Genomic DNA, 230136 nt, shown 5'->3' with positions numbered 1-230136 from the left:
CCGACGTGTCGTCGTCGCTCTCACCGTCCTCCATGCGCCATGCCGTGGCCGAGAGCAGCGTCGTGGTGAGGGGACGGACTTCCTCGACGTGTCGGCCCGTCCGGTCCGAGAGCCCCTCAAGCAGACGGTGGCCAGGGGGCAGGCCGGTGCGGTGCGTGACGGCGTAGATGTCGAGGTCCTCGTATCCGCTCTCGTCGCCGTGTCTTTCGACCAGCTCCGCGAGCGCGGCCGGGGACAACGCCGCGAGCGCGGCTTCGACCGAGGCGATGGTCTCTTCTGCCGCGGCTTGGCCGGGCGGGCGCTCCGGGAAGTGGAGGCTCGTCTCCCAAGGGCCGTAGCCGCGCATGCGATCGGCGGCGTCGAGCCGGTCGTGGAGCGCGGCCGTCTTGAGCGTCACCCGCACCGCCATTTCAAGGCGCTCCGCGTTCGTGTCTTCTGGCGTGGCGATCGACAGGGACTTGGCGAGCTCCTCGCATCGGGACACGGCGGCCGACCTGCCGGCGCCACGAGCGATGGTGGACAAGCGACTGTCGAACCAATGTTGTGACTCTCCCGCGTCGCGCAGAAGGTAGGCGTTGTGGAGCAGACCGCCAACGACGACCTCGTCTGCCGTGACCAGAGACGCGGCCACGGCGCGCACCAGCGGGCTTGCTGGTCCGTAGGTGTCCGACACGGGGAAGCTGTCCTCGCCGAGCGAGGCAGCGTCGATCGTGAGGTCATGCGGCACAGCGGCGTCCCACGGCAGCCTGTCCGCCACCTCCCGGCACTTGCGGATGAGCCCGGGAAGCTCCGCAGCGCTGACGGGCAGAAGGGGGCCGAAGTCGTTGCGCCGGAGCTCCCAGCCCACTCGAGCGACCGGAGTGTGCGGAGCCAGCGCAGTCGCGTGCACCGCTTCGGCCGTCTCCGGCTCGCGGACGGTGAGGACCGTGGTGCCGTTGGGCAGGTCGAACTCCAGCGGCGTGTTGTACCCGAAAGTTCCCCATTCCACCGCCGTAAAGATGCGGAAGCACGTGTTCTGCACGGCGCGCCGTCCCGCCTTCGGGCCCGGCCAGTCGAGCCCGGGGTCGATGCCGTCCGTGGGACGGGTCCACACCAGTAGCTCGTGACCGAGGACGTCGAGGAGGCCCTCGGTGTACCCGAACTCGACCTCGCCGCTCGATCCGTCGCTCAGGTGGACGGTGTACGGCGGCATCGGGATGTCCGAGATCGAGGTCACGCGCGCATCCTCGCAGGGCCCATCTTGGGAGTCATCAATTTCGTCCCGCCTTGCCGGATCAGATGCTCATGTCGTCGTGCACGCCGACCCTCGCGAGCTCGATCGAACCGTCAGGCAGCACCCAGTAGTGGAGCCGGCGCGCGGCCGGGGTGTTGGACTGGAGGCTGACCCGCCAGGCCCGTGCCCCGTCCTCACGCACCCTCTGGGGCGAACCGCCGGCTTCGTCCGTACGGAGTTGGTGGAGTTCGCGGCCCCCCGACAGCGCGGCCTTCCCTGTGACAACTTCCATCACCACGTCGGCGACACGATCCGTGGCGAGACCGTGCAGGGCGTCGAGGCTCCGCAGGAAGTCCGGACCCAATGTGTAGTCGCCCAACAGGCAGGTCGGCTGCTCCGCGGCTGGGATGCGCGTGGCCCACGCCCGTTCAACGAGGAAGTGAAAACCCCGCTCCGGGTCGGCGAAGGCCGGCGCATCGGTCGGACTGGAGGTCGATCGTGACTTCCGCAGCTTCGTCCGGGACTGCTCCAGCTGCTGCGTGAGGCGGCGCACCTGGTCCTCGACCTGGCGCAGCTCGGTGCGCAGATGCCCCAGCTCGGTCGCGAACCCCTGCGCCTGTGCGTGCACCTCGTCACGTTGCCTCTTTGCGGTGCGCACCTCCGCTTGGAGGGATGCGATGGTCAGGGACATCGACTTCGTGCTGGCGCTCTCGGCCGCTGCGGCCGGTGGCTTTGCGGGCGCTTCTGTCGGTCCCGGCGCAGGGCGCGGTCGGACGGCGCGGCTGCGATCGAACATCGCTGGACTCGGACCCGCTAGTGCTGGGGCGGTCACTGGCGCGTCGGGGATAGGGGGTTCGGCGTGCGGGTCAGCCACGTCGATCTCGACGTCGAACGACAGGACCTCGATGGGTGCCGTGGCAGGCGGGGCCGGCTCCGAGACATCGGTCGGGGTCGCCGTGACCAGCCAGGGTGGGCCGCCCGCGAAGAGGGCGGCTGCCGCGACCGGCTCCTCGTCGTCGTCGATGTCGAGCACGCTGAGCTGCCATTCGCCCCCGGTCGCGAGGACGCGTGCCGGCAGCACCTCGCCGGGAGTCATGAGGTCGGACAGGTCGTCGAGCGGGTTGGAGGTGACGGCAGTGTGCGTCACGTCCACGGTGACGAGCGGGTGCAGGAAGACGGACGCCCGGTCGGCTTCGACGGACTCGACCTGGACCAGGACGACGTCGCCGGCCGCGTACGACGAGAGCGCGACGTCCGGTTCGAGGCGGGACTCGCGTACGTCGAACCAGCGGCTGTCGGCGTCGTACAGACCCGTCACCTCCTGGCCCGGCTGGAGCGACCGTTCCAACGGCAGACCGGGGAAGGCGAGTGCGTCCGGGACGATGCCGACGCGCCCGTCCAGCTTCACCATCGCACGGTCGGCCACGATGCCGACCACGACACCTGTGAGGCGTACGCGCGCCGTTGTCTGCACGTTGTCGAAGAGGCCGGCTTCGGTCGCCATGTGGAGTGCGTCATCGATGAGAGCGGTGGTCGCCTTTGGGCCCTCCGCAGCGCTGTAGGCGAACCGCAGCGGGGACCGTCGCGGCTCGCTTGCCCATTCGTGGCCGACCGGATAGACCCGTCCGGCGCCGCCGTAGACCTGCGTCATGGCCGGGAGGTTGTTGGACAGGTCCCACGAGTGCGGGCCAGTGGGCACGAGATAGATCTCGGCGATGTCGCCGACCTGGTCGACGATCTCCTCGATGTCGATCCACGGCTCCGTCCGGCCGTGCGGCGTCGTCACCACGATGACGGGTCGGTCCCTCGCGTTCCCGTTCAGGTGCGTTGCCAGAGCTCGGGCACCTTCAGGAGTGGTCACTCGTCGGTAGGTGGGCACGGTACAAGCCTGCATCGGCGGCATCGATCGAGGGACCCGATTCGCGGAACCAGCTTGGAGCATTCGTCCCGGTGATTCGCGTCGGGCGGGTTGGGGCTCCTTCTTCCGAGCATGCGCAGGCTAAGCATCGACGAAGCGTGCTTTTCGCGACGCGGCTCAAAGAGCGACAGTGCACACCCTCCGGGTCGTAGGTGATTAGTCCTCTTCAAGGACGACGCGAGGATGACCTGCGTCATCCGTCACTGACCGCAACTCACCCCTCTGGATGCGGGCATACACCGTTGTGCGGCTCACTCCGAGACGTTGCGCTGCCTCGCTGATCGATAGGCCAGGCTTCGGCTTCGACGGCCGCGGGGCACCTCCGTGCTCCACGCGCCACCGCAGCGACGGGTTGAGCTCCGAGACGTTCTTCGCTCGCTGGGCACGCATCCGCGTGGTCGCCGGGGAGTTGAAGCCGGTGAGTTCGGTGAGTCGGGCCCAGGTGACGCCGCCTTCGTTGGCACTCAGGAGGGCATCCGCAAGCACGCGCGCTGCCCTCTGATGTCTGTCCTCGGCCTCGCGCAACTTCGACATCGCCGCAGTGACGTCCTGCTCGAGACGCCGCTGACCTGCAGTTATGTCCGGGTCCACTCACCGATCCTTTCATTCGCTTCTTTGGCGTTGCGGAGGTGAGCAGTTGTGCGTACGGTGTGTCGCGATACGGCACATATGTTCAACTGTTGTCCAGTCAGACTCGTGTGCACCGAGGAAGTCCTGAGAACGAGTTGATGTGAGAGGAACGAGTGAATGGAGAAGAACGACGAGCAGCGTTCGGCGAACCTGATGAGCCGCCTGATGGCGGCACCCAAGGTCAAGCCGGGGGAGCGCGCTGCGGTCGCGGAACTGGCGGATCGTGGCGTCTTCCATGCGCCCGAGTTCGTTGCGCGCTGCGTGCGGCCTGGCGAGCCGCCGTACGTCGTATGGAGGACCGTCAGGTCGTGGGCGACCCAGGTCGGTGACCTGGAGAGCAAGACGCTCGCCGAGACTGCGATGCGGGCGCACGGGTCCGACGAGACAGATCCGCCGCTCGACGCCGAGCGCCTCCAGGTGGTCCTCGACCTCGATGACCCGAAGGGCTGGGTCGTGGCCGCGTGGCGCGACATCTACGCCGACCACGGCCAGACCCTCGAGGTCGACATGTGCCTGGAGTACCTGACCGATCAGCACCTGTGCTGGAACTGCGGCGACCTCGGGGTCACCGAACGCGACGACCTGTTCTGGTCTGCCGCCTGTCTGACGAACGATGAGGAGCAGAAGTGATGAAGGTGGAGAGCAGGCGCCGGAGGCTCGGCATGATCCCGCCGCTGGAGGTGAGCCACGGGTTCCGCCTCTTCTACGAGGGACACACCGGCGAGCGTCACCAGGTGCGGCTCTCGCGGAACCTGCCCGGCGGGATCCTCGAGGGCAACCTCGAGGAGCTCCTGACCGAGCTGCGTCCCTGGCGCCGCGACATGCCCGAGGGCGGCATCATGGCCGTGGTCTGGTGGCTGGACAGGTCCGCGGCGATGAACGACGCGCTGATCGGCGACGATGATGCCGTCTGAACCCAAGCGCCGCCCCAAGCCCAAGTGGGTTCCGCTCCAGGAGTCCATCCTGGTGCGCTACCCGCACCTCGCCACCGAGGCCGACCACGAGCGCGCCGCAGCGATGGGTCTCGACTTCGCGCACATCGCTCCCGGGACCAAGGTGCCGCTCCCATGGCGGCATCCCCTCGGCGCTGGCGGAATCCACCGCTGGCTTCAAGCCGGCACCAGCCGGGTCCACATGCGCGCCGGCTGCTCCGTCTGTCGCGGGTACCGCGCCGATCACACCACCTCGCTCGCCGCCCTCGCTCCCGAACTGGCCCAGCAGTGGCACCCCACCCGCAACGGCGAGCGGACCCCCGGGTCCGTCACTCCCGGCTCGCGGCGCATCGCGGCGTGGCTGTGCACGCAGTGCACCTACCAATGGTGCGCCCGCGTCTCCTCAAGGGCACTGGACGGCAACGGATGCCCGCGCTGCGCCGGCCAGGAGGCGCTGACCGGTGACCCCACCACACTCGCGGTTGCCCAACCCCAGTTGTACGCCGAGCTCGACGCCGACGGCGTACGCGCTCTGGGCCTGGCCCCCCTCCGCGTACACGTCCGCAGCAACCGCCGCCTGGCATGGATCTGCGCGCAGGACCGGACGCACCGGTGGCAGGCCTCGCCGGCGGCACGCATGAACGGATGCCTGTGCCCCCACTGCCCCCACGTGGGGCAGTCCTCCCACCAAGAGCGCGCGCTGCTCGCGCTGCTGCTCGAGCGACACGAGGATGCCGTCGGCAATGCACCCGCCGGTCACGTCCGGTGGCTCGACCGTCGCGGCCGCTCCCTCCCCGCACGCTGCGACATCGTCGTCCCTTCTCTGCGTCTGGTCGTGGAGTACGACGGGCTGGCCTACCATCACGCCGCCGACAGGCGACGCGCCGACTGCGTGAAGACCCTCGCGCTGCTCGCTGCGGGCTGGCGCGTCGTACGCGTCCGTGAGTGCACCGCATCGAAGCGCCTCCGTGATCTCGACATCACCGACGACAACCTGCTGCAGGTTCAGCACCGGTACGGCGACCGACTCCCGCCGCTGGCCGACACGATCCTCGCCTGGGTCCAAGAGCTCGGCGGCTGAGTAGCGAGGCCGTGCTAGGTCGCAGGTTCCTCTACCTAGATGGGCGACACGGGTTCCTGCGTCGCCGCAGTTGGCCGTCGGGGCTGTCGCCGGCGAACCACCGTGGGTGTCGACGGCGGCGACTGGGATGGCGGGGGTGGCGCCGGTGGCTGGAGTGCGATGGTGGCACGAGCGTCGACGTGTTCTCCCGGGGGGCCAAGTAGTCGTGGCGGCAGCTTCGCTTGTCCGGCGGCTCCGCATCCCTTGCTGGTTGAGCGTGGCCGCTTGGGCTTGGCCAGCGGTGGACTCGGCACGTCACTGAGGCGTGGCAGCCCCATCCGATGCAGGACCACCTGGGCACGGGCGTGTGACCGCAGCCATGCGGGGGTCTGAGCCAACAGCGAGGTGTTCTCGATGACGGCGACGTACTCGCGGTCACCGGGGTGGGCGCAGGGAACGATTGCGGCATCGAGAACCGAGGCGTGAGTCAGCCTCGACTCCGGGAAGCGGACGGTGAGTGACGAGAACGCCGGGGACATCTCGCCAGCGGCGGGGAACCAGTCCTCCCACGACACCAGTCCCATCCGATCGTGACCTCGCCAGGTGGCGCCGTGCTTCGCGCGCGCCTTCACGATGGCTGCCGACACGCGGCCCCCCAGCCCTCGAGCACGCGAGGCGCTGCTCTTGGGGTCGGCCGCGACGACGAAGACCACCATCGTCATGCCATACCCACGCCGCGGCGTTGCGAGCTGTTCGGCCCAGAAGTCCGCCTTCTGGCCGAACTCCTGGTTGTCATGAGCGACGACCTCGAGCACGATTCTCAGTCCGTCCTCGCGTACGGCCGTGAGGTCCCCACGACGTGTCGTGTGAGTGCCGAACAGGCTCTTCAGTTCCGTCAGGCGCTCGCCGAGCACCGTGCCGACCGGCGTGAACTCGGCGATGCGCAGCGCGAGTTCGGCGGCGAGCAGTGCGTGGCGGTGGTGGCCCTGACTGAGGTGGATGGCTTGGCCTGCGTTCATGGCCAGTGCCTCCGCGCCGGAGAGCAGGGGAAGGACGTGAGTCGCGATGACTGACTTGTCATTGATGGTCCACAGCGTTCGCGCCCAGGAGCGGTCCCAGACGTTGGTGACGTGGCCGAACGCCACCGCGCCCATGCTCCACAGGGCTTGGAGCACGCCGCTCGCGATGAGATCGTCTGCCTCGATCCCGACAAAGGCGGCGACCTGTTCGACGCTGAGAGTTGCGTGGACCGCGAGAGCTCCGATCGTCGCGGCCGCGATCGCCGGGTGATCAGCGACCAGTCCGCGTGCCTGGTCCTTGTCTCGGATCGTGCCGGGCGGGTACGCCGTTCTGGACCGTTCGTGTTCGGCATCGGCCTCTTCGCGGAACAACCACTTCGCGGTCGAGCGCCCGTGCCACCGCGTCTCATACATCGGGTCTTCACGACTCACGGCCGACAGGCCGCCGTTGGTGCAGCGGCTCGTGAACACGGCCATGGGTGCAGTGTCAGCAAACGGGTCAAGGGGTGGCATCGACGTGCTCATGCACATTCACCATGCGCCAAGGCACGACCGAACGTGGCCATGCCTTCACCGAGATGCCATACCTAAGAGGCCTCGCTCCGCTCGGCTGAAGGTGCTCGTCTCGTTCTCTATGCGTAGCCAAGTAGCCCACCACCACTCCTGAGCACCACTGCGTTCTACGGGACCTGCGAGACGAAGACGACCCGACAACTCCACGCCTCGACTCGTCACCACTCAGCAGCCCGTGTCGTCACGAAGACCCCTCTCGCTGCTGCTCGGAATTGGAACAAGTCGGCACCCTCGGCGAACACGGGGGGACCGGGGGACAATCGTTGGGGACAAGCGTCCACAGCGGTGCATGTCCGCATCGGATGTCGCAGCCCCCGGTGCCCCGGATGCGCCGGACCCAGGTCGGGCAGGTAGCCGATGCGTCGGACGGACGCTGTCGTTACGCCCTTGGCGCATGGTGAAGGCAAAGCCCCGATCCCCCTGGAGTCTTCATGCACAATCCCGACGCCATCCTGCCCCGCGGAACCTCCGCCGCCCGCGAAGCCCGTCAACTCCGACAGCGCTGGTTCGCCGACATCACTGCCGGTGAGAAGACCTGCTACGACCTGATCAAAGCGGCCTGTGCCGTCGACGGCTCGGGCCGCGCACTCCACAAACTGAAGATTCACCACGTGCTGGTAGCTCAGCCCGACTGCAGCGCCCGAGAGGCGCGCGCGATCCTCCGCAAGACTGTCTCCCTGCTGGACAAGCCGATCGGCACCGACCTCGATGCCCTCACGATCGGGTGGCTCATCGATTCACGCGCAGGAGGGCGTCGCATCGCTACCTACCTCGACGTCACCACCGCGCTGCAGGTGCCGGAAGGGTTCCCGTGGTCTCGCGTCCCTAATCCCGTCGCGGAAACCTTCCCCGCGCCCATACCGCTGGGGTATCCATCGGTACCTGCCTTGAGTCCGAAATCCGTCCCGCCCGTGACGTACGACGACCCCTGGGCCGACGACGAGTAATGACCGCGCGCTCCACTCCCCGTCAACTTCGCGAAGGGGGGATTCACCAGCGGCTACCGGCCCCGTCGCGCCTCCGGACCTGTCGGACCCCTCCGTCAGGATCACGGGGTGATCACCCCGCTGGACGCCCTCGAGCAGCTCGAAGCCTGGCGTGAGGAAAGAGCAGCGACGCGGACGACTGGCTTCGCGGAGCTCGACGACGTGACGGGTGGGTTCGAGCCGGGGCAGGTTTGGATGGTGGCCGGGACGCCGGGTCAAGGCAGGAGCACACTCGCGGCTCAGTGGGCTCTACTGTTGGCGAGCGACCACGGCTTCCACACGCACCTGGTCAGCAAGCGAGACCCAACCCACAAGGTCGCCGCTCGTCTGGTCGCGAGCGCGGCGAAGGTGCCGGAGCTACGCCTCTGGAATGGACGCATGTCCGCCCAGGACGATCACAAGCTCAGGGGACTGCTGCACGATCGGGTGACAGTTTCGGTTAGGCCGCCTGGGTCGCGGCTGGCTTCATGATCAGTTCGTACTCGACGGGGGTCAATCGTCCGAGAGCGGCCTGTCGACGGCGTCGGTGGTAGGTCCTCTCGATCCAGGTCACGATTGCGATCCGCAGTTCCTCGCGGCTCGCCCACGTCCGTCGGTTGAGGACGTTCTTCTGCAGCAGTGCGAAGAACGACTCCATGGCTGCGTTGTCTCCGGCTGCACCGACGCGTCCCATTGAGCCGACCATCGAGTGACGGTTGATCGCGTGGACGAACTTCCTGCTTCGGAACTGGGACCCGCGGTCGGTGTGGACCACACAGCCGGCCACATCACCGCCTTCGATGCGGCGGCGGGCGGCGGCGTTGTTCAGCGCCGCGACCGCCAGCGACGACTTCATCCGTGAGTCGATGGAGTAGCCGACGATCCGGTTGGAGTAGGCGTCCTTGATCGCGCAGACATAGAGCTTGCCTTCGCCGGTCCAGTGTTCGGTGATGTCGCTGAGCCAGAGCTCGTTCGGGCCCTCGGCCTTGAACTCGTGCCGGGTGACGCCGTGCTTGTCGGTCATGGTGCACAGGTCGTCGTGGACGGGCGGGCCTGGCTTCTTGCCGTTGCTGCCGCGCTTCTTGCCGTGTGAGGACCACCAACCCAGCTCGGAGCAGATCCTCCAGGCTGTCCGCTCGGCCATCGGCTCACCAGCCTCCTTCGCCTCATCGACCAGGAACCGGTAGCCGAACTCGGGGTCGTCCTTGTGGGCGTCGAACAGGGCGTTGGCGCGGTACGCCTCACTCAGTTCGGTGTCGGTGACCGGGCACTTCAGCCAGCGGTAGTAGGGCTGGCGGGCGATGTTGAGCACCCGGCACGTCACCGCAACAGGCACCCGCAGCGGGGCGTCCTTGGCGGCCAGCTCACGGACGAGCGGGTACATCATTTTCCCGGCAGGTTGGCCTGCGACAGATAGGCGGCCGCGCGACGCAGGACCTCGTTCTCCTGCTCGAGGAGCTTGATCCGCTTGTTTGCCTCACGCAGCGCATCGGACTCACTCGCAGGGGCGGCACGATCTGATGATCGTGACGAGTTCCGCTCGTCGATCGACAGCCACCGCTTCAGACACGACGGCGAGATGCAGAAGTCCTTCGCGACCTGGGCCATCGAGGCATCCGAGTCTTTGTAGACCCGGATCACGTCCTCGCGGAACTCCTTAGGGAACGCCTTCGGCATGGTGCACATCCTTCCAGCGCCGACACATCGACGCAGATTCAGATGTCACCGATCCGTGCAGCAGTCCCCAGCCATGCCAAGCAGACCCTGGCCGCGGCGCCGCTCCAGATCATCGATCCGGGTGGGATCTCCATCGTCGACACCAACATGGACGGAGTCGCGACACCAGGGGCGCTCGTTGTGGACGACGCCGACCTGGCCGGCGGACTGTTCACGTCGAGGGTCGCGTCCCTCGCTGCCTCCGGTGTCCTGCTCGTGCTCACTCTTCCCCGCAGCCTCGTCTTATCAGCCGATGGGGTGGACCCCGCGTGGGCGCGCGTCGCGGACGTCATCATCGGCATCGAACGTCCGGACCTCCTGGACCATGTCTCCCTTCGGCCGAGAGAGGCCGACCTTCACTTGCTGCGGAACCGCTGGGGTCCCGTGCGCAGCATCGGCGTGGTCTATCAAGGCCACTACGCACGTTTCTTGGACAGGTGATGGCGGGGCCGGCCAGGCGCGCCGTGTGCGCCCGCCTTCTTGCGGAGCAGTCGTCTAGCGTCGAGCCATGGCGAAGCACAGCGACGTAGTACTCCACCTGTGGGCCGACAGATGAGGAAATGCTCGCCGAACGACCTCGCCGAAGTGCAGACCGCGATCGAGCAAGTGGTCCAGGGAGACGCGTACCGATTGGTTGACGCGTACTACAACCCCGTCCCTCAGGACTATCCAAATGCACGTGTTCTCTTCGCCGGACGCTACTTCGACGAGCTACCTGGGAACGATGTCGACGCCTTCACAGTGGGAGACCTTGCGGCCGCCTCACTGCTCGACGTGCGCTTCGGACCACACGTCGTCGTGGAACTACTCGAACGCGACAGGTGCAACTCCCTCCTCGCCAGAATCCCACCGGCCGGAGCCCTCTGGGATGTGTCGGCCGAACACCTCGACCGGGATTCGCATGCGTGGCAACTGTGGATTCAACTGGTCTCCATTCCCGGCGTCAGCACTACCAGGGCAAGCAAGCTGCTCGCCCGCAAGCGTCCGCATCTGATGCCCATCCTCGACTCAGTGATCATGCGGCACCTGAGCCTCGACGGTCTAGACGGATGGCAGGCGCTGCGAGAGGCACTCACACCAGACTTTCGCGCTCAGATAGACGAACTCGCTCAACCGGCCCTCGACCACGGGGCAGCGCAACCGAGCACGCTCCGGCTGCTTGATGTCGCAACCTGGATGAGCTACTCGCAATCGCGGCAAGCCAAGGCCGTTCGCAACGGCTTGCCGCTCCGGGACTGACGTGATCTCCGCGCCGATCGTGCGACAACCGCAGCTGCGTCTTGCTAGGACGCGGCGGGGTTCGTCCTATCCTCCGGGCCTTTGATCGGCACCTCTCGTACCCGACCGCACCCTCCCACGCGCATGCGGTCGCCTCAGTTCTTTGAGTCGTCGCCTGGTCGCCGTGGAGGCCATGCCTTGAAGGTTCAGGGGAGGGTCGATGCGGTTCAGCACGTCGCCTTCGAGCTTGCCGAGGGTGTCGGGCTCCTCGTACGGAACTGCGACCACCTTGAGGTGGTCGTACATCCAGGCCGTCAGTCGGACTTCGTCGATCTGCGGCTCATGACGCGCGTTGGCCAGGATGCAACCGAGGGTGCGTCTGAAGGTCGAGAACTCGTGTCTGCCGCCCAGGTGCATCCCCGTAATCCGTGACCACAGGGTGTTGGAGGACGGTCGGCCGCTCGGCCACCGGGTCGCGCCCGCGAGGCCGGCGTAGATAAGTCCGGGTTCGAGGGGCAACCCCAAGCCTGCTGACAAATCGACAGCCCCCTCGAGGTCGACCCACCAGCTGTAGAGCCCCGGAACCGTCAGACTTGATGGGCCGTGCGCGATGAACTCGCCGGGGTCGACGGCTGCGCTGTCGTCGGCGAGGCGCTTGCAGAAATCGTTGGCTGCTGCGTGTACGTCGTCGGGCTGGTTCCGCGCGTGAGAGAGGCCAGCCTGGGCGTCGTACCAGGCCAAACGCTGCCCCATCCTGAGGCCCGCGAGCGGCGCATAGACAGATGCCCCCTTGGAAGCGAACGGGCCACCAAGGACGTCGACATACGTGGCCCCAGCGTGCACCTCGATGGTCCTTCCGGCGAGGCTGCCGCTGAGCAGCTCGAGCCGCTCGACCACCCAAGTGCCCCAGGCGCGGCGGAAGGACGGTGGCGTCTCGGGCAGGTATCGCTCGTACGGCGAGAGCCACTCGTCTGGAACGACGAGACCATGCTCGGCCGAGAGGATGAACCAAGGGAGGCCCACCCGTTCCGCGTACTCGCGCTCCTTCTTGAACAGCGGCGACACGTACAGGTCCCGGGCCGCTGCCGGGGCAGGGAGCTTTTCCTTCACGCACGCGACGAGGAGGAGGGTGGGCGGTTGGCCATCAGGAGCAGCAGGGGCGTCCGCAACGGCGGCTTCACCGGTAGTCGTCGGGGTGCCGGTCTTCGGAATGCCCACACGAGTGAACCTGACCTCGCGTCCTGGGACGAGATCGGTCACGGTGAACCCAGCCGAGCGCCACGTATTGACGTGCGGCCGGTCTCCGGACCACCACGCCCGGTGATTCGTCGCCGACGCTGGTAGTCCGCCCACCAAGGTTTCCAGCTCGTCCCAGGTGTACCGCACTGAGTCGCCGGCAGTGTCCAGAGAATCGATAAGCAAGCGCCAGTCGGCCATGTGTCCGAGTGTGCCTCAAGTGCTCCGCCACTGAATATGACATGGGTTGGCCCCCGGGCCGCGATCGAAGGACCGGAGCCACCCGCGAAAGAACTGGGAGTTCCACTCCGCGGTATCGCAGCCACGCCATGCTCCTTGACGGCCAAGAGGTGGTGATCGCGTCCTCAACCGCGCGACCACTCAGACTTGGGGCCTGTCGAACCAGAAGCAGGGAGCTAGCTTCTCGCCGGGGCATCCCAGCTGGCGAGAAGTCGCGCTGCCTCGCGGCGGATGCGGTCGACCTCAGCGACGGGCGGAGCGACATCGCGTTCCACTGGGTGCGAAGGCACCTCGCCAGGTCGGCGCCGTGTCGCGTAGGTCGATTTCGCCAACTGTTCGGATCTTGACTCCCTCTTTTGACCGACGACGGCCCATGCCTCATGGCGCGGAAGTTCTCCAACCAGCCGTTGTTTTGCCTTGGTCTCGATCTGGCGAATCCGCTCCCGTGTGACGCCGAGGGTGGCGCCGATCTCGTCGAGCGTCATGGGCTCGTGGTTGGGATAGCCAGCTCGACAGGCAATGACGTACCACTCGCGGTCGTCAAGTTGTGACGCCAAACGAATGAGCTCGACTTCGCTCTCAGCAGCATCCAGAACGGCGTCCTCGAACGTGTAGCTGAGCTGCGTCAGTGACCAACCTTCCGCTTCGAGCTCGACAAGCTCGTCCAGCACAGCAAGAGCCTGGGGGAGGCGAAGGTACTTTTCCACTTGCCCGGCTGGCACCGAGAGTTCCTGTGCAAGTTGGTTGATCGTTGGGAGCGGAAGACCTTGCGAAAGTGCCCTTCGGTCCACCTGGCGCATCGGGTTGATCTTCTCGACGACGTGCACGGGGTAGCGGATGGTGCGGGACGAGTCCGCAAGCGCTCGGGTGATGGATTGCCGGATCCACCAGATCGCGTAGGTCGAGAACTTGCCGCCCACCTTGAAGTCGAACTTCTCCACTGCGCGGATGAGGCCAAGATTGCCTTCTTGAATGAGGTCGAGAAAATCGAGCCCCCGACCCCGGTACGCCTTGGCGACACTCACGACGAGGCGCAGGTTCGCGCACAGGAACTGATCCTTTGCCCTGGCGCCTTCGATGGTGAGCTGTTGCAGGTCACTTGCCCTCCTGTCCCATCGAGAGCGGTCGAGGCGCTCTCTGGCGAGGAGACCAGCCTCGATCTGTTTCGCCAGTGCGATCTCCTGCTGCGGAGACAGCAGCGGGGTCCGGGAGATCAGTTTCAGGTAGTCCTTCTCCGCGCCGTTCGTTGCTCCCGCTTCGAACACAGTCCGGTCGGGGCCATCGGACTCGTCAGTCTCGTCCAGGTGGAAGGTCGCCGGCGCCTCGACCGGTGGCACCGATCGTTGCGGAGCTGCCTCCGGGCGGGGTGCCCAGAGGAACCGCAGAAGGGCATCCGCATCGGTTGCGATGTCGAACCTTTGGTGTGCCTCGGCGTGGGGGAGGCAGTCGGTATAGAACCCGGAGGGGTCCTCGATCATCGTGGGATCCTCGACCGTCTGCGACGCGTAGAGAACCACGAACCGCGCGGACCGCCCATCGTGCTTCTTCCGGAGCACTCGGCCAAGTCGCTGCACCATCTGACGACGGCTTCGGTTGGCGGCGACAATCACGCCCAGGTCCGCCTCCGGCACGTCCACGCCCTCGTCGAGGATGCGCGGTGCCGCGAGCATGTTCACGTGGCCATCACGGAACGCCCCCATACGGAGTGCTCGTTCGTCCTTATCCAAACCGCTGAAGACAGCTGTCGCCTGGTGACCGGTGGCAGCGATCGTCTGTGCTGCCAGTTCAGCGGAGTCTTGCGTCTGGGTGAACACGAGTGTGCCTGCGGACTTGCCCACCACGTCGCTCATGACTGCTAGCGCTTGATACTTCGCTCGCGTGTTTGCCAAAAGGGTACGTCGACGACTGAAGGCTGACATGTACTGGCGAGCCGTGCCGGCACCCGGGTGGCCTTCCGTCCGGGCTATCGACGCCACGGTCTGCAGAAAGGTGCTGACAGGCTCGGCCGGGACCTCGAACGCGCCGACTAAGCGCTTGCGCGCGTGCCACAGCGCTTCGGAGTGCTCCTCGTAGTCAGTGCGCTCATCCGGACTGAGCGGGACACTCACTAGGGCAATTCGGAAGGGCGCGATCACGTCCTCGGCGAGTGCGCGGTCGTACCAGAGCTCGAAGACGATGTCCTTGAAGAAGGATCGCAGCAGCACGTCCCCCTCGTCGTCGCGCGCGTAGGTCGCCGTGAGCCCGAGCCGCCAGTCGTAGCGATCGTCCAAAGCACGAGAGAACTCGCTCGCGCCGTAACGGTGGCATTCGTCGGCGATAAGTAGCGCCGACTCATCAGGTGCACATGGATACGCCTTGGCCAGGGTGTGAACCGTGCCGATCAGGACTTTCCAGTCATCGCGGCGCGGGGATACCGTGGTGGCCACATAGAAGCCATCGACCACTCCCCGCACGGCCACTGCCCACTGCTCGACGAGCTCCAGCGTGGGAACCACGATGACCACGCGCCTGCGTTGCCGCCACGCCTCCTTGACCGCTGCGAGACCGACCCTTGTCTTCCCTGCCCCAGTGACCGCCTGGACGACACCGAGTCGGCCGTGCTGACGCCAAGCCGCTAAGGCCTCCTGCTGCCAGAGATAGAGGTCGCTATCAACGTTCGCCATATTCATGCTGGAGCGAGTCTGACATCGGGTACCGACAACGTCCGCAGAACCGAGCAGGCCGGTCCACTTGCCGTCTACTCGCGCGCCATGTAGACCTTCTGCGCCTGAACAGCATCAGGAGTGGAGACGTAGGCAACGCCGACGTCCAGCTTCTCGATGTGCTGGCTGAGGTCCACACCGTTTCGACCACGCAGCAGCTTGGCCACCTCCTTGGAGGCCGGGAAGTTGGTCCGGAAGACGATTTTGGTGCCAGCGTTGCCAAGCACATCCTTATGGAAGTCGTCAGCGCTCTGGCTTGCGACGATTACGCCGACGCCGTACTTGCGCCCTTCCTTCATGAGCTTCGGCAGCGTGACGTCGCGGGCCATGCGGTGCGCCTCATCCAGCACGACGGCGAGCTTCATCGTGCTGTCTTGGGGCCAGGCGAACATCTCTCGATACACGCGCCGCAAGATAAACGAGGCGGCGAACCGCTGCACCTCCTCCATGAGATGACTGACGTCGATGATCCAACCCTGGGGTGGATCAGTACGCAGCTCAAAGCTGCCCGTGGCGTCCTCGCGGAACAGTCCGAAGTCGGTGAACGTGAGTAGTCGCGCGGCAGCGTTCTTGCCGGCCGCCCCCTTCTCGACCTCTTCCAAGGCGGTGGCGAACTCGGGCATCGTCGGTAGGCGGTCCCCTCGAGTGCTGCCCACCCACCCGGTGTCCGCGTACACCTTTTTCAGCGCGCCGTACACGTGAGTGCGCTGGATCTCCCCGAGCTTCGCAACGTAGGCGATGATCTCGGCAATCTCCCATGCCGTGCTGTTGATTGGCCGATTGCTTGCGACGTCCGGCTCGAACGGGCTGAACGGCAGGCCGAGTGCCGCATCGAGTACCACCGCGCCGGCAGGCGGATCGGCCGCCATGTCGCCATGGAAGTCGAATACCAGAGACGGCAGCCCCTGCTGCTCGAAGTCGCGAATGACCTTTCGGGTGGTCACCGACTTGCCCTGACCGGGGATGCCGATCACGAACGCATGCGGGCTTCCCTTGGTGCTCACCCGCCAATGCACCGGAGATCCACCTGGATCATTACCCAGGGTGACGACTACCTCCTTGGTGGTGGTCACGGCGGACTCCTCGGGGTCGTCGTCCGGGGCCGCTACTTGCGCGGGCGTTGCGGGCTCACTGACCGAATCGGTCGGTGGCTCCTCTGAGGCCGAGCTCGGATCATCAGCGTCGTGCACGTCGGACGGGTGCGCTTCCTCCTCGACCTTATCCTCGGCCTCCTCGGCCACAGGCTGCTCCTTCTCCTCGGCCCGATCTCTCTCCTCCGGGTCCTCGGGGTCGAGCACCGGCGGTAAGGGCAGCGGCTCAGGCTCAGTGACCGGCGTGCCCGGCGTCGTCGGCTTGAGTGGCTCCGGCAGTGGGTCGAGCCGGGCACGAGTCGACAGGCCGATCTGGCCGAGGTCCTGTGCGGTGAGAACACGCAGTGGGATCTCGCCGTACTGTTTCTTGAACCCTTGGGCGCCGTCGAGGCTGATGACCCACCCCGTCATCGAGATCTCGGCACGCTCCCCCTTTTCTTCGACGCGATCGATGTAGCGGTGAATCTCGTTCAGCTTCGTAGGGTCGATCAACTTGTGTGTCGCAGCTCGGTCGGCGTAGTAGTGGAGCAAGCTGGTCAGACGCGCCATCTGAAGCTCCGCGTCGATCCTCGGCGGGTCGGAGAAGAAGCGTGACTCCAGCACCTGCTTCGTGACCTGGAGCTGCTCGATGATGGTGTCGGCAAGGGTCTGCGCGATGTGGGCCTCCTTGCGCGACTTGACCTCGACGCACTCGATCTTGAACGACCTCTGACCCAGCCGGACCAGTAGCAGGTCACATCGGCGGGCCACCCCCTCGTTGTGTGCTCCGTGACCGAAGATCTCTGGGTGGGCGTCGACGGGCACGACGATGGTGTTTGCGAGCTCGCCACGAGCTGTCAGGTGACCTACCAATGCGGCCAGCGAGACGGCTTCCCGCGCTTGAGTTGTGTTCTCGAGGAGTCGAAGTGCCAACCGGCCCGACACCACGGCGAGCGTCTGTAGCACCGATCCCACACTGCTCTCGACCTCGTCGAGGCCGAGCTCCGACATAGCGCCAGCGAGTAGGAACTCGACCTCGCTGCGGTGTGTCGTCGTCACCGTCAGCCGATCGCCGATGCCCTCCACGAAGTCCGGCGCGTAGTCGAGGATGAACGGATCGCTCAGCCCGGACTCAAATAGGTTCACTCCGACGAACTTGTCGATTCCGATCACCCAATCGGCACGCTGGTGAGCTGCCCGGATGCGCGCTTGGGCATCCCCGTCGAGGGTCACGTGGACGGCGGGCACCGAGTCGGGGCTTCCTCCGCTACGCCGAGCCAGCGCCCGCTGGTGGGCACGGTGGAGTGAGACGAGTTCGGAGTCGCCAGATCCACCACCAAGGCAAGGGACGCTTTCCCACACCAGGTCGCCGTTCTCCTCCCGACTTGTGGTCACCAGCGGCACGAGCATGTCGCGGAAGGAGGGCTTGCGCTCCGGGCTCGTGCCAAGGCCCAGACTGGCGACACCCGGGTCCTGAAGGAGGGCCAGGTGGGCTTCGCTGGAATCCTCCATGAGCGACTCGGCATTGCGCACGCTGAGCGAGAGTGGAGGCGCCAGATGCGTCGAGGAGGCGACACTTTCGCGATGTCGCAGGTCTGACTGCAGTTCTAGGAGCCTGGGCACTGGGCTGACATATGACCAGCTATCGGTATAGGCGATAACTTCATTGCGTCTAGGCCCCATGGTGAGGACTTCGGACGATTCCTCGTCGTCGAGCTCGGCGGGTCCAGACAGCGAGGAAAGTGCGCCTGCGAGCAGTTCTCCCGAGCCTGGATTCACCGTGAGCAACCGCAGCGCCGCGCCCGGGTCGTGTGCGCGCTCGTAGGCACGGATTCGCTGGGCAACGAGGCGGGATGAGGCGCGCATCGTGGACGTGGCGCGATCGAGATCCAAGACCGAGCAGATGCTCTCAGCAGCGGCATCACTATCGACGGGTCCAGGGACGATGTAGAGACCGGACCCGTAGGTCAGCTCTTCGGCGTAGACCGCCTCCTTCCCGCTGTGGTGCAGCACGCTGAAGGGAAGGTTGGCGGGCACGACCTGCCCCACCATCTCAGCACTCAGCATCGAGGGTCGAGCGCTGCGTGGGGTGACGTCAGTGAGTTCGTCGGCCCACCCGCGCACAAGTTCGTCAAACGTCGCGACCCACATCACTCGCAGTGGATGGATCGGCAGGAGAACCACCGCGTCGATCGAGTGATTGCTCCGCTGCACGCTCAGACTGAGCGTGTCGACCAGGAGGAGGTCGCGCAGCGACTCGTCCTCGGCACTGTCGATGGCGCGCCGGAACGACGCCGCGTAGGACTTGGCAGCCTCACGCAGCTCATCGGTCCAGCGCGCTGACTCGATCGTGTCGCGCGGCCCGCCGGCCGCAAGCTGCTTGAGGAAGTCGCTCCGTGCCTTCTTGACGGCCGCCGGCAGGTTGACGTCGAGAGTGCCCGCGCCATCCCATTCGAGGGGGGTTCCGTAGGAGCCTTGGGCAGAGTGGCAGGTGGGACGCAGAGGATCCGCGGTTGCTTGCCGCTGCAAGCGGATGATGAGCTCGTTGACTCTCACCTGGACAGCCCGTCGGTTACCAAGGCGCAGCCCAAACACTTGGCCGGCCAGGTCCCAGCTCACGAGGTCCTCTGTGAGGTCATCGAGTCCGTCCAGCGCCGCCCGCACCACGGCCTCCGGAAGGCTGGGGGCCGCCGTGCGCCGGGCCTTCGATTCGGGGGCGTCGCCGACGGCAATCTGGAACTCCTCGCTCTCGGCGACCGCTGGCTCGCCCGAGGTGAGATCGACCTCTTCGCCGTTGGCCCCTAAGGCCGTGAGCACGACAACAAAGCGGGCTCCTTCGGCAAGGTCATCCTCGGTGATCGAGACCTTGACCGTGGCGCGCTTACGCGTGCCAGGCGCCGTCATGCTCACCAGTGGTTCGTCGTCTTCTCTGCGCTGATCAGCGGGACGCGCGACCTCGAGGCGCCACTTTGCAACGTCTGCGACGTTGGTCGGGTCGGTCTTCCACGTGACGACGACTGGAGCGGAGCCGTCCTCGGGCACCGTGAGAATCAATTGACCGTCGGCGCCCAGATCCAACTTCGATGCCTTGATCAGTGTTCCGTCGGGGTTGGTGAAGGGGTCGACCTCGAGCTTTTCGAGGGCGTTCTCCGGACGGTCGGCCGCCGGCCAGTGCTCGAAGGACAGGTCGCGGTGAGTGGTGGCGATGTCATGCGCCCACAGTCTTGCGTTCGACAGGCGGGAGCCGCGTTGGTCGAGGAAGTCCCGCAAGGGCACTCGCCATGCCCCGATCTTCATGTTCGCTGCCGAGAGCCGATCGTCGATCGTCGCCGCTGGCCGACTCGGCCGGCTGATCGCATGTGCCGCCGCCACATTGAGCCCTAGACGTGACAGGGGCTCGGGGCCGAGATCCGGTACGAGCCCAATTCTCCAGAGATTCTCGCCGAATGCCTGTTCCGTGGGATCTTCCACGATCGCTGCCATGAACTCTGCCCAGGCTTCGCGGTCAGCTCGTGCCACGCTGCGACGCAGACGTCGGACTGCCTCGAGCAGCCCCTGATTGGTGAGATCGCTGACGAGACTGAGGTCAGCCTGGGAGAACAGGTCGAGCATCGGGATCCGCTTGAACGAGTTGTCGAGGGAGCTGGCCGCGTGCCCTTCACCGGCGGGCACAAGCAAGAGACACGCCTGCTGCTTCCGGTTGCGCAGTTCGATGGCCTTCTGTGGGGGGATCTCGGTGTCGCCCGCAGGGTCTGCCCGAAGGATATTGACCGCGACGCCCGGCAGGCGTTGTCGCAAGGCGTCTACGAGGGTGGGACCCAGAGTCGGGGCTACGTCGTCAATGCGGACGCAGTGCCCGGGTTCGGCGCCCTCCATGACTTTCGCCAAGTGGTCGACAAGGACGTCGTGGAGGAGGTTCTTCGTAGTCACAGTCATCGCACGGCCGCCCGGGGACGAGTCACGAATTGAGCGTTGAAGTCGTCGGAGAGACCGCGGAAGCAACCGAGAAGTTTGAGCCGCTGTGTGAACGCGGAGAGATTCTCGGCGGCTCCAGCTCGAGCGCTGGCGGAATCGAAGTCAGTCGGTGGGTGGTCGATGAGGATGCCAAAGCGGTGATGCAGACGTTTGAGTAGTTCCTGGATTGGGAGCTCGCTGAGCGTTCTGTCGCCGCCAGGCTCCACGAAACAGATGCACAGCAAGGTTGTCAGAGCCTCGTCGGATGGCGCGTAGCGCCAAGAGGGTCGGTAGCGCAGGGTCCCCGAAAGAAGACCGTAGGACTTGGTGATTCCCCCCGTGCTCCAGAACCACTTGACCTGATTCTCAAGGCCGCGTTTGCGCAGGCCCTCGACGAGCACCTGGATGAACTTCTCCGTGCCAGTGAGGCCCTCGCTGAGACGGACTTCGCGGACGAAAAGCTGCTCGTCGCTTCCGTCTTCTAGCTCGTCCTCGATCTGCTTGAGCTTGATGCGCAGGATCGTGGCGATCTCAGGGTTGTCCTTGAGGTCCACGATGGCTTGGAGGTTCTCCTCGGCCGTTCCGTCGAAAGCGGGTGCAGTCTCCATCGAACCTGCGGCGTCACCGAGCGAGCGGATCAGCAAGCGGTCGCGAAAGAGATTCCGCATGATCTCGAGATCACGCAACACGCACTGCGCGGTCAGCTCGTCGGACCCGCCGCCCTTACGCCGAACGAAGTCGACGTACATCTCGCAGGGATTGCCATCAGCAGGGGGTGGTTCGTTGTCCAATAGAGCTCGCACCGTGCGGGCGCTGATGAGGGGCAACTGCAGAAGGCGGAGTGAGATGAGGGCGCTCAGGTGGGCGTAGGCCTCACCCACGGTCATTTTCGGACCGTAAAGTTCCAGCAGCGCGACTACATCGCGACCGAGCGGGTCTACTGCCATCGGCACCGGGGGATCAGCCTTGGCACGCTCCCTTCCGTTGTTCTGACTGGCCGTGAAGCCTTCCAGAAAACGCAGGGCAAGCAGAGTGTCGATATCGACCGTCTCGGCCTCGTCGTAGCGAGGATCGGCCCATGGCGCTACTCCTACGTCAACGCCAGAGCCGAACGTCGCGCTGAAGAGCTCGTCGATCTCCTTGGTCGGATTGCTCGAGCCGCGGCTTTCAACCACACGCGAGACGGACCGGTAAAGAAGGTCGTCGGCTTTACGGTTGCGTGAACTGTTCTTGGGTAGGCCGCTGCGGTAGCTCGCAATTGTTAGCGGACGCAGGTAACCCATCACCACCCTGTCGCGCTTGAGGCCCGCTCGTTCTTCCACGAGAATCGACGATCGGACCCAGCCGTCGAGCACGTCACGCCCGCGGTCTCCCTCAAAGCCGATGAGTCCGGAATGTCCGAGCAACGTGTCGAGGTAGTTCGTGTACGCCCTCGTGTCCGTCTTCGAACCAGCCGTTCGGCCCCGCTTCACCGCCATTTCGAGGATGCGGGTGAGCATGCGGTCGACATCGAGGTCGTTAAGCTCAACCGGGAGCACGACCTCGGTCTGCAGAGAGTTCAGGTCCTTCATTGACTTTGGGATCGAGAAGTTCATGCGTCCTCCAAGACGATCTGCGTGCCATCGATGCGTGCGACGGCGACTGAGCCGGACGAGTCGACGATCCGGGCCTCCATCGAGGGGCGGCGCGCTAGCTGACTCACGAAAGCTTCGATCTCCTCAAGGATTGCGTCGGTCGCGAGGTCGTTCACGAGCTCGCCGTCCGCCGCGCGCAGGATGATCTCAGCGGTGTCGAGGCTCAGAGTGATGCTTGGGTTTGACACATGGGTGAGGGTGAGCTGATCGGCAATCGTTTCGACGTACGGCGATCGGGCGTCGTCGATCGAGACCGTGAACTCGGCAGCGGGCACCGTGTGCAGGATCGCCCACGCCGCGTGAGGCATGCCGCTGCTCATGGCCAACCCGTCGTCGGTGTAGCCAAACGCTCCCACCAGGCGGCTCATGCCGAGAAGCAAACGCGCCCGGGTGTGCTCTGGATCGTCGTTCCTCAGCATGGATGTGAACTCGTCGAGATACCGATAGCTCATGACGCTGGTGCGATCGGTTTGCTCAGCCTCATCGCTGACCAACTCGAAGTAGAGGCCGCGAGCGACAGAGTCGACGCCGTTGTAGACCGGGTCTTGCGAGGCGGCGCCCTGAGTGCGGAAGAGGCGGTCGACTGCGGGGGCGGCCACCTGAGCCGGGTCCAGCTCTGACCACTCGGCCACGAGGTAGTCGCTCGATTCGGTGGAAAAAGCCAGCTCCGAGATCAACGCCCTTTCGAGCTGCATGGCGCTGAGGTTGGACGAGCGCCACTGGTGAATGTCGTCGCACGACCGATCGCCAGTGATCAGCCATGCGATTGCGGAGCGGACGTCTCGGAACGTGGCTCGCCGGCGACGCCTGAGGTGGCTGATGCGGACGAGCTCATCGAAGACCGGGGCACCCTGATCGCTCAGAGTGTCTCGGTTGGCCAGGATGGGGCAGTCGTACTGGGCCACGCAGCCGCTGCAGTCGTCCCAGCGAGCGTGATTGACCATGCTCGCGAGTGCGTTGAGGGCGGGCCCATCGTGGCCGTCTTCACTGGCGAGTGAGCGACGCTTGAGGTCGACAACCGCCAGCCGCGACCCCGGCGTCTCCTTGCCGTTGACTTGGTCCTTGACATCGAAACCCCAGGCCTCGTACTCGCCGCCATGGTCATCGAAGAACTGCAGGAGCCGGCCGTCGTTGACGGCGATCAGAGCTGTGCCCTGACCACTTTCAATCACCGCGTCGAGTGCTGCGCTCACCAATTGGTCGGAGCTGAGGTCGCCGTGCGACTCGCTGGCGTCGTAGACGGCCGTGAAGAGCCGGTCGCCGAGCCGCATTCTCCAGCCCGCTTCGTCCTCGTCCTCAATGGTGGCGCCAGCAGTGCGTAGCTGCTCGCCAAGCTTGACGAGGACCGCGGTCTTTCCGTCGCCGGGGTTGCCGCTCAGGAGGACGACGTCAAGCTCGCCGGCCAGCACCCGGGGAAGGAGCTGAGTGTCGAGCGCTGTAGGCACGTAGGTGTCCATAGCGAACTGATCGTCCAGCCCGCGGTTACCGCCGTTGCCGGCGACGCTCCCCCGATAGAGACGCCGGATCGATGTCACGGCCTCGTTGTGGACTTCCGTGAGTTCGATTGAAGGACCCGAAGTGACGGGTGGAGCGAGCGGAGGCACAGGACGAGCGGCACGCACCAAGTTTAAGAATTCCGCAGCGGTCGCGGGTCGGTCAGTTGGGTTGAGCTCAACACCTTTGAGCAGGGCCTGGAGGAAGGCCTCGCCTTCGTCTCCCCACACCTGGCAGTCGTCTGGAGTGAGTGGGACGATCTGGACCCGGCCGTCTGTGACTCGGGTGATGGGTCGCCCGAGCATGGCGAAGGCGAGACTCGCGGCGAAGCCGAAGAGGTCGCTTGAGGGTTTGGCCGGCTTCCCATCAAGCACCTCGGGTGCGGCGAACTTGGGGGTCCAGCCCTGCGGTCGTTCTCCATGTGGTGTCGCGAGTCCGAAGTCAATGAGCTTGGCAATACCGCTGCCGTCGTTGGCGGCCACAATGTTGGCCGGCGTGACATCGCCATGCAGAAGGTCCTTGCCGTGGATGTAGGTAAGGGCCGTGAGGACGTGCTCGGCGATCTGACGAAGCTCCTTCAGCGAGCGGTCGATCCCCACCACGTCGAGACTCTGGCCCTCCACGTACTCCTGGACCAGGTAAGGCGGGGTCTTGTCAATCTGGATGTCGTAGACGCGACCACAGCAATCATGGTTGAGCTGGTTGGCCGCCTGATACTCCTCGCGGAGCGTCTCAGGCATCGCCACCTTGAACTGCTTGAGCACCTTGTGGTGCCCGGGCCACGTGTCGAAGACCTTCCACGTGACGGCAAAGCCGCCCTCGCCCAACTTTTCTTCAATGCGATAGCGGCCACCCACCACGCCACCCGGGGTGAACTCGTTGGTTGCCGTGCTGTGGGCCTCCGTCAGAGACTTGGGTTTCGGTGTGAGACAGAGCGCCAACTCCTCGGCACTGGGCCGTGATCCGGCATCCCCCAGCGCAGCTGCCATCGGTGCCGCCCAAGGGCAGGAATCAAGCAACTTCGCTTGCATCTGCTCGATCGTTAGCTCGGGAGCAGGCTCCCCCAGCAGCCACTCGATGAGACACATCGAAAGGCTGAACACGTCCGACCTGGGTGTCGCCGTAGCCAGGCTCACCGCGCACTCCGGAGCCCGGTAGTCATTGCTGCTGTCTTCGTCGGGTTCCCACGCAACGATCGTCTGCGCGTTGTCGATGCGAGCCAGGTGGAAGTCGCTGAACATGACCCTCAGCGCGCGCCCCAGCCAGATCCGACCGGGATCCAGGGCGCGGTGGACGAGTCCCTCGGCGTGGACTTCGGCGAGCGCGGTGTAGGCGTCAACTACCAGGTTGCGTGCGATGTCGTCGGGCAGGCGACCGCCAGGGCGCTCCGGGTCAAGGTCCTTCAGACTCTTGGCCAGGCTCCGGGCGTTGGGAGGCCTGACGACCGGAACCACGAAGAGGCCGTAGGCCTCGTCGCGGAAGAACGGAAGTGCTTGCCAAGCTCGGCCGGATTCGGCGAGCTTGTTGAGCGCCTTGGTTTCGCGTCGCAGAAACTCGGCTGGGTCACCGAGCTCCTCCAGCGCGGCTACTGGATAGCACTTGAGCACGACGGGACGGTCGGAAGAATCGACAGCCTCGTAGGCCTGCTCCTTCCCAGGAACGGCCATCCGGCTGTCCACTCGGTAGTCACCGAGCATCTGGATCTTGCCGCCCGCTGGAAGGTCATCGAGGTAGGCGATGACGGCTTTGCGAGCGTGACCGAGCGGCGTTTCGGCCTTGTCCATCTTCAGCATTTCCGCCTCAGCCGCCGACAGCTGCCAGACGTGCTCGCTGACGTCGTGGTTGAGGCCACTCAGGATCTGGAGGTTGTCGTGGCTGAGCACGATCCCGGGCACGACCCGCTTGCCGGGGACCTGCTTGTAGCCCTTCGCGTGGTCTTTCAGCTTGGTCGCCAGCTTGCGCGAGAGTTGACCCACGCGACCGATCGGGTTCTGCCTCGCCCGGCCGTTGACATACCAATAGCTGTCGTCCACCACGAGCCGAGGTCCCCAGGACTTTTCGTCCAACACGAAGATCTTGCCGTGACCTACGACGATGAGGTCAACGTCGTCGCGGTTCTCGCCCGCGAGCTTGCGTCCGGCGAAGATCACCCAGTCGTCAGGCAGGGTGTCGCGCAGATGCTCGGCGGTCTTTTTCTCACCGGGCCCGACCCACTCGTCCTTCACCCTCAGGTCAGCCACTTGCTACGCCTCCGGATAGTCGTCGGGCCAAACCCAGCGGCGCAGGGTGGCTTCGGGCAGGGCCCGAATGCGCTCGAGGTAGGCGTTGTCCTTGGAGTAGCTGAGCACGAGTTGGTCCCGGGCGCGAGTGGCGCCGACGTATGCGGTGCGTCCCTGCCGGTCGACGTCGTTGGTGCCGTCGGGGTCGGGGAGCTGCTCGAGTCCAACGAGGAAGACAACATCGAACTCAAGCCCTTTGGCGGAGTGCACGGTGAGGATCTTCACCTTGGGTTCCGCCAGATCGAGGTCTTCGGCTTGGCTGGGATACACCACGTGGCATGGCACGTCAGCCTCATCGAGCGCACGGGCGACACCACCCATGGCCCACTTGCGGGTCACCAAGACCCCGATGTCTTGCGGCACCCGAGCGCCGCTCTGGAGGAGCAGCACTACGTCACGGGCGACTGAGGCTGCCTGGTCGGCACTGGTGGTCGCCCACACGAGGTCGACCGGCTCGCCCTCGAAGGCGTGATCGCGGCCCTCAACGTCGAGTTGCTTGCCCAGCGCTGAGGTGACATCGAGGATCTGCCGGGTTGACCGATAGGGCCGCGTCAGGGTGAGGGTCTTCAGAGGAATCGAGACCGGCTTGTCCATGCCGAGGTCGTGGTAAAGCGCTTGTTTGGGGTCACCTGCCACAACGATCCCACCTCGCCCCGGTCGCAGGACACGCTCGGCCAAAGCGGTCCAGGCTGGGTAGAAGTCCTGCCATTCGTCGATGAGCACGGCGTCGATTGCCGGGACAAGACCCCTCCGCACGGCCGCGTCAAGGTCCCGCCACGCACGGTCCGGGTCATTGAGCGACATTCGCACGCCCAGCGATGCTGAGAAGTTGCCGACGGTGTTGACGCGGATATTCGGATGCGCCGAGGTGAGTTTCTTGAGGTAGGGAGCCAGCATCCGGTTGTAGCAGAGCACACGGATGTCCCAGTCAGGGTGCTGCTCGGCCAGCCGGTTGGCGCGTGCACACAGCACGAGAGTCTTGCCACTCCCTGGCGGACCCGTGATCGCGAGCATGCCGTCGACGTCCCGAAGGGCAGCTTCGGCCTGTTGGGCGTCGAGACGGATTCGATGTGCTGCGCGGTCTGACGCCCCGGCGTCTCGCATCGGTGCCCGGACGGGTACTTCGATCGTGACCCTGGGGCCGAAGTAGGTTGCCAGAGCCCGGGTGGCCTCTGGCTGGTGAACGCGATCCGGCAGGTCGTCCAACCACGATCCATCGGTTAGGTCCGCGAGGTGCGCAGTGTCCACAAGGTGCCGCACTACCGGTGTGCGCGCCACCTCCGGCACGGAAGAGCGCAGGGTCGCCACCTTGCGGTTCAACGCAACCGTCGCCTCAGAATCTGTGAAATGGCCGGCGGCGTCGATAGCAATGAGTCCACATCGCGGGTGGTTTGCCAGCACCGGAGGCAGCGCGTCGGAGTCGGTAATCCAGACGTCGGCCCCGGAGTCCACTAACGCCCGCTCAACGGTCGCGAACATCTCTCGCTGCCCGAGACCCATGCCTAGATTCACCCCGTCTTCGCACGTTGCTTTCACCGAGCACCTTAGACCGAGGCGCGGCGCACTGTGATGCTCCGAAGCATTTCACCCTCAAAGACTCGAAGGGGCCGGTTTGTCGGAAGGCCCACTGCACGATGATGCGGAAGTTAAGGTCAACACCGGCCACCTACGGCTCGCAACGTAGGGCCGTCGAACTGAGCGCGGGGGATATGAAATGCAGCCTAAGGCGGACAACAACGCTGCCTGGAGCGGCCCGAAGCCGCAGGTCGACGACCTCTTCGCCGGCGCTTATCTAAGGGCCGGACCCGTCACGACCGATGGCGACTTTGTCGGCCTTACCTCGGAGGCTCTGTAGACGCGCTTGACCTGCGGAAGTGCAGGTGAAGGCCCTCTTGCTGTTCTGAACTCCACGACTCCGCAGCGACTGAAAAGGACCCTGCTGGGAGCTGCAAAGGCCGAGACGACGTCGTCCTTAGGGGTAACAAGGAGACCCAGTGCACCTCCGGAGGGTCCACCCGGCGAAGGGCACGGGCGAGTTCCCGAACCTTCGAGCCCCGCAACGGCTCCTTGAACCCTCCACTTAGCCGAGCTCGCAGTACACTGACAGACGCCGGTGATGATGCAATGTGTCGTCCCGCTTGAGAGAACAAAGGGGGAATGTGGACACCTGGCCAGCAGTAGGCGCAGATATCTGGTCAGAACTAGTTCGCTTCCCGGGGCGCGTCGCCCTGCTGGTCGACGACCGTGCATTACACGTGGCCCGCCGCTTTGCTGAGCTCCGGGGCACGACCCCGCTGCACGTGGGACGTACGTTGAGCGCCTTCCCGAGCGTGCCGACCGAGTCGCAAATCAGAACCTCGCTGTTCGAGGCGCCTGTCCTCGTCGGCACGTCCATCCTCTTCGATCCAGTCCTCGGCCTCGACGCCGCCCGTCTGTTCCGGGCACTTGCCACACAGCATCCAGGTCGCGTGATTGAGTGGCCCATATCGACTGGTTCGTCGCCCTTCCGCTGGCCGGGTGAAGATGGTTTTCGTGCTGTCCCCCCGGCGCTGGAGGGCTCGCTTCTCCTCACGGCACGGTCGACCGTCTTTGATGATGAAGTCCCGTTCACCCTTGAAAGGCTCCACCGATGAAGTACGGCGAACTCGTCGAGTTCACTCCAGTCCAGAGCGTCAAGCAACTGCGCGACGCTGTTTCTGCCGACCAGGCGTTGGAGGACGTCCAGACGTACGTCATCTCAGAGACGATGCGCGACCAGCTAGCGAACCTGGTGCTGCCCAACCTGCGCTTCGACAACCCGGACCACGACCACAAGGGCCTGCTGCTCATCGCGACCTACGGAACGGGTAAGACCCACCTGATGAGCGCGGTCGCCAGCGTCGCCGAGCGCGCCGAACTGCTCCCCTGCCTGACCGACGCCGGCACCCAGGAGGCTGCGGGACCAGTCGCCGGCCGCTTCAAGGTGCTGCGCGTCGAGATCGGCGCGGTCACCACGAATCTCCGCACGATCCTCACCAACGAACTGACCCGCGGGCTAGCCGACCTCGGCATCGAATACACCTTCCCCTCAGCCGACGGCATTACCAACAACAAGGCCGCGCTCGAGGACATGATGGCCGCCTTCGAGGCGGCCTACCCTGACCAGGGCCTGCTGCTCGCCATCGACGAGATGCTCGACTACCTTCGTGGGCGCAAGGACGCCGAGATCATCCTCGACCTCGGCTTCCTTCGAGAGCTCGGCGAATTCACCCGCAACTCCCGCTTTCGGATTCTCGCGGGTGTTCAGGAGAGCCTCTTCGACAACCCCCGCTTCGATGCAGCCAAGAGCGAACTGCAGCGCGTCAGCGAGCGCTACCAGACCTTCCGGATCCACCGCGACGACATCGCGTACGTCGTCCAGAAGCGTCTCCTCGCGAAGACTGCCGAGCAGAAGGCCCGGATCCGCGAGCACCTGACGAAGTTTTCCGCAGCGTTCGAGTCGCTCGGCAAGGACCTGGAGACCTTCGTCGACCTCTTCCCGGTGCACCCGGCCTACCTGAAGGTTTTCGAGGACTTGACCCTCGTCGAGAAGCGCCGCATCCTGAGCAGCCTCACGCAGCAGCTTCGCCAGCGCCTCGACGTGGAGGTGCCCACCGACGAGCCCGGGCTGGTCTGCTTCGACGCCTACCGGGCTGAACTCGACGAGGACCCTACCAACCGGTCGAATCCCGAGGTCCGCTCGGTGCTGGAGCCGAGCCGCGTCGTGCGTGACCTGGTCATGCGCAACCTCGAGGCCGGGGCCGACCGCGAACCCGCGCTGCGGATTCTCGACGCCCTCACGATTCACCGTCTCACCACCTACGATCTGGACGCTCCGATTGGCCTGACCTATGCCGACCTGCGTGACGATCTCTGCCTCGTCCCACCGGGGGTGCCTGAGTTGGAGGCCGATTTCCTGGAGATGTCGGTCGAGACGCTGGTCGGTGAGATACGCAAGGCCGCCACCGGCCAGTTCATCTCGGTCAACGAAAGCAACGGGCAGGTCTATCTGGACCTGAATAAGAATGTTGCGTACGACGAGCAGATCGACCAGCGCGTCGAGAGCATCGACGACGAGGCCCTCGACCGCGCCTACTTCGACCTTCTCGCCCAGGTGCTGGAGGTCACCGACGCCCCCTACGTGTCCGGCTACAAGATCTGGTCCTACCAGCTGCCGTGGGCCGCCAAAAAGGTTGAGCGTACCGGCTACCTGTTCTTCGGCGCCCCTAACCAGCGTTCGACGGCCCAGCCGGCCCGCGACTTCTACCTTTACTTCCTTCACCCGTTCGACCCCGTGGCCTTCAACGACGAGGAGAAGAGCGACGAGATCTTCTTCCAGCTTGAGGACCCCGCCGAAGCTTTCACCACCGCCCTGGGCCGGTACGCCGCGGCCAACGCTAAGGCCGCTGAGACCTCTGGGGAGACCAGACAGGGCTTCCTCGCCCGCGCCCAAAAGTTCGGGCAGGAGGCCGTCAAGTGGCTTCGTGACAACCTCAGCAGCCACGTGAAGGTCACCTACCAGGGCGAGCGCAAGCCTCTCGCCGAGTGGTTAGCGGGCGTCCCCGGCGGTCGCCGGACTCTCAAGGAGCAGCTCGAGGCGATCGCAGCTGCGGCCCTGAGCCCGCATTTCGACGCCCGTTACCCCGGATACCCCGTCTTCGCCGAGCAGCTCACCGCGGCCAACCTGGCCAACGCGGTCCAGAACGCGCTTGGCACGGTTGCGAGCAAACCGACCAACCTCGGCAAGTCGGTCCTCACCTCGCTGGGCTTGCGCGACTACTCCGAGACGCTGACCCTCGACGGGCAGTACGCCAAGGCGCTGCTGGATGTCCTCAACACAGCCGCGCCGCAAGCCGTGAACCGGGAAAAGCTCCTTGCGGAGCGCGACCCCGGCGTGGAGACCTGGGCTCCGTGGCACCTGGAACCCGCCTGGCTCACGGTCGTCGGGGCCGTCCTCACCGCGTTGGGCCGTGCGGACCTGACCTTCCGCAACGGCACCAAGATCACCGCCCTCAACCTCGACGAGCTCGCCCGGATGCCGTTGACCGACTTGGAGGGTCTGGCCTTCCTTCAGCCGCCGGCGACTACCGACACGGCCGGGTTCGTCCGGCTCGCCACGCTACTCGGCCTCCCGCCTGCGCTCGGGCAGAGTGAGCTCACCCCGGAGTCGGCGACCCACTTCCTCGAGCGCTCCCAGACGATCCACGACGAGGTCCTCTCCATCCAGTCCTACGTGCAGAGCCACCCCCGACTCTGGGGGGAGGAGGTCATCGACGACCCCGACACGCGGCTGAGGAGGCTCCGGGACGCACTCGACCTACTGAGCGATGTCCGGGCGCGTGACAACGTCGGCAAGCTCAAGCGGTTCTCCTTTAAGGGCGACGTTCTGGACCGCGCCGAGGCCGGCCATTCCGAGGCGAAGCGGCTCACCGAGCTGCGCAAGGTCGCCGACCAGCTCGGCCCGGAGATCGAGTACCTCAAGCAGGCCGGCGACGTCCTCGGCCAACATGATCCCTTCGACGCTGAGGCTGAGGCGGTGAAGGACAAGCTCCGCCGCCTGCTGCGGACGGACCCCTCGAGCAAGAGCCTGGCCACCGAAGTCCGTCATGACGCCCAGCGGCTGCGGACCAAGTACCGCCAGTTCGCGGACGAGCGTCACCAGGCTGTCCGGCTCTCGCCATCGGACGAGCAGACCAAGGAAGCCGCCACCAAGGGTCCGTACTGGCGCGATCTCACCGTGCTGCAGGGGATCGAGATCATCCCCGACGGCCAGTTCGGCAAGCTTCAGGAGAAGATCGTCGGCCTCTACGCCTGCAAGCAGTACGAACCGAAGGTCTACGACTCTGGGTACAGTTGCCCCTACTGCTCCTACCGGCCATCACCGTCGAACGACCCCGCCGCGAAGGTGCAGCTCACCAAGACGATCGAGGAAGCCAAGAACCTCTGGGCGACCTGGACCACGCACCTCACGGATTCCCTCACGGACGCGGAGATCCAGGAGAGGCTCGACCTTCTCAGCGCCGGTGAGCGAACGGCCCTCGCCCCGCTCACCAACGGCACGCTCGCCCCAGGTGAGGTGACTCCGGCTCTGGTCTCGGCCGTGCAACAGGTCCTCGACGATCTACAGGTGGTGCCCCTCAGCGCGGACGACCTCGCGGAGGCTCTCTTCCCCGGCGGGCGTGCGACGACCCCGGCCCAGGCCGCGTCGGCCTTCCAGACCTGGCTGGAGAGGGTCACCAGGGAGAACGGCGGCAACGCCAGCACGATCCGGCTCAAGCTCGAAGGAACCCAGAAGCAGTGAACGACAGCCTATTCGAACTTTCGGCCACGTCGTCGCGCAGCGAGCTCGCCGAGAAGGCCCTGGCTGTCTACCGGGCAGCGCTGGAGGCAGGGGAGGTGCGGATGCCCTCCGGGTCGTCGGTCGATCAGATCCTGGGAATGTCCAGCCCGCCCTGGCACACGGCGACCGAGAACCCCTTCGTGCGAAGCTGGGTTGAAGGTGCACACCGCACCGAGTCTGACCGAGCCGATCCCGGTCCCTACCTGGCCGACGTCACGGGCTCGAAGGCGTCGATGTGGTTCAAAGTCCACTCCTATCCGACGAAAGTGCCGCCGGAGATCATCCAGCGGCTGCTACTTCACTACACCGAGCCTGGTGATGTCGTCCTCGATGGTTTCGCCGGCTCAGGAATGACTGGTGTGGCAGCGACTTTGTGCGCCACGCCCGACCCGAAGCTTGACGCCGAACTTCGCATGCGCGGGCGGGCGCCCACGTGGGGGGCTCGACGGGCGGTGCTCAACGACTTGGCCCCGAACGCTACATTTCTCGGAAGCGGCGTCAACCTGCCAATCGATGCTGCCGACTTCGAGCGGGCCGCGACCGCACTGCTGGATCGGTTTGATCGCGAACTAGGCTGGATGTACCGCACGACGACGCCCACCGGCGAGGCCACCATCGCCTACACCGTGTGGTCCGAGGTGTTCACCTGCCCGCACTGTGGCGCGGCGGTGGTGTTCTACGACGGCGCGTTCATTCCCACCACAGGCGCTCTTCGCGACCACTTTCCCTGCTCCTCTTGCGGTGCCACCGTCATGAAATCGGGCGGCGGCAAGGCGAATCTCGAGCGCCGTCTGGAGACCGTCCGTCTGCTGACCGGTGAGGTCATTGAGCGAATCTCGCTCAAGCCTGTCCGGATCCACTACCGCCACGGGTCCGGCAAAACTCGCGTCATCGGGGACAAGGCACCGGATACCGATGACCTCGCCGTCTTGAGCCGTGTCGCAGCCCTCTCCGCGGTTGGGGCGCCCACGTATGTCTTCCCGTATCGGCACATGACCCACGAGCGAAGCTCACTGGTCAAACAAGGCTTCACGTCGCTCGCCTCCCTTTACCCCGATCGTGCCCTGGCGGCGCTCTCCACCCTTTGGCAGTGGGTCAACGCGGAGCCTGATCTCAACCTTCGCCGAGCCTTGAAGTTCTGGGTTGAGCAGGCGTTCTGGGGTCTCTCCTGGATGAACCGCTACAAGCCGACCGACCACTCGCAGGTCAACCGAAACCAAAGCGGCGTCTTCTACGTAGCTTCTCTGATTTCGGAGTGCTCGCCGCGCTACAACCTCGAAGGTTCCCAGCCCAACAGGGGAAAGCGGTCCACCCTCACCAAGCTCTGGAAGACGGTCCCAACGGAAGTCGACGTCCGGATCACAACTGGGGACGCGACCCGCCTCCCGCTGGACGATGAGTCAGTCGACTACATCTTCGTGGATCCGCCGTTCGGCGCAAACATTCCCTATGCCGATCTCGCGCAGGTGATCGAGGGCTGGCATGGCGTTCACACCGAGATCGAGTTCGAGGCGATCGTCGACCGCAGCCAAAAGGCGCCGAAGAGCGTCGACGACTACGCCGATCTTCTGGCCGCCTGCTTCAAGGAGTTCAGCCGGGTACTGAAGCCAACCCGCTGGATGACGGTCGAATTCTCGAACTCGTCGAACGAGGTCTGGGCCGCTCTGCAGAACGCCCTGGCCAGCGCTGGCTTCGTCGTCGCCGACACCAGGCTCCTCGACAAACAGAGCGCGAGCTACCGGCAGGCGACCGCCGTCAACGCCGTCGATCAGGACCTGATGATCTCCTGCTACAAACCTGGCACGAGAACGTCCTCGGTCGTGCTGGCCTCCGGCGGCGCGGCGAGCTCTGTCTGGGAGTTTGTGGGGGAGCATCTCAAGCACCTCCCAGTCTACGAGCAGGGCGGCGCCGCGATTCGCGAGCGCAAAGCGGACCGGATCTACCACCGAGCCGTTGCCTACTACGTCAGCCTGGGGCTCGAGGTGCCGCTTACCGCGGCGCAGTTCTATGCCGGTCTCGACGAGCACTTCAACGAGCGTGACGCTCTCTACTTCCGCCCCGAGCAGGTCGAGGAGTACGAGCGGAGGCGCCTTCAGCTCTCGGCTCCCGCTGAGGCTCTCTTCGTCACCGACGAGCGCAGCGCGGTCGCTTGGCTGCGGCAGCACCTGAAGGAGAAACCGCAGTCGATGGCGGAAATCCAGCCGTCGTTCCTGCAGGAACTGCAGATCTCGGGGGACCGCCCGGACCAGATGCCGGACCTGCTGGAGATGCTGGAGGAGAACTTCATCCGTGATGACGCTGGCGCTTGGATGGTGCCCGACCCAGCCAAGCTGGAGCACCTCCAGAAACTGCGGGAGCGGTCGCTCCTGCGAGCCTTCGAGAGCTACCTGTCCGGCACCGGAAAGCTGCAACGGTTCAGGGGTGAGGCGCTGCAGGCCGGGCTCAAGGACCGGTGGGCGAAGAAGGACTATGCCACCATCGCGGCGCTAGGGAAGCGCCTTCCGACCGACTACCTGGTGGAGAACACCGCGATCATGCACTACGTCCGTAACGCGACTGCCCGGGTGGCCAGGTGAGCGAAGCCGTCTGGTCCTGGTGGCCGGGCGGGCGCCTGGTGGTTCGAGAGCTCGAGCGCCAGAACGTTTTCGACCATGTCACCGTCGACGCCTACGCGCCGGCCACCGGTGAGCTGCTGGCGCTGGGCGTCGACGAGTTGACTTCCCTTGCGGAGCGGGACTGGACCGCGGCCGAGCTTGAGGAGCGGCTGCTCGCCCTCCGGGTGTTGGCCGAGGCCGGCACCGGCAACCCGATTGCGGCAAGTGCCCATGTTGACCTGCTGCCCCACCAGCTTGCGATCCTGCAGCGGGCACTGAGGCTCAGCCCGGTCCGGCTCGCAGTGTGCTGCGAGGTTGGTCTGGGCAAGACGATGACGGCCGGCGCCATCGCCACCGAAATGCTCGCTCGAGGCCGCGTTCGCCGAATCCTGGTCGTGGCCCCGAAGGGGGTGCAGCTGCAGTGGGTGGCGGAGATGCGTGACAAGTTCGCCCAGGAGTTCACTCGGATCGGTCCGGAAGGCGTGCCGATCGACGCGGCCGCGTCGATCTGGAGCTCGGTCGATCTTGCGGTCACCAGTCTCGATGCCATCAAGCCGCTCCGTCGCCGCGCCGGCTGGAGCCAGCAACAGCTCGACGACTACAACGCTGCCCGGATGCAAGGCGTCATCAACGCAGGCTGGGACCTGGTGATCATCGACGAAGCCCACCATGTCGCCGGCTCGAGTGAGGACGTCGCCCGCTACCAGCTTGCCCGAGGACTGGCCGGTTCCGCGGACAACTACCTGCTGCTGACCGCGACCCCGCACTCGGGCAAGTCGGAGAGCTTCCGCCGCTTCCTCGGGCTCCTCGATCCTTCCTTCCAGTCGGACCGGGAGATCACCAAGGCCACGGTCGGCGCCGTCATCGCCCGCACCGACAAGCGGGGGGCGGTCGACAATTCCGGGCGTGCCCTGTTCCATCCTCGTACTACGCACCTGGAGCTGGTCTCGTGGGACCGACATCCGCTGCACCGCGAACTCTACGAGGATGTTACGGAGTACGTCCGGGAGGGTTACCTCAAGGCACAGACCTCGGGCAACACAGCCCGGGGCTTCTTGATGCTGCTGCTTCAGCGTCTGGTCGCCAGCTCGTCGGCGGCGATTCTGTCGGCCCTGGAGCGTCGTCTCGCCTCTTTGGTGGGTACGGCCGATGAGTCCCAGCTCGGTTGGGACGAGCTTGAAGAGGCCGAGGCCGACGCGCTCCTGCTGCCGGAGGTCCAGGACGCCACGGCGCTACGTGCCTTGATTGACCTGGCCCGTCGTACCGTCTCGGAGGAAACCGACCCGAAGACCCTTCACTTCCTGCGGCTGCTCGCCACGTTGCAGCGTGCGGAGCGTGATCCGGCGGTGAAGGTGCTTGTCTTCACCCAGTTCCGCGCAACCCAGCGAGCCTTGGTGAAGGTCCTGGAAAGTCAGGGCATTTCAATCGCGAGCGTGGACGGGTCGATGGGACTCGCCGAGCGCGCTGCTGCTCAGGCTGCGTTCCGCGACGACGCTCAGGTGCTGGTCTCGACCGATGCGGGTGGCGAGGGAGTCAACCTCCAGTTCGCCCACGTAGTCGTTAACTGGGATCTGCCGTGGACGCCGACTCTGTTGGAGCAGCGAATCGGGCGGGTCGACCGGATCGGCCAGTCCACGCCGGTGCACGCGTACAACTTCGTTCTCGACGACAGCGTCGACCAGCGAGTGCTCGAGGTGCTCGAGGAAAAGCTCGCGGTGATTCTCGCCGAGCTTGGGGTGGACAAGCGCAACGACGTCCTCGCCTCCGTCGATGACCTCACCGACTCGCTCTACGTTACTGCGATCGTCGAACCCGAACGACTCCGGTCGGCCGGGGAGGACTTCGTGTCGGCAGCGCAGGCACATCTCGTCGAGGCCGCTGAAGCCCAGGAGATCCTGACCTCGATCGCGGTGGCGCCACCACCGGCACCGGCCTCTCCGATACCGGAGCTCGTGCGTCGGCTCGAGGCGCTGACCGGTACTCACAGTAGCGAAGCCTTGCGTTCCGGGGCGGTTGTCGTTCCGGGAGAGCCGGTCCCCAAGCTCAACGTCGCCTCCCCTCCGGGCTGGCTGGCGCTCGGGCGGGCGACGTCCGGGACCAGTGGGGCATCCACCGTGTTCGCGGTCTTCGTCCATGACTCAGGGCGGCCTGATCCGCGGCGTGGGCGGGAACTTCTGTCGACCCTGACCTCCGGGTCAATCGGCGACCCGCTGTCGACGGCTGTCCTCCCACAGGAGCGTCACGCGTTCCTGCAGCAGGTCCTCTTCGATTACGGGTACACCGCCCTGCAGGATCTCGGCGGTGGCGCGCTGCCGCCGAGACCACATCTTCGCCTCGCTCTCGGGATCCGGTGCGTATGATTTTTCGAACCTGGGACAGCCTGGTCGGCCCTGTGACAGTGCCAGCCGGTGGCGTACACCTGCTGCTGGACCCTGACGGGCTCGACGAGCAACCGGACGCAGTAGTCGTCACCGACCGCTGGCAGCTCCGACGGCTGCTCGAGCTCGAAGTACCGGAGCGGGTAGCTGAGGCGGCGAGTCTGCTCCTGCACCTCCAGATCGCCGACCTCCGGACATTTTCGGATCTGCCCTTTGACGCCCGTTCGCTCCCGAGGCACACCATCGATCTTCGCGCATCTGCTGCCGTTCGCCAGGAGGCGACGAAGCTGCCTCGCCCCGTTCTCAAAGCACTCCTTGACCGTGGCTCCCTTCGCGAGCGGACCGCGCGGGCCGCGCACCTGCTCACGGATCTGGCATGGCCGGTCGAGGGGGGCTACGAGGTGACGGCTGCCATCCGCCTTGCCGGACTTGGACCGGCCCTACGCCGTACCGTGGCTGACACCTTGCCGGCTGGCTGGCTCCATCAGACGCTGCTGGCGCCGGATCCGGTGGCCGTCGTCGGCCAGGAAGCACGGACCTGGTGGGAGCACGGCTCCCACGATCAGCTCGACCACGCTCTTCGCACAGCCACACCGGAACTCGAGAAGCTCGTACGGTCCGGTGTCCTAGCTCCCCCTCAGACTCCCGTGGCACGCTCGATCCCTGCATCTCTGCGCCAAGCAGTCGCGCGACGCCAAGACGAGGCGTCGCTGGCCACGCTGGTGGAGACCCTCAACACCACGGCTTCTTCCCTGGACGGCTGGATCGGCGTGGCCAACGATTGGGCGACGATCCGACGGTTGCTGAGCCAGCTTCCCGAGGCGGACGTCGCCGAGTGGACCGACCGCGCTTGGTCCCGCTGGAAGCAGGTTGATGACAGCTGGAACCCCTGGTTGCAGAAGGAGTACGGCGTCCAGCTCGGCCGCAGCCCAGCCCACCCGGTCTCCGTCCACCAGGTCGCTCCGTTCCTGGCGCGCCGGGGCGGCACGCCGGCTCAGAGGATCGTCCTGCTCGTCCTCGACGGCCTTGGAATACCCCAGTGGCAACTCCTGCAGCAGGAACTCCACTTTTCCGTGCTTGAGGACCGACGGCTGCTGGCCGGCCTTCCGACACTGACATCCATCAGTCGCCAAGCGATTTTCGCAGGCAAGACTCCCAAGGACTTCGCAGCGACGGCCAAGACGACCACCCACGAAGGCAAGCACTGGACTGAGTTCTGGCAAGCGCAGGGTCTGCGTCCAGATCAGATCCACTATGCCAAGACCCTCGGAGGAGCCTCTGCCGAGTGGGAACCTCCGGCTAGCGGTTCCCGCGTCGCGGGCTATGCCGTGGGCGCCCCAGACAAGCTCCTGCACGGCGCCGAAGTACTCGGTGATCGCCAGCTCAGCGCGGGGATCGTCCAGTGGGCCCAAGCCGGCTACGTCACGGCAGCTCAGACTTGGTGCCAGACCGAAGGTGCTGAACTCTGGATCACGTCTGACCATGGCAATCTGCCCACCACCGCCACGACGTTCCTGGCGAAGAACCTCACCACTCAGCGCGTAGGGCACCGCGTCGCCTTCCACTCCCGCGAGACCTTCCGGGACCAGAGCTCCCAACCCGGCCTGGCCTGGACGCCGCCAGGTCTCGGAGCGGCTGTGGAGACTCTGGGGCATCCCTACTTCGCCCCCGACCGCACGGCGTTCACGGCCGCCTCCCACACCGTGGCCCACGGAGGGCTGAGCATCGATGAAGTCATCGTGCCGCTGGTTAGGATTGTGTGATGACCGGAGCCCTTCTCGATCGCGAGTTGAAGGTGACTTGGCTGACCAAGGCGCTGAACCTAGCGGTCGACCAGGTGCCGGTCGCTAACGCGCGACGCACCCTCCGCGAGGACCTGGTTGGGGAGGGTCTCGGTCAGGAAGCGGCTATCAAGACGGTGACCGCCTTGAGCCGCGTCTGGCTACTGCCGATGCAGCGGCGAGACGACTGGACCACGTGGGTGCTCACCGCGGAACGTGATCTCCTTGATTTACGGCCGTTCCACATCGGCGCACTGCTCGCAACTGAACCATTCTTCCGAAGCCTCCTGGAGGCTGTTGGCCGCGAATCTCGAGCTGCCGAGAATGTCAACACCGTTGCGGTGCGGAAGCGGCTTCGCGATCGGTACGGCCCGCGACGAGGAGTCGATGTCGCGACTCAGAGAGGCGTCAAGACCCTGCGCGATCTAGGTCTCCTCGTCGGCGCGCCAGCTGACTCTATTAGCTTGGTCGGCAGGTTGGATGTCCGTGACCGGGAGTTGGCCGCATGGCTCGTCCGCTGTCTGCTCGAAGGCCGTGGGGCTGAGTCAATCCCCCAAACCGACCTACCTCATGCTCCTGAGTTCTTCGGCCTCTCCCTTCCCCGCACGCTGCCCCGCAGCGCGGCGGGGATAACTCAGCACGCCGAAGGGCCGGGCCGAACGGTTCTCGCACTGTCACCGTCTTCGGCAAGCGCTCGCGAGGCGGAGGTCGTCGCTAAGGCTGGCGTCAGCTGACGTCCCTCTGGAGACAGAGGCTGAGCTTCAGCGCATCTGCGAACGGCACCCCCGGATACGTTCGGAAGGTCCACCGTTGCCACCGAGACGGATGCCGTGGACCGTTCCCAACCTGATAGATCGGTAGCCCGCGTTCCCCTATCGCCCGCCGCAGCCAGGCGACCTGCTCCCGGTGGTGCAGCCGGGCCGGCCCCGTCGGCTCTGTGGTGCCATAGCCGAGAAGAATGTGGGTGGCCCGATCGAGCATCGCTTCGATGGAGTCACGCGCGCCGAACCACCCCTCAGGATCGCTACCGATCTCAGTTATCCCGCCGGTGCTGTGCGTCGCGCCTCGAAACAGGTTGACTACCTCCGAATGCTGGCAGCCAAGAAGCTCGGCAGCCTGACGAACGCGGCCAAGGGTCCGTGCTCCAGAGGTCGTCGGTGGGTTGGCAAGTACGCAGCCCAACACTCGGGCTGAGATGTCTGGACTGGACCCTCGGATCTCTACAGTCGGTCGATCCACGTGTCCTCGTCACGGTCGTCCCACGCCGACCCGTCGGAGGCACTCCTCCTTGGCCTTTGACCTAGAACCGAGAGCACCCGGAGTCCCTCGTCGTGCGTAAGCGCTCGCAGGGATTCAACTGGGCGGCCTGCCGCGGACTGGATCGCTTGTTGACGCTCGGCCATCGAGGTGAGGCCGCGAGAATCCAGCGCCTTGCGCAGCAGTTCGATCTGCCAGTCGGGGATCGACACGGGCGCAAGAACTGGTTCGGGCAGCGGTGCCGGCCCATCACCGAACAGCGAAAGATCGTCGGTCACAGGCCAACTGTAGGTAGTCGGTTGCGGCGGGCCCACGCCGCGTCCGCTCCCTTTGCGGGCGCGGCTCGATCACCTCGCCCCGAAGGGAGGGGCATAACCATCACCAGACAATCCTGTCCCCACGCCGACGAGGACATTCTCGGAAGGCAGGTCGACGACGCGGAAGGCACTGTGGAGTACACCTGCAATCGCACTCGGCATCTGGTCGGGGGCTTGTTCTCGTAGCTTGCGGTTCCCGAATCGCCGGATTCGCCGGAGCTCTCCGGGTTGGCGGCACGCTCGGACGCCTCAGCAGGCATGGAGACATCTTTTCCGTGGGGGCAAGCCCATAGGACGATGGAGCTACAACCCGGGCATTCTTGGTGGGCGCTCCCGCGTGCCCGCAGGTAGGTGCCGAGGTCTGTTGGGACTCCTTTGGTCGCTCGATGACGGTCGCGGGGTCGGTGAAGTAGACCGGTCTCAATCATCGTCGAGCAGGTTGAACAGGCGCACCTGCCCGAGTGCGCGCTGGAGGTCCTCACTCAATTCGTCGTCGCTGAGCGACAGCACGTCATTACCTTGGAGCGGGGGCACCCTGGGCGGTGCGTACGGACCGATGTCTCGCGCCAGCTCGGCGCTCGAGCGGGCGAGCTCCACCACGCTCAGCGGGAAGGGGGCGAGCACGCCGGCGGTCAGCTCACCGCCCAGGACCCGGACGTCAAGAGCATCGATTTCCTGGTCGTGATCCCAGCTCTCTGCAACGACGACAGGTCGGCCGAGCAGGACCATGATCAATGTGTCGAGGTCGTCCACGTCGTCGATGTCAACAACCTCGAGCAGTTCCTCGAGATCGTCACAGACTGTGGTGAATCGTGAGTCGGTCATCGCCGTCCTCTGTCGTATACGTGCGGGTGACCGGCCTGTAGTTCGGCGAGCAGCTCCGGCTGAGCGGCAAGTGCCGCCTTCAGGCGGGCCTTGGCGCGGGACACGCGCTGGTCCACGGCTGCTCGGCTGATCCCGAGGTCGTCCCCGAGGACGGCAGGTTCGACGTCGTCGACGAGCCGCCGCTGTAGCAGGTCGGCGTCCGCGGGCGGAAGGAGACCGAACACCTGGTTGATCACGGCATCGCCCACGGCCGGCATCGAGGGCTGACGACTGCGCGCCACCTCCACGAAGTCCGCCACCGCGTCGTACGCGTCACCGTCGGTGTCCTGGACGACGGCCGCGGCTGGTCGCCGCTGCTCGGCCCGCCATCGGTCGGTGATGAGGCGCCCGGTCGCAGTCTCGAGCCACGCCTCGACGTCGGCGGGGTCTGGATCGCCGGGCCACGCCCGCACGTACCTCACCAGGACCTCTTGCAGCACGTCCTCGCGGTCCTCTGACGAGAGTCCGAAGCTGCGGCCCCGCACCTCGACGATGCGCTGCGCCACACGCCGTACGTCCTCGATTGTCTGGTTCACAGGTCCAGTGTCCCCCTGGGGTCCGACACAACTGGTTCGTCAGATTCCGACCGGCCGTGGCGTCGGAGGGGGCATGAGCACTCACGCGATTTCCCAGACCCTGCCATCGTTCGAGGCGGCCAACGCCGACTTCGTCACGCCCTACCTCGCGGTGGGCGGCGACCTGTCCCACGACGATGACAAGGCCCTCCGACGGTCCGTCGAGCTCGTCGTCGACGGCGGCATCACCCACGTCCTCGACGTCCGCTGGAGGCCGACGACTCCGACTGGTGGGCCGAGACCGAGGTCGACTACCTGTGGGCAGGCATCGACGACGCCGGCCAGCGCGTCCCTGCGGCGTGGTTCGAGCAGATCGTCACCTGGGCCACCGACGCCATCGACGACGGAGGCGTGGTCCTCACCCACTGCCACATGGGCATCAACCGCGGCCCGAGTGCCGGCTTCGCCGTACTGCTGGGGATGGGGTGGGATCCGGTCGACGCGCTGACCGCCATCCGGGCAGCCCGCCCTATCGCCCACGTCTGGTACGCCGAGGACGCATTGAGGTGGCACTTCGACCGCGAAGGAGCGAGCCCGGCGAAGCGACGTACGACGCTCGCGCGGGTCGCCCGGTGGCGCGAGGAGAACCCGCTGGACGTCGTGCGCATCATTCGTGGGATCCGAGCGAGCGAGGGCGATTGATTCGGACCCCGGGCGCACAGTACGCACACCCGACGCCGAACGAAGGAGGACGAGATGGCCGAGCGGATCGCACTGTCACTCAAGCCCGACTTCGCGTCGGGCCGGTGGACCTGGAGCCTCATGGGGGAGAGCTTCGGGTCCACCGGGTCAGTCCGAGCACACGACCACGAGGACGCCGTGCTGTGCGCGCTGGCGGCCGCCTACCCCAACTTGCAGGCTCGGCTCCCGGCCCAGATCGTCGTGACCCTGCCGTCGACCGCGCGGCTGTGGTCGTACGCCACCGAGGTGCAGGCCCACTTCGTCGGTGTGACGCTCGTGCCCTACACCGAGGCGGACAGCCCCCTGCGAGCCGACGCCATGCGGGCGTTCCACCCGGCACAGCCCGTCGTGGCCCCGCCGACCGGCTCACTAACCGTTGCCACCGACGGTTCCGCGACGCGGGGTCGCATCGGCTGGGGGTGGCTGGCCGAGGACGGACGCCACGGGCACGGCACCGAGACTCCGTCGACCAGGCAGTGCACCAGGCGCCGGCACCCCTTGCTCGCCGAGCTCCGTGCGATCTCGGAGGCCATCGCGGCGCTGCCGCACCGGGATCTGGTGATCCGCACGGACTGCCGCCCCGCCATCTCCCTGGTCGAGGAGTGGATCCTCGGCGGAGACAGGCTCCCCGACGGCTACGTCGCGACCCACCACACCGCCGTCAAGCGGGGCGGGCTGGTGTGGATGCTGGAGCAGGTCCGCGAGGAGGGTCCCCGGCTCGACATCGGTTGGGTGCGCGGCCACGCCGGAGACCCGCTCAACGAGGGAGCCGACTCCCTGGCCAAGCTCGCCCGCCGCGGCGCCGAAGGCACGTGGGGCTTCACCGCGGACGACGTACCCCGGCGCGCCCAGGTGATCGCCGACGCCTTCGCCACCGCACACCAGGCCACTCAGGCCGCCACCGCGGCCTGAGCTCCCCGACGATCCAGGAGGATCCCATGAAGATCAACGCACTGCTCGACGTCAACGTCGTGGCCCACGAGGCCGAGGACGAGGTCGCCGTGCTCCTTGAGCTTGAGGCCCCCGCTGCCGTGGCGGACGCCGCTCGGCCGCAGGCCTCGCTGCAGGTGGTCCTCGACCGCTCCGGCTCCATGAGTGGTGGGCCGCTCGAGGGAACGAAGCGAGCGCTGGTCGCGCTGGTCCGCCGTCTCGAGCCGACCGACAACTTCGGGCTGGTCACCTTCGACGACTCCGCCCAGGTCGTCGTACCCGCCGGCCCGCTCGCCGACAAGGACGCAGTGATCGACCGGATCCAAGCGGTCCACGCAGGCGGTACGACCGACCTGTCGGCCGGTTACCTCCGCGGCCTGCGCGAGGTTCGGCGCGTCATCCCCACCGAGGGGGACAAGCGCGGCAGCGGCACGGTCCTGGTCATCTCGGACGGCCACGTGAACGCCGGCATCCGGGACGCCGACGAGTTCGCGTCGGTCACGTCCAAGGCGTACGCCGACAGCATCGTCACCTCCACCCTCGGCTACGGCCGCGGCTACGACGAGACGCTGCTCACCGCGATCGCCCGCTCGGGCTCGGGCAACCACGTCTTCGCAGACAACCCCGACGCCGCGGGCGCCGCCATCGCCGGCGAGGTCGACGGCCTGCTCAATAAGGTCGTCCAGGCGCTGTCGCTCACGGTGCGGTTCGAGCCCGCCGTGGAGTTCCTGCGGCTCTACAACGACCTGCCCGCCCAGCAGATCGGCGACGGCCAGGTCATGATCGAGCTCGGCGACCTCTACTCCGAGGAGGCCCGCAAGGTCCTGCTCAAGCTCAAGGTTCCCGCCCTCGCCGGGCTCGGGCTCGCCCGTGTCGCGACGCTGGAGATCTCGTACGTCGAGCTGCCGGGCTTGGTCGAGCAGGTCGTCTCGCTCCCGATCGCCGTCAACGTCGTGCCGGGTGACGAGGCCGCCGGCCGAGTGGCGCACCCGATCGTGGAGTCCGAGGTCCTCTTCCAAGAGGCCCAGGAGGTCAAGAGGCAGGCGTCGGATGCCTTCGAGCATGGGAGGTTCGACGTGGGCCAGCGACTCATCGGTGAGACCAAGCAGCAGTTGGAGCGCTCCCTCCAGGTCGCACCCGAGGCGCTGAAGCCTGAGATCCGGCTCGAGCTCGACGACGTCGCCCGCATGGAGCTCCTGGGCGACATGAGCGGGCCGACGGGTGCGCAGATGATGTCGAAGATGTCGCGCGACTCCTACCACCAGATGAACCGCAAGCGCGGCCGCACGCGGCGTGACAGGGGCGGCCGATGACGTCGCGATCCGATTGTTTCGGACCCTGGGCGCACTCTGCTCCCATGAGCGAGACGATCAACGAGTTCGACGCTGCCGGTGAATCACCGCGGGCCTACTTCCGCACCGCCACGGGCACCAGGGTCCACCGGCCCGAGTGCCCCCACCTCGTGGACACCGACGCGCACGCAGTCACCCCCTCCGAGCGGGTCCAGCACCCGGTTTGTGACTGGTCGCGAGCGCAGGAAGAGGGGCACGGCCGCGAGCACTTCGCGACCATCGAGGACGCCATGCGCCGAGTCGGTGTGCCGGTCGAGGCCCACAACGCCGTTCTCGACGCGCTGCGCTTCGTTAAGCACGACGAGGTCTTCACCGTGCACAGCCTGACCTACGGTGCGCTCGGCCGCGATGGGCGCACGGTCGCCGGCTTCGGCAAGACCTACTACTGGGTCGGCAGCGAGCGCATCAACCTCCCGTCGTACGTCGACAGCTCGCGCTCGGGGCACACCACGCCCCAGGTGTACGGCGACGTGTGCCCGACCTGTCACCTCGCACTGCCGCTGACCGGAGTGTGCGACGACTGCTGAGCAGTCTTGTTTCTCCCCGCGCCCGACCGATTCGGGGCACGATGGTCGGCGTACAGGCAGCCGAGCGGGGGAGACGCCCATATGCCACCAGGACCTAGCGCGGTCAAGGCGATGCAGCGCCTCGCGCGCATCCTCGCGGTCCTCGACGACGCTGGCGTGGTGGGGGCGACGACTGAGCAACTGCTCGAGGTCGCTGAGTACGGAGGGCAGGCTGCGCCTCAGGACCAGCTGAGCCTGGACCTGCGCAACCTGAAGAAGCAGGGCTGGCAGATCGAGAACCTGAACCCCAAGGGAGAGTCAGCTCGCTACCGCATGGTCAGCGGCGACAACCGCCTCCAGGTCAGGCTCTCGCCACCTCAGCGAGCAGCCCTCCAGCGTGCGGTGCTCCTGGCCGCGCGGGACGACCTCGCCAAGCGTCTCGGCGTCCGCCCCTCCGCAGTCCCCGAGGGGATCGGCAGCATCGTGATCCGGAAGCCGAAGGGTGACAAGCTCTCCCTTGCTCTCCAGTCCGTGCAGCTGCGCAGCCGGATCCGGTTCTCCTACAAGGGCACAGCGCGACTGGTGCATCCGGGCTCGGTGAGGTTCCAGAACTACAAGTGGTACCTCAGCGGCGTCGAAGAGGGCGCCGACCTCGTCAAGCACTTCGTCGTCAGCGAGATGAGCGACATCACGCTCGATCCGCCCGGCACTGCCGACGAGGTCCCGGAGATCAGGCGCATCCCCCTGCATCCGCTGAGGTGGGAGGTCGACGAGCCGACTCAGGTCACTCTCCGCGCGTCCAGTGACTTCGTGCCGGACGTCGTGCGCTGGCTGAACGAGCCCGATTCGCATGTGGAGCGCGGCGCCGACGTTGAGCTGACCTACACAGTCACCCACCGACAGGCCTTCCGGGCGCGGCTCTACGTCCTCGGTCCGCGGGTCACCATCACCCAAGGCGCCCGGGTGTACGACGAGCTGATGGCCGAGCTGCGCGAGATGGCGGGTCTGTGATGGCCGGGCCGAAGTTCCTCCAGCGCCTTGCCCGCCTGCCGGAGGTCATCAACGTCCTGACGGCGTACCCGGACGGCCTTCCGCTCGGCGAGCTCGCCACCCAGTTCGGGGTCGACGTGGAGGACATGCGCGAGGACCTCCTCACCTATCTCGACCTGGAGTCATGGGGCTGGTCGTTCGACATCTTCCGCAAGCCTGCCTTGGAGTTCGTCCAGCCGGACGCAGACGAGGCGACGGGTGGCTCCGGGGGCACGATCGTGCGCATCGTGCCGGACGCAGCCCCCGGACTCGGTGCGGAGCACCTGTCTGCCGGTGACCTCGCCACGCTCTATACCGCGGGTATCGCCCTGCTCGAGGTCGACCCGGACGAATCCGATCTGGCCGACGCGCTCGCGGTCATCGCCGAGACGATGTACGGCGGCACGGCCGCGGCGCCGTACGTCGGTGACTGGAACCGCCACGTCAGGGACCTCCAGGACGCCCAGGAGCAGCGCCGCAAGGTGCGGATCGTCTACTCACGGGCCTGGCGACCCGGTGTGACCGACCGTGTCATCGAGCCACTCCGCCTGGTCCAGACCCGCCGCGGGTGGGAGGTCGACGCCGGACCAGTCGGACCGGAGGGCAACCTGCGAACGTTCCTTGTCTCGAACCTCAGGCTGATCGAGGTGCTCGACGAGGGCTTCGAGCCGCCATCGGGAGCAGACTCCCTGCTCACGAAACAACGTGCGACAACCACGGTCCGCATGGAGCTCGCGCAGGATGCCCGCTGGGCCGCGCGGCAGCACGCCGAGAGCGTGACGGTAGTGGCCGAGGACGAGGCGACCTTCACAGCCGACCTCGAGCTGCTGGCGCCGGTCGGGGAGCGGGTGGGCCTGATCATGCTCGCGAGCGGTCCCTCGACCCGCGTCATCTCACCGGGATCGGTCCTGCCAGATGCGATGGGCCTCGTCGAGGAGCTCCTGCAGCATCACGAGTCGGCAGGGCGCCCGACGGGCTGAGCAACTCTCACCACTCCTCCATCACGGGCTCGCCGCAGTTGGGGCAGCTCATCTGCTCGGCACTCTCGCCCTCGGGCACCGTGCCGGTCGACGTGCAGTACTCACAGATCCATCTGGCCATGCGGCTCAGCCTCCCGCGTGCAGACGGACGAGATGGCTGTGCAGGATCTCGTCGACCCGCAGCGCCTCGGGCGAGTCCGCGTCGAGTTCGCACGCGGCAAGGAGCCGCTCTCGTGCCGGCAGGTACTTCCGGGTCATGAGGTCGTGCGCCTTGTCAGGCTTGACCTGGGCCAAGGCTGGGTTGCACGCGATGTTCCACGCGTTGTCGACCAGCTTCACGAGCCGACCCAACGGATGCTGGCAGGTGTGGGCGATCAGCTCGTCGTACTCCTGGCCCGGGACCTTGGTGACCGACTCGATGGCGTCGATGACGTGCTCCGGGATGCCGTGCTCCCGCAAGTCGGCAGCACTGATCTCGGTGTCCTCGAGGACGTCGTGGAGCCAGCCGGCTGCCTCGGCCTCAGGGCCAAACACGGCTGCTGCCTCGGCGATGGGCCGAAGGTGCGCGTCGACGTAGTCGCGCCCGAGCTTGTCCCGTTGGGATGCATGGGCCTCCGCGGCGATCGTGCGGGCGAGCTCCGACACACTGCCTCCATTGATCCGGGGCCGAGCCTTCTGTCGGCCTCACAATGTGGACGGTAGGCGACGGCGCTGACACGCGGGCGGGATCGCAGAAGCCGTGTCGTCGTGGCGTGGGCGACCGGCATACTCGCCGGCATGAACGAGCATGCGGGCCACCTCTTCGTCGTCCACGGCCGGATCGAGTCGGTGATCCACGACGCGGCACTCATCCCGGTGGACGCGGCGTTCAATTTCAACCCCGGGTGGCGTGACCTCGTCGGAGCGTCGCCGCGAGTGCCGCCAGGGTGGGACCGAGGCTATGGGCGGATGAAGGAGGCGCCCGATCGGGTCTGGGCGGTCAGCACAGGGGACGGGAGTGAGGACTACGCATTCATCCTTGATCGCATCGTGGGGGCATTGGAGCGCGTCGACAAGTTTCGGGACTCCTACCCATTGAAGCGAGGCGAGGGCACGCTGCCTCTCGTCGCGCTCCCAGTCATCGGCATCGGGCTGGGAGGGTATTCCGAGGACCGCGGCAAGGTGTTGCATCTGCTCGTTGAGCGCCTGACCACGACTGCCAAGCGCCTCGATCTCGACATAGCGCTGGTGACGCCCGATCCTGCTGTCTACGCGGCAGCCCAGTACGCGAGGCGCAAGGTCGCGCCGCGGCTTCCCGGCCGGCTCGAGGAGTCTGCCGTCGATCTGGCGAACAGCGCGCGCAGTGGCCACCTGGCTCTCCTGCTCGGCGCCGGGGTCAGCGCGGCGGCAGGGCTGCCCGGGTGGGGGGCATTGATCGAGGGCCTGGAGCGGCGCTTTGGCATGGAACCGCCCGGAGAAGGGCTCGACATAAGCCTGACCGACCGCGCGGAGCTGATCGAACGTGTCGACAAGGATGGGTTCAAGCGGCAGGTGGCCGAGCTGATCAAGCCAGCCAAGCGGCCATCCCTCCCTCATGTTCTGCTGGCAGGGCTGGACTGCCACCAGGTGGTGACGACCAACTATGACGTCCTCTACGAAGCTGCTGTATTCGCGACCGGCAAAGACATCAAGAGCGTGATGCCCTGGGCCTCCGCCCACGGTGCGGATCGTTGGATCCTCAAGCTCCACGGCGATGTTGATCACCCGGAGCAGATCGTCCTCACGCGGCGGCACATGGTGCGGTACGACGCAGCGAACCGGCCCTCGGCCGCCGTCCTGCAGTCGCTTCTGCTTACGAAGCGGCTCCTCGCGGTCGGGGTATCGATGACCGATGACAACGTGATCCGCTTGGCCCACGAGGTGGACGAGTACCGCGTCCAGCATCAGAAGGGCGGCACCGCGACGTTCGGGACGGTCCTGGACTCCAAGGGCGACAAGCTCCGCGGGCAGCTCTGGGATGGTCAGCTCGACTGGATCAACCTGCCGGACGAAGTGGGCATGTCCGGCTTCCGCGCCTTGGAGCTGGTACTCGACCGGATCGCGTTCCACGCAGCACGCACGTCCTCGTGGCTGCTCGACGAGCGGTTTGACGGCCTACTCAACGATCGGGAGGACGCGGCCTTGGCCGCCGATGTCCGCGCGCTCTATGACCGCATGTCGAAGCGCGGGATCAGCAAGTGGGCTCCCCTGGTCCGTCGGCTGGAGGAGCTCGGCGTCCAGGGCGAGAATCAGCGCCGCTTGCGATAGAGCGTCGCCGGCCGCCCGCGGAGCCCGTCGGAGACGACGACCTTCCCGTGGCGCGTGAGCGGCTCGACGTACTCCCGCATCCGCCGGTTGAAGTTGTCCTTGTGCAGCTCGGCGCCCACCACGGCCTCGTGCATCTTGCGCAGCTGGCGCAGGGTGAAGGGCTCGGGAAGGAAGCCGTCGGGGTCGGGATGGATGTCGACGTAGCGATAGCGGATCTCGTAGCGCTCTCGCAGCGCCTCGACCGCGGCAGAGACGATCTCGTCGTGGTCGAAGAGCAGGCGCGGCTCGCCATGCAGCCGCCCGTCGGAACTCACAGGCACCAAGTCGCCATTGGCGTCCAACAGCTCGGGCTCCGGTAGGGAGAGCGAGTGCGCGGCTGAGATCACCCAGCTGCGGTCGTCGCGCTCGGGGTCGTCGAAGAGCCGGAGCAGCCGGGGCCGGTTGCGGTCGGACGGCTCAATGCCGACCTTCCGTCGCAGGACGTCGTCCACGGTCCGGTCCACCGTCCAGCGCTCCCGGATGAATCCACCCGGCAGCGAGCGGCCGGCAGGATCCCGGCGGTCCTGCACCAGGACTCGCAGCTCGGGGATTGTTTCGGACGGTCGACTTACGGTCAGCACAGCGACATCGACAGTGACACCGGGTCGGGGAAATGAGTCGAGATCAGCCATGCGGCAGACATTAGCGCGATGCGCGTGTTAATGTTTAGAGACAGCAGAGTGCTAAAGGGGAATGCCATGAACGACCGGCACCAGGGCGGCGAGACTGCCCACACCGAGAGCTCCGACCACGAGCTCGACAAGGCGTGGAACGACCTGGCCCACGGCCTGACCGCGCAGCTGCCCCGGATGCGCGACGAGAGCGACCACCTCATCGTCGAGCTGCCCGAGGGCGACGACGACGGCACGCGGCCCTACGCGCAGTTCGCGGGCTTCGGCCCAGGGATGGTGCGCGCCGAGCTCAGCGGCAACGTCTACCTCGCGCCGGCGTACGTCCTGACCGACGAATGGTGCGAGTCGCTCCGGACGATGGGGTGGAGCGGCAACGAGGAGGACGAGCCCAATTGGTACGTCGAGCGCCCGGTCGAGGACGCGAGGAACATCGCGGCCCTCGTGGTCGCCTCACTGCGCCAGGCGTTCGGGGTCGCCCACCCGCAGTTCCTGACCTACCGAGCCTGGGGGCGCAACGCCGACGGGGCAGCGGAGCTCGGGCTGAGCGCGAGCGAGGACGTGCCCGTCGAGCAGCCCTTCGAGCCGATGGTCCTGCAGCCCGAGGACCGCGACGACCTGCTGGCGATGATCCGCATGACGCTCCACGCCAAGTACGACGAGGAGCCCACCGTCGACGACGACGGAGACGTCGTGCTCACGCACCTGGACCAGCCGGTCTGGCTGCGGGCCCGCGATGACATGCCGGCAGTCGAGATCTTCGCCCGCGTCGTCCACGGCGTGTACTCCCGCCGCGCCACTGCGGTGGACATCGGCCTGCTCAACCGCGACAACCCGCTGGTGAAGTGGTCGATGCGCGAGCGCACGGTGTGGCAGCACATCGTCATCCCCGCACTGCCGTTCGCTCCCGGGCACCTCGACGCGATGGTCGACGTCTTCCTTGCGACGATGACGGCCACCCGTGACGACCTAGCCCTGCGCGTCGGCGGGCGGGTGGCGTGATGCACGTGAACGACAGATTCGCTTCGTTCGCCAGCAGCATGGAGCCCGTCATGCCGAGCAGTGGCAACGCCGTACCCAAGGCTTCGACGATTGCCGTAGCGCGGGCACGCAAGGAGCGCCTGCTCGAGACGCTCCGGACGGCGTCGGGTGCGCGCCTGGCGGCAGCGGTCGCCGGCCCGCTCGTCACGTTCGCCGAGCTGCTCGAGGCCGGGCTGCCGCGCGAGGACCGCCTCGCTGAGCTCGCGATGCTCTACCGCGAGGACTGCTCGGTCGACTTCCTGCGCAAGTCGCGCTTCCAGTGGGACGTCATGCGCGACCCCGCGCTGCCCGTGGCTACAGCGCGGGCCGTGCTCGACGCGAAGCCGTCGGCGTGGGAGATCCGAGTCCTGTCCGGACGGAAGGACCTCACCGGCAAAGAGCTGCAGCTCGCCGCCGTGGGAGGGCGCGCACGCGCCAGGTGGCAGGGCAAGAGCGGAGGGGAGTACGCCGCGCTGCGCTGCCTGCCCGCAGGCTGGCTGGAGCTCACTGCCAACGGGGTGGACGACGAGATCATCGGCATCCTGCGCAACCCCAACTGCCCCGAGGCCGTCGTACGCCGCCACATCACCGGCGGCACCGCTCGGGTCCGCCTCCACGCCCTGCTGGCGACCCACCGACGCACCTTGGCCATCGAGTCCTCGTTGATCGTCGCCGCCCGTGACCTCCCCATGACCGACACCGCGACGCTCCCCAGCCGGGACCGCGTGGTGAAGGTCGCCAACCGCATCCTCGCCGCCCGATGAGAGAAGCCACCATGCCCATCCGACTCACACCCGCCCAGGCCGACCGCGCCTGCGGCGTGCTCATCGCAGCAGCCGCTGGGGACGCCCTCGGCGCCGGCTACGAGTTCGCCCACGTGTTACCCGACCTCGTGCCCACCATGATCGGCGGCGGCCTCGGCAACTTCGCTCCCGGCGAGTGGACCGACGACACCTCCCAAGCAGTAGCCATCGCCCGGGTCGCCGCCACCGGCGTCGACCTACGCACGCCCGAGGCGCTCACGCAGATCGCGAAGGGCTTCGCCGACTGGTACGCCGGCGGCCCCGCCGACGTCGGCATCCAGACCTCCGCCGTCCTCAGCCGCGCCGGGCGCAACCCGACCGGTGCCGAGATGGCCGAGGCCGCACGCGTCGTGCACGAGCGCTCCGGGCGCAGCGCCGGCAACGGCTCCCTCATGCGCACCGGCCCGGTCGCTCTCGCCTACCTCGACGACCCCGAGGGCCTCGTCGAGGCCGCGATGGCGATCAGCGCCCTCACCCACCACCAGGACATCGCCCAGCAGGCATGCGCCGTCTGGTGCCTGATGATCCGCCACGCGGTGCTCAACGGCGAGCTCCCGACGTACGACGACATCGCGCCATGGGTGCCCAACGGGAACACGTGGCGCGGGCTGCTGCTCGAGGCCGAGACCAAGCCGCCGTCGTCCTTCACGCGCAACGGCTGGGCTGTCGGCGCCCTCCAGGCGGCGTGGTCCGCGATCACCCACACCCCCGTGCCGACCGGCGGCCACGCCTGCGGCCACCTCGTCGACTCGATCACCACCGCGATCCGCATCGGGCACGACACCGACACCGTCGCCGCGATCGCTGGCGCTCTCCTCGGCGCGCGGTGGGGCATGAGCGCCGTACCGGCGACGTGGCGCCGCGTGCTCCACGGCTGGCCCGGATTGCGCGCCCGCGACCTCGAGCACCTAGCCTTCCTCGCCGTCCACCACGGCGCAGCCGGCAAGTACGGCTGGCCGCTGGTCGACCACATCGACTACACCCACCTGCAGTACGGCCTGCCCGCGCTCGCCACGCACCCGCACGACGACGGCGTGCTGATCTCCGGCGCAACCGTGCTGGACGCGGTCCCCGACGAGGTCGACGTCGTCGTCAGCCTCTGCCTGACCGGGCGGACCCAGGTGCCCGCCGTCGTCGAGCACATCAACTTCCGACTGATGGATCAGGCGGAGCCGGAGCAGAACCCCAACCTCGACTTCGTCCTGATGGACGCTGCCCGGCTCGTGGCCGACCTGCGCGACGAGGGCAAGACCGTGCTGCTGCACTGCGTCGCCGCCCACTCGCGCACGCCAACGGTCGCGATCGTCTACTCCATGCTGCGCGGCGTGGAGCTCAAGGACGCGCTACCGGCGGTGTGTGGGGTCCTGCCGGCAGCGCCCCCCAACCGGGGCTTGCGCAATGCGCTGAATCGGCTGTCTGCCAAGGGAATTGCGGGTTGAATCGATGGAACCGACTTATGGAATGACGAGGTGGCAAGACATGCCGACGCTGAGAACCGAGTACGTACAGGACGGCTGGCTTGGCACACCCGAGTACGAGAAGGTCCAGGCGATCAGCGACTCGCTGCTCGACCACCTGAACACGCCGGGGGCACGCCAACTGATGGCACGCGCCAACCTGCCGGGCATCAGCAGCTCGCAGGTGCAGGCCACCTTCCTGCCGTTCGCGCAGGAGTTGGGGTTCGTCAGCGAGGCGAAGGGCCTGTTCAAGGAGTACGACAACAAGTTCCTCCGCCCCGACTACTACCTCTCACTGGGGGACACCGGGATCCTCATGGAGGTCGAGCGCGGCAAGACGACAACGAACAACATGGATCTGTTGGACCTCTGGAAGACGCACGTGTGCACCCAGGCCCACTACTTGTTTCTCATGGTGCCGCAGGCGCTGAAGCACAACGACACGATGAGTCCGAAGAAGGAGTTCGCCTCGGTCTCCAAGCGGTTGGGATCCTTCTACGCCGCCGCGAACTACACGAACGTGCGTGCCGTCCACATCTTCGGCTACTGAGGGGAACCGTCGTGTTCATCGTCGATGGAGCACTCCACTGGAGTGCCTCCGACCTGACCGCAGCTGCCGCGTGCGAGTACGCCGTCCTGCGCACGCTCGACCACAAGCTGGGCTGGGCTGCCGCGCTCGAAACGCCCGAGGATCCGCTGATGCGGCACATCGCCGCACTGGGGGACGTGCACGAGGAACGCTTGCTCGCGGAGTACCTGGCATCCGGGGATGTGGTTCAGATGCCCCGCGTTCAAGGGACGCACACTGCGGCCAAGCTGCAGGCTGCGAGGGACGACACTCTCGAGGCGCTGCGCTCCGGCGCCCCAGTCGTCTACCAGGCCGCCTTCTCGGACGGAGAGTTCTTCGGCTACGCCGACTTCGTCGAGCGAGCCGACGACGGGTGGCGCGTCTGCGACGCCAAGCTCGCGCGTCAGGCCAAGCCTCAGGCATTGCTGCAGCTCGGTGCCTACGCCGAACAGATGCGTACGCTGGGGTTGCCCGTCTCTTCCAGAGTTGCGCTGCTGCTGGGCAACGGCGAACGTGTGGAGTTCCAGCTCAGCGACGTGCTGCCGGTCTTCTCCGAGCGGCGAGAGCGGCTGCGCGAGCTCCTCGGCACGCACGGCGCCGGGGGTCAGCCGGCCGAGTGGGGGGCGAACGGGATCCTCGCCTGCGGCGGGTGCGCCGAGTGCCGTGACGCGGCCGGGCAGGCCGACGACCTGGTGCTGGTGGCCGGCCTGCGCATGGACCAGCGTCGCAAGCTGAGGGCTGCGGGCATCCTGACCATGGGCGACCTCGCCGCAGCGACGTCCAGGCCCGGCGACATGGCCCAGGCCACGTTCGACAAGCTGCGCGCGCAGGCCGCGATCCAGTGGAGCCAACGACACGCCGGTGAGGGAGCGCCCGTCGAGTTCGAGCTGCTTGACGGCGCGGCAGAAGCCCTCACCCGACTGCCGGCACCGTCGGCGGGCGACCTCTTCTTCGACTTCGAGGGCGACCCGCTCTACGACGAGGGAGACCCCGCGCGCGTGGGGCTGGAGTACCTCTGGGGCGTGCTCGGCACCGACGACGACTACACGCCGATCTGGGCCCACGACTGGGCTCAGGAACGAGCGGCGTTCGTGGAGTTCATGGAGCTGGTGGCCAAGCGCCGAGCAATCGATCCGGACATGCACATCTATCACTACGCGCCCTACGAGACGGCGGCGCTCAAGCGTCTCGCGATGCGCTACCAGACGTGCGAGAAGGAGCTCGATGACCTCCTGCGCTCCGAGGTGTTCGTCGATCTCTACGCCACGGTGCGAGCTTCGGTCCGAGTCTCGGCCCCCTCGTACAGCATCAAGAAGCTCGAGCCCCTCTACATGGGCGACGAGCTGCGCTCCGACAACGACGACGCCGTCTCCGACGGAGGCGCCTCGGTCGTGGCCTATCACGAGTTCCGCACGTGGCGGAGCGAAGACCCGCCCGCGGCAGCGAAGCGGTTGGCAGCCCTGGTCGACTACAACGAGTACGACTGCCTCTCGACCCTGCGCCTTCGCGACTGGCTGCTGGCGCGAGCCGAGGACGTGGGCGTGCGCCACCTGATCCAGCCCCGCACCAACGCCGTCGAGGGTGAGGAGCTGACGGTCAAGGACCCGGTATTCCTCGGCTTGATGGAGCTGTCCGGGTCGGAGGTGCGCAACAAGCGCACTGCTCCCGAGCAGGCGTGCGCGATGCTCGCGACGTCCCTCGACTACTTTCGGCGCGAGAACAAGCAGTTCTGGTGGGAGCACTTCGAGCGCCTGACGCACCCGATCGGCGACTGGGCCGGCGCCCGTGACGTGTTCGTGGTCGAGTCGGCCGAGGTGGTCTCCGACTGGCACGTGCCCGCAGGGAAGGCCAAGAACGCTCGCCGGGTCGTGCGCCTGGTGGGTGAGTGGACCCCAGGCAGCAAGAACGGCTCGGGCGCCAAGGTCGCCTACGCGACTCCCGCACCGTCGAAGTCGCACGGTCCGGAACGCGCTCCGTACGCTGCCTGCGACAGCGCCGCAGTGAAGCCCGACGACGCAGACACGCGGGTGGTGTTGCTGACCGAGAGCCGCAAGTCGGAGGACACCTTCCCCGGCCTCCCGGTGGCGTTGCTGCCCGGCAGCCCGCCTCCCGTCGGCAAGCTCGAGGACGCCATCAAGGAGGTCGGTCAGGACGTCGTCACCGCGGGTGCGCCGCCGAGCTCTGCCGCAATGGACATCTTGGCGCGACGTGCACCGCGGCTTCGCGGTGGGCGCCCGCTCCCGCGCCACGAAGCGACCATCACCAACGTAGTCGAGGCTCTGGCCGGCATGGACGACTCCTACGTCGCGGTCCAGGGGCCGCCCGGGACGGGCAAGACGTACGCCGGCTCCCGGGTGATCAAGTGCTTGGTCGAGCAGCACGGCTGGCGGATCGGCGTCGTGGCACAGTCGCACGCCGTCGTGGAGAACATGCTCGACGGCATCGTCAAGGCGGGCCTCGACCCGACGCTGGTCGGCAAGGCGAAGGTCGAGAAGGCCGACCCGGCCTGGACCAGCTTGAAGAACGTGCCGAAGTTCCTCGACGAGCACGTCGCGGCGGGCTGCGTCATCGGGGGAACGGCCTGGGACTTCGCCAACGACAACACGGTGCCTCGACAGAGCCTCGACCTCCTGGTCATCGACGAGGCCGGGCAATTCTCCCTCGCTCCGACCATCGCGGTCTCGGTCGCCGCCCAGCGGCTCCTCTTGCTGGGCGATCCACAGCAGCTGCCCCAGGTGAGCCAAGGCACCCATGCCGAGCCGGTCGACACCTCAGCGCTCGGGTGGCTCCTGGATGGACACCGCATACTGCCCGAGGACCGGGGCTACTTCCTCGCCGAGTCGTACCGGATGCACCCGGCGCTGTGTGAGCGTGTCTCGATGCTGTCCTACGAGGGTCGGTTGCACGCTGCGTCGACCGCCTCGGAGCGTTCCCTCGAAGGCGTCCAGCCCGGACTGCAGGTCGTGACGGTTCAGCATGCAGGCAATCAGACGGCCTCTCCCGAGGAGGCTGCCGAGGTCGTCGCGCAGGTGCGAGCCCAGCTCGGTGCGGGCTGGACCGATCCGGACGATCCGTCCACGCCGCGCCCTCTCGACCAGCGCGACTTCATGGTCGTGGCGCCCTACAACGCACAGGTGACGCTGATCCGCGCCAGTCTTAAGGAGGCGGGCCTCGGAGACGTGAGGGTCGGAACGGTCGACAAGTTCCAAGGTCAAGAGGCGCCGATCGCGATCGTCTCGATGACGGCTTCCTCGCACGGTGACGTGCCCCGCGGAATGGGCTTTCTACTCAGCCGCAACCGGGTCAACGTCGCCGTATCGAGGGCTCAGTGGAAGGCGATCGTCATTCGGTCGGCCTCGCTCACGGCCTACATGCCGTCGAGTGTCGACGGGTTGCTGGAGCTGGGCGCGTTCATCGGTTTGTGTGGCGAGCAGTCCTCGGCACAGGATCGAAGCTGCCGCCAGGCGGACCTCCGAAGCCGTACGGTCGAGCCATGGAGTTGAGTGCAGAACTGCTGGGGCGCCTGAAGCCGGAGTGGGACCGCGCGCCCGGGGATCCGGAGATGACGGCGTTCAAGCGGCAAGCCCGGCGCCGTCAGGCCATGTGGCGAGCCCAGCAGGGTCTCGACTTCGGGGAGCACCCGCCGGAAAACAAGAACGGCTCCGTCCTCAAGGAGGAGGATGGCAATGCCTACGCCAACTTTCTCTCCCCGCGAATCGTCGAAGCCGTCAAGCACAGGTTGCATGAGGATCAGCGACAGACTTCGCAGCAGCTTCAGGAACCCAGGCTTCTCAACCACCTCCTCTCCTCGATGCCGATGTGCTTCAACCTGTACGGCGAGCTGCACAACGATCCTGAGCGTCTCACCGCCGCTGGCAAGGCGCTGTGGAACGTGCAGGAAGAGGGGCAAGCCGTCAAGTTCGAGTGGTCCCCCGGCCGTCACGACGCCCGCTACACCGGGGACGGTACGGCGTTCGACGTAGCGCTGTTCTTCGGTGAGCCGGGCGGCGCGTCTCGGACCGTCATCGGGATCGAGACGAAGTACCACGAGCACGCCGTCACGGAGTCCGAACCGAATGCGGTGACGCGACTGCCCCGCTACACGGAGATCGCCGAGAAGTCCCAGGCGTTCAAGCCAGACTGGAGGAAGCGCATTCTCGGCACCGAGCTGCAACAGGTGTGGCGCGACCACCTCCTGCTGCTCGCGATGCTGCAGGACGAGGAACGCCCCCGGACGTTGGGGACCTATGTCCTCGTCTACCCGGAGGGCAACACCTCCTTCGCCCGACTGGCCGAGCGCTACATGGACGCGCTGGAGGACACCTCCACCTTCAGGCATGTCACTCTCGAGTCGCTTCTTGATGCTCATGTCCTCCACGCGCGCGACACCGAGCAGAGGTTCCGCGACCGGTATCTCTTCTGAGCGCCATCCAGCTCGCGAACAGGAGTCAGACCCACCATGCACGTGCTCGCAGTAGGAGAGCTCTACGATCCGCCGCTCACGCGGTTCGAGAGTCGCGAGGCTGTACGCCTCGGGAGGAATCTCCACGAACTGGTCCGGTTCTGGCCTGACCCAGATCCCATGGAGCGGGCTGCACACCAGGCGGGGCCGGCCGAGTTTGCGCTCATCGATGAGTCGCCGCACCTCCTGGTGCTCGCGTACCGCTTTGGTGACCTGCCGTGGTGCGACTCTCCGTTTCAGATCCATCGGCACCGGGAGGAGGACCGCGCGTGGCCGGCCGGTGGACCCGACGGGCAGATCGCCATGCGCACGGTTCTCGTCGATGCCTCAACCGGCATCGTCGTCTCCCTGCGCGTTGACGCCTTGTCCTTGGGATTCTCCAACGCTGTGCGTGTAGCGGTGGCCGAGCAGTTGCTGCACGAGCCCAACGATGACGAGGCACAGCGGCGACTCAACGCTCTCTACGACAAATATCCGAGCTCGGAGGTGATGGCCCGGCAAGGCGCAACGATCGCTTGCTCTACCCCCGAGCCCACGCTCGGAGGGACGAGAGACCTGAGCATCAGCTACTACTGACCTTTGGCCTGCCGAGTGGCCAGGAGTCGAGGCGCGCCCCGACGCCGGCGCACGAACCTGCGACATAGACCCAGGCGACCTGGCCACCTACTGCTCGCGCCTGCCGGCAGAACAGACCGGCCGTCAGGCCCTCGACCTCGTCGAGAGTGGCGAGGAGTTGCCTCATGGCGGCGATCTCGGCGCGAAGCAAGACACCAGAGGCACAGCCGGTGCCGGCGTTGAGGGCAGGCCACCCGTATCCGGTGTCGCGAAGGTCGCCGGCCACGGTCGCGTCGACCGGCTCAGCCACCACGTAGTCCGCGAGCAGCGGCCAGCGCTCGTGGCCCGGTTTGAGGGTGCCGTAGACGAAGAGGTGCGGCACGCAGTCGCCCGGGTGTGGATAGACGCCGACCGGTACAACCGGGCCGAGGCTCGCGGGCTCCACAGACGTTGGTGTCACATGGGTGCGAAGCGCGCGAACCTGGTCGTGGTCGAGGTCGACCCGCAGTACGGGCCGGCCGGCGAGGCGCATCGGGCACCGCTCCGCCCGGCCACCGACGTACACCGCCGGTCGTGGCAGGTGGGCGCCGTTCTCGAGAACAACACGTCCCGACTCAAGCAGCACCAGGTCGTACCACTGGCTGTTGCGGCCCTCGACCTGGTCGAGACGCGCCATCTCGTCCAGGTCGCACATCATCACCAGGGCCTGCTCGACGTGGCCGGGCACGACGTCCAGAGTGACCGGGGTCCGGGCGGCTCGGGTGTCCCCGACGCACCACACCGATGCGAGGTCCTCCATAGTGCACGCCAGGTGTACCGACGGCAGGGGAGTGCCGTTGGCGACGACTTTGCCGGGGGAGGCGTTGGAGCCGTAGCCGAGCAACGGCACGCGGGCCGAGAGTGGGATCGCGCCCTGGTCGCGGAGCCAGGCGTCGAGGCAAACGGCCCCGCCGGCGGCCTCGACCGCCCATCCACTGGCGCGGCTCTCATCGACCCTGACCTGCCAGCAGCGGGCGTCGCGGTCGATGACGAAGGAGCCGTACGGCCGCTGGCCGGGGTAGGGGTCGAGTGCGTATTCGGTGGCCCGTTGGCCGGGGGTGACCCGGCCGGGCGGGTCGTTCTCGCCCAGGACAAGGCACCACCCGAGCAGGTCGCCCATGAGGTGCTGCATGTGGTGCTGTTCATCAGTCCCGGACCCGAGATCGAGGCCGTGGTCGGCGACGTGCCAGATGTCGGCGCAGCCGTGAGCGTCGTCCCCGTCGGGGCGGGCCATGAGGGTGCCATCGGCGTCGCGTACGGCGTACTCCCAGCGGCCAGGAACGTCGTCTCCGGGGGCCCAGTCGAAGAGAGGGACGATGACCATCCGGCGTCCGTCGCGACCCAACACCTCCGCGGATGCGTGCCCGGCGTACTCGCCCAGGTGCACCGTCGCGCCGCCGCGCTGCATGGTGATGGCAACCGCATGCGCGGCGACGCGCTGGGCGGCTGCCACGTCGTGCTCGGCCGCAACCAGGATGAGATCGGCAAGGCGACGGAGGGTGGCGTGGTGGTCCATGGCGATTCCTGTCGTTGTGGCTCCGAACGAGCCGTGTGAGGACAGGTCTACGGCTCGGGTCGGAACATTCACGTCGCGGCCGTCAGGTGGTCGCGCCAGGCGGTGAGCTTCCACGCCACCCGGTCGAGCACGGCCCGACTGACCGGTTGGGCGACCTGACCGCGTTCGACGGCGTCGCCGTACTCCTCGAGCAGTGCCAGTCGCTCCTCGACCTCCGTGCGGGAGTATGGGAACAGGCCGAGGAGGTCGGACCCTGTGCCGGCGAGGGGTTGTTGCCAGTCCGCCGAGGTCCGGCGTAGCCGTGCCCCGGTGATGTCCTGGGCAGCGACGTCGTCGGCGTCGCGTCCGTACTCGAGCCCGACCGGGTCGAAGCCGTCCGCGAGCTCCGAAAGCCACCGGCGGGCCTGCTGAACGCCGACGCCGAAGCAGGCGGCCACGACCTCGACCTCCACCAGGTCCTCGTGCTCCTCCAGCAGGCGCACGATTCGCAATGCCTCATCGACTCGGTTGCCGCGTCGTGATGGCGCCTTCGTCTCGGTGGGGCCAACTGGGACGGAGCGCCGCCGCAAGTCCTCGCGAACCGCCCGCAGGGCGTTGTGCTCCTCCAGCGTCAAATGCCACTCGGGCGCCTTCTCGAGCAGCGGCGCGCGCTTGATGCCTTTGAGGTACTGCTCCCGCTCAAGCGGGACGTTGGTCACCACCAGGCCCCGGTCCCGCAACGCGCGCTTGTCGTTGCGCAGAGTGCGCTCCGCGTGCGCTCCAGTGCCGTACGCCGGTACGCGAGCCATGAGTTCACGGTCGGTCAGCGCTCCGTGCCCGCGCGACTCGCGGTGCACGCGCGTCAGCTCCTCCAGGAGCGCCACCACGCGACGCAACGGTGTGTAGTCAGCCCTCACAGCTTGCGGAGATCGCAGGCGGGGACGTCTTGGCGGCGGGATCGCGGCGCGACGATGGGTGCGGCAACCATCACCTGACAAGTGACTTGCGGTAGATCGTCCTCATGTAGTCATCCTTCGGTGACGCTGTCACCCGGCTGTGAGTGAAGCCCAAGCCCTTTGCCGCTGATGAGAGGGCCAGACCAGCCCAGGATGAGAAGTCTTGGGGACTGACTGCGACGGGGAGAATCATTCCTGCTGTGCTTGCGACCGCCGTCGCAATGCCGGCAGCGGTCAGGCCCCCTGCCAACTGGTCTCGCGTCCCAACCACGTCCTGCCTGATCGACCGAACGACTTCTTTGAGGTGAGTCGCGTCGTCTACTGGCGCGTCTCGCAATTCTTGCAAGCGATGGGATGTGACCTGAACGTACTCCCGGCGTAGGCGGCCCCCCTTCGAACTGGTTCGAAAATCGAGAAGCCTGTCGATACTGACGTCGTCATTCGCCGCGCGGATGGCTGGGATTTCGACTCGAAGCGCTGGTGCCACGGGCGACTGATCGGTCGGCGCCGCAGCGACGCCAAGTGCAGTGGGCGTCGCCGCATCGAGGACCACGGCGGAGTCCATATCTCCGGTGCTCGGCTGGGCGTACTTTGCGAGCAAGCTCATCAGCACATCGGCGTGATCCTTGTCGCGCAGCTCGATGGCGTGTTTACCAGCAGGCTGATGCGCGATTCCGCTCTCCAGCAACGCGTCGACAACGTCCGGAGGCATCTTGTTGACGTAGAAGAACAGCTCCGGGTCGGCCTCGCGTTTCCGGGCCTTGCCGACAGACACATCATCCAAGTCGTTCTCGGTCAACCACTCCCTGCGCTTGGTCTCATCGACTTCCAGGTAACGGGTGAGCTCGTCGATCAACTGATCGGCGCTCGCTGCGACATGGAACGGCGTGAAGAGGTCAGGCTCAGTCTCCATCAGCCGACGGATGTCGTTCAGCGTCTCGCGCTCGCGCGCATTACGAGCTACCGGAATGTGGGTGGGCCAGATGCTGCCCAACCGCTCCGCCCACAACAGATTGCTCACCAACCACTGCTTTGTCGGGATGGCGCTTGGATAGTTCACGATCACGCCCTTGAGCACGTCCGTACTCGCCGTCTGAACTTCGCTCATGTGAACTCTCCCCGAGGTGGTGCCGACGTCTCGGCGAAGTTTGCCGTGGACGCGCTGCTCGCGGGCGAGAACGCCTGAACTGAGGAGACGCGTGAACAGAATCTGACCTTGCCCTCACTCCGCTTGGCCAAACAACACGTCGCCCATCCGCGCCATCGCCTCTCGGCGCATCGGGTCGATGACGTGGGCGTAGCGCTGGGCGGTCCGGTGCTCGGTCCAGCCCATGAGGTCCATGAGCGTCCGGGTGTCGACGCCGTTGGCGAGGAGCAGGGTGGCCGCGGTGTGGCGCGCGTCGTGGACGCGGGCGTCACGAACGCCGGCAAGACGCAGCACCTCCTTCCACTCGGCCCAGTCGCGGCGGGGATCGATGGGTGCGCCGAACTCGGTGGCGAAGATCCAGTCCTCGTCGCTCCACAGGAAGCCCGCCTGGAGGCGTTCGGCGGCCTGCGCCGCCTTGTGGGCCCGGAGGAGGGAACCCAGGCCGGGCGGCAGCGGAATGGTGCGTGACCTGTTGTTCTTCGGGGTGCGGGTGACGAGGCCACCCTGGGTCCGCTCGGGACAACGGCCTCCCTGCTTGGTCCAACACGTGGGCTGGCCTTCGTCGTCGGGCTGGCAGCCGTGGCGGCCGGTCTCGCGGCGTAGGGCGCGACGTACGACCACGGTCTCGGCCTCGAGGTCCAGGTCGGCCCACTTCAGCCCGAGCGCTTCGCCCTGCCGGAGTCCCAGGGACAGGGCGACGCTCCAGCGGGCGCCGTTGCGACGGTCGGCGACGGTCCGGAGGATGCACGTCGCGTCGTCGACGGTGAGAGGCACCACCTCGACCTCAGGGGGCTTCTCGACCTGGACCTTCTTCGCCGGGTTCACCGCCAGGCGGCCGGAGTCCACGGCGGCCGACAGGCAGGATCGCAGGACGCGGTGGGTGGCGGCGACGGTGTGCGCGCTGGCGCCCGCGCGCTTCATCTCGATGAGGCGACTGCGGATGACCTCCGCGGTCAGCGCGCTCAACTTCATCCCGGCGAGATGGGGCAGGACGTGAACCCGGAGCGTGGACCGGTAGCCGTCGATGGTCTTGGCCTTGCGCCCGGCCAGCGGGAGGATGTCGTCGAGCCAGTGGGTCGCCCACCAGCCGAGGGTCGTGTCCTGGCTCGAGTGGATGTACTCGCCTCGGTCGCGCTGCGCCTCGAGTCGCCGCTGCGCCTGGATGACCTCCCGGCGGGTCTTGCGCCGGAGGTGCTTGCGGTCGGGACGGCCGTCGGGGTGCCAGCCCATCGGGACATAGACGTGCCAGAGGCCGTCCTTGCCCTGGTACGGCGTCGGTGTCGCCTGGGCCGGGTCCTGGCGGGGGCGGCTCATGCCGCGCCCTCCCCTCGCCGCTCCACGCGACGGGACTCGATGTAGGCATCGACGTCACGGCGCAGGATGCGCGTCGCGTAGTTCATCTTCACGTGGGGGAGTTCCCCGCGCCGGAGCATGCGATCGATGGTGGACATGCTGACCCGCAGGATGGCGGCGGTCTCGCGGCTGGTCAGGAGAATCGGTGTCTGGGTCATGACCAGCCCTGTGCCAGATACATCGGGGCTGCGACCGCCGACGAAATGAGGGTGCTGGGACATGTCCGAAGACTGCCGCGCCGAGATAACGGTGCCCGGCGGGGTTCCTGCACCATTCCTGCACCACCCGGACCGGGCGGCCTCCTGAGGTCGAGGGGAGCATCCGCGGTCGGGAACGACAAAACCGCAGGTCAGCGGGCTGACCTGCGGCTTTCTCGTTCTGCGCGCCTGTAGGGATTCGAACCCCAAACCTTCTGATCCGTAGTCAGATGCTCTATCCGTTGAGCTACAGGCGCCCGTCGTGCTGCGAACGGCGCGACCGGATGAGGATAGCGGACCCCCACCGACATCCCGAAATCACACCCCTCCGGGTCCGCCGGACCCCAATTGGAGGAGGTCTCCGGAAGTGGAGCGTTCCAATCCCGGGACCATCGTTATGGTGTCGGCACGTCGCGCGGCCGGGGCGGGCGAGACGCTCCCGGTCCACCTCACGAGAGGCACAGTTCTGATGGCAGATGTCGAGGCAGCCCTGGACGCCGCGGGGCTCCGCAACCCCAAGGTCCGCGAGTTCGTGGCGGAGTACGCCGAGCTCACCGGCGCCGACCGGATCGAGGTCGTCGGTGCCGCCGACGACGCGCGCCTGATCCAGGAGGCGCTCGCCGCGGGCGAGCTGAAGGCTGCCGGCGAGGGCCGCTACTACTCGCGCAGCTACTACAAGGACACCGCCCGCTCCGAGGAGCGCACGATCGTCGCGACGAACCACGAGAAGGACAAGGGCGTCTACAACAACTGGCGCCCCGCCTCGGAGATGAAGCCGCTGCTGCACGAGCGGATGCGCGGGGCGAGTGCCGGCAAGACGATGTACGTCATCCCCTACCTGATGTCGCCCCCCGGCAACGAGCTCGCCCCGTGGGCCGCCGGCGTCGAGCTCACCGACTCGCGCCCGGTCGTGCTCCACATGATCCGGATGGCGCGCGTGGCGCCGCACTTCCTCGACGAGCTCGAGGACCCCGACCACTTCGTGCGCGCCGTCCACGTGACCGGCGACCTGGAGAACCTCGGCCAGGGCACCGACGACGACCAGCGCTACTTCGTCACCGTCGCCGACGAGCGCACGATCCTGCACTTCGGCTCGTCGTACGGCGGCAACGCCCTCCTCGGCAAGATCGCCCACGGGCTGCGCCAGGGCGCGTACGACGGGTGGGCCAGCAAGAAGTTCCTCGCCGAGCAGTACATGCTCATCGGCATCCACGACAACGAGACCGGCAAGGACTACCACATCTGCGGTGGCTTCCCGAGTGCCTCGGGCAAGACCAACCTGGCGATGATGCTGGCCCCCGACGTGCTGGGCGAGCGCTACCACGTGTCCTTCTACGGCGACGACATCGCGTGGCTGTGGGTCGACGAGGAGTCCGGTCGGCTGATGGGGATGAACCCCGAGTACGGCGTCTTCGGCGTCGCCAAGGACACCAACGAGCGCACCAACCCGACCGCGCTGCACTCCGTCGACCCAGGCACCCACGCGATCTTCACCAACGTCGCCTACAACCCGACGACCGGCGAGGTCTGGTGGGAGGGCCGCACCCCGTCCCCGCCATCGCCGGTGCACGGCTGGCTCGACTGGACCGGCTCCCCGCTGGCCGACCGCAAGGACAGCGACTCCTCGCCGTGGGCGCACCCCAACAGCCGCTTCACGACGACGCTGACCAATGTCCCGAACATCGCGAAGGACTTCGACGCCTCCTCCGGCGTGCCCATCGACGCGATCATCTTCGGCGGCCGCACCCGCGACCGCGAGCCGCTGATCCGGGCCATCCACGACCTGGCCGAGGGCGTCTACGACGGCCTGACGCTGGGCGCCGAGGCGACCGCGGCGGCCGAGGGCACGGAGGGCGTGCTGCGCTACGACCCGATGTCCAACCGGCCCTTCATGGCCTACGGCGAGGGCGACTACGCACAGCACTACCTCGACGTCGTCGGCGCGGCCACGGACCAGCCGATCTTCGCCCACGTCAACTGGTTCCAGCGCGACCCCGACGACGGCCACTTCCTGTGGCCCGGCTACCGCGACAACCTGCGACCGCTGCTGTGGCTGCTCCAGCTCCGCAACGGCGAGGTCACCGGACGCGAGACCCCCGTCGGGATCGTGCCGACCGAGGAGGAGCTCAACCTCGAGGGCGTCGACATCAGCCCGCAGGACCTCGAGACGATCCTGTCCATCGACAACGTCCGCTGGCAGCAGGAGATGGCCCACCGCGAGGAGCACCTCGAGCAGTTCGACCGGATGCCCGAGGCCATCTGGGAGGCGCACCGCCGGGTGGCCAAGGCGCTCGCCGACGACGGCGCCTGAGCGGCGTACCGGACATCACGCGACGGGCCCCGGTCCACGACCGGGGCCGTCGCCGTTCCCCGCGCCGACACAGGGGCTAGGGTCGTCGCACCATGTCGGGTCTCGGGACAGTGCAGGAAATGAGCGGCAGCCGGTTCGACCGTCGGCGTCCGTCGCTGCGGTTGATGCGCCCCTTCGGCGTCGTCTGCGCGATCGGCCTGCTCGCGGTGCTGCTGCCGCCGTACGACGTGTCCCCGGTCGTCCTCGTCCTCGCCACCCTCGTCTACCTCGCGGTCATGGCGATGCTGATCACCAGCAGCCGACGCGCCGAGCGCACGTGGATCGACACGGGGGCCGCCTACCTCGCGTTCCTCTTCGTCCTGCTCGTGCGGGATGCGGGCGGCGGCCAGTCCTCCGGCCTGGCCGTGCTGGTCCTGGTGCCCGTCCTGTGGCTGGCGATCACCGGGTCCGAGCGCGAGCTGTACGTCGCCTGCTTCCTGGCGGGCGCCACGATCCTGGGTCCGGTGCTGCTGGTCGGCGCACCCCGCTACCCGGTCGAGGACTGGCGCCGCGCCTTCGTGCTGGTCGCCATCGCGGTGGTCCTGGGCCGTGTCGTGCAGCGCATCGTCATGCGCCTCGAGCGCGAGACCCGGGCCGCGCGCACGGCCACCGAGCAGAGCGAGCGGCTGTTCCTGGACGCCCCCCACGGGGTCGCCGTGCTGGACACCACCGGGCGGATCCAGTTCGTCAACGCCGCCCTGTGCGGTATCGTCGGCCTGCCGCCCGACGAGCTCGAGGACACGTGGCTCACCGAGCTGGGCCCCCCGGGTGACTCGGCGATCGCCGACCACCTGGCCCGCATCTTCGAGGACGTCTCGCGCTCCAGCGCCTCGGACTGCGTGCTGCGTGACTACCGGGGGCAGGACGTCCACGTCGGTCTCAGCAGCCGCCTGCTGCACGGCCCCGGGTCCAACGAGCCCGACATCGTGCTGGTCAACGTCGTCGACGTCTCCGAGCGCCGGCGCTACCAGGACCGGCTCGCCCACCTCGTCGACCACGACGTGCTGACGGGCCTGGCCAACCGGCGCCGCTTCGACAACGAGCTCCAGCGGCACCTCGAGCGCTGCCGGCGCTACGGCGCCACCGGGGCGGTCCTGCTCCTGGACCTCGACAACTTCAAGCAGGTCAACGACACCCTGGGCCACAACGCCGGCGACCAGCTGCTGGTCACCATCGGCGGCATCCTGCGCCGGACCGTGCGCGACACCGACGTCGTCGCCCGCCTCGGGGGCGACGAGTTCGCGCTGCTGCTGACCGACGGCGACCAGTCCGCGGCGGAGCGGGTCGGTCGCGACGTCGTCGACCGGGTCCGCGAGCTTGCCGCCACCCTGGACGGCGTACGCCGCCGGGTCACCGCCAGCGTCGGCGCCGTGACCTTCCAGTCGGCCAGCGAGCACGCGACCGACATCCTGGCGCTTGCGGACATGACCATGTACGACGCCAAGGAGGCGGGCCGCAACCAGCTCGCGCTCCTGCCGGAGGGCGAGAACAGGACCCCGAGGTTCTCGGCCCGCCTGCAGTGGCAGAGCCGCATCGAGGAGGCGCTCGAGCACGACCGCTTCGAGCTGCACCTCCAGCCGATCATGAACCTCTCGAACGACCGGATCAGCTCGGCGGAGGTGCTGCTCCGGCTTCGGGACGAGGACGAGCTGGTGCCACCGTCGCGCTTCGTCTACATCGCCGAGCGCACCGGGCTCATGCCCCAGGTCGACGCCTGGGTGGTCGAGCACAGCCTGGCCATGCTGGCCCGGCTGCGGCAGCACGACCCGGACTTCGAGCTCGAGGTCAACCTCTCCGGGCACTCCATCGGGCACCCCGACATCGAGAGCGCCATCCGGACCTCCCTCGAGCGTCACGCCGTGGACCCGTCCGCGCTCATCCTGGAGATCACCGAGACCGCCGCGGTGGCCGACGTCGCGCTGGCCCGCGAGTTCGCCGAGCGGATGACCGACCTGGGCTGTGCCTTCGCCCTCGACGACTTCGGTGCCGGCTTCGGCTCGTTCTACTACCTCAAGCACCTGCTCTTCGACTACGTGAAGATCGACGGCGAGTTCGTCGCCCAGGTGCACCAGTCGCAGGTCGACCGCACGATCATGCGCTCGATCGTCGGCATCGCGCGCGACCTCGGCAAGCAGACCGTGGCCGAGTTCGTCTCGGAGCCGGCGATCCTGCAGGTGTGCCGCGACGAGGGCGTGGACTTCGCGCAGGGCTACCTCATCGGCAAGCCGATGCCGTACGACGAGTTCGTCGCCCGGTTCCTGCCGTCCGTCCCCGCCGCCGCACCGGAGTCGGGCGTGCGCCTGCACCACGCCGACGAGGTGGCCCGCGACTGATGCGCTGGTTGCAGCGCTCGGTCGGCCTCGCCATCATCGGCACGGCGACGCTCGGCGCCGCCGTCCTGTGGGTCGCGGTCGCCGCCGGCGACCCGCAGCGGGGGCAGGATCCCGACGAGGGCGTCCTCTTCGGGATCTGGCGCGTCTTCTACGACACCGAGATGCCCGCCCCGCGGGTCCTGCTGGCCGCGGTGGGCGTGGCGCTGCTGCTGGCCGCGGGCGTCGCCGCCCTCGAGCGCCGGCTGGTCACCAGGGCGCGCCGCAGCGACGACCCCGACCGGATGCCGCTGGCACCCAAGGTCGTCATGGCCGAGACGCGCGGCGTGTACGCCGGCCCGGTGACCATCACCGTCCTCATCCCGGCGCACAACGAGGAGGCGTGCATCTCCGAGACCCTCGCGTCGCTGCTCTCCCAGTCGCTGCCGCCGGCGCGCGTCGTGGTCGTGGCCGACAACTGCACCGACGCGACGGTGCGGCTGGCGCGGGAGGCCGGGGTCGACGTCCTGGAGACCGTGGACAACACCCACAAGAAGGCCGGCGGTCTCAACCAGGCCCTGCGCGAGGTCCTGCCCGGCCTGGGCGACAACGACTGCGTGATGGTGATGGACGCCGACACCACCCTCGACGAGGGCTTCCTCGCCGGCGCCGCCCGCCGGCTCACCGACGACCGCGCGCTGATGGCGGTCGGGGGGCTCTTCTACGGCGAGGACGGCGCGGGCCTGATCGGGCAGTTCCAGCGCAACGAGTACACCCGCTACCAGCGCGACCTGCGCCGGCGCCGCGGTCGCGTGTTCGTGCTCACCGGCACCGCCTCGGTCTTCCGTCCCCGGGCCCTGCGCGCGGTGGCGGACGAGCGCGGTGCCACCCTCCCCGGGGTGCCGGGCGACGTCTACGACACGGTCGCGCTGACCGAGGACAACGAGCTGACCATCGCGTTGAAGTCCCTCGGGGCCCTGATGATCTCCCCGGCCGAGTGCACCGTGGTCACCGAGGTGATGCCGTCCTGGCGCGCCCTGTGGGCGCAGCGGCTGCGCTGGCAGCGGGGAGCCCTGGAGAACCTCGGCGCCTACGGCCTGCGCCCGCAGACGTTCCGCTACTGGATGCAGCAGCTCGGCATCGGGTACGGCGTCATCGCCCTGGGCGCCTACCTCACCCTGATCCTGCTGATGGTGCTGGCCACCTCCACCTGGGTCTGGTTCCCGTTCTGGATCGGCATCGGCCTGGTGTTCACCGTCGAGCGCGTCGTCACCGTATGGCGAGGTGGCTGGAAGGCCCGGCTGCTGGGCCTGACCCTCTTCCCGGAGCTCTTCTACGCGATGTTCCTCAACGTGGTCTACGTCAAGGGCGTCTGGGACCTCTCGCTGGCGCGGCAGGCGACCTGGAAGCACGTCGTGCAGACCGGCGCGGGCGCCCGGATGGAGCTCTGACGTGGCCGCAGTGATCGCGGCCGTCGTGCCCATGGGGTTGCTGCTGCCCGACAGCCTGCTGCGCAACGAGGTCGTCGCCGTGCTGGCGGCGTTCGTCGCGATCAACACCATCGTCTACGTGACCCTGGCGGTCGCCAAGGTCCTCCCGAAGGTCTACGTCCAGGACTGGTTCGACACCCGCAACCGGCGTCGCGAGACCCGCAGCATCGACCCGGACGCGCCCGTCTGAGGCGTCGCCGCCCGTCGTCGAGCGCTCCTCCGGGCGACGTGACCTGGGTCTCACTGGTGGATCGATCCAATATGAGGGGCGCCGAGCCCGACGTTAGCCTCGCCGCACCCGCACGGGGCCGGGCAATGGAGCCGGGCTTACCACCGACACCTCCGTCGACACGCTCGACGGCCGGCGACGCCCACCACCACGGGGGCGTACGCCGCGAATGCGCGAGAGGGATCCACCGCATGACCGCCACCACCGACGCCCCCACCTCCGCCACCAGCGGGGTGCCCACCACCCACCAGGGCATCCTCGACTGGGTCTCCGAGATCGCCGAGCTGACCCAGCCCGACGCCATCCACTGGTGCACCGGCTCCGACGAGGAGTGGACCGAGCTGACCGCGGCCCTCGAGGCCACCGGCACGTTCACCCGCCTCAACTCCGAGATCAAGCCGAACTCGTTCCACGCGGCCTCCGACCCCACCGACGTGGCGCGCGTCGAGGACCGCACCTACATCTGCTCGGTGGACGAGAAGGACTGCGGGCCCACCAACAACTGGATGGACCCCCGCGAGATGAAGGACCTCATGCGCGGGCTGTACGCCGGCTGCATGAAGGGCCGCACCATGTACGTCATCCCGTTCGTCATGGGACACCTCGAGGCCGAGGCGCCGATGTTCGGCGTCGAGATCACCGACTCGGCGTACGTCACCGTCTCCATGCGCGTCATGGCCCGCATGGGCACCGAGGTGCTGCGCAAGATCGAGGAGATCGGCGCGGACGTCAAGTGGGTGCCCGCGCTGCACTCGGTCGGCATGCCGCTGGCCGAGGGCCAGGCCGACGTCGCGTGGCCCTGCAACGACACCAAGTACATCGTCCAGTTCCCCGAGGAGCGGATGATCTGGAGCTTCGGCTCCGGGTACGGCGGCAACGCGCTGCTGGGCAAGAAGTGCTACGCCCTGCGCATCGCCAGCGTCATCGCGCGTGACGAGGGCTGGATGGCCGAGCACATGCTCATCCTCAAGCTCACCTCGCCCCAGGGCGTCACCAGGTACGTCGCTGCCGCGTTCCCGTCGGCGTGCGGCAAGACCAACCTGGCCATGCTCAAGCCCACGATCCCCGGCTGGAAGGTCGAGGCGATCGGCGACGACATCGCCTGGATGCGCATCGGCGAGGACGGCCGCCTGTGGGCGGTCAACCCGGAGTTCGGCTTCTTCGGCGTCGCGCCCGGCACCAACGAGCACACCAACCCCAACGCGATGGCCACCATCAACAAGGGCAACTCGGTGTTCACCAACGTCGCGCTCACCGAGGACGGCGACGTCTGGTGGGAGGGCCTGGAGAACACCCCGGCCCGGGCCACCTCCTGGAAGGGCGAGCCCTGGACCCCCGAGTCCGACGAGCTCTCCAGCCACGCCAACAGCCGCTACTGCACGCCGATCAAGCAGTGCGACATGCTCGCGCCGGAGTACGACGACCCGCGCGGCGTGCCGATCGACGCGATCCTCTTCGGTGGTCGCCGTAAGACCACCATCCCGCTGGTGACCGAGGCCCGCGACTGGACCCACGGCACGTTCATGGGGGCCACCCTGTCGTCGGAGACCACCGCCGCGGCCGTGGGTGCGGTCGGCGTCGTGCGTCGCGACCCGATGGCGATGCTGCCGTTCATCGGCTACAACGCCGGCGACTACTTCAGCCACTGGATCAACATGGGCAAGGACAACGACGCGTCCAAGATGCCCCGCATCTTCTACGTCAACTGGTTCCGTCGCGACGAGGACGGCGGCTTCCTGTGGCCCGGCTTCGGCGAGAACTCGCGGGTGCTCAAGTGGGTCATCGAGCGCCTCGAGGGTCAGGCGGCCGCGGTGGAGACCCCGATCGGCCACGTGCCGGCGCCGGGCTCGCTCGACCTCGACGGCCTCGACATGACCCCGGAGGCCGTCGAGGCCGCCCTGGCGGTCGACGTCGAGGAGTGGAAGGCCGAGATCCCGCAGATCCAGGAGTGGTTCGAGAAGTTCGGCGACGACCTGCCGGCCGTCCTGTGGACCGAGCTCGACGGCCTCAAGGAGCGCCTCGGCGCCTGAGGGCCGACAGCACTACGGCGGGCCCGTGCGGAGTTTCTCCGCACGGGCCTGCTGCGTCTGTGGGGTGTGGAAGGATCGCCCGGGATCGCAAGGAGGCGGTGGGATGACGAGTTTCGGCCCGGGAGAGCGCTCGCTCTTCGAGTCGGAGGCCACCGCGCTCTACGAGGAGATCGCCACCCAGGGCGGCATCCCCAAGTCGGACCCCCGCGTCGCCGAGGGCGGCCCGGACCGCGCGGCCTTCGACCTCCTCCAGGAGCTCGGACTGGTCACCGTCGACGAGCTCGACGCCACGTGGGTCGCCGTCGACCCCGCGACCGTGCAGTCGCGCGTGGTCGCCCCGCTGGGCCAGCAGGGCGCCCAGCTCATCTCCGAGTCGGCGCAGTGGGCGCAGGCGTTCAGCAACCTCTCGCAGACATGGCGGCAGTCACCCGGGTCGGTGAAGGGCCCGTTCATCGAGCTGCGCGGCGAGGCCATCGCGCCGTACATCACCTCCGCGGTCGCCGACGCCACCCGCGAGCTGCTCACGGCGCAGCCCCAGACGGGCCGGGCCATGGACCAGCTGCCCCAGGCGATCGAGCGCGAGGTCGGCGCCCTGCGCCGCGGCGTCACGATGCGCACGCTCTACCAGCACGCCGCGCGGCGCAGCTCGGCCACGCACAAGTACGTCGCGGCGGTGACCGCCGAGGGCGCCCAGGTGCGGACCCTCGACGAGTTCTTCGACCGGCTGATCGTCGTCGACCGGCGCCTGGCCATCGTGCCGGGCGCCGAGGAGCGCACGGCGCTGGCGGTGCGGGAACCGTCGCTCGTCCACTACCTCGCGGACATCTTCGAACGGTCCTGGGAGCGCGGGCGGCCCTTCACCAACCGCGACACCCCGCTGATGCGCGACATCGCGGCCGAGCAGCGGGCGATGACGATCCGGATGCTCGTGGGCGGACACGCCGATCCCGTCGGCGCCAAGCGCCTGGGGGTGAGCCCACGCACGTACGCGGCGTACGTCTCGGACCTCAAGCACGAGTTCCAGGTCGACACCCGGTTCCAGCTGGGCTACGAGATGGGCCGGCTGGGCATCACGGGCAACGACGCGGAGCCCCACGGCACGGAGCCCCCACACGTCGAAGCGGACCGCGACTAGAGTCGCGGCCCGCTTCGGGGGGGAGGGATAGGTCTGGCGTCAGCGAAGAGTGCGCGACACGGACGGCCAAGTGGTGTCGGCGTTGGCCGAGGCGCTGGTGGCGCCGACGGCGCCGATGGCCAGAGCGGCGGTCAGAAGTGCGGCAGCGATGCGTCGTGCAGTCATGCTCATTCACCCTCTTGTCTCTGGGTCCGGGGGGACCACGAGTACCCATTGTCGTCGATGGGTGCCCGAGCGTCACCATGGTCTGATCTGCAAGTAAGTGCATTGCACACATGTGCAGATGACCCTCCACCGTGCCACACCCGGCCCCCCGCCGCATCCGGCCGGCGCCGCCCGGGCGAGATCACCCGTCGTGGATGAGGCAACGCGCCGCCCGGCGGTGCGACGTTGGACCCCGGGACCCGCCGCTGCCCGATCCCCGGGCGGTGGTGTGGCGTCCCCGTCGACCGGGAGGTTCCTGATGGCCATGGACACGCTCATCGTGATCGCGGGGGTCTACCCGGACCTCGCGTCCGCCGAGACCGACTACGACGCGGTCAAGGAGCTCCACAGTGAGGCAGGGCTGATGGACGCGTACGACGCCGCGGTGATCCACCGCCGGGACGACGGCAAGGTCAAGATCACCAAGAAGCACGAGACGCCGACCCGGGTCGGTGGCGTGCTCGGCGGCGGGGCGGGCCTGGCCACGGGCCTCGTGGTCGCGCTCTTCCCGTTCGCCGCCATCGGCGGTGGCCTCCTGGCGGCGACTGCCGGCGGTGGGGCGATCCTGGGGGCCGTGGCCGGACACGCGTCCGCCGGCATGAGCCGCGACGACCTCAAGGAGCTCGGTGAGTCCCTGGACAAGGGTGAGGCGGGTCTGGTCGTCGTCGGTGTGATGGACATGGAGGCGCGGATCGAGGAGTCGATGCGCCACTCGGACAAGCTGGAGAAGAAGCACCTCGAGGCCGACAACGAGGCCATCGAGCGCGACGCGAAGGACGCCGTCGGCCAGTGACGACGCCGGCCCCACCGCGTGGGTTCACCACCGAGGACTATGCGGCGCGCATGGCGCGCGTGGTCGAGCAGGCCGTCGAGGCCGGCCTCGACGGCGTCGTCGTGGCGCCGGGGCCCGACCTGGTGTGGTTGACCGGCTACCAGCCCACGGCGATCACCGAGCGGCTGACGCTGCTGTCCCTCGTCCCCGGCGCGCGCCCGACCATGGTGGTCCCGATCCTCGAGCGTCCGGACGCCGAGGCGGCGCCCGGCGCCCCGGCCGTCGCGCTGCGTGACTGGACCGACGGCTCCGATCCCTACCGGACCGCGTCCGGGTTCCTCGAGGACGGCGGTCGCTACGGGATCTCCGACGCCGCATGGGCCGCACACCTGCTGGGGCTCCAGCACGTGCTGCCGGCGGCATCCTTCGACGGCCTCGGCCGGTGCCTGCCCATGCTCCGGGCGGTCAAGGGTGCCGACGAGCTCGAACGCCTCGACGCGGCGGGCGCGGCCGCCGACGCGACGTACCGCGAGATCGTGGAGGTGCCCTTCGAGGGTCGCCTCGAGACGGAGGTGGCGGCCGACCTGGCCCGCCTGCTGCGCGAGCACGGTCACGAGCAGGTCGACTTCACCGTGGTCGGTTCCGGCCCCAACGGCGCGAATCCGCACCACGAGGCCGGCGACCGCCGGATCCAGCACGGCGACGCGGTCGTGCTGGACTTCGGCGGGCTGATGTACGGCTACGGCTCCGACACCACCAGGACCGTCACGGTCGGTGAGCCGTCACCGGAGGTCCAGGAGGTCCACGACGTCGTGCGGGCAGCCCAGCAGGCGGCCTTCGCGGCGGTGCGTCCGGGCGTGCCCTGCCAGGAGATCGACCGGGTCGCGCGGGGCGTGATCACCGAGGCGGGCTACGGCGAACAGTTCATCCACCGCACCGGCCACGGCATCGGGGTCACGACCCACGAGCCGCCGTACATGGTCGAGGGCGAGGAGCAGCCCCTGCGCACCGGGATGTGCTTCTCCATCGAGCCGGGGATCTACCTGACCGGGCGGTTCGGTGTGCGCATCGAGGACATCGTGACCGTGACCGACGAGGGCGGACGGCGGCTGAACAACACCGACCACCGCCTGCACGTCGTCGTCTAGATGTGGGCGCGGCACCCGCGCAGCGGGACCCCGCGGGCGCGCAGCGAGACCGGGGGCTCGAGCCCGGCTCTCACCCGTACGGGGTGATCCTGCAGCCGACGTCCTCTCCCTAGCGTGAGTGCACCAGTTCTCGTCGTGGTGCCCAGGGGTGATGAGCATGGACAGGTCTGCAACACCGCACACGAGCCGGGCGCGGCGCGGATGAGCGCGGCGGACGCGATCGACGGCGCGGTGGCGCGCGCCAAGGTCCCGCCCACGGCGTGGATCTCCTGGGTCGCCCTGGCGATGATGACCACCAGCTCGGTCGCCAGCCTCCGGGCGGCACCGACGATGGCCGTCTACGGCCTGGCCTGCGTCTTCCTGTACCTCCTGCCGGCGGTGGTGTTCCTGCTGCCCACCTCGCTGGTGTCCGCGGAGCTCGCCTCGGGCTGGGAGGGGGGCATCTACAACTGGGTCTCCGAGGGCATCTCCAAGCCGATGGGCTTCCTGGCGGTGTGGTGCCAGTTCGCGATGACGATCTTCTACTACCCGAGCCTGCTGGGGTTCGTCGCGAGCACGCTGGCCTACGTGTTCAACCCGGAGCTCGCCAGCAGTGGCGTGTGGACCGCGGCCGTGATCATCGTCGTGTACTGGTCCGGGGTGTGGGTGTCCTCGCGCGGCACCAAGGGAGTGGCCGGCCTCGCCAGTGGCGGACTGATCATCGGGACGTTGATCCCCGGTGTCGTCCTGGTGCTGCTCGGGGTGGTCTTCCTCGGCCAGGGCAACGAGTCCGCGGCGCCGATGACGTCGGACAACCTGCTGCCGGCCTGGGCGGGACTGTCCAGCCTGGTGCTCATCGTCAACAACTTCCTGTCCTACTCCGGCATGGAGATGAACGCCGTGCACGTGTCCTCGTTGCGCAACCCCGGCAAGGAGTTCCCGAGGTCGATGTTCCTGGCGATGGGACTGGTCCTGGCGATCTTCATCCTGCCCGCCCTGGCGATCAGCTGGATCGTGCCCGCCGAGGAGCTCTCGCTCACCGCCGGCGTGATGCAGGCCTTCGACGCCGTCTTCGCCAACTTCGGCTGGCAGTGGCTCACCCCGATCGTCGGGATCATGCTGGTCACCGCGTCCCTCGGCGGCATGCTCACCTGGCTGGCCGGACCCTCCAAGGGGTTGCTGCTCATCTCGCGGCAGGAGGGCTACCTCCCTCCGTTCCTCCAGCGCCTCAACAAGAACGGCGTGCAGCAGAACATCCTGGTCGTCCAGGGCCTGATCACCACCGTCATCGGCCTCGCCTACGCGCTGATCCCGGACGTCTCCAGTGCCTACTGGATCTTCTCCGTGATCACGACGCAGGTCTACCTGATCATGTACCTCTTGATGTTCGTGGCCGCGATCCAGCTCCGTCGCAAGCACCCCGACCACCCCCGGGGCTACCGGGCCCCCATGCTCGTCGGGATGTGCGGCACCGGCTTCGCGGCCTCGCTCGCGGCGCTCCTGGTGGGCTTCATCCCGCCCTCGCAGTTCGCGTCGGGCAACTCGGCCGTCTACTTCCTCGTCGTCGGCGGCGGGGCCCTCGGTCTCGGCCTGCTCGTGCCCTTCCTCTTCTACCACTTCCGCAAGCCGTCCTGGAAGCAGCCGGAGCCGCAGGAGGTGGCAGGGTCATGAGCACGCACACCGAGAGCCAGCCGCAACGTGAGCGCACCTGGATCTACTACACGGCCTGCGCGATCCTGGCGATCGTGACGCTCTGGGCGGTCTTCGCCTTCAGCGCCGCCCGCGAGACCAAGCGGGCACAGGAGAAGGCCGATGAGCTGATCGCCGCGCTGCAGGCCGCGGGCGCACGCACGCCCGACTCGGACCAGATCGTGCGCGTCCTCGGCGAGGACGGGGGAGCGACCTGCGACAACCCGAACGACGCGCTCAGCCGCGCCACGCTCCTCGCGACGCTGGCGAACGGGGCCACCGGTCCCGGGGCCCGGCCCGTCATCGCAGACAGTCGCGTCGTGCAGGGCCAGCTGCTCATCATGCAGGTCTACTGCCCCGACGAGCTGGAGGACTTCCAGGACTTCGTCGACGACCTGGAGACCGACGACGTGGCGGGTGGCTGAGCCATGGACCTGCGGACCCGGGTCGAGGCGCTGATGCCTCGGGCGCGTGAGGAGCTGGCCGAGCTCGTCGCCATCAGGTCGGTCGCCGATCCGCGCCAGTTCCCCGCCGAGGAGTGCCAGCGTGCCGGGCAGTGGGTGCTCGACCGCTTCGCCGAGCTGGGCTTCGCCGACGCCCGCCTCGAGAGGACGCCGGACGGCAGCGACGCCGTCGTCGGGTCCCGTCCCTGCGCGCGGCCCGATGCCCCGACGGTGCTGCTGTACGCCCACTACGACGTGCAGCCGCCGCTCGACGACGCCGCCTGGGAGACCCCGCCCTTCGAGCTGACCGACAAGGACGGCCGCTGGTACGGCCGCGGGACCGCGGACTGCAAGGGCAACATCCTCATGCACCTCCTCGCCCTCCGTTCCCTCGGGCAGGACGTGCCCGTCCACCTCAAGCTCGTGGTGGAGGGGTCCGAGGAGCAGGGCACCGGGGGCCTGGAGGCCTTCGTGGTCGACCATCCCGACCTGCTGGCGGCGGACGCGATCCTCGTGTGCGACACGGGCAACGCCGCGGTGGGGCACCCTGCCGTGACGGTCAGCCTGCGCGGCATGGTGAACGTGGTGGTCACGGTCGAGGCCCTGGCGTCCGAGGTGCACTCCGGCATGTTCGGCGGCGCTGCACCGGACGCCCTCGCCGCGCTCGTCGCCATGCTGGCCAGCCTGCGGGACACCGCCGGCAACACCACGGTCGACGGCCTGGACACCACCCGTCGCTGGGACGGCGAGCAGTATCCGCCCGAGCAGTTCCGCGGAGACGCCGGGCTGCTGGACGGCCTCCAGCTGCTCGGTGACGGCGACGTGTCGGACATGCTGTGGGCGCGACCGTCGGTCACCGTGCTCGGCATCGACTGCCCGCCCGTGGTCGGCTCGGCTGCCGCCATCGTGCCCAGGGCGGCGGCACGGCTCAACCTGCGCATCCCCCCGGGCCTCGAACCGGAGGTGGCGCGGGAGGCCCTGGAGAAGCACCTGCGCCGGGCCGCACCCTGGGGGGTGCACGTGTCCATCGAGGTGGAGGCCACCGGGTCCCCCTTCCTGGCGACCACCGACGGACCGGCGTACACGGCGATGGCGGAGTCGATGCAGGAGGCCTACGGCCGGCCCATGGCCAGGCTCGGGCAGGGCGGCTCGATCCCCCTGTGCAACGTCTTCACCGACACCTACCCCGACGCCGAGATCATCCTGATGGGGGTCGAGGAGCCGTTGGCCCTCATCCACGCGCCCAACGAGAGCGTCGACCCGCGAGAGATCTCCGCGATGGCCCTCACCGAGGCGCTCTTCCTGCAGCGGTACGCCGCCACGGCGACCTGATCGATCCCGTCCGACGGTCACAGTGCCTGCCCCGGGGGACGTCTACGGCAGCCTCGACCTGGCGTTGCGCGTCGGTGACCTCCAGCTCGCGTCCGGCGGCGGTGCCTCCGACGTGGCAGCCACCATGCTCGAGGTCGCCGGCGCGTGCGGGCTGGACGGGGTGGACGCCGACGTCACCTTCACCGAGCTCCGGCTCCAGCAGCAGTCGGCCATCGACGTGCCGGCGTCGATCCTGGTCCGTCGGGTCAGGCGCCGGCCGGTGGACTACGCGGAGCTGATCGAGGTGGATCGTCTCGTCCAGGACCTCCTGGACGGGCGGACCTCCCGGGACGCGGCGAGGGAGCGGATCGCGGAGATCGACGCAGCGGACCACCGGAGGGCGCAGTGGCTGGTGACAGCCAGCTGGGGCGCGGTGGGTGCGTCGCTGGCGGTGACCCTGGGAGGTGGGGTGGTGGTGAGCGGGCTGGCCTTCGTGGCGGCGTGCGGCATCGACCGGGTCGGGAGGCTGACCCGGAGCCGTGTCCCGGTCTTCTACCAGCAGACCGCGGGCGGGCTGTTGGCGACGCTGGTCGCCGTGGGGGCCTCGGCGACGCCGGTGGACGCCGACCTCTCGCTGATCGTGACCGCGGGCATCATCATCCTGCTCGCCGGCATCGGCCTCATGGGCGCCATGGCCGACGCATTGACGGGGTATCCGCTCACGGCGAGCGCCAGGCTGCTCGATGCCCTGCTGGCGACCACGGGCGTCATCGCCGGGGTGGCAGCCGGGCTCACGGTCGCCGACCTCCTGGGCGCCGACCTGGGCCAGGTCGAGCCGGGCGCCACGGGGCTGGCCCGCGGGTCGGCCATGACCGTCGGCGCCGGACTGGCCGCCGCGGCGTACGGGTTCGCCTGCTACTCGCCGTTGCGCGCAGCGGCCGCGGCAGCCGTCGTGGCCGCGGGCGGTCAGGCCCTCTTCCTCGGCGTGGAGGGGCTGGACCTGGGCCAGACCTGGGCGGCGACGGCTGCGGCGGTGGCCATCGGCACCGTCAGTCACGGCATCGCCAGCCGCGTGCGCGTGCCGCCGCTCGTGCTCGTCGTCCCCGCGATCGTCCCGCTGCTGCCGGGCCTGTCCATCTACCGCGGCCTGGCGCTGCTCGCGGAGGGCGAGGACGGCGTGCTGGACCTGGCGGCCGCTGGCGCGACAGCGATCGCCCTGGCCGCGGGGGTCATCCTCGGCCAGTACCTCGCGCAGCCCATCCGGCAGGAAGGAGCCCGCCTCGGGAGCCACCTGGAGAACCACCTCCCGGGTCCGCGGCTCACAGGACTTCTCCGGCGTCCGGCCCGGCGCGACAGGCCGGTGGTCGGGCCCGCGGACGGCGAGCCACCGGCGCCGCGGTGAGCCCCGACGTCACGGACGGTCCGACCCGGACATGACAAGGACCCCGACCCCACGTCGGTGGGATCGGGCCTTGCCGATGTCCTGGGACATCACGTGGCGGAGGCGGAGGGATTTGAACCCTCGATGGGGTTGTAGCCCCAAACCCGCTTAGCAGGCGGGCGCCATAGACCGGACTAGGCGACGCCTCCACACTCGTCGTGACGAGCCCGCACAGGCTACAAGGAGCCGGCGGGTTCTGCCGAATCAGGTCCGCGCGAGCGCCGGGTCACAGCGGTCGCAGGCCCTGGCCGTCGGTCAGGTGCCGCTGCAGGTCGCGCACGAACTCCTCGCGGTCGCCGGCCAGCACGTCGACCGGGATCGTCGTCGTGCCCCCGTTGCGCAGGCGCAGCACGACGCACGGCGAGCCCGCCCGCGTGGTGGTCACCGCGTCCTCGACGTCCTTCCAGCGGGCGGCGGCGACGCCCACGCCCCGGACCCACTGCACCCGGTAGCCCTCGTCGCCGAGGCGCACCACCCAGCCCCGCCGACCGATGACCACCGTGGCGGCGACGAGCACGACGATGGCCAGCACCGCGGGCACCAGGAGGACGGCCGTGTGCAGGTCGAGGAACGCCACGGCCGCGGTCGCGGCGAACACCATCACGGCGATGAGGACGAGCACGACCCCCATGACGCGGGCAGTGACGGCGGGGGCGAGTCGATAGTCGGACGGCACGGGACGATTGCACCCCATCCGGGCGCCGGATCGCCAGTTGGCCCTTGTACGGTGCCTCTCCGCGGGTCCACACTCGAGTGGTCCGACGGCCGGGAAGGGTGCCATGTCGAGCGCAGCGACGGCGATGACCGCGCTGCACCGCGCCCTCGACGCCCCGCCCGAGCCGGGCATCGCGCTGGGCAACTGGCGCTGGACGATCCGCCAGCGGCTGGCCGACGTCCGCGAGGTGCTCATCCGCGAGTCCGAGCACCCCGACGACGCGTGGCTGGCGGCCCGCGGCACCGCAGCCCTGCGCGAGCGCACCGCGCTCATCGCCCGGATGGGCGAGCTCGGCCCGCAGGTCCTGGAGAGCCCCGACGTGAGCGAGGTCCGCGAGGCGCTGCTGCGCCTGCTCGCCGACATCGACCGCCACTTCCAGAAGCTCCGCGACCTCGCGTACGACGACGTGGAGATGGAGTTCGGCGGCTCCGAGTAGCCCCGGACCGGCCGCCTCCTAGACTGCTCTGCGTGCCACCTCCGGGCGGCACGAGGAGGGGTGCCGGAGCGGCCGATCGGAACCGCCTTGAAAGCGGTCGTAGGGAGACCTACCGCGGGTTCGAATCCCGCCCCCTCTGCCAAGGTGAGCGCAGCGAGCCGTGGGCTGAGGGGGCGTGGCCGGGCAGGCGGCTGCCAACCAAGGTGAGCGCAGCGAGCTCCGGGCCGTAGGCTCGCGGACGTGTCCTCCTGGTTCGCGAGCCCCGCCGACGCCTCCGCCCGCCTGCACGCCACCGGCTACCTCGCCGACGAGGCGACCGCCACGACGGCGTACCTCGCGGGAGCCCTGGAGAAGCCGCTGCTGGTCGAGGGTCCGGCGGGTGTCGGCAAGACCGAGCTGGCCAAGGCGGTGGCCCGCGCCTGCGGTGCCGAGCTGGTGCGGCTGCAGTGCTACGAGGGCCTCGACGAGGCGCGCGCGCTCTACGAGTGGAACTACAAGAAGCAGCTGCTGCGCATCCAGGCAGCCGGGGACCAGGCCTGGGACGAGACCCACGACGACATCTTCACCGACGAGTTCCTGCTGACCCGCCCGCTGCTGACGGCGATCCGCCGCGAGGAGCCCACGGTGCTCCTGGTCGACGAGGTCGACAAGACCGACGTCGAGGTCGAGGGGCTGCTGCTCGAGGTGCTCTCGGACTTCCAGGTGACCATCCCGGAGCTCGGCACCGTGAGTGCGACCCGCCGCCCGTTCGTCGTCCTCACCTCCAACGCGACCCGGGAGCTGTCCGAGGCGGTCAAGCGGCGCTGCCTCTTCCTGCACCTGGACTACCCCGACTCCGAGCGGGAGCGGGAGATCGTGACGTCCCAGGTGCCGGGCCTCTCCGACAAGGTGGCCACCCAGCTCGTCGAGGTGGTCGCCCGGCTGCGTGAGCTCGAGCTCAAGAAGGCTCCCTCGATCGCCGAGTCGGTCGACTGGGCGCGCACCCTGATCGCGCTCGAGATCGGCGACCTGGACGAGGAGTCCGTACGCCGCACGCTCGGCGTGGTCCTCAAGCACTCCTCCGACCACCAACGGGCGACCAAGGAGCTCCGGCTCGCCGCCGCCCGGTGACGCGACGGTGACGGAGGCCCGGCGATGACCCTGCTCGACACCCACCTCGGCTTCGTCGAGGCACTGCGGGCGGCGGGCCTGTCCGTCTCGCTCGCCGAGGGACTGGACGCGATCGCCGCGCTCGAGCGGATCGGCTGGCACGAGCGCGAGGTGGTGCGGACGGCGTACGCCGCGACGACGGTCAAGAAGCAGTCGCAGCGGACCACGTTCGACGCGATCTTCGACCTCTACTACCCCCGGCTGGTGGGGGAGGGGGTCGCGAGCGAGCCCGACCCGGACGCGGGGGAGGAGCCGGTGGGCGGGTTGCGCGACAACGCGGAGGCCCTGGGCGCCTTCCGCGAGGAGCTGGCGGCCGCGCTGGAGGCCGGCGACGACCAGCGGGTGCAGGACCTGGCGGTGGAGGCGATGGCCCGCTTCGGGGCGATGCCCGGGCGGGGGCCGGGGCTGTCGAGCTGGTCGGCCTACACCGCGCTCCAGCGGGTGACGCCCCAGGAGCTGGTGCAGCAGCTGGTCGCGGGGCTGCTGGGCGCCGGCGCGGACCCTGCCGACGCCGAGCGGGTCGCCGGCGCTCGGGTCGGCACGTTCACCCGGCTCGTCGAGGCCGACGCCCGGCGCCGGCTGGCCGAGGAGAAGGGCGCCCGGCACGTGGCCGACGTCGTACTGCGTCCCACCATCGACCGCCTCGACTTCACCGCGGCACGACGCGCGGACCTGGAGGAGATGCGACGCGAGATCTACCCGCTGGCCCGCCGGCTCGCCGTACGGCTGACCAAGGAGCAGCACGCCCGGCAGCGGGGGCCGCTCGACTTCCGGCGTACGGTCCGGGCGTCCCTGGCCACCGGCGGCGTGCCCCTCGAGACGCACCACCGCCCCAGGCGACCGCACCGCACCGAGCTGGTGGTGCTGTGCGACGTGAGCGGCTCGGTGGCCAGCTTCGCCCAGTTCACGCTGCTGCTCGTATACGCGTTGCGCGAGCAGTTCCACAAGGTGCGCGCCTTCACCTTCGTCGACCAGGTCCACGAGGTCAGCCACCACTTCACCCCCGGCGGGGACGTGGTGGAGGTGATGGAGAACCTCGCGGCCAGCACGGCCCACGCCGCGCGGTGGGGACGCACCAACTACGGCCGCGCCCTCACGACGTTCGCCGACGAGCACGCCGACGCGCTGGGGCCCCGGTCGTCGCTGCTGGTCCTGGGAGACGCCCGCTCCAACCACAGCGACCTCGCCCTGGACACCCTGCGCGACCTGGCCGGCTCGGCCCGGCACGCCTGGTGGCTCAACCCCGAGCACACCCGGCACTGGGGCACGGGCGACAGTGCCGCCCGTGCCTACGGCGAGATCGTGCCGATGGTGGAGTGCCGCAACCTCGCCCAGCTCGGCGAGTTCGTGCACGACATCCTCTGAGCCGCCCGGTCAGCCGGCGAGGAAGCCGAGCTCGGTGATCCGCGCGATCTCGGCGCGCACCTCCGGGTGCTGGGCGGCGTCCGCCGCACGACCGCCGGTGACGTATGGCGTCGTGGTGCCCTCACCGGTGCCGTCGTAGACCACGGTGAGCCGGTTGCCGACGCTCGCGTTAATGAGCGAGCCGAGCAGCGCGACCGGGTCCGAGCGGTCCTCCAGGGAGAGCACCCGGGTCTGCTCCGGGATGGTCGGCACCTGTGCCGACGGGGACCCCGTCGTGACGACCTGGTCGACGACGAAGGCGTCCGAGGAGGCCGACGCGGCGATCTCCGCGGCGGCGGTCCCCCCGTGGGAGGAACCGACGAGCATGACGCGGGCCCCGGCCTCGCCCTGGACGGCGTGCTCGATGGCGCGCACGACCTGGCGGACGTACGACGCGTTGTCGCCGCCCACGAGACGCAGCCGGCCGCCCTGGTCGGCCTGGCGGCCGGGGAGGTAGGCGATGTAGCGGCCCGCGCCGATGCGCTGGACGCTGATGCGGCGGTCGGCGGCGGCGAGGTTGGCCATCAGGTCCTCGATGGTGCGGGGGGCATCGCCCGTGTCGCCGGTGGTGGCGTCGACCGGCTCCGCGACCTCGGCCTCCTCGGCGAACCCCGCGGCCGAGTCGCGCAGCGCCGAGACGGCGTCGCTGGAGAACGGCTGGACCCCGATGGCGCGCAGGCCACCCCGGGCCGCGGCAGCGCCCCGGTCGGTCGACATCACCCCGGCCGTGAGCAGCGAGCGCATCTGGAGGCCGTCGAGCAGGCCCCCGACCCCGGCCATGTGGTCCATCAGCTCGGGATTGCTCTCGGCGAGCTCGTTGAGGTACGACGTGACGCCGGCCCGGTCGAGGGCGTCGGTCTCGATGAGGCCGGCGGAGACGATGGCCCCGCCGAGGGCGACCTCGGGCGCGAGGTAGCCGATGGCGCGCCCCGCGATCGAGCCGAGTGTCTTGTAGGCGGCGTCCTGGAGCTCGTCGATCCACCGGTAGGTCAGCACCGTGGCGCGGACGACCAGGGCGTCGGCATCGAGCTCGACCGAGCGGGTCAGCAGTCCCTGCTTGCCGGTGGTCGCCGCCCGGATGTCCTCCTCCGCCTGGGCGAAGGTGGCCGGGGACAGCTCCGCCGAGTCCGCGACGTCGTCGTCTGCGAGGATCTCCGCGCCGAGGCGTGCGCGGGTGCGCATGTCGGCTCCGGCCTTGTCGAAGAGGTCGGCCAGCGCCAGCATCTCGTGGTACTTGTCGGCGTTGGCCGAGGCCTCGGTCGTCCCGGAGGACGCGTCGGCGCGCGCCGCACGGATCAGGTCCTGCTCACTCATGCGATCACCTGCGCGAGGACGGGGGCGAGCTCGGTCGCCAGGTCGTCGGGGTCCACCCGGCGCACGGTCACCCGTGGTCCGGAGTCCTCCTGGTGGGGGGTGAGGCTGTGCCAGCCGTCGGCGAGCAGCACCCACGAGGCGACGCCGACGCTGGTGGTCGCGGCCTCGGTGACCTCGGCGGCCAGCACGCGGAGCCGCCCGCGCCCCTCGGTGTGCACGGCGGCCACGGCGGTGGCGGCGTCGGTGTCGGCGAGAGGGGTGGCGTCGGCGTCGAGGACGCCCTCGCCGTGGTGCTCCATCAGCACCGGCACCAGGTCGGAGCGCCCGGAGCGCAGGGCCTCGCCGATGGCGTCCACCAGCTGGAAGGGGACTTCCATCGTGGCCGGTACGTCTGACTCGCGCAGGTCCACGTCGTCGGGGATCGCCGCGACCCGGGCCAGCTCGCCCGGCCACTGGTCGGCGCGGAACCACGCCAGCTCGAAGACGATGCCGTCGCAGGTCGCGAGCGTGGCCACGGCCCCGTCGGACTGGCGGTGCCAGGCCTTGACCTGGCTGCCGGCGGCGGCCACGTCGATGTCGAGGGCGAGCCGGGGCGTGGCGAGCAGGCCGATGGCGCCGGCCAGGCCGGCGTCGAGGCCGTCGTCGCTCAGCAGGCCGCGGCGGCGCAGCGTGTCCTCGCCGTCGTGCAGCGAGCCGAGGGCATCGGCGTACGCCGACTCGTCGGCCGTGCCGCGGGACTCGCCCAGGCGGCCCTCGAGGGCACCGGGACCGGCCGCCTCGGACAGGTCGAAGGGCAGCGGGGCGTCACCGGCCGCGCGGGCGGCGAGGCGCAGCTCGGGGAGCGTGATGGCGATCCGGCGGGGGATGCCGTCCAGGAAGCTCGCCGGCTCGACCGGAGGGGTCGTGAGGTCGATGGTCACCATGTCAGAGTCCCGGGAGCTCGACGGTCAGCCAGTCCTTGTGACCGGCCGGAGGGGGAGTGAACGCCAGCAGCGCGGCGTCCTCGCGGCTGGGCTCGCCCGCGGAGTCCCCGTGGGCGGCCCGGGTGCGGGCGTCGCTGACGAGGGCGTCGGACTTGTGGGAGATCGTCTCGATCGCGTCCTTGAGGGCGTCGACCTCGCCCGCGTGCCGGGCGAGGGAGTCGGCGGCGGTGTCGTGGTGCCCGGCGGCCAGGCGCAGGTGCGAGGCGCGCTCCTTGATGCGGGTCCGCATCGACTCGGCTGCCCGACCGGTCCACGGCACGCTCTCGGCCTGCGCGACGAGGCGGTCGGCCATGGCCCGGATGTCACCTCCCTGCTCGCGCAGCTGGGCGACTCGCTTGCGCGATGCGGCGGTGTCGCCGTACATCGGATCACGTCCTTTCGTCGACCCCCGTGCGCTGGCGCACCACGCTCAGCGCGCGGTGCCTCAGGTCGCCTTCCCTGCGTGTCAGGTGGTCAAACCTCGAATCACCCCTGCGCTGGACGAGTCGCACGTCACGTCCGCGCGGGCAGCCAGTCGGCCAGCCGCTCGAGCCCCGTCCGGACGTCCGCCTCGGGGCCCGCGAAGCTGAGGCGCACGTGCTGCCGGCCGGCCTGCGTGTCGAAGTCGATGCCCGGCGCCAGGGCGACGCCGGTCTCGGCCAGCAGCCGCCGCGTCCAGGCCATCGAGTCGTCGGTGAGGTGCGCGATGTCGGCGTAGGCGTAGAACGCGCCGTCCGCCGGGGCGAGGCGGTCGATGCCCAGCACGGCCAGCCCGTCCAGCAGCAGGCGCCGGTTGGCGGCGTACCGCGCCACGTGCCCGTCCAGCTCGGCGTACGACGCCTCGGTGAACGCGGCGACGCACGCTCGCTGCGCGATGACGGGCGGGCAGATCGTGAAGTTGCCGGTGAGCACGTCCACGGCCCGACGCAGCCGCTCTGGCACCAGCATCCAGCCGATCCGCCACCCGGTCATGGAGAAGTACTTGGAGAACGAGCTGAACACGATCGCCTCCCGCGAGGTCTCCCACGCGGAGCGGGACAGGGTCGCTCGGCCGTCGAGGGGCGCGTACTCGATGCCGTGGTAGATCTCGTCGGATATCAGCTGCACCCCGCGGGCCTCGCACCAGGCGGCGAGGGCGGCGAGCTCCTCGGGCAGCAGCATGGTGCCGGTCGGGTTCGCGGGACTGGCCACCACCAGGCCGCGGACGTCCCCCAGCTCCTCCAGCTGCTCGACGGTCGGCTGGAAGCGGTTCTCGGGTCCGCACGGGACCTCCACCACGTCGCAGCCCAGGGCGGTCAGCACGTTGCGGTAGCAGGGGTAGCCGGGCCGGGCCATCGCCACCCGGTCGCCCGGCTCGAAGGCGGCGAGGAAGGCGAGCAGGAAGCCGCCGCTCGAGCCGGTGGTGACCACCACGTCGTCGGGCGTGACGTCGATGCCGTGCATGCGTCGGTGGTGCCCGGCGATCGCGTCGCGCAGCTCGGGCACGCCGGACGCGACGGTGTAGCCGAGCGGGTCGCCGCTGCGCAGCAGCCGCACGGCCTCGTCGGTGACCGGGGCGGGTGCACCCGTCGAGGGCTGGCCGGCGACCATGTTGACCAGGTCCCCGTGCGTGCGCTGCCGCTCCGCCGACGCGGCCAACAGGTCCATCACGTGGAAGGGCGGGACGTTCGCCCGCCGGGCCACCGACCACCGATCGCTCATGGCCTCGATCGTGTCACGCGCGCGTTGGCGGTCGGGGCCCGTCCCGTACCGCCGATAGGATCAGGGCTCGACGACGGCGGGGATGGGGTGGCGTGACCTTCGATGTGCACCAGCTCGACTCGTTCCTGCTGGTCGGCTCCCTCGTCACGCTGGCCGCGATCCTGGCCGTCCGGGTCTCGGCACGCGCGGGGCTCCCCAGCCTGCTGATCTACCTCCTCATGGGGGTGGTGCTCGGCGAGGCGGGCTTCGGGATCCAGTTCGAGGACGCCCAGCTCGCCCACGCGCTGGGCTTCGGGGCGCTGGCGCTGATCCTGGCCGAGGGTGGCCTGGCCACCAGCTGGGTCGAGGTGCGGCCCTCCATCCCCCTGGGAGTCTCGCTCGCCACCGTGGGGGTCGCCATCTCGGTCGCGGTGGTCGCCGTCGGCGCCCACTACCTCCTCGGGCTGCCGTGGGAGCTGGCGGTGCTGCTCGGTGCGGTGTGCTCGCCGACCGACGCCGCGGCCGTCTTCTCGGTGCTGCGGGTCGTCCCGCTCCCCAAACGGCTGACGGGGGCGCTCGAGGCGGAGTCCGGCCTCAATGACGCCCCGACGGTGGTGCTGGTCGGTGTCATCTCCACCGGTGCGGCCGCCAGCAGCGGCATCGCCGGGGTCGCCGGGACGATCGTCTTCGAGCTCGCGGTGGGTGTGCTGGCGGGCCTGGCCGTCGGGGTCGGCGGCGGCTGGGTGATGCGTCGCGCCGCCCTGCCGTCCTCGGGCCTCTACCCGCTGTCGGTGCTGTGCCTCACCTTCGTGGCGTACGGCGCCGCTGCCGCCGTGCACGCGTCCGGCTTCGCGGCGATCTACGTGGCCGCGCTCATCCTCGGCAACTCCGAGCTGCCCCACCGCACGGCCACCAAGTCCTTCGCCGAGGGCGTGGCGTGGCTGGCCCAGATCGGGCTCTTCGTGATGCTCGGGCTGCTGCTCTCGCCGGACCGGATCACCCTCGAGATCGTGGGGCTGGCGCTGGTCACCGGGCTGATCCTGACCTTCGTGGCCCGGCCCCTGTCGGTGCTGGTCAGCTCGGTCGTGCGGCCGATGCCCCTGCGGGAGCTCGCCTTCATCTCGTGGGCCGGCCTGCGGGGCGCCGTGCCGATCGTGCTCACCACGATTGCCCTGGCCGAGGGCGTCGATGAAGCCGACCACCTCTTCGACATCGTCTTCGTGATGGTGGTCGTCTACACCCTGCTGACCGGTCCGACCCTCCCCGTGGTCGCCCGGTGGCTCCGGGTCACCCGCCGCTCCGAGCCCCGGGGGATCGACGTCGAGGCCGCCCCGCTCGAACGGGTCGCCGCCGACCTCCTGCAGGTGTCGATCAGCCCCGTCTCGCGGATGCACGGCGTCGAGGTCGGAGAGCTGCGGCTGCCCCAGGGTGCCTCGGTCACCCTGGTCGTCCGGCAGGGCGAGGTGCTGGTGCCGGAGCGGCGTACCGTCCTGCGGCACGGCGACGACCTGCTGGTGGTGACCCCGCGCAAGGCACGGATCGCCACCGAGGAGCGGCTGCGCCAGGTCTCCGACGGTGGCCGGTTGGCCCAGTGGAACAGCGCGACCCGGCGACGCCCCGAGCGCGGCTGAGGGCCCGGGGAGCCGGTCCGGTCAGGACCCGGGCGGGCTGCAGAACGTCGCGTCCCCTCGCGCCTTGACGGACTCGACCCCGCCGTCGCGCAGCGACGTGTAGGACTGCCCCAGCACCACCACGACGCCGCGGCCGAGGGGCTCCCCGTCGACCTCGGTGCCCGGGACCACCCGCGCCTGCCGGAACTGCCGCTTGACCAGGCGCACGGCGGGGTTCTTCGGGTCGTCGGTCCAGATCTCCACGCGCCGCACCGGCTGGGGAGCGTTACCGGTGTCGGCCCCGACGAAGCCGCGGTCCTCGAGCAGCTCGAGGGTGGCGCCGGCCAGGCCCGAGCGGGAGCTGCCGTTGAAGACGCTCACCGCGACCTGGTCGCGGAAGATCTCGGTGCCGGCCGACACCGTGGTGTCGGTGCACAGCGGCGCCGGGGCGTTGTCGGGGAGGGGCTGGGTGAGCGCCTGCCAGCCCCACGCGCCGGCGAGGAGCATCAGCAGGCAGAGCCCGCCCAACGTCAGGGCGGAGCGGAGACCGTCCCCCATCAGCCGGCCAGCTCGTGGACGCGGGCGTGCAGGACGTTGCGCTGGTGGAGGGCGGCCCGGAGGGCCCGGTGCAGCCCGTCCTCCAGGTAGAGGTCGCCCTGCCACGACACCACGTGGGCGAAGAGGTCGCCGTAGAACGTCGAGTCCTCGTCCAGCAGGGCCGCGAGCTGGAGGGTGTCCTTGGTGGTGACCAGCTGGTCGAGGCGCACTTGCCGGGGCGGGATGGCCGCCCAGTCGCGCGAGGTCAACCCGTGAGCGGGGTAGGGGCGTCCGTCGCCCACGCGCTTGAAGATCACGCGGTGACTATAACGACGCCCTCCGCGCGCCCGCGCGTGCTGGTTAGGCTCGCGCCATGACGGACACGCCCGACCAGTCGACCGCACCGGCTCCCGCTGCGGGGTCCGCCACCGATCCCGCGGCCACCACCGCTGCCGCCGCCCAGCACCCGATCGCCGCGGCGGTCGCCCCGGGCTACGCGTTCGAGGGGACCGCCCTCGAGCTCGGCGGGCTGATGCTCGACGCGACCGAGCTGTCCGACGTACGGGTGCGGATCCCGCTCTCGATGCTCAACCGCCACGGACTGGTCGCGGGCGCCACGGGGACCGGCAAGACCAAGACCCTGCAGCTGCTCGCCGAGCAGCTCAGCGCGCAGGGGGTCCCGGTCTTCGCCGCCGACATCAAGGGCGACCTCTCGGGGCTCAGCGTCCCGGGCGAGGGAGGTCCCAGGATCGAGGAGCGCGCGTCCTCCGTCGGCCAGCAGTGGACCGCGACCGGCTTCCCGGTGGAGCTCTACGCGCTGGGCGGCGAGGGCATCGGCGTGCCGCTGCGGGTGACGATGTCGGCGTTCGGGCCGCTCCTGCTGAGCAAGGTGCTCGGCCTCAACGAGACCCAGGAGTCGAGCCTGGGGCTGGTCTTCCACTACGCCGACCGGGCCGGCCTGCCGCTGCTCGACCTGGCCGACCTGCGCGCCGTCGTGCAGCACCTCACCAGCGACGAGGGCCGTCCCGAGCTCAAGGAGCTCGGGGGCCTCTCCAGTGCCACCGCGGGGGTGATCCTGCGCGAGCTCATCGCCTTCCAGGACCAGGGCGCGGACGCGTTCTTCGGTGAGCCGGAGTTCGACTCGCGCGAGCTCCTGCAGACCACCGAGGACGGCCGCGGGGTCATCAGCCTGGTCGAGCTGCCCGACCTGCAGAGCCGGCCCGCCGTCTTCTCGACGTTCCTGATGTGGCTGCTCGCCGACCTCTTCCACGACCTGCCCGAGATCGGTGACGCCGAGCGGCCCAAGCTCGTCTTCTTCTTCGACGAGGCCCACCTGCTGTTCAACGACGCCAGTGACGCCTTCCTCGACCAGATCGCCCAGACGGTGCGCCTCATCCGCTCCAAGGGCGTCGGGGTCTTCTTCGTGACCCAGAGCCCGACCGACGTCCCCGACGACGTGCTCGCCCAGCTCGGCTCGCGCATCCAGCACCAGCTGCGCGCGCACACCCCCAACGACGCCAAGGCGCTCAAGCAGACCGTCAACACCTACCCGAAGTCGGCCTACGACGACCTCGGCGAGGTCATCACCTCGCTCGGGATCGGCGAGGCCGTGGTCACCGTGATGAACGAGCGCGGCGCCCCCACCCCGGTCGCCTGGACCCGCCTGCGCGCCCCGGAGTCGCTCATGGGCACGGCCGACGCCGCGGCGATGGAGGCGGCCGTGAAGGCCTCGCCGCGCTGGACGACGTACAGCCAGGTCGTCGACCGCGAGTCCGCCCGCGAGAAGCTGGCGGCCCGCCTCGAGGAGGGCGCCCGCAAGGCCGAGGAGGACGCCCGCGCGAAGGAGCAGGCGCGCGAGACCAAGGCCGGGCGTAGCCGGAAGCCCGCCCCGGCGCCCCGGGACGACGACGGCCTGGTGATGGACGTGGTCACGTCACCGGTCTTCAAGGACTTCATGCGTACGGCGGCCCGCGAGATCGCGCGGGGGATGTTCAAGTCGGGTCGCCGCTGAGGGCCGCAGCTGGCAGCGTCCGCGCAGACACGCGGACACAACTCGCGTCGCGACCCCTCGCCACGGCTGTAGGTGGTGGCGTCGGCCGACCAAGGTCCGCGCGTGTACGCGCGAGCCCCGCTACATCGTCGGCTCGGTCCACGCCAGCTGGGTGACCTCGGTGCCGCCGTCGCGCGTGACGACCCGCGCGCGCCCGGGCGGTGCCGGCTGCGGGCGGAGGTTGCCGATGAGCACGCCCTCGTCGCGGGGACCGGAGAGCAGCACGCCGGGCATCGCGAGGTCGCGCATCGACTGGATGACCGGGTCGTAGAGGGCGCGGGAGGCGCCGCCCACGCGTCGGGCCACCACGACGTGCAGCCCGGTGTCGCGGGCCTGCGCCATGAGCGGCTGGAGCGCCTGCACCGGCGACGACTGCTGGGTGGCCACCAGGTCGTAGTCGTCGACGACCACGAACACCTCGGCGCCGGTCCACCACGAGCGGTTGCGCAGCTGGTCCGGGGTGACGTCCGGGCCGGGGATGCGGCTCTCGAGGTAGCTGGCGATGTCCTTGAGCGTCGGCGTCGCCTGGGTGGCGGAGGTGAGGTAGTTGAGCAGGTACTCGTCCGGCACCTCGCCCAGCAGGGAGCGCCGGTAGTCGACGACCACGATCTGCGCCTCCTTCGGGGTCCGCGTGCGCATGACCTCCTGGAGGTAGTTGCGCAGCAGGGCGCTCTTGCCGGACTGGCCGTCGCCGAAGACGAGCATGTGCGGCTCGGAGGAGGCGTCGATCCCCACCGGGGCGAGCTCGCGCTCGTTGATGCCGATGAGCAGCTTCTTCTCGGGCAGGTTGCGGCGCAGTGCGTCCTCGCGGATCTTGTCGAGGGTGACCATCTCGGGCAGCAGCCGCAGCTTGGGGCCGGGGTCGCCCTTCCACGCGACGGACGCCCGGTCGATCAGGTCGTCCACGCCGTCGCCCAGCGTGGCCGCGTCGGCGTCCCCGTCGATGCGCGGCAGCGCGGCCAGGAAGTGCAGCTTGCTCGGCACGAGGCCCCGCCCGGGACGACCGGTCGGCACCAGGGCGGCGACCTTGCGGTCGATCTCGGAGTCGAGCGGGTCGCCGAGGCGCAGCTCGAGCTTGGAGCCGAAGACGTCGCGCATCGCGGCCCGGAAGTCGGCCCACCGGCCGGAGGCCGCGATGATGTGGATGCCGAAGGTCAGGCCGCGGCCCGCGAGCTGCTGCAGCTCCATCTCGATGTCGTCGAACTCCGCGCGCAACGTGCTCCAGCCGTCGACGACGAGGAACACGTCGCCCCAGCCGTCGTCGGCCCGGCCCTGGGCCCGGCGGCTGCGGTAGGTCTCGATCGAGTCGATGCCGTTCTGGCGGAAGTAGGCCTCGCGACGGTCCACGACGCCCTGCACCTCGGCGATCACGCGGCGTACGACGTCGGGCTCGGAGCGGGTGGCCACGCCCGAGACGTGCGGGAAGCGGGCCAGCGGGGCGAACGTGCCGCCCCCGAAGTCGAGCACGAAGAACTGCGACTCCCGCGGGGTCGAGACCAGGCTCATGCTGGTCACGATGGTGCGCAGCAGCGTGCTCTTGCCGGACCGCGGCCCGCCGATGACGGCCACGTGGCCGCTCGCGCCGGTGAGGTTGAGCGTCATGGTGTCGCGACGCTGCTCGCGCGGCCGGTCGACGGTGCCGAGCGGCACGACCAGGCCCGGGACGTTGCGCCAGCGCGGCGAGACGAGGCCCAGGTCGGGGTCCTCGACGAGGTCGGCCATCAGCTCGTCGAGGGTGTCGGGCACGTCCAGCGGCGGCAGCCACACCTGGTGGGCCGGCATGCCCTGGCCGATCATCCGTTGCACGGCCACGTCGAGCAGCGAGGGCTGCTCGCCCTGCTGCTGGCTGGCGACCGGGGCCTCGTCGACCTCGGTGTCCAGCGGCTCGAGGGCCTGCACCTCGGAGATCGTGTAGGGCAGGATGCCGCGGACGTGGCCCCCCTCGTCGCGGCGCACGCGCGATCGTCCCGACGGCGGGCCCGAGACGTAGGCGGCCTTGAAGCGCAGCAGCGTCGACTGGTCGGGCTTGAGGTAGCCCAGGCCGGGCACGGCCGGCAGCTCGTAGGCGTCGGGCACGCCCAGCACGGCACGGGACTCGCCGGCCGAGAAGGTGCGCAGGCCGACGCGGTAGGACAGGTGCGACTCGAGGCCGCGCAGGCGTCCCTCCTCGAGGCGCTGCGAGGCGAGCAGCAGGTGCAGGCCGAGCGAGCGGCCGAGGCGGCCGATGGCGACGAAGAGGTCGATGAACTCCGGCTTGGCCGAGAGCATCTCGGAGAACTCGTCGACGACGATGAACAGCGACGGCATGGGGGCGAGGTCCTCGCCGTTGGCGCGCGCCTTCTCGTAGTCGCGGATCGAGGCGTAGTTGCCCGCGTCGCGCAGGAGCTCCTGGCGCCGCGTCATCTCGCCGGACAGCGCGTCCTGCATGCGGTCGACCAGGGTGAGCTCGTTGGCGAGGTTGGTGATGACCGCCGACACGTGCGGCATGTCGGCCATGCCGGCGAAGGTCGCGCCGCCCTTGAAGTCGACGAGCACGAGGTTGAGCTGCTCGGACGAGTGCGTCATCGTCAGCCCGAGCACCAGGGTCCGCAGGAACTCCGACTTGCCGGAGCCGGTGGCGCCGATGACCAGGCCGTGGGGACCCATGCCCTGCTGGGCCGACTCCTTGATGTCGAGGTGCACGAGGCCGCCGCTGTCGCCGATGCCGATCGGTACGCGGAGCCGGTCGCGCGCCGGACGCGGGCGCCAGGCGGTGGCGGTGTCGTAGGTGTGGATGTCGCCGAGCCCGAGCAGCTCCATGTGGTCGGGCGTCGTGGAGGTGATGTCCACGGCCGCGCCGCTGGAGGCGTCGGCGCTGATGGTCTTGAGCGGCGCGAGGCGGCGGGCGAAGGCCTCGGCGGTCGCGATGTCGCACTGGTCGATGAGCGCCTTGATCGGCTCCTCGCGGACCCGGATCGCCAGGATCGGCATCTTGCCCAGCTGGGGGCGGCCCTCGGCGAACTGCAGGCGCAGGCGCGTGGAGTCCTCGAGCTCGTCCCAGCGCGAGGGCAGGTCGAGCAGGGTGACGCCGTGCAGGCCGTCGGGGGGCACGATGTGGTTGCCGGGGGGCAGGTGCCCGCCGTCGATCACCAGCAGGATGTGCGGGGTCGGCGGTCGTTCGTCGGCGCCGAAGCGGGGCCGGTCGCTGAGGTCGGGCGGGAGCAGCTGGCCCAGGTCCTCGATGGACGTGGTGACCAGGCGCATGGGACCGACCGCGTCGACCTCACGGGCGCTCTGGGCGTGCGGCAGCCACTTGATCCAGTCCCAGTGGGTGAGGTTCTGCTCCGAGCTGAGGATCGCCACGACCAGCTGGTCGGGGTTGTGGAAGGTGGTGGCCGACAGGATCATCGCGCGGGCAGCGGCGCGCGCCTCGTCCTCGGGACCGCAGATCTCGACGCGGTCGAAGGCGCGCAGGTCGATGGAGGCGGGCAGGTTCGGCTGCACCCGGTGGACGACCAGCAGTCGGTGCAGCGCCGACGCCGCGGCCGGGTCGACCTGGTCGACGGGCGCGCTCTCCGGCGGGACCAGCTCGGTGGACAGCGGCTGCGAGCACAGGCCGTAGCGCACGTGCATGAAGTTGGCGTCGCCCGGCCCGTGCTCCCAGAGCCGGGTGCGCTCCTCGGCCAGTGCGGGCAGTGCGGACGGCTCGGGGTGGTGCCAGTTGAGGGCTCGGCGCTGCTGCTCGGCGGCGCTGCGCGCGACCTTGCGGATGTTGGCGAGGTAGCGCAGGTACTCCGTGCGCGACCCGGTCACCTGCTGTGCCCGCTGCTTACGCTGCCGGTCGATCTGGACGATGATGAAGCCCAGCGTGGCGAAGAGGAACATCCCCGCCGCCAGGAAGCTGCGGGTCTTGTTGGCCCCGCCGCCCATGGTCGCCACGAGCACGATGGAGCCGAGGCTGCCGAGCATCGGGATGGCGTTCATCAGGACGCCGCTGGCGCCCTCGCTCTCCTGGATCTCCGGTGGCGGCTGGAGGACGATCTGTCCGCCGGGCATCTCCGGCTCGTCGAGCCGGTGCCCCCCACGCAGTGTCGTGCTCACGCGTTCCCCCTAGCCATACCCGAATGGTCGCGTTGATGATAGGTGCGCCGCTCAGCAGCGACTAGCCTGCACGTCGCCGGTCGACGCCGGCGCAGATGAGGATCATGGGGGAAGTCGTGACCGACGCGCAGCCGAACCCCGTGCTCGCCTCGACCATCGCGGTCAGCGTGCACGGCCCGGCCGGGGTGCTCGACCTGGTGGTGCCCGAGGGGGCGACCTCGGTCGACGTGGCCCGGGAGTACGCCGCCCAGACCGGTGTCGCCGGCATCCCGCTGCTCCAGACCCCTCTCGGCGAGCTGCTGACCGCCGACCGCACCCTGGCGAGCGCCGGGGTGGGGTCCGGGGCGGTGCTGGTCGCCACCACCGGCGTGCACCGCACCCGTCCCCGCGACGAGGACCAGGACCGCACCGACCTCCTGGCGGACACCCCTGCGTTCGCCGCGGTGGTGATGGGCCTCGCGGCCGCCGCCGCCGCGCTCGCCGCGTGGTACGCCGCCCAGGCCGCCGACGACGCGCTGCGCACCACCACCGTCGGGCTGCTCATGGTGTGCGCGCTCGCCTCCACGCTGCCGCTGGGCCGACATGCCGCCCAACGCGCGGCCGCGGCCCCGGCGTTCGGTGCGGCCGCGGCGTTCGCCGCCGTCCACGAGCCCGGCGTCCACCTGCTCCCGGCCGTCGTGGCGGTCAGCGCGGTCTCGGCCGGCGTCATCGCCGCGGTCGCCCTGGCCCTGGGGCCCGATCGCGACGAGGCCCTGCAGGTGTGGATCGTCGCGGGGCTGGTCGTCTTCGCGGTCTGCGGCATCACCCCCCTCCTGGAGTGGGACGGGCGCGTCGCCTGGGCCGTCCTGGTGCTCGTGGCGATGCTCGCCGCGCGCTTCGTGCCGTCGCTCGCGATCGACGTACCCGACGAGACGCTCATCGACCTCGACCGGCTCGCGGTCACCGCCTGGTCGGCGCGTGACGGCGGCCGCGCGGGACGCGGGCGCATCGTCGTGTCGGCGGCCGCCATGCGGCAGCTGGTCGCCGGCGCGACCCGGACGGTCACCGCGGCCTGCGCGGCCATCATGGTGACCGCGGTCGTGGCCACCCCGCTGCTGCTCGCCACCGCCACCATCGACCTCGACCGCATCGGCGCGCGTGCGCTCGCCTTCTTCGCCGGTGCCAGCATCCTGCTCGCGGCCCGGTCCTACCGCCACACGACCGCACGTCGGCTGCTGCGGGTCGGCGGACTGGCCTGCTGGCTGTGGCTCCTCGGCTTCCTGGTCGGCGACGTGTCCCCGACGGCGGTCCTCGTCGCGCTGGTCGTGCTGCTCCTGCTCGGGGGCGTCTGCCTGGCGGCGGCGGTCGCGACGGGTCGGGGCTGGCGGTCGGTGTGGTGGTCGCGCCGTGCCGAGCTGGCCGAGGGGCTGTGCGGCTCCTTCGCGTTCGCCGCGACGGTCGTCGCCTCCGGCTTCTTCCGCAGCCTGTGGGAAATCACGTCCTGAGGTTTAGGCCCTGATCGCTCGGGTACATCGACCTCGGCACGGGGGGCCGGGACGTCTCCCCGAACCAGCCAGAGCTTCATCAGCACACTGCTTCATCACCACGGTGCCTCCCCGCAGGCGGAGCACCTCAACCAGTGAACTCGGGGGTCAAGCCGCCGAGGGGGAAGGATTGACATGACCAACCTCAGCCAGACAGAGAAGGCGCTCTCCCAGGGTGCGGAGTACGTCAACACCGCTCGCGGCGACGTCAAGGGCAAGTGCAACATCCTCAGCGACCGCGTCTCGGAGATGATGGGCGGTTGGGGTGGCCAGGGCGCCTCCGCGTTCAGCAACCTCATGCTCGCGTGGCAGGAGAAGCAGGAGACGATCCTCAAGGCTCTCGACCAGCTCTCCATGTCGATGCAGGAGACCGAGAAGGACAACATGAAGACGGACGAGTCGCAGTCGCAGACTCACATGAACCTCCAGAACCGCCTCGGCTGACCGCGCCACCCACCACAGACTTCAGGAGAGAACTGCAATGACCGGTTTCGATGGAATCAATGTCCAGCACGGCAAGCTCGACGCTGGGTCCCAGGACGTCATGACGGCGGCCAAGGACATCCAGACCCGCCTCGACCAGCTCGAGGGCGACCTCAAGCCGCTCGCCTCCGACTGGACCGGTGCCGCCAAGCAGGCCTACGACGAGGCCAAGGCCAAGTGGGACCAGGCGATCGCCGACATGATCGTCCTGCTCCAGCAGGCCAGCGCCAACGTCTCGACCTCCAACGACGAGTACAAGGCTGCTGACTCGCGCGGTGCCAACCGCTTCTGATCCTCCGCGATCACACCCGCACTCGAGGCCGGTCGTCCCTGTCGGGGCGACCGGCCTCAGTCCGCTCCGGACGGCGATGCGGATATGTAGGCTGCTCCCCGACCGGGGAGCTCACGACTCGGAAGTGACGCATGACGACCACGGCTCTGCCGGCGGCGACATGCACTGACCACGGGGGTAGCACAGCATGAGCCAGGCGGCGTCTGTCGCATCCGGACTGGTCCGGGTGACGGTGGCCTCGGGATCACGCCGGGTCGACCTCGTCCTCCCCGGTGCCGTCCCGGTGGCCGAGCTCGTCCCCGAGCTGGCGCGCAGCGTCGGCATCCTGGACGCGTCCACGGTCTACGGGGGCTACCGCCTCATCGCCCAGGACGGACGCCAGCTCGCCGGCGACGCCGGCCTGACGATCCAGGGCGTGGAGGACGGCGGCCTGCTGACCGTCACCGCCGGGATCGACGACGAGGCGCCGCGCATCTACGACGACATCGTCGAGGCGATGGCCGACGTGGTCGAGCACGAGCTGAGCCCGTGGGAGCCCGCCGCCGGTCGGCGTACCGCCCTCGGCGCGAGCGCCCTGCTCCTCGGCCTCGGCGCCTTCGCCCTGCTCCTCCAGGGCGAGAGCCTGCTCGGCGGCCTCGCCGCCGCGGTGCTGGCCGGCCTGCTGGTCGTGGGCGGCATCGTGCTCGCCCACAGCCAGGAGGAGCCCGAGGCGGGGGTGGCGGTCTCCCTGATCGCCGTCCTGTACGCCGCCGTCGCGGGGCTGCTCCTCGCCCCCGGCGAGCTGCCCGGATGGTCGTGGCCCCTGCCCGCAGAGCTCCTCCAGGCACCGCTCGCCTGTGCGGGCGGCGCGATGCTGGTGACCGGCGTCGTCGCCGTCGTCGGCCTCCAGGACGGTCGCTCGCTGGTGATCCCCGGCGTGGTCGTCGGGGCGATCCTCGGGGCCTGCGGCCTCGTGCTGCAGGTGACCGGCTGGGAGGCGAGCGTCCTCTTCACGGTGGTCATGACCCTGGTCGTGCTGGCCGGCAGCATCTTCCCGTGGCTCGCCCTGGGGGTCACCGGCACCAAGGTCGACCAGATCTACTCGCTGCACGACATCACCGCCGACCCCGACGAGATCGACCCCGCCCAGGTCGGGGCGGACGCGCGGGTGGCGCACGAGATCCTGCTGGCCGTCTCCGCGACGGTCGGCACGCTGCTCGTCCTCTTCGCCCCCTTCGCGGTGGGCCGCGGGGTCTTCGGCACCATCCTCGCCTCGGTCTGCTGCCTCGCGGTGATGTTCCGGACCCGCCAGTACCGCGCGGGGTCGGAGGTCCTGGCGGGGCTCGTCTCGGGCATCGCGGGACTCGTCTCCATCGCGCTGGCGATGGTCCTCATCCACGACACCTGGCGCGCGGAGGCCGCGATCGCCCTCGCGGCGGTGGGTGCGGTCCTGCTCGTCACCACCCTGGTGCCGTCCTCCGGGTCGGTGCGCCGCGGCCGGATCGGGGACGTCGTCGAGACCGCGACCCTGATCTCGCTGCTCCCGCTGATGGTGGTGGCGGCCGGCTTCTTCGACATGGTCAAGGGCTGATCGGGTGGCCACCAAGAAGGACCTCGTCGAGGCGCACGCCTTCAGCAAGCGCCGCCTCATCACCGCCTTCGTCAGTGGCGCTCCGGGGGGCCGCGAGGTCGAGCCGGTCCGTCCCGGCCGCGTGCTCATCGGGGGCATCGCGCTGTCGGTGCTCCTGCTCGCCGGCGCCGCCATCGCGGGCTTCCTCATCGGTCGCCCCAACTCGGCGTGGCTCGAGCAGGGCAGCTTCGTCATCTCCAAGGAGACCGGCGAGCGGTACGTCGTCCTGCGCGGCGGCGACGACCCGCTCCTCCAGCGCGTCCCCAACTACCTCTCCGCCCAGCTCCTCCTCGGCGAGCCGGAGCTGAGCGCCAACCGGGTGTCCGACAAGTACATCCGCGAGGTGGCCCTCGGCCCTGACCTGGGCATCGACGGCGCCCCCACGCTCCCGGCCGCGGGGGACCTCATCGACGACGGCTGGACCGCCTGCACCGCGGCCGACACCGGCATCAAGCTCACCATCACCGAGGACCCGGACATCGCCGAGCTGCGCCAGTCGGCCTACCTGGTCAGCAGCGGCGGGGGCCTGTGGCTCGTCGCGCCCAGTCCCGGGGGCAGCGGCTACCGCCTGCGGCTGCCGGCCGACCCCACCGACGCGGGGGTGATCGGTGACCGACTCGGCTTCGGGGCGACCTCCGAGGCCCCGGTGGTGCCCGAGGAGTGGCTCAACCTCTTCCCGGAGGGACCCTCCCTGGAGGTCGCGTCCTTCGGCATCCCGGCGGGCGACATCGGCTCGCCCGCCGACTACCCGGGCGCCGAGACCGACCTGTCCCGGTTCCAGGTGGGCGACCTCGTCCGCACCCCGAGCCGCTCCTACCTGCTCGGCCCCGACGGCCCGATCCCGCTGAGCGAGTTCGCCGCGGTGGTCTACGACTCGGTCGGCTCCTCCACCCAGGACCTCGACGAGGACCTGCGGGTGGCCCCCGCCGACACGACCTACCCGGACGAGTGGCCCACCGACACCCCGGTCGCCGACCAGGGGGTCGACATGTGCGCGGTCCTGCACCCGGGTGACGAAGGCGAGGCGGCCGAGGTGAGGCTCGCCGGCACTCCCCGCGGCGAGGTGGCGGCCACCGGCATCAAGCCGCAGAGCCACGAGGTCGACGTCGCCCCCTCGGGCGGCGCCTACGTCCGCTCCGGCGCCGACGAGGCGGCCACCGAGGGCACGCCGTACGTCATCGACACGAAGGCGCAGAAGTACCAGCTCGGACCCGACGTCGCGGTCTACATCGGGTACGGCGACAGCGCGGCCCCGGTGGTGCCCAACACGTGGCTGGAGTTCTTCGAGGAGGGCACCGCGCTGTCGGTCAACGCCGCTCGACGGGTGCCCGAGGACGCTCCCGCGACCGGGGACGCCGCAGCGTCATGAGCGCCGCCACGAGGGGGAGCCGGTGGGCACGTGCCGGCATCGCCGGGGCGCTCGCCCTGGCGCCGCTGTGCCTGGGCGCGGTGAGCAGCCCGTCGTACGCCGTGGACGGGGAGGAGTGCGACGTCACCGCCGTGCTCGAGTCCGAGCAGCTCGCCGACACCAGGACGCGCACCAGCGCGCCCATGGAGCGCATGCACGTCCCCGAGGCGCTCGAGCGGACGGACGGGAGCGGCGTCTCCGTCGCCGTGGTCGACTCCGGCGTCCAGCCCGGGCTGCCGATCAACACCGGGTCCGCGCTGAGCCTCCCGGACGTGTCCGGGCCGCTGCTGTCGGGCCACGGCACCATCGTGGCCGGCCTGATCGCGGGCAAGGAGGGGGTCGCCCCCGGCGCCAGGGTCATCGACATGCGGGTGCTGGACACCGAGGAGCCGGACTTCTCGCAGGGACAGAAGGGGGTCACCTCCCAGGGCCTCGCCGCCGGGATCCGCCAGCTCGTCGCCCTGCACCGGACCCAGAAGTTCACGGTCGCCAACATCTCCCTCTCGGTCCCCCAGGACGACCCCGACCTGCGCGCGGCGATCAAGGACCTGGTGGCCCGCGACGTCGTGGTGGTCGCCTCCGCGGGCAACGCCGACAGCGAGGCGACGGCGTCGGGCTCGTTCAAGGGAACGCCCCGCAACGACGTGTCCGTCTATCCGGCCGACTACCCGGGGGTCCTGGCCGTCAGCGCCGTGGCGCCGAACAACGACGACCTGCGCCAGTACGTCGCGCCGAACAAGGACACCGACGTCGCGGCCCCGACGTACGGCGGGCTCTCCTACAACATCACCGGCCAGAAGTGCCTGGTGACCGAGGTCGCCACCTCGTGGGCGGCGGCCGAGGTGAGCGGGGTGGTCGCCCTGCTGCGGGCCGCGTTCCCCCGTGACAACGCCAAGCAGATCGTGGCCCGCCTCGAAGCCACCGCCGAGGGCTCCGACGAGGTCGCCAACCCGTGGACCGGGGCCGGGGTCGTCCAGGCGCACGACGCACTGACCCGCACCCTGACCGTGAAGCGCAGCGGCAGGGTCGACCGCACGGTCGCCGAGGTCAGCGAGGACGCGATGGCTCCGCCGGCTCCGCCACGGATCGACCTGTTCGGCTCCTCGCGCACGCTGCTGCTGTGGGCCGGGCTGCTGGCGGGGGCGCTGATGGCGCTGGCCTTCATCCTGCGCCCGCTCGCCCGTCGCTGACGCCGTACGCCGACGCGCCCGCGGCGCCCACGCGGCGTACGGGCCCGGGGGAAATGCGACACGGCGCCGGAGACCGGCGCCGTGTCGAGTGGCGGAGGATAGGGGATTCGAACCCCTGAGGGCTATTAACCCAACCCGCTTTCCAAGCGAGCGCCATAGGCCACTAGGCGAATCCTCCGCGCAGGAGCGTACCGGTCGCCCGACCGGGCGGTGAAATCGCCCTGGCCGGGGCCGTGTTGGGCGGTGCGACGACCCTCGCCTAGACTCTGCGACAACCCCCCACGTGGCGACATCTTGCCCAACTCCCCCAGGGCCGGAAGGCAGCAAGGGCAAGCAAGCTCTGTCGGGTGCGTGGGGGGCCTCTTCGTCCGGCGGCGGCTGGCGCACCAGCGCCCGGTGGTCGCTGTCGGACCCGGTCGTTAGGGTGCAGACGTGGAGTCACCGCTCGCCCTCTATCGCCGCTACCGGCCCGAGACGTTCGCCGAGGTCATCGGCCAGGACCACGTCACGGAGCCGCTGCGTGTCGCGCTGGCCAACGACCGGGTCAACCACGCCTACCTCTTCTCCGGGCCGCGCGGCTGCGGCAAGACGACCTCCGCGCGCATCCTGGCCCGCTCCCTCAACTGCGCCCAGGCCCCGGTGGCCGACCCGTGCGGCGAGTGCGACTCCTGCCGCGAGCTGGCCCGCGGCGGGTCCGGCTCCATCGACGTCATCGAGATCGACGCGGCCTCGCACGGCGGTGTCGACGACGCCCGCGACCTGCGCGAGAAGGCGTTCTTCTCCCCGGTCCGCGACCGCTACAAGATCTACATCATCGACGAGGCCCACATGGTCTCCCCACAGGGCTTCAACGCGCTCCTCAAGCTGGTCGAGGAGCCCCCGCCCCACCTGCGCTTCATCTTCGCCACGACGGAGCCGGAGAAGGTGCTGCCGACGATCCGGTCGCGCACCCACCACTACCCCTTCCGGCTGATCCCGCCGCGGCTGCTCTCGGACTACCTCTCCCGGCTGTGCGAGGAGGAGGGCGTGGCGATCGAGCCGGCCGCGCTGCCCCTGGTGGTGCGCGCCGGTGGCGGCTCGGCCCGCGACACGCTCTCGGTGCTCGACCAGCTCCTCGGCGGCGCGGGCCCCACGGGCGTGACCCACGCGCTGGCCACGGCACTGCTCGGTTTCACCCCCGACGCGCTGCTCGACGAGGTCGTCGACGCGTTCGCGGCCGGGGACGGCGCGGCGGTCTTCGGTGTCGTCGACAAGGTGGTCGAGACGGGGCAGGACCCGCGCCGCTTCACCGAGGACCTGTTGCGCCGGTTGCGCGACCTGGTGATCGTCGCTGCCGTGCCTGAGGCACCGGCGAGCGGGCTCATCGACGTCGCCGAGGACGCGGGGGAGCGGCTGGTCGCCCAGGCCGCCCGCTTCGGGGCCCTGGAGCTGAGCCGGGCCGCCGACATCGTGGCCGCCGGGCTCACCGAGATGCGCGGGGCCACCGCGCCGCGGCTGCTGCTCGAGCTGATCTGTGCCCGGGTCCTGCTGCCCGGGGCCGACCACACCAACGACGGCGTGATGGCGCGCCTCGACCGCCTCGAGCGTCGCCTCGACGTCAGCGGTGCGGTCAGTGCCGCCCCCTCCGCCGGTGCGCCCGCCGCCCGCGCGGTCGCCCCGCGACCCGCGGCGACCCGCCCCGAGCCGGTCCTGGCCGCGCCTGCGCCCGCCGAGGTGCCGGTCGACGTCCCCCAGCAGGCGGCTCCCCAGATGGCGCCCGGCGAGGTGCCGGCGGACCCGGCTCCCGCCCCGGCGTCCGCGCCCCGACCGCCCGCCGACGCTCCGGTCGCTGCTGCCGAGGACGTGCCCCCGACCACGAGCGCGTCGCAGGCTCCGGCCGCACCGGGGTCCCCGGACGACGAGCCGGTCGCCTCCCGGGAGGCCGAGCCGGCGTGGCCCGCGGTCACGGCACCCCCCACCGCGCCCGGGCAGCCGCCGGTGGCGACGCAGGAGGCACCGACACCCGACGCCGCGACCCCGGCCGCCGCCCCGGGCGGAGCGGTCGCCGCGCCGTCCGCCGGCGATGACGGCCAAGCGAGCGGTCCCCAGGGCGGGTTGAGCATGGTCGAGGTCCGGCGGCTCTGGCCGGACATCGTCGACGCGACCAAGATGCGCCGCCGGCTGGCCTGGATGATCCTCACCCAGAACGCCCAGGTCGTCGGCGTCGACTCCCGCACCCTCACGGTCGGCTTCGCGAGCCACGGTGCGCGTGAGTCGTTCGTGGGCGGCGGGTGCGACGAGATCCTGCGCCAGGCCGCGATCGACGTGGTGGGGGTCGACTGGCGCATCGACGCCATCGTCGACCCGAGCGCCGCGGGCGGCAGCGGCCAGCCGGTCGTCACGACGCCGGCGGCGTGGTCCGCGCCCGCCTCGCCGGCCCCGTCCGCGATGCCCGACGAGCGCGCCCCCGTGGACTCCCCGCCCGACTGGGTGACCGGAGGGGCGGCGGGCGAGCCCGCGGCTCCGGCCGCCCCGCCCGAGGCAGCCCGCCCGCCCCAGGACTCCGCCGGTCTCCTGGCCGCCCGGGAGGCCCTCGAGCGCTCCCGGACCGCACCGAGCTCCGACGAGCCCAGGGTGGACCACGCGGCGCTGGCCGACGCGGCCGCGGACCCCGACGACCCGGATGCCGACACCCAGGGACTCGACAGCACCGCGCTGCTCCAGCAGACCCTCGGCGCCAAGGTCATCGACGAGATCAGGCACACGTGAGCCCGCACGACCCGACCGCACCACCCACGACCCCACGACGTCAGGAGAGACCATGACCCAGAACCCCTTCGAGGGACTCGGTGGCGGCGGCTTCGACATGGGCGCCCTGCTCCAGCAGGCGCAGCAGATGCAGGAGCAGCTGACCACCGCACAGGCCCGCCTCGCCGAGCAGACGCTCGACGGCACGGTCGCCGGCGGCGCCGTGACCGTGACGGTCAACGGCGTCGGGGAGCTCGTCGGCCTGGCGATCACCGCCGGGCAGTTCGACGGCTCGGACGCGGACGACCTCTCGGACCTGTCCGACATGGTGGTCGCGGCCTACCGCGACGCGAAGGCCCAGGCCGACGCGCTGGCCAGCGAGACGCTCGGGCCCCTCGCGGGTGGCCTCGGTGGCTCCGACGACCAGGGCGGGGCGCCCGGCGGCCCGCTCGGGTTCTAGGACCTTCGTTGTACGAAGGCGTCGTACAGGACCTCATCGACGAGCTCGGCCGGCTGCCGGGCATCGGTCCCAAGAGCGCGCAGCGGATCGCGTTCCACCTGCTCCAGGCCGAGCCCGCCGACGTACGCCGTCTCGCCGACGTGCTCATCGAGGTCAAGGCCAAGGTCAAGTTCTGCACGGTGTGCTTCAACGTGTCGCAGGACGAGCAGTGCCGCATCTGTCGCGACCCGCGCCGCGACCCGGCCGTGCTGTGCGTGGTCGAGGAGTACAAGGACGTCGTCGCGATCGAGCGCACCCGGGAGTTCCGGGGTCGCTACCACGTGCTCGGCGGGGCGATCTCGCCCATCGACGGCATCGGCCCCGACCAGCTGCGCATCCGCGAGCTCATGGTGCGCCTGGCCGACGGCACCATCACCGAGTGCATCCTGGCGACCGACCCCAACCTGGAGGGGGAGGCCACCGCGACCTACCTCACCCGGATGCTCAAGCCCATGGGGTTGCGCGTGACGCGACTGGCGAGTGGACTGCCAGTGGGTGGAGACCTCGAGTACGCCGACGAGGTCACCCTCGGCCGGGCGTTCGTAGGAAGGCGATCAGCAGATGACTGACTACACCAAGACCGACATGACCGGCGGCGTGATCGACGAGGCCCAGTTCGCCTCGCAGATCGCCGCCCAGATCGAGTCCTTCCTCATCGCGGTGCGCGAGGTCGCCCGCGAGGGCAACGGCTCGCGGGCCGTCTCGCTGCTGCTGCTGGAGATCAGCCAGGTGCTGCTCGCCGGCGCCCGGCTCGGCGCGCAGATGGACTTCCAACCGCGCGAGGAGTACCAGCCCGACGTGGGGCCCGAGGCCGACATCGACGAGCTGCGGCTGCGCCTCGCGCAGATGCTGGACAGCGTCGACACCTACAGCTTCGTGTTCGACCCCTACGTCCCGGAGGTGGTCGTCAGCCAGCTGTCCGACGACCTCGCCTCCATCGTGACCGACCTCGACAACGGCCTGCGCCACTACCAGCGCGGCGACATCGCCGAGGCGCTGTGGTGGTGGCAGTTCTCCTACGTCAACAACTGGGGAAACCTCGCCGGCGCCGCGCTCAACGCCCTGCTGACCGTGGTGGCGCACGACCGCTTCGACACCGACTTCGACGCCGACGCCGAGGCCGTGGCGGTGGCCAACGAGATCCTCGGCGAGGCCGGGCCGTCCGCCTGAGCCACGCGCCGTACCCGCTCCGCGTCCGCGGGTGCCGCGGCCGTGAGATGCGGCCGGGTGCCCCTGCGGAGCCCACGTAGACTCATGGCTGCTCGAGCCACCGACCATCGCAGGGGACCAACCGTGGGCATTGTCGTGCAGAAGTACGGCGGCTCCTCGCTCGCCGACGCCGACGCCATCAAGAGGGTCGCGCGGCGCATCGTGGAGAACAAGAAGGCCGGTCACGACGTCGTCGTGGCCGTCTCGGCGATGGGTGACACCACCGACGAGCTGCTCGACCTGGCCGAGCAGGTGAGTCCGCTCCCGCCCGCGCGCGAGATGGACATGCTGCTGACCGCCGGTGAGCGGATCTCGATGGCGCTGGTCGCGATGGCGATCTCCGACCTCGGGTTCACCGCCCGCTCCTTCACCGGCTCGCAGGCCGGCGTGATCACCGACTCGGTGCACGGCAAGGCCAAGATCATCGACATCACCCCCGGCCGCATCACCAGCGCGCTGGCCGACGGTCACATCGTGATCGTGGCCGGCTTCCAGGGCGTCAGCGCCGACACCAAGGAGATCACCACCCTGGGTCGTGGTGGCACCGACACCACTGCGGTGGCGCTGGCCGCCGCGCTCGAGGCCGACGTCTGCGAGATCTACACCGACGTCGACGGTGTCTTCACCGCCGACCCGCGCATCGTCCCGGCGGCGCGCAAGCTGGACCGTGTCTCCTACGAGGAGATGCTCGAGCTGGCCGCGTGCGGGGCCAAGATCCTGCACCTGCGGTGCGTGGAGTACGGCCGGCGCTACAACATCCCGATCCACGTCCGCTCGTCGTTCAGTCAGAAACAAGGCACCTGGGTCGTCGACGACGCAGGCGATGGAGGCACCATGGAACAGGCGATCATCTCCGGAGTCGCGCACGACCGGAGCGAGGCCAAGATCACCGTCGTCGGGGTCCCCGACAAGGTCGGCGAGGCCGCGCGCATCTTCGAGGCGCTGTCCGAGGCCGAGATCAACCTCGACATGATCGTGCAGAACGTGTCGGCCGCCGCGACCAGCCTGACCGACATCTCGTTCACCCTGCCCCGCACCGACGGCACGACCGCGATGAACGCGCTGGCCAAGATCCAGGCCGAGGTCGGCTACGACAAGCTGCTGTACGACGACAAGATCGGCAAGGTCTCGCTGATCGGTGCGGGGATGCGCTCGCACCCCGGCATCACCGCCAAGTTCTTCGCCTCCCTCGCCTCCGCGGGCGTCAACATCGAGATGATCTCCACCTCGGAGATCCGGATCTCGGTCGTCGTCGACGAGGCGGACGTCGACCAGGCGGTCCAGGCGACGCACACGGCGTTCGACCTCGACGCCACCGAGGTCGAGGCGGTCGTCTACGGCGGGACGGGCCGCTGAGATGGGCACCGGTATCCGTCTGGGCATCGTCGGCGCCACCGGCCAGGTCGGCGTGGCCGTCCGCGAGATCCTCCTCGAGCGGGGCTTCCCCCTCGAGGAGGTCCGCTTCTTCGCCTCCGCCCGCTCGGCCGGCACCGTGCTGCCGTTCGGGGACCGCGAGGTCACCGTCGAGGACGCCTCGACGGCCGACCCGGCGGGCCTCGACATCGCGATCTTCTCCGCCGGGGCGACGACCTCGCGGGCGCTCGCGCAGTCGTTCGTCGACGCCGGCGTGGTCGTGATCGACAACAGCTCGGCCTTCCGCAAGGACCCCGAGATCCCGCTGGTGGTCAGCGAGGTCAACCCCGGGGCCATCGACGCCGTGCTGGCCGCGGGCCGAGGCATCATCGCCAACCCCAACTGCACGACGATGGCCGCCATGCCGGTCCTCAAGCCGCTCCACGACGAGGCCGGGCTGCGGCGGCTGATCGTCTCGTCGTACCAGGCGGTGTCGGGCTCCGGCGTCGCCGGCGTCGACGAGCTGGCCGACGGCATCGCGGCGGCGGGGGACAAGGCCCGCGAGCTGGCCTACGACGGGGAGGCCGTGAGCTTCCCCGAGCCGGTCAAGTACGCCGAGACCATCGCCTACAACGTCCTCCCGCTGGCGGGCTCGATCGTCGACGACGGCCTCAACGAGACCGACGAGGAGCAGAAGCTCCGCCACGAGTCCCGCAAGATCCTGGGCCTGCCCGACCTCAAGGTCTCCGGGATCTGCGTCCGGGTGCCCGTCTTCACCGGTCACTCGCTGGCGGTCAACGCCGAGTTCGACCGGGCGATGACGCCCGACCGCGCGCGCGAGCTGCTCGCCGGTGCCCCCGGGGTCGAGCTGCGCGAGGTGCCGACACCGTTGCACGCCGCCGGCAGGGACCCGTCGTACGTCGGGCGGCTGCGGCAGGACCCGGGCGTCGACGGCGACCGCGGCCTGGCGCTCTTCATCAGCAACGACAACCTGCGCAAGGGCGCCGCCCTCAACACCGTGCAGATCGCCGAGCTGGTCGCCGCCTCACGCTGAGGAGCCGCTACTCCCGGTCGGCGCCCGCGTCGACCACGGTCTGCGTGACGCGCCACGACACCGCGTAGGCGACCACGGTCACCAGGACCACCGCCACGGCCCCCGACCACTCGTCGAGCGAGTCGACGAGGAACAGCATCGCCACCACGGCCAGCAGCGCGACGGCCAGGAAGCTGGTGCTGCCGGCGTCGTGGATGCCGAGGCCGCGCAGCAGCCAGCCGCCGAGGTAGGTCAACGCGATCAGGATCGCGAGCATCATCAGCAGGCCCGGTCCTCCTCCGCACGAGGCCGTGCCGGTCGCGACGTCGCACAGGCGCAGCGAGCCGTAGGTGAGCAGGACGGCGGCGAGACCGACCACCGCCCCGGCGAGCAGGACGGCCGGCAGTGCCGGGAGGCCGGGGAAGCCGAGGGCGCGTCGCTCCCGGGTCGGCTCGGGGGTGACCTCCGGCGCGTCCTCCCGGGTGTCGAGGGCGGCGCCACCGCGCGCGGCGGTCGGGCGGGCGGCCGGGGGCTCCGCCGGAGCGGTACGACGCTGCGGAGCCGCCGCTGGAGGCAGCACCTGGGTGGGACGGTCCTCGGGCTCGGGCTCGGGCTCGGGCTCGGGCTCCGGCTCCGGCTCCGGGGGCCGGCTCGGCACGAGCGGATCGATCTCGGGTGGCCCACCCGGTGCCTCGCCCGGGTCGGGGGTGGCGGGGACCTCGGACGGGGAGGAGTCGCCCCGGGGCGGGCGCTTCTTGCGGCCGAAGCCGAAGGAGGGGAGCTCCAGGGAGGGCTCGTCGCCCCCGTGGTCCTTGTCAGCCATGCGGCGAAGTGTGCCACGGGCGTTGCGGGCCGGTCCGCGACCAGCGCGGAGGATCGGACGCCGTGGGGCCGTCGGATCCTCCGCGCTGGCGGGGCGGTGCCGGAGTCGTGGCGGAGCGGTGCCGGACATGGAGCAGGGCCCGGTCCCACGGTGGTGGGTCCGGGCCCTGCTGATGTCCTCAGGACATCTGATCGGTCGGGCTGACAGGATTTGAACCTGCGGCCTCCTCGTCCCGAACGAGGCGCGCTACCAAGCTGCGCCACAGCCCGATCCGCTCCGAACCGGTGACCGGCTGCGAAGCACGGCGAGCATACCCGAGCGGTCGGACGCCTCCGAAATCGGGATCGGAGGGGGAGACGGAGCCGGGGTCTCAGGCCGGTCCGGGACGCGGCGTGAGGGTCATCAGCGTCGCCTCGGGTCGGCAGGCGACGCGGAAGCGGACGTAGGGGTTCGTGCCGAGTCCTGCCGAGACGTGCAGCCACGACGACCCCGGGTCGCCGGGGCGGGAGTCGGCCGGGTGGCGGTGCAGGCCCTTGGCTCGCGCCCGGTCGAGGTCGCAGTTGGTGGTCAGGGCGCCGTACCCCGGCAGGCACACCTGGCCACCGTGCGTGTGGCCGGCGATCACGGCGTCGTACCCGTCGGCGGCGAACTGGTCGAGGACGCGCAGGTACGGCGCGTGGGTGATCGCCAGGCGCACGTCGGCACCGGGGTCGGCCGGCCCGGCCACGGCGCCGAGGTCGTCGTAGTCCAGGTGCGGGTCGTCGACCCCCGCGAGGGCGAAGGTCGTGTCGCCGACGGTGAGCGAGCCGAGCTCGTTGCGCAGGTGCAGCCAGCCGGCGTCGACGAGCCCCCTGCGCAGGTCGCGCCACGGCAGCTGGGGCGTGTGGGTGTTGCGCTGCCCGGTGTCCGGCAGGAGGTAGCGGGCGGGGTTGCGCCAGCCGGGGGAGTAGTAGTCGTTGGACCCGAAGACCGAGACGCCCGGACGGTCGAGCAGACCGCCCAGCGCGTCCAGCACCACCGGGACCGACCGCATGTGCGCCAGGTTGTCTCCGGTGTCGACGACCAGGTCGGGCTCGAGGTCGGCGAGGCCACGCAGCCACTCCTGCTTGGCGTGCTGGTCGGGGGCCATGTGGATGTCGCTGAGGTGCAGCACCCGCAGCGGCCGGTGCCCGGCGGGGAGCAGCGGGACGCTCACCTCACGCAGCGTGTACTGGCGGGCCTCCCACGCGGCGTACGTCGCGAGCGCGGTCCCGGCCACGGCGCCCGCGGGCAGGGCGACGCCGAGCGTGCGACGGACCAAGGGGAGGAGGGGCACGCCGCAAGGCTGCCACAATGGCCCCATGAGCTCCCTCAAGGACCGCCTGCGCACCGACCTGACCGCCTCGATCAAGGCACGCGACGAGGTGCGCTCCTCCACGCTGCGGATGGTCCTGACGGCCATCACGAACGCCGAGGTGGCCGGCAAGGAGCAGCGCGAGCTCACCGACGACGACATCATCGGCGTGCTCTCCACCGAGGCCAAGAAGCGCCGCGAGGCCGCGGTCGCCTTCGAGGAGGGCAACCGGCCCGAGATGGCGGCCAAGGAGGCCGCCGAGGGCGAGGTGATCGCCGGCTACCTGCCCGAGCAGCTCTCGGCCACCGAGATCGCCGACCTCGTCACCTCGGCCATCGCCCAGACCGGCGCGGCCGGTGAGGGCATGCGGGCCATGGGCAAGGTGATGGGCGTCGTGAGCCCGCAGGTCAAGGGCCGTGCGGACGGTGGTGCGGTCGCCGCGGAGGTACGACGCCAGCTCGGCTGACGCGTCCGGCGGTCCGGGCGGTCAGCGGTTGCCGTTGCCGTTCCCGTTCCCGTTGCCGTTGCCCTGGCCGGGGTTGCCGCCACCGCCACCGCCGCCGTTGCCGCCACCGCCGCTCGGCTGGGGCGGCGGCGGGACGTAGCCGGTGGACGGGTAGATGACCACGGTGTCGCCGCTGCTCAGCGAGGTGCCGCCGCCGGGGGAGGTGTAGGCGACCAGGCCCTCGGGCACCTCGGAGTTGACGGCGCCGCCGACGCTGACGACGAAGCCCGCCGCCTCGAGGGCCTGCGTCGCTGCCGGCTGGTCCATGCCGCTGACGTCGGGCACGGCGGTGAGCACGCCGGCGATCTGGTCGCCGGAGGGGGTGGTGAAGTCGGTGTAGTCGAGCTTGGGTGAGACGGCGGCCATGGCGTCGCCCCAGATGGGGCCGGCGGTCGTGGAGCCGAACGCCTCGCTGATGTAGCTGCCGCCCACGACCTGCCCGTTGAGGGTCACCCAGTTGCCGAGCGGGTCCGCGCCGGCGACCATCGCCGCGGCGGCGATCTCCGGGGTGTAGCCCGCGAACCACACGGCCATGTTGGAGTTGTTGGTACCGGTCTTGCCGGCCGAGGGCTTGTCGATGGCGATGTTCTGACCGAAGCCGCCCGGCTCCATGACTCCGCGCAGCACGTCGTTGACGGCGTCGGCGGTCGCCCCGGGCATGACCTGCTCGCAGGTCTTCGGGTAGTCCTTGACCAGGTTGCCGTTGGCGTCGTTGATCGAGGTGACCGGCAGCGAGTCGCAGTGGATGCCCCGGGCGCCGAAGGTGGCGTAGGCCTCGGCCATGGTCAGCGGGTTGGAGTCGGAGACGCCCAGGATCCACGAGGGGACCTTCTGGCTCTCGGGCAGCGTGATGCCCATCTGCTCGGCCAGCTCGATCGGCTCGCACATCCCGGTGCGCTGCTCGAGCTGGGCGAAGAAGGTGTTCACCGAGTTCTGCGTGCCGGTGTAGAGGTTGAACGTCCCCGAGCCGGTGGAGTTGGACACCGGCCACGAGCCGCTTCCGGCGTACGGTCCGTCGCACGTCTCGAAGCTGCTGTCCGGGAGCTCGAGGCTGTCCGGCGACGGGATCGAGGTGCTGAGCGGGATGCCCTGGTTGATGGCGGCGGCGAGGACGAACACCTTGAACGTCGAGCCGGCCTGGAAGCCGTTGGCGTCGCCGTACTTCCGCGGGACGACGTAGTTGAGGTAGGTCTGGCCGTTGGCCTTGTCCTTGCCCATCGGACGCGACTGGGCCAGCGCCTTCACGTAGCCGGTGCCGGGCTCCACCATGGCCAGGCCGCCGATCGCCTGGTCGGTCGGGTCGACGTGCGCCGAGACGGCCTGGTCGGCGGCCTTCTGGAAGTCGAGGTCCAGCGTGGTCCGGATCGTCAGGCCGCCGGACTGCAGCAGGCGCCGGCGGTCCTTGGCGGTCTCGCCGAGGGACTCGTCCTTCATCAGGTAGTTGACGGCGTAGTCGCAGAAGAACGGCGCCTGGGACTGCTGGCAGCCGTTGGGCGAGCGCTCGATCTTGAGGCCGAGCTTGCGCTCCTTGAGCTTGTCGGCCTTGGCGCGGTCGAGGACGCCGAGCTGGGCCATCCGGTCGAGGACCACGTTGCGCCGGTTGAGGGCCCGCTCGGGGGAGTTGGTGGGGTCGTAGCCCGTGGGGTTCTTGACCAGCCCGGCCAGCAGCGCGGACTGCACGTAGTTGAGGTTCTTGGCGTTCTTGGAGAAGTAGTGGCGAGCGGCCGACTGGACGCCGTACGCCCCGTCGCCGAAGTAGGCGATGTTGAGGTACCGCTCGAGGATCCAGTCCTTGGAGTAGTTCTTCTCGAAGGCGATCGCGTAGCGCAGCTCGCGGATCTTGCGGGCGTAGGTGTCGTCGGTGGCGGCGGCCGCCTCCTTCTTGGTCTCCGCCTGGTTCAGCAGGGTCTGCTTGACCATCTGCTGGGTGATCGACGACCCCCCCTGCACCGAGCCGCTGGCCTGGTTGGTGACGAAGGCGCGCAGCGTGCCTCGGATGTCCAGGGCGCCGTGGTCGTAGTAGCGGTAGTCCTCGATCCCCACGATCGACTGCACCATCTTGCGCGAGATCTGGCTCAGCGGGACGTTGATGCGGTTCTGGTCGTAGAGCGAGGCGATGAGGTTGCCGTTGACGTCGTAGATGCGCGTCTTCTGGGCGAGCTCCTTGGCCTCGAGCTCCGACGGGAGGTTGACCATGCCCTTGCTGACGTCCTTGGTCGCGACCCCGAGGACCCCCGCGAACGGGATGGCCAGGCCGGCGACGAGGACACCGACGATGACCGAGACGACGGCCATCACGGCGAGGTGCGAGGCCACGGTCCGGGCGGTCGAGCGACCCTGGTCGCGGGAGGAGGAGGGCGAGGACATGGGCCCCAATGTACGGGAGGGGACTAGCACACCCCCAGTTCGCGCGAGCGAGGAGTAGTCACAAAGGACCATGTGATTTGAGCCAAGTGGTGCCTATCTCAACCTCTCACTGGTACATACCTTTGAGCCCGGGTCGTGAATGGTCGCTATGGGGGCGACCATCGCAGGCCCACAGATTGTGGGGATCGACATGTGGGTTGAGGACTGGGCGCCGCGAGCGGCTTGCAAGCAGGACACCCCGGACGCGCTCTTCGTGCGCGGCGCGGAGCAGAACAAGGCCAAGCAGGTGTGCGCCGGGTGCCCCGTGCGCACCGAGTGCCTCGCCGAGGCGCTGGACAACCAGATCGAGTGGGGCGTCTGGGGCGGGATGACCGAGCGTGAGCGCCGGGCCCTCCTGCGTCGCCGCCCGACCGCCTCGTGGCGCACCGTGCTGGAGACCGCGCGTCTCGAGCACGTCAAGGTCGTCGCCACCGTCTGAGGCGGGACCCGGCGGCCCTGCGGCGGCCCTGCGTCGGCTCAGCCGGCCCGGTCGACACGGTCGGTCACCGTGCCGGCCAGCAGGTCGCCGATGCGGCGCAGGCCCTCGAGGTCGTGCACGTCGGTCGCCATCGCCGGCACGACCGTGGTCGCCACCTCGGGGTGGGCGGTCGCCCAGCGCTCGCGCAGGTGCGCCTCCCGCTCCACCATCCGCACCCGGTCGGCGTGCAGGCGCAGCAGCCCTGCGGTCGTCGACCCCTCGGACGTGCGGGACAGGCGGTCCGCGGCGGCCACGGCCTCGTCGGCCGAGAGGTCGGTGCGAGCGGCGGGACTGGCCCGGTTGACGACCAGCCCGGCCAGGGGCATCTCGTCCTCGGTGAGGCGCTCGACGAAGTACGACGCCTCGCGCAGCGCGTCCGGCTCGGGCGCGGCGATGACCAGGAACGCCGTACCCGGCGCCTGCAGCAGCGAGAAGGTGGTCTCCGCCCGCTGGCGGAACCCGCCGAAGAGGGTGTCGAACGCCGCGACGAAGGTCTGCATGTCGCGCAGCACCTGCGCGCCCAGGATCTTGGTGAGGGCGTTGGTCACCAGCCCCAGGCCCGCGGTCATCAACCGCGCCGGGCCCTTGGCCGGCGCGAGCAGCAGCCGGATGAAGCGTCCGTCGAGGAAGCTGGAGAGCCGTTCGGGTGCGTCGAGGAAGTCCAGCGCCGAGCGGCTCGGCGGGGTGTCCACGACGATCAAGTCGTAGGTGCCCTCCGCCTGGGCCTGGCGGTGGACCTGGCCGAGCTTCTCCATCGCCATGTACTCCTGGGTGCCGGAGAACGAGCTCGACAGCGCGATGTAGAACGGGTTGTCCAGGATGGCCCGCGCCTTCTCCGGGGTGGCCTGGCTGAGCACCACCTCGTCGAAGGTGCGCTTCATGTCCAGCATCATCGCGTCGAGGGAGCCGGGTCCGACGCCCACCACGGGCCGCGGGGTGTTGTCCAGGGTCTCGATGCCCATCGACTGCGCGAGGCGCCGGGCCGGGTCGATGGTGAGCACGACGACCCTGCGGCCCCGCTCGGCGGCGCGCAGGGCCAGGGCCGCGCTCGTCGTCGTCTTGCCCACGCCGCCCGACCCGCAGCACACGATGATCCCGGTGCCGGGGTCGTCGATCAGGGCGTCGACGTCGAGGCGGGGGGCGCGGTCGGCGGTCGCGGCCAGCGGGCCGACGCGGGGGCGGCTGCGGGTCATGCGAGTCCCTGCTCCCTCATCCGTGCGGCCAGCTCGTAGAGCCCGCCGAGGTCGATCCCCCCGGGCATCCGGGGCAGCTCGTACGACGGCACGTCCAGCGCCTCGACGACCTCGCGCTGCGAGTCCTCCAGCCCCCGGCGGGCCGCGTGGTCCCGGGCCTCCTCGAGCAGCGAGTCGACCAGCTCGTGGGAGACCTCGACGCCGGCGCGGGACAGGTCCGCGGCGACGGCCTCGCGGTCCAGGGTGCCGGCCCGCGCGGCCGCGAGGTCGGCGGGCCCCAGGTCGCGGGGCCGGACCATGTTGATGACGACGCCGCCGACGGGGAGCCGGGCCTCGCGGAGGTCGGCGATGCCGTCGACGGTCTCGGTCACCGGCATCTCCTCCAGCACCGTGACGAGGTGGACCACCGTGCGGGGGGAGCGGAAGAGCGTCATCACCGTGTCGGCCTGGGCCTTGATGGGACCGACCTTGGCCAGGCCGGCGAGCTCGCCGTTCACGTTCAGGAACTGGGTGATCCGGCCGGTCGGCGGGGCGTCGAGGACCACGGCGTCGTACACGGTCGCGGACTTGTTGCGGGCGTTGCGCTGCACGGCCTCGTAGACCTTGCCGGTGAGCAGCACGTCGCGGACACCGGGCGCGATGGTGGTGGCGAAGTCGATGATGCCGAACCGGTCGAGCGCCTTCCCGGCGCGCCCGAGCTTGTAGTACATCGAGAGGTACTCCAGCAGCGCCGACTCGGGGTCGATGTGCAGCGCGTTGACGGCCCCCGGGGCGACGTCGCCCAGCGGCAGGCCGCGAGCGATGCGGCGCTCCTCGTAGGGCAGCGGCTCGACGTCGAACATCCGGGCGATCCCCTGGCGGCCCTCGACCTCGCAGAGCAGCACGTTCTTGCCGGTGCTCGCCAGCGCCAGCGCCAGCGCGGCCGCCACCGTGGACTTGCCGGTCCCGCCCTTGCCCGTGACGACGTGCAGGTCGACCCCGCGCCAGTCGCTGCGCCGGTTGCCGGCCGGGGCTCCACCGTGGACTGGGGACACGTCGCCGAGCCTAGTGTGTGGGTGGCAGCCATCGGCCGCCTCCGTGGGAGTGACTAGCATCGCACCGAGCCCGGCGGGGATCGCCGGGGGAGGACAAGGAGAGGGCGATGGACAAGGTCGTCGAGAGCGCCGCGGCAGCGGTGGCGGACATCCCCGACGGAGCGACGCTGTCGGTCGGCGGGTTCGGGTTGTGCGGGATCCCGTCGGTGCTGATCGAGGCGCTGCTGGAGGCCGGCACCACGGACCTGGAGGCGGTGTCCAACAACTGCGGCGTCGACGACTGGGGCCTGGGTCGGCTGCTCATGGACCACCGGCTGCGGCGGATGGTGGCGTCGTACGTCGGGGAGAACAAGGAGTTCGCCCGGCAGTACCTCTCCGGCGAGCTGGAGGTCGAGCTCACCCCGCAGGGCACGCTGGCCGAGCGGATGCGGGCCGGTGGCTCCGGCATCCCGGCGTTCTTCACCGCGACCGGTGTCGGCACGCAGGTCGCCGAGGGCGGGCTGCCGTGGAAGTACGACGACGCCGGCAACGTGGTCGTCGCCTCTCCGGCCAAGCAGACCCAGGTCTTCCCCACGGCCGAGGGCGACAAGGAGTACGTCCTCGAGCACGCGATCGTCGCCGACTTCGGCCTGGTGCGCGCCTGGAAGGGCGACCGCCACGGCAACCTGGTCTTCCGGGACTCCGCGCGCAACTTCAACCCGCTGGCCGCGATGTGCGGGCGGGTCACCATCGCGGAGGTGGAGGAGCTCGTCGAGCCCGGCGAGCTGGACCCCAACGAGATCCACACCCCCGGCGTCTACGTGCAGCGCGTGGTCGCGCTGACGCCGGAGCAGGCCGCGGACAAGCGGATCGAGAAGCGCACCGTGCAGCCCGCGTCCGAGGCTGTCCAGGAACAGAACCCGGGAGGCTGAGAAGCATGGGATGGACGCGTGAGGAGATGGCCGCACGGGCGGCCTCGGAGCTGGTCGACGGCTCGTACGTCAACCTCGGGATCGGGCTGCCGACGCTGGTGCCCAACTACGTCGCCGACGACGTCGAGCTGGTGCTGCAGTCGGAGAACGGCATCCTCGGGGTGGGGCCCTACCCCACCGAGGACGGGGTCGACCCCGACCTGATCAACGCGGGCAAGGAGACGGTCACCCTGCGGCGCGGGGCGTCCTTCTTCGACTCCGCGACGTCGTTCGGGATGATCCGCGGCGGCAAGATCGACGCCGCGATCCTGGGCGCCATGCAGGTCTCGGCGGTCGGCGACATCGCCAACTGGATGATCCCCGGCAAGATGGTCAAGGGCATGGGCGGCGCGATGGACCTGGTCCACGGCGCCAAGCGGGTGATCGTGCTGATGGAGCACACCGCCAAGGACGGCGGGCTCAAGATCGTCGAGGAGTGCTCGCTGCCCTACACCGGCAAGCGGGTGGTGCAGCGGATCATCACCGACCTGTGCGTGATCGACGTGATCGACCCGGCCACCGGCGAGGTCGCCCCCTCGGGGACGCTCGGCGAGCGGGCGCTCAGGCTCGTCGAGCTCGCCCCCGGCGTCACCGAGGACGAGGTCCGCGAGAAGACCGAGCCCGAGCTGGTGTGAGATGACGAGCCGCGAGCAGCCCTGGTCCGACGCACCGTCCGAGGACCCGGCTGCTCGCGGCCGCGTCGTCGTGCTCAGTCGCAACCCGATCTCCGAGGCCATCGAGGTGATCGCCTCGGCGGTCGGCCGCGAGGTCGTGGTGGTGGCCGAGGACGAGGAGGGACGCGGGGTCGCGCTCGTCGCGGCCCTCGCCCTGCGGGCCGGGGACGCGGTGGTGCTGTGCGACCACGACGCCCCGGACGCGCCCCGGGTGCTGCGTGACGCGTTGGCGTCGCCGGCGTCGTACGTCGCGATGATGGCCAGCCGCCGTCGCGCCGAGGGCCTGCTCGCCGACCTCGCGGGGGAGGGCGTGCCGGGCCTCGAGCGCCTCCACGTGCCCGCCGGGCTCGACACCGGGGGCAAGGCGCCGGGCGAGATCGCCCTGTCCGTGGTCGCCGAGATCGTGGCGGAGGGCCACGGGCGCTCGGGCGGACCGCTGCGGCGTCGCTAGCCGGCGGGTGCCTTCGGTCTGCGCGTCGCTGCCCAGAGTGGCGGGACGTCGCAGGAATCTCCTGTGATCCGGCGCAATCCGCCGCCACCCTGGCCGGGGTGGCGTGCGATGTGCCGCCACCCTGGCGGTCGGACCGTCTAGGCCCGGGTGCGCGCCGCGGCGGCGACGCCCAGGGCCGCGATCATCCCGCCCAGCACGAACACCGCCAGGAACGGGTCGGTGCCGGCTCGCTCGGAGGCGGCGAACACGACGCCCGAGACCGACAGCGCCAGCGCGGCGCCGAGCGAGTCGGCGATGGTCAGCGCCGAGGAGTTGAAGCCGCGGTCGCGGTCGCTGGAGACGGCGAGCATCGCCACGCTGGTGCGCGGGTAGCCGAAGCCCATGCCGGCTCCCGCGAGGACGTACGACGCCCCGGTGACGAGGGCGGGCAGGTGCAGCTCCACGGACACGGCGAGCGCGCCGACCCCGGCGAGCACGAGCGCGGTCCCGACCCGCATGGCGGTGACGTCGGAGACCCGGCCGCCGAGGCGGGCCTGCGCCTGGCTGGCGCTGGCCCAGGTGATGCCGACGAAGGTCAGCGCGATGCCCGCGCGGCCCGGCGAGAGGCCCCACTGCTCCTGCAGGACGTAGACGATGTAGGCCTCCGCGCAGAAGAAGGAGGCGCTGAGCAGCCCGCGGGTGGCGATCACCGACGGCAGCCCGCGGCGGCCGACGAGCGTGCCGACGGGCAGCAGCCGACGGAGCGAGACGACCACCAGGACCAGTGCGACGACCGCCCCGGCCGCGAGCAGCGGCGTACCGGGCTCGGAGCCCAACAGCTCCAGGGCGAGGACGGCGACGGCAGCGACCCCGGCCCACGCGAGGCTGCCGCGGGGTGCGCCGGCGCCGGAGGGATCGCCACCGTCCGCCACGTCCGGGCGGTGGCCCGAGCGGAGCGCGGGGGCGATGAGCAGGGCGGCGGCCGCGACGAGCAGCACCGCACCCCCGAAGACCCACCGCCAGCCGAGCGCGTCGGCCACGAGCGCGGCGAGCGCGGGTCCGAACAGGGCCGGCAGCACCCACGCGGCGGCGAAGCTGGCGAACACCGCGGGGCGCAGCGCCGGCGGGAAGACGATGCCCACCAGGACGTAGAGGCCGACGGTGAGCGCCCCGCCGCCCAGGCCCTGGAGGACCCGGCCCGCGAGCAGCACCTCCATCGTGGGCGCCGCCGCGCAGACCAGGAGGCCGGCGGAGAAGAGCACCATCGCCACCACCAGCGGCAGGGCCGGCCCGCGCCGGTCGCTCCACGTGCCGGCCGCGACGGTGCCGAGCACCCCGCAGGCCAGCGGCGCGGCGAAGGTGAGCGCGTACAGCGACTCACCGTCCAGGGCCCGCGCCACGGTCGGCATGACGGTCGTGACCGCCATCGCCTCGAAGGCCACGAAGGCGATCAGCGCGAACATGCCGATCGTCGTGGCGGCGTACGTCGGGGAGAGCAGCCGCTCCCGCGGCGCCCGTCCCGTGGTGCTGTCGCCCGTCGTCCCCGTCACTGTCGTCACGATCGCAGACGCTAGGACCTCACGTGCACTCGAGATCAAGCCGGCGTGACCGGCACGACGCCGCGGCGACGGAATAGTGACGTGGTGAGGGCGTTGCCCTGAGGTGACCTTCCCTGCTCTCTCCGTCCTCGACCTCGTGCCCGTCCGCAGCGACCAGGGGACCGGCGACGCGCTCGCCGCCTCGCGGTCGCTGGCCCGCACCGCCGACGCCGCCGGCTACACCCGCTACTGGGTGGCCGAGCACCACAACATGCCGGCGGTGGCGGCCACCAACCCGCCGGTGCTCATCGCGATGCTGGCCGCGGCCACCGAGCGCATCCGGGTGGGGTCCGGCGGCGTGATGCTGCCCAACCACGAGCCGCTGGTCGTCGCCGAGCAGTTCGCGCTCCTGGAGGCGGCGTACCCGGGTCGCATCGACCTCGGCATCGGCCGGGCCCCCGGGACGGACCCGCTGACCCGCTACGTCCTGCGGGGCGGCTCCTCGGCCGCCGCCGACGAGGCCGTGACGCGGTTCCCCGAGTACGTCGACGACATCATCACGCTGATGCACCCCGACGGCGTCGAGATGTCGGTCGGCGGCCGGCGCCAGCCGCTGCGGGCGACCCCGCGCGCGGCGTCGGTGCCGACCGTGTGGCTGCTCGGGTCGTCGGACTACTCGGCCCGGCTGGCCGCGTCGCGAGGGCTGCCGTACGTCTTCGCCCACCACTTCGCCGGCCAGGGCACGGCCGAGGCCATCGAGCTGTACCGCTCGTCGTACCAGCCCTCCGAGCAGCACCCGGAGCCGCGCACCTTCCTCACCGTCAACGCGGCCGTCGCGGAGACCGCCGAGGAGGCCCGCCGGCTCGCGCTGCCCCAGGTGCTGCAGATGGTGGCCCTGCGCACCGGCGCCCCGCTGACCGCGCAGCGGCTGGTCGAGGAGGCCGAGACGACGCCGGTGCCCGAGGCGCACCAGGGCATGGTCGAGGCGATGCTGACCCGCTGGGTCGTCGACGAGCCCGTCGCCGCGCGTCGGCGGGTGGAGGAGCTCGCCACGGAGTTCGGCGTCGACGAGGTGATGGTCCACCCGGTGACCTCGGCGTTCGCCGGGACCGCTGCCTCCGCGTCGCCCGCCCGCGAGGAGACGCTCCGGCTCCTGGCCGCCTGAGGCGTCTGTCTCGGATACGAGAGGGTGTGGCGGGCTCGGGGGTGTCGCGGGCAGGTAGGACGGGGCTGTGATGGGGAGCACGCCCTGACAGGAGGCCCCCCATGAGCACCGTCCCGAGCACCGCCACCACACCGACCGCGGCACCGGAGTCCTCGCGCGTCGAGCGCCGGACCATCGACGTCATCCCGCCGGAGGAGCGCCACGGGACGCCGTTCAGCCAGTTCACGCTCTGGATGGGCGCGAACCTCCAGATCACCGCCATCGTCGACGGCGCCCTCGCGGTGGTCTTCGGCGCCGACGCCCTCTGGGCGATCGTCGGGCTGCTGGTCGGCAATCTGCTCGGTGGGGTGGTGATGGCGCTGCACTCCGCCCAGGGTCCGCGCCTGGGCCTGCCCCAGATGATCTCCAGCCGGGCGCAGTTCGGGGTCTACGGCGCGATCGTGCCGCTGGTCCTGGTGATCGTGATGTACCTCGGGTTCACCGCCACCGGGACGGTGCTGGCGGGCCAGGCCATCAACGAGCTGCTCGGCGTCGACGCCGCCTGGGTGGGGATCGTCTGCTTCGTTGCGATCGTCGCCGTCATCGCGATCGTGGGCTACCGCTGGATCCACGCCGTGGGTCGCGTCGCCAGCGTGCTGGGGGTCCTGGGCCTCGCCTACCTCGCCGTGGAGCTGGTCCGCCGGCACGACGTCTCCGCGGCCCTGGCCGGTCCGCAGTTCGACGTCGTCACCTTCCTGCTCGCCGTCTCGCTGGCGGCCGGGTGGCAGCTCACCTACGGCCCGTACGTCGCGGACTACTCGCGGTACCTGCCGGCCGAGACCTCGCCGCGCGCGGTCTTCCGCTGGACCTATGCCGGCAGCGTGATCGGCTCGCAGCTGTCGATGACCTTCGGCGCCGTCGTGGCCGCCGTCGCGGGCGACGCCTTCCTGACCAACCAGGTCGGCTGGCTCGGCGGTCTCGCCTCCACGGCGCTCGTCGCCGGGCTGGTCTACGCGCTGATCGTCGTCGGCAAGCTGACCGTCACCTGCCTCAACGCCTACGGCAGCTTCATGTGCGCGGCCACGATCGTCACGGCCGTCACGGGGCGCCGGACGATGGGCAGCAACGCCCGCGCGGCGTTCGTGCTGGCCATGCTGGCCGCGTCGATGGGGATCGCGATCTGGGCGAGCGCGGACTTCCTCGACAACTTCAAGAACTTCGTGCTGCTCCTGCTGATGGTCTTCACGCCGTGGTCGGCCATCAACCTCACCGACTACTACCTGGTCTCGCGCGAGCGGGTCGACCTGCCCGCGCTCTACGACCCGCGCGGACGGTACGGCGCGTGGAACGGCGTCGCCCTCACGACGTACGCCCTCGGCGTGCTGGTCCAGGTGCCCTTCCTCGCCCAGGCGCTCTACACCGGCCCGGTCACCGACGCCCTGGGTGGCGCGGACATCTCCTGGCTCGTCGGCCTCGTGGTGCCGGCGGTCGTCTACTACGTCTGGGCCCGGCGGGACCCGCGGGCGCCTGCTGCCTGACGATCCGGCCGGCGTCGTACGGTTAGTCTAGTGAAGAACTAGACATATCGAACGAAGGGCGACCCATGACGCAGGAGTTCCTCTGGTACATCCCCAACCAGGTCGAGCCCGGCCACCGGGGCGACGACGCGGGCGAGGGCCACAACAGCCTCGACCGGCTCGTCGAGCTGGCAACGCTGGTCGAGGACCACGGGTGGGGCGGCGCGCTGCTCGGCACCGGCTGGGGGAGGCCGGACACGTTCACCGTGGGCACCGCGCTCGCGGCCCGGACGACGAGCTTCCAGCCGCTGGTGGCGATCCGCCCCGGCTACTGGCGACCGGCCAACTTCGCCTCCGCCGCGAGCACGCTCGACGAGCTGTCGGGCGGACGGCTGCTGGTCAACATCGTCTCGGGGCAGGACTCGCTGGCGGCGTACGGCGACACCGAGGGCGACCAGGCGCAGCGCTACGCGCGGACCCGGGAGTTCATGCACCTCGTGCGCCGGCTGTGGACCGAGGAGGACGTGACCTTCGAGGGCGAGCACTTCGCGGTGACCGGGTCGACCGTCGCCACCCGCCCGGTCGTGCGGGGCGACCGGCGCCACCCGCGGCTCTACTTCGGGGGAGCGTCGGAGGCGGCGCAGCGCGTGGCCGCGGCCGAGGCGGACGTGCAGCTGTTCTGGGGCGAGCCGCTGGAGGGCGTCGCCGAGCGCATCGCGCACCTGCGCGAGCTCAGCGAGGAGGTGGACCGTCAGCACGCGCCGCTCGAGTTCGGGCTGCGGATCACCACGCTCGTCCGCGACACCACCGACGAGGCCTGGGCCCACGCCGAGGCCAAGGTCGCGAGGATGGCGGACGGGGTCGGGGTCACCCCGGTCGACCAGCGCCGCTCCGGCGCGGTCGGGCAGCAGCGGCTGCTCGACCTCGCACAGCGCGGCGACGTGCTGGACGAGTGCCTCTACACGGCTCCGGGACGGTACGGCGGCGGCGGGGCCGGCACCACCTGGCTGGTCGGCTCCGCGGGTGACGTGGCCAAGGCGCTGCGGAGGTACCAGGATCTCGGCGTCACGCACTTCATCCTGTCGGACACGCCGTACCGCGACGAGATCGTCCGCGTCGGCGATCAGCTGCTGCCGCTCGTCCGCTGACCTGCGCACTCGCAGGAGCGGCACGGACCGGTGCTGCTCCTCAGTGCCGTTCCTCGAGGCCGACCGCCTCGCGCAGCTTCTCCACCGAATCGCGCAGCTCGTCGGAGTCGCGGGCGTGGTGGCTCATCAGGTCGGACAGCGCCTCGGCGATGACGTTGAGCTTCTCCTGTGCCGCCTCCTCGCTGCGGCGGCCCGCGTTCTCGAGCAGGACCAGGAGCAGCAGCGACAGGATCGACGATCCGGTGTGGAGGGCGAGCTCCCACTTGGTCGTGCTGGCCCACAGCGGCTTGCTCACCGCCCACGCGACCAGGGCCACCAGGATCACCCCGAAGAACGGCGCGCGGCTCACCGTCTGGTTCGCCGCGTCGACGAACCTCTCGAAGGGATTGGGCCGCTCGTCCTTGCGGCGGTCCTCGGCGGCGTCGTTTCGCTCCATGACCGGAGGCTAGTGCGTGCCCGAGTAGGGTGCCGGGCATGACGAACTGGGAATACCAGGTGGCGCCGATCCCGCTCCACAACGAGGCCCTGATGCTCAACAACTTCGGCCAGGACGGCTGGGAGCTGGTGGCCATCCACACCAACGCCCAGGGTGGCCTGGTGGCCTTCCTCAAGCGTCCCAAGGGCGCCTGATGGGGGCCGAGGCGCGCCTGGCCGAGCTGGGCATCACCGTCCCCGACGTGGTCCCGCCGGTCGCGGCCTACCAGCCGACGGCCCGCACCGGGAACCTCGTCTTCACCGCCGGCCAGCTGCCGGCCCGCGACGGCGAGATGATCGCCGTCGGCAAGGTCGGTGAGGCGGTCACCGAGGAGCAGGGCTACGAGTGCGCCCGGCAGTGCGCGCTCAACGCGCTGGCCGCGATCAAGGCCGAGATCGGCTCGCTCGACGACATCGTGCGGGTCGTCAAGGCGGTCGTCTTCGTCGCCTCGACGCCGGACTTCACCGGCCAGCCCAAGGTCGCCAACGGTGCCTCCGAGCTGCTCGGAGAGGTCTTCGGCGAGGCCGGCAAGCACGCCCGCTCCGCCGTCGGCGTACCCGTGCTGCCGCTCGACGTCCCCGTCGAGGTGGAGCTCGTCGTCGAGGTCAGGTCCTGACCTCGGTGCGGCTCCCGCTGCCCCAGGCGCTCGTCGACCAGGCACGCGCCTTCGAGACCGGCGAGGCGGTCCCCGCCGAGCCGCGGCGTGCGGCGACCGTGGTGCTGATGCGCGAGGGTCGCGCCGACGCCGCGCCCGGCCCGGAGGTCTACCTCCTGCGCCGGCAGACGTCGATGGCCTTCGCCGGCGGGATGTGTGTCTTTCCCGGCGGCGGGGTCGACCCGCGCGACCACGACGCGAGCGTCGCCTGGGCGGGACCCTCGCCCGCCGAGTGGGCCTCGCGCCTGGCGTGCGACGAGTCGCTGGCCCGCGCCCTGGTGTGTGCCGCGGTCCGCGAGACGTTCGAGGAGTCGGGGGTGCTGCTCGCCGGCCCGTCGGACGACTCGGTCGTGTCCGACACGACCGGTGACGACTGGGAGGCCGACCGCGTCGCCCTGGAGACGCGGGAGCTGTCGCTGACCGACTTCCTCCTCCGCCGCGGACTCGTCCTGCGCACCGACCTGCTCGGCGCCTGGGCGGGCTGGCTCACGCCGATCTTCGAGCCCCGGCGCTACGAGACGTGGTTCTTCGTCGCGGTCCTCCCCGAGGGACAGGTGACCCGCGACGTCTCGACCGAGTCCTCGTCGGTGCACTGGGCGCCGGCGCTCGCGGCCGTCGAGGCCGTCGAGGCCGGCGAGATCCTGATGCTCCCCCCGACGTACCTCACCTGCCTCGACGTGGCGGAGCACCCGACGCCCGCGGAGGTGCTGGCCGAGGCCGAGCACCGGAGCGTGGAGATGTTCACGCCCGCGGTCGTGTCGTCGGGCGAGGACTTCGTGCTGTCGATGCCCGAGCGCTACCGGCCGCTGGTGGCCCGGCGGTGAGCTGGAGCGGGGGGTCCTTCGGCGCCTCGGCCACCTGCGTCCTGGCGCCCAACGCCGACATCATGACCCTCGACGGCACCAACACCTGGGTGCTCTCCTCCGGCGAGCGCTCGCTGGTGGTCGACCCCGGCCCGGAGATCGAGGCTCACCTCGACCGGGTCTCGGCGACCGGTCACGACGTCGTCGGCGTGCTGCTCACCCACCACCACGCCGACCACTCCGAGGCGGCCCGGTCCTTCGCGGAGCGGCACGGGTGCGGCGTACGCGCCCTCGACCCGGCCTACCGGCTCGGCTCCGAGGGCCTCGGCGACGGGGACGTGGTCACCGTGGGCGACCTGGAGGTGCACGTGGTCGCCACCCCGGGCCACACCGCCGACTCGCTGTCCTTCGTGGTGCCCTCGGAGTCGGCGGTGCTCACCGGGGACACCGTGCTGGGGCGCGGCACCACCGTCGTCGCGCACCCCGACGGAGAGCTCGGCGCCTACCTCGACTCGCTCGACCGGCTGCGCGCCCTGTGCTCGGAGCAGGGGATCACGACGGTGTGGCCCGGACACGGGCCGGTCATCGAGGACGCCCTCGGTGCGCTCGACTTCTACGTCGCGCACCGCCGCGAGCGGCTCGGGCAGGTCCGCGACGCCGTCGCCCAGCTGCAGGTCGGCGGGGTCGCCGATGCCGTCACGCTGCCGCGCCAGGTCGTCGAGATCGTGTACGCCGACGTCGACCCGGTGCTGTGGGGCGCGGCCGAGCTCTCGGTGCGCGCGCAGCTGGCCTACCTCGCCGGCTGAGGCCCTCGACTCCCGTCCGGGACCGTCCTAGCGTGGCGGTCATGACGTCCGACGCTGTCACCGCCCTGTCCACGGCCCTCGACCAGGCCGGCGAGCTGCTGGCCGGCGTGCAGCCCGGCGACCTCGACCGGCCCACGCCCTGCGCGGACTGGAGCGTGCGCGAGCTCGGGGACCACCTGGCCGCGTCGCCGGGGCGGTTCCTGGCGATGGCGCAGGGCGGGTCGGTCGACTGGAACGCGCCGTCCGACATCCCGCAGGACCGGTGGGCCGCCCAGTTCCGCGCGGACGCCGCGGCCCTGCTCGCGCACTGGGAGGCGCAGGAGGAGGTGGGCGGGCTCGACTTCACCACCGCCGAGCTCGCCGTGCACGCCTGGGACCTCGCCCAGGCGGTCGACCCGGACCGCGCCCTGGACCCCGTCGTGGCCGAGCGTGCGCTGGCGGCGATGGAGCAGGGGCTGACCCCGGAGAACCGGGCCGGCGTCTTCGGTCCGGCCGTGGAGGTCGCCGACGACGCGTCGGTCCACGACCGGCTGGCGGCCTGGGCGGGGCGCACCCCGCGCTGAGGGGCGTTTCTCGTTCCCCAGCGCAGCCTGGAGCCGGTCAGCCGAGGCGTCGCTCGCGTCGCCACAGCAGGTACGCCGCCAGCAGTACGCCGAGGGCAGCGAGGGCTGTCCCGCCCCACCGGACCCCAGCAGGGAGGCCCACGTCGTACGAGCCGAAGTCGTGGGTCAGCGGCTGCGACGACGTGCCGTCGAGATCGGGGACCAGGTCCACCGCCACGCTGACCTCGGCGATGTCCGGGAGGTCGCGCACGAGGTAGCGGTAGGTCCACTCGACGTCGGGCCTGTCGGGCGACGTCATCAGGACCAGGGAGGCCGCGTCGCCGCCGTAGGCGCCACTCCCGGGACGGGGCTCCACCATCGCCAGCACCAGTGACGGTGCCGCCCAGCCGAGGGGTGTCACGCGTCCGCCCCGCGGGTAGAGGTCCTCGGCGAGCGTGCGCTGGAGGACGTCGCGGTCCTCGGTGACGAAGGGTGCCGCGTCCGCCATCACGGTCAGCCCGACCGCCGTGACGGAGCCGTCGGACGAGGTGACCGCTCGATCCGACACCTCGCCCCCGGCGAACACGTCGCCCTCCAGCGGCTCCGCCTTCCCACCCGAGCTGGCCGAGTGGAAGGTGACCAGGGTGTCCCGGGAGACCACCGTGGCCACGCCGTCGTCGGAGACGCCGGTGGCGCCCACGGCTCCGGGCAGGTCACCGAGCGTGGACTGCTCCATGGTGTCGGTATCGACGACGCCCACGGTGCCCGAGGTGTCCCGGACCGGTCCCGCGTCGCCCCAGCTGACGACGTCGTACCCGGACCAGGCGAGCCACCGGCTGTCGGGTGACCAGCCGATGCTCGTGATGTCGACGCTCGTGCCACGCCCGCCGATCGCGGTCACCCGGTCGACGTCGCCCGACGCGAGGTCGACGACGGCCACCCCGGCCACGGTGTCGGCCGCGCCGTCCGGGCGGTCCGTGAAGACGTAGGTGAGGTGCGTGCCGTCGGGGCTGAGCCGCAGGGTGCGCGACCACGTCCGGTCCGGGAGCTCGACGCGGTGGTAGGAGCCGTCGGTCGCCGACACGAGCACCGTGTGCGCGCCCGAGGAGATGAAGGCGACCGACGCGCGGCCGACGGCCAGGTCCCGGGACCCCGCCCCGGTGACCGACGGGGGCACATCCACTATCCGGCTCGGGATCGCCCCGTCGGGCACGACCTCCCCGGCCGGGGCCACGACCGCCGGCCGGGCGGTGACGAGCGTGGCGAGCCCACCGGCGAGCAGCACCAGGACCAGCACGAGCGTCGAGGACACCAGCCGGTCGCGCCGTCGCAGCCGCCGCCCGCGGTCCCACAGCTCCGGGTGCGGCGTGGGTCGGGGCGCGTCGTGCGACAGCTCCTCGAGGGCGGTCTCGAGCGGGTTCACGACTCCACCCCCACGAGCTCGGCCAGCTCCGGGGCCAGCACGCGCAGCCGACCGAGCGCCTGCCGGGTCGAGGACTTCACGGTGCCGACCGTCACCCCGAGCACGGCGGCGGCCTGCGCCTCGGTGAGGTCCTCGAAGAAGCGCAGCACCAGCACGGCCCGCTGCTTGGCCGTCAACCGGGCGAGGGCCTCGGTGACCGAGAGCCTTAGGTCGGGGTCGGCGGCCGGCTGCGCGGCGTCGTACCCCTCCCACGTCGTCTCGGTGATGCGGCGCCTGCGCCACAGCGAGATGTGCTGGTGGTGCATCGTGCGGCGGGCGTAGGCCTCGGGCGAGGTGTCGATGCGCTCCCAGTGCCGCGCGACCTGCATGAGTGCGTGCTGCACGAGGTCCTCCGCGAGGTGGTGGTCGCCGGTGAGCAGCCACGCGGTGCGCAGCAGCGCGCCGCTGCGCGCGGCGACGAACTCGTCGAACGCCGCGCGGTCCCGCTCGCCGCTGCCCCTCATGGCCACCCCCTTCATGCAGTACGACGCGCGCGACCCCGGCCACGGGGGTCACCGCCGGGAAGAAATCTCTCAGGCGAGGGCGCGCAGCACCGTGTCGACGTCGGCGTCGGAGTTGTAGAGGTGGAACGACAGCCGCAGCCGGCCGGCGCGGACGGCGGCCCGGATGCCCGCGGCGGCGAGGCGCTCGGGCACGTCGGGCGGGCAGGGCACCGACACGATCGCCGAGTCGCCGGGCGGCAGCCCGATGCCCTCGCGGAACGCATTCGCCAGGGCGAGGTCGTGGCCGTGGATCCGCTCGATGCCGACCTCGAGGAGCAGGTCGAGGGCCGGCGCGTGACCTACCCAGCAGCCCCAGGCCGGCGACAGGTCGAAGCGGCGCGCGTCCTCGGCCAGCCGCAGCGGCGGCCCGTAGATGGAGTCCCACCGCGAGCCGCCGGCGTACCAACCGGCGGCCAGGGTCGGGACCTCGTCGCGCAGCGCCGGGCCGACCGAGAAGAAGCAGGTGCCGCGCGGGCCGAGCAGCCACTTGTAGCCGCCGGCCACGACGTAGTCGGCGACCAGGTCGTGCAGCGGTAGCCAGCCCGCGGCCTGGGTGACGTCGACCAGGGTGCGGGCGCCGTGGCGGGCGGCGGCCGCGGCGAGGCCGTCGAGGTCGAGGACCCGGCCGTCGGCGGACTGCACCGCGGAGACGGCGACCAGGTCGACCTCGTCGCTGACGGCGTCCAGCAGCGCGTCCAGGGGCACCAGGCGTACGTCGAGCCCGGGCGTGCGCAGGAACGGGAACAGCACCGAGGTGAAGTCCTCCTCGGCGGCGAGCACGACCGCGCCGGCGGGGAGCGAGGCGGCGACGAGCCCGACGAACTGCGAGGTCTGGCTGCCGGTGGCCACGTCGTCCGGGGACCGCCCGATCATCGTCGCGAACGCCGCGCGGCCACGCTCGACGTACGCGTCGACCGAGACCGCGTCGACCTCGCCGGCGGCGCGGGCGTCCTCGAAGGCCCGCATGGCCTCCACGCTGCGCCGTGGCGCGAGTCCCAGCGTGGCCGAGTTGAGGAAGACCCCCGCAGGAGCGAACTCCTCGGGGGCCAGGCTCACGAGCGGTGCGATGTGACTACCGCGCCCGGCGCGAGAGGCGCTCGACGTCCATGATCACGACCGAGCGCGGCTCGAGCCGCAGCCAGCCGCGCGAGGCGAAGTCGGCGAGCGCCTTGTTGACCGTCTCGCGGGAGGCGCCGACCAGTTGGGCGAGCTCCTCCTGGGTGAGGTCGTGGTGCACGTGCACCCCGTCGTCGGCGGTGCGGCCGAAGCGGTCGGCGAGGTCGAGCAGCGCCTTGGCGACCCGGCCCGGCACGTCGGAGAACACGAGGTCGGCGACGACGTCGTTGGACTTGCGCAGGCGGGCGGCGAGCTGCGAGAGCAGGCCGCGGGCCACGATCGGGCGACCGTCGAGCCAGCGCAGCAGGTCCTCGTGGGAGAGCGAGGCGAACGTCGCGTCGGTGACCGCGGTGACGGTCGCCGAGCGCGGGCCCGGGTCGAAGAGCGACAGCTCGCCGAACATCTGGCCGGGGCCCATGATCGCGAGGAGGTTCTCGCGGCCGTCGGAGGACGAGCGGCCGAGCTTCACCTTGCCGTCGAGCACCACGTAGAGCTTGTCGCCCGAGTCGCCCTCGTGGAAGAGCACGTCGCCGCGGCGGAGCTTGGTCTCGGCCATCGAGCCGCGCAGCGCGGTCGCCGCCTCGTCGTCCAGCGCGCTGAACAGCGGTGCCTGACGAAGTACGTCGTTGTCCACGAAGGTCCCTCCCGTGGTTACGGCCGCCCCGAGGGCCGCCCTGATGATTGCGCCTGATCCTAGCCGTGGTCTGCATCACAGGTGGCAGCGACGCCACCTGCAAGGGGGAAGCGATCGCGCGGGGAGCCCCGATCGTGCGCCCCGAGCGGTGTCGGAGGGGGGTCGTAGGCTGTCCGCGTGCCAGCCCGCGCCTCGACCGCCGCCCCCCTTCCCCGGCCCGACACGGCCCTGGTCCGGCGCGCTCGCAAGGTGGACCGGGTGCTCGCGGAGACCTATCCCGACGCCCGCTGCGAGCTCGACTTCGACACCCCCTTCGAGCTGCTCGTCGTCACCGTGCTGAGCGCGCAGACGACCGATCGCCGGGTCAACGCCGTCCGCCCCACCCTCTTCGCCGCCTACCCCGACGCGACCGCGATGGCCGCGGCGCCGCGCGAGCACCTCGAGCAGATCGTCGGTCCTCTGGGCTTCTTCCGCGCCAAGACCGACGCGCTGCTCAAGCTCAGCCAGGCGCTCGTCGAGCGGTACGACGGGCAGGTCCCCGGTCGCCTCGACGACCTCGTCACCCTGCCGGGCGTCGGCCGCAAGACGGCCAACGTCGTGCTCGGCAACGCCTTCGACGTCCCCGGGATCACCGTCGACACCCACTTCGGGCGGCTGGTGCGCCGGTTCGGCTGGACCGACGAGACCGACCCGGTGAAGGTCGAGCACGCCGTCGGTGCGCTCTTCCCCAAGCGCGACTGGACGATGCTGTCCCACCACGTCATCTGGCACGGTCGCCGGCGCTGCCACGCCAAGAAGCCCGCCTGCGGCGCCTGTCCGCTGGCCCGGCTGTGCCCGTCCTTCGGCACCGGTCCCATCGACGCCGCGGAGGCGGAGAAGCTGGTCAGGACGCAGGGGCCCGCGTGATCCGCACCGCCGTCGCCGCCGTGGCGGTCGTCCTCTCCCTGGCGCTCGCCTCCTGCTCCTCCGATGCGCCCGAGCGCCCCACGACGATGCCCGACGTGACCCTCGACGGCTTCGACGGCGGSGAGCCGGTCGACCTGGCCGAGCTGCGTGGCCCGGTCCTGGTCAACCTCTGGGCCAGCTGGTGCGGGCCGTGCCGCGAGGAGATGCCGCTGCTGGAGGAGTTCCACCAGCGCTACGGCGACGAGGTCGCCGTGCTCGGCATCGACTACCAGGACGCGCAGCCCGGCAAGGCCGCCGAGCTCGTCGCCGACTCCGGCGTGACCTACCCGCTCGTGAGCGACCCGACGGGGGCCGTCAACGGCCAGGGCGCCTTCCCCAACCTGCGCGGGCTGCCCTTCTGGGCCGTCGTCGACGAGGACGGCACCGTCACCCACCTCAAGGCCGGCGAGGTCGACTCCGTGGACGAGATCGTCGCCCTGGCCGAGGACCACCTCGGGGTGAGCCTGTGAGCGGGACCGGCGGGGCCTCCGACGGGCTGCCGGCCTGGCTGGTGCCCGTCGTCGAGGCGTCCGGCCGGATCAGCGTCGACGAGCTCACCCGCTTCGCGCCGCCCGCGGACGGCACGCCTCGCCGCGGCGCCGTGCTGATGCTCTTCGCCGACACCGACGCCGACGGCGAGGGGGAGATCCTCCTCACCGAGCGGGCCCACCACATGCGCTCGCACCCCGGACAGGTGTCCTTCCCCGGTGGCACCATCGACCCGGGGGAGACGGCCATCGAGGCCGCCCTGCGCGAGGCCGAGGAGGAGATCGCCCTCGACCCCACCTCGATCGAGGTCTTCGGCGAGCTGCCCGAGCTGTGGCTCCCGCCGAGCAACTTCGCCGTGACGCCCGTGCTGGGCTGGTGGCGGGAGCGGGGCGAGGTCGGGATCGCGAGCCCCGACGAGGTGCACGAGATCCACCACGTCCCGATCAGCGAGCTCCTCGACCCGGAGCACCGCATCACGGTGCGGCACCCGAGCGGCTGGCTCGGGCCCGGGTTCCTCATCGGCGCGGAGCGCGACGTGATCCTGTGGGGCTTCACCGCCGGGATCATCGCCCGGCTCTTCGACTTCCTGGACTGGACGACGCCCTGGGACGCGGGGCGGGTGCGTGACCTCCCGGCGTACATGCTGCAAGGTGATCCCACACCGGGCCATGACCTCAGGCCCCACACCAGACTCGGGGAGTGAGCACGTGAACGTCCTCGACTGGTGCCTCGTCGCACTGGTGGGCATCTACGCCCTCTCCGGCTACTGGCAGGGATTCGTCACGGGCGCGTTCGCGACGGCCGGCCTGCTGCTGGGCGGGCTCCTCGGTGTCTGGCTCGCCCCCATCGCCCTCGGCGACGCCGATCCGTCGCTGTGGGTGTCGCTGGGCGCGCTGTTCATCGTCATCCTCGCCGCGTCGCTGGGCCAGGCGGTCTTCCAGTACGCCGGCGCCCGGATCCGGGCGCGCATCCGCTGGCAGCCGATCCGCGCGGTCGACGCCGTCGGCGGGGCCGCGCTGAGCGCGCTGGCCGTGCTCATCGTCGCCTGGGCCCTCGGCGTCGCGGTCTCCGGCTCGCGGATCGGGGCCATCACCCCGACCGTGCGCGAGTCCACCGTGCTGGCCAAGGTCGACTCGCTGCTGCCGGGCCAGGCGACCGGGGTGCTCCAGGCCTTCAACAACGTGGTGGGGACGACCTTCTTCCCCCGCTACCTCGAGCCCTTCGCCCCCGAGCGGATCGTGGAGGTCAAGGCCGGTCCGCGGCGCCTGCTCACCGATCCCGACGTCGTCGACGCGCAGAGCAGCGTGCTCAAGGTGCGGGGCACCAACGCGTGCGGCAGCGGCCTCGAGGGCACCGGCTTCCTCTACTCCGACGGTCGGTTGATGACCAACGCGCACGTCGTCGCCGGGGTGCGCCAGCCGGAGGTCGAGCTGGGTGACGGCACCAGCGTCACGGCCACCGTCGTGCACTACGACCCCCGCATCGACGTGGCCGTGCTGGCCCTCGACGACGGCGGCCTCCCGCACCTCGTCTTCGACCGGGACGCCGGCCCCCAGGACGGCGTGGCCATCGTGGGCTACCCCCAGGACGGCCCGTACGACGTCCAGACCGGCCGGATCCGCTCCGAGCAGCGTCTGCGCTCGCCCGACATCTACGGCGAGGGCACGGTCATCCGCGAGGTGTTCTCGCTGCGCGGGCTGGTCCGCGCCGGCAACTCCGGCGGCCCGATCGTGTCGTCCGGCGGCGACGTGGTGGGCCTGGTCTTCGCGGCGTCCGTGACCGACCGCGACACCGGCTACGCGCTGACCGCCGACCAGGTGGCCGAGTCGGCCGCCGTCGGCGTCACCTCCGAGGAGGCCGTGGGCACCGGGGCCTGCACGAGCTGAGGCCCCGTGACGTCAGGCCTTGCCCTTGAGGGCGGCCGGGATCTGCTGGCCCTGGTTGATGGCCCGCTCCGGGGCCTTGACCTGCTTGACCTGCTTGAGGCCGATGTAGCCCAGCAGCGCCGCGACGAGCAGGTAGACGCCGAAGACGATCAGGAAGCACCACGCCAGGTCGAGCCCGGTCATGTGGATGAAGTAGGCGATGGCCACCGACAGCATGATGATCGCCAGCACGGCGATGAACCCGGCCCCGGCGAAGAGGCCGATGCCGGTGCCGCCGTGCTTGACGCTGACCTTGAGCTCGGACTTCGCCAGCTGGATCTCCTTGGAGATCAGCGTGGAGATGTCGCGGCTGGCGTCGATGACGAGGGCGCCGATCGTGGGATCGGAGTCCTTGACCGGGGGAGTGGCCGGGGTGGTGCTCGGGGGAGTGACCGGGGTGGTGGCCATGTGTGGTCCTTCGCAGAGATACGACGCAGGTCTGACGTCGTGACCCTACACAAGAGTCCGACCGGCCCTGGGACACGAGACACCGACGCGACCCCCGGACCGTTAGGGTGGGCACCGGTGTGCCGGGAAGTCTGGTCGGCCCACGCCCGTCCGGGTGTGGAGTGTCCTGACAGCGACCCTGCGAAAGGCCGCGTGCCATGCCGATCGATCCCCACGGCCCCCGAGACGTCTCCGAGGACGAGGTCTGGGCCACCGGACCCTCCTACCTGGCCAGCAACAAGCCGCTCGCGCGTCTCGTCGCCCGACCCGTGCGCGAGTTCCTCCGCGTCGAGGCCGCCGGCTCGATCCTGCTGCTCCTCGCCGCCGCCGCCGCGCTGATCTGGGCCAACAGCCCATGGGCGTCGTCGTACGACGAGTTCTGGCACAGCACGATCAGCATCGACCTCGGTGCCTTCCGCATCGAGGAGTCGTTGCAGCACTGGGTCAACGACGCCCTGATGGTCATCTTCTTCTTCGTGGTGGGGCTGGAGATCAAGTACGAGATCGTCAGCGGCGACCTGCGCGACCCCAAGACCGCCGCGCTGCCCATCGTGGCCGCGATCGGCGGCATGCTGGTGCCGGCCGGGCTCTACCTCCTCATCGCGGGCGGCGGCGACGGCGCCGACGGCTGGGGGATCCCGATGGCCACCGACATCGCCTTCGCGGTGGGCGTCCTGGGCCTGCTCGGCACGCGCATCCCCTCCGCTGCGCGCCTGTTCCTGCTGACCCTGGCGATCGTCGACGACATCGGCGCCATCATCGTGATCGCAGCGTTCTACACCGAGGAGCTGCACCTGGAGTGGCTCGCACTCGCGCTCGTCCTGCTGGGCGTCATGGTCGCCCTGCGGATGCTGCGGGTGTGGTCGCTGTGGGTGTACGTCGTGCTCGGGTTCTTCGTCTGGTTCGCGTTGCTCGAGTCTGGCGTGCACGCGACCCTGGCCGGCGTCGCGATCGGCCTCATCACCCCGGCCCGGGCGCTGCTCAAGGAGGACGTGGCCCGCAGCTACGCCCAACGGGCGCTCGCGGACCGGCACCTCGACCCGGACGAGCTGAGCCGGCTGCGCTTCCTCCTGGGGGAGTCGGTCCCGGTGGTCGAGCGGCTCCAGACGGCGCTGCACCCGTTGTCGTCGTACGTCGTGCTGCCGGTCTTCGCGCTGGCCAACGCGGGGGTGCCGCTCGGCGGCGGGGCGCTGGGCGACGCGCTCACCTCCGCGGTCGGGCTCGGCATCGGCGTGGGCCTGGTCGTCGGCAAGCCGGTGGGCATCCTGCTGGCCTGCTTCATCGCCGTACGCCTGGGGCTGGGCCGGCTCCCCGAGGACACGACCTGGGCGATGGTCCTGGGCCTCGGCGCGGTCGCCGGCATCGGCTTCACCGTCTCGATCTTCATCGCCGGGCTGTCGTTCCCCGGCTCGGACCTGCTGACCGGTGAGGCCAAGGTCGGGATCCTGGTGGCCTCGCTCGTCGCCGCGGTCGTGGGCACGGTCCTGCTCCTGCTCACCACCCGCGGTCGCGGCCCCGACGCCGAGGACTCCCAGGTCGAGGTCGAGGCCGAGGGCTGACCGGAACCTCTCGCTGGGGTAGTCCGTGACGAAGGGACCCCCGAATCCGCCGATCCAGGGTCCGATCGTCACGGACTACCCAGGACCAAGACGCCCCCGGCGGGGTAGTTGGGGACGATCTCGTGGGTCGACCGGCGGGATCACCCACCAGGTCGTCCCCAACTACGCAGCGCGGCCGGAGGCTCAGTCCTCCGCGGACGCGGAGCCCTCCTGGCCCTTGATCAGGTCCATCACGGTCGAGTCGGCCAGCGTGGTCACGTCGCCGACCTCGCGGTGCTCGGCGACGTCCTTGAGCAGCCGGCGCATGATCTTGCCCGAGCGGGTCTTGGGCAGCTCGGGGACGATCATGATCTGGCGCGGCTTGGCGATCGCGCCGATCTCCTTCTGCACGTGCTTGCGCAGCTCCTCGATGAGGTCGTCGGGAGCCGAGCCGTCGTCCCCGAGCGCCGACTCGCGCAGGATGACGAACGCGCACACCGCCTGGCCGGTCATCTCGTCGGCCGCACCCACGACCGCCGCCTCCGCGACCTTGGGGTGCGAGACCAGCGCCGACTCGATCTCGGTGGTCGAGAGCCGGTGGCCCGAGACGTTCATGACGTCGTCGACGCGACCGAGCAGCCAGATGTCGCCGTCGTCGTCCTTCTTGGCGCCGTCGCCGGCGAAGTACAGCCCCTCCCAGCGCGACCAGTAGGTGTCCTTGAACCGCTGGTCGTCGCCCCACAGGGTCCGCAGCATCGCGGGCCACGGCTCCTTGACGACGAGGTAGCCGCCGGAGCCGTCGGGCACCGACTCGGCCTCGTCGTTGACGACGTCGACCGAGATGCCGGGCAGGGCCCGCATCGCCGAGCCGGGCTTGCCGGCCGTGACGCCGGGCAGCGGGCTGATCATGATCTGGCCGGTCTCCGTCTGCCACCAGGTGTCGACGATCGGTGTCTTGTCGGCCCCGATGTGCTTGCGGTACCAGATGTAGGCCTCGGGGTTGATCGACTCGCCGACCGAGCCGAGCAGGCGGATCGAGGACAGGTCGTGCTGGGCGGGGATGTCGTCGCCCCACTTCATGAACGTCCGGATCGCGGTGGGGGCGGTGTAGAAGATCGTCACGCCGTACTTCTCGATGATCTCCCACCAGCGGCCCTTGTGCGGGGAGTCGGGCGTGCCCTCGTACATCACCTGCGTCGCGCCGTTGGCGAGCGGGCCGTAGACCATGTACGAGTGTCCGGTCACCCAGCCGACGTCGGCGGTGCACCAGTAGACGTCGGTCTCGGGCTTGAGGTCGAAGACCGACCAGTGCGTGTACGACGTGCCGGTGAGGTAGCCGCCCGTCGTGTGCAGGATGCCCTTGGGCTTGCCGGTCGTGCCGGACGTGTACATCACGTAGAGCGGGTGCTCGCTGTCGTGCATCTCCGGCTCGTGGTCGGGGGAGGCGCCGTCGACCGCGTCGTGCCACCACACGTCGCGGCTCTCGTCCCAGTCGATGTCCTGGCCGGTACGCCGCACCACGAGGACCGAGCGCACCTCCTGGCCCTTCTCGGCGGCCTTGGCGACCGCCTCGTCGACGGCCGGCTTGAGGGCGCTCGGGGCGCCACGGCGGTAGCCGCCGTCGGAGGTGATGACGACCTCGGCCTGGCAGTCCGCGACACGGGTGGCCAGCGCGTCCGCGGAGAAGCCGCCGAAGACCACGGTGTGCGGGGCGCCGAGGCGGGCGCAGGCCAGCATCGCGATCGCGACCTCGGGGATCATCGGCATGTAGATCGCGACCCGGTCGCCCTTCTTCACGCCGAGCTCGGTGAGCGCGTTGGCGGCCCGGGAGACCTGGTCCTTGAGGTCGGCGTACGTCAGGTCGCGGGTGTCGTCCTCGGGCTCGCCGACCCAGTGGATGGCCACCCGGTCGCCGTGGCCGGCCTCGACGTGCCGGTCGACGCAGTTGACCGAGGCGTTGAGGGTGCCGCCGACGAACCACTTCGCGAAGGGGGCGTTGCTCCAGTCGAGGACCTGGTCCCACTTCCGGCCCCAGTCGAGGCGCTCGGCGGCCTCGGCCCAGAAGGCCTCGCGGTCGGACGAGGCGCGGTCGTAGGCCTCCTCGGTGACGTTGGCCGCCTCCGCCAGGTCGGCCGGGGGCTCGAAGCGGCGGTCCTCCGTCGCGAGGTTGGCGAGGGCGTCGGACGTGGTCTGGTCGGACATGCGAGCTCCGTCTGGTCGATGCTGTGCGGTCGAGGTCGTGCGGTCGTTCTCGTGCGGGTGCCGGTGACGGCGAACCTACTCGGCGAAGGTTGGTCGGTCGATGGGTACGACGGCCCGGACCGGCCCCCGGGTGGTGCTGTGCTGGTGGGGGCCGGTCCGGACGTCGTGGTGGGTCGATCAGTGGTGCACGGCACCCTCGGCGCCGGCCCCGGTGAGGGCGCGGACCTCGAGCTCGGTGAAGCGGTCCTCGGCGGCCGGCTCCCGGCTGGAGATGGTGCCGAGGTAGCCGAGCAGGAAGCCCAGCGGGATCGACACGATGCCCGGGTTGTTGAGCGGGAAGATCGCCCAGTCGGAGTCGGGGAACAGCGAGGTGGGCAGCCCCGACACGACCGGGGAGAGCAGCACCAGCCCGACGGCGGAGACGAGCCCGCCGTAGATGCTCCACGTGGCGCCGCGGGTGTTGAAGCGCCGCCAGAACATGTTGTAGATGATCGCGGGGAGGTTGGCCGACGCCGCGACGGCGAAGGCCAGGGCCACCAGGAAGGCGATGTTGAGGCGCTGGGCCGGGATGGACAGCACGATCGCGATCGCTCCGATCACGAAGGCCGCGATCCGGGCCACCCGCACCTCGTCCTTCTCGCTGACCGGCTCGTCCTTCTTGAGGACCCCCTTGTAGAGGTCGTGCGCCACCGACGAGGACGACGCCAGCGTCAGGCCGGCGACCACCGCGAGGATGGTCGCGAAGGCCACCGCCGCGATGAGCGCGAGCAGGATCGCCCCGCCCGTGGAGCCCTCGCCGCCACCGACCGCCTCGGCGAGCAGGGGGGAGGCGAGGTTCTGGTTGCCGCCCTCCACCGGGTCGACGGTGTCGCGGGAGAGCAGCGCCGCCGCACCGAAGCCCAGGACCAGCGTCATCAGGTAGAAGACGCCGATCAGGCCGATCGCCCAGAGCACCGACTTGCGGGCGTCGCGCGCCGTTGGGACGGTGTAGAAGCGGATCAGGATGTGCGGCAGGCCGGCGGTGCCGAGCACGAGGGCCAGGCCGAGCGACAGGAAGTCGATCTGCGAGGTCAGCGTGCTGCCGTACTGGAGCCCGGGCTGCAGGAACGCCTCGCCCTTGCCGGAGTTCTCCGCCGCCGCGCCGAGCAGGGAGGAGAGGTTGAAGCTGAACTCCTTGAGCACCAGCACCACGATCAGCGCCGAGCCGAGCATCAGCAGCACGGCCTTGGTGATCTGGACGTACGTCGTGCCCTTCATGCCGCCGACCACGACGTAGAAGATCATCAGCACGCCGACACCGATGATGGTGATGTTCTTGATCGCCTGGCTGTCGACGCCGAGCAGCAGCGCGACCAGCGTGCCCGCGCCGACCATCTGGGCCAGCAGGTAGAAGATCGAGACGACGACCGTGGAGATCGACGCCGCGGTGCGCACCTTGCGCTGGTTCATCCGGAAGGCCAGCTGGTCGGCCATCGTGTAGCGACCGGCGTTGCGCAGCATCTCGGCGACGAGCAGCAGCGCGACCAGCCAGGCGACCAGGAAGCCGATCGAGTAGAGGAAGCCGTCGTAGCCGTAGAGCGCGATGGCTCCCGAGATGCCGAGGAACGATGCGGCCGACATGTAGTCGCCGCCGATGGCGAGGCCGTTCTGGAAGCCGGAGAAGGAGCGGCCGCCGGAGTAGAAGTCGGCGGCGGTCTTGGTCTGGCGGCTCGCCCAGAAGGTGATCCCGATCGTCAGCGCGACGACCGCGAGGAACAGGACGGTGGTGAGGACCTGGTCGTTCATGCCTGGCCCCGCTTCGCGTCGGTGCCGACCTGGTCGCGGTACGACTGCTCGAGGTCGCGGGCCAGCGGGTCCAGCTTGGCGTTGGAGAAGCGGCTGTAGACGTAGGCCAGGGCGAAGGTGGTCACGAACTGCAGCAGCCCGAAGACCAGGGCCACGTTGATGTGGCCGACGACCTGGGTGGCCATGAAGTCCGGCGCCCAGTTCGACATGACGACGTACAGCAGGTACCAGGCGAGGAACGCCGCGGTCGCCGGGATCACGAAGCCGCGGTAGCGGCGACGCAGCTCGGTGAACTCCGACGTCTCGTGCAGGCGGTCGTAGACCGGGTCGTGGCGCGCGGCCTGTTCGTGGGTCTCGGGTGTCACGGGGATTCCTTCCACGCGGGGTCACCGATGTGTGACCGCCGTCACGGTCGCACCGTGCTCACGTGGGCGGGGAGGGGTCCTCGCCGGTACGTCGGCGGGCGGGGGCGCCGCGTCGCCCAGCGGTCGGTTGCGTACGACGAGCGGTCGGCCGCCCCGGTGCCCGCATGCCCTCCGCCGGCGGTCGACGGAGGGCGAGACCCCACCGGGGGGCCGCGGGTCAGGCGGAGGGCGACTCCGCCAGCGCGTCGCGCTCCGTGCCGTTGGACGTCCCGGCGGCCTTCCCGACGGACTTCTTGATGAGCGCCTCGAGGTCCAGGCCGGTCGACGTCTTGAGCATGTTGAGGGTCTGCACGACGTTGTCGTTGACCTGGCGCGGCAGGGCGCCGGCACCGTCGGAGGAGATCACGGTGAGCTGGTCGATGGCGGCCATCGGCGCCGCGACCTCGCGGGCGATCTGCGGCAGCACCTCGATGAGCATCTGCAGGACGGCGGCGTCGTTGTAGTGGGCGAACGCGTCGGCGCGCTTGTCCATCGCCTCCGCCTCGGCCTGGCCGACCGCGAGGGTCGCGGCCGCGGTGGCCTCACCCTCGGCGCGGGTCGCGTCCGCCTCCGCCGTACGGCGCGCCTTCTCCGCCTCACCACGACGCGCACCCTCGATGGCCTCGGCCTCGGCGAGCGCCGTACGCCGCGACTTCTCGGCCTCACCGCTGAGCCGGGCCTCCTCGGCCTTGGCCTGGGCGGCCGCGATCGTGGCGGCCTTGCGGGCCTCGGCGGCGGCGATCTCGGCGGAGCGCTGGGCCTCGGCCTCCTGCTCGACCTTGTAGCGGGCGGCGTCGGCCGGCTTGCGGACCTCGGTCTCCAGGTTGCGCTCGGTCAGCGCCGCCTGGCGGACGGCGACCTTCTCCTGCTCCAGCAGGATCGCCTGGTCGCGGTCGGCCTGGGCCAGCGGGCCGGAGGCGGCGGCGGTGGCCGAGGCGGCGTCGGTCTCGGCCTTGATCTCGGCCTGCTTGAGGGCCAGCGTCCGGGTGGAGATGGCGATCTCCTGCTCGGCGGCGATCCGGGCCTGCTCGGCGGCCTGCCGGGCGTTGGCCTCGGCGATCGAGGCGGCCTGCTGGATGCGCGCGGCCTCGGGACGGCCGAGGTCGGCGAGGTAGGTGCCGTCGTCGGTGACGTCCTGGATCTGGAAGGTGTCGAGGATGAGGCCCTGGCCGGTGAGGGAGTTCTCGGACTCGTCCGCGACCCGCTGGGCGAACGCCGCCCGGTCGCGGATGATCTGCTCGACCGTCAGGCCGCCGACGATGGAGCGCAGCGCGCCGGCGAGCACCTCCTGGGTGAAGGACTCGATCTCGCTCTGCTGGGCGAGGAAGCGCTGGGCCGCGAGCCGGATCTGGTCGGCGTTGCCGCCGACCTTGACGATCGCCACGCCCTCGACGTTGAGCTTGATGCCCTGCCCCGAGACGGCGCCGCGGATCTGCACCGAGATGCGCCGGGAGGACAGGTCGAGGGTGGCGAGCTTCTGGACGAACGGGATGACGAAGACGCCGCCGCCCAGGATGACCTTCTGCCCCGACAGGTCGTGGCTCAGCGCGCCGGTCTCCGGGTTGAGCACCGCCTTCCCCTTGCGTCCCGTGACGATGTAGGCCTGGTTGGGCCCCGCCACCTTGTAGCGGCTCGTGACGAGCAGCAGGAGCAGGACGACGAGGGCGACGAGGCCGCCGACGGCCACGAGGGGGCTGGACAGGTCCACTGGGGTTCTCCTGGGTGTGCGGGTGGGTGGGTCAGCTGATCTCGGGCCAGACCGGGGCCACGGTCACCGACGTGGGCGACAGGACGCCGGTGACGTGCACCGCCGTCCCGGGCTCGATCGGCTGCTCGGCGCGGGCGTTGAGCCGCATCGTGTGGCCACCGACGAGGACGTCGACGACGCCGAGCCCGTCGGCGGGGATCGGGGTGATCACCCGGCCGTCGCGGCCGATGGTGTCGTCGGTCGTGGGGGTGGAGTCGCTGCTGCCGTCGCGCAGCAGCCGGGTCAGCCACCACGCGAACCACGCGAACGCGGTGCCGGTGACCAGCCCGACCGGGATCGCGAGCGCCGTACCGACCGTGCCCTGGACCGCGGCGGCGCCGAACCCGGTGGCAGCGACGAAGGCGCCGATCACGGCGCTGGAGAAGGCGTCCCCTGCGAGCGCGTCGAGGGCGCCGTCGAAGAGGTCACCGACGACGAGCGAGACCAGGAGCAGGCCGAGTCCGACCAGCCCGATCACCATGAACGTCGTCATGCATCTCCCCGTGCCCCGTGCCCGTCCCCCGACGGGGCGCCCAGCATGCCAGACGAGGAGGACCCGTGTACGCCGAGTCGCCGAGCCGACGGCGAAGGGGGCTCGCCTCAGCGCTCGAGGTCCACGGCCTCCGGGGTGTGCAGCCGCACCATGAACCGGCCGGCGTGGGCCGGGATCCGGGACCGGGTGGCGCGACTGACCACCACCATCGTGGCGAGCGCGGCGGGCACGCTCCAGGCGGCCGGCTGGCCGAGCAGCACCGCCGCCCAGCCGGTGGTCGCGCTGGTCAGCAGCGTCCAGCCCACGGCGGCACCGGAGCCGATGCCGCCGACCAGCAGGCCGGCCACCGCGCCCGCGGCGGTCAGCCCGCGCCACCAGATGCCCAGCAGCAGCAGCGGGCAGAACGTCGAGGCGGCCACCGCGAAGGCCAGCCCGACCGTGCGGGCGACGCCCACGTCGGGGGCGGCGATCGCGACGGCGCACGGCACCACCACCGCGGCGACACCGGCCACCCGGAACGCCGTGATCCCGCTGAGCCGGCGGCTGGCGACGTCCTGGCTGAGCACGCCCGCGACGGCGATGGTCAGCCCGGAGCTGGTCGAGAGGAAGGCGGCGAAGGCGCCGGCGGTCACCATGCCGGTGAGCAGCTCGCCGCCCAGTCCCGGGACCATCAGCCGCGGCAGCTCGAGCACGAGGGTGTCGGAGGCCCCGGTCGCGTGGTCGGGCGCGTAGAGCCGTCCCAGCGCGCCGTACACCGGGGGGAGCAGGTAGAAGACGCCGAGCAGGCCGAGGACCACGAGCGTCGTACGCCGCGCGGCCCGGCCGTCGGGGTTGGTGTAGAAGCGGACCACCACGTGCGGCAGCCCCATGGTCCCCAGGAACGTCGCGACGATGAGCGAGTAGGTGACGTAGAGCCCCTGCCCGCCACCGTCGCCCAGCGGGAGGGACCAGAAGGCGTCGCCGGGCGTGGCCGCGTCGGCCGGGTTGGGGGCGCCGTCCCCGACCCAGACGGCCAGCAGCACGCAGGCGGGGACGAGCAGGGCGGTGAGCTTGAGCCAGTACTGGAACGCCTGCACGAAGGTGATGCTGCGCATGCCGCCCGAGGTCACGTTGATGAGCACGACGGCCGCGACGATGACCGCCCCCAGCCACGGCGGGGCGCCGATCGTGGCCGCGAGGGTGACGCCGGCTCCCTGGAACTGGGGCAGGAGGTAGAGCCACCCGATGCCGACGACCAGCGCCGAGCACAGCGAGCGCACCCGGCGTGAGCCCAGCCTGGCCTCGGCGAAGTCCGGCAGCGTGTAGGCGCCCGAGCGGCGCAGCGGGGCGGCCACCAGGACGAGCAGGACGAGGTAGCCGGCGGTCCAGCCGACGGGGTACCAGAGCATGTCGGCGCCGAAGACGAGCACGAGGCCGGCGATGCCGAGGAAGGACGCGGCCGAGAGGTACTCCCCGCCGATGGCGCTCGCGTTGAGCCCCGGTCGCACCGACCGGGAGGCCACGAAGAAGTCGCTGGTGGTCCGGGAGAACCGCAGCCCCCACGTGCCGATGGCGAGCGTCGCCACGGTGACGAGGACGACCGCGACGATGCCGGGGGCGCTGGTCACCGCACCCTCTTCACGTGGGTGCTGCTCACGCGGATCCTGCTCACGGGGCGTCCGGGTCGTCGGTCACCAGCGCGGCGAAGTCGCGCTCGTTGGCCTCGGCCCGGCGGACGTACACCCAGCCCAGGACCAGCAGCCACGGGTAGGCGAGCACCCCGAGGAGCAGCCACGGGGCCGGGACGCCGAGCAGCCGCAGGTCGCTCAGGTGCGGGAAGAGGTGGAAGACCAGGGGGAGCACCCCCACGGTGAGGACCAGCGCGACCAGGACGCCCGCGGCCAGCCGCAGCTGCTCGCCGAGCAGCGAGGACATGTAGACCGCACCGAGCTCGCTGTCGGCGTCGATCTCGCGCGACGCCGTGGGTCGTACGCCGCTCGCGCGCCGTCGCGGGGGACCCGTGACCCGGACCCGGACCGGGCGACCGGCGTCGCTCACGGGGTCCGCCGGGTCAGCAGGTCCCGCAGCTCGCGGGTGTGCCGCCGGCTGACGGCGAGCTCCTGCCCAGCGACCAACACCGAGACCCGGCCCGCGTCGGAGCGGACCTCCTCGACGTGGGGGAGCGAGACGAGCAGCGAGCGGTGGATCCGCACGAAGCCGGCCGGCGCCCACTCCTCGGCCAGGGTGGACAGCGGTGTGCGGACCAGGTGCGAGCCGTCGCTGGTGTGCAGCCGGGCGTAGTCGCCCTGCGCCTCCACGTGCGTGATGTCGGAGCGCTGGACGAAGCGGGTCACCCCGCCGCGCTCGACGGCGATCTGCGCGTCGCCGGACGGGGCCGGCGCGCCCGCGTCGACCACGCGGCGTACGGCCTCGGCGAGACGCTCGGCCCGCACCGGCTTGAGGACGTAGTCGACCGCGGCCAGCTCGAAGGCGGACACCGCGTGCTCCTCGTGGGCGGTGACGAAGACGATCGGCGGCGGCGACTTGAAGCGGGACAGCACCTGGGCCAGGTCGAGGCCGGTGAGCCCGGGCATCTGGATGTCCAGGAAGACCGCGTCGACCTCGAGGTCCTGCAGCATCCGCAGCGCCTCCGTGGCGGAGTTGCAGCCGAGCACGCCGGCGACGCGGTCGTCGCGCTCGAGGAGGTAGGTCAGCTCGTCGAGGGCGGGCCGCTCGTCGTCGATGACGAGGATGCGCAGGCCGCTGGGGCTCATGCGGCGCAGCCTAGTGTCGGCTCACGTCCGCGCGGCGACGCCGGGCGCGAACTTCGGGACCCGCACGATGACCTTGGTGCCCGCCCCGGGGGCCGTCTCCACGACGAGGCCGTAGTCGTCGCCGTACGCGTTGCGCAGCCGCGCGTCGACGTTGCCGAGGCCCACCGAGTCCATCGAGGCGTCGCCGGCGAGCGCGCGGCGTACCCGCTCGGGGTCCTCCCCGGTGCCGTCGTCCTCGACCTCGATGACGCACTCCTGGTCGAGGTCGCGGGCCAGGATGCTGAGCCGGCCGACGCCGTCCTCCTTGTCGGCGCTGGCCTCGAGCCCGTGGCGCACGGCGTTCTCGACGAGCGGCTGGATGCACAGGAAGGGCACCGCCACGGGGAGCACCTCCGGCGCGATCCGCAGCGTCACCTGCAACCGGTCACCGAAGCGCGCCTGCTCGAGCAGCAGGTAGCGCTCGACCGACCTCAGCTCCTCGGCGAGCGTCGTGTACTCACCGTGGCGCCGGAACGAGTAGCGGGTGAAGTCGGCGAACTCGAGCAGCAGCTCGCGGGCGCGGTCGGGGTCGGTGCGGACGAAGCTGGCGATGGCGCCCAGCGAGTTGTAGATGAAGTGCGGGCTGATCTGGGCGCGCAGGGCGCGGACCTCGGCCTCCATCAACTGGGTCCGGGAGGCGTCGAGCTGCGCGAGCTCGAGCTGGCCGGAGACCCACAGGGCCACCTCGTCGGCGGCCCGGATCAGGCCGCCGGTCGCGTACGCCGCCCCGACGACCAGCGCGCCGACGATCGTCTGCTCGACGACCAGCGGCGCGAGCACGACCTGGCGGACCTCGCACCGGGCGCGCTGGCAGGCGAGGTCGGCCACCCGGGTCCGTCCGGTGTCGACGAGGTCGGGCAGGAACCGGGGCACGTCGTCGACGTGGTGCTGGCCCGAGCCGTCCCAGGCCAGCACACCGCTGGTGTCGGTGAGCGCGGCGGCCGGCGTGCCGAGGAGGGCGCGGAGGTGCCCGAGGCTGCGCTCGGCGGAGTCGGCGGTCAGGCCCGCGCGCAGCGCCGGGCTGGCCAGTGACGCGTTGTGCAGCGCCCGGAACGTCGCCCGGTCGGCCTGGGACCCGAGCGCGGTGCGCCCGCTGTCGGACCGTCGCCAGAGCCGGGGACGCACCATGCCCGGAGACTACTCAGGAGCCTCGGGAGGAGTCGGCCAGCACGTACGCCGCCGAGCGCCCGCGGGCAGCTCCCGGAGCCCGCGCTGCCTACCGGAAGTCGATGAGCAGCATGTCGGTGTCGGTGCCGTCCGAGACGATCGGACCCTCCTGGGACGCACCGTCGCCGGGATCGGTGGTCGTGCCCTCGTCACGGTCGATGACCTGGGCGCGGAAGCACTCGGTGCGGTACGCCAGCTGCATCCCGTCGTGCCCGCGCCCGTAGTCGTCGTACAACGCGCGGACCTTGTCGAGGCGTGCCTCGCGGGCCGCCTCGTCGAGGCTGGAGATGTAGGAACGCGAGGCGACGATGTCCAGGAGGGTCTCGCGGTTGACGTCCTGCCAGTGCGCGAAGGTCTTCTCCTCCACGAAGCCGAAGAGGTTCGACGTCACGACCGCCTCGTGGGAGGCCGACGTCATCGACCGCTCGCCCATGGCCGCGACGAGGCGGCGCACCCACGGGATCCGCTGGTCGAAGAAGTTCCAGGTGAGCGCCAGGTGGCCGCCGGGCTTGAGCACCCGGGCGATCTCCGGCAGTGCGACCGCGTGGTCGAACCAGTGGAACGCCTGCGCCGCGACCACCACGTCCACCGAGCGGTCGTTGGCGGGGATCTCCTCGGCGCCCGCGACCTTCGCGCTGCAGCCGGGGACCTGCGCCTCGAGCAGCTCGAGCATCGCCGGGTCCGGGTCGGTGGCGTAGACCGCGTGCCCCTGGGCGACCAGCTCCCGGGTCAGCTTGCCGGTGCCCGCCCCGAGCTCCAGGACGACCTTGGCCTCACCGCCGACGAGCCAGGAGACCGCCTCGGCGGGGTACGACGGGCGCCCCCGGTCGTAGGCCTCGGCCACGGCCCCGAAGGATCCGGACCACCGCGTGATGTCCTCGGGGGTGGGCTGCTCGTCACTCATCCCCTGCAGGCTACTAGCGTCTTCTCGCGTGACGACCGATCCCTTGGCCTGGCTGGTGGCCCTCGAAGGCGTGCCCTCGGGTTATGCCGCCGCCCGTGACGGCATCGACGTGATGCTCCGCGACCGGGGACTGCGGCGTACGTCGCCGGAGACGACCGCCGAGTCGCTGCTCCGCGGCGCCCACGCCTCCGCCGTCCTCGAGGGCTCGATGGCCACGCTGGCCGAGCTGCGCGAGGGCGCCGGAGACCAGGTCGCTGCGGACGCGGTGCGGATGTCCGCCTCCCTGCTGGCCCTGTCCCCACTGCTCAAGACCGCGCCACTGCAGGCCATCGCGCGCATCCACGCCGTCGTCGGCTCGGCCGTCCTGGACCCCGAGCAGCTGGGACGGCCACGCGACGCCGCGTCGGCGGACCGGCTGCGCGGGGTCGCCGAGCTCCTGCTGTCCGACACGGCGGCCCCGGCCCTGCTGGTGGCGGCCGTCGTGCATGCCGACCTGGCGACCGCGGCGCCGTTCGCGTCCCACAACGGGATCGTGGCCCGGGCGGTCGAGCGGCTGGTGCTGGTCTCCCGCGGGGTGGACGCCAAGTCGCTGGTGGTCCCGGAGGCCGGGCACCTGGCGCTGCGTGCGCAGTACGAGTCCAACCTGGGCGCCTACCGCGACGGCGGACCTCGCGGCGTGCACGCGTGGGTGCTCTACGCGAGCGAGGCCTTCGCCGCCGGTGCGGAGGCCTCCCCGCTGCGGCGGGCGGCCGAGTAGGTCGTCGCATGCGAACGGCACCTGATCGTGAGATCAGGTGCCGTCGCTGACACGTGAAGCCGGGCTACCAAGCGTGCAACATCTAACTGCTGTCCCGGTCGTGGCCGGTGACTCGCACCCTCTAGCGAAGGGTAGATCGCCGCGTGGGTACTGGGCTCACGTGCTGCTTGTGGAGTTGTGTGTCTCCGTTGTACGCCGCTGCGGGCGCGCGTTCAAGGGTTGACTTCCGCGCCGATCGGTGCGGGCTCAGGCCCCGTCACGGCGCTTGCGCGCGTTGACCCACAGCACGCCGCCCGCCGCCATCGCGCCTCCCACGGCCAGCGCGGCCAGCGTGGTCCGGGCGGGCGGCAGGGGGACCCTGGAGCGCAGGGCCACCGGCTTGTCGAAGACCAGCACCGGCCACCCCTCCGCCACGGCCGTCCTGCGCAGCTCGCGGTCGGGGTTGACGGCGTGGGGGTGGCCGACGGCGCGCAGCATGTGCACGTCGGTGACCGAGTCGCTGTAGGCGTAGGACCCCTCGAGGTCGTAGCCGACCAGCTCGGCGAGGTCCTCGATGGCGCGCGCCTTCTCCTCGGCGTACGCGTAGTACTCGATGTCGCCGCTGTACTTGCCGTCGACGATCTCCATGCGGGTCGCGACCACCCGGTCGGCGCCCAGCATCTCGCCGATGGGCTCCACGACCTCCGAGCCGCTGGTCGAGACGATGACCACGTCGCGTCCCGCCCGGTGGTGCTCCTCGATGAGGCTGACCGCCTCGTCGTAGACGATCGGGTCGACGATGTTGTGCAGGGTGTCGGCGACGATCTCGCGGACCGTGGCGACGTCCCACCCGGCGCAGAGGGCGGACATGAACGCCCGCATCTTCTCCATCTGGTCGTGGTCCGCGCCGCCGACCAGGTAGACGAACTGGGCGTAGGTGCTGCGCAGCATCGCCCGCCTGCTGATCAGCCCGCCGGCCTGGAAGGGCTTGCTGAAGGCCAGCGTGCTCGACTTGGCGATGATCGTCTTGTCGAGGTCGAAGAAGGCCGCGGTGGGGCGGGGCATGTGCGCCATCGTAGGCGCGAGACGTGAGGTGGGCGCTCACGCGGGCCGCCGGCCGTCCACAGGCCGGTTCCGCGGGTCGGTCGTCCACAGGCACGGGGCCGTGCCCGACCCGCCGTCGGTGCACCCGGCGAACCTCGGTCCATGCCACCCATCCTGCTCACCCGCGACCGGGCCATCGCCGACGAGGTCGCCCGGTTGAGCGCCGCCGCCGGCGTCCGTCCCGACGTGTACGACGACCCGCTCGCCGCGCTGTCCGCCTGGCCGTCCGCGCCTCTCGTCCTGGTCGGCGCAGACCTGGTCGTCGAGGTGGCCGCGGCGCGCCCCGGACGGCGCGACGGCGTGCACGTCGTCGGCTGGACCCCGGGGGACGGGGTGTTCCGGGCGGCGCTGGCCATCGGCGCCGGCACCGTGGGCGAGCTGCCGGCGTGCGAGGCCTGGCTCGTCGACCTGCTGGCGGACTCCGAGGAGGCTCCCGGGCGCGGCCGCACCCTGGGTGTGATCGCGGGTGCCGGTGGGGCGGGCGCCTCGACGTTCGCCTGCGCCCTCGGCCAGGCGGGTGCGTCCCACGGGGCTGCCCTGGTCGTGGACACCGACTCCCTGGGCCCGGGGCTCGACCGGGTGCTCGGGCTGGAGTCGGTCGCCGGGGTCCGGTGGGGCGACCTCGCCAGCGGCTCTGGGCGGTTGGGGGCTCGGTCCCTGCGGGAGGCGGTGCCGCGCGCCGCGGCAGGTCCCGGCGTGCTCACGTGGGCGCCCGGCGCCGTCGTCGAGCCCGAGGCGGGCGTCGTGCGCGAGGCGGTCGCCGCCGCGCAACGCGGCCACGACCTGGTGGTGCTGGACCTCGCCCGCCATGGCCGGTCGCTGCTCGACGAGCTGGTGGCCAGGTGTGACCGCCTCCTCGTGGTGGTCCCCGCGACCCTGGCCGGTGTCGCCTCGACCATCCGGCTGCTCGAGCGGCTCGGCACCGTGTCGGGTGCCGGCCTGGCCGTGCGCCCCGGCGGCGTGTCGTGGGACGACCTCGAGCGGGCCACCGGCCTGCCCGTCGCCGTCGAGGTGCCGCAGCAGCGCGGCCTGCCGGAGTCGGTGGACCTGGGCCTCGGACCCCTGCGCCACCACCGGGTGCCGCTCGCCAGGGCCGCTCGCCAGGTGCTGGGTGAGGCCGCATGACGGCGCCGGCGACCGTTGCTCCCGGGGTGCTCGACGAGGTGCGCGAGCGGCTCGCCGCCACGCCCGGAGACCTGTCGCCCCACCGCGTGGCCGAGGCGCTCCGGGCCGCCGGTCGACCGGTCGGCGACGCCATGGTGCTGGCCGTGCACGACGAGCTGCGCCGTGACGTGCTCGGCGCCGGTCCGCTCGAGCCGCTGCTGCGGCGCCCCGGGGTGACCGACGTGCTGGTCAACGGCGCCGAGGAGGTGTGGGTCGACTGCGGGGACGGCCTCGAGCTGACCGGCGTCCGGTTCCCCGACGACGCCGCCGTGCGCCGGCTGGCGCAACGGCTGGCCGGCACGGGTGGCCGCCGGCTCGACGACGCCACACCGCACGCCGACGTGCGCCTCCCGGACGGCACCCGCTTCCACGCCGTGCTCGCCCCGACGTCGCGTCCGGGCACGGTGGTCTCGCTGCGGGTGCCCCGGGCCCGGGTGTTCACCATGGCCGACCTGGTGGCGGGGCACGCGGTGACCGAGGAGGGTGCCGAGCTCCTGGCCGCGATCGTGGCGGCCCGGTCGGCCTTCCTCGTCACCGGCGGCACCGGGACCGGCAAGACCACGCTGCTGGCGGCGATGCTGTCCCTGGTCGACCCGGGCGAGCGGCTGGTCCTGGTCGAGGACTCCAGCGAGCTGCGTCCCGCCCACCCCCACGTCGTCGGCCTCGAGGCGCGACCACCCAACATCGAGGGTGCGGGGGAGATCACGCTGCGCACCCTGGTGCGCCAGGCCCTGCGGATGCGGCCCGACCGCCTGGTGGTGGGTGAGGTCCGTGGCGCGGAGGTGGTGGAGATGCTCGCCGCCCTCAACACCGGGCACGCCGGCGGCTGCGGCACGGTGCACGCCAACTCCGCCGCCGACGTGCCGGCCCGCCTCGAGGCGCTGGCGCTGGCGGCCGGGCTGCCGCAGGCGGCGGTGCACAGCCAGCTCGCGGCCGCCCTCGACGTCGTGGTGCACGTGGCGCGAGGTCCCGACGGCGTACGCCGCGTGGCCCAGGTCGGGGTCCCGCGCCGCGGCCCCGACGGTCTGGTCAGCCTGGAGGTCGCCGTCTCCTTCGACGCCGCCGGCCGGGTCGAGCGCGGGCCGGCCGCCCGTGAGCTGTCCCGGCGGATCTCCCCGTGACGTCGCTCGCGTGGTGGCTCGCGCCCCTCGTGGCCGCGGTGGCCGCCTGGTTGGCGTGCCCGTCGCCTCCCCGACCGTGGCCCGGGTCGGGGGACGCTCGCCCTCTCGCGGGGCATCGCCGGGGGGCAGGCCTGCTGGTCCTTCTCGGTGCGGCCGTGGCCCTCACGGTGGGAGGCGCCGTTCCCGCGCGGGCGGTCGTCCTGGGCGCGGTCGCCGGCCTCGTCGTGCTCGGCGCCGAGCGGATCTGGAGGCGGCGTCGGGCTCGCCTCGTGGCCGACGCCACCGCGCGGCACGTCCTGGAGGCGTGCGAGGTGGTGGCGGCGGAGCTCGCCGCCGGTCGCCCGCCCGATGCCGCCCTGGCCCAGGCCGCGGGTCGGTGGCCGGGACTCGCGCCCGTCGTGGAGGCGCACGCCCTCGGGTCGGACGTCCCGGCGGCCCTGCGACGCCTGGCGCAGGTGCCGGGCGGCATCGAGCTGCGGGTGGTCGCGTCGGCCTGGCAGGTCTCCCAGCACTCCGGGCACGGGCTCGCGGACGCCCTCGCGCGGGTCGCCGAGCGGATCCGGTCGCGCCGTCGCACCCGACGGGTGGTGACGTCCGAGCTCGCCTCCGCTCGCGCGACCGCTCGGCTCGTCGCCACGCTGCCGGTGGTGGCCCTGGCCATGGGGTCCGGGGCCGGCGGTGACCCGTGGGCGTTCCTCCTCGAGACCCCCGTCGGGTGGGGCTGCCTGGGTCTGGGCCTGGCCTTCGGGCTCCTGGGACTGTGGTGGATCGAGGTCATCGCCGACGGGGTGGACCGACCGTGACCGCGGTGGCGATCAGCGCCGCCCTGCTGGCTGTCCTGCTGGCCGTCCCGCCTCCGCCGCGGTGGGAGGCGGTCCGCCCGGACGACCGGCCCGACGCGCTGCCGGCCCGGCCCCGGGTCCGGCCGACGTGGTGGCGTGCGGTGCTGTCCGGCCTGGCGGGCTGCGCGGCGACGCTCCTGCTCGCCGGACCGTTGGGTCTCCTCGCCGGACCGGTCGCGGCCGTCGCCGCCTGGGTGGCGCTGGGGCGTTCGGAGTCCGCTGCCGTCCGGGACGCCCGCGGCGCAGCGACACGCGACCTGCCGCACCTCGTCGACCTCCTGGCGGCCACGCTGCGGTCCGGCGCAGCGCCGACGGCGGCGCTGGCGTCGGTGTGCGCCGCCTGCCCGGGACCGGCCGCCGACCGGCTGGAGCCCGTGCTGGCCCGGCTGCGGGTGGGGGCGCACCCGGGCCAGGTCTGGGAGGTGCTCTCCCGGGACGACGTGCTCGCACCTCTGGGACACACCCTCGCGCGCGCCGAGGCGAGCGGCACCTCGGTCGCCGACGCGATCGGGCGTCTCGCCGACGACCTCGAGCGGGAGGCCCTGGCCTCCGTGGAGGACCGCGCCCGGGCCGTCGGCGTCAAGGCCGCGGTGCCCTTGGGACTGTGCCTCCTGCCCGCCTTCATCCTCATCGGGATCGTGCCCACGGTGGCGGGCCTGCTGGCCACGCTGCGGCCGACGCCGTGAGCCACCAGCCCTCCACAGCCGCGGGTGGCGGGGTCGCCCTCCACAGTCCCGGACGCGCGGACCCCGGTCGTCGGTCGGGCCGCCCAGAGTCGACCCCGACACCACCCGGCACCGTGCCGGGCACCACCGAGAGGACACGACATGCACGAGACGTTCCGACCCGGCCGACGCGACGAGCGCGGGATCACCACCGCGGAGTACGCCGTGGGCACCGCCGCCGGGGCCGGGTTCGCCGGCCTGCTCTACCAGCTGCTCAGCGGCGGCTTCGGCGACCGGCTCCTCAAGACGCTCTTCGACCACGTCCTGGGCCTGCTGGGCATCGGGTGAGCCGACGGTCCGAGCGAGGAGCGGTGACGGCCGAGCTCGCGCTCGGTCTCCCGCTCCTCCTCGCCGTGACGGTCGGCCTCGTCTGGCTGCTGGCGGCCGCCACGGCGCAGGTGCGCGTCGTCGACGCGGCCCGCGAGGCCGCCCGGGTCGCCGCCCGGGGTGACGGCATCTACGCGGCCCAGGGCGTCGGGCGTCGGATCGCGCCGACGGGTGCGGACCTGTCCGTCCGACTCTCCGGCGGCGAGGTGCGGGTGGAGGCCTCCGCAAGGATCGACGGTCCGGGCGGGCTCTTCGACTTCCTGCCCGCGGTGCGGGTGCACTCCACCGCAGTGGCGGTCGCGGAGGAGGGTGGATGAGGGGCCACGCGCTGCGGCGCTCCCGCCAGCCGGCGGCGGAGAGGGGTGCCGCGACCCTCCTGGTCGTGGCTGCGGCGGGGCTGCTGCTCTTCCTCGGCCTGGCCCTGGGCGGCGTGAGCGCCCTCGTGGTCGCCCAGCGCCGCGTGCAGTCGGCCGCCGACCTCTCCGCCCTCGCCGGGGCCACCGCCGCGGTGGAGGGTGGCGATGCCTGTGCAGCGGCGGCCGGGACTGCCCGGGCCAACGGGGCCGACCTGGTCGGCTGCGTGCGCTCCGGGGACAGCGTGCGGGTGGCCGTCACCGTGCCCGGGGTCGCGGTGCCGGGCGGGTCGCGCGACGTGACGGCCGAGGCGCGGGCGGGTCCCGCGCCGTGACGGGTGAGGCGTGGGCGACGCCGACATCGCGGGGATCGGCAATGGGCAATTGAGGTCATTGCGGTCACCCCCATGGGGTTCCTACGTTGTGGCGCTCATGCACGAGGGGGATCTCGATGAGGTGCGGACGCGCGTTGACGACGGTGCCGGCGCACGGGGCCGGTCCGGCCGACGACAGCGCGATCGCGCTCGGGGACGGGGGGACCCGATCCGCATGAGCCCGCTGGACCCGCACCGCCGACCTGGGGCGTCACCGCAGCCGCGCGATGTCCCGGGCTACGCCGAGGCGGCCCGAGCCGGTCAGGTGCCGCGGGTGCCGCCGAGCCCCCCACGGGTCGAGGGGCCCACGGCGGCCGGGGCGCTGCGCCGGGTCGTCGTGGTCGGCGTCGCGTCGGTGGTCGCCGTCGTCGCGGCCGTGCTCCTCGGCGCCGACGGACGCCGGTTGGCCCTCACCACGGTCGGGGTGGTGCTGGTGGTGGCCGGCATCGGGGCCGCCGCCACCGCAGCCGCCGTACGCCGCTTCGGTGACGTCCAGCTGTCCGAGCTCGCGCGTGGCTACACCACGACCACCTACGAGATGGGCCGCTGGTGGCTGGGGGCCGCTCCGGGAGGTCCGCTGACTGTGGGGTGGGTGCAGTGGGACTGGACGGGGACCTGGATCCTGCGCCCGTCCGGTGAGGTGGTCGAGCCGCCTCGGCCGGATCGCGATCCACCCGGGCTCTACCCCTCGCCCCGTGGAGGTGGGTGGGAGGTCTGGACCGGGCACCAGTGGACCGGTTACGTCCCTCGCCGCCTGCAGTGACCCCCGCCGGGGCCTGCGTCAGATGCGCTCGTCGGGCGTGGTCGGGTGGTCGTCGCGTCGCTCGGAGTCCACCCGCTCGAGCTTCTCGTTGAGGCGGGTGAGCTCCTTGCGCTCACGCCGGTGCGCGAGGCTGCGCCGGGTGCCCCACTTGAGGATCGAGTAGCCCCACAGCACGGCCGCGCCGGCGGCGACTCCGACCAGGAAGATCGCCAACGAGCTCATGTCGACGCCCAGCAGCTCGCCGCTGCCCTCGCTCACGAAGACCGCCGACAGGATCGCGATCGCGCCGAGGATGATCAGCAGCAGTCCGAGTATCACCATGGGGAGAGGCTACCCACCCGTGGCATGGGTGAGCAGCAGGTCCAGCAGCGCGACCGCGCCGGGCTTGTCGAGCGGGTTGTTCTGGTTGCCGCACTTGGGCGACTGGATGCACGAGGGACACCCCGTCTCGCACTCGCAGCCGGCGATCGCCTCCCGGGTGGCGGTGAGCCACTCCTTGGCCGCCGCGAACCCCCGCTCGGCGAAGCCGGCGCCCCCGGGGTGCCCGTCGTGGACGAAGACGGTGAGCCGTCCGGTGTCGGCGTGCAGCGCGGTGGAGACACCGCCGATGTCCCACCGGTCGCACGTGGCGAAGAGCGGCAGCAGCCCGATGGAGCAGTGCTCGGCCGCGTGGGCCGCCCCCGGCAGGTCGGCGGCGGCCAACCCCGACTCGGCCAGCAGGTCCGCGGGGACGGTCCACCACACCGCCGTCGTGCGCAGCGAGCGCTCCGGCAGGTCCAGCGGCTCCTCGCCGAGCACCTCGCCGCCCGGCTGGCGCCGCTTGAGGAACGACACCACCTGGTGCGACACGTCCACCTCGCCCAGGGACAGCCGGCACGCTCCCCAGGCCCGGTGGTCCCGCTCGGCGAGCACCGAGATGTCGGTGACCTCCCTGGCGGAGGTGGAGTAGTCGGGCTCGGCGGGATGCATCACCGCCACGTGCTCGTCGAGGTCGAGCGACTCCACCAGCCACGTCTCGCCCCGGTGCACGTAGACCGCGCCGGGATGGGCGGTGCCGTGCGCGCTCGCCCCGTCGACGGTGCCGATGACCCGCCCCGTCGAGGACTCGATGAGCTGCACCTGGCTGCCCCCGCTCGAGCGGATGTCCGCGAGGTCGCTGGCGCGGCGACGGTCGGTCCAGAACCAGCCCCGGGCCCGTCTCCGCAGCAGACCGCTCTCGGCCAACCGCTCGACGACGTCGCGGGCCGTCGACCCGAAGAGCGGCAGGTCCTCCTCGGTCAGCGGTGCCTCCTGCGCCGCCGCGCACAGGTGCGGGCCCAGGACGTAGGGGTTGGTGGGGTCGAAGACGGTCGCCTCCACCGGCCGCCCGATGAGCGCCTCGGGGTGGCTCACCAGGTAGGTGTCCAGCGGGTCGTCGCGCGCCACGAGGATGCCCAGCGCGTCCTGCGCGCCGCGCCCCGCCCGGCCGACCTGCTGCCACAGGGCCGCCCGGGTGCCGGGGAAGCCCGCGATCAGCACGGCGTCGAGCCCGCTGATGTCGATGCCCAGCTCGAGGGCGTTGGTGGCGGCCAGCCCGGTCAGGTCCCCGCGGCGCAGCGAGGCCTCCAGCGCCCGGCGTTCCTCGGGGAGGTAGCCACCGCGGTACGCCGCCACCCGCGACGGCAAGGACGGGTCGACCTCGGCCAGCAGCTCGGCGGCGGTCAGCGCGACCTGCTCCGCTCCCCGCCGCGAGCGGATGAACGCGAGGGTGCGCACGTCCTCGGCGACCAGGTCGGCCAGCAGGTCGGCGACCTCCGAGGACGCGGCGCGGCGTACGGGGGCGCCGTGCTCACCGGCGTGGTTGACGAAAGGCGGCTCCCACAGCAGCAGCGACACCTGGCCGCGCGGGGAGTGGTCGGCCGTCACGGCCTCGACTGGCAGGCCGGTCAGCCGTCCGGCCGCGACCTCCGGGTCGGAGACGGTCGCGGAGGCGAGGACGAACGTCGGTGACGCGCCGTACATCGCGCACACCCGTCGTAGTCGGCGCAGCACGTGCGACACGTGGGCGCCGAAGACTCCGCGGTAGTGGTGGCACTCGTCGACGACGACGTACTGCAGGGACGCGAAGAACGACGCCCACCGGGCGTGGCCGGGCAGCAGCGAGCGGTGCAGCATGTCGGGGTTGGTGAGGACGTACTCGCCGAAGTCCCTGGTCCACTCCCGCTGCTCGCGGGGGCTGTCGCCGTCGTGCGTCGCGGCACGGACGTCGAGGCCGAGCCCGGCGATGGTGGACAGCTGGTCGTGGGCCAGCGCCTTGGTCGGGGCGAGGTAGAGGACCCCGGCACCGCGCTCGCCGCGGGCGCCCCGCGAGGCACGGATCGCCGAGAGCGCCGGGAGCTGGTAGGCGAGCGACTTGCCCGACGCCGTACCGGTCGCGAGGGCCACGTGGTGCCCGGCGTGGGCCGCGTCGGCGGCCGCGGCCTGGTGCTGCCACGGCTGCACGATCCCGGCGGCCACGAAGGCGTCGCGGACGTCTCCCGGGACCCACGCCGGCCAGTCGGCGACCCGCGCCGCGCGGGGCGGCATCACCTCGAGGTGGCGCAGTCGGCCCTCCCGTCCAGGCACGCCGGCGAGCCGGTCGACGAGGGCGGCGACCGAGCGGTGTGCTGGAGTCGCGAGGGCCACGTCGTCGAGTCTGGCAAACCCCACCGACACCACCACCCTCGGGCTTGCATGCGAGGGCGGGCTGTCGGGTACGCCTGCACGCTCGTCGCGCACGTGGTTTGATACTGCCGACAGCATTCGGGGCGACTGGCTCCGTGTGCCCATTTCTTCCGGACCTGGAGCAGTCGTGGACCTGACCCTTGCGACCCGCGAGGTGGACGGCCGTGCCGTCGTCGCGGTGGGCGGAGAGATCGACGTCTACACGGCGCCCAAGCTGCGCGACCAGATCACCGAGCTCGTCGGTGCCGGCAGCTACAACATCGTGATCGACCTCGAGGCCGTCGAGTTCCTCGACTCCACCGGCCTCGGCGTGCTGGTCGGTGGCCTCAAGAAGGTCCGCGCCCACGACGGCTCCCTCGAGCTCATCTGCAGCCAGGAGCGGCTGCTCAAGATCTTCCGCATCACCGGTCTGGCGAAGGTGTTCGTGATCCACGACTCCGCCGACCCGTCCGTCGCCTCCAGCTGATCGCACGCCCGACGCACGGTGCGTCGGACGTGGCCCCGGACGTCAGGACGCGGGACGTCGGTACGACGCCGCGCCCGACGCGAGCCGGCGGGCTCTTTTTGCGCGTGTGTCACGCGTCACGTGTCGCACGTGATCTGTGACACACCTGCGTAGACTCCCGCGCGTTCACACACTTGGACCACTGCCAGGAGGACGCACATGACGGGGATCAACCCAGTCGTCGTGACGCCGGAGCTCACTGGCGGCAATCTCGTGCTGGTCATCGCCGTCGCCGTGATCGCGCTCGCCGCGCTCGCGATGGCTGCGATGTTCCGCCAGCAGGTCATGGCCGCCGGTGAAGGCACCGACAACATGAAGACCATCGCCAAGGCCGTGCAGGAAGGCGCCAACGCCTATCTCGCCCGACAGTTCCGCACGCTCGCCATCTTCGCGGCGATCGCGTTCTTCGCGCTCCTCGTCCTCCCGGCCGACGACACCACCGTGCGGATCTTCCGCTCGGTCTTCTTCATCATCGGTGCGGGCTTCTCCGCCGCGGTCGGCTACCTCGGCATGAACCTCGCCGTGCGCGCCAACCTCCGGGTGGCGGCCGCGGCCGAGACCACCGGGCGCGAGCCCGCCATGACGATCGGGCTGCGCACCGGCGCCATGGTCGGCATGCTGACGGTCGGCCTCGGGCTCCTCGGCGCCAGCCTCGTCGTGCTGTTCTTCCAGGACTCCGCTCCCGACGTGCTCGAGGGCTTCGGCTTCGGCGCGGCGCTGCTCGCCATGTTCATGCGAGTCGGCGGTGGCATCTTCACCAAGGCGGCCGACGTCGGCGCCGACCTGGTGGGCAAGGTCGAGCAGAACATCCCCGAGGACGACCCGCGCAACGCCGCGACCATCGCCGACAACGTGGGCGACAACGTCGGTGACTGCGCCGGCATGGCCGCCGACCTCTTCGAGTCGTACGCCGTCACCCTGGTGGCCGCGCTGATCCTCGGCTCGCAGGCCTTCGGCGACAAGGGGCTCGTGTTCCCGCTGCTGATCCCGGCGATCGGCGCGCTCACGGCGGTGGCGGGGGTCTACCTCACCCGGCCCAAGGCGGACGAGAACGGCCTCACCACGATCAACCGCTCGTTCTACCTGTCCTCGGGCATCGCCGCGGTGGCCAGCGTGGTGCTGTCCTACGTCTACCTGCCGAGCAGCTTCTCCGAGTTCACCAACATCGCCGAGGGCCTGGCCACCGCCGAGGGCGACCCCCGGTTCATCGCCTCGGCAGCCGTGGTGATCGGGATCGTGATGTCCGCGGGCATCCTGGCCCTCACCGGCTACTACACCGGCACCGAGTACCGCCCGGTCAAGGACGTCGGCAAGACGTCGCTGACCGGTGCCGCCACGGTGATCCTCTCCGGACTCTCCGTCGGGTTCGAGTCCGCGGTCTACACGACCCTGGTGATCGGTGCCGCCGTGTTCGGCGCCTACCTCCTCGGTGGTGCCGCCCTGACGGTGTCGCTGTTCGCCGTCGCGCTGGCCGGCTGCGGACTGCTCACCACGGTCGGCGTGATCGTCGCGATGGACACCTTCGGCCCGGTCTCCGACAACGCCCAGGGGATCGCCGAGATGTCCGGCGACGTGAGCCCGGAGGGCGCGCAGATCCTCACCGAGCTCGACGCCGTCGGCAACACCACCAAGGCGATCACCAAGGGCATCGCGATCGCCACCGCGGTGCTGGCGGCGACCGCGCTCTTCGGTTCCTACGCCACGTCGGTGTTCGAGGCACTCGTCGAGGCCCAACCGGCGCAGGACGAGTTCCTGCAGTTCGACGTCTTCAACCCGGCCGTCCTCGTCGGCGTCCTGCTCGGCGCCTGCGTGGTGTTCCTCTTCTCGGGGCTCGCGATCAACGCCGTCGCCCGGGCTGCGGGGGCCGTGGTCTTCGAGGTGCGCCGCCAGTTCCGCGAGATCCCCGGGATCATGGAGGGCACCGGTCGTCCGGAGTACGGCAAGGTCGTCGACATCGTCACCAAGGACTCGCTGCGCGAGCTGGTGACCCCCGGCATCCTGGCCGTCCTGGCGCCCATCGCCGTCGGCTTCGGTCTCGGCGTGACGCCCCTGGCCGGCTTCCTCGCCGGTGCCATCGGCACCGGCACCCTGATGGCGGTCTTCCTCGCCAACGCCGGCGGCGCCTGGGACAACGCCAAGAAGCTGGTCGAGGACGGTCACCACGGCGGCAAGGGCTCGCCCGCCCACGAGGCGACGATCATCGGCGACACGGTCGGCGACCCGTTCAAGGACACCGCCGGTCCGGCCATCAACCCGCTCCTCAAGGTGATGAACCTCGTCTCGCTGCTCATCGCGAGCGCGGTCGTCTCGCTGAGTGTCGGCAAGGACCAGAACGACGCCCTGCGGATCGGCATCGCCCTCGTGGCGGCGGCCATCATCGCGGGCGCGATCTACGTGTCCAAGCGGCGCGGGGTCGCCATCAGCGACGACGGCGACAACACCGGCAGCTCGTCGATGCACCCGCACGCCACCACCTGATTCGCACCAGCTCCTCCTGCTGGCCCGTCGCGACCCCGCGGCGGGCCAGCAGCACGTCGGGGGCAGCCGGCCGGCGGCGTACGACGGGTGGAGACGTCCGACGACCGCGGCTGGAAGGATGGCGGCCATGGAGCGCATCGCCCTCGTCTCGGACGTGCACGGCAACCTCACCGCCCTCGAGGCCGTCCTCGCGGACATCGACCGCCGCGGGATCTCGCGGATCTTCAACCTCGGCGACTACGTCGGCAAGGGGCCCCGGGGTCGGGAGGTCATCGACCTGTGCCGGGAGCGCTGCGAGGTCAACCTGCTCGGCAACTGGGACGACTTCCTGCCCGACCCGGACCGCGAGCTCGACAACGAGGCGCTCCGCTTCTGGCTCGACCAGCTCGGTCCCGGCCAGGGGGAGTGGCTGCGCGCGCTGCCGTTCAACCACGACTTCTGGCTGAGCGGACGCCGCGTACGGCTCTTCCACGCCAGCGAGGAGACCGTGCACCGCCGGGTGCGCTACGTGCGCACGCAGGCGGAGTTCGAGGGACTCTTCACCCACACCGAGGCCACGGGCGACGGGCCCGTCCCCGACCTGGTGGGGTACGCCGACACGCACGACCCGCTCTACGAGTGCCAGCTCGAGGGGCGCACCACCTTCAACACCGGCAGCGTCGGCAACTGCATGGGCGACCCGACACCGATGTACTGCATCCTCGAGGGCGAGGTCGGCAGCCAGGAACCGGCCCCGTGGTCGGTGTCGTTCGCCCGGGTCCCGTACGACGTCGAGTCCGAGCTCGCCGTCGCCCGCGCGATGGGTGCGCCCCACTACGACGGCTACGAGCTCGAGCTGCGCCACGGCATCTACCGCGGCGCCCTCACGGAGTGGCGCTCCGGCGAACCCATGACCGGCTACCACGAGAGGGGAGCGAGCGCATGAGCCTCGACTTCACCGGCCCCCTGCGCGACGCCCTGGTCGCCGCGGACTTCACCTACGACGGCGTCGCGGACCTGCTCGGCGAGACGGCGCACCGCGCGCTGAGCCGCAACGAGACGACGCCGGGACTGCGGCGTACGACCGACGGCGGTCCGCTGGCCACCCTGACCCGCCTCTTCCTCCTCCAGGCGCCGGTGTCGCACGACGCCGCCGAGGCGGCGCTGCCGGGCCTCGTGGACCGGCTCTGCAACGCCGGGCTGCTCGAGCAGAGCGTCGGGGAGGTGGCGGCGCGGCTCGACTGCCGGCCCTACCGCACCGACGAGGACGACCTGTGGATCGTCTCCGACCTCACGCCGGGCCTCGACGGCGCGCCCAACCGCGTCGGCAGCGACCACGTGCTCGGCATCTCCAGCGCCTCGACCAGCCTGGCCCAGCTGACCATCCGCGAGCCGGTCGGCCGGGCCCTGGACCTCGGCACCGGGTGCGGGGTCCAGGCGCTGCACCTCGCGGCCCACGCCCGCGAGGTGGTGGCCACCGACGTCAACACCCGGGCGCTGTGGATGACCCGGCTCAACGCCGCGCTCAACGAGGTCGACGTGGACGTGCGGGAAGGCTCCTTCTTCGAGCCGGTACGCGGCGAGCGCTTCGACCTGGTCGCGACCAACCCGCCGTTCGTGATCTCGCCGGCCACGGGGGAGCGGCTCGTCTACCGCGACTCCGGCCTGCCGGGCGACCGCGTGGTCGAGGACATCGTGCGCCAGGCCCCGCAGCTGCTCACCGAGGGCGGCTGGTGCCAGGTCCTCGGCAACTGGGTGATCGAGCGCGGGCGGGCGTGGGACGAGCGGCTCGCGACGTGGCTCGACGCCGACTGCGATGCGCTGGTCGTCCAGCGCGAGGTGGTCGACCCCAGCGAGTACGTCGAGCTGTGGCTCAAGGACGCCGGCTTGCACGGCAGCGACGACTACGTCCGCCGCTACGACACCTGGCTGTCGTGGTTCGACGAGCAGGGCATCGAGGGTGTCGGCTTCGGGTGGCTCAACCTGCGGCGCACGGGCGGTGGTCGGCACCAGCTCCTTGACTGGCCCTACGACGTCGAGCAGCCGATCGGCCCCGCCCTCGCCGCGTGGGGCGACGCGGTGGCCGCCGAGGTCACCTCCGACGCCCACCTCGTCGCCGCTGCCGACCTCGTCCAGGAGACCCAGGGCCGGCCCGGGGCCGAGGACCCCTCGACCATCGTGCTGCGCCAGCAGCGGGGCCTGCGTCGCGCCCGCCAGGTCGACACCGTCGAGGCGGCCCTCGTCGGTGCCTGCGACGGCGAGCTGACGGTCGGCCAGATCCTGGACGCGGTGGCCGACCTCACCGGTGGCGACGCCGACCAGCTGCGGGCGACCTACCTGCCGGTCGCGCGCGAGCTGGTCGGCGAGGGCTTCCTGACCCGTTGAGGGCTCAGGTCGCCTTGAGCTTCACCACCTTCGAGGTGGACGGCGAGGTCGTGGCGTTGCCGGCGAAGACCGCCTTGATCTTGTGCTTGCCGGCCTTGACCTTCTTCAGCTTGACCGTGATCTTGCCGCTGCTGCCCACCTTCACCTTCTTGACGAGCTTCTTGCCGTCGTAGATCTTCACGCGACCGGCCTTGGACCCGCCCGCCGCGACCTTGACCTTCACGGTGACCTTGACCGAGCCGCCGGCCCTGATCCGGGTCGCCGACAGCTTGACGGACGTGGTCGAGGTCTTCTTGACCGCGGGCGCGGGCGCGGGCGCGGGCGTCGGTGCAGGGGCCGGGGCCGGTGCCGGCGCCGGGGGTGGGGTCGTCGCCGGCGGGGCCGGGGCTGCCGTTCCCGTCACGCCGGCCGAGGTGACGGTCACCGGCAGGAAGGTGACGGTCAGCTCCTGGCTGGCGTCCACGTAGTCCGGACGCCGCCCGGTGGAGCGGGCGGTGAAGACCGCTCCGACGTCCCCGGCCGTGACCGTGTGCGAGGTGCCCGGCAGCGGGACCCCGTTGCGCAGGAGCTCCAGCCCGGCAGCCTCCAGCGGGTTGGGCCAGCGGGCCGCGTTGGCCTGCAGCGTCCCGCCCACCTGGGGGTTGCCGGTCACCGTCGGCGCCGCCGACGCGGTCGGTGCCGTCAGCCCTGCGCAGGTCGTCCGGATCACGAGGTCGATGCGCTCGGGCGGCACCTGCATGCCCGCGGTCGTCACCGAGCCGCACCCGGCGGCATCCACCTCCACCTGGTACCAGCCGGGCGAGACGTCCCAGCGGAAGAACCCGCGACCGTCAGTGGTGTCGGGGTTGTTGCGGTTGGACGGCGACATGATGTCGCTGCCGTCGGGGACTGCGACGTACGGGCCGTCCGACGTCTCGGACCGCAGCAGCGTCACGGTGGCTCCCGCGATCGGGCGACCCCACTGGTCGGTGACGGTGCCGCTGGGGTCGATGTAGATGTTGAACGCGACGGGAGCCGCGCCACAGGTCGCCGGGATGTTGGTGCTGATCAGGGCGTCGCCGTGGTCGGGGTAGAACGCCGGGATCGTCGCGGAGTAGACCCCGCTCGGCGACTCGGTCATCGGCACCCGGTTGCGCACCACGATCCCGTTGATCGTGACGGTGTACGTCGGGCTGACGACGCCCGCGCAGCCGGGCACGACGAGGTCGAGGGGCTCTCCGTAGTAGACGCTGGGGACGCTGCCTCCCGCCTGACCCCCGAGCGTCACGTTGGCCGGCATCGGGATGGGCGCGGTCAGCACGATGGGAGGTACGACGGTCGCCTGCCCTGCGACGACCGTGGCTGCGGCACCTCCGGCGAACAGGTCGTCGGAGGGGGGCCAGACGGTGATCGCCTGCTGGCCGGCCGAGACCGCTGCGAAGGACCAGGCGCCCGACGCGTTGGTGCTCGTGTAGCTGCAGCTGGAGCCGTCGCTCAGGCACGTCTGGACGAAGGCGTCGACCACCGGGTCGCCGGCCGCGTCCACGACGGTGCCGCTCATCGAGCCGTAGGAGGTGGTCAGGCCCTCGTTGCGGACCTCGAAGACGTAGCGTCCGGCCTGGCTCGACCCCTGCGAGCCGGAGATCAGGGCGTTCGGGCCGCCGTCGAGGAGCGCTCCGTTGACGAACGAGCCCGCGAGCTGGACGAAGGTCCCGGCCACGCCGGAGCCGGCCGAGAAGCCGGCCGCGGCCGAGGTGCCGCCCAGCCCGCCGACGCCGTCGCTGGCGTCGCCGGTCTCCCACTGGATCCGGTCGTAGTTGAAGGTGATGTCGAAGTCACCGGCCGAGCGGCCCGGCTGGTCCTCGGTCGAGCGGAGCAGCATCTGCACGGTGTTCAGCTTGTCGGTGTGCTCGCTGAAGTAGCCCAGGTCGGCCCACTGGGCGCAGAAGGTCTTCCCGTCCGGGGACGTGCCGTAGGTCGTCACCCCGGAGTCGGGACCCGAGGTGTCGAAGTCGGCGAAGAAGGGCGCGATGATCGGCTGGTCGGTGGCGCCGGTCAGGCTCGACGGGGTGAACTGCGACAGCCCGGACCCGAAGGTCAGGTTGCCGTTGTTGTTGACGAACATCGTCGACTGGGGGTTGCCGAAGAAGCGCACGGGGAAGGGCGCGGGAATGGCGGCCGACGTCCCGTCGTCGTTGGGGGTCAGCGAGTTGTCCGTGCAGTACGGCAGCACCTGTCCGGCGACCGTGCCGAGCGCCGACGGCAGGCGGGTCAGCGTGACGGCGCCCAGGGCGACGTCGGTGGTGGTGGTGGTGACGCTGTTGCTCGCCGTCGGGCTGTCGGGCAGGGCGTCGCCACCGCCGTAGAACTGCGAAGCGTGCCGACCGGCGGTGAAGCGGAACGTCAGGGTGCTGTTGGCGGGCACGCCCACCGTGTAGAGACCGTCGGTGCCGGTCGTGGCGGTCTCGTCCTGCAGCCAGCTCGTCGAGCCGGCGTCCCACACCCAGGCCGTCACCGAGGCGTTGGCCAGCGGTCCGCCCGTCGAGGAGAGGACGGATCCGGTGGCCAGCAACGGGTTGGCGCCGGGGTCGGCGACGGGGTTGAGGTCGACCGTGGCGCTGGCGCCGTCCGCGACGGCGAAGGCACCGGGATCGCCCGGCACGTCCGGCGGGTTGAGCGCGCCCTCCGAGATCGTGTAGCCGTAGTTGCCACCGAGGTCGCTGTAGGCGAGGTAGTAGTCGCCCGGCTCGGCGCTGAAGGAGTAGGTGGGCGCGGCGTCCGTGACGTCGACGAAGTCGGCGAAGTCGAAGAACCCGGCGACGGGATCCCACCGGTAGAGGTCGACCTCACCGTCGATCGACTGCCCGCCGGACGGCTTGACGACCGTCCCGGTGATGGTGGCCGAGAGCAGGGCTGCCTCGCGCTTGGCCCCGGGGCCGTCGCGGTCGGCGCTGGTCGCCGGGGCGGTGGAGACCACCGACAGCCCGAGGGCGACGAGGAGGAGGACGAGGATCCGGCCGACCGGGCGGGTGGAGGACATGGCAGCTCCTGGGTGAGTGGTCCCGAGACCGGTGGTGGATCGCAACGTAGGGCCCGCGGGGGCCCGTCGTGGCGCCCGGCGACACGCAATTGGCGGAGATTGGGTATGCGCCACAACGACCACCGGTGGTCGTCCCGGCTGGTGTTGTGGCCAGCGAGCGCTACGGTTGCGGCGCATCACCGAATCAGGAAGCAGGAATCACGTGGCACACAAGCTCGTCATCGTCGAGTCGCCCAAGAAGGCGCAGATGATCGGCGGCTACCTCGGCAGCGGGTATGTCGTCGAGTCGTCCATCGGTCACATCCGGGACCTGCCCAACAACGCGGCGGACACCCCGGCCAAGATCAAGGACAAGCCGTGGGGCCGGCTCGCCGTGGACGTCGACCACGACTTCGAGCCCTACTACGTGGTGCCGCGCGACAAGAAGAGCCACATCTCCAAGCTCAAGAAGCTCCTCAAGGACGCCGACGAGCTCTACCTCGCCACCGATGAGGACCGCGAGGGCGAGGCCATCGCCTGGCACCTGCTCGACGAGCTCGACCCGAAGGGCATCCCGGTCAAGCGGATGGTCTTCCACGAGATCACCAAGCCGGCGATCCTGGCCGCCGCCGAGAGCCCGCGCGAGCTCGACATGCACCTCGTCGAGGCGCAGGAGACCCGCCGCATCCTCGACCGCCTCTACGGCTACGAGGTCAGCCCGGTGCTGTGGAAGAAGGTCATGTCCGGCCTCTCCGCCGGCCGCGTCCAGTCCGTGGCGACCCGCCTGGTGGTCGACCGCGAGCGGGAGCGGATGCGCTTCCGGGTCGCGTCCTACTGGGACCTCGAGGGCACCTTCGACGCCGGCAGCTCCCACGAGCAGCGGATGTTCCCGGCCAAGCTGCACTCCGTCGACGGCGCCCGGGTGGCCCGCGGCTCCGACTTCGGCCCGGACGGGCAGCTCAAGAAGTCCGACATCGTGCACCTCGACCGCACCCGCGCCGAGGCGCTGGCCGCGGCGCTGGAGGACACGACGTACGAGGTCCGCTCCGTCGAGTCCAAGCCCTACCGCCGCTCCCCGTACGCCCCGTTCCGCACCACCACCCTCCAGCAGGAGGCAGGCCGCAAGCTCGGCATGAGCTCGAGCGTGACCATGTCGGTCGCGCAGCGGCTCTACGAGGGCGGCTACATCACCTACATGCGTACCGACTCCACGACGCTGTCCAGTGCCGCGGTCGGCGCCGCGCGCGACCAGGTCCGCGAGCTGTACGGCGCGGAGTACGTCCCCGACAGCCCCCGCACGTACGCGTCCAAGGTCAAGAATGCCCAGGAGGCGCACGAGGCGATCCGGCCCGCCGGCGACTCGTTCCGCACCCCGGCCCAGACCGGCCTGACCGGCGACCAGTTCCGGCTCTACGAGCTGATCTGGATGCGCACCGTCGCCTCCCAGATGAAGGACGCCACCGGCCACACCGTCTCGATCCGCATCGGCGGCACGGCGGCGACCGGCGAGGACGTCGTCTTCGGCGCCAGCGGTCGCGTCATCACGTTCCACGGCTTCCTCAAGGCGTACGTCGAGGGCACCGACGACGCCGCGTCGGCGCGCGACGACCAGGAGACCCGCCTGCCCAACCTGGAGCAGGGCGAGGCCATCTCGGCCGCCTCGGTCACCGCCGCGGGCCACGAGACCAAGCCCCCGGCCCGCTACACCGAGCCCACCCTGATCAAGGAGCTCGAGGAGCGCGAGATCGGCCGCCCCTCGACGTACGCCTCGATCATGGGCACCATCGTCAACCGCGGCTACGTCTACAAGAAGGGCTCGGCCCTGGTGCCGGCCTGGCTCGCGTTCTCGGTGGTGCGGCTGCTGGAGGAGCACTTCCCGCGGCAGATCTCCTACGAGTTCACCGCGCTCATGGAGGACGTGCTCGACGACATCGCCGGCGGCCGGCGCGACCGCAAGACCGAGCTCGGCGAGTTCTACTACGGCTCCGGCGACGTCGAGGGCCTCAAGACGCTGGTCAACGAGCTCGGCGACATCGACGCCAAGGAGCTCGCGACCTTCCCGATCGGCGAGGACTCCGGCATCGTGCTGCGGGTCGGGCGCTACGGCCCGTACGTCGAGGCTCCCGGTCCGGAGGAGGGCGGGGACGGCGCGACCGTGCGCGCCAACGTGCCCGACGACCTGCCGCCCGACGAGCTCACCGTGGCCAAGGCCAAGGAGCTGCTGGCCAACCCGGCCGGCGAGGAGCAGGTGCTCGGCGAGCACCCCGAGACCGGCCTGGTCGTGGTCGCCAAGAACGGCCGCTTCGGGCCCTACGTCACCGAGCAGCTGCCCGAGGACGCCCCCAAGTCGGCCAAGCCGCGCACCGGCTCGCTCTTCAAGTCGATGACCCTCGACACCGTGTCGCTGGAGGAGGCCGTCAAGCTGCTGTCGCTGCCGCGCGTGGTCGGCGCCGGCGAGGACGGCGAGGAGATCACCGCGCAGAACGGCCGCTACGGGCCCTACCTCAAGCGCGGCACCGACTCCCGGTCGCTGACCAGCGAGGACCAGATCTTCGACATCACCCTCGACCAGGCGCTGGCGATCTACGCCCAGCCCAAGCAGCGCGGTCGCGGCGCGGCCACCGCGCCGCTCAAGGAGCTCGGCAACGACCCGGTCTCCGGGCAGCCGGTGGTCGTCAAGGCCGGCCGCTTCGGTGAGTACGTCACCGACGGCGAGTACAACGCCACCCTGCGCAAGGACGACACCGTCGAGTCGCTGACCCTCGAGCGGGCGGCCGAGCTGCTGCAGGAGCGCCGCGACAAGGGTCCGGCCAAGAAGACGGCCAAGAAGGGCGCGAAGAAGACCCCCGCCAAGAAGACCACGGCGAAGAAGACCACGGCGAAGAAGACCACGGCCAAGAAGACCACGGCCAAGAAGACGACGAAGGCCGCGGCCAAGAAGTCCTGAGGCCGCGTCCCGCGCAGACACGCGGACACAACGCGCCCGATCGCGGCCGGCCCACGCTCAGCGCGGCCGGCCCACGGGAGTTGTGTCCGCGTGTCTCCGTCTCAAGAGGCGGCGGAGCCCCCGCCGAGGATCAGGGCGAGCAGGAACGCCCAGCCGCCGGTCAGCCAGGTCCGCCGGGGGTCGCGCGGCGGGAGCAGCCCGGTCGGGCCGCCGAGCAGCAGGTAGGCCGCGACGCCGTACGGCGGGACCAGCAGCACCAGCCAGGCCCACGCCCACCGGGTGGCTCGCCACGGGCGGGGTCCGCCGATGAGCGCGAAGGTGCCGACGAGCAGGACCAGGTAGCCGGAGCCGACCCACCCGGGTGCTTCCAGGCCCGCCAACGTGAACGACGGCGAGTGGTAGTCACCGCGGGTGAAGGCCACGTCGGGGTCGAGCCCGAGGAGGCGGTCCTCGACGCTGCCGACGATGACCGGGTCGCCGTTGGACCGGCGCGCCTTGACGGTCTGGCGCTCGCTGCTGGCCTCCGTCACCCACGCGGCGTGCAGGATCCAGCCCTCGCGCCACCGGACCTGGACGCCTCCGTAGCCGATCGCGTCGTCCGGCAGCTGCTCGCCGACGACCTCCACCTCGCCGACCTGCCCGGCGGCCACCTGACCCTCGAGGTCGGCGAAGGTCGACGCGCGCTGGCCGGTGACGAGGGCAGAGAGGAGCAGGGCGACCCAGGCGGCGGTCAGGAGCCAGCCAGCCACCCGGTCGCGACGGGTCCAGCCGTCGGGGGCCGGCACGGCCCGCGCCGGTGCGCTCGGCGTACCGGTGTCGATGCTCATGCGTCCCCCTCGCGCCCACCCGCGCTCACCCGTGGCTCGCAGCGTAGGGCAGCGACCGCCCGCGCGCACGAGGTCGAGGCATCGGGACGGGGGCGGAGTCGGTGCCCGCCCGTAGGGTGTGCGCGTGAGCGAGAGGGTCTATGCCGACACCGGCGTCTTCGTCTGCTTCGAGGGCGGCGAGGGCGCGGGCAAGTCGACCCAGTCGCGGCTGCTGAGCACGTGGCTGGAGGAGCGCGGCCACACCGTGCTGCTCACCTTCGAGCCGGGCGACACCCAGGTGGGCAAGGCCCTGCGGCAGATCGTGCTCAGCCCCGAGACGGGAGAGCTCTCGCACCGCACCGAGGCACTGCTGTACGCCGCCGACAAGGCCGAGCACGTCGACACCGTCGTGCTCCCGGCGCTGGCACGCGGCGAGGTCGTCATCACCGACCGGTACGTCGACTCCTCGCTGGCCTACCAGGGTGCCGGCCGTGACCTGCTGGTCGCCGACGTGGAGCGGGTCAACCGCTGGGCGACGGGAGAGCTGAGGCCGCACTTGACGGTAGTGCTCGACCTGGAGCCGGAGGCCGGCCTGGGTCGCTTCACCGAGCGCGACCGCATCGAGGGCGAGTCGGTGGAGTTCCACCAGCGGGTGCGGCAGGGCTTCCTCGACCTCGCGGCCGCCGATCCCGAGCACTACCTCGTGCTCGACGCCCGGGCCCCGATCGAGGAGATCGCGGACGCCATTCGCGCGCGCATCGAGGTGCTGCTCCCGTGAGCGTGTGGGACGACCTCGTCGGACAGCGCCCGGTCATCGAGGCGCTGAGCCGGGCCGCGGGCGGCGACGGCATGACCCACGCGTGGCTCTTCACCGGACCGCCCGGGTCGGGCCGCTCCAACGCCGCGGTCGCGTTCGCGGCCGCGCTCCAGTGCGAGACCGGCACGGGCTGCGGCACCTGCAAGTCGTGCCGCACGGTCCTGGCCGGCAGCCACGGCGACGTCAAGGTGGTCCGCACCGAGAAGCTCTCGATCGGGGTCGACGAGGTGCGCGACCTCGTGCGCAGCAGCGCCCTCGCCCCGGCCGGCGACCGCTGGCAGGTGATGATCGTCGAGGACTCCGACCGCCTCACCGACCAGGCCTGCAACGCCCTGCTCAAGGCGATCGAGGAGCCGACGGCACGCACCGTGTGGCTGCTGTGCGCGCCGACGACCGAGGACGTGCTGCCGACGATCCGCTCCCGGTGCCGGCTGGTCTCGCTGACCACGCCGACCGCGGTCGACGTGGCCGCCTTCCTGGTGCGCTCGGTCGGGGTGGGCGAGGAGCTGGCCGCCCATGCCGCCCGCGCCAGCCAGGGGCACATCGGCCGCGCCCGGGCCCTGGCCCGGGACGAGGAGACGCGTCGGCGTCGCCGCGAGGTCGTCTCGCTCCCGGCCCGGCTCACCACCCTCGGTGCCTGCATGACGGCGGCCACCAACGTCCACGAGGTCAGCAAGGTCGAGGCCGAGGTGCAGACCTCCGACCTCGACGCGCGCGAGAAGGCCGACCTCGACACGGCGTACGGCGTGGAGGCCCGCGGGCGGCGTCCGCGCGAGTACGCCCCGGCGCTCAACGCCCTCGAGAAGGGCCAGAAGACCCGCGCCAAGCGGCGGGTCCTCGACGTCGTCGACCGGGCGCTCATGGACCTCGTGTCCGTCTACCGCGACGCGATCGCGGTGTCGGTGGGGGCGCCCGGCGACCTGGTCAACGAGGAGATCCGGGCCGACGTCGCCCAGCTGGCGCGCGTGGCGACCCCCGAGCAGCTGCTCGTGATGATCGACGCGATCTTCACCGCGCGTGAGCAGATGCTGGAGTTCAACGTGCCGCCGCAGCTGGCACTCGAGTCGATGATGGTGGCGCTCAGGCTGCCGACGGGGGCGGGTCGATGAAGAAGGTCGTCGCGGTGGTGCTGGTGGTGGCGATGGTGCTGCTCGCCGTGGGCACGGGAGCCGTCGTCATCTGGAGCGCGTTCTCGGACTCGACCTCCTCCGGCCCGAGCCGCTCCTCCGAGCAGGCACCGTCCGCCCGCGACGACGCCGACGCCCGCGAGGCCCCGTCGGCGGCGCTGCAGCCGTTCTACGGCCAGGAGATCGGCTGGAGCGCCTGCGAGGGAGACCGTGAGTGCGCGACGCTGACCGTCCCGGTCGACTACAGCGAGCCGGCGGGCGACACCCTCGACCTCGCCCTCCTGCGGGTCCCCGCCGCCGGCCGGGCGCAGGGCTCGCTGGTGGTCAACCCGGGCGGTCCGGGCGCGCCCGGCACCGACTACGCCGCGGCGGCGGGCCAGGTCCTGCGCGAGCCGCTGCTGCGGGCCTTCGACGTGGTCGGCTTCGACCCGCGGGGCACCGGCGAGTCCAGCCCGGTCGACTGCATCAGCGACGACGACCTCGACGCCTACCTCGCCGGCGACCCCGACCCCGACGATGCGGCCGAGGAGGAGCAGTACGCCGCCGACGTCACCGCGTTCGGTGCCGGCTGCGCCGCCGCGGGCGAGGTCGCCGCACACGTGTCGACGATCGAGGCCGCCCGCGACATGGACGTGCTGCGCGCGGCGCTGGGGGAGTCGACGCTGACCTACCTGGGCGCGTCGTACGGCACCAAGCTGGGCGCGACGTACGCCGAGCTCTTCCCCGAGCGGGTGGGCCGCCTGGTGCTCGACGGCGCCGTCGACGTCTCCCTGGACAACCGCCAGCTCGGGCTCGAGCAGGCCGCCGGGTTCGAGACCGCGCTGCGGGCCTACGTGCAGAACTGCATCGACACCACCGAGTCCTGCTTCCTCGGCGACACCGTCGAGGAGGGGCTGGCGACGATCGACGGGCTGCTGGCCGACATCGAGGAGTCGCCGCTGCCCACCGGCGGTGATCGCGACCTGGCCATCGGCAACGCGTTCTACGGGATCGTGGCGCCGCTCTACAACCGCGACTACTGGTTCGTCCTGAGCGCGGCCCTGGGCAGGGCCCTCGACGGGGACGGCCAGGCGCTGCTGGAGCTGGCCGACCTCTACTCCTCGCGGGGCCAGGACGGCTACACCGACAACAGCACCGAGGCCAACGTGACCATCAACTGCCTCGACGACCCGTCGTCGGTGCCGTTCGACGCGGTGCGCGACTCCTACCCGGCCTACGAGGAGGCGTCGCCGACCTTCGGCCGGATCTTCGCCTGGTCGCTGACCACCTGCCGCGGCTTCCCGCTCCGCTCGACGGAGGAGCCGCTCGACATCCGTGGCGAGGGGGCCGCCCCGATCCTGGTCACCGGTACGACGCGTGACCCGGCGACGCCCCTGAAGTGGGCCGAGGCACTGGCCGCCCAGCTGGACTCCGGCGTCCTGCTCCGGCGCGACGGCGACGGCCACACGGCGTACAACTCGGGCAACGAGTGCGTCGACACCGCGATCGAGGACTACCTGATCGACGGCACCGTGCCGGCCGACCCCACCGACTGCTGAGGCGACCTGATTTCGACCGCCGCGCGGTCGGGCGTTATCCTCTTCCAGTTGCCCGGCCGGTCCCACCTCAGCCGGGCAGCGCGCCGCCTTAGCTCAGTCGGTAGAGCGAATCACTCGTAATGATTAGGTCGTCAGTTCGATTCTGACAGGCGGCTCCACCAGAGAACGGCCCCTCACCCGCACGAACGGGTGGGGGGTCGTTCTGCGTGGCACGGGACGGGAGCCTCAGCCTGGCGGGCGCAGGACCGTCCCGATCCAAAGAGGACCGCGCCGGTCAGTACCTCGGGGGAAAGACACTCACCGGCGCGGTCGCGGCCGATCCCGGGCATGGACGGGGGGTCACCGGGACGAGCCAGAAGAGACCATAGGCGACGTGGGTGCGCCTGGGCAGTGTGCAAATGGGGTAAACCGGGCGCGTGTCGCAGATGCCGGGGTCTGTGGGGATCACGGACCAGCACGTCCTGGCGCGCTGCGACCGCCCGCCGGGCGATCGGGTGACGGCGCGGGCAGGGCCGGATCTTCGCGGCCCTGGGTGACGGGAGTGGGCCGTGGACGAGCAGTCAGCGGTCGATCATCTTCTGCATCGCCTCGGGGTAGCGGTCGCCCTGGACCTGCACGCCGGCCGAGGCGCGGTCGAGCTCGGCGAGGTCCTCGGCGGTGAGGTCGAGGTCGGCCGAGCCCAGGTTCTCGTCGAGGCGCTCGAGCCGCCGGGTCCCGGGGATCGGCACGATCCACGGCTGCTGTGCGAGCAGCCAGGCCAGCGCCACCTGGCCGACGGTGGCGCCCTTGCGCCGGGCGACGTCGGAGACGAGGTCGACGAGGGCGAGGTTGGCCGCGAGCGCCTCCCGCTCGAAGCGGGGGAGGTTGGCCCGGATGTCGCCCTCGCCGAACTCGCTCTCGGCGGTGACCTGACCGGTCAGGAACCCGCGCCCCAGCGGGCTGAAGGGGACGAAGCCGATGCCGAGCTCCTCGAGGGCGGGCAGGATCTCGTCCTCGGGCTCGCGCCAGAAGAGTGAGTACTCGCTCTGGAGGGCGGTGACCGGCTGCACCGCGTGGGCTCGGCGGATCGTGGCGACCCCGGCCTCGGACAGCCCGAAGTGGCGCACCTTGCCGGCCTCGATGAGCTCCCGGACGGTCCCGGCGACGTCCTCGATCGGCACGTGCGGGTCGACGCGGTGCTGGTAGAGCAGGTCGATGGAGTCGGTGCGAAGGCGGCGGAGCGAGCCGTCGACCGCGGCGCGGATGTGGTCCGGGCGGCTGGTGACCCCGGTCTGCCGGCCGTCCTCGTCGAGGGCGAAGCCGAACTTGGTGGCGATGACGACGTCGTCGCGGACCGGCTGCAGTGCCTCGCCGACCAGCTCCTCGTTGTGGAACGGTCCGTAGACCTCGGCGGTGTCGAACAGCGTGACGCCGCGCTCCACCGCCGCACGGAGGAAGGTGATCATCTCCTCCCGCGGGGGTCGCGGCCCGAAGGACTGGCTCATCCCCATGCAGCCGAGGCCGAGGTCGGAGACCCGGAGGCCCTGGGTCCCGAGTGTGCGTCCCTGCATGTGCGTTCTCCTTCGTGGTGGGGCAGACGGTCGGCTGGTGGGCAGACGCTCAGGTGGTGGGGGAGGCGGCCGACTCGGTGGCCAGCTCCTCCTGCGAGGCCGCCCAGGAGGCGAGCACCCGGAGTGCGTCGGCGGTCGGGCTGCCGGCCGGGGCGGTGTAGACGTTGAGCTGCAGGCCGGGGGCCGAGGACAGCTCCATCGACTCGAAGTCGAGGTCGAGGCGGCCGACGACGGGATGGTTCAGCCGCTTCTGGCCGCTGCGGTGGAACTGCACGTCGTGGGAGGCCCAGCGCTGCCGGAAGAGCTCGGAGCGGGTCGAGAGCTGGCCGACCAGCTCGATCAGCGCCCGGTCGTCCGGGTTCTTGCCGGCCTCGAGGCGGAGCATGGCGGCCGCGTCGTTGGCGATGCGGTCGTAGTCGACGAAGAACCTCTCGGCCGCCTCCGGCTCGAGGTAGACGAAGCGGGTGGTGTTGGCCGGTCGCTCGGGCTGCGCCAGGACCGGGCTGTAGAGAGCCCTGGCCAGCTGGTTCATGGCGACGATGTCGTGGCGGCCGTTGCGGACCCAGGCCGGCGCGTCGGTCATCGCGTCGAGCACCTGCTGGATCGCCGGTCGCACGGACAGGGGTGCGGCCCGGCGGCGCCGGCGCGTCGTACCGGGGCCGCTCTCCCTCGCGAGGGACAGCAGGTGCGCGCGCTCCGCCTCGTCGAGCTGCAACGCCTTGGCGAGTGCTTCGAGGACTCCCTCGGAGGCGCCGGCGAGGTTCCCGCGCTCCATGCGGGTGTAGTATTCGACCGAGACGCCGGCGAGCATCGCGACCTCCTCGCGGCGCAGGCCCGCGACGCGCCGGTTGCCGCCGTACGCCGGGAGGCCGGCCTGCCCGGGGGTGATCCGCGCGCGGCGGGTGCTGAGGAAGTCCCGGATCTGCGTGCGGAGGTCGGTGGTGCCCATGCGCCCACGGTAGGCACGCCGTCCAGCCGGGTGGGAGGCCCTGCCAGTACCGGCCTCGACAGTCACTGGAACCGCCTCCCGGACCCGCCTAGCGTCGGACGCATGAGCACTCCCACCTTCACCCTCAACAACGGCGTGGAGATGCCGGCCCTCGGGTTCGGCGTCTTCCAGACCCCACCCGACGAGACCCTCACGGCCGTCGCGTCCGCGCTCGAGGTCGGCTACCGCCACATCGACACCGCGGCGGCGTACGGCAACGAGCGCGAGGTCGGGGAGGCGCTGCGCCGCTCCGGCGTCGAGCGCTCCGAGGTCTTCGTCGAGACCAAGGTCTGGATCAGCGACTACGGGTACGACGAGACGCTGCACGCCTTCGACAAGAGCGCCGGCAAGCTGGGCGTCGAGCAGCTCGACCTGCTGATCCTGCACCAGGCGCTGCCCGGCGAGTTCGACCTCACCCTCGCGGCGTACCGGGCACTCGAGCAGCTCCTCGCGGACGGACGGGTGCGCGCCATCGGCGTCAGCAACTTCATGCCCGACCACCTCACCCGGCTGCTCGACGCCACGAGCGTCGTGCCGGCCGTCAACCAGATCGAGGTGCACCCCTACTTCCGGCAGTCCGAGCTGCTCGCGGTCGACGCCGAGCACGGGATCCTGTCGCAGGCGTGGTCGCCGATCGGCGGGATCACCTTCTACCGCGACGGCTCGCACGGCAGCACCCTGGAGGACGCCGTGATCGGTGAGATCGCGACCGCGCACGACCGGACGCCGGCCCAGGTGATGCTGCGCTGGCACCTCCAGCAGGGGCGCCAGGCCATCCCCAAGTCGGTCACGCCGAGCCGCATCGCTGAGAACTTCGCCGTCTTCGACTTCGAGCTCACCGACGCCGAGCTCGCAGCCATCGACGCGCTCGACACGGGCGTCAGGGGCGGACCCGAGCCCGAGCAGGTCACGCGCGCCGCCTTCGGCCGCGAGATCCCCGAGGCCTGAGGAGGCACCATGCAGATCGACCCACCCCGTCCCACGGTCAAGAACCCCCGGAGCCGACGAGCAGTACCTGGCGTGACGGAGCCGGAGCCGGGCGTGGGCGCGGCGCTCCAGGGGAACCACGGGACCCCGCGTCCCGTCCGAAGGGGTGGAGAGGCGTAACGATCGGGCGCGCGCGGCTGTTTCACTTCTCGACCGGGCCAGAGGCCAGCCACCACTGGGAGGGGCACTCGCACCATGAGCGCAGCATCCACCGAGCACGAACCGTCCGTCGTCACCCTGCCTGCCATCGAGTGCGCCCCGTGGTGCCTCGACGGCCACGGGCACCCGGACGCTCCGTTCCCCGAGGACCAGGTCTGCCGGGGCGAGACGGTCCAGGTCCCGCTCACGCGGGCCCCGCTCGTCGAGGTCGGCACCGACGAGTGGGAGCGGGAGCAGCTGCACTTTTACCTGCTCCGCCATGCCGGGGCGCACATGACCACCGTCGAGATGTACCGCGGCGACCTCGGCGAGACGGTGTCGCTCACGGTCGACGAGGCGCAGGCGCTGGGGGAGGCCCTCCTCGAGGCCGCCCGCCGGGCCAGGGCGTGAGCCCGCTCGCCTACACGTAGATGTTGTCGTGCTCCTCGAGGAAGGCCTGGAGCTCGTCGTGGCTCGGCCTCCAGCGGCCCTCGGCGATCTCGACCAGCCCCTCGAAGTAGGCCTGGCGGGGAGCCCCGGGCGTGAAGAGGATGAGCATCGACGCCGGCTGGCCCGACTCGTTGCGGAAGCCGTGCACCCCGCCCTCGGGCACGTGCAGGAAATCGCCGGGCCGACCGTCCAGCCACGCGTTCCCGTCGTACAGCCCCACCGTTCCGGAGAGCACGAAGAACGACTCGGTCATGGTCCGGTGGTAGTGCGCCTGCGGGCCTGCCGGCTCCGGTCCCATGTCCCAGCGGAAGAGCCCGAAGCGCCCGCCGGTGCTGGCGCCGGTGGCCAGGTAGCTCGCCGCACCGCCGGGGCGCGGGAGCTCGGGAGGGGTGTCCGCCGGGCGGTACCGCGCCAGCACGTCGCCCGTGCCGGAGTACACGGGATCGGGGTACGACATGCGCCGACGCTACCGCCGCGCGGGACCGGGCACATCCCGCGATCGGAGGAAGCGGGAGCCGGCGCGCGCGTCAGTCGAGGGGCGGGATGATGCGGGCGTCCCGCAGCTGGGCGAAGAGGTCGGTGAAGGACTCGATGGTGCTCTGGTGGTCGAGGAACCCGAGGGAGCGGCTCTTGGTCATGTCGGCGAAGGTCTCCATCTCGCGACCGAGGTCCGCGTCCGTGTGCCACCACGAGGCCAGCTCGGAGGCCTTGTACGGCGCCAGGTCGTACGCCTCGACCAGGCCCGCCCACACCTCGTCGGCATGGTCCATCCGGCCCTCGAGAGGCGTCGGGTGCCCGGGGTACTCCCCGGCCGGGACGCCCAGTGCCTCGGCCACCTGCGGCCACAGCTGGCGCCAGCGGAAGACCTCGCCGTTGACTGTGTTGAAGGCCTGGTTGCGGGCCCTCGGCTCGGTGGAGGACCAGAGCACGTGGCGCCCGAGGAGGCGCGCGTCGGTCAGGTCGGTGATGCCGTTGAGCTGCTCGGGGCTCCCGGGGAACACGAAGGGGTCGCCGGTGGCGCGGCACAGGGCGCCGTACACCGCCAGCGTCACGCCCATGTTCATCACGTTGCCGAGCGCGTAGCCGATCAGGGTGTGGGGACGGTGCACCGACCACGAGAAGCCCTGGCGCTCCGCCTCGGCGAAGAGCACGTCCTCCTGGTCGTAGTAGAAGTTCTCGACCGGCAGCCGCCCCTGGCTCTCGCGGAACGGCGTGTCGGCGGGCGCTTCGCCGTAGGCGTCGAAGGGGCCGAGGTAGTGCTTGAGCCCGGTGACGAGGGCGACGTGCTCGAGCGTCGAGGCGCGTCCGGCGGCGGCGAGCAGGTTGGCGAGCATCGCGCTGTTGACGCGGCGGTTCTCGGCCTCCGTCTCCTGCCGGGACCACGTCGTGAAGACGACGTGGCTGAACTCCCGGCCCTGGAGGGCCCGGTCCAGCGACTCCGGGTCGAGGACGTCGCCCCGGACCTGCTCGACGCCGGGGATGTCGTAGCGGTGCGAGCGCGACAGGCCGAGGACCCGCCACCCGGCCGCTGACATCGCCTGCGCGGTGTTGTAGCCGGCGATGCCGGTGACTCCGACGACCAGAACGGTGCGTGGCACGGTCTTCCTCCTGGGGACTCTCGGGGGTTCCCGGACGGACCGGGTGTCCGGTCATCGTGATCCGCAGTGGACAATTCGTCAAGTGACAGTGAACAATACGACGCCGAGGAGAGACGTCGTTTGCTGACGATGATCAATGCTCGGCACGGCGACCAGGCACCCGCCGCGTCGGATCGGGATCTCGTTACCGTGGACCGGCACAGATCGCGAGGGGATGGGCGCATGAGTGAGTCAGAGGAACTGCCGGCGGACAGTGGCGGCGTGGGGCAGCTGGGCAGCAAGCTGCGCAAGGCCCGCCAGCACGCAGGCCTCTCCCTGCGCGAGCTCGCCCGTCAGCTGAGTGTGTCGCCGTCGTTCCTCTCGCAGATGGAGAACGGCAAGTCCCAGCCCTCGGTGGCGACGCTCTACTCGATCGCGCAGGTGCTCGAGGTGTCGATCGACGAGCTCTTCCACACGTCCGGCGCCCCTCTCGAGGCGGCCGGTCCGGCCCCCGAGGCGCCGACCCTCGACGAGGCCACCTCCGCACCGGACGCCCGGCCACTGGGCGTCGTGAGCCGCTCGGCCATGGCCTCGCCGGCGGAGGCGTTCGACCGCGAGCCCCGCCGCCTCACCGTCAGCCGCCCCGACCAGCGGCGCCGACTGGAGATGGACTCCGGGGTGATCTGGGAGCAGCTCGCCGACTCGGCGCCGGACGTCGACTTCATCGAGATCATCTATCCCGCCGGCAGCAGCTCCACCAACGACCGCAGGATGATGCGGCACGCCGGCCAGGAGTACGGCTACCTGCTCGAGGGCGAGCTCGAGGTCACCGTCGGTTTCGAGGTGTTCACGATCGGGCCGGGGGATGCGCTGAGCTTCGACAGCTCCGTGCCGCACCTGCTGCGCAACCGCACGGACAAGGATGCCCGCGGCATCTGGTGCGTCCTGCACCACCACTGAGGACGCTCGGGCCGGACTCCGGCCTGACCGTGGAACCCCTTGACTCTCACTGAACGTGTGTGAAGTATGAGTTCACAGTCGCAGGGTGCGACGCACGTCACAGAGTGAGGTCCCCGTGAAGGCTCTCCAGTTCCTCGGCGACGGTCGGCACACCGTCGCCGACCTCGACCCGCCGACCATCGAGGAGGACGAGGTGCTCCTCGCCGCGCGCAGCGTGGGCATCTGCCACTCCGACATCGACCTCCTGCACGGTCGGTACATCATCCCGTTCAGCTTCCCGGTCATCCCGGGGCACGAGTGGGCGGCCGAGGTGGTCGCGACCGGACGCAAGGTCACGCGCTTCGCGCCGGGTGACCGGGTGGTCGGGGAGTGCGTCATCGGGCAGGAGCACTTCGGTTTCAGCATCAGCGGGGCGGCAGCGGAGCTCTTCGTCGCGAAGGAGGGCTGGCTGCACGCCCTGCCGGACGAGCTGAGCTGGACACAGGGCGCTCTCGTCGAGCCGTTCAGCTGCGGCTACTACGCGACCGTCCGGGCCGACAACCTCGACGCCAGTGACACCGCAGTCGTGCTGGGCGCCGGTCCGATCGGTCTCGGCGTCGTCGCAGCGGCAGCGGCGCGGGGTGTGCGGGTCGTCGTGGCCGAGCCCGACGCGGGCCGGGCGGCACTCGCGCGCACCCTCGGTGCCGAGGCGACCATCGACCCCACCGACCCCGAGGTCGGGCAGGCGCTCGACGAGCTCACCGGCGGTCGCCGTGCCGACGTCGTCTTCGAGGCGAGCGGCAAGCCCGCGGCCATGGCGACCGCCCTCGACCTCGCCGGTTTCCGGGCCCGGCTGGTCTACATCGGCATCGACGTGGGCGGCTCGGCTCCCGCGGCCCTCGGACAGATCCAGTCCAAGGAGCTCCAGGTGCGCGGCATCATCGGCTCGCCCGGGGTCTGGCCCCAGACCCTGCGCTTCCTGGCGCGCACCGGCGTCGACCTCAGTCCCCTCGTCACCTCGACCTACCCGCTGGAGTCGGCGAGCGAGGCGATCGAGGCCGTGCTGACCGACCGCACCCAGGTGAAGGTCCACGTCACCTCGTCGGCGACGCCATGAGAGCGGGCGTCCTGCACGAGCCCGGCGACCTGCGGGTCGAGGACCGGCCGGACCCCCGTCCCGGGCCGGGGGAGATCGTGATCGAGGTGGCCTACAACGGCCTCTGCGGCACGGACGTCACCGAGTACACCAAGGGACCGATGATGGTGCCGCTCCACACCCGCCATCCGGGTAGCGGGCACCTCGGCCCCACCGTGCTGGGGCACGAGTTCGTCGGCACGGTCCTCGACGCGGCTCCCGACGTGCGCCACCTGGTCGGCCGCAGGGTCGCCTGCGGTGCCGGGGTCTCCTGCGGCGAGTGCGCGTGGTGCCGCCGGGGCCGCACCAACCTGTGCGCGCGCTACTACACGCTCGGGCTGAGCGCCGACGGCGGCCTCGCGACGTACGTCGCCGCGCCCGCGGCCTGCTGCGTGGAGATCCCGGACGACTGCACCCTGGACTCGGCGGCGCTCGCCCAGCCGCTCGCCGTCGGCGTCCACGCCGTGCGTCGCTCCGGGGTGCGCCCGGGTGACTCCGTGGTGCTCCTGGGTGCCGGCGCGATCGGCTCCTTCGTGTGCGCCGGTCTCGAGGGCCACGACGGTCCCGTGCTCGCCGTCGACGTGGACGCCGGCCGCCTCGAGGTGGCTCGCGTGCTGGGCGCCACGGACACCGCCCTGGTCAGTCCCGCAGCGGGACCCGACGACGTCCGGGACCTCGTGCCCGACGGCGCGGACGTCGTGTTCGAGACGTCCGGCGTCCCGGGCGCCGTGGAACGAGCGTTCGCTCTCACTGCACGCGGCGGCACCGTCCTGCTGGTGGGGCTGAACAGTGCTCCGACCACGCTCACCCTGGCACCGGTGGTCCTGCGGGAGGTGGACGTGCGCACCACCGTCGCCCACGTGTGCGGCGACGACCTTCCAGCGGCCCTGGACATCCTCACGCGTCGTGACCTCGGCGCCCCGCTGGTCGATCGCGTCGTCCGGCTGGAGGACGTCGTCGCCGAGGGGCTGCGGCCCCTCGCGGACGGGGCGCTCACCGGGAAGGTGCTGGTGGATCCCCGTGGCTGAGGTCGCGGTGCTCGGTGCCGGCCGGATGGGCGCGGCGATGTGCCACCGGCTGGTGGCGGCCGGGCACCGGGTGCGGCTGTGGAACCGCACGCCCGCCCGCGCCCTCGCCGTGCTCGGGGACGTCGGCAGTGCCGACCTCGTCGTCGCGGACACGCCCGCCGAGGCGGTGCGGGGCGCCGACGTGGTGCTCTGCATGCTGGCCGACGGCGATGCGACGACCGCGGTCCTCCTCGACGCTCCCCTGGTCGCGGCGCTCGCCCCCGACGCCGTGGTGTGCGACCTCGGGACCAGCGGCGTCGTCGCCGCCCGCGCCCTCGCGACGGCCTATGCCGCGCACGGACGGCGCTTCGTGGACTCACCGGTCTCGGGCAGCGTGGCGACCGTGGCGGCTGGCCAGCTGCTGGTGATGGCGTCCGGTGCCCCCCGGGACGTGGAGGACGTCACCGGGGTGCTGTCGGCGTTCGCGGCTCGGGTCGTCCGGGTCGGCGACGCCGGGCTGGGCCAGTCCATGAAGCTGGCGGTCAACCTGGTGGTGCACGACCTGAACTCGGCCCTGTCGGAGTGCCTGACGCTCGCGGGCAGGGCCGGCATCGATCCTGCGACCGCGTACGACGTGCTGGAGAACAGCGCCGTGGGCGCACCGTTCGTGCGCTACAAGCGCGCCGCCTTCCTCGAGGAGGGCGGCCCCGTCGCCATGAGCCTGGACCTGGTCGCCAAGGACTTCGGCCTCATCGCCGCCCTGGCCGACGAGCAGGGGACCCCGGTGCCCGTGAGCGATGCGGCTCGCGCCGTCGTGGGAGAAGCCGTGGCCGCGGGGCACGGGGACCGCGACATGGCCTACCTGCGGACGTTCCTCGCATCGCGCCCTCCCTCCGTGCCCTGAGAGCGGTCGGCGGTCGGGTCTTGTGGCGGTCGTCACAGAAATACTTGTGAACCTCTTGTGAACACCGGCACGGCGCTTGTACAGTCCTGCTGAACGGGTGACCTGCACCACAGGGTCACCGACCCCCAGTCAGCGAGGAGGGCAGATGGCTTCCAGCGCACCAGCACCGGCGGCGGAGCGGTCCGCACCGCGCGGCGTCCGACCCGGCCCCCGGGTCAGCGTCTCCCGCGGCCTGGTCACGATCACGGTCGCCACCGTCGCCCTGTTCGTCGCCAGCGCACTGTTCGCGTCGACCAGCGTCAGCCAGGGTGCGCTCAGCGGCATGCTGCCCTTCGCGGCGGTGCTGGCGATCGCGGCCCTCGGTCAGACCCTGGTGATCCAGCAGGGCGGGATCGACCTCTCGGTCCCGGGCGCCATCTCGCTGGTCGTCGTGATCGTGACCCACGAGCCGAAGGGAGACGACGGCAAGCTCCTCGGTGCCGTCCTGCTCGCGCTGGGTGTCGCGGTCGTGGCGGGGTTGCTCAACGGCTTCCTCGTCGGACGGCTGCTCCTCAACCCCATCGTGGCCACCCTCGGCACCAACGCGCTGATGTTCGCCGGCGTGCTGGGGATCTCGGGAGGGTCCCCGCGCCGGACCACCGACCGCCTCGCGTCCATCGCGGGCGGCGAGAGCCTGGGGGTCCCGAACGCGGTCTTCCTCGCCCTGCTGGTCCTCGTGGTCACGAGCGTGGTCGTCAAGCTCACGCCTGCCGGCCGACGCTTCGAGGCGGTGGGCGCCAACCCGGCGGCCGCCTGGGCCGCGGGCCTGCGGGTACGGACCTTCAAGGGTGCCGGCTACCTCGGCGCCCAGCTGCACTACTGGGTGGCCGGCTGCGTGCTGGCCGGCATCGTCGCCCAACCCACGGCCTTCCAGGGCAACTCCTACCTGCTGCCGAGCGTGGCGGCGGTCGTCCTCGGCGGCACCTCGCTGCTCGGTGGACGGGGAAATCTGCTGGCCACCGCGGTCGCGGCGCTCTTCCTCAGCCAGCTCGAGCAGTTCGTGCTCGCGCTCGGGGTGAGCTTCGCCGTCCGGACCCTGGTCGAGGCCGCTGCCCTCGCCGTCGGTGTCCTCCTCTACTCCGTCGACGTGCGCTCGCTCGCCGGCCGACTCGTCCGCCGGCGACACGTCCCGGCCACCACCTGATCCTCGGGACCTCGGCTCATCCGCACCAACCACCTCATCCGAGTACGAAAGAAAAGGGAACCCTCATGTTGCGACGACTCTCACGCCGCCCCTCCGCCCTGGCTGCAGTCGGGCTGACGGTCGCTGCCATGGCCCTCGCCGGTTGCGGGGGGGACGGCGGCGGCGACGACCAGGGAGAGACCTCCGCGGCCGACCTGGAGGGCGCACCCTCCTGGTGCGGGCCCAAGAAGATCACCCTCGGCCTCACCGACGGCTTCGGCGGCAACAGCTGGCGACTCGTCACCACCGCGTCCGGCAAGGACGAGGCCGCCAAGTGCCCCAGCGTCACCGAGGTGCTGTACGCCGACGGCCAGGGCGACACCCAGAAGGCCATCTCCGACATCCAGGGGATGGTGGCCAAGGGCGTCGACGCGCTGGTCGTGTTCCCCGACGCCGGCGAGGCGATGCTCCCGGCCCTGCGGACCTCGTTCCAGGCCGGGGTCGTCACGGTGCCCTACCGCGTCGACCCGGGCGGCGAGGACGGCATCGACTACACGAAGTACATCGGGCTCGACTCGGTCAACGACGGCGTCAACTGGGGCAACTGGATCAAGGAGATCCTCCCCGACGGCGGCAACGTCCTGTTCCTGAGCGGGCCCAAGGGCAACAGCCAGGGACTCGGGGAGGCCGAGGGGCTGGCGGACACGCTCGACCCCGAGAAGTACACGATGATCGGCGAGCAGCCGTTCGAGGTCACCAACTGGGACCCGGCGCTGAGCCAGAAGGTGCTCACCGCGGCCATCGCCAAGTACGACAAGATCGACGTGATCGTCAGCGACTTCGGGCCGTCCCTCGTGGGCGCGCTGCCCGAGTTCACGAAGGCCGGCCGCTCGATCCCGGCCCTGGCCACCTCGGACGGCAACGTCCTGGGCTGCTTCTGGAAGGACAACGAGAAGGACAACCCGGACTTCAAGATGTTCTCCATCGCCACGGGCAACGACCACGTCCGGCTGGCCATGCAGTACGCCATCGCCGAGGCCACGGGCGGCGAGCTGCCGGCCGAGGACACCCACCAGCACGCCGTGTTCGAGAACTCCGTGACCGGCGACCCCAACCCGGTGGAGTGCGAGTCCGACCTGCCCGGAGACATCTACCTGTCCGCGGAGATGTCGCCGGAGGACCAGGCCGCGCTCCTCAAGTGACCGCCGCGGCCGGTCGGGTGCCCTGCCACCCGGCCGGCCCGGCAACCCAGACCGGAGGGACCCCGACCCCGTGGAGGACGACGACATGACCGAGACCACTGCTGTGGCCGTGCGACGGCCGACGATGCTGCTGTCGGGTGTCTCGAAGAGCTATGCCGGCGTCGCGGCGCTCACCGACGTCTCCCTCGAGGTGCTGCCCGGCGAGGTGCACGCGCTCCTCGGGGAGAACGGTGCCGGCAAGTCGACGCTGATGGGGGTCGCCTCCGGGACCATCGAGCCCGACGGTGGCGTCCTTACCGTCGACGGTGAGCAGCACCTCTCGCTGACCCCCGCGGCCGCCACCAGGTGCGGGATCGCCATCGTCCACCAGCACCCGGCCGTGCTCCCCGACCTCACGGTGGCGGAGAACCTCCGTCTCGCCCTGCCCGCCGACGTGCTCACGTCGGGAGGACGGTCGGAGGTCGACGGCATGCGCGCGGTGCTGGACGACATCGACCTGCGGGTGCACCTCGAGGAACGGGTCGACCACCTCTCGGTCGCCCAGAAGCACCTCCTCGAGCTGGCGAAGGCCTTCGCGGTCCGTCCGCGCATGCTGATCCTCGACGAGCCCACCGCCCCCCTGGGCCCTGACTCGGTCGACCTGCTCTTCGACCGGGTCAGGGCGCTCGCCGAGACCGGCACGGCCGTCATCTACATCACCCACCGGCTCGCCGAGGTGCGGATGCTCGCCCAGCGCGTCACCGTCCTGCGCGACGGCCGGTTGCGGGGCAGCACGCTGGTGGACGACGTGACCGACGACGAGCTGCTGGCCATGATCGTGGGACGCCAGCTGGACGCGACCTTCCCGCCGAAGCCCTCTCCCGACACGTTCGGCGACACGGTGCTCGACGTCGCGGCACTGTCGGGTGACGGCTTCTCCGACGTCTCCCTCACCGGTCGGCGCGGGGAGATCATCGGCATCAGCGGGGTCGTCGGCAACGGTCAGAGCGACCTGCTGCGAGCGCTCGCCGGCCTCGGTTCCTTCGACGGTGACGTCTCCGTCTCCGGCAAGCGGCGCAGCCAGCGCCAGCTGCGCAAGGTCTCGGGCTACATGCCTGCGGACCGTCACCACGACGGCCTGATGATGACCCTGTCGGTGCGTGAGAACGCCGCCCTCAACGGTCTGGAGCGGATGACCTGGGGCCCGTTCCTCAGCCGGTCGCGCGAGCTCGAGCTCGTGGGTCGTGAGCTGACGGAGCTGGACGTCCGCGCCCCCTCCATGGAGGCGGTCGTCGCGGCCCTGTCGGGTGGCAACCAGCAGAAGGTCGTGCTCGCCCGGACCCTGCTGGCGCGACCGGCGATCCTGCTCGCCGACGAGCCGACCCAGGGCGTGGACGTCGGTGCGCGCGCGGAGATCTACCGGATCCTGCGCGAGGTCGCCGACGAGGGCATCCCCGTGGTCGTCGCCTCCTCCGACGCCAAGGAGCTCGAGGGGCTGTGCGACCGGGTGCTCGTCATGTCCCGCGGTCACGTGGTCGCCGACCTGACGGGGGATGAGGTCACCGAGGAGCGGATGATCCGGGCGGCGGTGGCGTCGACCAAGCACAGCCGCCAGACCACCGCCGTACGCCGGGACGCCAACCGTCCCGCGCTGCGTCGCTTCCTCGCCGGTGACTACGCCCCCGTGGCCATCCTGGCGCTCGTGATGGTCGGCCTCGGCGCCTACGTGTACAGCCAGAACTCCCTCTACCTGTCGGCGTTCAACATCACCTCGATCATGATGCTGGTCGCCGCCCTCGGCTTCATCGCGGTCGGTCAGAACGTGGCCCTGCTGACCGGCGGCATCGACCTGTCGGTGGGACCGCTCGCGGGCTTCCTGGTCGTGGTCGCGTCCTTCTTCGTCAACGACGGAGCCGCGGTGACCACCATGCTGCTCGGCTTCGGGCTGATGATCGGTGCCGCCGTCGCGACCGGCCTCGTCAACGGCACACTGATCCGGCTGGGCAACTTCACCCCCGTGGCCGCGACCCTCACGACGTACATCGCGCTCCAGGGATTCAGCTTCCTGCTCCGCGACGCGCCCGAGGGCGTCATCTCCGCGGACGTGACCGGCTTCGTGATGCGCAAGGTCGGGCCGGTGCCGATCGCCTTCGTGGCCCTCGTGGTCGTCGTCGCCGCCATGGAGTGGGCCCTGCGCAGGAGCTCGTGGGGCCTGCGGATCCGCGCCGTCGGGTCGCACGAGGACTCGGCCCGCAAGCTGGGCGTGGGGGTGGGGCGCACCGTCGTCGGGGGCTACGTCATCACGTCCCTGTTCACCTTCCTCGGCTCGCTCGTCCTGCTCGCCCAGCTCGGGATCGGCGACCCGGCCCAAGGTGTGTCCTACACGCTCAGCAGCATCACCGCCGTCGTGCTCGGTGGCACCAGCCTGCTCGGCGGTCGCGGCACCTTCGTCGGCACCCTGCTCGGTGCCGGCCTCATCGTGCAGCTGCTCAACGCGACCACCTTCCTGGGCCTCAGCCAGACCTGGCAGTACCTCTTCCAGGGCGGCCTGATCGTCGTCGCCGCCATCCTCTACAGCCGCGTCCGCGGCTCCCACTCGCCCGCCTGACGGCCCCAGAAAGGACCCCCATGCTCGCGGCCCGCTTCCACGGACAGCACGACATCCGAGTCGAGGACGTCCCCACCCCGACGCCCTCGGCGCCCGACGACATCCTGGTCGAGGTGCACTGGTGCGGCATCTGCGGCACCGACCTCCATGAGTACGCCGTGGGCCCGATCGTCACGCCGACGACCCCGCACCCCCTGACCGGGGTGACCCTGCCCCAGACCCTGGGCCACGAGTTCTCCGCGACGGTGGTCGAGATCGGTCGGGACGTCCGTGACGTGGCCGTCGGCGACCGGGTCGCGATCATGCCCGCGATCGTCTGCGGACGCTGCTACTTCTGCCGCAGGGGCCAGGGTCACCTGTGCCTGGTCTTCGCCTGCACCGGGCTGAGCGCGGAGACGGGCGGGCTCGCCCAGTTCGCCGTGGTCAAGGAGTACCAGGTCGCGAAGCTCCCCGACTCGGTCTCCGACCTCGAGGGCGCCGTCATCGAGCCGGCGGCCGTGGCGGCGTACGGCGTCGACCGCGCCGGTGTGACGGGTGGGGACGTCGTGCTCGTCACGGGAGCCGGCCCGATCGGCATCCTCTCGGCCATGTACGCCGCCGCCGTGGGCGCGGGTGCCGTGATCGTGGCGGAACCCAACCCCAACCGTGCGGCCCTGGCCGCCTCGCTCGACATCGGCGAGGTCCTCGACCCGACGGCGCCCGGGTTCGCGGAGCGACTGCTGGACCTCACCGACGGGATCGGTGTCGACCTCACCGTCGAGTGCTCCGGCACCAGCCCCGGACTGGCGACCGCCATCTCCTCGACCCGACGGGCGGGGTCGGTGGTCCAGACGGGCCTGCACACCAAGCCGGCCCAGCTCGACGCCATGGCCCTGGCGGAGAAGGACCTCTCGCTGCACGGCAGCTGGTGCTACCGGCTCACCGACTGGCCCCGGGTGATCCGGATGGTCGCCGCCGGCAGGTACCCCGTCGCCCGTGCCGTCACGGCACAGATCGACCTGCCGGACGTGGTGTCCCGGGGGTTCGACGTGCTGGTCGACCCGCAGGGCGACCAGCTCAAGGTGCTCGTGCGCTCGGGCGGAGGGACCTCGTGACCCCGCCCGTCGTCCGCCCCCTCGCCCCCACTCGTCCCTCGTGCGCCCGCGCACCGCAGTCCCGGAGGTCCTGATGCTCACACCCACCTACGGCGTCACCCAGGTTGACTGGGAGAACCGGCTCGACATGGCGCGACTGCGCAGCGAGCGCCTGGCCCGCCTCACCGCCGAGCTCGAGCGGTCCTCGCTCGGCGCCGTGCTCACCTTCGACTTCCACAACATCCGCTACATGACCGGGACCCACATCGGGACGTGGGCGATGGACAAGATGATCCGCTTCGCGCTGCTGCCCCAGGGTGGCGCGCCGGTGCTGTGGGACTTCGGCTCGGCCGCCCGTCACCACCAGCTCTTCGCCCCGTGGCTGGACGAGGCCCACCCCGACCGGGAGGAGGAGCACTACGGAGCCCGGGCGGGGATCTCCACGCTGCGGGGAGCCATCTCGCCCTCCGCCGGTCGCGCCGAGGACGTCGCGGCGAAGGTCTACCAGGTGCTGGCCGAGCACGGCCTCACCGGCCAGCCCCTCGGCGTCGACATCATCGAGCCGCCCGTCCTGTTCGCCCTGCAGGCGATGGGGATCGACGTCGTCGACGGCCAGCAGGTGTTCCTGGAGGCCCGGCGGATCAAGACGGTCGACGAGGTGGGACTGCTCACCCAGGCCGCGTCGATGGTCGACTCGGCGTACGAGAGCCTCTACGAGTTCCTGCGCCCCGGCGTCCGGGAGAACGAGTGCGTCGGGCTGGTCAGCAAGGTCCTCTACGACCTTGGCTCCGAGCACGTGGAGGGCGTCAACGCGATCTCGGGGGAGCGGTGCTCGCCCCACCCCCACGTCTTCTCCGACCGGCTCATCCGGCCCGGGGACCCGGCCTTCTTCGACATCCTGCACAGCTTCATGGGCTACCGCACCTGCTACTACCGGACCTTCGCGGTGGGCAGCGCCTCGCCGGGGATGGCCGACGCCTACAAGATCTGTCGCGACTACATGGACCAGGCGATCGAGCTCGTGAAGCCGGGCGCCACCACCGCGGACATCGTGTCGGTGTGGCCCACCGCCCAGGAGTTCGGCTTCCCGGACGAGGAGGCCGCGTTCGCCCTCCAGTACGGCCACGGAGTCGGACTGAGCATCTGGGAGCGACCGATCTTCAGCCGCCTCACCTCGCTGGACGCCCCGGAGGTGCTCGAGGAGGGGATGGTCTTCGCCCTGGAGACCTACTGGCCGGCGGCCGACGGCTGGGGTGCTGCGCGCATCGAGGAGGAGGTCGTCGTCACCGCCGACGGCGCTCAGGTGATCACCAAGTTCCCCGCCGAGGAGCTGCTCGTCGCCGGCAAGCGCTACTTCACCACCGGCGGAGCCCTCCCGACCCTGCGCGACAGCCAGTCGCACCTCAACACCCGCACCGTCGTGGAGGCGTGAGCCGATGAACCTGCCGCTGAGCAACCATGCCTACGGCGAGCACGACCTCGTCATGCCGCCGGACGACCCGACCTCGCACGACGACGCCGACATCCCGCTCGAGACCCGGCTGCGGATGTATCGCATGCTCCAGGAGATGCGCCAGTTCGAGAAGCGCGCCTACGACATGTTCATGCAGCAGCTGGTCAAGGGCACCACGCACCTCTCGCTGGGCATGGAGGCGGTCGCCGCCGGCTTCGGCGCCGCGATGCGATCCGACGACTACACGTTCGCCACCTACCGCGGCCACGCCCACACGCTGGCGCGGGGCGTGCCGATGGAGGGGGTGCTGGCCGAGCTGCTGGGCCGCGCCAACGGTCTCCTCGGCGGCAAGGGCGGCTCCATGCACCTGACCAGCGTCGAGCACGGGGTGATGGGCTCCTACGCCATCATCGGCGCCCACCTCACGATCGCCAACGGCGCCGCCTGGTCGGCCCAGTACCGCAGGAGCGGGCAGGTCGCCGTGTGCTTCTTCGGCGACGGCACCACCAACATCGGGGCCTTCCACGAGGCCCTCAACTACGCGGCGGTCTTCCGGCTGCCGGTCGTCTTCGTGTGCGAGAACAACCAGTACATGGAGTACACCGCGATCGGCGACATCACCGCCGTACGCCGTCCGGCCGCGGACCGCGCCGCGGCGTACGGGCTCGAGCCGATCGTCGTCGACGGCAACGACGCCGACGCCGTCCACCTCGTGGCCGCGGACGCCCTCGAGCACGCCCGGTCCGGGGCCGGCCCGGTGCTCGTCGAGGCGCTGACCTACCGCCACGGCGGCCACTCCCGGGCGGACCCGGGCAAGTACAAGCCGCCGGGTGAGCTCGAGGCCTGGCTGGCCTACGACCCGATCACCGTCTACCGCGGGCGGCTCGAGCGCCTGGGTGTCGCCGGCGCGGACATCGACGCCATCGACGCCGAGGTGGCGTCCGCGGTCGACGAGGCGACCGAGGCGGCCAAGAACGGACCCCTGCCCGACCCGCAAGCAGCCTTCACCGACGTGTGGGCAGACGGAGGACACACATGGCGATCCTGACCTACCGCGAGGCGGTGGCCCGCGGCATCGCGCAGGAGATGGAACGCGACGAGTCGGTGGTGCTCATCGGCGAGGACGTGGCCGGTGCCGGCGGAGTCTTCAAGACGACGACGGGACTGCTGGAGCGCTTCGGACCCGAGCGCGTCATCGACACCCCCATCTCCGAGCAGGCCATCCTGGGCGCGGCCATGGGGGCCGCCATGACCGGGATGCGACCGATCGCCGAGATCATGTTCTCCGACTTCTTCGCGGTCTGCTGGGACCTCGTGGTGAACGAGATGGCCAAGACCCGGTACATGACCAACGGCCAGGTCACCATCCCGCTCGTCGTCAAGAGCGGCAACGGCGGCAGCCTGCGCTTCGGGGCGCAGCACTCCCAGTCGATCGAGAACTGGGCGATGGCGGTGCCGGGCATCAAGGTGGTCGCCCCCTCGACGCCCGAGGACGTCGTGGGCCTGATGGCGGCCGCGGTCCGCAGCGACGACCCGGTGCTCTTCTTCGAGCACAAGGGCCTCTACTCGTCCAAGGGAGAGGTCCCCGACGGGCCGATCCTGGACGAGCTCGGCACGGCCAAGGTGCGGCGTTCCGGCAAGGACGCCACCGTCGTCGCGCTCGGGCTGATGGTGAGCCGGGCGCTCGCGGCAGCCGAGCAGCTGGCCGAGCGAGGCATCGACTGCGAGGTGATCGACATGCGGTCGTTGGTCCCGTTGGACGCCGCGACCGTCCTGGAGTCGCTCGGCCGGACCGGGCGGCTGTTCACCGTGGAGGAGAACCCGCGGATGCTGGGCTGGGGTGCCGAGCTAGTGGCGATCGCCGGCGACGACGGCTTCTGGGACCTCGACGGACCGGTCGTGCGCATCACGACGCCGCACATCCCGCTGGCGTCCGCCGACTCGCTCGAGGACCTGATGATCCCCTCGGTGGACCGCATCCGTGACGAGATCGAGCAGGCGATGAAGGGATGACCCTCACGTCCCCGACCGGTGCCCGGCCCCGGCGGGGCCGGCCGCGGCACCAGGACTCGCCGCGCGCCCGGTCCCGCGCGCGGCGGGACGCGCCCGCGACGGAGCAGGGCGCGTCGCGGGTCGCGGGGGTCGCGACCCAGCTGACCACCGTCGTCGAGGTCGACCTGACGGACGTCCCCGCCGACCGGGTGCTCGCCGTCGTCGCTGCCGGCGCCGTCCACACGATCGGCGACCACCCGACGGTCCTCGGTCGGGTCGACCCGGAGACCGGCGTGCTCAGCCGCCCGTCGGCCGTCCACCTCGCCGTCCTCGCCGAGGACGGGACACCGGACGTGGTCGTCGAGGACGCGGACGACCTCACCGCGGCCGCGTTGGCCCGACGGCTGGCCGAGGGCCACGGGTCCGCCCAGCAGGGCACCCTCGGCGTCGTCGACACCGGATCCCTGGGGGCACTCGTGGACACCCCTCTCGTGGGCCGGGACCGATCGACGGTCCTCGGCATCGGGGCGCCGGTGCGACGACCCGTCGTGGTGGCCCTCGACGGCGGCGAGGTGATCGCCGTACGAGCCATGGCGCACCTGTCGCTCAGCTACGACCCGCGGGTGCTCGGCACCGCCGACGCGGCGCGTTTCATGAGCTCCGTGCGGCACGCCGTCGAGGGCGACCTCGCATGACGCGGCCGACGCCGGAGGACGAGCGCCGCGTGCTCGACGCAGTGCCCACCGGCTTGTGGATCGAGGGTGGCGAGGTCGCGGCCGACGGTGACCGCACGCTGCCGGTGCACGACCCCGCCACGGGCGAGGTGCTGACCGAGGTCGCCGACGCCTCGCCCGTCGACGGTGTGCGCGCCCTCGACGCAGCGGTGTCCCACCAGGAGTCGTTCGCCGACATGCCGCCGCGGGACCGGGGAGAGATCCTGCGTCGGGGCTTCGAGCTGATGCGGGACAGGATCGACGAGCTCGCGCTCCTGATGACGCTGGAGATGGGCAAGCCGCTCGCGGAGAGCCGGGCCGAGGTGACGTACGCCGCGGAGTTCCTGCGCTGGTTCAGCGAGGAGGCGGTGCGCGTCGCCGGGCGCTACTCGACGTCACCCGACGGAGCCACCCGACTGCTCACCCTCAAGCGTCCGGTGGGTCCGACGCTGATGATCACGCCGTGGAACTTCCCGCTCGCGATGGGGACCCGCAAGGTGGGGCCGGCCATCGCGGCGGGCTGCACCATGGTGGTGAAGCCCGCCGCCCAGACGCCGCTGTCGATGCTGGCCTTCGCGCGGCTGATGTCCGAGGCTGGGCTCCCGGACGGCGTGCTGAACGTCATCACCACCAGCGCGAGCGGGCAGGTGATGGAGCCCTTGGTCCGCGACCCGCGCACCCGCAAGCTCACCTTCACCGGCTCGACCGACGTCGGGCGCCAGCTGGTCGAGCAGTCCGCGCAGCGGCTGCTGCGCGTGTCCATGGAGCTGGGTGGCAACGCCCCCTTCCTGGTGCTGGCCGACGCCGACCTGGACGCGGCGGTCGACGGGGCGATGCTGGCCAAGATGCGCAACATGGGGGAGGCCTGCACGGCGGCCAACCGCTTCATCGTCCACGAGAGCGTGGTCACGGAGTTCTCCGACCGGCTGGCGGCGCGGATGGGTGCGATGGTGGTCGGACGCGGCACCGAGGACGGCGTCCAGGTGGGCCCCCTCATCGACGAGGCGTCGCGGGACAAGGTGGCGTCGCTGGTCGGGGGCGCGGTGGACGCGGGGGCGACGGTGCTCGTCGGCGGCGGGGAGCGTGGCCGTCGGGGCTGGTTCTACGCGCCCACGGTGCTGCGGGACGTGCCCCCGGACGCCGTCCTGCTCCACGAGGAGATCTTCGGGCCGGTCGCCCCGGTCACGTCCTTCGCCAGCCTGGACGAGGCGGTCGACCTGGCCAACGACACGGAGTACGGCCTCGCTGCCTACGCCTTCACCCGCGACCTCGACACGGCGTGGCAGCTCATGGAGCGGATCGACGTCGGGATGCTCGGTGTCAACCAGGGCATCGTGTCCAACCCCGCGGCACCGTTCGGCGGCGTCAAGGCGTCCGGCTTCGGGCGCGAGGGCGGGGCGGAGGGCATCGAGGAGTACCTCGAGACGCGGTACGTCGGGGTACGACCCTCCCGCCGCTGAGCCTCAGACGGTGAGCGAGGCCGCGAGCGCGGCGATGTCGTCGGGCCCGGTGCCGCAGCACCCGCCGACGTAGCGCGCGCCGGCCTCGACCCAGGAGTCCACGAGCCCGAGGTCGAAGCCGGCCGGCCCCTCCCAGGTGCGGGTCGTGCTGTCCCACGTCCCGCCCTTGTTGGGGTAGGCGACGGCCGGCAGGCCCGTGGCCGCGACGCCGGCCCGGACGGCGTCGAGCACGTCGCCGGGCTGCGAGCAGTTGACCCCCACAGCGACCAGCGAGGGCGAGCCGGCGAGGGCGTCGTACGCCTGGTCGAGCGGCTGGCCGGCGTTGGTGCGGCCCTCGCGCACGGAGTAGGTGAACCAGGCCGGGATGCCGATCTCGTCCAGCAGCGGGACCAGCACCCGCGCCTCGTCGACGTCGGGGATGGTCTCCACGGCGAGCAGGTCGGGGCCCGTCGACGCGAGCAGCTCGAGGCGTGGTGCGTGGAAGTCGCGCAGCTCGCGGTCCGAGATCCCGTAGCGGCCGCGGTACTCCGAGCCGTCGGCCAGCACGGCGCCGTACGGCCCCACCGAGGCGGCGACGAGCAGCTCCCGGCCGGGGGAGCCCGCCGTCGCCTCGTCGCGGGCCTGCCGGGCGAGCGCGACGCTGGAGGCGATCAGCCGGGCGGCCTCGTCCTCGTCGAAGCCGGCGGCCACCAGGCCGGGCACGCTGGCCTGGTAGCTGGCGGCGATGGCCACCTGGGCGCCGGCGTCGAAGAAGGCCCGGTGGGCGTCGACGACGAGCTGGGGCGCGTCACCGAGCAGCCGCGCGGTCCACAGGGCGGAGGTGAGGTCCGCGCCCAGCGCCTCCAGGGCCGTGGAGAGGCCGCCGTCGAGGACGGTGAGGTGGTCGCGGGCCACGGGAGCGGGACTGGTCGCGGGCATGCCCCATCCTCTCGCACGGGTCGTGAACCGCTCAGGCGCGGGGAAGGCGCAGCGCGAAGCGCGTCGGGCCCTGCGGCCGGACGAGCTCGAGGTCGCCGCCGACGCTGCGGGCCATCCGCCGCGCGATCGCCAGTCCGAGACCGGCGCCCGATCCGCCGGAGGAGGAGGTGGTCCCAGGGAGGAAGGCGTCGTCCGCGAGGTCCGCGACCCCCGGTCCGTCGTCCTCGATGACGACCCGGACGTCGCCGGAGCCGGCGTCGGAGGCGGGGCAGCAGACGACCACGCGCGTGCGGGCGAACCGCACGGCGTTCTCCACGACCGGGGTCAGGGCCCGGGCCAGGATCGCGGACGGGGCCGCCACGCGCTGGTCGGGCACCGAGACGACGAGCTCCACGCGCTCGTGGGGCACGGCGCGCAGCACCTCCTCGACGACCTCGGCGAGCGAGCTCGACGCGGGGTCCCTGGTCCCCGACTCGGTCCGCGCCACCTCCAGCAGCGTCGTGATGGTCGTGGCCATGCGGCGGGCGGCCGCGGCGACCTCCTCCAAGGTTTCGCGCACGTCGGGTGGCAGGTCCTCGTCGAGGAGCGCGAGGTCCGCGCTCCCCTGGACGGAGGTGAGGGGGGTGCGCAGCTCGTGGGCCAGCTCGGAGGTCAGCCGTTGCTCGGAACGGATCGCCGCCGACACCTTGTCCAGCAGGGTGTCGAGCGTGGCGGCCAGGGCGGTGATCTCGTTGGTGGGCGGTCCGAGGCCGAAGCGTCGGCCCAGGTCGTGCTCGCTCCACTCCGCGGCGGTCCGGGAGAGCACCGCCACCGGCTCCAGCGCACGCGAGGTCACCCACGCCGCGATGGCGGCGGCCGCCACCGTCGCCAGGACGCCGGTGACCAGGCTGACGATGAGGGCGTACCGCTCGGCCGCCGCGTAGGGCGTCAGCCTTTCGGACACCACCACCACCCCCGCAGTCCCTCCGGGAGTCGTGAACGGTTGTGCCCACAGCCGCGCCCCGTCGACGGTCCGGCGTTCGGTCGTCCCGGCCCCGCCGAGGGACCGGTAGGCCTCGCCCAGGCCGGAGGTCGCGGTCCCGCCGAGCGGGCGGCCGGTCGCGTCGTACACGACGACCCCGGTGTCGAGCTCGGTCGTCGAGAGGTCGAGCCGGCGACCGGTCGACGCGGCGGCCACGGAGTCGGTGACCGCGTCGGCGCGATCGGCCAGCACGCGGTCCACGCTGCGCCGGCTCAGGTCGGAGAGGACGACCTGCAGCACGAGCGTGAGCAGCAGCATCGCGACCGCGGTGACGCAGGTCGTGAGGACCACCATCTGCCGCCGGACGGACCGGGGGGCGGCGGGGAGCACGCGCCTCACGTCAGCCGGAACCCCACGCCACGCACCGTCTCGATGGTGGTGGGCGAGCCGATCGACGCGAGCTTCGTGCGGACGCGGCGGATGAAGGAGTCGATGGTGTTCTCGCTGACGTGCGCGCCGTCGGGCCAGGCGGCGGCCACCACGGTACGGCGCCTCACGACCTCGCCGGGTCGTGACGTGATGGCGGCGAGCATCCGGAACTCGGTGGGGGTCAGCAGCACCTCAGCGGTCTCGGTGCGGACGGCATGGCGGGCGGGATCGAGGACCAGGCCCGCCACGACCGGGAGCGAGGGTCGGCCGCGTCGACCGAGCGCCTCCACCCGGGCGATGAGCTCCCTGACCTCGAAGGGCTTCGAGACGTAGTCGTCGCCACCGGCGCTGAAGCCGGACAGTCGGTCGTGCACGCCGTCGAGCGCGGTGAGGAACACGACGGGCGCCGACTGGCCGGCCGAGCGCAGCGCCTGGGTCACGTCGCGCCCGTCGGAGTCCGGCAGCCCGATGTCCATGACCAGCACGTCGACGTTGCTGTCGGCGCCGAACAGGCGCAGCGCCTCGCCCCCGTCGTGCGCGCCGAGGACCTCGTGGCCCGCGCGCTCCAGCGCCCGGCCGACGAGGCGTCGGATGGACGCGTCGTCCTCGCACACGCCCACGAGCATCGCGCTCAGTCCCCGCTCGACGCGCTCGTGGAGTCTCCCCACACGGCCTTCGCCCCCGAGTCGCCGACCCGGTAGACCTGCACGGTGGAGGCCAGGGCCGCGACGACGGCGAGTGCGGCGACCACCTGGATCGCGCGACCGGCCGGAGCCGCTCCTGGGGCGTCGTTGCGCCGCTGCAGGTAGACGAGCAGCGCGGAGAGGACCAGCAGGGCCAACGCGAACCAGACGAGAGTGTCGCCGAGCTCGGCGTGCTCGCCGGGGCTGCCCACGCGCTCCTCCAGCGCCTCGCCGCTCGACGTGGCGACGGGGCACAGCACGGTCGCCACCAGGGCCGACCCGACGACGAGGGGACCGTACGGTCGCCGCCAGCGGGGCCGCAGCGCGATGGCGATCGTGCCCACCGTGGCCAGGGGGAGGAGCACCACGATCGCGTGCACGACCAGCGGGTGGACGGGGATGCCGTTGATGAGGTCGAACATGGTGCTCCTCGTGGTGCGCTCGGGGGCCTGCTGCTGCCGTCCACAGTCTCGTGGCCCAACCTGCCAGCAACCTGACTGGAGGAGCCAGACCGTGTCCCGAGCGTCCGGGACCGCGGTCAGGTGGACGGCAGGTCGTCGTTCCTACGGTCGAGACATGATCGCCGTGCTGACACCCTTCCTGCTCGTCCTGGGGCCGCTCGCCCTGCTGGTGGCGATGGGCATCGTCTTCGCCGAGACCGGCCTCCTGGTCGGCTTCTTCCTCCCCGGCGACTCGCTGCTGTTCACCCTCGGCGTCCTGGCCGCGGGAGGGGTCCTGCACCTGCCGTTCTGGCTGGTCGGACTGGGCGTGCTCCTCGCCGCTGTCGCCGGCGACCAGGTCGGCTACCTCATCGGTCGCCGCCTCGGTCCGCGGGTCTTCAGCCGTCGCGAGTCGCGCTGGTTCTCCCGGTCCCACGCCGAGCGGGCCGAGGCGTTCTTCGCCCGGCACGGACCCCGGGCCGTCGTCCTCGCACGCTTCCTGCCCGTCGTACGCACCTTCACCCCGGTCGTCGCGGGCGTCGCCCGGATGCCCCGCGGCCGGTTCACCGCCTACAACGTGGTGGGGGCCCTGGCCTGGACCTCCGGACTGCTGGCGGTCGGGTTCTACCTCGGCGGGGTCCCGCTGGTCGCCGCCCATGTCGAGATCGTCGCGATCGCGATGGTGGCCCTGTCCCTGGTGCCTGCGGCGGTCGGCCTCGTCCGGCACCGGGTCACCCGCGGCGTGCACGGCTCCGACGACGCGGGTACGCCGTCGCTCGGTCCCGGCTCGCGGGCCGCCTCTGGGTCAGGAGCGCGTGAGCCGGAGCTCGTTGCCGTCCGGATCGGCCAGGACGACGTGCGCCGACGTGTGCTGGACGAGGGCGGCGCCCAGCGACGTGAGCCGGTCGACCTCGGCGGCGAGGTCGTCGGAGGTCGACAGGTCCAGGAACATCCGGTTCGGCCCGTGCCGCTCGTTGAGCGGTGGTCCGCCCCAGGCGATCTTCGGACCTCCTAGGGGCGAGCGGACGGCGGTCTCCCCGTCCTGGTCCCACACCAGCGGCCAGCCGAGGGCGGCGCTGTGGAACCGCCCGACCTCCGGGGTGCCGTCGCAGGCGAGCTCGCCGAGGAAGCCGCAGCCGGCCAGCCAGGAGTTGCCGGCCTCGATGACGCAGAACTCGTTGCCCTCCGGGTCGGCCAGGACCACGTGGTCCTCGTCCGGGAGCTGGCCGACGTCGAGGTGCCGGGCGCCGAGGTCGAGGGCACGCTGCACCGTCCGGTCCTGGTCCCCGGCCGCCGCGCTCGTGAGGTGGAGGTGCACCTGGTTGAGGCCCTTCCGCGGCGGGGCACCGCCCACGAACCGCAGCGCGACGCCGGCGTCCTCCACCGGGGGCAGCTCGGTGCCCCCGGGGCCGACCGCGTCCCGGCCGAGCAGGTCCGCCCAGAAGCGGGCCAGTGCCGCCGGGTCGGAGGCCCGGACGGTCAGTGCGTCGAGTCGCGAGGTCACGAGGTCTCCTTCGGGGCGGACGGCCTGACCCTCGCAGGCTAGGTGCCGGGTCCGGTGTCCGCGAGCGACTTCCGCGGACCGCGTGCCGCGCCGTACGTGCAGGAGCCCCCGCACCCACGAGGGGTGCGGGGGCTCCGGGGCGTCGACTCAGAAGGTCTTGGCGTCGATGACGAACCGGTAGCGGACGTCGGAGGCGAGCACGCGCTCGTACGCCTCGTTGATCTGGTCGGCCTCGATCAGCTCGATCTCGGCACCGAAGCCGTGCTCGGCGCAGAAGTCCAGCATCTCCTGGGTCTCCGCGATGCCACCGATCATCGAGCCCGAGTAGGAACGACGGTTGGTGAGCAGCGAGAAGACGTTGAGGCTCAGGGGCTCGGCGGGCGCACCCACGTTGACCAGCGAGCCGTTGACGTCGAGCAGGCCGAGGTAGGCGCTCACGTCGATCTTGGCGCTGACGGTGTTGATGATCAGGTCGAACGAGCTCGCGAGGGACTCGAACGTGTCGGGGTCGCTGGTGGCGAAGTAGTGGTCGGCGCCCAGGCGGATCCCGTCCTCCTGCTTCTTCAGCGACTGCGACAGCACGGTGACCTCGGCGCCCATCGCGTGGGCGATCTTGACCGCCATGTGGCCGAGGCCGCCGAGGCCGACGACGGCGACCCTCTTGCCGGGACCGGCCTGCCAGTGCTTGAGCGGGGAGTACGTCGTGATGCCCGCGCACAGCAGCGGCGCGGCAGCGGCCGGGTCGAGGCCCGCCGGGACGGACAGGACGTAGTCGGCGTCGACGACGACGTGGGTGGAGTAGCCACCCTGGGTGACGGTGCCGTCACGGTCCTCGGCGCCGTACGTGCCGACCATGCCCTCGACGCAGTACTGCTCGTCGCCGGCCTTGCAGTGGACGCACTGGCCGCACGAGTTGACCATGCAGCCGACGCCGACGGTGTCGCCGACGCTGTGGCGCGTCACGGCGGAGCCGACCTCGGTCACGGTGCCGACGATCTCGTGGCCCGGGGCGAGCGGGTAGGACTGGGGGCCCCAGTCGCCGCGCACGGTGTGGATGTCGGAGTGGCAGATGCCGGCGTACGTGATCTCGATCAGTACGTCGTTGGGACCCACCTCGCGGCGCTGGATCTGGGTGCGGACGAGGGCCTCGCCCTCGGCGGGGGCTGCGAATGCGGTGACCTGCATGGTGCTCCTTCAGATGTGGGACAACGTGTCTCGTCGGGGCCCAACGCACCGATGGCGCGAATCATTTCCGCGCTGGGGGGTACCAGCAGTGCCACCCTCGCCGGTGGCGTCCGGGTGCTCAGTCGAGGACCGCGTCGATCGTCTTCTTGAGCGCGCTGGGCTGGGAGGGGCGGGTGGGTGCCTTCTTGCGGGCGGCGAGCAGCTCCTCGCCGATCTCCTGCAGCGCCTTGCGGCCGAGGCCCTCGCGGACCTTCGGGAACCAGTCCTGCTCCTCCTCGTCCATGTGGTGCGTCACGTTCTCGATGAGCACGGTCGTCTTGGCGTCGAAGCGCTCGTCGGTGGGCTTCATCGCGGCGAGCTCGACCACGAGCACGTCGGCGACGTGGTGCTCCTCGTAGGACTCCAGGACGTCGTCCTCGAGCTCGGGGAGCAGCTCGCGCACGCGCGGGTACATGACCTCGTTCTCGATGTAGGTGTGCACGGTGAGCAGCTCGATGATCGTGTCGACGAGCTGGCCCTTGCGGGTGGTGGCGTTCTCGCCGGCCTCGGTGAACCTGCGGAAGGCCTTCCGGATCTCCTGGTGGTCCTGCTTGAGCTGGACGATGGCGTCGTGGGACATCTGGGTCTCCTGGGGGTGGGGGGCGTGCCTCTCCCGTCGACGTACCCGAGACCGGCGTCGGTACCCGCCACAGCGGGCTCACGTGACCCGTCTCACCTCTGGCGGGGCCGCGGGAGAGGTGCCATCGTGTCGTCCCGTGCAGCGCGACGGAGCGGGACCGACCAACGGCGGGGTGTCGTTCTGGTGGCGCCAGCTCGGTACGCCGGCTCCCCGCCCGCCGCTGCCCGGCTCCACCGACGCCGACGTCTGCATCGTCGGGGCCGGCTACACCGGGCTGTGGACGGCCTACCACCTCAAGCGGGAGCGGCCGGAGCTCGCGGTCGTGGTCCTCGAGGCCAGGTTCGCCGGGTTCGGCGCGTCGGGACGCAACGGCGGCTGGCTGACCAACAGCGTGACCGGCGGACGCGAGCAGTACGTCCGGGGAGGTGACCGCGGACCGGCGATCGCCCAGCAGCGGGCGCTCAACGCGTCGGTGGACGAGGTCATCGCCGTCGCGGAGCGTGAGGGCATCGACGCCGGCATCGCCCGGGGCGGCGAGCTCGAGGTCGCCCGCAACGCCGCCCAGCTCGCCCGGCTGCGCGCCAGGGCAGCCGCCGAGGCGACCTGGCCGGACACCGACGTCGTCGAGCTGGACGCGGTTGCGACGACCGCCCGGGTTGCCGTGGCCGGGGCGGTCGGTGCGCTCTGGCACCCGCACTGCGCGACCCTGCACCCGGCCAGGCTCGTCTCCGGCCTGGCGGCCGCGGTCGAGCGCCTCGGTGTCACGATCCACGAGGACACGACCGTCACCGCGATCGAGGAGGGCCGGGCGCGGACCGAGCGCGGCGACGTCCGGGCGCGGTACGTCATCCGGGCCACCGAAGGCTTCACGCCCGGGCTGCACGGCGAGCGGCGCACCCTGCTGCCGATGAACTCCAGCCTCGTCGTCACCGAGCCGCTGCCCGCGGACGTGTGGGACCACATCGGCTGGCGCGGCCGCGAGGCACTGGGGGACGGGGCCCACGCCTACATCTATGCCCAGCGGACTGCCGACGACCGCATCGCCTTCGGCGGACGGGGCGTGCCCTACCGCTACGGCTCGCGCACCGACACCGACGGGGCCACCCAGCCCGCGACGATCACCGCGCTGACGGGGCTGCTGCGCACGTTCTTCCCCGCCGCCCGCGACGCCGCGATCGACCACGCCTGGTGCGGGGTCCTGGGGGTCCCGCGGGACTGGTCGGCCTCGGTGGGCCTCGACCCCCGCACCGGCCTCGGCTGGGCCGGCGGCTACGTCGGGACCGGGGTCACCGCCACACACCTGGCCGGGCAGACCCTGGCCGACCTGGTCCTGGGGCGCGACACCGAGCTCACCCGCCTGCCGTGGGTGGGGCACCGGGCCCGCCGGTGGGAGCCCGAGCCGCTCCGTTGGCTGGGCGTCCAGGCGCTCTACCGCGCCTACCACGCGGCCGACCGCCAGGAGGCCTCCGGCCGCTCCACCACCTCGCCGCTCGCCCGCGCCGCCGACGTCGTCGCCGGCCGCTGACCGGATCCTCACCCACGACCAGCCGCACCCACGATCGGACGACCCATGGACCCCACCGCCCCCGCCGACCTGCTCCTGCGTGACGCCCCGACGTACCGCCACGGACGCTGGGACGGCGACTGCCTCGCCGTGCGCGACGGCCTGGTCGCCGGTGTCGGCAGCCACGACGACCTCGCCCACCTCGTCGGCCCCGGCACCCGCGTCGAGAGCCTCGACGGACGCTGGTTGCTGCCGGCCTTCCACGACTCCCACGTCCACCCGGTGCAGGCCGGCACCGAGCTCAACCTGTGCAACCTCACCGACCTCGGCACGGCCGAGGACTACCTGCAGCGCATCGCGTCGTACGCCGCGGCGCACCCCGAGCGCCCCTGGGTCACCGGCGGCGGCTGGGCGATGGACGCCTTCCCCGGTGGGGTTCCCACCGCCACGCTGCTCGACCGCGCCTGCCCGGACCGGCCCGCGTTCCTTCCGAACCGCGACCACCACTCCGCCTGGGTCAACACCCGCGCCCTCGAGCTGGCGGGCATCGACGCCCGCACCCCCGACCCCGCCGACGGGCGGATCGAGCGCGACCCCGACGGGACCCCGACGGGCGCCCTCCACGAGGGCGCGATGGACCTCGTCGCCGCCCTCGCGCCCAAGCCGACCGTCGAGGAGCTGACGGCCGGGCTGCTGACCGCGCAGCAGCACCTCCACTCCATCGGGATCGTCGGCTGGCAGGACGCCCTCGTCGGCGACGGCCTCGGGATGCTCGACACCCTGGACACCTACCTCGACCTCCACCGCTCGGGGCGGCTCACGGCCAAGGTCGTGCTGGCCCAGTGGTGGGACCGCGAGCGCGGCCTCGAGCAGGTGCCTGAGCTCGTCGAGCGCCGACGCCGGGCGGCCGAGGCCGGGGTGCGCGCGACCAGCGTCAAGATCATGCAGGACGGCGTCTGCGAGACCCACACCGCCGCGATGCTCGACCCCTACCTCGACGCCCACGGACGCACGACCGACAACCGCGGGCTCTCCTTCATCGCCGCCGACGACCTGCGCGAGTACGTCGCGGCGCTGGACGCCGAGGACTTCCAGGTGCACGTCCACGCCCTCGGCGACCGGGCCGTCCGTGACAGCCTCGCTGCCGTCGAGCACGCCCGCCGCGTCAACGGGCCGCGCGGCAACCGTCACCACTTCGCCCACCTCCAGGTCATCGACCCGGCGGACGTGCCGCGCTTCGCCGCGCTCGACGTCACGGCCAACGCGCAGCCGTTGTGGGCGTGCCGCGACCAGGCGGTCGAGGAGCTCACGCTGCCCTTCGTCTCCGAGACGGCCCGGCACCAGCAGTACGTCTTCGGGTCGCTGCTGCGCGCCGGCGCCAGGCTCGCGTGCGGCAGCGACTGGCCGGTCACCGAGGCGGACCCGCTGCTCGGCATGCACGTCGCGGTCAACCGCCGGGCACCCGACCAAGGGCCCGAGGCGGAGCCGCTGCTGCCGGACGAGGCGCTGACGGTCGTCGAGGCGCTGGCCGGCTACACCACCGGCACGGCGTGGCTCAACGGTCTCGAGGACGTCACCGGGCGCCTCGAGGTCGGGTACGCCGCCGACGTGGTCGCGATCGACGCCGACATCCTCGGCGGGGACCCCGCCGCGATCGGTGCGGCGCGGGTCACGCACACGTGGGCCGACGGTCGGCCCGTCTTCTCCGACTGAGGCTTTCGGTGGCAATCCGTCGCTCTTGCAGCGCATCTCGGCGGTCGGAGATCGTCGACGCGACGAAATCCGTGGAGCCACGCTAGTCTGACGCCATGACCCACCAGCCCTCGACCGGTGCCCGCGACCAGGTCGACGTCGTGGTCGTCGGCGCGGGCGTCACCGGCCTGACGGCGGCCCGACGGCTCCAGGACGCGGGGCTCCGCGTGCTGGTGCTGGAGGCCCGGGAACGGGTCGGCGGGCGCCTGCTCACCGACGACGTCGACGGGGTCCGGCTCGAGGTCGGCGGCCAGTGGGTGTCGCCGGACCAGACGGCCCTGCTGGACGTGCTCGACGACCTCGGCCTCGCGACGTACCCCCGTCATCGCGAGGGCGAGTCGGTCTACGTCGGCCTCGACGGCGTCCGGCGCACGTTCACCGGCGACGCCTTCCCGGTGCCGGCAGCGACCGCGGCCGAGGTCGACCAGATCGTCGCGGAGCTGGACCGGCTGGCCAAGGCCATGGACCCGCTGGCGCCGTGGCAGCACCCCGACGCCGCCGAGCTCGACCGGGTGACCTTCGCGGAGTGGCTGGAGCGCCGGACCGACGACGTGGAGGCGCGCGACAACATCGCGCTCTACGTCGGGCCGGCGATGCTGACCAAGCCGACCCACGCGTTCTCCGCCCTCACCGCGGTCCTGATGGCGGCGAGCGCCGGAGGGTTCAGCAACCTCGTGGACGCCGACTTCATCCTCGACCGGCGGGTCGTCGGCGGTCTCCAGGAGGTCCCGCTGCGCCTGGCGGAGCGGCTCGGCGACGGCGTACGTCTCGGCGCCCCGGTGACCTCGATCGCGTGGGACGACGGCGGCGTGGCCGTGTCCGCCGGCGGTACGACGACCACCGCCCGGCACGCGCTGCTCGCCGTGCCGCCGACCCTGGTCGCCCGCATCGCCTTCGCCCCGGCCCTGCCGGCCGCCCACCAGCAGATGCGGCAGCAGCAGTCCTTCGGCCTGGTCATCAAGCTGCACATCACCTACGAGACGCCCTTCTGGCGCGACGCCGGGCTGTCCGGCACGGCGTTCAGCCCCTACGCCCTCGTGCACGAGGCCTACGACAACACCAACGAGGACGTGCCCGACGAGACCCGCGGCACGCTGGTCGGGTTCGTCTCCGACGAGCGGGCCGACGAGCTGCTCACGCTGTCGCCCGACGAGCGCCGCCGGCGGGTGCTGGAGTCGCTGCGCGACTACTACGGCGACGAGGCACTGCACCCGGTCGGCTACTACGAGAGCCCGTGGATGCACGACGAGTGGACCGCCGGCGCCTACGCCACCAGCTTCGCCACCGGGTCGCTGACCCGCTTCGGACCGCTGACGCGCGAGGACGTCGGTCCGCTGTCGTTCGCCAGCAGCGACATCGCCGGCCTCGGCTTCCAGCACGTCGACGGCGGCATCCGCATGGGGGAGGCCGCGGCCCAGCGGATCCTCTCTGCCACGTCGTCCCAGCCCCGTCCCGCGACAGACCTCGAGAGGTAGCCCCATGACCAGCACCCTGCCGCCGTCCGCCACGACCGGCTCCCGCCGTCTCCTCACCGAGCTCCCCGGCCCCCGCTCGCGCGAGCTGGCGGCCCGCAAGGCCGCCGCCGTCGCCACCGGCGTCGGCACGACGATGCCGGTGTACGCCGTCCGGGCCCACGGCGGCGTGGTCGAGGACGTCGACGGCAACGTGCTCATCGACCTCGGCTCGGGCATCGCGGTCACCACCGTGGGCTCCAGCGCGCCCCGGGTCGTGGCGGCCGTGCAGGAGCAGGTCGCGGCCTTCACGCACACCTGCTTCATGGTCACGCCCTACGAGGGGTATGTCGCGGTCGCCGAGCGGCTCAACGACCTGACCCCGGGCGACCACGACAAGCGCAGCGTGCTCTTCAACTCCGGCGCCGAGGCGGTGGAGAACGCCGTCAAGATCGCCCGGTCCCACACCGGTCGGCAGGCGGTCGTGGCCTTCGACCACGCCTACCACGGGCGCACCAACCTCACGATGGCGATGACGGCCAAGTCGATGCCCTACAAGTCCGGCTTCGGGCCCTTCGCCTCCGAGGTCTACCGGGCGCCGCTGTCCTATCCCTTCCGCGACGGCGACCTCTCCGGCGTGGAGGCCGCGGCCCGGGCCATCGACCTGATCGACAAGCAGGTCGGGGCCGCCAACCTCGCCGCCGTCGTCATCGAGCCCATCCAGGGCGAGGGCGGCTTCATCGTGCCCGCGCCGGGCTTCCTCCAAGCGCTGGCGCAGTGGTGCCGTGAGCACGGCGTCGTCTTCGTCGCCGACGAGGTCCAGACCGGCTTCGCCCGCACCGGCGCGATGTTCGCCTGCGAGCACGAGGGTGTCGTGCCCGACCTCATCGTCACCGCCAAGGGCATCGCCGGCGGGCTGCCGCTCTCGGCGGTCACCGGGCGTGCCGAGATGATGGACTCCGTCCACGTCGGAGGTCTCGGCGGGACGTACGGCGGCAACCCGCTCGCCTGCGCCGCCGCCCTCGCCGTGATGGACACGATCGTCGAGGAGGGCCTGGTCGAGCGGGCCCGCCAGGTGGAGCGCATCCTCACCGAGCGCCTCGGACGCATCCGGTCCGGTGACCCGCGGGTCGGGGACGTGCGCGGCCGCGGCGCGATGATGGCCGTCGAGCTCGTCGAGGCCGGATCCACCACCCCGGATCCCGCCACGGCGAAGGCCGTCGCCACCGAGGCGCACCGCAACGGAGTCGTGGTGCTCACCTGCGGCACCTACGGCAACGTGCTGCGCTTCCTGCCGCCGCTGGCCATCTCCGACGACCAGCTGCACGAGGCCTTCGACGTCCTCGACGCCGCCTTCGCCTCCACCGCGCCGGCCTGAGCGTCGTACGGCGTCGCCGCCGGGTCCAGAGTGGCGGCGGACTGCACCGACCCGGGGTGGTCCGCCGCGATGTGCCGCCACCCTGGTGGGCGGGGGTGCGATGTGCCGCCACCCTGGCCGAGCGGCCGGCAGTTGTGCGCCGGCGCCTCCAGAGTGGCGGCGGACTGCACCGACCCGGGGTGGTCCGCCGCGATGTGCCGCCACCCTGGTGGGCGGGCGTGCGATGTGCCGCCACCCCGGCCGGCGCAGATGGGCCGGCAGACCCGGGTCAGCGGCTCAGCGCACACCCCACGAGTACGTTTGCTTGCGCAGGCTCAGGTACATGAACGTCTCGGTGGCGACCACACCCTCCACGGTGCGGATGCGCGAAGAGATGAGGTCGAGCAGGTGGTCGTCGCTCTCACACACGACCTCGACCAGCAGGTCGAAGGACCCGGCCGTGATCACGACGTAGTCGACCTCGTCGAGGTCGGCGAGCGCGTCGGCGACCGACTCGAGCGGGCCCTGGACCCGTACCCCGACCATGGCCTGCCGCGCGAAGCCGAGCTCGAGCGGGTCGGTGACGGCCACAACCTGCATGACCCCGCCGTCGATGAGGCGCTGCACCCGCTGGCGCACCGCGGCCTCGGAGAGGCCCACGACCTTGCCGATCGCGGCGTACGAGCGTCGGCCGTCCTGCTGGAGCTGCTCGATGATCGCCTTGGAGACGTCGTCGAGCTGCACCGGCGCCCTGTCCTGCGACTTGTCGTGCGCCTTGTCATGGTTGCGCGTCATGGCCCGAACTCTGGCAGGACGAGACCCGCAGGGTCAAAGGAAACGTGTCATCTGACAAGCGATTTCGTTGCGGGGACGTTTCGTTTCGACTGGATCCCTTGTGAAGGGCCGGTTCCTTTGACACGATCCACCACGAATCACCGGAACCCGAGGAGTGCGCATGCCCACTGACCAGCCGTCCCTCGACGCGATGCTGCGAGCCGCCCGGAGCGGTGTGGCGGGACGTCCCCTCGGGCGCCGCAACGTCCTGCGCGGCGCCTCCTTGGCCGCGCTCGCCCTCGGGGCGCCGAGCCTGCTCTCCGCGTGCGGCACCGACTCGCAGGTGCAGAGCGCGTCGAGCTGCGAGAGCAAGGACATCTCCGAGCAGGAGAAGGAGGTGGTCTTCTCCAACTGGCCGGAGTACATCGACCGCAAGGGCAAGGCGATGCCCACGCTGGAGGAGTTCCAGCAGCAGTCGGGCATCGCGGTCACCTACAACACCGACGTCAACGACAACAACGACTTCTTCGGCAAGGTCAAGGACCAGCTCGGAGCCTGCGAGCCGATCGGCCGCGACATCATCACGCTCACCGACTGGATGGCCGCGCGGATGATCGGCCTGGGCTGGATGCAGAAGCTCGACAAGGCCAACATGCCCAACGTCGAGGCCAACCTCGCCCCCGACCTGCAGTCGCCGTCGTGGGACTCCGCGCGCGACTACAGCGTGCCGTGGCAGTCGGGCGTCACCGGCATCGCCTACAACGCGAAGTACACCGGGGAGGTCGGCTCCTTCGAGGAGCTGATGACCCGCAGCGACCTCAAGGGCAAGATCAGCCTGCTCTCGGAGATGGGCGACACGATGCTCTTCATGCTGCTCCTCGAGGGCGCCGACCCCGAGGACTTCACCTCCGAGGAGTGGTCGGCGGCCATCGGACGCCTCGAGGGGTACGTCGGGGCCGGCCAGGTCCGTCGCTTCACCGGCAACGACTACATCCGCGACCTCAACGCCGGCAACATCGTCGCCTGTGAGGCCTGGTCGGGCGACGTGATCGCCATGCAGTACGACAACCCCGACATCAAGTGGGTCGTGCCGGAGGAGGGTCTCTCGCTCTGGTCGGACAACATGATGGTGCCCAACAAGGCCGACCACAAGGCCAACGCCGAGGCCCTCATGGACTACTACTACCAGCCCGAGGTGGCCGCGACCCTGGCCGCGTGGGTCAACTACATCTGTCCGGTCGCCGGGGCCCAGGAGGCGATGGAGAAGATCGACCCGTCGCTCGTCGACAACCCGCTGATCTTCCCCGACGACGCCTTCCTGGCCAACGCGTACGGCTTCATGGAGCTCGACGAGAAGACGCGTCAGCAGTACGACAAGGACTTCGCCAAGGTGATCGGCGCCTGATGGGCACCGACCTGCAGCTCACGTCGGTCACCAAGCGTTTCGGGACGTTCACCGCCGTCGACGACCTCGACCTGACGATCCCGGAGGGGTCCTTCTTCGCGCTGCTCGGCCCGTCCGGCTGCGGCAAGACCACCACGCTGCGCATGGTGGCGGGACTCGAGGAGCCGACCACCGGCACGATCATGCTGGGCGAGCAGGACATCACCCGCCTCAAGCCCTACCGGCGCCCGGTCAACACCGTCTTCCAGAGCTACGCGCTCTTCCCGCACCTCACCATCGCCGACAACGTGGCCTTCGGGCTCAAGCGGCAGCGTCGCAAGGACGTCGCGTCCACCGTGCAGGAGATGCTGGCGCTGGTCGAGCTCGAGCACCTCGCCAAGCGGCGCCCCGCCCAGCTCTCGGGCGGCCAGCAGCAGCGCGTCGCCCTGGCCCGTGCGCTCATCAACCAGCCGCAGGTGCTGCTGCTGGACGAGCCCCTCGGCGCCCTCGACCTCAAGCTGCGGCGCCAGATGCAGCTCGAGCTCAAGTCGATCCAGACCGAGGTCGGGCTCACCTTCGTGCACGTCACCCACGACCAGGAGGAGGCCATGACCATGGCCGACACCGTCGCGGTGATGAACGAGGGGCGGATCGAGCAGCTGGGCTCACCCGAGGAGCTGTACGAGGCGCCGGCCACGACCTTCGTCGCCAACTTCCTCGGCCAGTCCAACCTCGTCTCCGGCTCGGTCGCCACCACGCGCGGTGACGCGCTGGAGCTCGACGTGCAGGGCGCGCGGATCCTCGCGCACGCGGCCCACGCCCGGGTCACCAGCGGCGAGGTCTGGGCCGGCGTACGGCCCGAGAAGGTCTACCTCAGCGGCGCCGGGGACGACGACGGCGCGGACGTCAACACGCTGGGGGACGGGGTGGTCAGCGACGTCAGCTTCGTGGGCGTCAGCACCCAGTACCTCGTGCGGATGCCGTGGGGGCAGGAGCTCACCGTCTTCGAGCAGAACACCGGGGCGCGCGAGCGGTTCCGACCCGGCGACAAGGTCGACCTGCACTGGCGCCCCGAGCACACGTTCCTCCTCGACGCCTCCCAGGACGCGTCGGCGGGGGCCGAGGTGGAGGACGCGTGAGCGCCGCCGGCCACATCTCCTCGCTGGGCCCCGCGGAGGCCGAGCTCGACGGCCCTCCGGACCCGGAGGGGCAGAAGCGCGGCTGGAGCGGGTACCTCCTGCTCCTGCCGGGAGCACTGTGGCTGCTGCTGTTCTTCGTGGTGCCGACCGTCACCCTGGTCGCCACCAGCCTGTACGACCCCTCGGGCTCGCTCCAGCTCGGCTACCAGATGACCGGGCACTGGCAGAACTACGTGGACGCCCTGCGCGACTACGGCCCGCAGTTCGTGCGCTCGCTCATCTACGCGCTGATCGCCACCATCGCGTGCATCGTGCTCGGCTTCCCGCTGGCCTACGCGATCGCGTTCAAGGCCGGCCGCTGGAAGAACCTGATGCTGGTCGCGGTCATCGCGCCGTTCTTCACCAGCTTCCTGGTGCGCACGCTGTCGTGGCAGTACATCCTCGGCGACAACGAGGCGCTCGTCTCCGTGCTCCGCGCGCTGCACGTGCTGGGCCCCGAGGGCTACCTCCTGGCGACGCCGTTCGCCGTGGTCACCGGCCTGACGTACAACTTCCTGCCCTTCATGGTGCTGCCGCTCTACGCGTCGCTCGAGAAGATCGACCCTCGCCTCATCGAGGCCGGCACCGACCTCTATGCCTCGCCCTTCACCACGTTCCGCACCGTCACCCTCCCGCTGGCGATGCCGGGCCTGGTCGCCGGGACGCTGCTGACCTTCATCCCGGCCGCCGGCGACTACATCAACTCCGAGCTGCTCGGCAACCCGCGCACCCGGATGATCGGCAACGAGATCCAGGACCTCTTCGGGGCGGGTGACTACCCGACCGCCGCGGCCCTGTCGGTCACGCTGATGGCGGCGATCGTGGTGCTCGTCTTCGTCTACGTACGCCGCGCCGGCACCGAGGAGCTCGTGTGAACACGTTCTCCCGCTGGGTGGGTGACCGGCTGATCCTGGTTCTCGGACTGCTGGTGCTGCTCTACATGTTCGTGCCGATCTTCGTCGTGATCCTGATGAGCTTCAACGCGCCCGGCTCCCGCAACAGCTACACCTTCAACGGCTTCACGCTCGACAACTGGCTGAACCTCTGCGAGCCCTACCAGCTGTGCTCCTCGCTGCGCACCAGCATCGAGATCGGGCTGCTGGCCACGCTGGTCGCCACGCTGCTCGGGACGCTGATGGCCTTCGCGATGGTGCGGCACCGCTTCCGCGGTCGCTCCTCGGCCAACCTGTTCGTCTTCCTGCCGATGGCCACGCCGGAGATCGTGATGGGCTCGTCGCTGCTGGCGCTCTTCGTCAACGCGGGGTTCGCCGGGGCGCTGGGCTTCTGGACCATCTTCGTGGCGCACGTGCTCTTCTGCCTGTCCTTCGTGGTGGTCACCGTCAAGGCCCGGCTCTCCGGGCTCGACCCACGCCTGGAGCAGGCGGCAGCCGACCTCTACGCCAACGAGTGGCAGACGTTCTGGCGCGTCAGCTTCCCGCTGGTCTTCCCCGGGATCCTCGCCGCGGCGCTGCTGTCGTTCTCGCTGTCCTTCGACGACTTCATCATCACCAACCTCAACGCCGGGCAGGAGGTCACCTTCCCGATGTTCGTGTGGGGGGCCAACCAGCGCGGCATCCCGCCGCAGATCAACGTGGTGGGCACCGTGATGTTCACGGTCGCCCTGCTGGTCGTCCTCCTCGGCGAGATGGGGAGCCGGCGCCGCGCTGCCCGCTGAGGTCGCGCCCGCCCACGCGGGCTCGCCCGGTCCGCGTGCGGTCGCGCGTCGTACACACGCGGACACAAGCCCTGCGACGTACGACGCCCGAGCGTACGGCGGCGCCCGTCACGGCAGTTGTGTCCGCGTGTCTACGCGGGCTCGCCGCCGGCGCGGGCGTACCGGTCCAGGCTGGAGGCCCACATCCGGGCGATGATCCGGCCCATCGGGCCGTGGTGGAGCACGAAGACCAGCGGCTTCTGCGACGGCCGGGCGCCCGTGTTGTCGTACTCCACGACCAGCCGGCTGCCACCGCCGGTGCGGGGGCTGATCGAGATCCGGCCCTGGCCGCCGCCCCCGTAGCTGCTCTCCTCGACCGTCCACCGGACCACCGAGGGCTGCGACCAGTCGTAGCGGGCGACGACCCAGAACGGCGACCGGGGCGAGCTCTCGCGGGCGACGGCCCACGTGTCGCCCTGCGCGCGCAGCTCGTAGGTCCGCGGGTCGAGCGTGCGACTCCAGGTCTGCAACCTACGGTCCGAGAAGTCGGTGAGCGCGCGCACGACCTGCCCCGGAGAGGCCACGGTGTCGACCTGGAAGCGCACGCCACCAGTGCAGCACCGACACGGGTGGGCGTCCACCGGCGGACGGCCCGACGCGCCGCAATGCGGTGGTGGCATCCCACCCGGCGTGGCAGGATCCGGGGCAGCGGCGCCGTCCAGCGCCCAGCCCGCGCGTCGGCCCCAGTCCGAGCGAGGTGGCGGAGGGGAGCAGATCCTCGGACGCACGGATGGCACTCGTCGCTCCCACGCACTGCGGCGGCGGACTGGGGACGCGTACGCAGTCGAGGTGATGACAGTGACCAAGGACCACGACTTCAAGAAGCTCGTCCGGGCCCGGATGGCCGGCACGGGGGAGACCTACACCGCCGCGAGGGCCGCCCTCGAGAGGCAGGACCCGACGGACCACGCGGCGTACGACGCGGCACGTCGTGAGCAGGACAGGCTGGTCGGGCGTCTCTTCACCGACGGTCGCCTGGCCCGCGTCCCGGCCCGGCGCAAGGTCCGGGTGGGCGCGCTGCTGGAGGTGTTGTCGCGCTTCGAGCCCGGCCGCGTCTACACCGAGCCCGAGGTGAACGAGGTGCTGCTCGGGGTCCACGAGGACTTCGCCTACCTGCGCCGCGAGCTGGTCAACTACCGCTACCTCGAGCGCGCCGAGGGTCGCTACCGCGTCGTCGCCCGCGCGCCCGAGCGTGCGCCGGTCGAGCGCCAGGAGATCCCGGACTGGGAGGCCGTCTGGCTGCCCGGCTTCCTCGCCCGTCGGCCGGCCCGCTCGTAGACGCGCGGACACCACCCCGGCGCCGGACGCCGTCCGGGCGTGCGCCGGCGCGCGTCGGACGAGCAAGGTCCGCGTGTCTCCGCACGGCGGGACGGCCCGACGCCCCCTGGACACCGGGCCGTCACGCCGCGAGGAGCGTGGCTCAGAGCATCGAGTGGGCCTTGTCGAGCACCACCCGCAGGACCTGCTCCATCTCCTCGAAGTGCTCGGGCCCGCAGATGAGCGGTGGCGCGAGCTGGACGACCGGGTCGCCCCGGTCGTCGGCGCGGCAGTAGAGGCCCTCGGCGAACAGCTGCTTGGAGACGAAGCCGTAGAGGATCCGCTCGCACTCCTCGTCGGTGAAGGACTCCTTGGTGGCCTTGTCCTTGACCAGCTCGATCCCGTAGAAGTACCCGTCGCCGCGGACGTCGCCGACGATCGGCAGGTCGAGCAGCCGCTCGAGGATCGCGCGGCAGCGGGGCTCGTTCTCCCGGACGGTCTCGAGGATCTTCTCCTCCTCGAAGAGCTGGAGGTTGCGCAGGCCGACCGCGGTCGAGACCGGGTGGCCGCCGAAGGTGTAGCCGTGGGCGAACATCGCCTTGTCCTCGAGGAACGGCTCGATCAGCCGCTCGGTGGCGATCATCGCGCCGAGCGGCGCGTAGCCGGAGGTGAGTCCCTTGGCGCAGGTGATCATGTCGGGTTGGTAGCCGTAGCGCTCGGCGCCGAACATGTGGCCGAGGCGGCCGAACGCGCAGATCACCTCGTCGGAGACCAGCAGGACGTCGTACTCGTCGCAGATCTCGCGCACCCGCTGGAAGTAGCCGGGCGGGGGCGGGAAGCAGCCGCCGGCGTTCTGCACCGGCTCGAGGAAGACGGCCGCGACGGTGTCGGGGCCCTCGTTCTCGATGGCGATGGCGATCTGGTCGGCGGCCCACCGCCCGAACGCCTCGGGGTCGCTGCCGTCGTGGTGGCCGGAGGTGATCTCCGAGGCGCGGTAGCTGTTGGTGTTGGGCACCCGGAAGGTCGAGGGCACCAGGGGCTCGAACTGCTGCTTGAGCAGCGGCAGCCCGGTGATCGACAGCGCCCCCTGGGTGGTGCCGTGGTAGGCGATGGCCCGGCTGATCACCTTGTGCTTCATCGGCTTGCCGACGACCTTGAAGTAGTTCTTGGCCAGCTTCCACGCGGTCTCCACCGCCTCGCCGCCGCCCGAGGTGAAGAACACCCGGTTCAGGTCGCCGGGTGCGTACGACGCGATCTTCTCGGCCAGCTCGATGGCCGGCGGGTGCGCGTAGGACCACAGCGGCATGAAGGCCAGCTCGCGGGCCTGGGCGGCGGCGGCGTCGGCCAGCTCGGTGCGACCGTGCCCGAGCTGGGAGACGAAGAGGCCGGCCAGGCCGTCGAGGTACTTCTTGCCGTGGGCGTCCCACAGGTAGGCGCCCTCGCCGCGGACCATCACCGGCACGTCCGCGTCGGCGTACTGCCCCTGACGCGTGAAGTGCAGCCACAGGTGGTCCTTGGCGGCCTGCTGCAGGTGGTCGTAGTCAGGGTGGCGGGCGTCAGTCATGGGTCCATGGTGCTCGTCCAGAGCGTCCAGATGCAAGCGATCCGTGCGTTCTCTGTCCGTATGACGACGAAATCCGTCGCAGGACCTCCCTTTCTGGTGCGGTAATCACATAGGCTCGCCGCATGGCCCAGCACAGTGACCAGCACACGTTCCGCAACGTCGTCGACGGCGAGGCCGTCGACTCGGTGTCCGGGGAGACCTACGAGGTGCTCGATCCCAGCACGGGGGAGGTCTATGCCCGCGCCCCGCTGTCGGGGGCCGAGGACGTGGATCGCGCCTACGCCGCGGCCGAGCGGGCCTTCGGCTCCTGGGGGCGTACGACGCCGCAGGAGCGCTCGCTCGCCCTGCTGCGGATCGCCGACGCGCTCGAGTCCCGCGCGGAGGAGTTCGTGGCGGCCGAGTGCCGCGACACGGGCAAGCCACTGGGGTTGACCGCCAGCGAGGAGATGCCCCCGACCGTCGACCACTTCCGGTTCTTCGCCGGTGCCGCCCGGGTGCTCGAGGGCAAGTCGGCCGGGGAGTACATGGAGGACCACACCTCCTTCATCCGCCGCGAGCCGATCGGCGTCGTCGGCCAGGTGACGCCGTGGAACTACCCGCTGCCGATGATGGTCTGGAAGATCGCCCCCGCCCTGGCCGCCGGCAACACCGTCGTGCTCAAGCCCTCCGACACCACACCGGCCACCTCCACGATGATGGCCGAGCTGGCGGCCGAGTTCCTCCCGCCGGGCGTGCTCAACGTCGTCTGCGGCGATCGCGACACCGGCCGCACGCTGGTGCAGCACCCCACGCCGCAGATGGTCGCCATCACCGGCTCGGTGCGCGCGGGCATGGAGGTCGCCGGCGCCGCCGCGACGCAGCTCAAGCGCGTCCACCTCGAGCTGGGCGGCAAGGCCCCGGTCATCGTCTTCGACGACGCCGACGTCGAGAAGGCCGCCCAGGGCATCGCTGAGGCCGGCTACTTCAACGCCGGCCAGGACTGCACCGCCGCGACCCGGGTGCTCGTCGGCCCCGGCATCCACGACGACTTCGTGGCCGCCCTCACCGAGCAGGCGAAGGCGACCCGCACCGGCATGCCCGACGACGAGGACATCCTGTACGGCGCCCTCAACAACGCCGACCAGCTCGCCCGGGTCACCGGGATGGTCGACCGCCTGCCCGACCACGCCGAGCTCAAGGCCGGCGGACGCCGCCAGGGGTCCTCGGGCTACTTCTACGAGCCGACCGTGCTGTCCGGGCTCCGGCAGGACGACGAGCAGGTGCAGGACGAGATCTTCGGCCCGGTCATCACGGTGCAGCGCTTCGCCGACGAGGCGCAGGCGCTGCAGTGGGCCAACGGCGTGAAGTACGGCCTCGCCTCCAGCGTGTGGACCCGCGACCACGGCACCGCGATGCGGATGTCGCGCGGGCTCGACTTCGGCGTCGTGTGGATCAACACCCACATCCCCTACGTCTCCGAGATGCCGCACGGCGGCTTCAAGCACTCGGGCTACGGCAAGGACCTGTCCATGTACGGGCTGGAGGACTACACACGGATCAAGCACGTCATGTCCTACATCGGCGAGTAGGCGTCGTGAAACGCGGCACCTGGCTGCGTTGTCGTCGCTCGACGGCCGCTTCGCGCATAGGCCGCCTTCGCTCCTCCGCCTTGCCATGCACCACGTTTGACGACGCCTCGGCCGCGCCGCTCGCATGCCGCCGTCGCGCCTCCGCTCTGGCGGCACACCCCATCTCGCGACGCTCAGTCGGGTCAGCAAAGGAATGAACACGAACATGAAGATCCTTCTTGTCGGCGCCGGCGGCGTCGGCGGCGCGTTCGCGGCCATCGCGGCCCGGCGCGACTTCTACGAGCAGATCGTGATCGCCGACTTCGACGCGGCGAAGGCCGAGCGGGCGGCGCAGGCCGACGGCCGCTTCGCCGGTGCCCGCATCGACGCCTCCGACGCAGGCGCCGTCGAGGCGCTGTGCCGCGAGCACGGCATCACCCACGTGATGAACGCCGTCGACCCGGTCTTCGACATGCCGCTCTTCGACGGGGCGTTCGCGGCCGGCGCCGACTACGTCGACATGGCCATGTCGCTGTCGAAGCCGCACCCCGAGGCGCCGTACGAGAAGACCGGGGTCAAGCTCGGCGACGAGCAGTTCGCCGTCGCCCACGACTGGGAGGCGGCGGGCCGGCTGGCGCTGGTCGGGATGGGCGTCGAGCCCGGCCTCTCCGACGTCTTCGCGCGGTACGCCGCCGACCACCTGTTCAGCGAGATCGACGAGCTCGGCACGCGCGACGGCGCCAACCTGGTGGTCACCGACGACGACGGCAACGAGGTCTTCGCCCCGTCGTTCTCGATGTGGACCACGATCGAGGAGTGCCTCAACCCGCCGGTGGTCTGGCAGGACGGCGCGTGGCACACGACCACGCCGTTCTCGGAGCCCGAGGTCTTCGACTTCCCCGAGGGCATCGGGCCGGTGGAGTGCGTCAACGTCGAGCACGAGGAGGTCCTCCTCATGCCGCGCTGGATCGACTGCAAGCGCGCGACGTTCAAGTACGGCCTCGGCGACGAGTTCATCACCATCCTCAAGGTCCTCCACACCCTCGGCCTCGACCGCACGGAGAAGGTGAGGGTGAAAGGCGTCGAGGTCAGCCCGCGCGACGTGGTCGCCGCGGTCCTGCCCGACCCGGCGAGCGTGGGTCCCCGGATGACCGGCAAGACCTGCGCCGGGCTGTGGGTGACCGGCAAGGACAAGGACGGCGAGCCCCGCTCGACGTACCTCTACCACGTGGTCGACAACGAGTGGACGATGCGCGAGTACGGCCACCAGTGCGTGGTCTGGCAGACCGCGATCAACCCGGTCATCGCCCTCGAGCTCATCTCCCGCGGCACGTGGTCCGGGGTCGGGGTGCTCGGCCCGGAGGCCTTCGACGCGGTGCCCTTCCTGCATCTGCTCGAGGAGTACGGCAGTCCCTGGGGACTGCGCGAGCAGGCCATCCGCGAGCCGGGCCTCGCGTCGAGCTGACGGCCGGGAAGACGAGAGAGGACGACATGAGCCACACCACCAGCGACACCACCAGCGACATCGCCCACTGGGCGGCGGGTGAGCCCTTCGCGGGCTCGAGCGAGCGCACCGCCGACGTCACCAACCCCGCGACCGGGGAGGTGACCGGCCGGCTGGCGCTGGCCTCCCGCGCGGACGCCGACGCGGTGATCGCGGCCGCAGCCGCGGCCGCACCGGCCTGGGGGCGTACGTCGCTCGCGGCCCGCACCCAGGTGATGTTCGCGTTCCGCGAGCTGCTCAACTCCCGCAAGGGCGAGCTGGCGGCCCTGATCACCGCCGAGCACGGCAAGGTCCTCTCGGACGCGATGGGCGAGATCGCCCGCGGCCAGGAGGTCGTGGAGTTCGCGTGCGGCATCTCCCACCTGCTCAAGGGCGGCCACTCCGAGGGCGTCTCGACCGGGGTGGACGTGCACTCCAAGCGCGACCCGCTGGGAGTGGTCGGCATCATCTCGCCGTTCAACTTCCCGGCGATGGTCCCGATGTGGTTCTTCCCGATCGCCATCGCCGCCGGCAACACGGTGGTGCTCAAGCCCAGCGAGAAGGACCCCTCCGCGGCGATCTGGCTGGCCCGCCTCTGGAAGGAGGCGGGGCTGCCGGACGGCGTCTTCAACGTCCTCCAGGGCGACAAGGAGGCCGTCGACGCCCTGCTGGAGAGTCCCGACGTGCAGGCGATCAGCTTCGTCGGGTCCACCCCGGTCGCGCAGTACGTCTACGAGAACGCCTCGCAGCGGGGCAAGCGCGTGCAGGCCCTCGGCGGCGCCAAGAACCACATGGTCGTCCTGCCTGACGCCGACCTCGACCTGGCGGCCGACTCGGCCGTCAACGCCGGCTACGGCAGCGCCGGCGAGCGGTGCATGGCCATCAGCGTGCTCGTCGCGGTGGGCTCGGTCGGCGACGAGCTGGTCGCCCGGATCGCCGACCGCACCCGGACCCTGGTCATCGGTGACGGCGGCGCGGACAGGACGGGGCAGGACGGCACGGAGGCCGACATGGGCCCCCTCGTCACCGGGGCCCACCGCGACCGGGTGGCGTCCTTCATCGACTCCGGCGAGCAGCAGGGCGCCAAGGTCGTCGTCGACGGCCGCGACGTGCAGGCGCGCGGCGCGGCGGACGGCTTCTGGCTCGGACCCACCCTCTTCGACCACGTCACCCCCGACATGGACGTCTACACCGAGGAGATCTTCGGTCCGGTGCTCTCCGTCGTCCGCGTGGACACCTACGAGGAGGCCGTGGGGCTGGTCAACGCCAACCCGTACGGCAACGGCACCGCCGTCTTCACCAACGACGGGGGAGCGGCGCGACGCTTCGAGGCGGACGTCCACGTCGGCATGATCGGCGTCAACGTCCCGGTTCCGGTCCCGGTCGCCTACTACTCCTTCGGGGGCTGGAAGCGCTCGCTCTTCGGCGACACCCACGCGCACGGAGCCGAGGGCGTCCACTTCTTCACCCGCGGCAAGGTGGTCACGACCCGGTGGGTCGACCCGGCCAACCGGCCGCAGGGCGGTCTCGAGCTGGGGTTCCCCCGCAATGTCTGACACCGCCATGACGGACCCCGAGATGACGGACACCGCGATGTCTGCGCTGCAGACCGCCTCGCAGGACTTCGTCGACCTCGCCCCCGAGCGCACCCACGAGCTCGACCGCCGCCACGTCTTCCACTCCTGGTCGGCCCAGGCGGCGCTCGACCCGATGGTCATCACCCGCGCCGAGGGCTCGCACATCTGGGACGGCGCCGGCACCAGGCTGCTCGACTTCACCTCCCAGCTCGTCTTCACCAACCTCGGCCACCAGCACCCGCGGATCGTGGCGGCGATCCGGGAGCAGGCCGCCCACCTGTGCACGGTCGCGCCGCAGCACGCCGTCGCGGCCCGCTCCGAGGCGGCGCGGCTCATCGCCTCCCACACGCCCGGCGACCTCGACCGCATCTTCTTCACCAACGGCGGCGCCGACGCCAACGAGCACGCCGTCCGGATGGCCCGGCTGCACACGGGCCGGCCCAAGGTGCTCTCGACGTACCGCTCCTACCACGGTGGCACCCAGCTGGCGATCAACATGACCGGCGACCCGAGGCGCTGGCCCAACGACCAGGGCTCGGCCGGCACGGTGCACTTCTTCGGCCCGTTCCTCTACCGCAGCGCCTTCCACGCGAGCACCGACGAGGAGGAGTGCGAGCGGGCGCTGGAGCACCTCGCGCAGGTCATCGCCCTCGAGGGCCCGTCGACCATCGCGGCCGTCGTGCTCGAGTCCATCCCCGGCACCGCCGGCATCATGGTCCCGCCCGCCGGCTACCTCAGCGGGGTCCGCGAGCTCTGCGACCGGCACGGCATCATGCTCGTCGCCGACGAGGTGATGTCCGGCTTCGGGCGCGCCGGGCGCTGGTTCGCCTGTGAGCTCGACGGGGTCGTGCCGGACCTGCTGACCTTCGCCAAGGGGGTCAACTCCGGCTACGTCCCGCTCGGCGGGGTGGCGATGAGCGAGGCGGTCGCCGCGACCTTCGCCGAGCGCGCCTACCCGGGCGGGCTCACCTACTCCGGCCACCCGCTCGCCTGTGCGGCGGCGGTGGCGACGATCCGCACCATGGAGGACGAACGGGTCGTCGAGCACGCGGCCGCGCTCGGGGACGAGGTCTTCCGGCCGGGCCTGGAGGCGTTGCTCGAGGAGCACGCCTGGGTCGGGGAGGTCCGGGGCACGGGCGCCTTCTGGGCGATCGAGCTGGTCAGCGACCGCGTGACGCGCGAGCCCCTCGCGCCGTACGGCGGCAGCAGCCCGCAGATGGCCGCCGTCCTCGCCGCGTGCCGGCGCCGCGGCCTGCTGCCATTCGCCAACTTCAACCGCATCCACCTCGTCCCGCCGCTGACCACCACCGCCGAGCAGGTCCGCGAGGCGATCGCGGTCCTCGGCGAGGCACTGGCCGAGGCAGCCTCCGCATGACGCGAGCGCGGGAGGCGCTCGACACCTGGCCCGCCGGGTCGTACGACGACTCGGTGCTGGCGCCGCTGTGGCTGGACACCCCCGACCGCCCGGCCGCCCGGCCTCCGGCGACCGGGATCGTGCACACGGACCTGCTCGTGGTGGGCGGCGGCTTCACCGGGCTGTGGACCGCCCTCCGCGCGGTCGAGCGGGACCCGGGCTGCTCGGTCGTGCTGGTCGAGGGCGACCGCATCGCCGAGCACGCGACCGGCCGCAACGGCGGCTTCTGCGAGGCCAGCCTCACCCACGGCGAGTCCAACGGCCGCAGCCGCTGGCCCGACGAGTACGACCGGCTCCACGAGCTCGGGATGCGCAACCTCGACGCCATCGAGGAGACCGTGGAGCGCTACGACATCGACTGCGGCTTCGCCCGGGGCGGCACTCTCACCGTGGCCACACGCCCGCACGAGGTGCCGCACCTGGAGCCGGACCGCCCCGGCTTCCTCGACGCCGCCGCCGTGCGCGCGCACCTCGACTCACCCACCTACCTGGCCGGTCGTCACGAGCCGGACGGCACCGCCGTCGTCGACCCGGCCCGCCTGGCGTGGGGGCTGGCCGATGCCGCCGAGGAGCTCGGCGTACGCCTGCACGAGCACACCCGCGTCCAGTCGGTACGACGCCGCGGCGCCGGCGTGGAGGTCACCACCGGGGGAGCGGTGATCCGGGCCTCTCGCGTGGTCCTGGCCACCAACGTCTTCACCGACCTGCTGCGCCGCGCGCGCTGGTCGGTCGTGCCCGTCTACGACTACGTGCTGGCCACCGAGCCGCTCACCGACGCCCAGCTCGCCTCCCTGCGCTGGGACCCGGCCGTCGGGGTGTCCGACTCGGGCAACCAGTTCCACTACTACCGTGTGACACCGGACCGACGGATCCTGTGGGGCGGCTACGACGCGATCTACCACTACGGCCGCTCCGTCGCCGAGGAGCACGCGGACCGGCCGGCGACGTTCGAGACCCTGGCGCGGAACTTCGCCGCGACCTTCCCCCAGCTGCGGGGTATCCGCTTCACCCACCGGTGGTCGGGGGTGATCGACACCTCGACCCGCTTCTGCGCCCTCTTCGGGACCGCCCACCGCGGCCGGACGGCGTACGCGACCGGCTTCACGGGCCTCGGCGTCGGCGCCTCGCGCTTCGCCGCCGACGTGATGCTCGACCTGCTCGCGGGGGAGCCGACCGAGCGCACCCGCCTCGAGATGGTCCGCAAGCGGCCGCCGCCCTTCCCACCGGAGCCGCTCGCGTGGCTGGGGATCCAGGCCACCCGCTGGTCGCTGGCCCGCGAGGACGCCACCGGGCGCCGCAACGCGTGGCTGCGCGCGCTCGACAGGCTCGGGCTCGGCTTCGACTCCTGAGGCGCCCCTCGGCCCCCCGGAGCCCGCTCAGGAGGCGTTCAGGGTCGTTCCGTACCGTCGGGTGCGATGACTATCCCGAAGCGCCTCCGCACCGTCCTCGTCCCCACGCTGGCCGCCGCCGTGCTGTCCCTCTCCGCGTGCGGGGGTGGTGGCTCCGACGGCTCAGACGGCTCCGACGCCGCCGGGTCGTCGTCGCAGGAGCAGTCGGCCTCCGGTGTCGACCTCGAGGGCGTCCCTGACGTCGTGGCGGAGGTCAACGGCGAGGAGATCACCAAGGAGGAGTTCGCGCCCATCTACGAGGCACAGCTCCAGCAGGCCACCTCCCAGGCGCAGATGGGCGGCCAGGCGCCCGACGAGGCCGCCCTGCAGAAGCAGACGGCCGACAACCTCGTCGACACCGAGCTGCTGTCGCAGGAGGCGGAGTCTCGGGGCATCGAGGTCACCGACGAGGACGTCGACGACGAGCTCGCCGCGCTGGCCGAGCAGAACCAGCTCGGCTCGAGCGAGGAGCTCCTCAAGGCCCTCGCCGACCAGGGCACGACCGAGGACCAGGCCCGGACCCAGCTCGAGACGCAGGTCATGGTCGAGCAGCTGGTGGCCGACGAGGCCGGCCCGGCGAAGGTCACCGAGAAGCAGCTCCGCACCCTCTACCGCCAGGCCAAGCAGGCCGCCCAGCAGCAGGCCCAGGCGGGCCAGCAGCAGGAGATCCCGCCGTACGACGAGGTCAAGGGCCAGCTGCGGGACCGCGCCGAGGCCGACCAGGTGGGCACGGTGGCCCAGGGCCTCGTCGACGACCTGCGCAAGGACGCGGACATCACCGTCAACCTCTGAGGCAGAACCCACGAGGTCGGGCTCCAGCGCCCGCGTCCCTGCGGGCCGTGCTCGACGCGCCTGGCGGAACCCCGGGGGAAAGGTGCATCGCCAGACGCGTCTTGATCCACGGTAGGGCCCCGCAGGTCCGCGGGACACTCCCACGATGGGGTAACCCACGCGCACAGCGGTTCCCGAGGTCCGCGCCGGCGCCACGTCGACGGGGGGTCGATGTGTTCGCCGGCGCGGCGGATCCGACATCGCCGGGACATGGGGGGTTGGCGAGACGGATCCCGCCCCTCGCGGGGCGTGGCGATGCTAGGACACGCCGCCGGCTCCAGGAGGCAATTCGCGCGTGTTGCCGCGTGATGACGGTTCGAGGTGCACCTCGAGATGCACCCCGAGATGCACACAGCCACCCGGCCGGGGCTTACCCGGCGGGTGGCTGCGTGGTCCAGCTCGCCGGCCCGTCAGCCGCCTCTCGGCGTATGGCCGCTCGCGGCGGCGAGGGGTGAGCCCGGGGGCATGATCCGGACCGGCTGAGGGTGTCAACGGGTCGGGCTCCCCGAACATTCCGACCCCCGCGCGTGGAGGCCCTCGCCCACCCGTACGGCATGCTGGCCGCGCCAGGCGGACGACGACAGGAGATGGCTGTGGGATCCGTGCTCGACTGGGTCGTCGAGGTGATGCGGACCCTCGGGGCCCCCGGCGTCGGCCTGGCCACCGCCCTGGAGACCGTCTTCCCGCCGGTCCCGAGCGAGGTCGTGCTGCCGCTGGCCGGCTACACGGCGAGCCAGGGCCACTACGGCCTGGTCGCCGCGATCGGATGGGCCACCGTGGGGTCGCTGGTCGGGGCCCTGCTCCTCTACTGGCTCGGCGCGCTGTGGGGCGCGCAGCGGATGTGCGCCACCGCCGAGCGCATCCCGTTGCTGCACGCGAGAGACGTGGAGCGGGCCATCGGCTGGTTCGGTCGGCACGGCCGCTCGGCCATCTTCCTGGGGCGGCTGGTGCCGGGGGTGCGCAGCCTCATCTCGATCCCGGCCGGCATCGACCGGATGCCGCTGGCCCAGTTCGTCCTCTACACGACCGCCGGCAGCCTGGTGTGGAACGGCGCCCTCATCGTCGCCGGCTACGAGCTCGGCGCGCAGTGGCACCACGTCGAGGCGTACGTCGGCGAGGTGTCCACCGTCATCTACGCAGCCCTGGGCGCGGGCCTGCTGTGGTTCGTCGTACGACGGGCGGTGCGGGTCTCGCGGGAGCCGTCCGGCGAGGCCTGATCGCGGCGTACCCCTCGGGGTCTGACCCGGTCACCGGGCACCGCCTAGGTTCGAGGGATGGACTACCCCCTGACGAAGGCCCTGGCCCTCGCCACCCTCGGCTACAGCGCCTGGGTGGTCACGAGCGCCGACTCGCTGCGCGCCCAGCTCGACGACCCCGTGGACTGGCAGCGCCCCGCCTCGCGGCTCGCCTACACCTACGCGGGACGCGACGTCCCGATCTCGACCCTGGCCCTGCTCGGCGGCGCCCAGGGCGCCCGCACCGCCGCGCTGCTGCGCATCGCGGGGGACGTGACCGACGCGATCACCCTCGGCACCACCGCCTCGTCCGCCGCGTCGCGCAAGAAGGCCGTGACGGTCGCGGCCGGCTACGGCGTGCTCAACGCCCTCGCGCTGGCGCTCGACGAGCGGCGCCGCCGGGCGTGATCCCCGTCGGGTGAGTACCGTCGGGTCAGAGCCCGGCACCCGTGTCGGGCCGCTGCGGACAGGGGAGGCCATGACCGCTGACGTCGCGCCGGGCCGGGTCCGCCCGTCCTCCCGCCTGCGAGCGGTGCTGGCCGCCGCGCACCTCGGTCCCGCCCTGGCCGTGACGGTGCTCGCCGGGCTGCTCGCGGTGGCCGCGGACCTGGACGCCGGACGGATCGCCCTCGTCGTCGCCGCCGTGCTGGCCGGTCAGCTCTCGGTCGGCTGGAGCAACGACCTCCTCGACGTGGCCCGCGACGTGCGCAGCGGTCGCACCGACAAGCCGCTGGCCACCGGGGCCGCGTCGGTGAGCGTCGTCCGGACCGCCTGTGCGGTCGCCGTGGTCGCCTGCGTCGTCCTGTCGCTCGCCTGCGGGCTCGTCGCCGGCCTCGTGCACCTGTTGTGCGTGGCGGCGGCCTGGTCCTACAACCTGGGACTCAAGTCGACCGTCTGGTCGTGGCTGCCGTACGCCGTGGCCTTCGGCGGGCTGCCGGTCTTCGTCGCGCTCGCCGGATCGACCGCCCCGCCGTGGTGGTGGCCCGTGGGCGGGGCCCTGCTCGGCGTGGGGGCGCACCTCCTCAACGTCCTGCCCGACCTCGACGACGACGCGGCGACCGGGGTCCGTGGCCTGCCCCACCGCCTCGGCGCCCGCTGGATCGCCCCGGTGGCCGCCGTGGTGCTGGTGTCCGCGACCGCGGTCGTCCTGGTCGGCTCCACGCCGGCGCCGGGGTGGACGCTGGGCGTCGGGGTCCTGGTCCTCGGCCTCGCCGTCCTCGTGGTCGGCGGCCGCGGCCGCCTGCCCTTCGCTGCGGCGGTGGCGATCGCCCTGGTCGACGCCACGCTCCTGGTCGTCGCCCGATGACCCGCCCCGCGACCTGCCCGATGACCCGCCCGCCGACCCGCCCACGTCCCCGCCCCTGGAGGCTGTCATGAGGATCCTGTCCGCGCGCGGAGCGCTGCCGGCCCACTCCCACCCGCAGGAGGAGATCACCGAGGCCTTCAGCTCGGTGATCTCCGAGCGCAGCGTCGACCACGCCCTCCTGCGACGCTTCCACCGCAACTCCGGGGTCGAGCGCCGGCACACGGTCCTGCCGCTGGCCGACTACGCCACGCTGCGCGACTTCGGGCACGCCAACGACCACTTCATCGAGCACGCCGTCGAGCTCGGCTCGCAGGCGCTGGTCGACGCGCTGAAGGCCGCCGACCTGACGCCCTCCGACGTCGACCTCATCGTGACCGCCACCGTGACCGGGCTGGCCATCCCGTCGCTGGACGCACGGATCGCTGGAGTGGTGGGGCTGCGCGAGGACGTGCGGCGGATGCCGCTGGTGGGCCTGGGCTGCGTGGCGGGCGCGGCCGGGATCGCCCGGGTGCACGACTACCTGCTCGGTCACCCGGACCACACCGCCGTCCTGGTCGCCGTCGAGCTGTGCTCGCTGACCATCCAGCGCGACGACGTGTCGGTCCCCAACCTGGTGGCCAGCGGACTGTTCGGCGACGGGGCCGCGGCGGTCGTCGCGGTCGGCTCCGCGAAGCAGGACGGGCCCGTCGAGGTGCTGGCCTCGCGCAGCCGGCTCTACCCCGACAGCGAGCGCACGATGGGCTTCGACGTGACCGGCGGCGGCCTGCGGATCGTCCTGGACGCCGCGGTGCCCGCCATCGTCGAGCGCCACCTGCGCGGCGACGTCGACGGCTTCCTGGCCGACCACGGCCTGACCCGCGCCGACATCGGCTGGTGGGTCTGCCACCCCGGCGGCCCCAAGGTGATCGAGGCGCTGCAGTCGGCTCTCGAGGTGCCTCAGGAGGCGCTGCAGCTGACGTGGGACTCCCTGGCCAGGGTCGGCAACCTGTCCTCGGCGTCGGTCCTGCACGTGCTCGAGGACACCCTGCGCGACCGGCCGCCGGCCCCCGGCACCCACGGGGTACTGCTGGCGATGGGCCCGGGCTTCTGCTCCGAGCTGGTCCTGCTCCGGGCCACCGCATGACCAGCCTGCTCGCCTTCACGGTCCTGGTGGCGCTGGTCGGCCTCGAGCGGATCGCGGAGCTGGTCGTCTCGACGCGCAACGCCGCCTGGAGCATGGAGCGCGGCGGCGTCGAGTCCGGCCGGGGGCACTACCCCTTCATGGTGGTCCTGCACACCGGCCTGCTGGTCGGAGCGCTCGCCGAGGCGTGGCTACGGCGACCCGACGTACCGTCCGCCCTCGCGTGGTCGATGCTCCTGCTCGTCCTCGCCTCGCAGGCGTTGCGGTGGTGGTGCATCACCACGCTGGGCCGGCGCTGGAACACCCGTGTCATCGTCGTGCCGGGCCTGGCCCCGGTGCGCTCGGGCCCCTACCGCCTGTTCCGCCACCCCAACTACGTCGCCGTCGTGGTCGAGGGCGTGGCCCTGCCGCTCGTGCACGCCGCCTGGATCACCGCGCTCGTCTTCACGGTCCTCAACGCCGCGTTGCTGACCGTGCGCATCCGCGCCGAGGACGCCGCGCTCGCCACCCTGCCCGAGCGGCAGGCCGAGGGCAGCGATGCGTGACCTCGTCGTCGCCGGCGGTGGCCCCGTCGGACTGGCGGTCGCGCTGCACGCGGCCCGCGCCGGGCTCGACGTCGTGGTCCGCGAGCCGCGTACCGGCCCCGTCGACAAGGCCTGCGGCGAGGGACTGATGCCCGGCGCCGTGGCCGAGCTCGCCCTGCTCGACGTGCACCCGGAGGGTCACCCGCTCTCCGGCATCCGCTACGTCGACGGGAGCGGCGCCGGTGCGGCCGCCGAGGCCGTCTTCACCGCCGGGCCGGGGCGCGGCGTACGCCGGACCACGCTGCACTCCGCGCTCTCGGACGCGCTCGCCCGAGCGGGCGTCCCGGTCCAGCCCGAGCCGGTGCGCGCGGTCCGCGACGGCATCGACCACGTGCTCGTCGACGGTGAGCCCGCCCGGTTCCTCGTCGCCGCCGACGGCCTCCACTCGCCCGTACGACGCCTGCTCGGCCTCGAGGTGCCGGTGCGGGGCAGGCGCCGGTTCGGCCTGCGCTGCCACGTCCGCCAGGAGCCGTGGACGCCCTTCGTCGAGGTGCACTGGGCGGCCGGGGCGGAGGCCTACGTGACCCCCGTGGCCGAGGACCTGGTCGGCGTCGCGGTGCTGACCGACAGCGGCGAGGCCTTCGACGAGGTGCTCACGCAGTTCCCG

At 70.9% G+C, this 230136-nt stretch carries 198 protein-coding genes, 6 tRNA genes, 1 other RNA gene and 1 pseudogene (2 of these 206 only partly in view); 131 read left to right on the top strand and 75 right to left on the bottom strand.

All coding sequences use genetic code 11. The features are described from left to right. The 3 genes from ASG94_RS08785 to ASG94_RS08775 form a co-directional block, all read right to left on the bottom strand. A protein-coding gene (locus ASG94_RS08785; RefSeq protein ID WP_056925890.1) for a hypothetical protein crosses the window boundary here: on the bottom strand, window positions 1-1216 show its 5' portion. The gene continues 95 nt to the left of window position 1, outside the view; 1216 of the gene's 1311 nt are visible here — the first part of the coding sequence; the start codon lies at window positions 1214-1216; its stop codon lies beyond the left edge, outside the window. Window positions 1217-1274: 58 nt separating this feature from the next. Then, window positions 1275-3092, bottom strand: a complete 1818-nt coding sequence (locus tag ASG94_RS08780) for a hypothetical protein (protein WP_156411479.1) — start codon at window positions 3090-3092, stop codon at window positions 1275-1277. Window positions 3093-3287: 195 nt separating this feature from the next. Continuing rightward, the gene (locus ASG94_RS08775; RefSeq protein ID WP_056925888.1) at window positions 3288-3722 is read right to left on the bottom strand and encodes an excisionase family DNA-binding protein; all 435 of its coding nucleotides are present in this window, start codon (window positions 3720-3722) and stop codon (window positions 3288-3290) included. Between the two features lie 156 nt (window positions 3723-3878). Between ASG94_RS08775 and ASG94_RS08770 the strand changes: the two genes are divergently transcribed. From ASG94_RS08770 to ASG94_RS08760, 3 genes are read left to right on the top strand one after another with little or no spacing between them, the layout of a single operon-like run. Beyond that, window positions 3879-4391 (top strand): hypothetical protein, encoded by a 513-nt coding sequence (locus tag ASG94_RS08770; RefSeq protein WP_056925887.1) that lies wholly within the window; start codon window positions 3879-3881, stop codon window positions 4389-4391. Beyond that, on the top strand, window positions 4391-4675 hold the full coding sequence (locus ASG94_RS08765; protein ID WP_056925886.1) for a hypothetical protein: 285 nt from the start codon (window positions 4391-4393) through the stop codon (window positions 4673-4675). The genes ASG94_RS08770 and ASG94_RS08765 overlap by 1 nt, the downstream gene beginning before the upstream one ends. After that, complete coding sequence (locus ASG94_RS08760; protein WP_156411478.1) at window positions 4665-5774, top strand: zinc-ribbon domain-containing protein; 1110 nt, start codon at window positions 4665-4667, stop codon at window positions 5772-5774. Before ASG94_RS08765 ends, ASG94_RS08760 begins: the two co-directional genes overlap by 11 nt. A gap of 35 nt (window positions 5775-5809) precedes the next feature. Here ASG94_RS08760 and ASG94_RS08755 read toward each other — a convergent pair whose 3' ends face one another. Further along, window positions 5810-7249 carry a hypothetical protein gene (locus ASG94_RS08755; protein ID WP_056925884.1) on the bottom strand — a complete coding sequence of 480 codons (1440 nt, stop codon included), beginning with the start codon at window positions 7247-7249 and terminating at the stop codon, window positions 5810-5812. Window positions 7250-7776: 527 nt separating this feature from the next. Between ASG94_RS08755 and ASG94_RS08750 the strand changes: the two genes are divergently transcribed. Both ASG94_RS08750 and ASG94_RS08745 read left to right on the top strand, forming a co-directional pair. Then, complete coding sequence (locus tag ASG94_RS08750) at window positions 7777-8292, top strand: hypothetical protein (RefSeq protein ID WP_056925883.1); 516 nt, start codon at window positions 7777-7779, stop codon at window positions 8290-8292. Between the two features lie 108 nt (window positions 8293-8400). Continuing rightward, window positions 8401-8802: a DnaB-like helicase C-terminal domain-containing protein gene (locus tag ASG94_RS08745; protein ID WP_056925882.1), complete on the top strand. Its 402-nt coding sequence runs from the start codon at window positions 8401-8403 to the stop codon at window positions 8800-8802. Here the strand turns inward: ASG94_RS08745 and ASG94_RS08740 are convergent. Then, a protein-coding gene (locus ASG94_RS08740) for an IS3 family transposase (RefSeq protein ID WP_156411477.1) occupies window positions 8771-9987 on the bottom strand; the annotation gives its coding sequence in 2 pieces (ribosomal slippage) (window positions 8771-9700 and window positions 9703-9987; 1215 coding nt in all). The genes ASG94_RS08745 and ASG94_RS08740 overlap by 32 nt on opposite strands. Before the next feature lie 42 nt (window positions 9988-10029). Between ASG94_RS08740 and ASG94_RS08730 the strand changes: the two genes are divergently transcribed. Beyond that, the gene (locus tag ASG94_RS08730; protein ID WP_056925879.1) at window positions 10030-10467 is read left to right on the top strand and encodes a hypothetical protein; all 438 of its coding nucleotides are present in this window, start codon (window positions 10030-10032) and stop codon (window positions 10465-10467) included. Between the two features lie 99 nt (window positions 10468-10566). Next, window positions 10567-11265, top strand: coding sequence for a DUF6308 family protein (locus tag ASG94_RS08725; protein WP_156411476.1), 699 nt, complete (start codon window positions 10567-10569; stop codon window positions 11263-11265). Between the two features lie 66 nt (window positions 11266-11331). On the opposite strand, the gene ASG94_RS08720 is transcribed toward ASG94_RS08725, so the two are convergent. From ASG94_RS08720 to ASG94_RS08695, 6 genes are all read right to left on the bottom strand, one after another. After that, window positions 11332-12681 carry a DUF6884 domain-containing protein gene (locus ASG94_RS08720; RefSeq protein WP_056925877.1) on the bottom strand — a complete coding sequence of 450 codons (1350 nt, stop codon included), beginning with the start codon at window positions 12679-12681 and terminating at the stop codon, window positions 11332-11334. A 215-nt stretch (window positions 12682-12896) separates the two neighbouring features. Beyond that, the gene (locus tag ASG94_RS08715; RefSeq protein WP_056925876.1) at window positions 12897-15383 is read right to left on the bottom strand and encodes a sigma-70 family RNA polymerase sigma factor; all 2487 of its coding nucleotides are present in this window, start codon (window positions 15381-15383) and stop codon (window positions 12897-12899) included. A 74-nt stretch (window positions 15384-15457) separates the two neighbouring features. After that, window positions 15458-20290, bottom strand: a complete 4833-nt coding sequence (locus ASG94_RS08710; protein ID WP_162260796.1) for an ATP-binding protein — start codon at window positions 20288-20290, stop codon at window positions 15458-15460. A gap of 134 nt (window positions 20291-20424) precedes the next feature. Then, window positions 20425-22041 carry a methylation-associated defense system protein MAD7 gene (gene mads7, locus ASG94_RS08705; protein WP_056925874.1) on the bottom strand — a complete coding sequence of 539 codons (1617 nt, stop codon included), beginning with the start codon at window positions 22039-22041 and terminating at the stop codon, window positions 20425-20427. Next, entirely contained in the window at window positions 22038-25814 is a 3777-nt protein-coding gene (locus ASG94_RS08700) for a protein kinase domain-containing protein (protein ID WP_056925873.1), read from the bottom strand. Before ASG94_RS08700 ends, mads7 begins: the two co-directional genes overlap by 4 nt. Before the next feature lie 3 nt (window positions 25815-25817). Next, on the bottom strand, window positions 25818-27353 hold the full coding sequence (locus tag ASG94_RS08695; RefSeq protein WP_056925872.1) for a 3'-5' exonuclease: 1536 nt from the start codon (window positions 27351-27353) through the stop codon (window positions 25818-25820). 659 nt (window positions 27354-28012) lie between these two features. Here ASG94_RS08695 and ASG94_RS08690 point away from each other — a divergent pair. From ASG94_RS08690 to ASG94_RS21670, 6 genes are read left to right on the top strand one after another with little or no spacing between them, the layout of a single operon-like run. Beyond that, entirely contained in the window at window positions 28013-28486 is a 474-nt protein-coding gene (locus ASG94_RS08690) for a hypothetical protein (RefSeq protein WP_156411474.1), read from the top strand. Next, window positions 28483-32172, top strand: a complete 3690-nt coding sequence (locus ASG94_RS08685; RefSeq protein WP_056925870.1) for a DUF6079 family protein — start codon at window positions 28483-28485, stop codon at window positions 32170-32172. Before ASG94_RS08690 ends, ASG94_RS08685 begins: the two co-directional genes overlap by 4 nt. After that, entirely contained in the window at window positions 32169-34787 is a 2619-nt protein-coding gene (locus ASG94_RS08680; protein ID WP_056925869.1) for a DNA methyltransferase, read from the top strand. The genes ASG94_RS08685 and ASG94_RS08680 overlap by 4 nt, the downstream gene beginning before the upstream one ends. Beyond that, window positions 34784-37165, top strand: a complete 2382-nt coding sequence (locus ASG94_RS08675; RefSeq protein WP_056925868.1) for a DEAD/DEAH box helicase — start codon at window positions 34784-34786, stop codon at window positions 37163-37165. Before ASG94_RS08680 ends, ASG94_RS08675 begins: the two co-directional genes overlap by 4 nt. Beyond that, on the top strand, window positions 37162-38946 hold the full coding sequence (locus tag ASG94_RS08670; RefSeq protein ID WP_056925867.1) for a PglZ domain-containing protein: 1785 nt from the start codon (window positions 37162-37164) through the stop codon (window positions 38944-38946). The genes ASG94_RS08675 and ASG94_RS08670 overlap by 4 nt, the downstream gene beginning before the upstream one ends. After that, on the top strand, window positions 38946-39698 hold the full coding sequence (locus ASG94_RS21670) for a hypothetical protein (protein WP_156411473.1): 753 nt from the start codon (window positions 38946-38948) through the stop codon (window positions 39696-39698). The genes ASG94_RS08670 and ASG94_RS21670 overlap by 1 nt, the downstream gene beginning before the upstream one ends. 486 nt (window positions 39699-40184) lie before the next feature. Here the strand turns inward: ASG94_RS21670 and ASG94_RS21660 are convergent, their stop codons facing one another. From ASG94_RS21660 to ASG94_RS08660, 3 genes are all read right to left on the bottom strand, one after another. Continuing rightward, window positions 40185-40499, bottom strand: coding sequence for a hypothetical protein (locus ASG94_RS21660; RefSeq protein ID WP_156411471.1), 315 nt, complete (start codon window positions 40497-40499; stop codon window positions 40185-40187). A gap of 459 nt (window positions 40500-40958) precedes the next feature. Further along, a complete protein-coding gene (locus tag ASG94_RS08665) occupies window positions 40959-41363 on the bottom strand; it encodes a hypothetical protein (RefSeq protein WP_056925866.1) in 405 nt (134 codons plus the stop codon). Beyond that, window positions 41360-41938, bottom strand: coding sequence for an RNA polymerase sigma factor (locus ASG94_RS08660; RefSeq protein WP_082624012.1), 579 nt, complete (start codon window positions 41936-41938; stop codon window positions 41360-41362). The genes ASG94_RS08665 and ASG94_RS08660 overlap by 4 nt, the downstream gene beginning before the upstream one ends. Window positions 41939-42328: 390 nt before the next feature. On the opposite strand from ASG94_RS08660, the gene ASG94_RS08655 reads away from it, so the two are divergent. The 6 genes from ASG94_RS08655 (at window position 42329) to ASG94_RS08630 (ending at window position 47455) form a co-directional block, all read left to right on the top strand. Beyond that, window positions 42329-42619: a hypothetical protein gene (locus tag ASG94_RS08655; RefSeq protein ID WP_056925864.1), complete on the top strand. Its 291-nt coding sequence runs from the start codon at window positions 42329-42331 to the stop codon at window positions 42617-42619. 54 nt (window positions 42620-42673) lie between these two features. Beyond that, window positions 42674-43570: an RNase H family protein gene (locus tag ASG94_RS08650; RefSeq protein ID WP_056925863.1), complete on the top strand. Its 897-nt coding sequence runs from the start codon at window positions 42674-42676 to the stop codon at window positions 43568-43570. A gap of 26 nt (window positions 43571-43596) precedes the next feature. Then, window positions 43597-44901: a vWA domain-containing protein gene (locus tag ASG94_RS08645; protein WP_056925862.1), complete on the top strand. Its 1305-nt coding sequence runs from the start codon at window positions 43597-43599 to the stop codon at window positions 44899-44901. Window positions 44902-44945: 44 nt separating this feature from the next. After that, the gene (locus ASG94_RS08640; protein ID WP_056925861.1) at window positions 44946-45467 is read left to right on the top strand and encodes a hypothetical protein; all 522 of its coding nucleotides are present in this window, start codon (window positions 44946-44948) and stop codon (window positions 45465-45467) included. Window positions 45468-45578: 111 nt separating this feature from the next. Further along, on the top strand, window positions 45579-46457 hold the full coding sequence (locus ASG94_RS08635) for a WYL domain-containing protein (protein WP_056925860.1): 879 nt from the start codon (window positions 45579-45581) through the stop codon (window positions 46455-46457). Continuing rightward, the gene (locus ASG94_RS08630) at window positions 46457-47455 is read left to right on the top strand and encodes a helix-turn-helix transcriptional regulator (RefSeq protein ID WP_156411468.1); all 999 of its coding nucleotides are present in this window, start codon (window positions 46457-46459) and stop codon (window positions 47453-47455) included. The genes ASG94_RS08635 and ASG94_RS08630 overlap by 1 nt, the downstream gene beginning before the upstream one ends. A gap of 126 nt (window positions 47456-47581) precedes the next feature. Here ASG94_RS08630 and ASG94_RS08625 read toward each other — a convergent pair whose 3' ends face one another. Next, complete coding sequence (locus tag ASG94_RS08625; RefSeq protein ID WP_056925858.1) at window positions 47582-48100, bottom strand: phosphohydrolase; 519 nt, start codon at window positions 48098-48100, stop codon at window positions 47582-47584. A 132-nt stretch (window positions 48101-48232) separates the two neighbouring features. Here ASG94_RS08625 and ASG94_RS08620 point away from each other — a divergent pair, with 132 nt between their 5' ends. Then, window positions 48233-49741, top strand: a complete 1509-nt coding sequence (locus tag ASG94_RS08620) for an SIR2 family protein (protein WP_156411467.1) — start codon at window positions 48233-48235, stop codon at window positions 49739-49741. Here ASG94_RS08620 and ASG94_RS08615 read toward each other — a convergent pair. Continuing rightward, complete coding sequence (locus ASG94_RS08615; RefSeq protein ID WP_056925856.1) at window positions 49723-50412, bottom strand: NUDIX hydrolase; 690 nt, start codon at window positions 50410-50412, stop codon at window positions 49723-49725. The two genes, ASG94_RS08620 and ASG94_RS08615, sit on opposite strands and share 19 nt — an antisense overlap. A 66-nt stretch (window positions 50413-50478) precedes the next feature. Here ASG94_RS08615 and ASG94_RS08610 point away from each other — a divergent pair, with 66 nt between their 5' ends. The 7 genes from ASG94_RS08610 to ASG94_RS08580 are packed head-to-tail and all read left to right on the top strand — an operon-like array spanning window position 50479 to window position 59295. Next, window positions 50479-51411: a TY-Chap domain-containing protein gene (locus tag ASG94_RS08610; RefSeq protein WP_056925855.1), complete on the top strand. Its 933-nt coding sequence runs from the start codon at window positions 50479-50481 to the stop codon at window positions 51409-51411. 5 nt (window positions 51412-51416) lie between these two features. Next, window positions 51417-52193, top strand: a complete 777-nt coding sequence (locus ASG94_RS08605) for a hypothetical protein (protein WP_156411466.1) — start codon at window positions 51417-51419, stop codon at window positions 52191-52193. A gap of 11 nt (window positions 52194-52204) precedes the next feature. Further along, window positions 52205-53671 carry an ADP-ribosylglycohydrolase family protein gene (locus ASG94_RS08600; protein WP_056925853.1) on the top strand — a complete coding sequence of 489 codons (1467 nt, stop codon included), beginning with the start codon at window positions 52205-52207 and terminating at the stop codon, window positions 53669-53671. Window positions 53672-53711: 40 nt separating this feature from the next. Next, on the top strand, window positions 53712-54239 hold the full coding sequence (locus ASG94_RS08595; RefSeq protein ID WP_156411465.1) for a hypothetical protein: 528 nt from the start codon (window positions 53712-53714) through the stop codon (window positions 54237-54239). A gap of 11 nt (window positions 54240-54250) precedes the next feature. Next, window positions 54251-57760 (top strand): TM0106 family RecB-like putative nuclease, encoded by a 3510-nt coding sequence (locus ASG94_RS08590; protein ID WP_056925851.1) that lies wholly within the window; start codon window positions 54251-54253, stop codon window positions 57758-57760. Next, complete coding sequence (locus ASG94_RS08585) at window positions 57751-58680, top strand: PGN_0703 family putative restriction endonuclease (RefSeq protein ID WP_056925850.1); 930 nt, start codon at window positions 57751-57753, stop codon at window positions 58678-58680. The genes ASG94_RS08590 and ASG94_RS08585 overlap by 10 nt, the downstream gene beginning before the upstream one ends. 36 nt (window positions 58681-58716) lie before the next feature. After that, window positions 58717-59295 carry a hypothetical protein gene (locus ASG94_RS08580; protein WP_056925849.1) on the top strand — a complete coding sequence of 193 codons (579 nt, stop codon included), beginning with the start codon at window positions 58717-58719 and terminating at the stop codon, window positions 59293-59295. On the opposite strand, the gene ASG94_RS08575 is transcribed toward ASG94_RS08580, so the two are convergent. The 6 genes from ASG94_RS08575 to ASG94_RS08550 form a co-directional block, all read right to left on the bottom strand. Then, window positions 59282-60829 carry a gamma-glutamylcyclotransferase family protein gene (locus ASG94_RS08575; RefSeq protein ID WP_056925848.1) on the bottom strand — a complete coding sequence of 516 codons (1548 nt, stop codon included), beginning with the start codon at window positions 60827-60829 and terminating at the stop codon, window positions 59282-59284. The two genes, ASG94_RS08580 and ASG94_RS08575, sit on opposite strands and share 14 nt — an antisense overlap. A gap of 68 nt (window positions 60830-60897) precedes the next feature. Continuing rightward, on the bottom strand, window positions 60898-61692 hold the full coding sequence (locus ASG94_RS08570) for a hypothetical protein (protein ID WP_156411464.1): 795 nt from the start codon (window positions 61690-61692) through the stop codon (window positions 60898-60900). Between the two features lie 103 nt (window positions 61693-61795). After that, window positions 61796-62872: a hypothetical protein gene (locus ASG94_RS08565; RefSeq protein ID WP_056925846.1), complete on the bottom strand. Its 1077-nt coding sequence runs from the start codon at window positions 62870-62872 to the stop codon at window positions 61796-61798. Window positions 62873-62986: 114 nt separating this feature from the next. Continuing rightward, window positions 62987-64225, bottom strand: coding sequence for a tyrosine-type recombinase/integrase (locus ASG94_RS08560; RefSeq protein WP_056925845.1), 1239 nt, complete (start codon window positions 64223-64225; stop codon window positions 62987-62989). Then, complete coding sequence (locus ASG94_RS08555) at window positions 64222-64422, bottom strand: helix-turn-helix domain-containing protein (RefSeq protein WP_056925844.1); 201 nt, start codon at window positions 64420-64422, stop codon at window positions 64222-64224. Before ASG94_RS08555 ends, ASG94_RS08560 begins: the two co-directional genes overlap by 4 nt. 223 nt (window positions 64423-64645) lie before the next feature. Then, window positions 64646-64718, bottom strand: a tRNA-Arg gene (locus tag ASG94_RS08550). A gap of 212 nt (window positions 64719-64930) precedes the next feature. On the opposite strand from ASG94_RS08550, the gene ASG94_RS08545 reads away from it, so the two are divergent. The 6 genes from ASG94_RS08545 to ASG94_RS08520 all read left to right on the top strand — a co-directional run bounded on the left by ASG94_RS08545 (window position 64931) and on the right by ASG94_RS08520 (window position 74004). Continuing rightward, entirely contained in the window at window positions 64931-66772 is a 1842-nt protein-coding gene (locus tag ASG94_RS08545) for a phosphoenolpyruvate carboxykinase (GTP) (RefSeq protein WP_056925843.1), read from the top strand. Window positions 66773-66891: 119 nt separating this feature from the next. After that, a complete protein-coding gene (locus ASG94_RS08540; protein WP_056925842.1) occupies window positions 66892-69144 on the top strand; it encodes a putative bifunctional diguanylate cyclase/phosphodiesterase in 2253 nt (750 codons plus the stop codon). After that, window positions 69144-70571: a glycosyltransferase gene (locus ASG94_RS08535; protein ID WP_056925841.1), complete on the top strand. Its 1428-nt coding sequence runs from the start codon at window positions 69144-69146 to the stop codon at window positions 70569-70571. The genes ASG94_RS08540 and ASG94_RS08535 overlap by 1 nt, the downstream gene beginning before the upstream one ends. A 1-nt stretch (window position 70572) precedes the next feature. Continuing rightward, window positions 70573-70800, top strand: coding sequence for a hypothetical protein (locus ASG94_RS08530; RefSeq protein WP_200958036.1), 228 nt, complete (start codon window positions 70573-70575; stop codon window positions 70798-70800). Window positions 70801-71030: 230 nt separating this feature from the next. Continuing rightward, window positions 71031-72869, top strand: a complete 1839-nt coding sequence (locus ASG94_RS08525) for a phosphoenolpyruvate carboxykinase (GTP) (protein WP_056925840.1) — start codon at window positions 71031-71033, stop codon at window positions 72867-72869. A gap of 103 nt (window positions 72870-72972) precedes the next feature. Continuing rightward, window positions 72973-74004, top strand: a complete 1032-nt coding sequence (locus ASG94_RS08520; RefSeq protein WP_056925839.1) for a TrmB family transcriptional regulator — start codon at window positions 72973-72975, stop codon at window positions 74002-74004. Between the two features lie 39 nt (window positions 74005-74043). Here ASG94_RS08520 and ASG94_RS22535 read toward each other — a convergent pair whose 3' ends face one another. Continuing rightward, on the bottom strand, window positions 74044-74169 hold the full coding sequence (locus ASG94_RS22535; RefSeq protein ID WP_268788574.1) for a hypothetical protein: 126 nt from the start codon (window positions 74167-74169) through the stop codon (window positions 74044-74046). Window positions 74170-74473: 304 nt separating this feature from the next. Here ASG94_RS22535 and ASG94_RS08515 point away from each other — a divergent pair, with 304 nt between their 5' ends. The 6 genes from ASG94_RS08515 (at window position 74474) to ASG94_RS08490 (ending at window position 80952) form a co-directional block, all read left to right on the top strand. Further along, window positions 74474-75001 (top strand): DUF1269 domain-containing protein, encoded by a 528-nt coding sequence (locus tag ASG94_RS08515; RefSeq protein ID WP_200958035.1) that lies wholly within the window; start codon window positions 74474-74476, stop codon window positions 74999-75001. Window positions 75002-75051: 50 nt separating this feature from the next. Further along, entirely contained in the window at window positions 75052-76128 is a 1077-nt protein-coding gene (locus tag ASG94_RS08510; protein WP_082624099.1) for an aminopeptidase P family protein, read from the top strand. A 201-nt stretch (window positions 76129-76329) separates the two neighbouring features. Then, window positions 76330-77778 carry an APC family permease gene (locus ASG94_RS08505; RefSeq protein ID WP_056925836.1) on the top strand — a complete coding sequence of 483 codons (1449 nt, stop codon included), beginning with the start codon at window positions 76330-76332 and terminating at the stop codon, window positions 77776-77778. Next, complete coding sequence (locus tag ASG94_RS08500) at window positions 77775-78221, top strand: pilus assembly FimT family protein (protein ID WP_056925835.1); 447 nt, start codon at window positions 77775-77777, stop codon at window positions 78219-78221. Before ASG94_RS08505 ends, ASG94_RS08500 begins: the two co-directional genes overlap by 4 nt. A 3-nt stretch (window positions 78222-78224) precedes the next feature. Further along, on the top strand, window positions 78225-79571 hold the full coding sequence (locus ASG94_RS08495; protein WP_056925834.1) for a dipeptidase: 1347 nt from the start codon (window positions 78225-78227) through the stop codon (window positions 79569-79571). A gap of 22 nt (window positions 79572-79593) precedes the next feature. After that, window positions 79594-80952, top strand: coding sequence for a threonine/serine ThrE exporter family protein (locus tag ASG94_RS08490; RefSeq protein WP_056925833.1), 1359 nt, complete (start codon window positions 79594-79596; stop codon window positions 80950-80952). A gap of 94 nt (window positions 80953-81046) precedes the next feature. Here the strand turns inward: ASG94_RS08490 and ASG94_RS08485 are convergent. Beyond that, a tRNA-Ser gene (locus ASG94_RS08485) sits at window positions 81047-81140 on the bottom strand. Window positions 81141-81217: 77 nt separating this feature from the next. Further along, entirely contained in the window at window positions 81218-81667 is a 450-nt protein-coding gene (locus tag ASG94_RS08480; RefSeq protein ID WP_235537177.1) for a hypothetical protein, read from the bottom strand. Between the two features lie 103 nt (window positions 81668-81770). Here ASG94_RS08480 and ASG94_RS08475 point away from each other — a divergent pair, with 103 nt between their 5' ends. The 4 genes from ASG94_RS08475 to ASG94_RS08460 all read left to right on the top strand — a co-directional run bounded on the left by ASG94_RS08475 (window position 81771) and on the right by ASG94_RS08460 (window position 84656). Continuing rightward, window positions 81771-82142, top strand: coding sequence for a hypothetical protein (locus tag ASG94_RS08475; RefSeq protein WP_056925831.1), 372 nt, complete (start codon window positions 81771-81773; stop codon window positions 82140-82142). Between the two features lie 54 nt (window positions 82143-82196). Then, window positions 82197-82284 (top strand) — tRNA-Ser (locus ASG94_RS08470). Between the two features lie 98 nt (window positions 82285-82382). After that, complete coding sequence (locus ASG94_RS08465) at window positions 82383-83252, top strand: AAA family ATPase (protein WP_056925830.1); 870 nt, start codon at window positions 82383-82385, stop codon at window positions 83250-83252. Between the two features lie 24 nt (window positions 83253-83276). After that, window positions 83277-84656 carry a vWA domain-containing protein gene (locus tag ASG94_RS08460; RefSeq protein WP_056925829.1) on the top strand — a complete coding sequence of 460 codons (1380 nt, stop codon included), beginning with the start codon at window positions 83277-83279 and terminating at the stop codon, window positions 84654-84656. A gap of 9 nt (window positions 84657-84665) precedes the next feature. Here ASG94_RS08460 and ASG94_RS08455 read toward each other — a convergent pair whose 3' ends face one another. The 4 genes from ASG94_RS08455 to ASG94_RS08440 all read right to left on the bottom strand — a co-directional run bounded on the left by ASG94_RS08455 (window position 84666) and on the right by ASG94_RS08440 (window position 88672). Beyond that, complete coding sequence (locus tag ASG94_RS08455) at window positions 84666-86009, bottom strand: hypothetical protein (RefSeq protein WP_056925828.1); 1344 nt, start codon at window positions 86007-86009, stop codon at window positions 84666-84668. Continuing rightward, window positions 86006-86932 (bottom strand): hypothetical protein, encoded by a 927-nt coding sequence (locus ASG94_RS08450; protein WP_056925827.1) that lies wholly within the window; start codon window positions 86930-86932, stop codon window positions 86006-86008. The genes ASG94_RS08455 and ASG94_RS08450 overlap by 4 nt, the downstream gene beginning before the upstream one ends. Window position 86933: 1 nt before the next feature. Continuing rightward, a complete protein-coding gene (locus ASG94_RS08445; RefSeq protein ID WP_082624008.1) occupies window positions 86934-87356 on the bottom strand; it encodes a hypothetical protein in 423 nt (140 codons plus the stop codon). Window positions 87357-87484: 128 nt separating this feature from the next. Further along, window positions 87485-88672, bottom strand: coding sequence for a pyridoxal phosphate-dependent aminotransferase (locus ASG94_RS08440; protein WP_056925826.1), 1188 nt, complete (start codon window positions 88670-88672; stop codon window positions 87485-87487). Between the two features lie 92 nt (window positions 88673-88764). Here ASG94_RS08440 and ASG94_RS08435 point away from each other — a divergent pair, with 92 nt between their 5' ends. Continuing rightward, a complete protein-coding gene (locus tag ASG94_RS08435) occupies window positions 88765-90282 on the top strand; it encodes a potassium/proton antiporter (protein ID WP_056925825.1) in 1518 nt (505 codons plus the stop codon). Window positions 90283-90303: 21 nt separating this feature from the next. Here ASG94_RS08435 and ASG94_RS08430 read toward each other — a convergent pair whose 3' ends face one another. Next, entirely contained in the window at window positions 90304-90819 is a 516-nt protein-coding gene (locus ASG94_RS08430; RefSeq protein WP_056925824.1) for a LytR C-terminal domain-containing protein, read from the bottom strand. Further along, entirely contained in the window at window positions 90819-91115 is a 297-nt protein-coding gene (locus ASG94_RS08425; protein WP_056925823.1) for a type II toxin-antitoxin system VapB family antitoxin, read from the bottom strand. The genes ASG94_RS08430 and ASG94_RS08425 overlap by 1 nt, the downstream gene beginning before the upstream one ends. Before the next feature lie 56 nt (window positions 91116-91171). Between ASG94_RS08425 and ASG94_RS08420 the strand changes: the two genes are divergently transcribed. Continuing rightward, on the top strand, window positions 91172-92809 hold the full coding sequence (locus ASG94_RS08420) for a helicase HerA-like domain-containing protein (RefSeq protein WP_082624007.1): 1638 nt from the start codon (window positions 91172-91174) through the stop codon (window positions 92807-92809). Window positions 92810-92929: 120 nt separating this feature from the next. Here the strand turns inward: ASG94_RS08420 and eccCa are convergent, their stop codons facing one another. Next, the gene (gene eccCa, locus ASG94_RS08415; RefSeq protein WP_235537176.1) at window positions 92930-96928 is read right to left on the bottom strand and encodes a type VII secretion protein EccCa; all 3999 of its coding nucleotides are present in this window, start codon (window positions 96926-96928) and stop codon (window positions 92930-92932) included. A gap of 104 nt (window positions 96929-97032) precedes the next feature. Here eccCa and ASG94_RS08410 point away from each other — a divergent pair, with 104 nt between their 5' ends. The 6 genes from ASG94_RS08410 (at window position 97033) to ASG94_RS08385 (ending at window position 103433) form a co-directional block, all read left to right on the top strand. Then, window positions 97033-98412 (top strand): hypothetical protein, encoded by a 1380-nt coding sequence (locus ASG94_RS08410; protein ID WP_156411462.1) that lies wholly within the window; start codon window positions 97033-97035, stop codon window positions 98410-98412. A 174-nt stretch (window positions 98413-98586) separates the two neighbouring features. Then, window positions 98587-98895: a WXG100 family type VII secretion target gene (locus ASG94_RS08405; RefSeq protein ID WP_056925820.1), complete on the top strand. Its 309-nt coding sequence runs from the start codon at window positions 98587-98589 to the stop codon at window positions 98893-98895. Between the two features lie 37 nt (window positions 98896-98932). Further along, complete coding sequence (locus ASG94_RS08400) at window positions 98933-99226, top strand: WXG100 family type VII secretion target (RefSeq protein ID WP_056888162.1); 294 nt, start codon at window positions 98933-98935, stop codon at window positions 99224-99226. A 187-nt stretch (window positions 99227-99413) separates the two neighbouring features. Then, a complete protein-coding gene (gene eccD / locus ASG94_RS08395) occupies window positions 99414-100796 on the top strand; it encodes a type VII secretion integral membrane protein EccD (protein ID WP_056925819.1) in 1383 nt (460 codons plus the stop codon). A gap of 4 nt (window positions 100797-100800) precedes the next feature. Continuing rightward, window positions 100801-102204 carry a type VII secretion protein EccB gene (locus ASG94_RS08390; protein WP_056925818.1) on the top strand — a complete coding sequence of 468 codons (1404 nt, stop codon included), beginning with the start codon at window positions 100801-100803 and terminating at the stop codon, window positions 102202-102204. After that, complete coding sequence (locus tag ASG94_RS08385; RefSeq protein WP_056925817.1) at window positions 102201-103433, top strand: S8 family serine peptidase; 1233 nt, start codon at window positions 102201-102203, stop codon at window positions 103431-103433. The genes ASG94_RS08390 and ASG94_RS08385 overlap by 4 nt, the downstream gene beginning before the upstream one ends. Before the next feature lie 89 nt (window positions 103434-103522). On the opposite strand, the gene ASG94_RS08380 is transcribed toward ASG94_RS08385, so the two are convergent. Beyond that, a tRNA-Ser gene (locus tag ASG94_RS08380) sits at window positions 103523-103611 on the bottom strand. A 95-nt stretch (window positions 103612-103706) separates the two neighbouring features. Between ASG94_RS08380 and ffs the strand changes: the two genes are divergently transcribed. From ffs to ASG94_RS08350, 7 genes are all read left to right on the top strand, one after another. Then, an RNA gene (gene ffs / locus ASG94_RS21305) (signal recognition particle sRNA small type) lies at window positions 103707-103797 on the top strand. Between the two features lie 68 nt (window positions 103798-103865). Next, a complete protein-coding gene (locus ASG94_RS08375; RefSeq protein ID WP_056925816.1) occupies window positions 103866-106181 on the top strand; it encodes a DNA polymerase III subunit gamma and tau in 2316 nt (771 codons plus the stop codon). 52 nt (window positions 106182-106233) lie between these two features. Beyond that, window positions 106234-106620: a YbaB/EbfC family nucleoid-associated protein gene (locus tag ASG94_RS08370; protein WP_056925815.1), complete on the top strand. Its 387-nt coding sequence runs from the start codon at window positions 106234-106236 to the stop codon at window positions 106618-106620. An 8-nt stretch (window positions 106621-106628) separates the two neighbouring features. Further along, entirely contained in the window at window positions 106629-107228 is a 600-nt protein-coding gene (gene recR, locus ASG94_RS08365) for a recombination mediator RecR (RefSeq protein ID WP_056925814.1), read from the top strand. Continuing rightward, on the top strand, window positions 107221-107829 hold the full coding sequence (locus ASG94_RS08360) for a DUF5063 domain-containing protein (protein ID WP_235537175.1): 609 nt from the start codon (window positions 107221-107223) through the stop codon (window positions 107827-107829). The genes recR and ASG94_RS08360 overlap by 8 nt, the downstream gene beginning before the upstream one ends. A 123-nt stretch (window positions 107830-107952) precedes the next feature. Continuing rightward, entirely contained in the window at window positions 107953-109224 is a 1272-nt protein-coding gene (locus ASG94_RS08355) for an aspartate kinase (protein ID WP_056925813.1), read from the top strand. Between the two features lies 1 nt (window position 109225). After that, window positions 109226-110275 (top strand): aspartate-semialdehyde dehydrogenase, encoded by a 1050-nt coding sequence (locus ASG94_RS08350; protein ID WP_056925812.1) that lies wholly within the window; start codon window positions 109226-109228, stop codon window positions 110273-110275. 7 nt (window positions 110276-110282) lie between these two features. Here ASG94_RS08350 and ASG94_RS22155 read toward each other — a convergent pair whose 3' ends face one another. The 3 genes from ASG94_RS22155 to ASG94_RS08335 all read right to left on the bottom strand — a co-directional run bounded on the left by ASG94_RS22155 (window position 110283) and on the right by ASG94_RS08335 (window position 112392). Beyond that, window positions 110283-111077 carry a hypothetical protein gene (locus tag ASG94_RS22155; RefSeq protein WP_056925811.1) on the bottom strand — a complete coding sequence of 265 codons (795 nt, stop codon included), beginning with the start codon at window positions 111075-111077 and terminating at the stop codon, window positions 110283-110285. Window positions 111078-111272: 195 nt separating this feature from the next. Beyond that, a tRNA-Pro gene (locus ASG94_RS08340) sits at window positions 111273-111346 on the bottom strand. A gap of 101 nt (window positions 111347-111447) precedes the next feature. Beyond that, on the bottom strand, window positions 111448-112392 hold the full coding sequence (locus tag ASG94_RS08335) for a metallophosphoesterase (protein ID WP_235537174.1): 945 nt from the start codon (window positions 112390-112392) through the stop codon (window positions 111448-111450). 25 nt (window positions 112393-112417) lie between these two features. Here ASG94_RS08335 and ASG94_RS08330 point away from each other — a divergent pair, with 25 nt between their 5' ends. Continuing rightward, the gene (locus ASG94_RS08330; RefSeq protein WP_056925810.1) at window positions 112418-112876 is read left to right on the top strand and encodes a GatB/YqeY domain-containing protein; all 459 of its coding nucleotides are present in this window, start codon (window positions 112418-112420) and stop codon (window positions 112874-112876) included. A gap of 21 nt (window positions 112877-112897) precedes the next feature. Here the strand turns inward: ASG94_RS08330 and ASG94_RS08325 are convergent, their stop codons facing one another. Next, the gene (locus ASG94_RS08325; RefSeq protein ID WP_056925809.1) at window positions 112898-115282 is read right to left on the bottom strand and encodes a penicillin-binding protein; all 2385 of its coding nucleotides are present in this window, start codon (window positions 115280-115282) and stop codon (window positions 112898-112900) included. A 190-nt stretch (window positions 115283-115472) separates the two neighbouring features. On the opposite strand from ASG94_RS08325, the gene ASG94_RS08320 reads away from it, so the two are divergent. Beyond that, window positions 115473-115760, top strand: coding sequence for a WhiB family transcriptional regulator (locus ASG94_RS08320; RefSeq protein ID WP_056926383.1), 288 nt, complete (start codon window positions 115473-115475; stop codon window positions 115758-115760). Between the two features lie 38 nt (window positions 115761-115798). On the opposite strand, the gene ASG94_RS08315 is transcribed toward ASG94_RS08320, so the two are convergent. Further along, a complete protein-coding gene (locus ASG94_RS08315) occupies window positions 115799-116992 on the bottom strand; it encodes an ArsA family ATPase (protein WP_056925808.1) in 1194 nt (397 codons plus the stop codon). Further along, window positions 116989-118026 carry an ArsA-related P-loop ATPase gene (locus tag ASG94_RS08310; protein WP_327152775.1) on the bottom strand — a complete coding sequence of 346 codons (1038 nt, stop codon included), beginning with the start codon at window positions 118024-118026 and terminating at the stop codon, window positions 116989-116991. The genes ASG94_RS08315 and ASG94_RS08310 overlap by 4 nt, the downstream gene beginning before the upstream one ends. Window positions 118027-118133: 107 nt before the next feature. On the opposite strand from ASG94_RS08310, the gene ASG94_RS08305 reads away from it, so the two are divergent. Genes ASG94_RS08305 through ASG94_RS08295 form a run of 3 tightly spaced genes read left to right on the top strand, consistent with a single transcriptional unit; the run spans window position 118134 to window position 120101 of the window. After that, window positions 118134-118937 (top strand): CoA transferase subunit A, encoded by an 804-nt coding sequence (locus ASG94_RS08305; protein WP_056925807.1) that lies wholly within the window; start codon window positions 118134-118136, stop codon window positions 118935-118937. A 5-nt stretch (window positions 118938-118942) separates the two neighbouring features. Beyond that, window positions 118943-119611, top strand: coding sequence for a 3-oxoacid CoA-transferase subunit B (locus tag ASG94_RS08300; RefSeq protein WP_056925806.1), 669 nt, complete (start codon window positions 118943-118945; stop codon window positions 119609-119611). Between the two features lies 1 nt (window position 119612). Continuing rightward, complete coding sequence (locus ASG94_RS08295) at window positions 119613-120101, top strand: XdhC family protein (RefSeq protein ID WP_056925805.1); 489 nt, start codon at window positions 119613-119615, stop codon at window positions 120099-120101. Between the two features lie 137 nt (window positions 120102-120238). Here ASG94_RS08295 and ASG94_RS08290 read toward each other — a convergent pair whose 3' ends face one another. Further along, window positions 120239-121639, bottom strand: a complete 1401-nt coding sequence (locus ASG94_RS08290; RefSeq protein ID WP_156411461.1) for an MFS transporter — start codon at window positions 121637-121639, stop codon at window positions 120239-120241. A gap of 103 nt (window positions 121640-121742) precedes the next feature. Between ASG94_RS08290 and ASG94_RS08285 the strand changes: the two genes are divergently transcribed. From ASG94_RS08285 to ASG94_RS08275, 3 genes are all read left to right on the top strand, one after another. Beyond that, the gene (locus ASG94_RS08285; RefSeq protein WP_056925804.1) at window positions 121743-122783 is read left to right on the top strand and encodes an LLM class flavin-dependent oxidoreductase; all 1041 of its coding nucleotides are present in this window, start codon (window positions 121743-121745) and stop codon (window positions 122781-122783) included. A 101-nt stretch (window positions 122784-122884) separates the two neighbouring features. Beyond that, window positions 122885-124300 (top strand): purine-cytosine permease family protein, encoded by a 1416-nt coding sequence (locus ASG94_RS08280; RefSeq protein WP_056925803.1) that lies wholly within the window; start codon window positions 122885-122887, stop codon window positions 124298-124300. A 65-nt stretch (window positions 124301-124365) separates the two neighbouring features. Next, the gene (locus ASG94_RS08275; RefSeq protein WP_056925802.1) at window positions 124366-125427 is read left to right on the top strand and encodes an LLM class flavin-dependent oxidoreductase; all 1062 of its coding nucleotides are present in this window, start codon (window positions 124366-124368) and stop codon (window positions 125425-125427) included. A 40-nt stretch (window positions 125428-125467) separates the two neighbouring features. Here ASG94_RS08275 and ASG94_RS08270 read toward each other — a convergent pair whose 3' ends face one another. Beyond that, on the bottom strand, window positions 125468-125863 hold the full coding sequence (locus tag ASG94_RS08270; RefSeq protein ID WP_056925801.1) for a low affinity iron permease family protein: 396 nt from the start codon (window positions 125861-125863) through the stop codon (window positions 125468-125470). A 38-nt stretch (window positions 125864-125901) separates the two neighbouring features. Here ASG94_RS08270 and ASG94_RS22150 point away from each other — a divergent pair, with 38 nt between their 5' ends. Genes ASG94_RS22150 through ASG94_RS08250 form a run of 5 tightly spaced genes read left to right on the top strand, consistent with a single transcriptional unit; the run spans window position 125902 to window position 128729 of the window. Continuing rightward, window positions 125902-126057: a hypothetical protein gene (locus ASG94_RS22150; RefSeq protein ID WP_200958034.1), complete on the top strand. Its 156-nt coding sequence runs from the start codon at window positions 125902-125904 to the stop codon at window positions 126055-126057. Next, window positions 126057-126518: a RidA family protein gene (locus tag ASG94_RS08265; RefSeq protein WP_056925800.1), complete on the top strand. Its 462-nt coding sequence runs from the start codon at window positions 126057-126059 to the stop codon at window positions 126516-126518. Before ASG94_RS22150 ends, ASG94_RS08265 begins: the two co-directional genes overlap by 1 nt. 5 nt (window positions 126519-126523) lie before the next feature. Next, window positions 126524-127381: an NUDIX hydrolase gene (locus ASG94_RS08260; protein ID WP_056925799.1), complete on the top strand. Its 858-nt coding sequence runs from the start codon at window positions 126524-126526 to the stop codon at window positions 127379-127381. Beyond that, a complete protein-coding gene (locus tag ASG94_RS08255; protein WP_056925798.1) occupies window positions 127378-128166 on the top strand; it encodes an MBL fold metallo-hydrolase in 789 nt (262 codons plus the stop codon). Before ASG94_RS08260 ends, ASG94_RS08255 begins: the two co-directional genes overlap by 4 nt. Before the next feature lie 41 nt (window positions 128167-128207). After that, entirely contained in the window at window positions 128208-128729 is a 522-nt protein-coding gene (locus ASG94_RS08250; RefSeq protein WP_056926380.1) for a TIGR03086 family metal-binding protein, read from the top strand. A gap of 37 nt (window positions 128730-128766) precedes the next feature. On the opposite strand, the gene ASG94_RS08245 is transcribed toward ASG94_RS08250, so the two are convergent. The 4 genes from ASG94_RS08245 to ASG94_RS08230 all read right to left on the bottom strand — a co-directional run bounded on the left by ASG94_RS08245 (window position 128767) and on the right by ASG94_RS08230 (window position 132423). After that, window positions 128767-130131, bottom strand: coding sequence for a PD40 domain-containing protein (locus tag ASG94_RS08245; protein WP_056925797.1), 1365 nt, complete (start codon window positions 130129-130131; stop codon window positions 128767-128769). After that, the gene (locus ASG94_RS08240) at window positions 130128-130634 is read right to left on the bottom strand and encodes a SigE family RNA polymerase sigma factor (RefSeq protein ID WP_082624096.1); all 507 of its coding nucleotides are present in this window, start codon (window positions 130632-130634) and stop codon (window positions 130128-130130) included. Before ASG94_RS08240 ends, ASG94_RS08245 begins: the two co-directional genes overlap by 4 nt. 69 nt (window positions 130635-130703) lie before the next feature. Next, on the bottom strand, window positions 130704-131729 hold the full coding sequence (locus ASG94_RS08235; protein WP_235537173.1) for an aminotransferase class V-fold PLP-dependent enzyme: 1026 nt from the start codon (window positions 131727-131729) through the stop codon (window positions 130704-130706). 16 nt (window positions 131730-131745) lie between these two features. Beyond that, on the bottom strand, window positions 131746-132423 hold the full coding sequence (locus tag ASG94_RS08230) for a Crp/Fnr family transcriptional regulator (protein ID WP_056888191.1): 678 nt from the start codon (window positions 132421-132423) through the stop codon (window positions 131746-131748). 177 nt (window positions 132424-132600) lie between these two features. On the opposite strand from ASG94_RS08230, the gene nth reads away from it, so the two are divergent. The 4 genes from nth to ASG94_RS08210 are packed head-to-tail and all read left to right on the top strand — an operon-like array spanning window position 132601 to window position 135743. Further along, window positions 132601-133329, top strand: a complete 729-nt coding sequence (gene nth / locus ASG94_RS08225; protein ID WP_056925794.1) for an endonuclease III — start codon at window positions 132601-132603, stop codon at window positions 133327-133329. Then, window positions 133326-133838, top strand: coding sequence for a TlpA family protein disulfide reductase (locus tag ASG94_RS08220; protein WP_056925793.1), 513 nt, complete (start codon window positions 133326-133328; stop codon window positions 133836-133838). The genes nth and ASG94_RS08220 overlap by 4 nt, the downstream gene beginning before the upstream one ends. Beyond that, the gene (locus ASG94_RS08215; protein WP_056925792.1) at window positions 133835-134560 is read left to right on the top strand and encodes an NUDIX hydrolase; all 726 of its coding nucleotides are present in this window, start codon (window positions 133835-133837) and stop codon (window positions 134558-134560) included. The genes ASG94_RS08220 and ASG94_RS08215 overlap by 4 nt, the downstream gene beginning before the upstream one ends. A gap of 4 nt (window positions 134561-134564) precedes the next feature. Further along, window positions 134565-135743: a MarP family serine protease gene (locus tag ASG94_RS08210; protein ID WP_056925791.1), complete on the top strand. Its 1179-nt coding sequence runs from the start codon at window positions 134565-134567 to the stop codon at window positions 135741-135743. 12 nt (window positions 135744-135755) lie between these two features. Here ASG94_RS08210 and ASG94_RS08205 read toward each other — a convergent pair whose 3' ends face one another. Next, window positions 135756-136190, bottom strand: a complete 435-nt coding sequence (locus ASG94_RS08205; protein ID WP_056925790.1) for a phage holin family protein — start codon at window positions 136188-136190, stop codon at window positions 135756-135758. A 197-nt stretch (window positions 136191-136387) separates the two neighbouring features. On the opposite strand from ASG94_RS08205, the gene nhaA reads away from it, so the two are divergent. Next, complete coding sequence (nhaA, locus tag ASG94_RS08200; protein WP_056925789.1) at window positions 136388-137788, top strand: Na+/H+ antiporter NhaA; 1401 nt, start codon at window positions 136388-136390, stop codon at window positions 137786-137788. 183 nt (window positions 137789-137971) lie between these two features. Here nhaA and acs read toward each other — a convergent pair whose 3' ends face one another. The 10 genes from acs to ASG94_RS08150 form a co-directional block, all read right to left on the bottom strand. Then, window positions 137972-139969, bottom strand: a complete 1998-nt coding sequence (gene acs / locus ASG94_RS08195; RefSeq protein WP_056925788.1) for an acetate--CoA ligase — start codon at window positions 139967-139969, stop codon at window positions 137972-137974. A gap of 177 nt (window positions 139970-140146) precedes the next feature. Beyond that, a complete protein-coding gene (locus tag ASG94_RS08190; RefSeq protein WP_056925787.1) occupies window positions 140147-141754 on the bottom strand; it encodes a solute symporter family protein in 1608 nt (535 codons plus the stop codon). After that, window positions 141751-142119: a DUF485 domain-containing protein gene (locus tag ASG94_RS08185; protein ID WP_056925786.1), complete on the bottom strand. Its 369-nt coding sequence runs from the start codon at window positions 142117-142119 to the stop codon at window positions 141751-141753. The genes ASG94_RS08190 and ASG94_RS08185 overlap by 4 nt, the downstream gene beginning before the upstream one ends. Before the next feature lie 217 nt (window positions 142120-142336). Then, entirely contained in the window at window positions 142337-143866 is a 1530-nt protein-coding gene (locus tag ASG94_RS08180) for a flotillin family protein (protein WP_200958033.1), read from the bottom strand. 31 nt (window positions 143867-143897) lie between these two features. Continuing rightward, on the bottom strand, window positions 143898-144398 hold the full coding sequence (locus ASG94_RS08175; RefSeq protein ID WP_056925785.1) for an NfeD family protein: 501 nt from the start codon (window positions 144396-144398) through the stop codon (window positions 143898-143900). Between the two features lie 107 nt (window positions 144399-144505). After that, window positions 144506-146005, bottom strand: coding sequence for a sodium/solute symporter (locus ASG94_RS08170; protein WP_056925784.1), 1500 nt, complete (start codon window positions 146003-146005; stop codon window positions 144506-144508). A 40-nt stretch (window positions 146006-146045) separates the two neighbouring features. Continuing rightward, a complete protein-coding gene (locus ASG94_RS08165; RefSeq protein ID WP_056925783.1) occupies window positions 146046-146435 on the bottom strand; it encodes a hypothetical protein in 390 nt (129 codons plus the stop codon). Then, window positions 146432-147151, bottom strand: coding sequence for a LytR/AlgR family response regulator transcription factor (locus ASG94_RS08160; protein WP_056925782.1), 720 nt, complete (start codon window positions 147149-147151; stop codon window positions 146432-146434). Before ASG94_RS08160 ends, ASG94_RS08165 begins: the two co-directional genes overlap by 4 nt. Before the next feature lie 21 nt (window positions 147152-147172). Further along, on the bottom strand, window positions 147173-148318 hold the full coding sequence (locus ASG94_RS08155) for a sensor histidine kinase (RefSeq protein ID WP_056925781.1): 1146 nt from the start codon (window positions 148316-148318) through the stop codon (window positions 147173-147175). An 88-nt stretch (window positions 148319-148406) separates the two neighbouring features. Next, the gene (locus ASG94_RS08150; RefSeq protein WP_056925780.1) at window positions 148407-149261 is read right to left on the bottom strand and encodes a class I SAM-dependent methyltransferase; all 855 of its coding nucleotides are present in this window, start codon (window positions 149259-149261) and stop codon (window positions 148407-148409) included. A gap of 28 nt (window positions 149262-149289) precedes the next feature. Here ASG94_RS08150 and ASG94_RS08145 point away from each other — a divergent pair, with 28 nt between their 5' ends. After that, entirely contained in the window at window positions 149290-150018 is a 729-nt protein-coding gene (locus ASG94_RS08145; protein WP_056925779.1) for a hypothetical protein, read from the top strand. A gap of 246 nt (window positions 150019-150264) precedes the next feature. Here ASG94_RS08145 and ASG94_RS08140 read toward each other — a convergent pair whose 3' ends face one another. Then, window positions 150265-151062, bottom strand: a complete 798-nt coding sequence (locus ASG94_RS08140; protein ID WP_082624094.1) for an HAD family hydrolase — start codon at window positions 151060-151062, stop codon at window positions 150265-150267. Between the two features lie 141 nt (window positions 151063-151203). Here ASG94_RS08140 and ssd point away from each other — a divergent pair, with 141 nt between their 5' ends. The 8 genes from ssd (at window position 151204) to ASG94_RS08100 (ending at window position 156770) form a co-directional block, all read left to right on the top strand. Then, window positions 151204-152226, top strand: coding sequence for a septum site-determining protein Ssd (gene ssd / locus ASG94_RS08135; RefSeq protein ID WP_056925777.1), 1023 nt, complete (start codon window positions 151204-151206; stop codon window positions 152224-152226). Further along, window positions 152223-153386: a TadA family conjugal transfer-associated ATPase gene (locus ASG94_RS08130; RefSeq protein ID WP_056925776.1), complete on the top strand. Its 1164-nt coding sequence runs from the start codon at window positions 152223-152225 to the stop codon at window positions 153384-153386. Before ssd ends, ASG94_RS08130 begins: the two co-directional genes overlap by 4 nt. Before the next feature lie 155 nt (window positions 153387-153541). Further along, window positions 153542-154189 (top strand): type II secretion system F family protein, encoded by a 648-nt coding sequence (locus ASG94_RS08125; RefSeq protein WP_056925775.1) that lies wholly within the window; start codon window positions 153542-153544, stop codon window positions 154187-154189. Window positions 154190-154194: 5 nt separating this feature from the next. After that, window positions 154195-154914 (top strand): type II secretion system F family protein, encoded by a 720-nt coding sequence (locus ASG94_RS08120; protein WP_235537172.1) that lies wholly within the window; start codon window positions 154195-154197, stop codon window positions 154912-154914. Between the two features lie 141 nt (window positions 154915-155055). Further along, a complete protein-coding gene (locus ASG94_RS08115; protein ID WP_056925773.1) occupies window positions 155056-155241 on the top strand; it encodes a DUF4244 domain-containing protein in 186 nt (61 codons plus the stop codon). 23 nt (window positions 155242-155264) lie between these two features. Next, window positions 155265-155597, top strand: coding sequence for a TadE family type IV pilus minor pilin (locus ASG94_RS08110; RefSeq protein ID WP_200958032.1), 333 nt, complete (start codon window positions 155265-155267; stop codon window positions 155595-155597). Continuing rightward, complete coding sequence (locus ASG94_RS08105; RefSeq protein ID WP_056925771.1) at window positions 155594-155968, top strand: Rv3654c family TadE-like protein; 375 nt, start codon at window positions 155594-155596, stop codon at window positions 155966-155968. Before ASG94_RS08110 ends, ASG94_RS08105 begins: the two co-directional genes overlap by 4 nt. 313 nt (window positions 155969-156281) lie before the next feature. Then, window positions 156282-156770, top strand: a complete 489-nt coding sequence (locus ASG94_RS08100; protein ID WP_056925770.1) for a hypothetical protein — start codon at window positions 156282-156284, stop codon at window positions 156768-156770. Window positions 156771-156788: 18 nt separating this feature from the next. Here the strand turns inward: ASG94_RS08100 and ASG94_RS08095 are convergent, their stop codons facing one another. Both ASG94_RS08095 and ASG94_RS08090 read right to left on the bottom strand, forming a co-directional pair. Beyond that, window positions 156789-157091, bottom strand: a complete 303-nt coding sequence (locus ASG94_RS08095) for a hypothetical protein (RefSeq protein WP_056925769.1) — start codon at window positions 157089-157091, stop codon at window positions 156789-156791. Between the two features lie 9 nt (window positions 157092-157100). Further along, window positions 157101-159434: a DEAD/DEAH box helicase gene (locus ASG94_RS08090; protein ID WP_056925768.1), complete on the bottom strand. Its 2334-nt coding sequence runs from the start codon at window positions 159432-159434 to the stop codon at window positions 157101-157103. 166 nt (window positions 159435-159600) lie between these two features. Here ASG94_RS08090 and ASG94_RS08085 point away from each other — a divergent pair, with 166 nt between their 5' ends. From ASG94_RS08085 to ASG94_RS08070, 4 genes are all read left to right on the top strand, one after another. Beyond that, on the top strand, window positions 159601-159939 hold the full coding sequence (locus ASG94_RS08085) for an STAS domain-containing protein (protein WP_056925767.1): 339 nt from the start codon (window positions 159601-159603) through the stop codon (window positions 159937-159939). A 198-nt stretch (window positions 159940-160137) separates the two neighbouring features. Beyond that, entirely contained in the window at window positions 160138-162456 is a 2319-nt protein-coding gene (locus ASG94_RS08080) for a sodium-translocating pyrophosphatase (RefSeq protein WP_056925766.1), read from the top strand. Window positions 162457-162583: 127 nt separating this feature from the next. Next, window positions 162584-163381, top strand: a complete 798-nt coding sequence (locus tag ASG94_RS08075; RefSeq protein ID WP_056926378.1) for a metallophosphoesterase family protein — start codon at window positions 162584-162586, stop codon at window positions 163379-163381. Further along, complete coding sequence (locus ASG94_RS08070) at window positions 163378-164820, top strand: DUF7059 domain-containing protein (protein WP_056925765.1); 1443 nt, start codon at window positions 163378-163380, stop codon at window positions 164818-164820. Before ASG94_RS08075 ends, ASG94_RS08070 begins: the two co-directional genes overlap by 4 nt. A gap of 4 nt (window positions 164821-164824) precedes the next feature. Here the strand turns inward: ASG94_RS08070 and ASG94_RS08065 are convergent, their stop codons facing one another. Further along, complete coding sequence (locus ASG94_RS08065) at window positions 164825-167839, bottom strand: nidogen-like domain-containing protein (protein WP_056925764.1); 3015 nt, start codon at window positions 167837-167839, stop codon at window positions 164825-164827. Window positions 167840-168041: 202 nt separating this feature from the next. On the opposite strand from ASG94_RS08065, the gene topA reads away from it, so the two are divergent. Then, window positions 168042-170765 (top strand): type I DNA topoisomerase, encoded by a 2724-nt coding sequence (gene topA, locus ASG94_RS08060; RefSeq protein WP_056925763.1) that lies wholly within the window; start codon window positions 168042-168044, stop codon window positions 170763-170765. 101 nt (window positions 170766-170866) lie between these two features. Here topA and ASG94_RS08055 read toward each other — a convergent pair whose 3' ends face one another. Continuing rightward, a complete protein-coding gene (locus tag ASG94_RS08055) occupies window positions 170867-171592 on the bottom strand; it encodes a hypothetical protein (RefSeq protein ID WP_056925762.1) in 726 nt (241 codons plus the stop codon). A gap of 124 nt (window positions 171593-171716) precedes the next feature. On the opposite strand from ASG94_RS08055, the gene tmk reads away from it, so the two are divergent. From tmk to ASG94_RS08035, 4 genes are all read left to right on the top strand, one after another. Next, complete coding sequence (gene tmk / locus ASG94_RS08050) at window positions 171717-172349, top strand: dTMP kinase (RefSeq protein WP_056926377.1); 633 nt, start codon at window positions 171717-171719, stop codon at window positions 172347-172349. Then, the gene (locus tag ASG94_RS08045; protein WP_056925761.1) at window positions 172346-173497 is read left to right on the top strand and encodes a DNA polymerase III subunit delta'; all 1152 of its coding nucleotides are present in this window, start codon (window positions 172346-172348) and stop codon (window positions 173495-173497) included. The genes tmk and ASG94_RS08045 overlap by 4 nt, the downstream gene beginning before the upstream one ends. Further along, on the top strand, window positions 173494-175053 hold the full coding sequence (locus ASG94_RS08040) for an alpha/beta hydrolase (RefSeq protein WP_056925760.1): 1560 nt from the start codon (window positions 173494-173496) through the stop codon (window positions 175051-175053). The genes ASG94_RS08045 and ASG94_RS08040 overlap by 4 nt, the downstream gene beginning before the upstream one ends. An 82-nt stretch (window positions 175054-175135) precedes the next feature. Beyond that, window positions 175136-175211 (top strand) — tRNA-Thr (locus tag ASG94_RS08035). Between the two features lie 402 nt (window positions 175212-175613). On the opposite strand, the gene ASG94_RS08030 is transcribed toward ASG94_RS08035, so the two are convergent. Next, window positions 175614-176603, bottom strand: a complete 990-nt coding sequence (locus ASG94_RS08030; RefSeq protein ID WP_056925759.1) for an aldo/keto reductase — start codon at window positions 176601-176603, stop codon at window positions 175614-175616. Between the two features lie 49 nt (window positions 176604-176652). Then, window positions 176653-177552, bottom strand: a complete 900-nt coding sequence (locus ASG94_RS08025; RefSeq protein WP_056925758.1) for a helix-turn-helix transcriptional regulator — start codon at window positions 177550-177552, stop codon at window positions 176653-176655. A gap of 102 nt (window positions 177553-177654) precedes the next feature. On the opposite strand from ASG94_RS08025, the gene ASG94_RS08020 reads away from it, so the two are divergent. Together ASG94_RS08020 and ASG94_RS08015 are read left to right on the top strand one after the other, a co-directional pair. After that, window positions 177655-178539, top strand: a complete 885-nt coding sequence (locus tag ASG94_RS08020) for an aldo/keto reductase (protein ID WP_056925757.1) — start codon at window positions 177655-177657, stop codon at window positions 178537-178539. A 234-nt stretch (window positions 178540-178773) separates the two neighbouring features. Continuing rightward, window positions 178774-179127 carry a DUF6907 domain-containing protein gene (locus ASG94_RS08015; protein ID WP_056925756.1) on the top strand — a complete coding sequence of 118 codons (354 nt, stop codon included), beginning with the start codon at window positions 178774-178776 and terminating at the stop codon, window positions 179125-179127. Between the two features lie 10 nt (window positions 179128-179137). Here the strand turns inward: ASG94_RS08015 and ASG94_RS08010 are convergent, their stop codons facing one another. Further along, complete coding sequence (locus ASG94_RS08010; protein ID WP_056925755.1) at window positions 179138-179623, bottom strand: cupin domain-containing protein; 486 nt, start codon at window positions 179621-179623, stop codon at window positions 179138-179140. 70 nt (window positions 179624-179693) lie between these two features. After that, window positions 179694-180764 (bottom strand): SDR family oxidoreductase, encoded by a 1071-nt coding sequence (locus tag ASG94_RS08005; RefSeq protein WP_056925754.1) that lies wholly within the window; start codon window positions 180762-180764, stop codon window positions 179694-179696. A gap of 222 nt (window positions 180765-180986) precedes the next feature. Between ASG94_RS08005 and ASG94_RS08000 the strand changes: the two genes are divergently transcribed. From ASG94_RS08000 to ASG94_RS07940, 13 genes are all read left to right on the top strand, one after another. Next, window positions 180987-181703 carry a helix-turn-helix domain-containing protein gene (locus ASG94_RS08000; protein ID WP_056925753.1) on the top strand — a complete coding sequence of 239 codons (717 nt, stop codon included), beginning with the start codon at window positions 180987-180989 and terminating at the stop codon, window positions 181701-181703. A gap of 115 nt (window positions 181704-181818) precedes the next feature. Continuing rightward, on the top strand, window positions 181819-182799 hold the full coding sequence (locus ASG94_RS07995) for a zinc-dependent alcohol dehydrogenase (protein WP_056925752.1): 981 nt from the start codon (window positions 181819-181821) through the stop codon (window positions 182797-182799). Continuing rightward, window positions 182796-183845, top strand: a complete 1050-nt coding sequence (locus tag ASG94_RS07990; protein ID WP_056925751.1) for a zinc-dependent alcohol dehydrogenase — start codon at window positions 182796-182798, stop codon at window positions 183843-183845. The genes ASG94_RS07995 and ASG94_RS07990 overlap by 4 nt, the downstream gene beginning before the upstream one ends. Next, on the top strand, window positions 183838-184728 hold the full coding sequence (locus ASG94_RS07985; protein ID WP_056925750.1) for an NAD(P)-dependent oxidoreductase: 891 nt from the start codon (window positions 183838-183840) through the stop codon (window positions 184726-184728). Before ASG94_RS07990 ends, ASG94_RS07985 begins: the two co-directional genes overlap by 8 nt. Window positions 184729-184873: 145 nt before the next feature. Beyond that, a complete protein-coding gene (locus ASG94_RS07980; protein WP_056925749.1) occupies window positions 184874-185911 on the top strand; it encodes an ABC transporter permease in 1038 nt (345 codons plus the stop codon). Between the two features lie 128 nt (window positions 185912-186039). Then, window positions 186040-187092: a substrate-binding domain-containing protein gene (locus ASG94_RS07975; protein ID WP_056925748.1), complete on the top strand. Its 1053-nt coding sequence runs from the start codon at window positions 186040-186042 to the stop codon at window positions 187090-187092. Window positions 187093-187177: 85 nt separating this feature from the next. Further along, complete coding sequence (locus ASG94_RS07970; protein WP_056926376.1) at window positions 187178-189679, top strand: ATP-binding cassette domain-containing protein; 2502 nt, start codon at window positions 187178-187180, stop codon at window positions 189677-189679. Between the two features lie 20 nt (window positions 189680-189699). Next, complete coding sequence (locus ASG94_RS07965; protein WP_056925747.1) at window positions 189700-190773, top strand: 2,3-butanediol dehydrogenase; 1074 nt, start codon at window positions 189700-189702, stop codon at window positions 190771-190773. Between the two features lie 73 nt (window positions 190774-190846). Continuing rightward, window positions 190847-192184 carry a M24 family metallopeptidase gene (locus ASG94_RS07960; RefSeq protein ID WP_056926375.1) on the top strand — a complete coding sequence of 446 codons (1338 nt, stop codon included), beginning with the start codon at window positions 190847-190849 and terminating at the stop codon, window positions 192182-192184. Window positions 192185-192188: 4 nt separating this feature from the next. Continuing rightward, entirely contained in the window at window positions 192189-193253 is a 1065-nt protein-coding gene (locus ASG94_RS07955; protein WP_082624001.1) for a thiamine pyrophosphate-dependent dehydrogenase E1 component subunit alpha, read from the top strand. Further along, window positions 193241-194218: an alpha-ketoacid dehydrogenase subunit beta gene (locus ASG94_RS07950; protein ID WP_056925746.1), complete on the top strand. Its 978-nt coding sequence runs from the start codon at window positions 193241-193243 to the stop codon at window positions 194216-194218. The genes ASG94_RS07955 and ASG94_RS07950 overlap by 13 nt, the downstream gene beginning before the upstream one ends. Continuing rightward, entirely contained in the window at window positions 194215-194892 is a 678-nt protein-coding gene (locus ASG94_RS07945) for a 2-oxo acid dehydrogenase subunit E2 (protein ID WP_056925745.1), read from the top strand. The genes ASG94_RS07950 and ASG94_RS07945 overlap by 4 nt, the downstream gene beginning before the upstream one ends. Continuing rightward, on the top strand, window positions 194889-196370 hold the full coding sequence (locus ASG94_RS07940) for an NAD-dependent succinate-semialdehyde dehydrogenase (RefSeq protein WP_056925744.1): 1482 nt from the start codon (window positions 194889-194891) through the stop codon (window positions 196368-196370). The genes ASG94_RS07945 and ASG94_RS07940 overlap by 4 nt, the downstream gene beginning before the upstream one ends. A gap of 3 nt (window positions 196371-196373) precedes the next feature. Here ASG94_RS07940 and mmuM read toward each other — a convergent pair whose 3' ends face one another. Genes mmuM through ASG94_RS07920 form a run of 4 tightly spaced genes read right to left on the bottom strand, consistent with a single transcriptional unit; the run spans window position 196374 to window position 199783 of the window. Then, a complete protein-coding gene (gene mmuM, locus ASG94_RS07935) occupies window positions 196374-197288 on the bottom strand; it encodes a homocysteine S-methyltransferase (protein WP_056925743.1) in 915 nt (304 codons plus the stop codon). Window positions 197289-197319: 31 nt separating this feature from the next. After that, entirely contained in the window at window positions 197320-198639 is a 1320-nt protein-coding gene (locus ASG94_RS07930; RefSeq protein ID WP_056925742.1) for a sensor histidine kinase, read from the bottom strand. A 5-nt stretch (window positions 198640-198644) separates the two neighbouring features. Further along, window positions 198645-199346, bottom strand: a complete 702-nt coding sequence (locus tag ASG94_RS07925; protein WP_235537171.1) for a response regulator transcription factor — start codon at window positions 199344-199346, stop codon at window positions 198645-198647. After that, entirely contained in the window at window positions 199310-199783 is a 474-nt protein-coding gene (locus ASG94_RS07920; protein WP_056925740.1) for a DUF2231 domain-containing protein, read from the bottom strand. The genes ASG94_RS07925 and ASG94_RS07920 overlap by 37 nt, the downstream gene beginning before the upstream one ends. On the opposite strand from ASG94_RS07920, the pseudogene ASG94_RS22600 reads away from it, so the two are divergent. Next, window positions 199689-200411, top strand: a pseudogene (locus tag ASG94_RS22600) (DedA family protein); the annotation flags it as partial. The gene ASG94_RS07920 and the pseudogene ASG94_RS22600 overlap by 95 nt on opposite strands. A 195-nt stretch (window positions 200412-200606) precedes the next feature. Here ASG94_RS22600 and ASG94_RS21975 read toward each other — a convergent pair. The 3 genes from ASG94_RS21975 to ASG94_RS07900 all read right to left on the bottom strand — a co-directional run bounded on the left by ASG94_RS21975 (window position 200607) and on the right by ASG94_RS07900 (window position 203109). After that, entirely contained in the window at window positions 200607-201305 is a 699-nt protein-coding gene (locus ASG94_RS21975) for a VOC family protein (RefSeq protein ID WP_056925739.1), read from the bottom strand. Window positions 201306-201452: 147 nt separating this feature from the next. Beyond that, window positions 201453-202490, bottom strand: a complete 1038-nt coding sequence (locus ASG94_RS07905; protein WP_056925738.1) for an NAD(P)-dependent alcohol dehydrogenase — start codon at window positions 202488-202490, stop codon at window positions 201453-201455. A 118-nt stretch (window positions 202491-202608) separates the two neighbouring features. Beyond that, window positions 202609-203109 (bottom strand): hemerythrin domain-containing protein, encoded by a 501-nt coding sequence (locus ASG94_RS07900; protein ID WP_056925737.1) that lies wholly within the window; start codon window positions 203107-203109, stop codon window positions 202609-202611. A 136-nt stretch (window positions 203110-203245) separates the two neighbouring features. Between ASG94_RS07900 and ASG94_RS07895 the strand changes: the two genes are divergently transcribed. The 4 genes from ASG94_RS07895 to gabT all read left to right on the top strand — a co-directional run bounded on the left by ASG94_RS07895 (window position 203246) and on the right by gabT (window position 209194). Beyond that, on the top strand, window positions 203246-204634 hold the full coding sequence (locus tag ASG94_RS07895; RefSeq protein ID WP_056925736.1) for an NAD(P)/FAD-dependent oxidoreductase: 1389 nt from the start codon (window positions 203246-203248) through the stop codon (window positions 204632-204634). A 45-nt stretch (window positions 204635-204679) separates the two neighbouring features. Continuing rightward, window positions 204680-206326 carry an amidohydrolase gene (locus tag ASG94_RS07890; protein ID WP_056925735.1) on the top strand — a complete coding sequence of 549 codons (1647 nt, stop codon included), beginning with the start codon at window positions 204680-204682 and terminating at the stop codon, window positions 206324-206326. A 95-nt stretch (window positions 206327-206421) separates the two neighbouring features. Continuing rightward, entirely contained in the window at window positions 206422-207840 is a 1419-nt protein-coding gene (locus ASG94_RS07885) for a flavin monoamine oxidase family protein (protein ID WP_056925734.1), read from the top strand. Between the two features lie 4 nt (window positions 207841-207844). Continuing rightward, window positions 207845-209194, top strand: coding sequence for a 4-aminobutyrate--2-oxoglutarate transaminase (gene gabT, locus ASG94_RS07880; protein ID WP_056925733.1), 1350 nt, complete (start codon window positions 207845-207847; stop codon window positions 209192-209194). 276 nt (window positions 209195-209470) lie between these two features. On the opposite strand, the gene ASG94_RS07875 is transcribed toward gabT, so the two are convergent. Next, window positions 209471-209968, bottom strand: coding sequence for an Lrp/AsnC family transcriptional regulator (locus ASG94_RS07875; RefSeq protein ID WP_056925732.1), 498 nt, complete (start codon window positions 209966-209968; stop codon window positions 209471-209473). Between the two features lie 160 nt (window positions 209969-210128). Here ASG94_RS07875 and ASG94_RS07870 point away from each other — a divergent pair, with 160 nt between their 5' ends. The 4 genes from ASG94_RS07870 to ASG94_RS07855 are packed head-to-tail and all read left to right on the top strand — an operon-like array spanning window position 210129 to window position 214184. After that, window positions 210129-211352, top strand: coding sequence for a polyamine ABC transporter substrate-binding protein (locus tag ASG94_RS07870; RefSeq protein WP_235537170.1), 1224 nt, complete (start codon window positions 210129-210131; stop codon window positions 211350-211352). Continuing rightward, on the top strand, window positions 211352-212470 hold the full coding sequence (locus ASG94_RS07865) for an ABC transporter ATP-binding protein (RefSeq protein ID WP_056925731.1): 1119 nt from the start codon (window positions 211352-211354) through the stop codon (window positions 212468-212470). The genes ASG94_RS07870 and ASG94_RS07865 overlap by 1 nt, the downstream gene beginning before the upstream one ends. After that, window positions 212467-213384, top strand: a complete 918-nt coding sequence (locus ASG94_RS07860) for an ABC transporter permease (RefSeq protein ID WP_235537169.1) — start codon at window positions 212467-212469, stop codon at window positions 213382-213384. The genes ASG94_RS07865 and ASG94_RS07860 overlap by 4 nt, the downstream gene beginning before the upstream one ends. Continuing rightward, window positions 213381-214184, top strand: coding sequence for an ABC transporter permease (locus ASG94_RS07855; RefSeq protein WP_056925730.1), 804 nt, complete (start codon window positions 213381-213383; stop codon window positions 214182-214184). The genes ASG94_RS07860 and ASG94_RS07855 overlap by 4 nt, the downstream gene beginning before the upstream one ends. A gap of 131 nt (window positions 214185-214315) precedes the next feature. Here ASG94_RS07855 and ASG94_RS07850 read toward each other — a convergent pair whose 3' ends face one another. Continuing rightward, entirely contained in the window at window positions 214316-214768 is a 453-nt protein-coding gene (locus ASG94_RS07850) for a hypothetical protein (RefSeq protein WP_056925729.1), read from the bottom strand. Between the two features lie 253 nt (window positions 214769-215021). On the opposite strand from ASG94_RS07850, the gene ASG94_RS07845 reads away from it, so the two are divergent. Further along, window positions 215022-215501 carry a DUF2087 domain-containing protein gene (locus ASG94_RS07845; protein ID WP_056925728.1) on the top strand — a complete coding sequence of 160 codons (480 nt, stop codon included), beginning with the start codon at window positions 215022-215024 and terminating at the stop codon, window positions 215499-215501. Window positions 215502-215643: 142 nt separating this feature from the next. Here the strand turns inward: ASG94_RS07845 and ASG94_RS07840 are convergent, their stop codons facing one another. Then, complete coding sequence (locus tag ASG94_RS07840; RefSeq protein ID WP_056925727.1) at window positions 215644-217044, bottom strand: aspartate aminotransferase family protein; 1401 nt, start codon at window positions 217042-217044, stop codon at window positions 215644-215646. Window positions 217045-217166: 122 nt separating this feature from the next. Here ASG94_RS07840 and ASG94_RS07835 point away from each other — a divergent pair, with 122 nt between their 5' ends. The 12 genes from ASG94_RS07835 to ASG94_RS07780 form a co-directional block, all read left to right on the top strand. Continuing rightward, window positions 217167-218612 carry a gamma-aminobutyraldehyde dehydrogenase gene (locus tag ASG94_RS07835; RefSeq protein ID WP_056925726.1) on the top strand — a complete coding sequence of 482 codons (1446 nt, stop codon included), beginning with the start codon at window positions 217167-217169 and terminating at the stop codon, window positions 218610-218612. Window positions 218613-218817: 205 nt separating this feature from the next. After that, the gene (locus ASG94_RS07830; RefSeq protein ID WP_056925725.1) at window positions 218818-220056 is read left to right on the top strand and encodes a saccharopine dehydrogenase family protein; all 1239 of its coding nucleotides are present in this window, start codon (window positions 218818-218820) and stop codon (window positions 220054-220056) included. Window positions 220057-220082: 26 nt separating this feature from the next. Beyond that, a complete protein-coding gene (locus tag ASG94_RS07825) occupies window positions 220083-221630 on the top strand; it encodes a CoA-acylating methylmalonate-semialdehyde dehydrogenase (RefSeq protein ID WP_056925724.1) in 1548 nt (515 codons plus the stop codon). Further along, window positions 221623-223026, top strand: a complete 1404-nt coding sequence (locus ASG94_RS07820; RefSeq protein WP_235537168.1) for an aspartate aminotransferase family protein — start codon at window positions 221623-221625, stop codon at window positions 223024-223026. Before ASG94_RS07825 ends, ASG94_RS07820 begins: the two co-directional genes overlap by 8 nt. Further along, on the top strand, window positions 223023-224414 hold the full coding sequence (locus ASG94_RS07815; RefSeq protein ID WP_056925723.1) for an NAD(P)/FAD-dependent oxidoreductase: 1392 nt from the start codon (window positions 223023-223025) through the stop codon (window positions 224412-224414). Before ASG94_RS07820 ends, ASG94_RS07815 begins: the two co-directional genes overlap by 4 nt. 66 nt (window positions 224415-224480) lie before the next feature. Beyond that, window positions 224481-225245, top strand: a complete 765-nt coding sequence (locus ASG94_RS07810) for a SurA N-terminal domain-containing protein (RefSeq protein WP_056925722.1) — start codon at window positions 224481-224483, stop codon at window positions 225243-225245. 626 nt (window positions 225246-225871) lie between these two features. Beyond that, window positions 225872-226501 (top strand): DedA family protein, encoded by a 630-nt coding sequence (locus tag ASG94_RS07805; RefSeq protein WP_056926370.1) that lies wholly within the window; start codon window positions 225872-225874, stop codon window positions 226499-226501. Window positions 226502-226558: 57 nt separating this feature from the next. Beyond that, window positions 226559-226927 (top strand): hypothetical protein, encoded by a 369-nt coding sequence (locus tag ASG94_RS07800; protein ID WP_056925721.1) that lies wholly within the window; start codon window positions 226559-226561, stop codon window positions 226925-226927. A gap of 70 nt (window positions 226928-226997) precedes the next feature. Continuing rightward, window positions 226998-227825, top strand: a complete 828-nt coding sequence (locus ASG94_RS07795; RefSeq protein WP_056925720.1) for a UbiA family prenyltransferase — start codon at window positions 226998-227000, stop codon at window positions 227823-227825. A 67-nt stretch (window positions 227826-227892) separates the two neighbouring features. Then, a complete protein-coding gene (locus ASG94_RS07790; protein ID WP_056925719.1) occupies window positions 227893-228948 on the top strand; it encodes a type III polyketide synthase in 1056 nt (351 codons plus the stop codon). Beyond that, a complete protein-coding gene (locus ASG94_RS07785) occupies window positions 228945-229490 on the top strand; it encodes an isoprenylcysteine carboxyl methyltransferase family protein (protein ID WP_056925718.1) in 546 nt (181 codons plus the stop codon). The genes ASG94_RS07790 and ASG94_RS07785 overlap by 4 nt, the downstream gene beginning before the upstream one ends. After that, window positions 229483-230136: the 5' portion of an NAD(P)/FAD-dependent oxidoreductase gene (locus tag ASG94_RS07780; RefSeq protein ID WP_056925717.1), read on the top strand. The gene runs 387 nt beyond the window's last position; 654 of the gene's 1041 nt are visible here — the first part of the coding sequence; its start codon is at window positions 229483-229485; its stop codon lies off the right edge, out of view. The genes ASG94_RS07785 and ASG94_RS07780 overlap by 8 nt, the downstream gene beginning before the upstream one ends.

Origin of the sequence: Nocardioides sp. Soil805, assembly GCF_001429625.1 — a bacterium.
Classification (GTDB): domain Bacteria; phylum Actinomycetota; class Actinomycetes; order Propionibacteriales; family Nocardioidaceae; genus Nocardioides.
This window is presented reverse-complemented; position numbering and strand designations above follow the sequence as displayed.

Excerpts from the sequence above, each read along its gene's own strand:
- ASG94_RS08450 (WP_056925827.1), bottom strand. The coding sequence starts at position 86,932 with ATGGTGACCATCGACCTCACGACCCCTCCGGTCGAGCCGGCGAGCTTC.
- acs (WP_056925788.1), bottom strand. The coding sequence starts at position 139,969 with ATGTCCGACCAGACCACGTCCGACGCCCTCGCCAACCTCGCGACGGAG.
- ASG94_RS07920 (WP_056925740.1), bottom strand. The coding sequence starts at position 199,783 with ATGTTCGACCTCATCAACGGCATCCCCGTCCACCCGCTGGTCGTGCAC.
- ASG94_RS08240 (WP_082624096.1), bottom strand. The coding sequence starts at position 130,634 with ATGAGGGGCAGCGGCGAGCGGGACCGCGCGGCGTTCGACGAGTTCGTC.
- ASG94_RS08150 (WP_056925780.1), bottom strand. The coding sequence starts at position 149,261 with ATGAGTGACGAGCAGCCCACCCCCGAGGACATCACGCGGTGGTCCGGA.
- ASG94_RS08160 (WP_056925782.1), bottom strand. The coding sequence starts at position 147,151 with ATGAGCCCCAGCGGCCTGCGCATCCTCGTCATCGACGACGAGCGGCCC.
- ASG94_RS08350 (WP_056925812.1), top strand. The coding sequence starts at position 109,226 with ATGGGCACCGGTATCCGTCTGGGCATCGTCGGCGCCACCGGCCAGGTC.
- ASG94_RS08525 (WP_056925840.1), top strand. The coding sequence starts at position 71,031 with ATGACCGCCACCACCGACGCCCCCACCTCCGCCACCAGCGGGGTGCCC.
- ASG94_RS08000 (WP_056925753.1), top strand. The coding sequence starts at position 180,987 with ATGAGTGAGTCAGAGGAACTGCCGGCGGACAGTGGCGGCGTGGGGCAG.
- ASG94_RS08175 (WP_056925785.1), bottom strand. The coding sequence starts at position 144,398 with ATGACGACGTTCATGGTGATCGGGCTGGTCGGACTCGGCCTGCTCCTG.
- ASG94_RS08650 (WP_056925863.1), top strand. The coding sequence starts at position 42,674 with ATGGCCGAGCGGATCGCACTGTCACTCAAGCCCGACTTCGCGTCGGGC.
- ASG94_RS08065 (WP_056925764.1), bottom strand. The coding sequence starts at position 167,839 with ATGTCCTCCACCCGCCCGGTCGGCCGGATCCTCGTCCTCCTCCTCGTC.
- ASG94_RS08280 (WP_056925803.1), top strand. The coding sequence starts at position 122,885 with ATGAGCACCGTCCCGAGCACCGCCACCACACCGACCGCGGCACCGGAG.
- ASG94_RS07890 (WP_056925735.1), top strand. The coding sequence starts at position 204,680 with ATGGACCCCACCGCCCCCGCCGACCTGCTCCTGCGTGACGCCCCGACG.
- ASG94_RS08670 (WP_056925867.1), top strand. The coding sequence starts at position 37,162 with ATGATTTTTCGAACCTGGGACAGCCTGGTCGGCCCTGTGACAGTGCCA.
- ASG94_RS08075 (WP_056926378.1), top strand. The coding sequence starts at position 162,584 with ATGGAGCGCATCGCCCTCGTCTCGGACGTGCACGGCAACCTCACCGCC.
- ASG94_RS08420 (WP_082624007.1), top strand. The coding sequence starts at position 91,172 with ATGACGGACACGCCCGACCAGTCGACCGCACCGGCTCCCGCTGCGGGG.
- ASG94_RS07840 (WP_056925727.1), bottom strand. The coding sequence starts at position 217,044 with ATGACTGACGCCCGCCACCCTGACTACGACCACCTGCAGCAGGCCGCC.
- ASG94_RS07875 (WP_056925732.1), bottom strand. The coding sequence starts at position 209,968 with ATGACGCGCAACCATGACAAGGCGCACGACAAGTCGCAGGACAGGGCG.
- ASG94_RS08580 (WP_056925849.1), top strand. The coding sequence starts at position 58,717 with ATGCACGTGCTCGCAGTAGGAGAGCTCTACGATCCGCCGCTCACGCGG.
- ASG94_RS08630 (WP_156411468.1), top strand. The coding sequence starts at position 46,457 with ATGGCCGGGCCGAAGTTCCTCCAGCGCCTTGCCCGCCTGCCGGAGGTC.
- ASG94_RS08010 (WP_056925755.1), bottom strand. The coding sequence starts at position 179,623 with ATGTCGTACCCCGATCCCGTGTACTCCGGCACGGGCGACGTGCTGGCG.
- ASG94_RS08105 (WP_056925771.1), top strand. The coding sequence starts at position 155,594 with ATGAGGGGCCACGCGCTGCGGCGCTCCCGCCAGCCGGCGGCGGAGAGG.
- ASG94_RS08300 (WP_056925806.1), top strand. The coding sequence starts at position 118,943 with ATGGGATGGACGCGTGAGGAGATGGCCGCACGGGCGGCCTCGGAGCTG.
- ASG94_RS08595 (WP_156411465.1), top strand. The coding sequence starts at position 53,712 with ATGCCGACGCTGAGAACCGAGTACGTACAGGACGGCTGGCTTGGCACA.
- ASG94_RS08635 (WP_056925860.1), top strand. The coding sequence starts at position 45,579 with ATGCAGCGCCTCGCGCGCATCCTCGCGGTCCTCGACGACGCTGGCGTG.
- ASG94_RS08130 (WP_056925776.1), top strand. The coding sequence starts at position 152,223 with ATGACGGCGCCGGCGACCGTTGCTCCCGGGGTGCTCGACGAGGTGCGC.
- ASG94_RS21670 (WP_156411473.1), top strand. The coding sequence starts at position 38,946 with ATGACCGGAGCCCTTCTCGATCGCGAGTTGAAGGTGACTTGGCTGACC.
- ASG94_RS08560 (WP_056925845.1), bottom strand. The coding sequence starts at position 64,225 with ATGAGCCGCCCCCGCCAGGACCCGGCCCAGGCGACACCGACGCCGTAC.
- ASG94_RS08500 (WP_056925835.1), top strand. The coding sequence starts at position 77,775 with ATGAGCACGCACACCGAGAGCCAGCCGCAACGTGAGCGCACCTGGATC.
- ASG94_RS07970 (WP_056926376.1), top strand. The coding sequence starts at position 187,178 with ATGACCGAGACCACTGCTGTGGCCGTGCGACGGCCGACGATGCTGCTG.
- ASG94_RS08620 (WP_156411467.1), top strand. The coding sequence starts at position 48,233 with ATGAACGAGCATGCGGGCCACCTCTTCGTCGTCCACGGCCGGATCGAG.
- ASG94_RS08330 (WP_056925810.1), top strand. The coding sequence starts at position 112,418 with ATGAGCTCCCTCAAGGACCGCCTGCGCACCGACCTGACCGCCTCGATC.
- ASG94_RS08640 (WP_056925861.1), top strand. The coding sequence starts at position 44,946 with ATGAGCGAGACGATCAACGAGTTCGACGCTGCCGGTGAATCACCGCGG.
- ASG94_RS08155 (WP_056925781.1), bottom strand. The coding sequence starts at position 148,318 with ATGGTGCGTCCCCGGCTCTGGCGACGGTCCGACAGCGGGCGCACCGCG.
- ASG94_RS08600 (WP_056925853.1), top strand. The coding sequence starts at position 52,205 with ATGCCCATCCGACTCACACCCGCCCAGGCCGACCGCGCCTGCGGCGTG.
- ASG94_RS07955 (WP_082624001.1), top strand. The coding sequence starts at position 192,189 with ATGAACCTGCCGCTGAGCAACCATGCCTACGGCGAGCACGACCTCGTC.
- ASG94_RS07795 (WP_056925720.1), top strand. The coding sequence starts at position 226,998 with ATGACCGCTGACGTCGCGCCGGGCCGGGTCCGCCCGTCCTCCCGCCTG.
- ASG94_RS07900 (WP_056925737.1), bottom strand. The coding sequence starts at position 203,109 with ATGTCCCACGACGCCATCGTCCAGCTCAAGCAGGACCACCAGGAGATC.
- ASG94_RS07980 (WP_056925749.1), top strand. The coding sequence starts at position 184,874 with ATGGCTTCCAGCGCACCAGCACCGGCGGCGGAGCGGTCCGCACCGCGC.
- gabT (WP_056925733.1), top strand. The coding sequence starts at position 207,845 with ATGACCAGCACCCTGCCGCCGTCCGCCACGACCGGCTCCCGCCGTCTC.
- ASG94_RS07800 (WP_056925721.1), top strand. The coding sequence starts at position 226,559 with ATGGACTACCCCCTGACGAAGGCCCTGGCCCTCGCCACCCTCGGCTAC.
- ASG94_RS07870 (WP_235537170.1), top strand. The coding sequence starts at position 210,129 with ATGCCCACTGACCAGCCGTCCCTCGACGCGATGCTGCGAGCCGCCCGG.
- nhaA (WP_056925789.1), top strand. The coding sequence starts at position 136,388 with ATGCCGATCGATCCCCACGGCCCCCGAGACGTCTCCGAGGACGAGGTC.
- ASG94_RS08535 (WP_056925841.1), top strand. The coding sequence starts at position 69,144 with ATGCGCTGGTTGCAGCGCTCGGTCGGCCTCGCCATCATCGGCACGGCG.
- ASG94_RS08645 (WP_056925862.1), top strand. The coding sequence starts at position 43,597 with ATGAAGATCAACGCACTGCTCGACGTCAACGTCGTGGCCCACGAGGCC.
- ASG94_RS08685 (WP_056925870.1), top strand. The coding sequence starts at position 28,483 with ATGAAGTACGGCGAACTCGTCGAGTTCACTCCAGTCCAGAGCGTCAAG.
- ASG94_RS08475 (WP_056925831.1), top strand. The coding sequence starts at position 81,771 with ATGTCGAGCGCAGCGACGGCGATGACCGCGCTGCACCGCGCCCTCGAC.
- ASG94_RS08455 (WP_056925828.1), bottom strand. The coding sequence starts at position 86,009 with ATGAGTGAGCAGGACCTGATCCGTGCGGCGCGCGCCGACGCGTCCTCC.
- ASG94_RS08265 (WP_056925800.1), top strand. The coding sequence starts at position 126,057 with ATGGGGGCCGAGGCGCGCCTGGCCGAGCTGGGCATCACCGTCCCCGAC.
- ASG94_RS08750 (WP_056925883.1), top strand. The coding sequence starts at position 7,777 with ATGCACAATCCCGACGCCATCCTGCCCCGCGGAACCTCCGCCGCCCGC.
- ASG94_RS08080 (WP_056925766.1), top strand. The coding sequence starts at position 160,138 with ATGACGGGGATCAACCCAGTCGTCGTGACGCCGGAGCTCACTGGCGGC.
- ASG94_RS08770 (WP_056925887.1), top strand. The coding sequence starts at position 3,879 with ATGGAGAAGAACGACGAGCAGCGTTCGGCGAACCTGATGAGCCGCCTG.
- ASG94_RS08305 (WP_056925807.1), top strand. The coding sequence starts at position 118,134 with ATGGACAAGGTCGTCGAGAGCGCCGCGGCAGCGGTGGCGGACATCCCC.
- ASG94_RS08055 (WP_056925762.1), bottom strand. The coding sequence starts at position 171,592 with ATGAGCATCGACACCGGTACGCCGAGCGCACCGGCGCGGGCCGTGCCG.
- ASG94_RS08295 (WP_056925805.1), top strand. The coding sequence starts at position 119,613 with ATGACGAGCCGCGAGCAGCCCTGGTCCGACGCACCGTCCGAGGACCCG.
- ASG94_RS07940 (WP_056925744.1), top strand. The coding sequence starts at position 194,889 with ATGACGCGGCCGACGCCGGAGGACGAGCGCCGCGTGCTCGACGCAGTG.
- ASG94_RS08025 (WP_056925758.1), bottom strand. The coding sequence starts at position 177,552 with ATGGGCACCACCGACCTCCGCACGCAGATCCGGGACTTCCTCAGCACC.
- ASG94_RS08665 (WP_056925866.1), bottom strand. The coding sequence starts at position 41,363 with ATGACCGACTCACGATTCACCACAGTCTGTGACGATCTCGAGGAACTG.
- ASG94_RS07810 (WP_056925722.1), top strand. The coding sequence starts at position 224,481 with ATGACTATCCCGAAGCGCCTCCGCACCGTCCTCGTCCCCACGCTGGCC.
- ASG94_RS08270 (WP_056925801.1), bottom strand. The coding sequence starts at position 125,863 with ATGGAGCGAAACGACGCCGCCGAGGACCGCCGCAAGGACGAGCGGCCC.
- ASG94_RS08495 (WP_056925834.1), top strand. The coding sequence starts at position 78,225 with ATGGACCTGCGGACCCGGGTCGAGGCGCTGATGCCTCGGGCGCGTGAG.
- ASG94_RS08250 (WP_056926380.1), top strand. The coding sequence starts at position 128,208 with ATGACGTCCGACGCTGTCACCGCCCTGTCCACGGCCCTCGACCAGGCC.
- ASG94_RS07960 (WP_056926375.1), top strand. The coding sequence starts at position 190,847 with ATGCTCACACCCACCTACGGCGTCACCCAGGTTGACTGGGAGAACCGG.
- ASG94_RS07945 (WP_056925745.1), top strand. The coding sequence starts at position 194,215 with ATGACCCTCACGTCCCCGACCGGTGCCCGGCCCCGGCGGGGCCGGCCG.
- ASG94_RS07835 (WP_056925726.1), top strand. The coding sequence starts at position 217,167 with ATGGCCCAGCACAGTGACCAGCACACGTTCCGCAACGTCGTCGACGGC.
- ASG94_RS07965 (WP_056925747.1), top strand. The coding sequence starts at position 189,700 with ATGCTCGCGGCCCGCTTCCACGGACAGCACGACATCCGAGTCGAGGAC.
- ASG94_RS08315 (WP_056925808.1), bottom strand. The coding sequence starts at position 116,992 with ATGACCCGCAGCCGCCCCCGCGTCGGCCCGCTGGCCGCGACCGCCGAC.
- ASG94_RS08190 (WP_056925787.1), bottom strand. The coding sequence starts at position 141,754 with ATGAACGACCAGGTCCTCACCACCGTCCTGTTCCTCGCGGTCGTCGCG.
- ASG94_RS07830 (WP_056925725.1), top strand. The coding sequence starts at position 218,818 with ATGAAGATCCTTCTTGTCGGCGCCGGCGGCGTCGGCGGCGCGTTCGCG.
- ASG94_RS08275 (WP_056925802.1), top strand. The coding sequence starts at position 124,366 with ATGACGCAGGAGTTCCTCTGGTACATCCCCAACCAGGTCGAGCCCGGC.
- ASG94_RS08520 (WP_056925839.1), top strand. The coding sequence starts at position 72,973 with ATGACGAGTTTCGGCCCGGGAGAGCGCTCGCTCTTCGAGTCGGAGGCC.
- ASG94_RS08320 (WP_056926383.1), top strand. The coding sequence starts at position 115,473 with ATGTGGGTTGAGGACTGGGCGCCGCGAGCGGCTTGCAAGCAGGACACC.
- ASG94_RS08070 (WP_056925765.1), top strand. The coding sequence starts at position 163,378 with ATGAGCCTCGACTTCACCGGCCCCCTGCGCGACGCCCTGGTCGCCGCG.
- ASG94_RS08370 (WP_056925815.1), top strand. The coding sequence starts at position 106,234 with ATGACCCAGAACCCCTTCGAGGGACTCGGTGGCGGCGGCTTCGACATG.
- ASG94_RS08040 (WP_056925760.1), top strand. The coding sequence starts at position 173,494 with ATGAAGAAGGTCGTCGCGGTGGTGCTGGTGGTGGCGATGGTGCTGCTC.
- ASG94_RS07885 (WP_056925734.1), top strand. The coding sequence starts at position 206,422 with ATGACCCACCAGCCCTCGACCGGTGCCCGCGACCAGGTCGACGTCGTG.
- ASG94_RS07825 (WP_056925724.1), top strand. The coding sequence starts at position 220,083 with ATGAGCCACACCACCAGCGACACCACCAGCGACATCGCCCACTGGGCG.
- ASG94_RS08325 (WP_056925809.1), bottom strand. The coding sequence starts at position 115,282 with ATGTCCTCGCCCTCCTCCTCCCGCGACCAGGGTCGCTCGACCGCCCGG.
- ASG94_RS22535 (WP_268788574.1), bottom strand. The coding sequence starts at position 74,169 with ATGACTGCACGACGCATCGCTGCCGCACTTCTGACCGCCGCTCTGGCC.
- ASG94_RS08460 (WP_056925829.1), top strand. The coding sequence starts at position 83,277 with ATGACCCTGCTCGACACCCACCTCGGCTTCGTCGAGGCACTGCGGGCG.
- ASG94_RS08015 (WP_056925756.1), top strand. The coding sequence starts at position 178,774 with ATGAGCGCAGCATCCACCGAGCACGAACCGTCCGTCGTCACCCTGCCT.
- ASG94_RS08140 (WP_082624094.1), bottom strand. The coding sequence starts at position 151,062 with ATGCCCCGCCCCACCGCGGCCTTCTTCGACCTCGACAAGACGATCATC.
- ssd (WP_056925777.1), top strand. The coding sequence starts at position 151,204 with ATGCCACCCATCCTGCTCACCCGCGACCGGGCCATCGCCGACGAGGTC.
- ASG94_RS08695 (WP_056925872.1), bottom strand. The coding sequence starts at position 27,353 with ATGGGTCTCGGGCAGCGAGAGATGTTCGCGACCGTTGAGCGGGCGTTA.
- ASG94_RS08610 (WP_056925855.1), top strand. The coding sequence starts at position 50,479 with ATGAACGACCGGCACCAGGGCGGCGAGACTGCCCACACCGAGAGCTCC.
- mmuM (WP_056925743.1), bottom strand. The coding sequence starts at position 197,288 with ATGCCCGCGACCAGTCCCGCTCCCGTGGCCCGCGACCACCTCACCGTC.
- ASG94_RS08765 (WP_056925886.1), top strand. The coding sequence starts at position 4,391 with ATGAAGGTGGAGAGCAGGCGCCGGAGGCTCGGCATGATCCCGCCGCTG.
- ASG94_RS08540 (WP_056925842.1), top strand. The coding sequence starts at position 66,892 with ATGAGCGGCAGCCGGTTCGACCGTCGGCGTCCGTCGCTGCGGTTGATG.
- ASG94_RS08720 (WP_056925877.1), bottom strand. The coding sequence starts at position 12,681 with ATGGCCGACTGGCGCTTGCTTATCGATTCTCTGGACACTGCCGGCGAC.
- ASG94_RS08515 (WP_200958035.1), top strand. The coding sequence starts at position 74,474 with ATGGACACGCTCATCGTGATCGCGGGGGTCTACCCGGACCTCGCGTCC.
- ASG94_RS08715 (WP_056925876.1), bottom strand. The coding sequence starts at position 15,383 with ATGGCGAACGTTGATAGCGACCTCTATCTCTGGCAGCAGGAGGCCTTA.
- ASG94_RS08505 (WP_056925836.1), top strand. The coding sequence starts at position 76,330 with ATGAGCGCGGCGGACGCGATCGACGGCGCGGTGGCGCGCGCCAAGGTC.
- ASG94_RS08400 (WP_056888162.1), top strand. The coding sequence starts at position 98,933 with ATGACCGGTTTCGATGGAATCAATGTCCAGCACGGCAAGCTCGACGCT.
- ASG94_RS07805 (WP_056926370.1), top strand. The coding sequence starts at position 225,872 with ATGGCTGTGGGATCCGTGCTCGACTGGGTCGTCGAGGTGATGCGGACC.
- ASG94_RS07790 (WP_056925719.1), top strand. The coding sequence starts at position 227,893 with ATGAGGATCCTGTCCGCGCGCGGAGCGCTGCCGGCCCACTCCCACCCG.
- ASG94_RS08410 (WP_156411462.1), top strand. The coding sequence starts at position 97,033 with ATGGGGGAAGTCGTGACCGACGCGCAGCCGAACCCCGTGCTCGCCTCG.
- eccD (WP_056925819.1), top strand. The coding sequence starts at position 99,414 with ATGAGCCAGGCGGCGTCTGTCGCATCCGGACTGGTCCGGGTGACGGTG.
- ASG94_RS08585 (WP_056925850.1), top strand. The coding sequence starts at position 57,751 with ATGGAGTTGAGTGCAGAACTGCTGGGGCGCCTGAAGCCGGAGTGGGAC.
- ASG94_RS08020 (WP_056925757.1), top strand. The coding sequence starts at position 177,655 with ATGAGCACTCCCACCTTCACCCTCAACAACGGCGTGGAGATGCCGGCC.
- ASG94_RS07975 (WP_056925748.1), top strand. The coding sequence starts at position 186,040 with ATGGCCCTCGCCGGTTGCGGGGGGGACGGCGGCGGCGACGACCAGGGA.
- ASG94_RS22150 (WP_200958034.1), top strand. The coding sequence starts at position 125,902 with ATGACGAACTGGGAATACCAGGTGGCGCCGATCCCGCTCCACAACGAG.
- ASG94_RS08445 (WP_082624008.1), bottom strand. The coding sequence starts at position 87,356 with ATGTACGGCGACACCGCCGCATCGCGCAAGCGAGTCGCCCAGCTGCGC.
- ASG94_RS07905 (WP_056925738.1), bottom strand. The coding sequence starts at position 202,490 with ATGCAGGTCACCGCATTCGCAGCCCCCGCCGAGGGCGAGGCCCTCGTC.
- ASG94_RS08615 (WP_056925856.1), bottom strand. The coding sequence starts at position 50,412 with ATGGCTGATCTCGACTCATTTCCCCGACCCGGTGTCACTGTCGATGTC.
- ASG94_RS08755 (WP_056925884.1), bottom strand. The coding sequence starts at position 7,249 with ATGGCCGTGTTCACGAGCCGCTGCACCAACGGCGGCCTGTCGGCCGTG.
- ASG94_RS08095 (WP_056925769.1), bottom strand. The coding sequence starts at position 157,091 with ATGGTGATACTCGGACTGCTGCTGATCATCCTCGGCGCGATCGCGATC.
- ASG94_RS08205 (WP_056925790.1), bottom strand. The coding sequence starts at position 136,190 with ATGGCCACCACCCCGGTCACTCCCCCGAGCACCACCCCGGCCACTCCC.
- ASG94_RS08430 (WP_056925824.1), bottom strand. The coding sequence starts at position 90,819 with ATGGGGGACGGTCTCCGCTCCGCCCTGACGTTGGGCGGGCTCTGCCTG.
- ASG94_RS08565 (WP_056925846.1), bottom strand. The coding sequence starts at position 62,872 with ATGAGCGAAGTTCAGACGGCGAGTACGGACGTGCTCAAGGGCGTGATC.
- ASG94_RS07820 (WP_235537168.1), top strand. The coding sequence starts at position 221,623 with ATGTCTGACACCGCCATGACGGACCCCGAGATGACGGACACCGCGATG.
- ASG94_RS08545 (WP_056925843.1), top strand. The coding sequence starts at position 64,931 with ATGGCAGATGTCGAGGCAGCCCTGGACGCCGCGGGGCTCCGCAACCCC.
- ASG94_RS07950 (WP_056925746.1), top strand. The coding sequence starts at position 193,241 with ATGGCGATCCTGACCTACCGCGAGGCGGTGGCCCGCGGCATCGCGCAG.
- ASG94_RS08575 (WP_056925848.1), bottom strand. The coding sequence starts at position 60,829 with ATGGACCACCACGCCACCCTCCGTCGCCTTGCCGATCTCATCCTGGTT.
- ASG94_RS22155 (WP_056925811.1), bottom strand. The coding sequence starts at position 111,077 with ATGGCTGACAAGGACCACGGGGGCGACGAGCCCTCCCTGGAGCTCCCC.
- ASG94_RS07785 (WP_056925718.1), top strand. The coding sequence starts at position 228,945 with ATGACCAGCCTGCTCGCCTTCACGGTCCTGGTGGCGCTGGTCGGCCTC.
- ASG94_RS08555 (WP_056925844.1), bottom strand. The coding sequence starts at position 64,422 with ATGACCCAGACACCGATTCTCCTGACCAGCCGCGAGACCGCCGCCATC.
- ASG94_RS08510 (WP_082624099.1), top strand. The coding sequence starts at position 75,052 with ATGGCGCGCGTGGTCGAGCAGGCCGTCGAGGCCGGCCTCGACGGCGTC.
- ASG94_RS08360 (WP_235537175.1), top strand. The coding sequence starts at position 107,221 with ATGACTGACTACACCAAGACCGACATGACCGGCGGCGTGATCGACGAG.
- ASG94_RS08760 (WP_156411478.1), top strand. The coding sequence starts at position 4,665 with ATGCCGTCTGAACCCAAGCGCCGCCCCAAGCCCAAGTGGGTTCCGCTC.
- ASG94_RS08730 (WP_056925879.1), top strand. The coding sequence starts at position 10,030 with ATGTCACCGATCCGTGCAGCAGTCCCCAGCCATGCCAAGCAGACCCTG.
- ASG94_RS08440 (WP_056925826.1), bottom strand. The coding sequence starts at position 88,672 with ATGAGCGATCGGTGGTCGGTGGCCCGGCGGGCGAACGTCCCGCCCTTC.
- ASG94_RS07865 (WP_056925731.1), top strand. The coding sequence starts at position 211,352 with ATGGGCACCGACCTGCAGCTCACGTCGGTCACCAAGCGTTTCGGGACG.
- mads7 (WP_056925874.1), bottom strand. The coding sequence starts at position 22,041 with ATGAACTTCTCGATCCCAAAGTCAATGAAGGACCTGAACTCTCTGCAG.
- ASG94_RS08030 (WP_056925759.1), bottom strand. The coding sequence starts at position 176,603 with ATGCAGGGACGCACACTCGGGACCCAGGGCCTCCGGGTCTCCGACCTC.
- ASG94_RS07990 (WP_056925751.1), top strand. The coding sequence starts at position 182,796 with ATGAGAGCGGGCGTCCTGCACGAGCCCGGCGACCTGCGGGTCGAGGAC.
- ASG94_RS08115 (WP_056925773.1), top strand. The coding sequence starts at position 155,056 with ATGCACGAGACGTTCCGACCCGGCCGACGCGACGAGCGCGGGATCACC.
- ASG94_RS08405 (WP_056925820.1), top strand. The coding sequence starts at position 98,587 with ATGACCAACCTCAGCCAGACAGAGAAGGCGCTCTCCCAGGGTGCGGAG.
- ASG94_RS08385 (WP_056925817.1), top strand. The coding sequence starts at position 102,201 with ATGAGCGCCGCCACGAGGGGGAGCCGGTGGGCACGTGCCGGCATCGCC.
- ASG94_RS07815 (WP_056925723.1), top strand. The coding sequence starts at position 223,023 with ATGACGCGAGCGCGGGAGGCGCTCGACACCTGGCCCGCCGGGTCGTAC.